223 protein-coding genes, 4 tRNA genes and 1 riboswitch (1 of these 228 cut by a window edge) are annotated in these 224785 nt (G+C 68.1%); of the genes, 123 read left to right on the top strand and 104 right to left on the bottom strand.

What is annotated here, in order from left to right; translation table 11 throughout:
* Nucleotides 1–285: the 3' end of a glucosamine-6-phosphate deaminase gene (locus E3O46_RS09625; protein WP_134449971.1), read on the top strand. 501 nt of this gene lie to the left of the window's left edge; the window shows 285 of its 786 coding nt (coding positions 502–786); its start codon lies off the left edge, out of view; it ends in the stop codon at nt 283–285.
* A 4-nt stretch (nt 286–289) separates the two neighbouring features.
* Nucleotides 290–1426, top strand: coding sequence for an N-acetylglucosamine-6-phosphate deacetylase (gene nagA / locus E3O46_RS09620; RefSeq protein WP_241984995.1), 1137 nt, complete (start codon nt 290–292; stop codon nt 1424–1426).
* 19 nt (nt 1427–1445) lie between these two features.
* Here the strand turns inward: nagA and E3O46_RS09615 are convergent, their stop codons facing one another.
* The 4 genes from E3O46_RS09615 to E3O46_RS09600 are packed head-to-tail and all read right to left on the bottom strand — an operon-like array spanning nt 1446 to nt 3177.
* On the bottom strand, nt 1446–1883 hold the full coding sequence (locus E3O46_RS09615) for a cupin domain-containing protein (protein WP_198413389.1): 438 nt from the start codon (nt 1881–1883) through the stop codon (nt 1446–1448).
* A gap of 32 nt (nt 1884–1915) precedes the next feature.
* On the bottom strand, nt 1916–2335 hold the full coding sequence (locus E3O46_RS09610) for a cupin domain-containing protein (protein WP_198413390.1): 420 nt from the start codon (nt 2333–2335) through the stop codon (nt 1916–1918).
* Between the two features lie 43 nt (nt 2336–2378).
* Complete coding sequence (locus E3O46_RS09605; RefSeq protein WP_134449972.1) at nt 2379–2702, bottom strand: MGMT family protein; 324 nt, start codon at nt 2700–2702, stop codon at nt 2379–2381.
* A gap of 22 nt (nt 2703–2724) precedes the next feature.
* Nucleotides 2725–3177 (bottom strand): GNAT family N-acetyltransferase, encoded by a 453-nt coding sequence (locus E3O46_RS09600; RefSeq protein ID WP_134449973.1) that lies wholly within the window; start codon nt 3175–3177, stop codon nt 2725–2727.
* Between the two features lie 153 nt (nt 3178–3330).
* Here E3O46_RS09600 and E3O46_RS09595 point away from each other — a divergent pair, with 153 nt between their 5' ends.
* Nucleotides 3331–4545, top strand: coding sequence for an NADP-dependent isocitrate dehydrogenase (locus tag E3O46_RS09595; protein WP_134449974.1), 1215 nt, complete (start codon nt 3331–3333; stop codon nt 4543–4545).
* Here the strand turns inward: E3O46_RS09595 and E3O46_RS09590 are convergent.
* A complete protein-coding gene (locus E3O46_RS09590; RefSeq protein ID WP_134449975.1) occupies nt 4542–5381 on the bottom strand; it encodes a putative protein N(5)-glutamine methyltransferase in 840 nt (279 codons plus the stop codon). The genes E3O46_RS09595 and E3O46_RS09590 overlap by 4 nt on opposite strands.
* A gap of 115 nt (nt 5382–5496) precedes the next feature.
* Between E3O46_RS09590 and E3O46_RS09585 the strand changes: the two genes are divergently transcribed.
* The 4 genes from E3O46_RS09585 (at nt 5497) to E3O46_RS09570 (ending at nt 11452) form a co-directional block, all read left to right on the top strand.
* Nucleotides 5497–6087, top strand: coding sequence for a hypothetical protein (locus E3O46_RS09585; protein ID WP_134449976.1), 591 nt, complete (start codon nt 5497–5499; stop codon nt 6085–6087).
* A gap of 147 nt (nt 6088–6234) precedes the next feature.
* On the top strand, nt 6235–8157 hold the full coding sequence (locus E3O46_RS09580; RefSeq protein WP_134561618.1) for an oxidoreductase: 1923 nt from the start codon (nt 6235–6237) through the stop codon (nt 8155–8157).
* A gap of 113 nt (nt 8158–8270) precedes the next feature.
* Nucleotides 8271–10172, top strand: coding sequence for a heavy metal translocating P-type ATPase (locus tag E3O46_RS09575; protein WP_134561617.1), 1902 nt, complete (start codon nt 8271–8273; stop codon nt 10170–10172).
* A gap of 53 nt (nt 10173–10225) precedes the next feature.
* Nucleotides 10226–11452 carry an MFS transporter gene (locus E3O46_RS09570; protein ID WP_134449979.1) on the top strand — a complete coding sequence of 409 codons (1227 nt, stop codon included), beginning with the start codon at nt 10226–10228 and terminating at the stop codon, nt 11450–11452.
* Between the two features lie 14 nt (nt 11453–11466).
* On the opposite strand, the gene E3O46_RS09565 is transcribed toward E3O46_RS09570, so the two are convergent.
* A complete protein-coding gene (locus E3O46_RS09565) occupies nt 11467–11823 on the bottom strand; it encodes a YrdB family protein (protein WP_134561616.1) in 357 nt (118 codons plus the stop codon).
* 95 nt (nt 11824–11918) lie between these two features.
* On the bottom strand, nt 11919–12791 hold the full coding sequence (gene purU / locus E3O46_RS09560; protein ID WP_134449981.1) for a formyltetrahydrofolate deformylase: 873 nt from the start codon (nt 12789–12791) through the stop codon (nt 11919–11921).
* A gap of 156 nt (nt 12792–12947) precedes the next feature.
* Here purU and E3O46_RS09555 point away from each other — a divergent pair, with 156 nt between their 5' ends.
* The gene (locus E3O46_RS09555) at nt 12948–14372 is read left to right on the top strand and encodes an MFS transporter (RefSeq protein WP_166791052.1); all 1425 of its coding nucleotides are present in this window, start codon (nt 12948–12950) and stop codon (nt 14370–14372) included.
* On the opposite strand, the gene E3O46_RS09550 is transcribed toward E3O46_RS09555, so the two are convergent.
* The 3 genes from E3O46_RS09550 to E3O46_RS09540 form a co-directional block, all read right to left on the bottom strand.
* Entirely contained in the window at nt 14280–14813 is a 534-nt protein-coding gene (locus tag E3O46_RS09550; RefSeq protein WP_134449983.1) for a hypothetical protein, read from the bottom strand. The two genes, E3O46_RS09555 and E3O46_RS09550, sit on opposite strands and share 93 nt — an antisense overlap.
* Entirely contained in the window at nt 14813–16243 is a 1431-nt protein-coding gene (locus E3O46_RS09545; protein ID WP_134558992.1) for a glycosyltransferase family 2 protein, read from the bottom strand. The genes E3O46_RS09550 and E3O46_RS09545 overlap by 1 nt, the downstream gene beginning before the upstream one ends.
* Before the next feature lie 87 nt (nt 16244–16330).
* Nucleotides 16331–17944 carry an amino acid permease gene (locus E3O46_RS09540; protein ID WP_134561614.1) on the bottom strand — a complete coding sequence of 538 codons (1614 nt, stop codon included), beginning with the start codon at nt 17942–17944 and terminating at the stop codon, nt 16331–16333.
* A 137-nt stretch (nt 17945–18081) separates the two neighbouring features.
* Between E3O46_RS09540 and E3O46_RS09535 the strand changes: the two genes are divergently transcribed.
* The 8 genes from E3O46_RS09535 (at nt 18082) to E3O46_RS09500 (ending at nt 26919) form a co-directional block, all read left to right on the top strand.
* The gene (locus E3O46_RS09535) at nt 18082–21051 is read left to right on the top strand and encodes a Na+/H+ antiporter subunit A (RefSeq protein WP_134561613.1); all 2970 of its coding nucleotides are present in this window, start codon (nt 18082–18084) and stop codon (nt 21049–21051) included.
* Nucleotides 21048–21590 (top strand): sodium:proton antiporter, encoded by a 543-nt coding sequence (locus tag E3O46_RS09530; protein WP_134561612.1) that lies wholly within the window; start codon nt 21048–21050, stop codon nt 21588–21590. Before E3O46_RS09535 ends, E3O46_RS09530 begins: the two co-directional genes overlap by 4 nt.
* A complete protein-coding gene (locus E3O46_RS09525; protein ID WP_134561611.1) occupies nt 21587–23164 on the top strand; it encodes a Na+/H+ antiporter subunit D in 1578 nt (525 codons plus the stop codon). The genes E3O46_RS09530 and E3O46_RS09525 overlap by 4 nt, the downstream gene beginning before the upstream one ends.
* A complete protein-coding gene (locus E3O46_RS09520) occupies nt 23161–23835 on the top strand; it encodes a Na+/H+ antiporter subunit E (protein ID WP_134561610.1) in 675 nt (224 codons plus the stop codon). The genes E3O46_RS09525 and E3O46_RS09520 overlap by 4 nt, the downstream gene beginning before the upstream one ends.
* Nucleotides 23835–24098, top strand: coding sequence for an MrpF/PhaF family protein (locus tag E3O46_RS09515; protein WP_174774608.1), 264 nt, complete (start codon nt 23835–23837; stop codon nt 24096–24098). Before E3O46_RS09520 ends, E3O46_RS09515 begins: the two co-directional genes overlap by 1 nt.
* A complete protein-coding gene (gene mnhG, locus E3O46_RS09510) occupies nt 24095–24451 on the top strand; it encodes a monovalent cation/H(+) antiporter subunit G (RefSeq protein ID WP_134449991.1) in 357 nt (118 codons plus the stop codon). The genes E3O46_RS09515 and mnhG overlap by 4 nt, the downstream gene beginning before the upstream one ends.
* 5 nt (nt 24452–24456) lie before the next feature.
* Nucleotides 24457–24546: riboswitch (ZMP/ZTP riboswitch) on the top strand.
* 24 nt (nt 24547–24570) lie between these two features.
* Nucleotides 24571–25869, top strand: coding sequence for a serine hydroxymethyltransferase (glyA, locus tag E3O46_RS09505; protein ID WP_134449992.1), 1299 nt, complete (start codon nt 24571–24573; stop codon nt 25867–25869).
* A 168-nt stretch (nt 25870–26037) separates the two neighbouring features.
* Nucleotides 26038–26919 carry a bifunctional methylenetetrahydrofolate dehydrogenase/methenyltetrahydrofolate cyclohydrolase gene (locus E3O46_RS09500; protein ID WP_134449993.1) on the top strand — a complete coding sequence of 294 codons (882 nt, stop codon included), beginning with the start codon at nt 26038–26040 and terminating at the stop codon, nt 26917–26919.
* 144 nt (nt 26920–27063) lie between these two features.
* Here E3O46_RS09500 and E3O46_RS09495 read toward each other — a convergent pair whose 3' ends face one another.
* Nucleotides 27064–27600 carry a gamma carbonic anhydrase family protein gene (locus tag E3O46_RS09495; RefSeq protein ID WP_134561609.1) on the bottom strand — a complete coding sequence of 179 codons (537 nt, stop codon included), beginning with the start codon at nt 27598–27600 and terminating at the stop codon, nt 27064–27066.
* A 165-nt stretch (nt 27601–27765) separates the two neighbouring features.
* On the opposite strand from E3O46_RS09495, the gene E3O46_RS09490 reads away from it, so the two are divergent.
* On the top strand, nt 27766–28254 hold the full coding sequence (locus E3O46_RS09490) for a YbaK/EbsC family protein (protein ID WP_134558978.1): 489 nt from the start codon (nt 27766–27768) through the stop codon (nt 28252–28254).
* A gap of 99 nt (nt 28255–28353) precedes the next feature.
* Here E3O46_RS09490 and galK read toward each other — a convergent pair whose 3' ends face one another.
* Both galK and galT read right to left on the bottom strand, forming a co-directional pair.
* Nucleotides 28354–29514, bottom strand: coding sequence for a galactokinase (gene galK, locus E3O46_RS09485; protein ID WP_134449996.1), 1161 nt, complete (start codon nt 29512–29514; stop codon nt 28354–28356).
* A complete protein-coding gene (galT, locus tag E3O46_RS09480) occupies nt 29511–30671 on the bottom strand; it encodes a galactose-1-phosphate uridylyltransferase (protein ID WP_134449997.1) in 1161 nt (386 codons plus the stop codon). Before galT ends, galK begins: the two co-directional genes overlap by 4 nt.
* A 97-nt stretch (nt 30672–30768) precedes the next feature.
* Here galT and E3O46_RS09475 point away from each other — a divergent pair, with 97 nt between their 5' ends.
* The 3 genes from E3O46_RS09475 to E3O46_RS09465 are packed head-to-tail and all read left to right on the top strand — an operon-like array spanning nt 30769 to nt 33895.
* Nucleotides 30769–31596 carry a DeoR/GlpR family DNA-binding transcription regulator gene (locus E3O46_RS09475; protein WP_134561608.1) on the top strand — a complete coding sequence of 276 codons (828 nt, stop codon included), beginning with the start codon at nt 30769–30771 and terminating at the stop codon, nt 31594–31596.
* Nucleotides 31597–31605: 9 nt separating this feature from the next.
* Nucleotides 31606–32544 (top strand): aldose 1-epimerase family protein, encoded by a 939-nt coding sequence (locus tag E3O46_RS09470; protein ID WP_134449999.1) that lies wholly within the window; start codon nt 31606–31608, stop codon nt 32542–32544.
* Nucleotides 32545–32554: 10 nt separating this feature from the next.
* Nucleotides 32555–33895, top strand: a complete 1341-nt coding sequence (locus tag E3O46_RS09465) for a DUF445 domain-containing protein (protein ID WP_134561607.1) — start codon at nt 32555–32557, stop codon at nt 33893–33895.
* A 112-nt stretch (nt 33896–34007) separates the two neighbouring features.
* On the opposite strand, the gene E3O46_RS09460 is transcribed toward E3O46_RS09465, so the two are convergent.
* The 3 genes from E3O46_RS09460 to E3O46_RS09450 form a co-directional block, all read right to left on the bottom strand.
* On the bottom strand, nt 34008–34469 hold the full coding sequence (locus E3O46_RS09460; RefSeq protein ID WP_134450001.1) for a hypothetical protein: 462 nt from the start codon (nt 34467–34469) through the stop codon (nt 34008–34010).
* Between the two features lie 119 nt (nt 34470–34588).
* Nucleotides 34589–35755: a cation:proton antiporter gene (locus tag E3O46_RS09455; RefSeq protein WP_134450002.1), complete on the bottom strand. Its 1167-nt coding sequence runs from the start codon at nt 35753–35755 to the stop codon at nt 34589–34591.
* 43 nt (nt 35756–35798) lie between these two features.
* Nucleotides 35799–36182, bottom strand: a complete 384-nt coding sequence (locus E3O46_RS09450; RefSeq protein ID WP_134450003.1) for a hypothetical protein — start codon at nt 36180–36182, stop codon at nt 35799–35801.
* Between the two features lie 113 nt (nt 36183–36295).
* On the opposite strand from E3O46_RS09450, the gene E3O46_RS09445 reads away from it, so the two are divergent.
* Nucleotides 36296–37270 carry a GGDEF domain-containing protein gene (locus E3O46_RS09445; RefSeq protein WP_166791051.1) on the top strand — a complete coding sequence of 325 codons (975 nt, stop codon included), beginning with the start codon at nt 36296–36298 and terminating at the stop codon, nt 37268–37270.
* On the opposite strand, the gene E3O46_RS09440 is transcribed toward E3O46_RS09445, so the two are convergent.
* The 3 genes from E3O46_RS09440 to E3O46_RS09430 all read right to left on the bottom strand — a co-directional run bounded on the left by E3O46_RS09440 (nt 37267) and on the right by E3O46_RS09430 (nt 38968).
* Nucleotides 37267–38025, bottom strand: a complete 759-nt coding sequence (locus E3O46_RS09440) for an SDR family oxidoreductase (RefSeq protein WP_134561605.1) — start codon at nt 38023–38025, stop codon at nt 37267–37269. The two genes, E3O46_RS09445 and E3O46_RS09440, sit on opposite strands and share 4 nt — an antisense overlap.
* Nucleotides 38026–38128: 103 nt before the next feature.
* Nucleotides 38129–38827 (bottom strand): TetR/AcrR family transcriptional regulator, encoded by a 699-nt coding sequence (locus E3O46_RS09435; RefSeq protein WP_134561604.1) that lies wholly within the window; start codon nt 38825–38827, stop codon nt 38129–38131.
* Between the two features lie 68 nt (nt 38828–38895).
* A tRNA-Lys gene (locus E3O46_RS09430) sits at nt 38896–38968 on the bottom strand.
* 144 nt (nt 38969–39112) lie between these two features.
* On the opposite strand from E3O46_RS09430, the gene E3O46_RS09425 reads away from it, so the two are divergent.
* The 4 genes from E3O46_RS09425 (at nt 39113) to E3O46_RS09410 (ending at nt 42353) form a co-directional block, all read left to right on the top strand.
* Nucleotides 39113–39757, top strand: a complete 645-nt coding sequence (locus tag E3O46_RS09425) for a DNA-directed RNA polymerase subunit beta (RefSeq protein ID WP_134450007.1) — start codon at nt 39113–39115, stop codon at nt 39755–39757.
* A 201-nt stretch (nt 39758–39958) separates the two neighbouring features.
* Entirely contained in the window at nt 39959–40543 is a 585-nt protein-coding gene (locus E3O46_RS09420) for a sigma-70 family RNA polymerase sigma factor (protein WP_241975328.1), read from the top strand.
* The gene (locus E3O46_RS09415; RefSeq protein ID WP_134561603.1) at nt 40540–41445 is read left to right on the top strand and encodes an anti-sigma factor; all 906 of its coding nucleotides are present in this window, start codon (nt 40540–40542) and stop codon (nt 41443–41445) included. Before E3O46_RS09420 ends, E3O46_RS09415 begins: the two co-directional genes overlap by 4 nt.
* A 20-nt stretch (nt 41446–41465) precedes the next feature.
* Nucleotides 41466–42353 carry an aminodeoxychorismate lyase gene (locus tag E3O46_RS09410; RefSeq protein WP_134561602.1) on the top strand — a complete coding sequence of 296 codons (888 nt, stop codon included), beginning with the start codon at nt 41466–41468 and terminating at the stop codon, nt 42351–42353.
* Between the two features lie 30 nt (nt 42354–42383).
* Here the strand turns inward: E3O46_RS09410 and pstB are convergent, their stop codons facing one another.
* The 8 genes from pstB to E3O46_RS09370 all read right to left on the bottom strand — a co-directional run bounded on the left by pstB (nt 42384) and on the right by E3O46_RS09370 (nt 51423).
* Nucleotides 42384–43163 (bottom strand): phosphate ABC transporter ATP-binding protein PstB, encoded by a 780-nt coding sequence (gene pstB, locus E3O46_RS09405; protein ID WP_134450011.1) that lies wholly within the window; start codon nt 43161–43163, stop codon nt 42384–42386.
* Between the two features lie 37 nt (nt 43164–43200).
* Nucleotides 43201–44301: a phosphate ABC transporter permease PstA gene (pstA, locus tag E3O46_RS09400; protein ID WP_134450012.1), complete on the bottom strand. Its 1101-nt coding sequence runs from the start codon at nt 44299–44301 to the stop codon at nt 43201–43203.
* Nucleotides 44301–45245 carry a phosphate ABC transporter permease subunit PstC gene (gene pstC / locus E3O46_RS09395; protein ID WP_134450013.1) on the bottom strand — a complete coding sequence of 315 codons (945 nt, stop codon included), beginning with the start codon at nt 45243–45245 and terminating at the stop codon, nt 44301–44303. Before pstC ends, pstA begins: the two co-directional genes overlap by 1 nt.
* Before the next feature lie 162 nt (nt 45246–45407).
* Nucleotides 45408–46505: a phosphate ABC transporter substrate-binding protein PstS gene (gene pstS / locus E3O46_RS09390; RefSeq protein ID WP_134450014.1), complete on the bottom strand. Its 1098-nt coding sequence runs from the start codon at nt 46503–46505 to the stop codon at nt 45408–45410.
* Between the two features lie 158 nt (nt 46506–46663).
* On the bottom strand, nt 46664–47614 hold the full coding sequence (locus E3O46_RS09385) for an NUDIX hydrolase (protein WP_134450015.1): 951 nt from the start codon (nt 47612–47614) through the stop codon (nt 46664–46666).
* On the bottom strand, nt 47611–49785 hold the full coding sequence (locus E3O46_RS09380; protein ID WP_134450016.1) for an RNA degradosome polyphosphate kinase: 2175 nt from the start codon (nt 49783–49785) through the stop codon (nt 47611–47613). Before E3O46_RS09380 ends, E3O46_RS09385 begins: the two co-directional genes overlap by 4 nt.
* Nucleotides 49786–49841: 56 nt before the next feature.
* Nucleotides 49842–50756, bottom strand: coding sequence for a mycothiol synthase (gene mshD / locus E3O46_RS09375; protein ID WP_198413711.1), 915 nt, complete (start codon nt 50754–50756; stop codon nt 49842–49844).
* Entirely contained in the window at nt 50731–51423 is a 693-nt protein-coding gene (locus E3O46_RS09370) for a winged helix-turn-helix transcriptional regulator (RefSeq protein WP_241975327.1), read from the bottom strand. Before E3O46_RS09370 ends, mshD begins: the two co-directional genes overlap by 26 nt.
* An 83-nt stretch (nt 51424–51506) precedes the next feature.
* Here E3O46_RS09370 and E3O46_RS09365 point away from each other — a divergent pair, with 83 nt between their 5' ends.
* From E3O46_RS09365 to E3O46_RS09350, 4 genes are all read left to right on the top strand, one after another.
* Nucleotides 51507–51770 carry a hypothetical protein gene (locus tag E3O46_RS09365; protein WP_134450018.1) on the top strand — a complete coding sequence of 88 codons (264 nt, stop codon included), beginning with the start codon at nt 51507–51509 and terminating at the stop codon, nt 51768–51770.
* Nucleotides 51771–51961: 191 nt separating this feature from the next.
* Nucleotides 51962–52621, top strand: a complete 660-nt coding sequence (locus E3O46_RS09360) for a nitrobindin family protein (RefSeq protein WP_134558864.1) — start codon at nt 51962–51964, stop codon at nt 52619–52621.
* Between the two features lie 67 nt (nt 52622–52688).
* Entirely contained in the window at nt 52689–53870 is a 1182-nt protein-coding gene (ygfZ, locus tag E3O46_RS09355; RefSeq protein WP_134558862.1) for a CAF17-like 4Fe-4S cluster assembly/insertion protein YgfZ, read from the top strand.
* A gap of 46 nt (nt 53871–53916) precedes the next feature.
* A complete protein-coding gene (locus E3O46_RS09350) occupies nt 53917–54663 on the top strand; it encodes a phosphoglyceromutase (protein ID WP_134561600.1) in 747 nt (248 codons plus the stop codon).
* Between the two features lie 143 nt (nt 54664–54806).
* Here the strand turns inward: E3O46_RS09350 and phoU are convergent, their stop codons facing one another.
* Nucleotides 54807–55469: a phosphate signaling complex protein PhoU gene (gene phoU / locus E3O46_RS09345; protein WP_134450022.1), complete on the bottom strand. Its 663-nt coding sequence runs from the start codon at nt 55467–55469 to the stop codon at nt 54807–54809.
* Nucleotides 55470–55649: 180 nt separating this feature from the next.
* Here phoU and E3O46_RS09340 point away from each other — a divergent pair, with 180 nt between their 5' ends.
* On the top strand, nt 55650–56804 hold the full coding sequence (locus tag E3O46_RS09340; RefSeq protein ID WP_134450023.1) for a sensor histidine kinase: 1155 nt from the start codon (nt 55650–55652) through the stop codon (nt 56802–56804).
* Entirely contained in the window at nt 56801–57481 is a 681-nt protein-coding gene (locus tag E3O46_RS09335) for a response regulator transcription factor (RefSeq protein ID WP_134450024.1), read from the top strand. Before E3O46_RS09340 ends, E3O46_RS09335 begins: the two co-directional genes overlap by 4 nt.
* Nucleotides 57482–57630: 149 nt before the next feature.
* On the opposite strand, the gene E3O46_RS09330 is transcribed toward E3O46_RS09335, so the two are convergent.
* Nucleotides 57631–58110: a hypothetical protein gene (locus E3O46_RS09330; protein WP_134558860.1), complete on the bottom strand. Its 480-nt coding sequence runs from the start codon at nt 58108–58110 to the stop codon at nt 57631–57633.
* Nucleotides 58111–58288: 178 nt separating this feature from the next.
* Between E3O46_RS09330 and E3O46_RS09325 the strand changes: the two genes are divergently transcribed.
* The 4 genes from E3O46_RS09325 to rlmB all read left to right on the top strand — a co-directional run bounded on the left by E3O46_RS09325 (nt 58289) and on the right by rlmB (nt 62664).
* Nucleotides 58289–58771, top strand: a complete 483-nt coding sequence (locus E3O46_RS09325; protein ID WP_035879449.1) for a CarD family transcriptional regulator — start codon at nt 58289–58291, stop codon at nt 58769–58771.
* 127 nt (nt 58772–58898) lie between these two features.
* Nucleotides 58899–60158, top strand: a complete 1260-nt coding sequence (gene ispD / locus E3O46_RS09320; protein WP_134558858.1) for a 2-C-methyl-D-erythritol 4-phosphate cytidylyltransferase — start codon at nt 58899–58901, stop codon at nt 60156–60158.
* A complete protein-coding gene (gene cysS, locus E3O46_RS09315) occupies nt 60155–61570 on the top strand; it encodes a cysteine--tRNA ligase (RefSeq protein ID WP_134558856.1) in 1416 nt (471 codons plus the stop codon). Before ispD ends, cysS begins: the two co-directional genes overlap by 4 nt.
* On the top strand, nt 61570–62664 hold the full coding sequence (rlmB, locus tag E3O46_RS09310; protein ID WP_134450028.1) for a 23S rRNA (guanosine(2251)-2'-O)-methyltransferase RlmB: 1095 nt from the start codon (nt 61570–61572) through the stop codon (nt 62662–62664). The genes cysS and rlmB overlap by 1 nt, the downstream gene beginning before the upstream one ends.
* A gap of 76 nt (nt 62665–62740) precedes the next feature.
* On the opposite strand, the gene E3O46_RS09305 is transcribed toward rlmB, so the two are convergent.
* Nucleotides 62741–64063, bottom strand: a complete 1323-nt coding sequence (locus tag E3O46_RS09305) for a DUF4032 domain-containing protein (protein WP_134450029.1) — start codon at nt 64061–64063, stop codon at nt 62741–62743.
* Between the two features lie 132 nt (nt 64064–64195).
* Nucleotides 64196–65293 (bottom strand): ABC transporter ATP-binding protein, encoded by a 1098-nt coding sequence (locus E3O46_RS09300; RefSeq protein ID WP_134450030.1) that lies wholly within the window; start codon nt 65291–65293, stop codon nt 64196–64198.
* A 255-nt stretch (nt 65294–65548) separates the two neighbouring features.
* Between E3O46_RS09300 and E3O46_RS09295 the strand changes: the two genes are divergently transcribed.
* The gene (locus E3O46_RS09295) at nt 65549–66463 is read left to right on the top strand and encodes a DsbA family protein (protein ID WP_134450031.1); all 915 of its coding nucleotides are present in this window, start codon (nt 65549–65551) and stop codon (nt 66461–66463) included.
* A gap of 121 nt (nt 66464–66584) precedes the next feature.
* Nucleotides 66585–66660, top strand: a tRNA-Thr gene (locus tag E3O46_RS09290).
* Nucleotides 66661–66696: 36 nt separating this feature from the next.
* Here E3O46_RS09290 and E3O46_RS09285 read toward each other — a convergent pair.
* The gene (locus tag E3O46_RS09285) at nt 66697–66954 is read right to left on the bottom strand and encodes an antibiotic biosynthesis monooxygenase family protein (protein ID WP_134450039.1); all 258 of its coding nucleotides are present in this window, start codon (nt 66952–66954) and stop codon (nt 66697–66699) included.
* Nucleotides 66955–66993: 39 nt separating this feature from the next.
* On the opposite strand from E3O46_RS09285, the gene E3O46_RS09280 reads away from it, so the two are divergent.
* Nucleotides 66994–67407 (top strand): hypothetical protein, encoded by a 414-nt coding sequence (locus E3O46_RS09280; protein WP_134450040.1) that lies wholly within the window; start codon nt 66994–66996, stop codon nt 67405–67407.
* A gap of 99 nt (nt 67408–67506) precedes the next feature.
* Here E3O46_RS09280 and E3O46_RS09275 read toward each other — a convergent pair whose 3' ends face one another.
* Nucleotides 67507–67902, bottom strand: coding sequence for a VOC family protein (locus tag E3O46_RS09275; RefSeq protein WP_134450041.1), 396 nt, complete (start codon nt 67900–67902; stop codon nt 67507–67509).
* Between the two features lie 151 nt (nt 67903–68053).
* Here E3O46_RS09275 and E3O46_RS09270 point away from each other — a divergent pair, with 151 nt between their 5' ends.
* Genes E3O46_RS09270 through E3O46_RS09265 form a run of 3 tightly spaced genes read left to right on the top strand, consistent with a single transcriptional unit; the run spans nt 68054 to nt 69455 of the window.
* The gene (locus tag E3O46_RS09270; protein ID WP_134561599.1) at nt 68054–68344 is read left to right on the top strand and encodes a DUF4287 domain-containing protein; all 291 of its coding nucleotides are present in this window, start codon (nt 68054–68056) and stop codon (nt 68342–68344) included.
* 35 nt (nt 68345–68379) lie between these two features.
* Nucleotides 68380–68526, top strand: a complete 147-nt coding sequence (locus E3O46_RS18270) for a hypothetical protein (protein ID WP_166787424.1) — start codon at nt 68380–68382, stop codon at nt 68524–68526.
* Entirely contained in the window at nt 68523–69455 is a 933-nt protein-coding gene (locus tag E3O46_RS09265; RefSeq protein WP_166787425.1) for a hypothetical protein, read from the top strand. Before E3O46_RS18270 ends, E3O46_RS09265 begins: the two co-directional genes overlap by 4 nt.
* Before the next feature lie 16 nt (nt 69456–69471).
* Here E3O46_RS09265 and E3O46_RS09260 read toward each other — a convergent pair whose 3' ends face one another.
* From E3O46_RS09260 to msrB, 4 genes are all read right to left on the bottom strand, one after another.
* Entirely contained in the window at nt 69472–70071 is a 600-nt protein-coding gene (locus E3O46_RS09260; RefSeq protein ID WP_134561598.1) for a DinB family protein, read from the bottom strand.
* Nucleotides 70072–70242: 171 nt separating this feature from the next.
* On the bottom strand, nt 70243–70647 hold the full coding sequence (locus E3O46_RS09255) for a hypothetical protein (RefSeq protein WP_134561597.1): 405 nt from the start codon (nt 70645–70647) through the stop codon (nt 70243–70245).
* 193 nt (nt 70648–70840) lie between these two features.
* Nucleotides 70841–71419, bottom strand: coding sequence for a nitroreductase family protein (locus E3O46_RS09250; protein WP_134450045.1), 579 nt, complete (start codon nt 71417–71419; stop codon nt 70841–70843).
* Between the two features lie 3 nt (nt 71420–71422).
* Nucleotides 71423–71824, bottom strand: a complete 402-nt coding sequence (gene msrB, locus E3O46_RS09245) for a peptide-methionine (R)-S-oxide reductase MsrB (protein ID WP_134450046.1) — start codon at nt 71822–71824, stop codon at nt 71423–71425.
* Nucleotides 71825–72095: 271 nt separating this feature from the next.
* On the opposite strand from msrB, the gene E3O46_RS09240 reads away from it, so the two are divergent.
* The 5 genes from E3O46_RS09240 to groL all read left to right on the top strand — a co-directional run bounded on the left by E3O46_RS09240 (nt 72096) and on the right by groL (nt 76402).
* Nucleotides 72096–72410, top strand: coding sequence for a DUF3263 domain-containing protein (locus E3O46_RS09240; protein ID WP_134450047.1), 315 nt, complete (start codon nt 72096–72098; stop codon nt 72408–72410).
* A 69-nt stretch (nt 72411–72479) separates the two neighbouring features.
* Nucleotides 72480–73055, top strand: coding sequence for a LytR C-terminal domain-containing protein (locus E3O46_RS09235; protein ID WP_134450048.1), 576 nt, complete (start codon nt 72480–72482; stop codon nt 73053–73055).
* Nucleotides 73056–73279: 224 nt separating this feature from the next.
* Entirely contained in the window at nt 73280–73483 is a 204-nt protein-coding gene (locus E3O46_RS09230; protein WP_134362230.1) for a cold-shock protein, read from the top strand.
* 186 nt (nt 73484–73669) lie between these two features.
* On the top strand, nt 73670–74653 hold the full coding sequence (locus E3O46_RS09225; protein WP_134558852.1) for a DUF3048 domain-containing protein: 984 nt from the start codon (nt 73670–73672) through the stop codon (nt 74651–74653).
* Nucleotides 74654–74782: 129 nt separating this feature from the next.
* On the top strand, nt 74783–76402 hold the full coding sequence (groL, locus tag E3O46_RS09220; RefSeq protein WP_134450050.1) for a chaperonin GroEL: 1620 nt from the start codon (nt 74783–74785) through the stop codon (nt 76400–76402).
* Between the two features lie 166 nt (nt 76403–76568).
* On the opposite strand, the gene E3O46_RS09215 is transcribed toward groL, so the two are convergent.
* The 3 genes from E3O46_RS09215 to E3O46_RS09205 all read right to left on the bottom strand — a co-directional run bounded on the left by E3O46_RS09215 (nt 76569) and on the right by E3O46_RS09205 (nt 79435).
* Nucleotides 76569–76859 carry a WXG100 family type VII secretion target gene (locus E3O46_RS09215; protein ID WP_134450051.1) on the bottom strand — a complete coding sequence of 97 codons (291 nt, stop codon included), beginning with the start codon at nt 76857–76859 and terminating at the stop codon, nt 76569–76571.
* 118 nt (nt 76860–76977) lie between these two features.
* A complete protein-coding gene (locus E3O46_RS09210) occupies nt 76978–78711 on the bottom strand; it encodes a sensor histidine kinase (protein ID WP_134558851.1) in 1734 nt (577 codons plus the stop codon).
* Between the two features lie 31 nt (nt 78712–78742).
* Nucleotides 78743–79435 carry a response regulator transcription factor gene (locus E3O46_RS09205; protein WP_134450053.1) on the bottom strand — a complete coding sequence of 231 codons (693 nt, stop codon included), beginning with the start codon at nt 79433–79435 and terminating at the stop codon, nt 78743–78745.
* Between the two features lie 141 nt (nt 79436–79576).
* Between E3O46_RS09205 and E3O46_RS09200 the strand changes: the two genes are divergently transcribed.
* From E3O46_RS09200 to E3O46_RS09190, 3 genes are read left to right on the top strand one after another with little or no spacing between them, the layout of a single operon-like run.
* The gene (locus tag E3O46_RS09200) at nt 79577–80914 is read left to right on the top strand and encodes an NAD(P)/FAD-dependent oxidoreductase (protein ID WP_134450054.1); all 1338 of its coding nucleotides are present in this window, start codon (nt 79577–79579) and stop codon (nt 80912–80914) included.
* Nucleotides 80914–81810 carry a dihydropteroate synthase gene (gene folP / locus E3O46_RS09195; RefSeq protein WP_198413392.1) on the top strand — a complete coding sequence of 299 codons (897 nt, stop codon included), beginning with the start codon at nt 80914–80916 and terminating at the stop codon, nt 81808–81810. Before E3O46_RS09200 ends, folP begins: the two co-directional genes overlap by 1 nt.
* 3 nt (nt 81811–81813) lie before the next feature.
* The gene (locus tag E3O46_RS09190; protein ID WP_134561596.1) at nt 81814–82530 is read left to right on the top strand and encodes a pyrimidine reductase family protein; all 717 of its coding nucleotides are present in this window, start codon (nt 81814–81816) and stop codon (nt 82528–82530) included.
* A gap of 28 nt (nt 82531–82558) precedes the next feature.
* On the opposite strand, the gene E3O46_RS09185 is transcribed toward E3O46_RS09190, so the two are convergent.
* The 3 genes from E3O46_RS09185 to E3O46_RS09175 are packed head-to-tail and all read right to left on the bottom strand — an operon-like array spanning nt 82559 to nt 86456.
* Nucleotides 82559–84235: a DNA repair helicase XPB gene (locus E3O46_RS09185; protein ID WP_134450056.1), complete on the bottom strand. Its 1677-nt coding sequence runs from the start codon at nt 84233–84235 to the stop codon at nt 82559–82561.
* A 54-nt stretch (nt 84236–84289) separates the two neighbouring features.
* Entirely contained in the window at nt 84290–86176 is a 1887-nt protein-coding gene (locus tag E3O46_RS09180; protein WP_134558849.1) for a helicase-associated domain-containing protein, read from the bottom strand.
* Between the two features lie 4 nt (nt 86177–86180).
* Complete coding sequence (locus tag E3O46_RS09175) at nt 86181–86456, bottom strand: hypothetical protein (protein ID WP_134450058.1); 276 nt, start codon at nt 86454–86456, stop codon at nt 86181–86183.
* 93 nt (nt 86457–86549) lie between these two features.
* Here E3O46_RS09175 and E3O46_RS09170 point away from each other — a divergent pair, with 93 nt between their 5' ends.
* Together E3O46_RS09170 and E3O46_RS09165 are read left to right on the top strand one after the other, a co-directional pair.
* Nucleotides 86550–86930 (top strand): cold-shock protein, encoded by a 381-nt coding sequence (locus tag E3O46_RS09170; RefSeq protein WP_134450059.1) that lies wholly within the window; start codon nt 86550–86552, stop codon nt 86928–86930.
* Nucleotides 86923–87561, top strand: a complete 639-nt coding sequence (locus E3O46_RS09165) for a DUF3027 domain-containing protein (protein ID WP_134561595.1) — start codon at nt 86923–86925, stop codon at nt 87559–87561. Before E3O46_RS09170 ends, E3O46_RS09165 begins: the two co-directional genes overlap by 8 nt.
* A gap of 11 nt (nt 87562–87572) precedes the next feature.
* On the opposite strand, the gene E3O46_RS09160 is transcribed toward E3O46_RS09165, so the two are convergent.
* Together E3O46_RS09160 and serC are read right to left on the bottom strand one after the other, a co-directional pair.
* Nucleotides 87573–87806, bottom strand: coding sequence for a DUF2530 domain-containing protein (locus tag E3O46_RS09160; protein WP_134450061.1), 234 nt, complete (start codon nt 87804–87806; stop codon nt 87573–87575).
* Between the two features lie 8 nt (nt 87807–87814).
* On the bottom strand, nt 87815–88933 hold the full coding sequence (gene serC, locus E3O46_RS09155) for a phosphoserine transaminase (RefSeq protein ID WP_134450062.1): 1119 nt from the start codon (nt 88931–88933) through the stop codon (nt 87815–87817).
* A 70-nt stretch (nt 88934–89003) separates the two neighbouring features.
* Here serC and E3O46_RS09150 point away from each other — a divergent pair, with 70 nt between their 5' ends.
* The 14 genes from E3O46_RS09150 (at nt 89004) to E3O46_RS09085 (ending at nt 100738) form a co-directional block, all read left to right on the top strand.
* Nucleotides 89004–89711: an iron-dependent transcriptional repressor DtxR gene (locus E3O46_RS09150; protein ID WP_134450063.1), complete on the top strand. Its 708-nt coding sequence runs from the start codon at nt 89004–89006 to the stop codon at nt 89709–89711.
* 272 nt (nt 89712–89983) lie between these two features.
* Entirely contained in the window at nt 89984–90835 is an 852-nt protein-coding gene (locus E3O46_RS09145) for a C40 family peptidase (RefSeq protein WP_198413393.1), read from the top strand.
* A 389-nt stretch (nt 90836–91224) separates the two neighbouring features.
* Nucleotides 91225–91722: an HNH endonuclease gene (locus tag E3O46_RS09140; protein WP_134450064.1), complete on the top strand. Its 498-nt coding sequence runs from the start codon at nt 91225–91227 to the stop codon at nt 91720–91722.
* A gap of 118 nt (nt 91723–91840) precedes the next feature.
* Complete coding sequence (locus E3O46_RS09135; protein WP_134561594.1) at nt 91841–92776, top strand: CHAP domain-containing protein; 936 nt, start codon at nt 91841–91843, stop codon at nt 92774–92776.
* Nucleotides 92777–92814: 38 nt separating this feature from the next.
* A tRNA-Arg gene (locus E3O46_RS09130) sits at nt 92815–92886 on the top strand.
* 489 nt (nt 92887–93375) lie between these two features.
* Nucleotides 93376–93717 (top strand): hypothetical protein, encoded by a 342-nt coding sequence (locus E3O46_RS09125; protein ID WP_134561593.1) that lies wholly within the window; start codon nt 93376–93378, stop codon nt 93715–93717.
* Nucleotides 93718–94402: 685 nt separating this feature from the next.
* Nucleotides 94403–94663: a hypothetical protein gene (locus E3O46_RS09120; protein ID WP_134561592.1), complete on the top strand. Its 261-nt coding sequence runs from the start codon at nt 94403–94405 to the stop codon at nt 94661–94663.
* 97 nt (nt 94664–94760) lie between these two features.
* Entirely contained in the window at nt 94761–95339 is a 579-nt protein-coding gene (locus E3O46_RS09115) for a uracil-DNA glycosylase family protein (RefSeq protein WP_241975324.1), read from the top strand.
* Nucleotides 95340–95712: 373 nt separating this feature from the next.
* Nucleotides 95713–96591: an SDR family oxidoreductase gene (locus tag E3O46_RS09110; RefSeq protein WP_134561590.1), complete on the top strand. Its 879-nt coding sequence runs from the start codon at nt 95713–95715 to the stop codon at nt 96589–96591.
* Nucleotides 96592–96727: 136 nt separating this feature from the next.
* On the top strand, nt 96728–97849 hold the full coding sequence (locus E3O46_RS09105; protein WP_134561589.1) for a nuclease-related domain-containing protein: 1122 nt from the start codon (nt 96728–96730) through the stop codon (nt 97847–97849).
* Between the two features lie 71 nt (nt 97850–97920).
* The gene (locus E3O46_RS09100) at nt 97921–98262 is read left to right on the top strand and encodes a hypothetical protein (protein ID WP_134564464.1); all 342 of its coding nucleotides are present in this window, start codon (nt 97921–97923) and stop codon (nt 98260–98262) included.
* A 73-nt stretch (nt 98263–98335) separates the two neighbouring features.
* Nucleotides 98336–98809, top strand: a complete 474-nt coding sequence (locus tag E3O46_RS09095; RefSeq protein ID WP_134561588.1) for a DUF1990 family protein — start codon at nt 98336–98338, stop codon at nt 98807–98809.
* A 166-nt stretch (nt 98810–98975) separates the two neighbouring features.
* Nucleotides 98976–100139, top strand: a complete 1164-nt coding sequence (locus E3O46_RS09090) for a globin domain-containing protein (protein ID WP_134445781.1) — start codon at nt 98976–98978, stop codon at nt 100137–100139.
* A 35-nt stretch (nt 100140–100174) separates the two neighbouring features.
* Nucleotides 100175–100738, top strand: a complete 564-nt coding sequence (locus tag E3O46_RS09085; protein ID WP_134445780.1) for a GrpB family protein — start codon at nt 100175–100177, stop codon at nt 100736–100738.
* Nucleotides 100739–100818: 80 nt separating this feature from the next.
* Here E3O46_RS09085 and E3O46_RS09080 read toward each other — a convergent pair whose 3' ends face one another.
* The 6 genes from E3O46_RS09080 to E3O46_RS09055 form a co-directional block, all read right to left on the bottom strand.
* Entirely contained in the window at nt 100819–101220 is a 402-nt protein-coding gene (locus E3O46_RS09080) for a DUF6855 family protein (protein ID WP_134445779.1), read from the bottom strand.
* Between the two features lie 44 nt (nt 101221–101264).
* Nucleotides 101265–102149, bottom strand: coding sequence for a fructose bisphosphate aldolase (locus E3O46_RS09075; RefSeq protein WP_134445789.1), 885 nt, complete (start codon nt 102147–102149; stop codon nt 101265–101267).
* A gap of 370 nt (nt 102150–102519) precedes the next feature.
* Entirely contained in the window at nt 102520–102921 is a 402-nt protein-coding gene (locus E3O46_RS09070; protein WP_134445778.1) for a (R)-mandelonitrile lyase, read from the bottom strand.
* Nucleotides 102922–102929: 8 nt separating this feature from the next.
* Complete coding sequence (locus tag E3O46_RS09065) at nt 102930–103262, bottom strand: carboxymuconolactone decarboxylase family protein (protein ID WP_134445777.1); 333 nt, start codon at nt 103260–103262, stop codon at nt 102930–102932.
* A 53-nt stretch (nt 103263–103315) separates the two neighbouring features.
* Complete coding sequence (locus tag E3O46_RS09060; RefSeq protein WP_134558825.1) at nt 103316–104356, bottom strand: zinc-binding dehydrogenase; 1041 nt, start codon at nt 104354–104356, stop codon at nt 103316–103318.
* Nucleotides 104357–104419: 63 nt separating this feature from the next.
* Complete coding sequence (locus tag E3O46_RS09055; RefSeq protein ID WP_241975322.1) at nt 104420–105619, bottom strand: MFS transporter; 1200 nt, start codon at nt 105617–105619, stop codon at nt 104420–104422.
* A gap of 194 nt (nt 105620–105813) precedes the next feature.
* On the opposite strand from E3O46_RS09055, the gene E3O46_RS09050 reads away from it, so the two are divergent.
* A complete protein-coding gene (locus tag E3O46_RS09050; protein WP_134558824.1) occupies nt 105814–106689 on the top strand; it encodes a helix-turn-helix transcriptional regulator in 876 nt (291 codons plus the stop codon).
* 69 nt (nt 106690–106758) lie between these two features.
* Here the strand turns inward: E3O46_RS09050 and E3O46_RS09045 are convergent, their stop codons facing one another.
* Nucleotides 106759–107667 (bottom strand): SDR family oxidoreductase, encoded by a 909-nt coding sequence (locus E3O46_RS09045; protein WP_134558823.1) that lies wholly within the window; start codon nt 107665–107667, stop codon nt 106759–106761.
* Between the two features lie 131 nt (nt 107668–107798).
* On the opposite strand from E3O46_RS09045, the gene E3O46_RS09040 reads away from it, so the two are divergent.
* From E3O46_RS09040 to E3O46_RS09030, 3 genes are all read left to right on the top strand, one after another.
* A complete protein-coding gene (locus tag E3O46_RS09040) occupies nt 107799–108371 on the top strand; it encodes a TetR family transcriptional regulator (protein WP_134445773.1) in 573 nt (190 codons plus the stop codon).
* A 26-nt stretch (nt 108372–108397) separates the two neighbouring features.
* Complete coding sequence (locus E3O46_RS09035) at nt 108398–109000, top strand: SOUL family heme-binding protein (RefSeq protein ID WP_134561587.1); 603 nt, start codon at nt 108398–108400, stop codon at nt 108998–109000.
* A gap of 181 nt (nt 109001–109181) precedes the next feature.
* The gene (locus E3O46_RS09030; protein WP_134558821.1) at nt 109182–109700 is read left to right on the top strand and encodes a hypothetical protein; all 519 of its coding nucleotides are present in this window, start codon (nt 109182–109184) and stop codon (nt 109698–109700) included.
* Nucleotides 109701–109753: 53 nt separating this feature from the next.
* On the opposite strand, the gene E3O46_RS09025 is transcribed toward E3O46_RS09030, so the two are convergent.
* From E3O46_RS09025 to E3O46_RS08995, 7 genes are all read right to left on the bottom strand, one after another.
* Nucleotides 109754–111829: an MMPL family transporter gene (locus tag E3O46_RS09025; protein WP_134561586.1), complete on the bottom strand. Its 2076-nt coding sequence runs from the start codon at nt 111827–111829 to the stop codon at nt 109754–109756.
* Between the two features lie 145 nt (nt 111830–111974).
* Nucleotides 111975–112622 (bottom strand): response regulator transcription factor, encoded by a 648-nt coding sequence (locus E3O46_RS09020; protein ID WP_241975321.1) that lies wholly within the window; start codon nt 112620–112622, stop codon nt 111975–111977.
* An 8-nt stretch (nt 112623–112630) separates the two neighbouring features.
* Nucleotides 112631–113848, bottom strand: a complete 1218-nt coding sequence (locus E3O46_RS09015) for a sensor histidine kinase (protein ID WP_241987391.1) — start codon at nt 113846–113848, stop codon at nt 112631–112633.
* 113 nt (nt 113849–113961) lie between these two features.
* Nucleotides 113962–114882, bottom strand: a complete 921-nt coding sequence (locus E3O46_RS09010; protein ID WP_134561584.1) for a carbohydrate ABC transporter permease — start codon at nt 114880–114882, stop codon at nt 113962–113964.
* The gene (locus E3O46_RS09005; protein ID WP_241985099.1) at nt 114879–115826 is read right to left on the bottom strand and encodes a carbohydrate ABC transporter permease; all 948 of its coding nucleotides are present in this window, start codon (nt 115824–115826) and stop codon (nt 114879–114881) included. Before E3O46_RS09005 ends, E3O46_RS09010 begins: the two co-directional genes overlap by 4 nt.
* Nucleotides 115827–115828: 2 nt before the next feature.
* Nucleotides 115829–117145 carry an ABC transporter substrate-binding protein gene (locus E3O46_RS09000; protein ID WP_134561583.1) on the bottom strand — a complete coding sequence of 439 codons (1317 nt, stop codon included), beginning with the start codon at nt 117143–117145 and terminating at the stop codon, nt 115829–115831.
* 26 nt (nt 117146–117171) lie between these two features.
* Nucleotides 117172–119301: an alpha-galactosidase gene (locus tag E3O46_RS08995; RefSeq protein WP_134561582.1), complete on the bottom strand. Its 2130-nt coding sequence runs from the start codon at nt 119299–119301 to the stop codon at nt 117172–117174.
* Nucleotides 119302–119707: 406 nt separating this feature from the next.
* Here E3O46_RS08995 and E3O46_RS08990 point away from each other — a divergent pair, with 406 nt between their 5' ends.
* Nucleotides 119708–120613 (top strand): ROK family protein, encoded by a 906-nt coding sequence (locus tag E3O46_RS08990; RefSeq protein ID WP_241987378.1) that lies wholly within the window; start codon nt 119708–119710, stop codon nt 120611–120613.
* A gap of 117 nt (nt 120614–120730) precedes the next feature.
* On the opposite strand, the gene E3O46_RS08985 is transcribed toward E3O46_RS08990, so the two are convergent.
* Nucleotides 120731–122416 carry an MDR family MFS transporter gene (locus E3O46_RS08985; protein ID WP_134561580.1) on the bottom strand — a complete coding sequence of 562 codons (1686 nt, stop codon included), beginning with the start codon at nt 122414–122416 and terminating at the stop codon, nt 120731–120733.
* The gene (locus tag E3O46_RS08980; protein ID WP_134561579.1) at nt 122413–123057 is read right to left on the bottom strand and encodes a TetR/AcrR family transcriptional regulator; all 645 of its coding nucleotides are present in this window, start codon (nt 123055–123057) and stop codon (nt 122413–122415) included. Before E3O46_RS08980 ends, E3O46_RS08985 begins: the two co-directional genes overlap by 4 nt.
* 140 nt (nt 123058–123197) lie before the next feature.
* On the opposite strand from E3O46_RS08980, the gene E3O46_RS08975 reads away from it, so the two are divergent.
* Nucleotides 123198–123428 (top strand): hypothetical protein, encoded by a 231-nt coding sequence (locus E3O46_RS08975; protein WP_134445762.1) that lies wholly within the window; start codon nt 123198–123200, stop codon nt 123426–123428.
* A gap of 81 nt (nt 123429–123509) precedes the next feature.
* Entirely contained in the window at nt 123510–124091 is a 582-nt protein-coding gene (locus tag E3O46_RS08970) for a TetR/AcrR family transcriptional regulator (RefSeq protein ID WP_134558814.1), read from the top strand.
* Between the two features lie 21 nt (nt 124092–124112).
* Here E3O46_RS08970 and E3O46_RS08965 read toward each other — a convergent pair whose 3' ends face one another.
* Nucleotides 124113–124697, bottom strand: coding sequence for a YdeI/OmpD-associated family protein (locus tag E3O46_RS08965; protein WP_134561578.1), 585 nt, complete (start codon nt 124695–124697; stop codon nt 124113–124115).
* Nucleotides 124698–124745: 48 nt separating this feature from the next.
* Between E3O46_RS08965 and E3O46_RS08960 the strand changes: the two genes are divergently transcribed.
* Together E3O46_RS08960 and E3O46_RS08955 are read left to right on the top strand one after the other, a co-directional pair.
* Nucleotides 124746–125105 carry a VOC family protein gene (locus E3O46_RS08960; protein WP_134561577.1) on the top strand — a complete coding sequence of 120 codons (360 nt, stop codon included), beginning with the start codon at nt 124746–124748 and terminating at the stop codon, nt 125103–125105.
* Between the two features lie 204 nt (nt 125106–125309).
* Nucleotides 125310–125630: a nucleotide pyrophosphohydrolase gene (locus E3O46_RS08955; protein ID WP_134445759.1), complete on the top strand. Its 321-nt coding sequence runs from the start codon at nt 125310–125312 to the stop codon at nt 125628–125630.
* An 18-nt stretch (nt 125631–125648) separates the two neighbouring features.
* Here the strand turns inward: E3O46_RS08955 and E3O46_RS08950 are convergent, their stop codons facing one another.
* Both E3O46_RS08950 and E3O46_RS08945 read right to left on the bottom strand, forming a co-directional pair.
* Nucleotides 125649–127100, bottom strand: coding sequence for an HNH endonuclease signature motif containing protein (locus tag E3O46_RS08950; protein ID WP_166791050.1), 1452 nt, complete (start codon nt 127098–127100; stop codon nt 125649–125651).
* Between the two features lie 156 nt (nt 127101–127256).
* Nucleotides 127257–127883 (bottom strand): TetR/AcrR family transcriptional regulator, encoded by a 627-nt coding sequence (locus tag E3O46_RS08945; RefSeq protein WP_134561575.1) that lies wholly within the window; start codon nt 127881–127883, stop codon nt 127257–127259.
* Nucleotides 127884–128010: 127 nt separating this feature from the next.
* On the opposite strand from E3O46_RS08945, the gene E3O46_RS08940 reads away from it, so the two are divergent.
* The 3 genes from E3O46_RS08940 (at nt 128011) to E3O46_RS08930 (ending at nt 132896) form a co-directional block, all read left to right on the top strand.
* A complete protein-coding gene (locus tag E3O46_RS08940) occupies nt 128011–130233 on the top strand; it encodes a glycoside hydrolase family 3 protein (RefSeq protein ID WP_134561574.1) in 2223 nt (740 codons plus the stop codon).
* Nucleotides 130234–130329: 96 nt separating this feature from the next.
* The gene (locus E3O46_RS08935; RefSeq protein ID WP_134561573.1) at nt 130330–131607 is read left to right on the top strand and encodes an MFS transporter; all 1278 of its coding nucleotides are present in this window, start codon (nt 130330–130332) and stop codon (nt 131605–131607) included.
* 80 nt (nt 131608–131687) lie between these two features.
* Nucleotides 131688–132896, top strand: a complete 1209-nt coding sequence (locus tag E3O46_RS08930) for a trans-sulfuration enzyme family protein (RefSeq protein WP_198413710.1) — start codon at nt 131688–131690, stop codon at nt 132894–132896.
* Between the two features lie 45 nt (nt 132897–132941).
* On the opposite strand, the gene E3O46_RS08925 is transcribed toward E3O46_RS08930, so the two are convergent.
* The gene (locus E3O46_RS08925; protein WP_134561572.1) at nt 132942–133811 is read right to left on the bottom strand and encodes an NYN domain-containing protein; all 870 of its coding nucleotides are present in this window, start codon (nt 133809–133811) and stop codon (nt 132942–132944) included.
* Nucleotides 133812–133820: 9 nt separating this feature from the next.
* Nucleotides 133821–134279, bottom strand: a complete 459-nt coding sequence (locus E3O46_RS08920) for a MarR family winged helix-turn-helix transcriptional regulator (protein WP_134561571.1) — start codon at nt 134277–134279, stop codon at nt 133821–133823.
* Between the two features lie 69 nt (nt 134280–134348).
* Here E3O46_RS08920 and E3O46_RS08915 point away from each other — a divergent pair, with 69 nt between their 5' ends.
* Complete coding sequence (locus E3O46_RS08915; protein WP_134561570.1) at nt 134349–134720, top strand: VOC family protein; 372 nt, start codon at nt 134349–134351, stop codon at nt 134718–134720.
* A 67-nt stretch (nt 134721–134787) separates the two neighbouring features.
* Here the strand turns inward: E3O46_RS08915 and E3O46_RS08910 are convergent, their stop codons facing one another.
* Entirely contained in the window at nt 134788–135960 is a 1173-nt protein-coding gene (locus E3O46_RS08910; RefSeq protein ID WP_134561569.1) for a GDSL-type esterase/lipase family protein, read from the bottom strand.
* A gap of 73 nt (nt 135961–136033) precedes the next feature.
* Nucleotides 136034–136606 carry a TetR/AcrR family transcriptional regulator gene (locus tag E3O46_RS08905; protein ID WP_134445753.1) on the bottom strand — a complete coding sequence of 191 codons (573 nt, stop codon included), beginning with the start codon at nt 136604–136606 and terminating at the stop codon, nt 136034–136036.
* A gap of 89 nt (nt 136607–136695) precedes the next feature.
* Here E3O46_RS08905 and E3O46_RS08900 point away from each other — a divergent pair, with 89 nt between their 5' ends.
* Nucleotides 136696–137679 (top strand): alpha/beta hydrolase, encoded by a 984-nt coding sequence (locus tag E3O46_RS08900; RefSeq protein WP_134561568.1) that lies wholly within the window; start codon nt 136696–136698, stop codon nt 137677–137679.
* Nucleotides 137680–137780: 101 nt separating this feature from the next.
* Here the strand turns inward: E3O46_RS08900 and E3O46_RS08895 are convergent, their stop codons facing one another.
* The 5 genes from E3O46_RS08895 to E3O46_RS08875 form a co-directional block, all read right to left on the bottom strand.
* Nucleotides 137781–138737, bottom strand: coding sequence for a DMT family transporter (locus E3O46_RS08895; RefSeq protein WP_198416947.1), 957 nt, complete (start codon nt 138735–138737; stop codon nt 137781–137783).
* Nucleotides 138738–138838: 101 nt separating this feature from the next.
* The gene (locus E3O46_RS08890; protein ID WP_134561567.1) at nt 138839–139804 is read right to left on the bottom strand and encodes an N-acetylglucosamine kinase; all 966 of its coding nucleotides are present in this window, start codon (nt 139802–139804) and stop codon (nt 138839–138841) included.
* Nucleotides 139805–139809: 5 nt separating this feature from the next.
* Entirely contained in the window at nt 139810–141012 is a 1203-nt protein-coding gene (locus E3O46_RS08885) for an SIS domain-containing protein (RefSeq protein ID WP_198413708.1), read from the bottom strand.
* Nucleotides 141005–142339, bottom strand: a complete 1335-nt coding sequence (locus E3O46_RS08880) for a D-tagatose-bisphosphate aldolase, class II, non-catalytic subunit (RefSeq protein WP_134561565.1) — start codon at nt 142337–142339, stop codon at nt 141005–141007. Before E3O46_RS08880 ends, E3O46_RS08885 begins: the two co-directional genes overlap by 8 nt.
* A gap of 79 nt (nt 142340–142418) precedes the next feature.
* The gene (locus E3O46_RS08875) at nt 142419–143324 is read right to left on the bottom strand and encodes a class II fructose-bisphosphate aldolase (protein ID WP_241985098.1); all 906 of its coding nucleotides are present in this window, start codon (nt 143322–143324) and stop codon (nt 142419–142421) included.
* Nucleotides 143325–143504: 180 nt separating this feature from the next.
* Here E3O46_RS08875 and E3O46_RS08870 point away from each other — a divergent pair, with 180 nt between their 5' ends.
* Both E3O46_RS08870 and E3O46_RS08865 read left to right on the top strand, forming a co-directional pair.
* A complete protein-coding gene (locus E3O46_RS08870) occupies nt 143505–144332 on the top strand; it encodes a DeoR/GlpR family DNA-binding transcription regulator (protein WP_134558490.1) in 828 nt (275 codons plus the stop codon).
* Nucleotides 144333–144509: 177 nt separating this feature from the next.
* A complete protein-coding gene (locus E3O46_RS08865) occupies nt 144510–146171 on the top strand; it encodes an HNH endonuclease signature motif containing protein (RefSeq protein WP_134561564.1) in 1662 nt (553 codons plus the stop codon).
* Nucleotides 146172–146185: 14 nt separating this feature from the next.
* On the opposite strand, the gene E3O46_RS08860 is transcribed toward E3O46_RS08865, so the two are convergent.
* The 11 genes from E3O46_RS08860 to E3O46_RS08810 form a co-directional block, all read right to left on the bottom strand.
* Nucleotides 146186–146812: a HutD/Ves family protein gene (locus tag E3O46_RS08860; RefSeq protein WP_134561563.1), complete on the bottom strand. Its 627-nt coding sequence runs from the start codon at nt 146810–146812 to the stop codon at nt 146186–146188.
* Nucleotides 146790–147983 (bottom strand): imidazolonepropionase, encoded by a 1194-nt coding sequence (hutI, locus tag E3O46_RS08855; RefSeq protein WP_134559171.1) that lies wholly within the window; start codon nt 147981–147983, stop codon nt 146790–146792. Before hutI ends, E3O46_RS08860 begins: the two co-directional genes overlap by 23 nt.
* Nucleotides 147980–149392, bottom strand: coding sequence for a formimidoylglutamate deiminase (locus E3O46_RS08850; protein WP_241987377.1), 1413 nt, complete (start codon nt 149390–149392; stop codon nt 147980–147982). The genes hutI and E3O46_RS08850 overlap by 4 nt, the downstream gene beginning before the upstream one ends.
* A complete protein-coding gene (locus E3O46_RS08845; protein WP_134561562.1) occupies nt 149389–150606 on the bottom strand; it encodes an allantoate amidohydrolase in 1218 nt (405 codons plus the stop codon). Before E3O46_RS08845 ends, E3O46_RS08850 begins: the two co-directional genes overlap by 4 nt.
* Nucleotides 150603–152270, bottom strand: coding sequence for a urocanate hydratase (gene hutU / locus E3O46_RS08840; RefSeq protein WP_134561561.1), 1668 nt, complete (start codon nt 152268–152270; stop codon nt 150603–150605). Before hutU ends, E3O46_RS08845 begins: the two co-directional genes overlap by 4 nt.
* A gap of 41 nt (nt 152271–152311) precedes the next feature.
* A complete protein-coding gene (locus E3O46_RS08835; RefSeq protein WP_134449305.1) occupies nt 152312–153010 on the bottom strand; it encodes an IclR family transcriptional regulator in 699 nt (232 codons plus the stop codon).
* A 126-nt stretch (nt 153011–153136) separates the two neighbouring features.
* Complete coding sequence (locus tag E3O46_RS08830) at nt 153137–154327, bottom strand: MFS transporter (RefSeq protein ID WP_166787377.1); 1191 nt, start codon at nt 154325–154327, stop codon at nt 153137–153139.
* Nucleotides 154318–155613 carry an aminotransferase class III-fold pyridoxal phosphate-dependent enzyme gene (locus tag E3O46_RS08825; RefSeq protein ID WP_241985017.1) on the bottom strand — a complete coding sequence of 432 codons (1296 nt, stop codon included), beginning with the start codon at nt 155611–155613 and terminating at the stop codon, nt 154318–154320. Before E3O46_RS08825 ends, E3O46_RS08830 begins: the two co-directional genes overlap by 10 nt.
* 6 nt (nt 155614–155619) lie before the next feature.
* Nucleotides 155620–156393 (bottom strand): hypothetical protein, encoded by a 774-nt coding sequence (locus E3O46_RS08820; RefSeq protein ID WP_134449307.1) that lies wholly within the window; start codon nt 156391–156393, stop codon nt 155620–155622.
* On the bottom strand, nt 156383–157147 hold the full coding sequence (locus tag E3O46_RS08815; RefSeq protein ID WP_241987376.1) for a TetR/AcrR family transcriptional regulator: 765 nt from the start codon (nt 157145–157147) through the stop codon (nt 156383–156385). The genes E3O46_RS08820 and E3O46_RS08815 overlap by 11 nt, the downstream gene beginning before the upstream one ends.
* Complete coding sequence (locus E3O46_RS08810) at nt 157144–157995, bottom strand: SDR family NAD(P)-dependent oxidoreductase (RefSeq protein ID WP_241987375.1); 852 nt, start codon at nt 157993–157995, stop codon at nt 157144–157146. Before E3O46_RS08810 ends, E3O46_RS08815 begins: the two co-directional genes overlap by 4 nt.
* A gap of 330 nt (nt 157996–158325) precedes the next feature.
* Between E3O46_RS08810 and E3O46_RS08805 the strand changes: the two genes are divergently transcribed.
* Entirely contained in the window at nt 158326–158955 is a 630-nt protein-coding gene (locus tag E3O46_RS08805) for a hypothetical protein (RefSeq protein WP_134561559.1), read from the top strand.
* 39 nt (nt 158956–158994) lie between these two features.
* On the opposite strand, the gene E3O46_RS08800 is transcribed toward E3O46_RS08805, so the two are convergent.
* From E3O46_RS08800 to E3O46_RS08785, 4 genes are read right to left on the bottom strand one after another with little or no spacing between them, the layout of a single operon-like run.
* Nucleotides 158995–159942 carry an aminodeoxychorismate lyase gene (locus E3O46_RS08800; RefSeq protein WP_241987374.1) on the bottom strand — a complete coding sequence of 316 codons (948 nt, stop codon included), beginning with the start codon at nt 159940–159942 and terminating at the stop codon, nt 158995–158997.
* On the bottom strand, nt 159939–161060 hold the full coding sequence (gene menC, locus E3O46_RS08795) for an o-succinylbenzoate synthase (protein ID WP_134449310.1): 1122 nt from the start codon (nt 161058–161060) through the stop codon (nt 159939–159941). Before menC ends, E3O46_RS08800 begins: the two co-directional genes overlap by 4 nt.
* Before the next feature lie 44 nt (nt 161061–161104).
* Nucleotides 161105–161746, bottom strand: coding sequence for a MurR/RpiR family transcriptional regulator (locus tag E3O46_RS08790; RefSeq protein WP_134561558.1), 642 nt, complete (start codon nt 161744–161746; stop codon nt 161105–161107).
* Nucleotides 161743–162582, bottom strand: coding sequence for a GNAT family N-acetyltransferase (locus tag E3O46_RS08785; protein WP_134561557.1), 840 nt, complete (start codon nt 162580–162582; stop codon nt 161743–161745). Before E3O46_RS08785 ends, E3O46_RS08790 begins: the two co-directional genes overlap by 4 nt.
* Before the next feature lie 256 nt (nt 162583–162838).
* On the opposite strand from E3O46_RS08785, the gene E3O46_RS08780 reads away from it, so the two are divergent.
* From E3O46_RS08780 to E3O46_RS08740, 9 genes are all read left to right on the top strand, one after another.
* Nucleotides 162839–163981 (top strand): M20/M25/M40 family metallo-hydrolase, encoded by a 1143-nt coding sequence (locus tag E3O46_RS08780; protein ID WP_241987373.1) that lies wholly within the window; start codon nt 162839–162841, stop codon nt 163979–163981.
* A 149-nt stretch (nt 163982–164130) separates the two neighbouring features.
* Nucleotides 164131–165756 carry an MFS transporter gene (locus E3O46_RS08775; protein WP_134561555.1) on the top strand — a complete coding sequence of 542 codons (1626 nt, stop codon included), beginning with the start codon at nt 164131–164133 and terminating at the stop codon, nt 165754–165756.
* 122 nt (nt 165757–165878) lie between these two features.
* A complete protein-coding gene (locus E3O46_RS08770) occupies nt 165879–166256 on the top strand; it encodes an SHOCT domain-containing protein (RefSeq protein ID WP_134561554.1) in 378 nt (125 codons plus the stop codon).
* A gap of 67 nt (nt 166257–166323) precedes the next feature.
* Nucleotides 166324–167781 carry a DUF2252 domain-containing protein gene (locus E3O46_RS08765; protein WP_198413707.1) on the top strand — a complete coding sequence of 486 codons (1458 nt, stop codon included), beginning with the start codon at nt 166324–166326 and terminating at the stop codon, nt 167779–167781.
* Between the two features lie 129 nt (nt 167782–167910).
* Entirely contained in the window at nt 167911–168888 is a 978-nt protein-coding gene (locus E3O46_RS08760; protein WP_134561552.1) for a sugar ABC transporter substrate-binding protein, read from the top strand.
* Nucleotides 168885–169871, top strand: coding sequence for an ABC transporter permease (locus tag E3O46_RS08755; protein ID WP_134449318.1), 987 nt, complete (start codon nt 168885–168887; stop codon nt 169869–169871). The genes E3O46_RS08760 and E3O46_RS08755 overlap by 4 nt, the downstream gene beginning before the upstream one ends.
* A complete protein-coding gene (locus E3O46_RS08750; protein ID WP_134561551.1) occupies nt 169868–170719 on the top strand; it encodes an ATP-binding cassette domain-containing protein in 852 nt (283 codons plus the stop codon). Before E3O46_RS08755 ends, E3O46_RS08750 begins: the two co-directional genes overlap by 4 nt.
* Before the next feature lie 97 nt (nt 170720–170816).
* Nucleotides 170817–174782, top strand: coding sequence for a Pls/PosA family non-ribosomal peptide synthetase (locus E3O46_RS08745; protein ID WP_134561550.1), 3966 nt, complete (start codon nt 170817–170819; stop codon nt 174780–174782).
* Nucleotides 174755–176188, top strand: a complete 1434-nt coding sequence (locus tag E3O46_RS08740) for a M1 family metallopeptidase (RefSeq protein WP_241987372.1) — start codon at nt 174755–174757, stop codon at nt 176186–176188. Before E3O46_RS08745 ends, E3O46_RS08740 begins: the two co-directional genes overlap by 28 nt.
* Here E3O46_RS08740 and E3O46_RS08735 read toward each other — a convergent pair.
* Nucleotides 176145–176840, bottom strand: a complete 696-nt coding sequence (locus E3O46_RS08735) for a 4'-phosphopantetheinyl transferase family protein (protein WP_134561549.1) — start codon at nt 176838–176840, stop codon at nt 176145–176147. The two genes, E3O46_RS08740 and E3O46_RS08735, sit on opposite strands and share 44 nt — an antisense overlap.
* A gap of 63 nt (nt 176841–176903) precedes the next feature.
* Here E3O46_RS08735 and E3O46_RS08730 point away from each other — a divergent pair, with 63 nt between their 5' ends.
* Nucleotides 176904–177920: a magnesium and cobalt transport protein CorA gene (locus tag E3O46_RS08730; protein WP_134558253.1), complete on the top strand. Its 1017-nt coding sequence runs from the start codon at nt 176904–176906 to the stop codon at nt 177918–177920.
* A gap of 59 nt (nt 177921–177979) precedes the next feature.
* On the opposite strand, the gene E3O46_RS08725 is transcribed toward E3O46_RS08730, so the two are convergent.
* The 3 genes from E3O46_RS08725 to E3O46_RS08715 all read right to left on the bottom strand — a co-directional run bounded on the left by E3O46_RS08725 (nt 177980) and on the right by E3O46_RS08715 (nt 180324).
* Complete coding sequence (locus tag E3O46_RS08725) at nt 177980–178921, bottom strand: ATP-grasp domain-containing protein (RefSeq protein ID WP_134561548.1); 942 nt, start codon at nt 178919–178921, stop codon at nt 177980–177982.
* Nucleotides 178922–179106: 185 nt separating this feature from the next.
* Nucleotides 179107–179298: a GNAT family N-acetyltransferase gene (locus E3O46_RS08720; protein WP_134561547.1), complete on the bottom strand. Its 192-nt coding sequence runs from the start codon at nt 179296–179298 to the stop codon at nt 179107–179109.
* Nucleotides 179299–179331: 33 nt separating this feature from the next.
* Nucleotides 179332–180324 carry an adenosine deaminase gene (locus E3O46_RS08715; RefSeq protein WP_134449324.1) on the bottom strand — a complete coding sequence of 331 codons (993 nt, stop codon included), beginning with the start codon at nt 180322–180324 and terminating at the stop codon, nt 179332–179334.
* 197 nt (nt 180325–180521) lie between these two features.
* On the opposite strand from E3O46_RS08715, the gene E3O46_RS08710 reads away from it, so the two are divergent.
* Together E3O46_RS08710 and E3O46_RS18700 are read left to right on the top strand one after the other, a co-directional pair.
* Nucleotides 180522–184310, top strand: a complete 3789-nt coding sequence (locus E3O46_RS08710; protein ID WP_134449325.1) for an AAA family ATPase — start codon at nt 180522–180524, stop codon at nt 184308–184310.
* 46 nt (nt 184311–184356) lie between these two features.
* Nucleotides 184357–184638: a hypothetical protein gene (locus E3O46_RS18700; protein ID WP_241975231.1), complete on the top strand. Its 282-nt coding sequence runs from the start codon at nt 184357–184359 to the stop codon at nt 184636–184638.
* Nucleotides 184639–184791: 153 nt separating this feature from the next.
* On the opposite strand, the gene mscL is transcribed toward E3O46_RS18700, so the two are convergent.
* The 3 genes from mscL to E3O46_RS08690 form a co-directional block, all read right to left on the bottom strand.
* A complete protein-coding gene (gene mscL, locus E3O46_RS08700; RefSeq protein WP_134449326.1) occupies nt 184792–185226 on the bottom strand; it encodes a large conductance mechanosensitive channel protein MscL in 435 nt (144 codons plus the stop codon).
* A gap of 10 nt (nt 185227–185236) precedes the next feature.
* A complete protein-coding gene (locus E3O46_RS08695; RefSeq protein ID WP_134558257.1) occupies nt 185237–185668 on the bottom strand; it encodes an FmdB family zinc ribbon protein in 432 nt (143 codons plus the stop codon).
* A gap of 74 nt (nt 185669–185742) precedes the next feature.
* Nucleotides 185743–186321: a 5-formyltetrahydrofolate cyclo-ligase gene (locus E3O46_RS08690; RefSeq protein WP_134558258.1), complete on the bottom strand. Its 579-nt coding sequence runs from the start codon at nt 186319–186321 to the stop codon at nt 185743–185745.
* Nucleotides 186322–186355: 34 nt separating this feature from the next.
* Here E3O46_RS08690 and galU point away from each other — a divergent pair, with 34 nt between their 5' ends.
* The 4 genes from galU to E3O46_RS08670 all read left to right on the top strand — a co-directional run bounded on the left by galU (nt 186356) and on the right by E3O46_RS08670 (nt 189394).
* A complete protein-coding gene (galU, locus tag E3O46_RS08685) occupies nt 186356–187249 on the top strand; it encodes a UTP--glucose-1-phosphate uridylyltransferase GalU (protein WP_134558259.1) in 894 nt (297 codons plus the stop codon).
* Nucleotides 187250–187324: 75 nt separating this feature from the next.
* The gene (locus E3O46_RS08680) at nt 187325–187984 is read left to right on the top strand and encodes a GNAT family N-acetyltransferase (protein ID WP_134449330.1); all 660 of its coding nucleotides are present in this window, start codon (nt 187325–187327) and stop codon (nt 187982–187984) included.
* 143 nt (nt 187985–188127) lie between these two features.
* A complete protein-coding gene (locus tag E3O46_RS08675) occupies nt 188128–189225 on the top strand; it encodes a hypothetical protein (protein ID WP_134561546.1) in 1098 nt (365 codons plus the stop codon).
* Between the two features lie 96 nt (nt 189226–189321).
* Nucleotides 189322–189394: transfer RNA gene (locus tag E3O46_RS08670), tRNA-Ala, on the top strand.
* Nucleotides 189395–189499: 105 nt separating this feature from the next.
* Here E3O46_RS08670 and E3O46_RS08665 read toward each other — a convergent pair.
* Nucleotides 189500–190303, bottom strand: coding sequence for an IclR family transcriptional regulator (locus E3O46_RS08665; RefSeq protein WP_134449332.1), 804 nt, complete (start codon nt 190301–190303; stop codon nt 189500–189502).
* A 176-nt stretch (nt 190304–190479) separates the two neighbouring features.
* On the opposite strand from E3O46_RS08665, the gene E3O46_RS08660 reads away from it, so the two are divergent.
* The 4 genes from E3O46_RS08660 to E3O46_RS08645 all read left to right on the top strand — a co-directional run bounded on the left by E3O46_RS08660 (nt 190480) and on the right by E3O46_RS08645 (nt 194023).
* Nucleotides 190480–191196 (top strand): CoA transferase subunit A, encoded by a 717-nt coding sequence (locus E3O46_RS08660; protein WP_134561545.1) that lies wholly within the window; start codon nt 190480–190482, stop codon nt 191194–191196.
* Between the two features lie 59 nt (nt 191197–191255).
* Entirely contained in the window at nt 191256–191969 is a 714-nt protein-coding gene (locus E3O46_RS08655; RefSeq protein ID WP_134449334.1) for a CoA transferase subunit B, read from the top strand.
* Nucleotides 191966–193159, top strand: a complete 1194-nt coding sequence (locus E3O46_RS08650) for an acetyl-CoA acetyltransferase (protein ID WP_134561544.1) — start codon at nt 191966–191968, stop codon at nt 193157–193159. The genes E3O46_RS08655 and E3O46_RS08650 overlap by 4 nt, the downstream gene beginning before the upstream one ends.
* Before the next feature lie 66 nt (nt 193160–193225).
* Nucleotides 193226–194023, top strand: coding sequence for a hypothetical protein (locus tag E3O46_RS08645; protein WP_134449336.1), 798 nt, complete (start codon nt 193226–193228; stop codon nt 194021–194023).
* Between the two features lie 79 nt (nt 194024–194102).
* On the opposite strand, the gene E3O46_RS18850 is transcribed toward E3O46_RS08645, so the two are convergent.
* Entirely contained in the window at nt 194103–194225 is a 123-nt protein-coding gene (locus E3O46_RS18850; protein ID WP_255453709.1) for a hypothetical protein, read from the bottom strand.
* Between the two features lie 150 nt (nt 194226–194375).
* Between E3O46_RS18850 and E3O46_RS08640 the strand changes: the two genes are divergently transcribed.
* On the top strand, nt 194376–194618 hold the full coding sequence (locus E3O46_RS08640) for a hypothetical protein (protein WP_134449337.1): 243 nt from the start codon (nt 194376–194378) through the stop codon (nt 194616–194618).
* A 94-nt stretch (nt 194619–194712) separates the two neighbouring features.
* Here the strand turns inward: E3O46_RS08640 and E3O46_RS08635 are convergent, their stop codons facing one another.
* Entirely contained in the window at nt 194713–196059 is a 1347-nt protein-coding gene (locus E3O46_RS08635; RefSeq protein ID WP_134449338.1) for a threonine/serine exporter family protein, read from the bottom strand.
* 67 nt (nt 196060–196126) lie between these two features.
* The gene (locus E3O46_RS08630) at nt 196127–197038 is read right to left on the bottom strand and encodes a DUF4349 domain-containing protein (RefSeq protein ID WP_134561543.1); all 912 of its coding nucleotides are present in this window, start codon (nt 197036–197038) and stop codon (nt 196127–196129) included.
* Between the two features lie 209 nt (nt 197039–197247).
* Between E3O46_RS08630 and E3O46_RS08625 the strand changes: the two genes are divergently transcribed.
* The 3 genes from E3O46_RS08625 to E3O46_RS08615 are packed head-to-tail and all read left to right on the top strand — an operon-like array spanning nt 197248 to nt 199378.
* Nucleotides 197248–197469, top strand: coding sequence for a hypothetical protein (locus tag E3O46_RS08625; protein ID WP_134449340.1), 222 nt, complete (start codon nt 197248–197250; stop codon nt 197467–197469).
* Nucleotides 197470–197490: 21 nt separating this feature from the next.
* Nucleotides 197491–198357 carry an alpha/beta fold hydrolase gene (locus E3O46_RS08620; protein ID WP_241975490.1) on the top strand — a complete coding sequence of 289 codons (867 nt, stop codon included), beginning with the start codon at nt 197491–197493 and terminating at the stop codon, nt 198355–198357.
* Nucleotides 198358–198391: 34 nt separating this feature from the next.
* The gene (locus tag E3O46_RS08615; RefSeq protein WP_134561542.1) at nt 198392–199378 is read left to right on the top strand and encodes an aldo/keto reductase; all 987 of its coding nucleotides are present in this window, start codon (nt 198392–198394) and stop codon (nt 199376–199378) included.
* A gap of 33 nt (nt 199379–199411) precedes the next feature.
* Here E3O46_RS08615 and E3O46_RS08610 read toward each other — a convergent pair whose 3' ends face one another.
* Nucleotides 199412–200236: an aldo/keto reductase gene (locus tag E3O46_RS08610; protein WP_134561541.1), complete on the bottom strand. Its 825-nt coding sequence runs from the start codon at nt 200234–200236 to the stop codon at nt 199412–199414.
* Nucleotides 200237–200488: 252 nt separating this feature from the next.
* Here E3O46_RS08610 and E3O46_RS08605 point away from each other — a divergent pair, with 252 nt between their 5' ends.
* The 4 genes from E3O46_RS08605 (at nt 200489) to E3O46_RS08590 (ending at nt 204337) form a co-directional block, all read left to right on the top strand.
* Complete coding sequence (locus E3O46_RS08605; RefSeq protein ID WP_134560542.1) at nt 200489–201529, top strand: NAD(P)-dependent alcohol dehydrogenase; 1041 nt, start codon at nt 200489–200491, stop codon at nt 201527–201529.
* 37 nt (nt 201530–201566) lie between these two features.
* The gene (locus E3O46_RS08600; RefSeq protein ID WP_174774654.1) at nt 201567–202145 is read left to right on the top strand and encodes a hypothetical protein; all 579 of its coding nucleotides are present in this window, start codon (nt 201567–201569) and stop codon (nt 202143–202145) included.
* A complete protein-coding gene (locus tag E3O46_RS08595; RefSeq protein WP_134561540.1) occupies nt 202142–203707 on the top strand; it encodes a GMC family oxidoreductase in 1566 nt (521 codons plus the stop codon). The genes E3O46_RS08600 and E3O46_RS08595 overlap by 4 nt, the downstream gene beginning before the upstream one ends.
* A gap of 84 nt (nt 203708–203791) precedes the next feature.
* Entirely contained in the window at nt 203792–204337 is a 546-nt protein-coding gene (locus E3O46_RS08590; RefSeq protein ID WP_241975489.1) for a YbhB/YbcL family Raf kinase inhibitor-like protein, read from the top strand.
* An 18-nt stretch (nt 204338–204355) separates the two neighbouring features.
* On the opposite strand, the gene E3O46_RS08585 is transcribed toward E3O46_RS08590, so the two are convergent.
* On the bottom strand, nt 204356–205225 hold the full coding sequence (locus E3O46_RS08585) for an IclR family transcriptional regulator (RefSeq protein ID WP_134560538.1): 870 nt from the start codon (nt 205223–205225) through the stop codon (nt 204356–204358).
* Nucleotides 205226–205393: 168 nt separating this feature from the next.
* Between E3O46_RS08585 and E3O46_RS08580 the strand changes: the two genes are divergently transcribed.
* Nucleotides 205394–206557 carry a glycerol dehydrogenase gene (locus E3O46_RS08580; RefSeq protein ID WP_134449346.1) on the top strand — a complete coding sequence of 388 codons (1164 nt, stop codon included), beginning with the start codon at nt 205394–205396 and terminating at the stop codon, nt 206555–206557.
* A gap of 161 nt (nt 206558–206718) precedes the next feature.
* On the opposite strand, the gene E3O46_RS08575 is transcribed toward E3O46_RS08580, so the two are convergent.
* Nucleotides 206719–207927 carry an MFS transporter gene (locus E3O46_RS08575; RefSeq protein WP_134560536.1) on the bottom strand — a complete coding sequence of 403 codons (1209 nt, stop codon included), beginning with the start codon at nt 207925–207927 and terminating at the stop codon, nt 206719–206721.
* A 235-nt stretch (nt 207928–208162) separates the two neighbouring features.
* On the opposite strand from E3O46_RS08575, the gene E3O46_RS08570 reads away from it, so the two are divergent.
* From E3O46_RS08570 to E3O46_RS08530, 9 genes are all read left to right on the top strand, one after another.
* Entirely contained in the window at nt 208163–209044 is an 882-nt protein-coding gene (locus E3O46_RS08570; protein ID WP_134561539.1) for a sulfurtransferase, read from the top strand.
* An 84-nt stretch (nt 209045–209128) separates the two neighbouring features.
* On the top strand, nt 209129–210127 hold the full coding sequence (locus E3O46_RS18555) for a siderophore-interacting protein (RefSeq protein WP_134561538.1): 999 nt from the start codon (nt 209129–209131) through the stop codon (nt 210125–210127).
* Between the two features lie 179 nt (nt 210128–210306).
* Nucleotides 210307–211290: a FecCD family ABC transporter permease gene (locus E3O46_RS08560; RefSeq protein WP_134561537.1), complete on the top strand. Its 984-nt coding sequence runs from the start codon at nt 210307–210309 to the stop codon at nt 211288–211290.
* The gene (locus E3O46_RS08555) at nt 211287–212405 is read left to right on the top strand and encodes a FecCD family ABC transporter permease (protein WP_134561536.1); all 1119 of its coding nucleotides are present in this window, start codon (nt 211287–211289) and stop codon (nt 212403–212405) included. The genes E3O46_RS08560 and E3O46_RS08555 overlap by 4 nt, the downstream gene beginning before the upstream one ends.
* Nucleotides 212402–213325, top strand: a complete 924-nt coding sequence (locus E3O46_RS08550; RefSeq protein ID WP_134561535.1) for an ABC transporter ATP-binding protein — start codon at nt 212402–212404, stop codon at nt 213323–213325. The genes E3O46_RS08555 and E3O46_RS08550 overlap by 4 nt, the downstream gene beginning before the upstream one ends.
* Before the next feature lie 46 nt (nt 213326–213371).
* Nucleotides 213372–214394, top strand: a complete 1023-nt coding sequence (locus tag E3O46_RS08545) for an ABC transporter substrate-binding protein (protein ID WP_241987371.1) — start codon at nt 213372–213374, stop codon at nt 214392–214394.
* 304 nt (nt 214395–214698) lie between these two features.
* Nucleotides 214699–215595 (top strand): ABC transporter substrate-binding protein, encoded by an 897-nt coding sequence (locus E3O46_RS08540; RefSeq protein WP_134449354.1) that lies wholly within the window; start codon nt 214699–214701, stop codon nt 215593–215595.
* Between the two features lie 3 nt (nt 215596–215598).
* Nucleotides 215599–216636 (top strand): amino acid ABC transporter permease, encoded by a 1038-nt coding sequence (locus E3O46_RS08535; RefSeq protein ID WP_370294755.1) that lies wholly within the window; start codon nt 215599–215601, stop codon nt 216634–216636.
* Between the two features lie 50 nt (nt 216637–216686).
* On the top strand, nt 216687–217439 hold the full coding sequence (locus tag E3O46_RS08530) for an amino acid ABC transporter ATP-binding protein (protein ID WP_134449397.1): 753 nt from the start codon (nt 216687–216689) through the stop codon (nt 217437–217439).
* Nucleotides 217440–217468: 29 nt separating this feature from the next.
* On the opposite strand, the gene hrpA is transcribed toward E3O46_RS08530, so the two are convergent.
* Nucleotides 217469–221398 (bottom strand): ATP-dependent RNA helicase HrpA, encoded by a 3930-nt coding sequence (hrpA, locus tag E3O46_RS08525; protein WP_174775125.1) that lies wholly within the window; start codon nt 221396–221398, stop codon nt 217469–217471.
* Between the two features lie 86 nt (nt 221399–221484).
* On the opposite strand from hrpA, the gene E3O46_RS08520 reads away from it, so the two are divergent.
* The 3 genes from E3O46_RS08520 to E3O46_RS08510 are packed head-to-tail and all read left to right on the top strand — an operon-like array spanning nt 221485 to nt 223470.
* The gene (locus E3O46_RS08520; RefSeq protein WP_134561532.1) at nt 221485–222240 is read left to right on the top strand and encodes a helix-turn-helix transcriptional regulator; all 756 of its coding nucleotides are present in this window, start codon (nt 221485–221487) and stop codon (nt 222238–222240) included.
* Nucleotides 222241–222264: 24 nt separating this feature from the next.
* Nucleotides 222265–222588: a DUF2249 domain-containing protein gene (locus tag E3O46_RS08515; RefSeq protein WP_134449357.1), complete on the top strand. Its 324-nt coding sequence runs from the start codon at nt 222265–222267 to the stop codon at nt 222586–222588.
* 48 nt (nt 222589–222636) lie between these two features.
* The gene (locus E3O46_RS08510; protein WP_134561531.1) at nt 222637–223470 is read left to right on the top strand and encodes an aldo/keto reductase; all 834 of its coding nucleotides are present in this window, start codon (nt 222637–222639) and stop codon (nt 223468–223470) included.
* A gap of 7 nt (nt 223471–223477) precedes the next feature.
* Here the strand turns inward: E3O46_RS08510 and E3O46_RS08505 are convergent.
* Nucleotides 223478–224785 (bottom strand): aldehyde dehydrogenase family protein (locus E3O46_RS08505; RefSeq protein WP_134561530.1); only part of this gene is annotated, 1308 nt, incomplete at its 5' end.

Below are 224785 nucleotides of genomic sequence, written 5' to 3'. Positions count from 1 at the left end.
CGCTTCTTCGCCTCTCCCGATGACGTGCCGATCCACTGCATGACCCAGGGCCTCGGCACGATTCGCCGCGCCAGGCACCTCATCCTGCTCGCGTTCGGCGAAGAGAAAGCGGATGCGATCGCGTCCGCCGTCGAGGGACCGGTCTCATCGAGCAAGCCCGGTTCGGTCATCCAGCTTCACCCGCACGTGACCGTCCTCGTCGACGAGGCCGCGGCATCCCGCCTCGCCAACCGGGACTACTACGCATACGCATACGCCCACAAGTACGCCTGGCAGGGAATCTAACCCCGTGGCCGACTCGATTCTGCTCAGCGCCGGCACGGTCGTCGCCGCGGACGCCGTGCACACCCCTGGCTGGGTCGAGGTCAGGGCCGGACGGATCATCGCCGTCGGCGCCGGCCTCCCGCCGCGCGTCGCCGATGCCCACTACCCGGACGGGATCCTCGCCCCCGGCTTCGTCGACGTGCACAATCACGGCGGCGGCGGATTCAGCTTCAACGATGCCGACACGGAGATCGCGGCGGCCGGGATCGCGGCGACCCACCGGGAACACGGCACGACCACGCTGATGGCGAGCCTCGTCACGGCACCGCTCGATGAGATGGAACGCCTGGTGGCCGGCCTCGCCGACCTCGTCGATTCCGGCCTGCTCGCAGGAATCCACCTCGAAGGACCCTGGCTGAGCCCGATCCATCGGGGCGCCCACACGGCGGAGCTGCTCCGGGTGCCCGACAGGGACAGCATCGACCGCCTCATGCGCGCCGGCCACGGCACGGTGCGCATGGTCACGATCGCCCCTGAGCTCCCGGGCGGGCTCGACGCCGTCCGGCGGATCGTCGGATACGGCGCGGTCGCCGCGATCGGCCACACCGACGCCAATGACGACATGACCAGGCAGGCGATCCAGGCGGGGGCCACGGCGGGCACGCATCTCTTCAACGCGATGCGTCCCCTGCACCATCGGGAACCCGGGCCGTCCCTCGCGCTGCTCGAGAACCCCGCCGTGTTCGCCGAACTGATCGCAGACGGGGTGCACCTGCATCCCGCGGTCGTCCGCTTCATCACGCAGAGCCCGTCGCGACCGGTGTTCGTGACCGACGCGATGGCCGCGGCCGGTGCGGACGAGGGCGAATACACCCTCGGCGGCCTCCCCGTCAGCGTGCTCGACGGTGAAGCGCGCCTCGCGGACGGGACGATCGCCGGCAGTGTCCTCACCCTGAGCGAGGCCGTCCGGTTCGCCGTGCACACGGCAGGGGTCGACCTCGCCACGGCGGTGCGAGCGGCCACGCAGAACCCGGCCGACATGATCGGCCTCACCGACTGCGGCCGCCTCGCCGCGGGGCAGCCGGCCGACCTGATCGTCCTCGATGCCGGGCTCTACGTCACCGCGACCATGCGGTCAGGCGACTGGTGCCTGCCGGCCTGAGCCGGCAGGGGAGACCGGCCTAGGCGAAGCCCCAGGCCTTCTCCTCGTCGCTCGAGGCGTCCGACAACGGGATGCCGATCAGCGGGCGCGGCGCCGGCCCGAGCGGGTGCAGGCTGGGATCGGGGGCGCGCACGGCCTGTTCCTTGAGCTCGACGAAGATCGCGTGGGTCGGCGTGGTGCCGATGTTCACGCCGGCGTGTTCCTGGGCAGGGAGCCAGGCGGTCTCGCCGGCCGGGAGTTCGACATCGACCTCCCTGCCTTCGAAGGAGAGCCTCCGGGAGTATGCGCTCAGCGTGATCATCACGCTGTCTGGGTGCTCGTGCGGGTTGGTGGTGTCGCCGGGGGCATCAAGGAATTCGAGCACGCGAACGCGGTCGTTTTCGAGCAATACCCGGTAGACGCCGGGATCCGTCACGAGCGGATCGAGGGACTGTGTGGCGTTCTGTTCACTGGACATGCCGCACGCTAACACCGTTTGCCTGCGGCGCGCTAGGAGAAGCCCCAGACGTTCGCCTCATCGTCGGTGTCCGGCGTCGACGGTGCGGCGGACTGCGGCCCGAGCGGCCGCTCGTCCGTGCGCCCTCGGGGATGCCGCGAAGGCTCCTTGAGTTCGATGAAGATCGAGTGCGTGTCGGTATGGCCGGTGTTCGCACCGGTGTGTTCCTGGGCGGGAAGCCATCGTGCGACCCCGGCGGGAAGCTCGACGTCGACGGCGCGGCCGTCCGACGAGATCCGCCGGCTGAATTCGCTCAGGGTGACCATGACACTGTCCGGATGCCGGTGCGGCGCGGTCGCGGCACCGGGCGTGTCCCGGTATTCGAGGACGCGTACCCGCTCATTCTCGAGGATCACCCGGTAGAGGCCGGGATTGGTGACGACGGGGTCCTGAAAGCCTTCTGCACTGTCCATGCGGGCACCGTACCCGGTGCCGGCGGTGCCCGCGAGGGGCAGGTCAGGTCGGTGACCAGCGCGCAGCCCGGTAATCGACCCGGTAGCCGGACTCCGCGGTGCCCAGGAGGACGAGCGGGGTGCCTTCTTCGCGGTAGTGCGGCAGCGCCCTGGCCTCGTGCGCGACCGGCGGGTGGCCGCCGGCCCGGACCACCCGCCACCAGGGGACATCCGCCCCATAGTGCGCCATGATCTGGCCGACGACACGGGCGCCGCGAGAGCCGAGCACCGCCGCGACGTCGCCGTAGGTCATCACCCGCCCGGCGGGAATCGAGTCGACGATGCCGAGGACATGCGTGACGAAGTCGCTGTCGGGGGCGAGGCGCATGGCCGGCGGAACCGTCTGGCCGCTACAGCTTGAGCGAACCGATCATCTCGCCGTATGCCGTCTCGCCGATGTCGACGAAGCCGATCCGGTGGAAGAACGACTCCGGTCCTTCTTCGCCGGGTTCCCAGATCACGGTGATGTGGTCGAAGCCCCGCTTCCTGGCCTCCTGGGCGAGTGACTCCGCTGCGAATTTGCCGACGCCCTTGCCCTGGGCGCTCGCGTCTACGTTGATCCTCCAGATGCAGGCCCGGAATTCCTCGTGCTCCGAATCGGGGTCGAAGTTGCCGTGGATGAACCCGGCCACCTCGCCGTCGAGCAACACGACGCGCTGCCACGCGGTCGCGGGATTGATCACGGAAGCCGCCACCGCATAGGAGACGGGAGCGATGTACAGCTCCTGGCCCGGTTTGAGACTGAGGCTATTGGCCGCAACAATGTTGCGTGCGGACAGTTCTTCCAGACGTAGTTCACCCATGGCAACAGGCTAACCTGCGGCTGACCGGCGTGGTAGTCGGGTTTTGTGCGCCGGGCAGGACCGGACCGAAAACTGTCTCGATGTCGAGACAGTTGCGGGGGCCTTGTAGAATTGGCTCGGCCACGTGGCCGGTACCATTCTGAGGAGAATTCATTGGCGAAGATCAAGGTTGAAGGCACCGTCGTCGAGCTCGACGGGGACGAGATGACGCGCATCATCTGGCAGGCCATCAAGGACACGCTCATCCACCCGTACCTCGACATCGACCTCGAGTACTACGACCTGTCGATCCAGAAACGCGATGAGACCGACGACCAGATCACGATCGACGCTGCCCACGCCATCCAGAAGCACGGCGTCGGCGTGAAGTGCGCGACCATCACCCCGGACGAGGCCAGGGTCGAGGAATTCGGCCTCAAGAAGATGTGGGCGTCTCCCAACGGCACGATCCGCAACATCCTCGGCGGCACGATCTTCCGTGAGCCGATCATCATTTCCAACATCCCGCGCCTGGTGCCCGGCTGGAACAAGCCGATCATCATCGGCCGCCACGCCTTCGGCGACCAGTACCGCGCCACGAACTTCCGCTTCGAGGGGGAGGGCACGCTCAGCATGACCTTCACGCCGAAGGACGGCTCGGAGGCGCAGACCTTCGAGGTCTTCCAGTCCCCGGGCAGCGGTGTCGCGATGGGCATGTACAACCTCGACAGCTCGATCCGTGACTTCGCCCGTGCCTCGCTCAACTACGGCCTCGTGCGGAACTACCCGGTCTACCTGTCGACCAAGAACACCATCCTCAAGGCATACGACGGCCGGTTCAAGGACATCTTCCAGGAGATCTTCGACACCGAGTTCAAGGCCCGCTATGAGGCTGCCGGCCTCACCTACGAGCACCGCCTGATCGACGACATGGTCGCATCCGCCATGAAGTGGGAAGGCGGCTACGTCTGGGCCTGCAAGAACTACGACGGCGACGTGCAGTCGGACACCGTCGCGCAGGGCTTCGGCTCGCTCGGCCTGATGACGAGCGTGCTCTCCACTCCCGACGGCAAGGTCGTTGAGGCAGAGGCAGCGCACGGCACCGTGACCCGCCACTACCGCCAGCACCAGCAGGGCAAGCCCACCTCGACGAACCCGATCGCCTCGATCTATGCCTGGACCCGCGGCCTCTCGCACCGGGCCAAGCTCGATGGCAACCCGGCGCTCGCCGAGTTCGCCGAGACCCTCGAGGACGTCGTCATCAAGACCGTCGAAAGCGGCCAGATGACCAAGGACCTCGCATTGCTGGTCGGCCCGGAGCAGGGCTACCAGACGACCGAGGAATTCCTCGCCGCCATCGCGACGAACCTGCAGACGCGCCTGGCCTAACCGGCCCCGCTCGTCCGGGAGAGGCCCTCGACCCCTGGGGTCGGGGGCCTCACCCGTGTGCCGATCACAACGGTCCCGTCGACGTCGTCGTGGTGCGCGGTACGGGGGAGCAGGCCGTTCCTGGCGAACAACGCGCTCGTCACCGGCGCCTGGCGCGCACTCGTCTCGATCAGGAGATGGCCGCCGGGGGCGAGCCAGCCTGCCGCCGCCGCCGCGACCCTTCGCTGCACGTCGAGCCCGTCAGAACCGCCGTCGAGCGCCAGCCGGTGCTCGTGCACCCGGGCCTCCGGCGGCATCCGCTCGATGGAGCCGGTCGGCACGTATGGCGCGTTGACGAGCAGGAGCGCGATCCGACCGCGCAGGGCCAGGGGCAGGGGGGCGAAAAGATCGCCCTCGACCACGGTTCGGCCAGGGAGGTTGACGCGGGCGCAGCGGACTGCGACCGGGTCGAGGTCCGCCGCCAGGAGGTCGAGCCCCAGCCCCGGCAGGGCCGAGAGCAGGGCGGCACCGACCGCTCCCGTGCCGCAGCAGAGGTCGACGACGATCGCACCGGGACCGGCGAGCCCTGCGGCCTCGCGCACAAGCGCCTCCGTGCGTCGCCGCGGCACGAAGACCCCGGGTTCGACGTGCACCCGCAGCCCGCAGAACAGCGCCCAGCCGAGGACGTACTCGAGCGGCTCCCCGCCCACCCTGCGCTCGAGCAGGTCCTCGAGCTCGTCCGCCGACCGGGCCTCGCCAACGAGGAGCTCCGCTTCCTCCTCGGCGAAGACGCATCCCGCCGCGCGGAGGCGTTCGACGACGCCGGGGAAGGCCGCGGCGGGATCGACAGGGGACATCGGAACCTTTCGGGTATTGCGCGCGGCATACGCACGGGAGTCGAATGCCCATAAAATCAGTGCAGGAGACATAGTTTCTCACCTGGACGAGAAAGCGACGCGGCATGGCACCTGAATGGCATTCGGTGTCCCGCACGCGACCCTCGCGTCGGATGCGGCGCCGCGGATGAACGCCATGGAACGGATCATCGACGAGGGCCTCCTCATCGCCCTCTCCGCGGTGCGGATGGCCGTGAAGAACCACATCATCGTCGGGGCTCTCCGCGAGCACGACAACTTCGACGAATCGTCCTACCAGACGGTCGCGCGCGATGAACTGCTCCTTCTTGCGGCGCAGAACGAAGAGGATGCCGCCCGCGTCGCGCAGGAAAGACGGGAACTCGCGTCCCGGCGTTGGTCGCAGGGCTTCACCGAGGATGAGCGGCTCGACATCGGCAGGCTCGGCCGCCGTCGTCGCGCCCACAAGGGTCTCGCCCTCATCCTGCACGCGGTCGCGGACGACGACAAGAAACTGGCCGCGATCGTCGAGGACGCGCAACACGACGCGAGTTATGAGATCCGGAAGGCCCTCGCCGCACGCCTGATCCGCCAGACGATCGACGGCCACGCCCCTGGCTACGCGCGGATGCGTGAGGAGCGGATCAAATACCTGCTCGCGATCGACTTCGCGATGCTTCGGGACCGGACATCCGGAACGAATCCATAGCGATTCTTCGGTTTTCACTCTGGCGGCTCACCTAGGATTGAAACAATTCAGGTCGTTGCTCTTGCTCCATTTTTCCCGCCCGATTTCCCGCCCGGGATGCGCCCCAGGTCGACGACGACCATCGGTCATCGCACGGGAAAGAACACCATGACAGGCTTCGCACACGTCCTCAAACCGGGTCGCATCGGTACCCTCGAACTCCCGAACCGGGTGATCATGGCGCCGATGGGCACCGAGATGGGCACCCCGGAGGGGCTCTTCACCGCTCAAGAGATCGCGTATTACACCGAACGCGCCCGCGGGGGCACTGGCCTCGTGATGACCGGCATCAGCGCCGTCTCCGAGGACTACGAGACGCTCAACGCCGGACTCTGCTGCGTGCACACCGATGCCGCGCTTCCGGGCCTCACCGCCCTCGCCGAATCGATCCACGCCGTCGGCGGGCTGGTCTCCCTGCAGCTCACCGCGGGCCTCGGGCGCAACATCAACGTGATCGACCCGGACAGGCTGCCGATCTCCGCCTCCGACAACCCGCACTATGCAGACCCGAGCGTGCTCTGCCGGCCGCTCGAGATCGACGAGATCCACCTGCTCGTCCGCCGCTTCGGCGAAGCCGCAGCCCGCGCCGCCGCCGCGGGGATGGATGCGATCGACATCCACGGCCACACGGGCTACCTGATCGACCAGTTCATGAGCGCCTGCTGGAACCGCCGCACGGATGTCTACGGCGGCAGTGTCGAGAACCGTTGCCGGTTCGCGACCGAGATCATCGCCGCCGTCAAGGCCAACGCGCCCGGCCTGCCCGTCAGCTTCCGCCTCTCTGTCAACCACCGTTTCGCCGGGGGCCGCACGACGGCGGAGGGCCAGGCCATCGCCGTCGTACTCGCCGCGGCAGGGCTCGACCTCATCATCGCCGACGACGGGTCATACGAAGCCATGGACTACGTCTTCCCGCCGTACTACCTCGGCGACGCGTGCATGGTCCCGGCGGCCCGCGCACTCAAGGACGTCGTGTCCATCCCCGTGATGGCCGTCGGCAACCTCACCCCGGAGAACGCGGAGGCCGCCCTCGCCGCGGGCGACGCCGACTTCGCCGGCATCGGGCGCGGGCTGATCGCGGATCCGGAGTGGGCGGGCAAGCTCACCGCGGGCGATCGCGCGGACATCCGACCGTGCATCCGCTGCAACTCGATGTGCGTCGGCAACGCCTTCTTCGCCCTGCCGCTCGGCTGCGCCGTCAACCCGCAGGTCGGCTTCGAACGGGAACGCCGGGTCGAGAAGGCCGACGTCCTCAAGCACGTCGTCGTGATCGGCGGCGGCCCCGGCGGACTCGAATCCGCACGGGTCGCCGCGCTCCGCGGCCACTCCGTCGACCTCTACGAGGCAGGGCCCCAGCTCGGCGGCGTGCTGCTGCCCGCGGCGACCCCGGAGTTCAAGAAGGAACTGCGTGCGATGATCGGCTGGTGGGAACGCCAGTTCACCCACCTCCCCGTGACCGTGCACCTCGACACGACCATCGACGCGGACTCCCTCGCGACGTTCGAGGCCGACGAGATCATCGTCGCGACCGGTTCTCTTCCGCTCCTGCCGCCCATCCCCGGCCTCGACGGTGCGAACGTGATCGACGTGCTCGACTTCCACCGTGGCGTCCCCGTCGGCCATAGTGTCGTCATCGCGGGTGGCGGCCTCTCGGGCTGCGACGCCGCCCTCGAACTCGCCGGACAGGGCTGCAACGTCACGATCGTCGAACTCGCCGACGAGCTCGCCCGCGACATGATCGTGATCAACCGGATCACCCTGCTGCGCGAACTCGGTGAGAAGGGCGTCCGGATCCTCACCGGGCACACCGTCACCTCCGTCGACGCCGACGGCCTCACCGCGACCGGCCCCGACGGCGCCGTGCACGTCACCGCGTCCACGGTGATCGCGGCCTTCGGGGTGCGTCCGAACACGGCGCTCACGCTCGCGCTCGAAGGGCGAGCCAACGTGCATCCGCTCGGCGACTGTGTGCACCCGGCCAAGGTCGGCGAGGCCATCAACGCGGCCTTCCTGACCGCGCTCGTGCTCTGAGACGCCCGCCCTCGAGACGGATGCCCGGCGCTCGTCGCCGGCCGGGCATCCGCCCCGGACAGGCGAGCCTCACCTTGCTGGCGGTGAACGGGGGACGGGACAAGACTTGAAGCATGTCCCGTCTGTTCGCCGCCGTACGGCGGTATCCGCTCGTCGCCGCGACCATCGTGCTCGGGGTGGTCGGAATCGGGCTCGCCCTCGCCGGCTTCGCCGACAGCCTGGCCTGGCTGTTCGGCGGTTTCGGCCTGTTCGTCGCCGCGATCTCAGCCGTGGGCATGGTCAAGCAGCTGCGCCACGGCAGTTTCGGCGTCGACCTGCTCGCGATCACCGCCATCGTCGCAACGGTGCTCGTCGGCGAGTACGTCGCGACCATCCTGATCGTGCTGATGCTCACAGGGGGCGCCGCCCTCGAAGACTTCGCCGTGAACCGTGCCAAGCGCGAACTCGACGCCCTGCTCAACCGGGCGCCGCAGATCGCGCACCGCCTGAGATCCGCAGACGACCTGGCCGACGTCGAGGACCTGCCAGCCACTGCTGTGCAGCCGGGTGACCTTCTGCTCGTGCGCCCGGCCGAGATCGTTCCCGTCGACGGTGTGCTCGAGTCCGCCAGCGCGGCCTTCGACGAGTCCTCGCTGACGGGGGAGAGCCTCCCCGTCGAACGCAACAAGGGCGAGGGCATCCTCTCGGGGTCGATCAACGGCCAGGCCGCCGCCACCATCCGCGCAACCGCGACCGCGGCGAACAGCCAGTACCAGCAGATCGTGGCCCTCGTCGAGGAGGCCTCCGCGAGCAAGGCACCCGTCGTCCGGCTCGCCGACCGGTACGCGGTGCCGTTCACCGCGGTCGCCCTGTCCCTGGCTGCGCTCGCCTGGATCCTGACCGGTGAGCCGGTCCGCTTCGCCGAGGTGCTCGTCGTCGCCACCCCATGCCCGCTGCTGATCTCTGCTCCGATCGCGTTCATGGGAGGCATGAGCCGCGCGGCGCGCAACGGAATCATCGTCAAGGGCGGCGGGGTGCTCGAAGCGCTGTCCCGCGCCAGGACCATCGTCTTCGACAAGACCGGAACCCTGACCCACGGCACCCCCGCCATCGCCCGGGTGCTGCCCGCCGCCGGCTTCGACGCCGACGAGGTGCTGGCGCTCGCCGCGTCCGCCGAACAGTACTCCTCCCACGTGCTCGCGGCATCCGTGATCGCGGAGGCGCGCAGCCGCGGCCTCGAGCTCCTCGCGACCGCGACGGCGAGCGAGGTGCCGGCACACGGCGTCGTCGCCAGGCTCGACGGCCGCGAGGTGACCGTGGGCAAGCTCTCCTTCGTGGCGGAGACCGCGCCGGCGGCCGTCGCCGCCCCGCTCGACGGCGGGGAACTCGCCATCTACGTCGCCGTGGACGGGAGCTTCGCCGGCAGCATCGTCGCGAGCGACCAGCTGCGCGGCAATGCCCGCCAGACGATCGACGCCCTCGGGGAGCTCGGAATCCGCAACACGGTCATGCTCACCGGGGACGCCCGGCCGACGGCCGAGCACATCGCCGCGCTCGTGGGAATCACGAACGTCCAGGCCGACTGCCTGCCTGTCGACAAGGTCGAGGGCGTGCGAGCGATCACGGAGCGTCCGGTGATCATGGTCGGCGACGGTGTCAATGACGCTCCTGTGCTCGCTGTGGCGGATGTCGGCATCGCGATGGGCGCGCGCGGCGCGACCGCGGCGAGCGAGTCAGCAGACGTCGTCATCCTGATCGACGACCTCTCGCGCACGGCCAGGGCGGTCGCGATCGGGCAGGACACGATCCGGATCGCGTTGCAGAGCATCTGGATCGGTATTGCGCTGAGCCTGGTCCTGATGGTCTTCGCCGCGTTCGGGCTGATCCCGGCGACGATCGGGGCGCTCCTGCAGGAGCTCGTCGACCTCGCGACGATCCTCAACGCGCTCCGTGCGATCGGCGGGCGGCGGGATGCCGCGCTCGCTGCCGGGAGCGTACCGGTGCACCGCGAACCGGCGACGGCGCTCGCGCGCTGAGCCGCGGCATCCGCCCGCGCGGCGACACCGCCACGACGGCCTAGCCTGAGTAGATGCGCCTCTTCCGCCCCCGCACGCCGCCCACAGGGGTGGATGGGCAGCCGCGACTCTCCCGGGACGTGCTCGTCCTCGGCGTGATCGCCTTCTTCGTCATGGTTGGTTTCGGCGTCGTCGTCCCGGTGCTCCCGGTCTACGTGCGCAGCTTCGGCGTCGGCAACCTCGAGATCGGCGCGGTCGTCTCCGCGTTCGCGCTGATGCGGTTCGTCGCGAGCCCGTTCTGCGGGCGCCTGATCGACTGGGCGGGGGAGCGGACCATCCTCGCGGCGGGCATCGGCATCGTCGCACTCTCGAGCGGGCTCGCGGGCATCGCCCAGAACTACCCGCAGTTGCTCCTGTTGCGCGGGGCAGGCGGCATCGGCTCCGCGATGTTCACCGTCTCGGCGATGACGCTCCTGCTCGGCTCGACTGCTCCGGGCATCCGCGGCCGCGCCATCGGCTTCTATCAGGGCGGGTTCCTGCTCGGCGGCATGGCCGGCCCCGCCCTCGGCGGCCTGCTCGCGACGATCTCGCTCACGGCGCCCTTCTTCTTCTACGCCGGCACGCTCGCGATCGCCGGTGTGCTCGGGCTGCTGCTGCTGAGCCCCGGCTATCGCAACGCGACGGCGGATGCGTCCGGAGCGTCGGCGCCCAGGGTCCCGTTCCGCGCTGTGCTCGCCGACCCCCGGTTCCGGGCCGCGTGCCTGGCCAACTTCGCGCAGGGCTGGACCTCGTTCGGTGTGCGCAACGCGCTGATCCCCGTTCTCGTCGTCGAGGTACTGCGCGGCCCGAGCTCCTGGACCGGTGTTGCCTTCGCTGTCGCGGCGGTCGCCCAGACCCTCGCACTCGCGCCCGCGGCCCGCTTCGTCGACACCGTCGGACGCCGCCCGGCGATCATCGGAGCCTGCCTGCTCGCCGCCGTGACCATCTTCGCGGTGCCGTTCGCGCCGAACATCGTGGTCCTCACGGTGCTGCTCTGCGTCTACGGGGTCGCGTCGGCGTTCCTCGGTACGGCTCCCGCCGCCGCGGTCGGCGACGCAGCGGGGGCCGGTGGCGGACGCCCGGTCGCGGTCTTCTCGATGTTCTCGGACTTCGGCGCGATCATCGGCCCGCTCGCGGCGGGCCTGCTCGCCGATTCCGTCTCGTACCCGGTCGCGTTCGGTGTCGGTGCGCTGTTCTTCCTCGCGACGAGCGCCCTCGCCCTGCGGATGCCGCGCGAGACTCGGGCGGTCCGTCCCGCCTGACCCGGGCGAGCGAGCTAGCGCAGTTCTGCGCGACCGGAGAGGACGCCGCTGACCGTCGCGAAGACCGCGAAGACGCCGCCGATGACCGGCAGGCCCATGTCCCACCACGCGATCGCGGCAGCGCCGAACACGGCGATCTCGATGATCGCCTTGCCGAACGGGTCGAGCCGGAAGACGGCCTTCGGCGACCGGAACAGCGCCCAGAGGACGATCGCGAACGCGGGGGCGACGATGCCGACGAGCAGCGCGGGCCACGGGAACGGCCAGGTCGTGAAGCCCCAGACCGCGAGGGTGACGAACGCGAACAGTTCGAGCAGGAACCGCAGAACGTCGTTGAACCCGATCTTCGGCAGGGCACGGGAGTCAGTCACCCGCCCACTCTACCGTTCCCCGAACATCACCTTTCCGGTCGAGAGCGGCCGGCGGAACGGTCACTCCCGACCGGAAGGGGAACGGATGCCGGCGGCTACTTGAAGATGATCGTCCGGGCCCCGTCGAGCAGCACCCGGTGCTCGGCGAACCAGGTCACCGCCTGAGTGAGGGTGCGGCTCTCCTCGTCCTGGCCGATCGCGACGAGCTCGGCCGGCGTGCGGGAGTGGTCCACCCGGACCACGTTCTGCTCGATGATCGGTCCCTCGTCGAGGTCGCTCGTCACGAAGTGAGCCGTCGCCCCGATCAGCTTGACCCCGCGCGCGTGGGCCTGCTTGTACGGGTTCGCACCCTTGAACCCGGGCAGGAACGAGTGGTGGATGTTGATGGCCCGGCCCTCGAGCACCGCGCACAGTTCAGGGGACAGGATCTGCATGTACCGCGCGAGAACGACGAGCTCGATGTCGTTGTCCTCGATCGCCTCGATCACCCGGGCTTCGAAGGCGGCCTTGCTCGCGGCATCCGTGATGGGGAGCGATTCGAACGGCACCCCGTAGAAGCCGACGAGGTCGCGCAGGGTGCCGTGGTTGCTCAGCACCAGCGGGATCTCGATCGGCACCTGGCCGCCCCGGTGCCGGAAGAGCAGGTCGTTCACGCAGTTGCCCGCCGTCGAGGCGAGCACGAGGGTGCGGAGCGGGCGGCCGACGACGTCGATCACCGACGTCATCGCGTAGCGCTCGGCGACGGGTGCGAGCGCCGCCGTGAGCTCCTCGCGTGAGGCGGGAGTCTCGATCTGGAGTCGCATGAAGAACCGGCCGGTGTCGGCGCTCGTGAACTGCTGGCTCTCGGTGATGTTGCCGTGAGCCTGCACGATGGCGCCGCTCACGGCGTGGACGATGCCCGGCTGGTCGACGCAGACGAGGGCGATGACCCAATGGTGGTGTGCGGGCAGCGGAGTGGAACTAGTCATCCGTCTAGGCTATCGGCTGCCGTCAGGCTGTCGGTTAGGCTGGATGTGGCCGGCACAAGCGACAGGCCCCGGGCGCGCACGCTGCGCGCACACGATCCGGCTGGCGCCGGCCCGGCCCCGCGCGGGCTGCAGGCCCAGCCCTCTGTGAGCACACCCATGTCCCTGACTTCGCCGATCGAGCTGCCCCGCTTCGATCCCGCCAACACCGCCACCGCGCACTCCGACCGCCCCCGCACCGGCTCGGTCGCCTCGACGCCTCCTGCCCGCTTCCCGTGGATCGGGCTGCTCGCCCTCTCCGGTGCCGTGTTCCTCTCCGTCACCAGCGAGATGCTGCCGACCGGCCTGCTCCCGGAGATGAGCGGATCGCTCGGAGTGCCGCAGTCGCAGACCGGCCTGCTTGTGAGCTGGTTCGCGTTCACCGTCGTGCTCACGAGCACGCCGCTGGCCCTGCTCACGAAACGGCTGCCCCGGCACGGACTGATCGTGTTCGTGCTCCTGGTCTTCGCGCTCAGCAACGTGCTCACCGCGCTCGCCCCGAGCTACGAACTCGTCGTCGCCACCCGGGTGCTCGGCGGCCTCGCCCACGGCCTGTTCTGGGGCGTCGTCGGGGCGTACTCCGCCCACCTCGTGCCCAAGGAACAGATCGGCCGGGCGATCTCGATCACGATCTCCGGCGGCACCCTCGCCTTCGTCTTCGGCGTGCCGCTCGGGACGGCGGCCGGGCATGCGCTCGGCTGGCGGCTGTCCTTCGTGCTGCTCGCCGTGCTCATGCTCATCGGCGCGGCCCTCGTCTGGCGGTTCCTGCCGAAGGTCGAGCACTACGTCTCCCCGCCGCGCGGCGACCGGGGCGTACCGGCGCAGGCAGCGGATGCCGCGGCATCCGCCCCCGACGCCCCGGACGCGAGCGCTGCGCGGCTCGAGACCACGTCAGCAGCCGTGACCGACCAGGCAGCCGTGACCGACCCGGCCCCGGCAGCCGCCCCGCGCCCCCAGGCGCCCGCGCGCCGGGACCCCACGATCGCTCCCGTCGCCCTGATCTGCGTCATCGCAGCCCTGATCATGATCGGTCACTACTCCTTCTACACGTACATCGCGCCGTTCCTGATCGACGGCCTCGGGGTCGATCCGTCCGCGATCGCCCCGTTCCTGTTCGCCTACGGGATCGCCGGTGCCGTCGGACTGCTCCTGAGCGGCACGGTGTTCGCCGCCCGGCCCCAGCTCGGCCTCGTGCTCGGCCTCGTCGTGAGCGCGGTCAGCGTGTCCGCGCTGAGCATCTGGAGCGGCTTGCTCCCGGTCGCCATCGTCGCGTTCCTGCTCTGGGGCATCGCGTTCGGAGCCCTGCCCGCCCTGCTGCAGACCCGACTGATGCACACGGCGTCCCGTCGTATCCGCGACACCGCGAGCGCCTTCTACACGACCGCGTTCAACACCGGCATCGGCGGCGGCGCCCTCCTCGGAGGGATCCTCCTCGAACGCTCGGGCATCACGTCAGTGCCGTTCGTCTACGTCGGGATCCTCGTCGCCGCGCTCGCGCTCGTGCTGGTGAGCCAGCTGGTGATCCGGCGCCGGTCGGCCGCGTAGCGCGGCATGCGGTGCCACGTGCCTAGCCACGTGCGTAGCCGCGTGCGTCCCGGCGTGCGCCTCCGCGTGCGTCCCGCCGTGCGTCGACGCGAGCGCTCCGCTGTGCGCTCCCGCATGCACTCCTGCGAGCGGATGCGCCGACTCGCGCACCCGGCGCACGGATGCCTCGAGGGTCGTCACGGCGACCGTGGTCGGGGGAGGCGGCGGCCGCACAGGTATTTCCGCCACCGCGTAGATGCTGCGGGCGGCGGCCCGCCGGTTGCTGCCCCTGACCCAGTCGGTGAAATAGATCTTCGGCAGGATCTTGGCGACGGCCAGGACCACGTAGATGACGGTATTGATCCCGACGAAGGCCGAGAAGACGGCGAAGAACTCCGAGGCGAGGATCGTGTCGGGCAGCAGGATGCCTGCGGGCACCTGGCTGAGGACGTGGACCGGCATCAGGCGGCGCTCCCGGTTCCGACCTTCATGCTTGCGTGTTCCCAGGCGGCATGCCTGCCGAGGGTGATGTCGACGATGCCCTTGACGTAGACCACGTTCAGGAACATGTCGAAGCAGAGTTCGGGGAGCACGGTGACCGCGAGCAGGCGGGCCCGCCAGCCGCCCTTCCACACGGTGACCACGCGTTCGGTGACGAAGACGAGGCCCAGGCAGAGCCAGAAGGGGAACCAGATCCAGGTGCTGACCGCGAGCAGGGTCAGCACCATCAGCGACAGGAACGAGGTCAGGGCGATGACGCTGTACCCGATGCCGAGCTGCTGCGCCCAGTAGCGGAGGGTCGCCGGGGTCAGGCCGTAGGTGCCGATGTTCTCGAGGGCGCCGCGTTGCCACCGCAGGCGCTGCTGCCAGAGCGCGGGGAGCGTCGGCATCAGCTCCGTCACCACGGTGCACTGGGTGGGGGAGGTGATCAGTCCGCCGAGGGACTTCAACGCGAGGGTCAGCTCGTTGTCCTCGGTGAGGGCGTAGGTGTCGTAGACGTCGCCGGGCACCCCGGGAATGGTGACACCCCGGTTCTCGGCCACGGACCGCAGCGCGAGGGGCCGGAACAACGACGCCGTCCCGGTCAGGACGAAGACACGGCCGCGCCGCCTGGCGAGTTCCCGCGAGTAGCGCACGTACTCGTTGCGCTGCAGGAGTCCGAGCAGGCCGAACCCCGGCTCCCCGTAGAAGAGGCCCCCGATCGCCATCAGGGCGCGATCGCTCGTGAACCGGGCGACGGCCTCGGCGAGGAAGCCGTCATCGAGCGCGGTGTCCGCGTCCATGATCATGACGACGTCATTGTCGAGCTGTCCGGGCAGGACCCGTTTGAGTGCCTGGTTCAGGGCACCCGCCTTCTTCTGGGTGTTGCCCACGGATTCGACGACCTCGACGCCGTGTTCTCGGGCGATGCTGACAGTGTCGTCGGTGCAGTTGTCCGCGACGACGATGACGCGCTCCGGCGGATGCGACTGGGTGAGAAGAGAGGCCAGGGTCACGGGGAGCGACAGGGCCTCGTTGTGAGCCGGGATCAGCACGGTCACCGTCACAGGTCCGGCGAAGACTCCTCCCTGCGGGGCCATCACGATCTTCGGTGCGAGCGGGGTCAGGTGCGCGTTGGAGGACCGTCGGGAGCGGTTCGTCGCGCGGCGTTCGAGCAGGGCGATGCCGGCGGCGAAGAGCACGGAGAGGGCGATGGCGCCGAGGATCGCCCGGGGGCCCGGCGCGCTCGGGTCGTACGACACCGGGAGCACGCCGAAGAGCACGATCTGGGAGGGGGCCGCACCGGGGGCGTGCTCGCCAGAGGCGACCAGGAACCAGAGCACGGCCGCCGCGCCCGTGGCGAGTCCCGCGATCACGAGGCCGACCGTCCGGCCCAGTTTTTGTGCCCCCATATAACAAATCGTATCCGTCCGCGCGTCAGATCATGCACACTCTCGCGCGGTGCAGCAGGGGCCCACCGGGATACGCCGCGCAGGGGTCTACCGCGGAGGCCGCCCGGTCCCGTTCTCGTCGGCGAGCGGCCGGTTCGCCTTGATCGGGAAGGCCCCGGTCTTGCCGTCGCGGGCGAGCGCGATCTGCAGGATCCGGCCGCGGCACGCATACCAGCCGACCACGAGCGCCGGGATGATCACGATCAGGGAACTGATCGTGAGCGTGCCGACCGGCCAGTCGAAGGCCATCAGCACGAGAACCGTCGCCAGGAACCCGAGGCTCGCATAACCGGTGTATGGAGCCCCGAACAGGCGGAACGCCGGCCGTTTCAGGATCCCGCGCTTCGCCCAGGCCTGCAGGCGCAGCTGGCAGAGCACGATCATCCCCCACGCGCTGATGATCCCGATCGCCGCCATGTTGAGCACGATCTCGAACGCCTCATCCGGCACGATCGCATTGAGGCCGACACCGAGCAGGGTGACGAAGCCCGTCAAGAGGATGCCGCCGAACGGCACCCCGGTCCGGCTCACCTTTCCGGCGAAGCGCGGCGCCGATCCCGCGAGCGACATCGACCGGAGGATCCGTCCCGTCGAGTAGAGGCCGGCATTGAGCGAGGACAGCGCCGCGGTCAGCACGACGAGGTTCATGATCACGTCGACCCCGCCGACGCCGATGCTGCCGAAGAACGTCACGAAGGGGCTGACGCCTGCCTGGTACGCGGTGTACGGCAGCAGCAGCGAGAGCAGCAGGATCGAGCCGACGTAGAAGACCGCGATGCGCACGATCACGGTGTTGATCGCCTTGGGCATCACCGTCTCCGGATGGGCGGTCTCTCCGGCGGTCGTGCCGACGAGTTCGATAGAGGCGTAGGCGAAGACGACGCCCTGCACGACGACGATCGAGGCGAGCACCCCGTTGGGGAACCAGCCGCCGTTGTCCGCGATCAGGCTGAAGCCGGCCTCCTGGCCCGGGATCGGGGTGCCGAAGATCACCATCCAGGTGCCGACGAGCAGGAAGGACACGATCGCAACGACCTTGATCAGCGCGAACCAGAACTCGAGCTCGCCGAAGACGCTCACCGACAGCAGGTTGAGGCACAGCACGACCGCGAGGGCCGTCAGCGCGTAGAGCCACTGCGGCACGCTCCCGAACGGCGCCCAGTACTTGGCGAAGAAGTTCATGTACAGCGCGACGGCGGTGACATCGACGATCGCCGTCATTACCCAGTTGATCCAGTACAGCCAGCCGGTGACGAACGCGGCCTTCTCGCCGAAGAATTCGCGCGCATACGAGACGAAGGAGCCGGACGACGGGCGGTGCAGGACGAGCTCGCCGAGTGCGCGCAGGATCAGGAACGCGAAGAACCCGCAGATCGCGTAGACGAAGACGAGGGAAGGACCCGCTGAGGCGAGCCGGCCGCCGGCGCCGAGGAAGAGCCCGGTGCCGATCGCGCCGCCGATCGCGATCATCTGCACCTGCCGGCCCTTGAGCCCCTTGTGCAGGCCCGCATCCTCGTGCACGCTCGTCGCATCGTGGATGTGCTCGAGCGGCGTCTCGACGGGCAGGCCGTGGTGCCCGTGCTCGCGAGGCTGCGCTGGCTCTGCCTCAGCCCCTGACCCGGTCGGATCGGGGCGTTGCGGCCCCCGGATGGCACTCGTCATGGGGGCACTTCCGATCCATTTGCTTTTCGCCCACCCTACCGGTGGGGCGCCGGCGCCCCCTAACAGGGTTCGTCCACCGGGCACTCGGTAGACTGGTTTTCCGTACCCCTGACCCGAGAAACAGAGCCGGAGGCCGCATGACGATCCTCCTCGCCTTCCTGGCGCTGTCCGTCCTGACGCCGGCGCTCACCCGCGTGCTGTCCACCAAGGTGTTCTACCTGATCGCGCTTCTGCCTGCGGCGGCGTTCGTCTTCACGCTCACGCAGACCGCGACGGTCACGCGCGGAGGTTCCGAAGCCTCGAGCATCCCGTGGATCCCGCAGCTCGGCGTCGCGCTGTCCTTCCGCGTCGACACCCTCGCCTGGCTGCTCGCCCTCGTCGTGACCGGCGTCGGCGCCCTCGTTCTCGTGTACTGCGCCCGCTACTTCGACGCTGACGAACCGGCGCTCGGCCGTTTCGCAGCCTGCCTCCTCGCCTTCGCAGGCACCATGTACGGGCTCGTGACCGCGGACGACGTGGTCGTGATGTTCATGTTCTGGGAGATCACGAGCGTGCTCTCCTACCTGTTGATCGGCCATTACACCTTCCGCAGGGAGAGCAGGGGCGCCGCGCTCCAGGCCCTGATCGTGACGACCTTCGGCGGACTCGTCATGCTCGTCGGCGTCGTGATGCTCAGCGTCGAGGGAGGGACGACCTCGCTCGCCCTGCTCGTCGCCCAACCCGTCACCGGCCCGGTCGCGACCTGGGCCATCCTGCTCATCCTCGTCGGGGCCCTGTCCAAGTCGGCTCTCGTCCCCTTCCACTTCTGGCTCCCCGCCGCGATGGCCGCCCCCACCCCGGTCAGCGCCTACCTGCACGCCGCCGCCATGGTCAAGGCCGGCATCTACCTCGTCGCCCGGCTCGCCCCCGGGTATGCAGACACCGAGGGGTGGATGCCGGTGCTCATGACGATCGGCGTCTGGACCATGCTCGTGGGCGCCTGGCGTTCCCTGCGGCAGCACGACCTCAAGCTCGTGCTCGCCTACGGAACCGTGAGCCAGCTCGGCTTCATCATGGTCGTCGTCGGTTTCGGCACCCGCGACGCGGCGCTCGCCGGGGCCGCGCTCCTCCTCGCCCACGCGCTCTACAAGGCGGCGCTCTTCCTCGTCGTGGGGATCATCGACCACCGCGCGGGCACCCGCGACCTCCGGAAGCTCTCCGGAATCGGCCGCAGCGACCCGGCGCTCGCCGTGATCGCGCTCGTCGCCGTGGCGTCGATGGCCGGCCTTCCACCCCTGCTCGGATTCGTCGCCAAGGAGGCCGTCTTCACAGCGTTCCTCGAGGCGGCACTGCACGGCGACGGCTGGGGCTGGGTGGCGCTCGCCGGTACGACGGTGGGCTCCCTGCTGACCGTGGCGTACAGCATCCGCTTCTTCCACGGCGCGTTCGGGACGAGGGCGGCGCTCGCGCAGACGGCCCTGCACCCGAGCCGCTGGGACATCCTGATCGCCCCGGGACTGCTCGCCGTCGCGACGATCGCGCTCGGCCCGCTGGCCGGCCGGCTCGACCCGCTGCTCGCGCCGTACGCGGACACCGTCCCCGGCGGAGGGCACGCGCACCTCGCCCTCTGGCACGGATTCGAACCCGCCCTGGGCATCACCGCTGTCGTGCTCACGCTCGGCGCCGTGATGTTCTGGAAGCGTCGCGGGGTCGCGGTGCTGCAGGAGCGGGTGCCCGGCACCGTCGACGCCGGTCGCGGCTACGGGCTGCTCGTGCGCAGCGTCGATCGCACAGCGGCGAGGCTCACCCACTTCGCGCAGCGCGGCGGCCTGCCGCAGTACCTCGGCACGATCCTCGTGGTCTTCGTGCTCGCGCTCGGCTTCGCCTCCCTGGTCAACCGCACCTGGCCGGACTCGGTCGTGCTCTGGGACTACCCGGGCCAGGTCATCATCGCCGTGATCATGGGCGTTGCGGCGATCGCGGCGTCGCGGTCAGGGCAGCGGATGACGTCGGTGCTGCTCGCGGGAGTCACCGGCTATGGCCTCGTGGCCCTGTTCGCCTTCCACGGCGCACCCGACCTCGCCCTGACCCAGGCTCTCGTGGAGACGATGACCCTCGTGGTCTTCGTGCTCGTGCTGCGCCGGTTGCCGGCGAGGGTCACCCGCCCGAACGCGCCGTTGCATCGCAGGCGCCGCGCCCTGATCGGGGTGCTGGTCGGGGCGACCATGGGCACCGTCGCCATGATCGCCCTCGGCGCCCGGCAGGCGCCGAGCATCGCGCTCGAGCTGCCGCGCCTGACGCTCGAGGCGCACGGCACCAACATCGTCAACGTCGCACTCGTCGACATCCGGGCCTGGGACACGATGGGGGAGGTGTCCGTGCTCATCGTCGTCGCGACCGGCGTCGCGAGCCTGCTCTTCGTGTCCGGGCGCACCGAGACCCTGCCGCGTCTGAAGGGCTCCCGCACCCAGCGGTCACCGCGCAACCGTCGCCGCGTCGTCGCCGACCCGCAGGCCTCCTCGGCCGGCCACGCCGTCACCCGGCAGTCCTGGCTGCTCGCCGGGCGCACGATCAAGCCGGAGGACCGGTCGATCCTGATCGAGGTCATCGTGCGGCTTCTCTTCCACCCCGCGATCGTCGTGTCGGTGTTCCTGCTCTTCGCCGGGCACAACGCGCCAGGGGGCGGATTCGCCGGCGGGCTCCTCGCCGGGCTCGCCCTCGTCGCCCGCTACCTCGCCGGAGGACGCTACGAACTCGGCGAAGCCGCCCCGATCGACCCGGGCAAGATCCTCGGCCTCGGAGTGATCCTCGCCGTCGGCACCGCGGTCGCCTCACTGTTCGTCACCGGGATCCCCCTGCAGTCGGCGTACGCGAGCGTCGACGTTCCCGTGCTCGGGCACCTCTCCTTCGGCACCTCCACTGTTTTCGACATCGGCGTCTACCTCGTCGTGATCGGCCTGGCACTCGACATCCTCCGCAGCCTCGGCAGCGAGATCGACCGGCAGAGCGAGGCCGGTGAGGCTCCGCCCGCCGGGTCCGACGCCTCCGCGACCGGTTCCGGCTCCGATGCCGCGGGTGCCCCGGTGTCAGAACCGGGCGCGGAGCCGGTGCCGGAGGTGGTCCCGTGAGCGCCTCCCTGACCCTCGTCGTCGTCATGGCCGTGCTCTACGCGGCCGGCGTCTACATCATGCTCGAGCGCAGCCTGACCCGGGTGCTGATCGGGTTCGTGCTCGTCGGGAACGCGACCAACCTGCTGATCTTCATCATGAGCGGCCGGCCCGGCAGCTCGCCGATCATCACCGGAACCGCGAGCGATGCCGACATGGTCGATCCCGTGCCGCAGATCCTGATGCTGACCGCGATCGTGATCAATTTCGGCGTGACCGCCCTCATCCTCGCCTTGGTCTATCGCGCCTGGTGGCTTGCCCAGCTCGGCGACGAGGGCGACACCCTCACCGACGAGCACGCTGCGGAGACCGCGTCCTCCGCGGAGCAGGACTTCCGGTCCTCCGCGGACGATGACGCGGCCGTGCGCGCCTCCCTCGACGCGAGCGATCACGACGACGCGGGCGATCGCGACGACCCCGACGATCACGACGACCCGGACGACTACGATCACGACGACGGAGCGCCCACCCGCCCCGGGAACACGGATGCCGCCCGATGAACCTTGCGACCATCCTCGTCCCCCTCGTCCCCCTCGTCGTCGCCGTCCCGCTGCTCGGCAGCGCGATCACGCTCGCCCTCGGCCGGCGCACCGTGACCCAGATCGCTGTCGGCGTCGCCTCGCTGACCACGGTCGCCCTGATCAGCGCCACGCTCCTCGTGCTCGTCGACCAGCAGGGACCCGCCGTCGTGCACGTCGGCGGCTGGCAGGCGCCGTGGGGGATCGTGCTCGTCGTGGACCGACTCTCGGCTCTCATGCTGCTCGTCTCGGCCGTGATGCTCCTCGGCGTGCTGCTCTTCGCCGTCGGCCAGGGCATCATCGACGGCGACAGGGAAACCCCCGTCTCGATCTTCCACCCGACCTACCTCGTGCTCGCCGCCGGGCTGTTCAACGCCTTCATCGCCGGTGACCTGTTCAACCTCTACGTCGGCTTCGAGATGCTGCTCTCGGCCAGCTATGTGCTGCTCACCCTCGGTGGTACCGGTGCGCGCATCCGTGCCGGCGTCACCTACATCGTCGTGAGCCTGGTCTCGTCGATCCTCTTCCTCAGCTCGATCGCCCTGATCTACGGCGCGACGGGGACCGTGACCCTCGCCCTCCTCGCCGAACGCATCCCCGCCCTGCCCGGAGACGTGCAGGGCATCCTCGGGCTGATGCTCCTCCTCGCCTTCTCTGTGAAGGCCGCCGTGTTCCCGCTGTCGTTCTGGCTCCCGGATTCCTACCCGACCGCACCCGCCCCGGTCACGGCGGTCTTCGCGGGCCTGCTCACCAAGGTCGGCGTCTACGCGATCCTGCGCACCCAGACCCTGCTCTTCCCGAGCAACCCGTTCCAGGTGCCGCTCCTCATCGTCGCCGCGCTCACGATGCTGATCGGCATTCTCGGCGCACTCGCCCAGGCCGACATCAAGAGGCTGCTGTCCTTCACCCTGGTCAGCCACATCGGCTACCTGATCTTCGGCATCGCGATCGGCACCCCGCTCGCCCTCGCCGCGACGATCTTCTACGTCGTGCACCACATCAGCGTCCAGACCACCCTGTTCCTTTCGGCCGGGCTCATCGAGCGCGTCGGCGGCACGACTTCCCTCGCCCGGCTGGGCGGCATGCTCAAGGCCGCTCCCGTCGTCGCAGTGCTGTTCTTCATCGGCGCGATGAACCTCGGCGGCATCCCGCCGTTCTCCGGCTTCCTCGGCAAGTTCGCCCTGTTCCAGGCCGGGGCGCAGCTCGGCACCCCGCTCGCGTGGGCGGTGATCGGGGCGGGAGCGGCCACCTCGCTCCTGACCCTCTACGCCCTCGCCCGCGCGTGGAACATGGCCTTCTGGCGCCCGCGCCGCGAGGTCGAGAACTACGACTCGGCCATGCTCGACCGCCTCACCGACGACCCGCACGACGACGGCACCGTCGTGACCAAGACCGTCTCCCGGCTCATGGTCGGCGCGACCGCCGGGCTGCTCGTGCTGACCATCGGGCTGACGGTCTTCGCGGGTCCCGTGTTCGACTTCGCGGCGCGGGCCGCCGCCGACATCGAGGCCCCGAGCGACTATGTCGACGCGGTCTTCCCTGGCGGCACACCGTGACGACCCGCGCGGAGCGCCGCGCCGCCCTCCTGAACCAGCTCCCGCTCTGGCTCGGGCTCGTACTGCTCTGGATGCTGCTCTGGGGCAGCTTCTCCTGGCTCAACCTCCTGACCGGAGCCCTGCTCGCCGCGCTCGTCTCCGTCGTGTTCTACCTGCCCGCCGTGCAGCTGAGCGGCCGGATCAGCCCGGCAGGCGCCCTCGCGTTCCTGCTGCGGCTGTTCGGCGACATCGTGCGCGCGTCCGTGCAGGTCGCCTGGCTGGCCCTCAGGCCCCTCAGGAGGCCCGCCGGTCCGGACAGCGCGATCATCGCGGTGCCGCTCCGCACCCGGAGCGACCTCATCCTGACCTGGACGGCCGTTGCGACCTCGATCGTGCCCGGATCGATCGTCATCGACACCGACCGGGTGAGCTCCACGCTCTACCTGCACGTGCTGAACGTGCGCACGCACGCCCAGATCGACCGGTTCCGGGTGAGCGTGCTCGCGACCGAGCGGCGCATCGTGCGCGCGTTCGGCTCGCGCGAAGACCTCGAACGACTCGCCCTCGGCGATGCTGTGGCCGCCGTTGCGGCGGCAACGGGCGCCGTGGCCGGGGACGCGCGCGCGGCATCCGCTCGGAATGACGACGACAGGGACCGCCGGAACCTGGACGACACGGGAAAGGAAACCTGATGGGAGTCGTCGTGATCGTAGCCGCCGTGCTGTTCGGCGCCGGGGGACTGTGCGCGGTGTACCGCATCATTCGCGGCCCGTCTGTCCTCGACCGCGTGATCGCCTCCGACGTGCTCGTCGCGACCGTGATCTGCGCGCTCGGCGCGGAGATGGCGATCAACCGGCACGTCGACACCCTGCCGGTGCTGCTCGTGCTCGCCCTGTTCGCGGTGCTCGGCTCGCTCGCCGTCGGCCGCTTCCTCGGCGGGAAGGAGCACTCGTGAGCGCGGTGATCGGCGATGTGGTCACGGCGGTGCTCGTGCTCTCCGCCGCCCTGATGTGCCTCGCGGCCGGCGTCGGCCTGCTGCGCTTCCCGGATGTGCTCAGCAGGCTGCACGCGGCGACCAAGCCGCAGATCTTCGGCCTCATCGCCGTGACGGTGGATGTCGCGGTCAACAACTTCACCCTCGGCACCGTCACGCTCTCGGTCGCGATCGTGGCCTTCCAGGCGCTCACCGCCCCGATGGCCGCGCACCTCATCGCCAGGGTCGCGCACGACACCGACCGGTTCCGGCCGGAACTGCTCGTCGTCGACGAGCTCGGACGCGCGAACCGGCGCGGAGACCGCGGCGCCTGATAGGATTTGCGTGTCGCAACTGGCGTAGCACGAAAGATGGGTCACCATCGGGGAGCGACTGACACGGTTAGTGGCCGCACGCCTGGGCCACGACGATTAATTCAAGTCTGAGGAGACCCGTGTCCGAATCTGTGCCTGGTACCACGCTGCATTCCACCTTCAACGAGCCGCTCGAGGTCGTCGACCCCGAGATCGCCGCCGTCCTCGAACTCGAACTGGGTCGCCAGCGCGACTACCTCGAGATGATCGCGAGCGAGAACTTCGTGCCGCGCGCCATCCTGCAGTCGCAGGGCTCCGTGCTCACCAACAAGTACGCCGAGGGCTACCCGGGGCGTCGCTACTACGGCGGATGCGAGTTCGTCGACGTCGCAGAGGAGCTCGCGATCGCGCGGGCCAAGTCCCTCTTCGGCGCAGCGTACGCGAACGTGCAGCCGCACTCCGGTGCCACCGCGAACGCCGCTGTGCTCTCCGCGATTGCAACGCCCGGCGACACCATCCTCGGTCTCGAGCTCGCCCACGGCGGGCACCTCACCCACGGCATGAAGCTCAACTTCTCCGGCAAGCTCTACAACCCGGTCGCGTACGGCGTCGACCCGGACACCTTCCTCGTCGACATGGACGTCGTCCGCGACAAGGCCCTCGAGCACAAGCCGAAGGTCATCATCGCCGGCTGGTCGGCATACCCCCGCCACCTCGACTTCGCCGCGTTCCGCGCGATCGCGGACGAGGTCGGCGCCCTGCTCTGGGTCGACATGGCGCACTTCGCCGGGCTCGTCGCCGCCGGCCTGCACCCGTCACCGGTGCCGCACGCCGACGTCGTGTCCTCGACCGTGCACAAGACCCTCGCCGGCCCCCGGTCCGGCTTCATCCTGTCCCGGGACACCGCGCTCGCGAAGAAGCTCAACTCGAACGTGTTCCCCGGGCAGCAGGGCGGTCCGCTCATGCACGTCATCGCCGCCAAGGCGACCGCGTTCAAGCTCGCGGCCGAGCCGGAATTCAAGGAACGCCAGGAGCGCACCCTGCGCGGGGCCAGCATCCTCGCCGCCCGCCTGACGGCAGACGACTCGCGCGCCGCCGGCGTCGACGTGCTCACCGGCGGCACCGACGTGCATCTCGTGCTCGCCGACCTGCGCCACTCCGAGATCAACGGACAGCAGGCCGAGGACGCCCTCCACGAGGTCGGCATCACGGTCAACCGCAACTCGGTGCCGTTCGACCCGCGCCCGCCGATGGTCACGAGCGGCCTGCGGATCGGCACGCCCGCCCTCGCGACCCGCGGCTTCGGCGACGCCGAGTTCACCGTCGTGTCCGACGTCATCGCTGAGGCCCTCAAGCCCGGCGCCGACGTGCAGGCGCTCCGCGCCCGGGTCAAGACGCTCACCGAGGCCTTCCCGCTGTACCCCGGCCTGCACCAGTAGCGCACGCCGCATCCTGCACCACCACCCCCTGACGAATTCGACGGAGTTTTTGGGAAACACGCACGTGGGAAGCCCGTTTTCGGGGTTTTCGACCAGAAACTCCGTCGAATTGGTTCGGCGAACGCGGGGGTCAACCGCGCTCGAAAGCACCAAACGATTGGATCACGCATGACGGCAATCACCCTCGACGGAGTCGCGACCGCGTCCGCCGTGAAGACCGAACTCATCGCCCGTGTCACCGAGCTGCGTGCGCACGGGATCGTTCCCGGGCTCGGCACCCTGCTCGTGGGCGATGACCCGGGTTCACGTTCGTACGTCGCGGGCAAGCACCGCGACTGCGCCGAAGTCGGCATCGAGTCGATCCGTATCGACCTGCCCGCATCGGCGACGACCGCGGATGTCCGCGCCGCGATCAAGGACCTGAACTCCAGCCGCGAGGTCACCGGCTACATCATCCAGTTGCCGCTTCCCGTCGGCCACAACGAGAACGCCATGCTCGAACTGATCGACCCGGCCAAGGACGCGGACGGCCTGCACCCGACCAACCTCGGCAGGCTCGTCCTCGGCATCGAAGGCAAGCTCAGCTCGCCGCTGCCGTGCACGCCGGCCGGGATCGTCGAGCTGCTACGCCGCTACGATGTGCCGATCGTCGGCCGCAAGGTCGTCGTGATCGGCCGCGGGCTCACCGTCGGGAGGCCGCTCGGCCTGCTCTTCACCCGCAAGGGCCTCGACGCGACCGTCACCCTCACCCACTCGCGCACGGTCGACCTGCCGGAGGAGGTCCGCCGCGCGGACATCGTCGTGGCCGCGGTCGGTGTGCCGCACCTGGTCCAGGCTGACTGGATCAAGCCGGGCGCCGCAGTTCTCGACGTCGGCATCACCCGCCTGGTCGACCCCGTCACCGGCAAGGGCGTCCTCACCGGCGACGTGCACCCCGACGTCGCAGAGGTCGCAGGCTACCTCTCCCCGAACCCCCGCGGCGTCGGACCGATGACCCGCGCCATGCTGCTCGGCAACGTGGTCAAGGCCGCCGAGCGCGCCCTGCTCTAGCCCAGCCCCGCGCTTCCCAGCACCCGCCGCGTCGCCCCCGGGAAACGCTCGCGTGATCGCTGAGGTGTCGCATATCGACCTTCGCGTCGACGTTTAACGTCGATATGCGACACCTCACGGAACCGGCCCGCCGTCCCGGGCGGGTCAGGCGAGGGCGGCGGTGTGCAGGGCGGCGTGGTCGAGGTAATTCGCGGCGTTCTGGCGGATGCCCGCGACCTCGGCATCCGTCAGGGGTCGGCGTACCTTGGCCGGGACCCCGGCGACGAGCGAATACGGCGGCACGATCGTGCCTTCGAGCACGACGGCCCCGGCCGCGACGAGGGAACCCGTACCGATCACGGCGCCGTTGAGCACGGTCGCCTTCATGCCGATCAGGGCGCCGTCCTCGACGACGCAGCCGTGCAGCACCGCGCCGTGCCCGACGGAGACGTCCCGGCCCACGATGAGCGGGAAACCGTGGTCGACGTGGCAGGAGACGTTGTCCTGCAGGTTCGAGCCTGCCCCGATCCGGATCGGTTCCGCCTCCGCGCGCAGCACCGAGTTGTACCAGACGCTTGCGTGTTCGGCGAGGATCACATGCCCCACGAGCACCGCACCAGGGGCGACGAACGCGGAGTCCGCGATGCTCGGCCCCGGCCGGTCGGGAAGAGTGATGATGCGGGCGGCGCTGTCTGCAGTCATACGCGCCAGCCTAGTGCGGCATCCGTCCCGCGCCCTTCCCCTGTCTCAACTCCAGAAGTGGCCTGCGCCGAATTCAGGAGTTGAGCAGTCCTGGCCCCGGGAAAGCGCTTGTGCGACCCGAAACGGGCCGCAACTCCTGAATTCGGGACGGGATAGGCTGGCGCGATGGTGAACACCGCACACCCCGCCGTCGACCGCGTGCGGGAGGCGCTCGCCGCCTTCGGGCTCGCGCCGGACATCCGCTGGCTCGATGAGGCGGCGACGACCGCGCAGCAGGCCGCCGACGCCCTCGGCATCGAGCCGGGCGCGATCGCCAACTCCCTCGTCTTCACCCTCGACGGCGAGCCGTTGCTCGTGCTGACCTCTGGAGCTCACCGCGTCGACACGCAGTGGCTTGGCGAGAGGCTCGGCGGCACGATCGGCCGGGCGTCGAAGGAACTCGTCAAGAGCGCGACCGGGCAGGTCATCGGCGGCGTTGCGCCGGTCGGGCACCCGCGGCCGCTCCGCACCCTTGTCGACGTGGACCTGGACGGGTATCCCGAAGTGTGGGCGGCTGCCGGCCACGCCCACACCGTCTTCCCGACCAGCTTTGCCGAACTGCTCCGCATCACTGCAGGAACGGCCACGCCCGTCATCCCGCCCGAATCGGCATAACTCCTGCAGGTTCCGGGCCGGCTGCCGCGCCGCCCAGTGTTCTACTGAAAGCGCCGCAGCGGCCGGACCGATGTGCAGGAAGGGGAAGCCGGGGAGGGGTCAGCCCTCGCGGCCGGCGCCGTCGGCCGCGCGCACCACGAAGGTGTCCGGGGCGCCGAACCCGGCATCCGCGAACGCGGACCGGACCGCAGCGGTGACCGCGGGGATCAGCTCGTGCGGCGTGAGCGCGATCGCGGCACCGCCGAAGCCGCCTCCCGTCATCCGCGCGCCGACGGCACCCGCGCCGCGCGCCGCGACGACCGCGAGGTCGAGTTCGGGAACCGAGATCTCGAAGTCGTCGCGCATCGAGGTGTGCGAGGCGTCGAGAAGCGCGCCGATCGCGGACGGGCCGGACTCGCGCAGCGTGCGCACGGTGTCGAGCACCCGCTGGTTCTCGGTGATCACGTGCCGCACCCGGCGGAACGTCTCGTCGTCGAGCAGCTCAGCGGCCCGCGCGAGGTCGACGACCCCGAGGTCGCGGAGCGAGTCGACGCCGAGCAGCCGGGCGCCGAGTTCGCAGGATGCCCGGCGCGAGGCGTACCCGCCCGTCGAGTGCTCGTGGCTCACCTTCGTGTCGATGATCAGCAGCTCGAGTCCCGCCGCGTCGAAGCCGAGCGGAACGACCTCGGACTCGAGCGTGCGGCAGTCGAGGAAGACCGCGGAGTCCTTCTCTCCGAGCAGGGAGGCGGACTGGTCCATGATGCCCGTCGGCGCCCCGACGGCGCGGTTCTCGGCGAGCTGGCCCACCCGGGCGAGGGTGCGCCGGTCGAAGCCGAGCCCCCAGACGTCGTTGAGGGCGACCGCGATCGCGCTCTCGATCGCCGCCGACGACGACAGGCCGGCCCCGATCGGCACGTCCGAGACGATGTACACGTCGAAACCGGCCACCGTCGACAGCGGCGCCCCGAATTCGCCGAGCGCCCAGGCGACTCCGAGCGGGTACGCCGACCAGCCCGCGAGGATGTCGGGGGTCAGCCCGTCGAGGGAGACCTCGACGATCTCGTCGGAGAACGAGCTCGCCACCCGCATCAGCCGGTCGCTCCTCGCAGCCAGCGCGATCACGGTGCGCCGGTCGATCGCGAACGGCAGCACGAAGCCGTCGTTGTAGTCGGTGTGCTCCCCGATCAGGTTCACCCGTCCGGGCGCCGACCAGAGGCCGTCCGGCTCGCCGGCGAAGCGCTTGGCGAAACCTGCGGTCGCTGCGGAATCGAGGGCGCTCATGCGCGGGCCTCGCTCGCGGCATCCGCGGCCATCGACCGTTCGACGGCGGCACGGATGCCCGCAGCCGCCTGCTCGGGAGTGACGTCGCCGATCCACGCACCCATCGCAGCCTCCGATCCGGCGAGATACTTCAGCTTGTCCTCTGCCCGGCGCGGGCTCGTGACTTGCAGCATCAGGCGGATGTCGTCCCGGTGGGTGTGCACGGGGGCCTGGTGCCACGCCGCGATGTACGGTGTCGGCGTCGAATAGATCGCGTCGATGCCGCGCAGGAGCCGCCGGTAGAGCACCGCGAGTTCGTCGCGTTCGGCGAGGCTCGTCGCCGCGAAGTCGGGGATCTGGCGGTGCGGCAGCATGTGCACCTCGATGGGCCAGCGGGCCGCGAAGGGCACGAACGCGGTCCAGTGCTCGCCGCGGATGATGACCCGGTCGGCGGCCTGTTCGCTCGCGAGCACGTCGGCGAAGAGAGTGGGACCGTAGGTTTCGAGCGACGCGATCACGCGCTGGGTACGTGGGGTGACGTACGGGTACGAGTAGATCTGGCCGTGCGGATGCCGCAGCGTCACGCCGATCGCCTCGCCGCGGTTCTCGAAGGGGAACACCTGCTGGATGCCCGGGAGCTGCGAGAGCACGTGGGTGCGTTCGGCCCATGCCTCGATCACGGTGCGGGCCCGGGTGACGGAGAGGCTCGCGAAGGAGCCCTCGTTCTCGGGACTGAAGCAGACGACCTCGCAGCGCCCGACCGAGGTGCGGGTGCGCCCGAGGCCGATCTCGGAGAGCTCGGCGAGCCCTGCCGGCGCGTTCGCGTCGGTGAGCAAGGGCCCGAAGGACGGCGACTTGTTCTCGAACACGGCGACGTCGTAGTTGCTCGGTACCTCGCTCGGGTTCTCTGGCGTCGACGGCGCGAGCGGGTCGAGGTTCGCCGGCGGCAGGAACACCCGGTTCTGGCGTGCAGACGCGATCGAGACCCATTCGCCGCTGAGCGGGTCCTGGCGCATGCTCGCCGTCGGCGGGCGCGGGTCGAGCTGGCGGGTATCGGCGGCGCGTTCGGGCGAGAGCCGCGTATCCGGGTCGTCGAAGTAGATGAGGTCCCGGCCGTCGGCCAGGGTGTGGTGGTGACGGGTGATTCCGGGTGCGGCGACGAAGCCTGCGCTATCCATGACGGTGTCCATAACCCTCACCACGTTAGCGGATCTGCGCAACCGAAACCAGCAGTTTCTAATTGATAACTAAAAGAAAGTAAGCGAAGATAGGGTTATGACATTCGAGACGCCGGCAGACCGCGAGCTGCTCCCGCAGCACCAGCGCAGGGAGCAGATCCGCCGGCTCGTCGACGAGCGCGGCTTCGTGCGGGTGAGTGAGCTGCGCGAGGCCTTCGGTGTGTCCGGGGTCACCGCGCGCGCCGACCTCGACGCCCTCGAGACGGAGGGGCTCGTGCACCGGGTGCACGGGGGAGCGGTGCCCGCGCTGGCCCAGGGGTCGTCGCTCGCCGCGGACACAGAGCCCTCTTTCGAAGAGTCGCTCGGGGCATCCGTGATACCGAAGCAGCAGATCGGGGCGCTCGCCGCATCCCTCGTCGTGAGCGGGCAGAGCGTGATCCTCGACGTCGGCACGACCAACCTCGCCATCGCCCGCGCCCTGCTCGCCCGTTCCGAGCTGAGCGACGTCGTCGTGATCACCAACGGGCTCAGCATCGCCCTCGAGCTCGAGCCCGCCATCCCGCGCTTCACCGTGATCGTCACGGGCGGTTCGCTCCGGCCGTTGCAGCACTCCCTCGTCGAGCCGCTCGCCGCGACCGTGCTCAGCCAGGTCCACGCCGACCTCGCCTTCATCGGCTGCAACGGCGTCGACGCGGGAGGCGGGGTCACGAACATCAACCTGCCGGAAGCCGGCGTCAAGACCCTCATGCTCCAGGCGGCGACCCGGGCGATCGTCGTCGCGGACGGCTCCAAGCTCGGCCGGGTGCACCTCGGCAGGGTCGGCCCCCTCGATGCCTTCGATTCCCTGCTGACGGATGCCGCAGCGCACCCCGATGCGCTGGCCCGGCTCCGCGAGGCCGGACTCACCGTGCTCCAGGGCGAATAGGCTGGTCCCATGCGCGCAGCCACCGGAACCCAGTACGAACTGACACACGAGACCCCGGACGGGCGGGCCACGGCGACGATCACCGAGGTCGCCGCCGGGATCCGGGCTTATGCCCTGAACGGCATAGACCTCGTGGAGACCTTCGCTGCGGCGGTCGAGCCGCCGATGTCCGCGGGCATCGTGCTCGTGCCGTGGCCCAACCGCATCCGCGACGGGATCTGGCGGCACGGCGAGGACAGGCAGCAGCTCAGCATCACCGAGCCCCTCCTGAACAACGCCATTCACGGACTCCTCCGCTTCACCCCGTATCGCCTCGTCGAGCGGGACGCTGCGGCGGTGACCCTCGCCGCGACCGTGTTCCCCCAGTCCGGCTTCCCGTTCCAGCTCGACACGAGCGTGACCTATGCCCTCACCGACACGGGCCTCGAGGTCACCCACACCGTCCACAACGTCGGCACAGAGAACGCCCCCGTGGCCATCGGCGTGCACCCGTACCTCAAGATCGGCGACGTCCCCACAGAGGACCTCGTGTTGCGCGTCGACGCGGACACGCACCTCGAAGTGGATGCCCGGCTCAACCCGACCGGTGTCGACACCCCGGTCGGCGGCACAGGCTACGACCTCCGTGCCGGTGTGCGCGTCGCCGATCTCGCGCTCGACGACGCCTTCGGCGGCGCCGGACGCGAGCACTCGCTCACCGCTCCGGACGGCCGCAGGGTCACCGTCTGGGGCGACGAGAACATGCGGTACGTGCAGGTCTTCACCCCGACCGAGTTTCCCGTCACGGCGAGCGATGGCGCGAGCCCCATGCCCGGCCGCGCCGTCGCGATCGAGCCGATGACCGCGCCCGCCGACGCCTTCAACTCGGGGGCCGGCCTCCGCTGGCTCGCGCCGGACGAGTCCTGGACCGTGCGCTGGGCCATCCGCCCGACCGGATTCCAGGCCTAGGCTCGCATCCATGGCGCTGACGCGCGAACCGACGCCGGGCCGGTCGACACCCGGTCGGCCGAAGCCCCGCGGCACCAGGCGGCGCCGTACCGCCGTGCTCAGCCCCGCAGACGCGGCCCGGCTGGTGGCCCTGGTCAGGATGAAGCGGCTCGCCCTCGCGCTGCTCCTCCTGATGGCGCTCGTCTTCGCGGTCTCGTTTGCGCTGCAGGATCGTATTCCCGCACTGCACTACGTCAGGGCCGCCGCCGAGGGCGGCATGGTCGGCGCCCTCGCCGACTGGTTCGCCGTGACCGCGCTGTTCCGGTATCCGCTCGGCCTGCGCATCCCGCACACCAACATCATCGCGAGCCGCAAAGACGAGATCGGCGCGAGCCTCGGCGAATTCGTGGGCACCAACTTCCTCTCCGAGCAGGTCGTCCGCGGCAAGCTCGACTCGATCGGGGTGTCCAGGAGACTCGGCACCTGGTTGAAGCTGCCAGACAACGCCAGCAGGCTCACCGAGGAGATCTCCGTCGCCGGCACCGGGCTGCTCACTCTCCTGAGTGACGACGCGATCAAGGACCTCATCGAGACCGTGGCGCGCGAGCACCTCGTGCGTCCGGAGTGGGCGCCGCCGATCGGCAGGGTCGGCGCGCGCCTGCTCGCCTCCGGGCAGCAGCACGCGGTCGTCGACCTGCTCCTGGATCGCGCGGAGGCCTGGCTCGAAGCCCACCCGGAGGCCTTCGGAAAGGCCGTGTCCGCTCGGCTGCCCGGCTGGCTCCCCGGCTTCGTCGACCGCCTCGTCGACGACAGGGCGCACCGCGAGGTACTCGGGTTCGTCGCCGCCGTACGGGCGGATGCCGCGCATCCGCTTCGCGAGGCCATCGACCGTTACCTCGTCGAGCTGGCCGACGACCTCGAGCACGACCCGGCGATGATCAACCGGGTCGAGACCCTGAAGCTCGAGCTCCTGGACAGCGCCCGCCTGCGCGAGTTTGCGAGCGAGGCCTGGGAGGCCGTGAAGGTGTCCCTCGTGGCGTCGCTCGGCGACCCGTCGAGCGACCTGAGGGACGGCATCCGTGCGACCGTGATCGAGGTGGGCGAGCGGCTCGCCGGCGACGGCGCGCTCGGAGGGCGCATCGACCGCTGGATCGCCGACTCGGTCACGTACCTCGTGCGGACGTACCGGGACGAGATCGCCGGTGTCATCACCGAGACGGTCGAACGCTGGGATGCCGCGGAGACGAGCGAGAAGATCGAGCTGCAGGTCGGACGCGACCTCCAGTACATCCGGATCAACGGCACCGTCGTCGGCTCTCTTGCGGGGCTCGCGATCTTCGCCGTCGCCCAGGCCGCCGTCACCCTCCTCTAAGCCGAGCGTCTAAGCAAAGTACACCAGAGCAGAGCGGAGCCTCCGCGGCCCGACGCGGCGAGGCCCCGACCGGTATCACCCGGTCGGGGCCTCGCCCGGTCACGGTGACTGCTCAGGCGGCGCGGCGCAAGCGGGTCGGCGCTTCCGTATCGAGCGGATGCCGCGTCCCGGTCGGTCGTGCCTGCGCGCGTGCCGCGGCGGTCACGATGCCGCCCTGCGGGATCCGGATGTCACGGTCGACGACGGCTCCGCTCTGTACCCGGGCGCCGTCTCCGATCCGGGAGTGGCTTCCGAGACGGGCGGCCGCGCCGATCACGGCGTCGACGCCGACGTGCACGTTCTGGCCGATGAAGGCCCGCGCTCCGACAAGGGCGTTGTGGTCGATCCAGCTGCCCGGTCCGATCCAGGCCTCCGCACCCACCTTGGCTCCGCTCTCGACGTATGCCGTTCCGGAGATGAAGGCGGACGGATCGACCCGCGCCCCGCCGGAGACCAGTCCGCGTCCGTTCGCGTGCCGGCGGTACTTTTCGATGGTGCCGGTTTCGGTCTCGACTTCTTCGTTAATTCTTTCCACGTGCGACCTCCTTGAATTGTCGCGTCACCCCGCAGCTCCCGCTCCGCTGTGTGCCCGCAGCGCGCGTGGCGCGACTGCGGAGCGACAAGTCTGGCGGCTGAGCCCGAGTGCTGACCGTGTCAACGCTGTGTGCTCCCCGAGAATTCCCCGGGCGGTCGCCCGGCCTGCCTCCTGGAGGCGACGCCCGCAGCCACGGTCGCGACACCGATCGTGATCAGGGCGCCGAGGATCAGAGCGGCCGCCTCGCCAGGCGCGAGCAGCTTCAGCTGGGTCCCGATCGTCGCCGCCGCAACCGGCACGCCGAGCTGGGCGGCCGCAAGCAGACCGTACGGCAGTGGCAGGCCGAGCAGCCGGGCCGAGGCATGCGCGACGACGGCGCCGAGACCGAGGACGAGACCGAGCAGGACCATTCCGGGCCGGGTCAGGAGGTCGAGCACGTTGAGCGAGGCGCCGAGCCACACGTAGAAGAGCGGCCCGAGGAAGCCGTCGGCGATCGCGAACAGTTGCCGGGCAAGGCGCCTCGGCTCTCCGACCATCGCGACGGCCAGCCCGAAGGAGAACCCGGCGAGCATGATCGAGACGTGGCTCACCACCGCGAGGGCGGCGAACGCGAACAGGATCGTCAGCTGCACCCGCAGTTCGAGGGCGAACTTGCGGTCCTCGGACACCCGGTGCAGTCGGAGCCGGGCGCCATTCTTCTCGAGTCGCGACAGCACGAGATACAGCAGCGCCGCGGATGCCGCGACCGCTGTGGCGCCGAGCGCGGCCGAGCCTGCATTGGCCGGGTCGATCACGATCGGCAGGGCGACGATCGCAGCGACGTCGGCGATCGCGACCTGCGCGGTCACCTGCAGCACCGACGGGCCGGTCAGTTTCAGCGAGTCGATCACCGGCAGCACGAGCGCCGCAGACGACGACGCGAGCAGCACCGCATACAGTGGCGCATGGCCGGTACCGAAGAGCACCGCCGTCGCCACGCCGAGCACGATCGCGATGCCGGCGGCCAGACCGGCCCTGGCCGTGCCCTTGCCGAGCGCCGAACGGATACCGGCATCACGCACCGGAACGTGGGTGCCTGCCACGAACATGATCAGTGCGAACCCGACGTCAGCGAGCAGGGTCAGGGTCGGATCGCTCGAGTCGACGAGTCCGAGCCCGGTGCGGCCGACGAGGATTCCAGCGAGGAGCTCGCCGAGCATGACCGGAACCCGCCAGCGCTGCGGGGTCGCCAGCAGCGGGCCGAGCAGGCCGACCAGGGAGATGATCGCAAGGGTCTGGAACGTCATCGGGGTGTCCGGACAGGCAACCGGCAGTGCACCATGGGCGCGGTTAGAGCGTCAGGTCCGCCAGCTGAACCGGGATGTCGGTGTTCTCGTTCGTGAGGTACGTCGCGCAGACGCGGTGGTAGCCATCCGCGATGTGCAGCGGAACCGCGGCAGGCAGATTGCCGCGCACGAGCAGGATCGGGCCCAGCCGGCGACCCTCGCGGATCAGCCTGAGGTAATTGGCGACGTGCGGGTTCTCCGGCGTGAGCAGGGGGAGACCGGCGGCGCGCAGGATGTCCTTGGCCTTGTGGAAGGTGATGGGCGCTGCCTCGAGGGCGAGCGAGGTCGCCTCGACCGCGTGCTCGTTCACGAGCAACCGCAGGTAGTCGGCCGCCTTCGGGTAGTTCTCCGGGATGGGCTCCTCGAGCCACTTGACCTTCCTGGGCATTGCGACTCCTCGTGCCGGGCATCCGTTGGTGGGGCGATAGCCTGAGCGTAGTACGAATGGGTGTGCCCATTCGAGCGGCTCGGGCCGATGGCCTGAGGATCGGGAGAAGACACGTGCGGCGAGGGAGCGGTCCAACGGCGGCCTCGCTGATCCCGCCGTTCGCCTACGTCACGTCGGCCGCCGGCTTCGTCATCGTCATCAGCGGCCTGGTGGATGCTGCGACCTCGGCAGGGGGCGGGCTCGGCTCGCTGTGGACCTGGCTCTGGACCCTCGTGGCCGCCGTCGTCTCCGCGCTGCCCGTCGCGTTCGGAGCCCGCTTCCCGCGCTGGGTCGGGCTCGCGGGAACCCTCGTGTTCTTCGCGGTGACCGCGCTGCAGATGGCGGTCTCGACTGCCCCGATCCTGTCGGTGAACAACCTGGTGCTCTACCCGATGTTCGCCTGTTATCTCGGCTGGTTCTACCTTCCGTTCGTGTCGCGACTGGCGGTCGGATTCGCGTTCGGGGCCTCCGGCATCGCGCTCGCCGTGAATCCCTTCGACGCCGTCCAGATCACCTGGGTCAACCTGGCTCTCGCGTCGCTCTTCTGCCGGGAGGCCGCTGGGTATCTGCGGGCCAAGCTCGACCGGGAGATCACCACCGACCCGCTCACCGGCGTCCTGAACCGGTCGGGGCTGGATGCCCGTCTCGACCTCGAGCTCGCCAGGGGAACGCGTACCGGGCAACCGATGACCGTCGCGATTCTCGATCTCGATGACTTCAAACGCCTCAACGACGAGCACGGGCATGCGGAAGGGGATCGCGTGCTGGTGGCCTTCGCGGGCTGCCTGAGACGCAACACGCGACCCTATGACTCGGTCGTGCGCCTGGGCGGTGATGAGTTCCTGCTGCTGATGACGTCCACGACGGTGGAGCAGGCCAGGGAGATGCTCGCGCGGATCTCCGCACCGGGCGGTCTGGACTGGTCGTCGGGACTGGCAGAAGCCCGCCCCGGAGATGACGCCCACAGCATCCGCGAGCGCGCGGACCAGGAGCTCTATGCCGAGAAGCGGCGCAAACGGAGCGGCCGCATGGGAGTCAGCGGGGGCTAGGCGAGCCCGCCGTTGGTGAAGATGACCTGGCCGTTGACCCAGCGGGCGGGGCCGGCGAGGAACGCGACGGTCTCGGCGATGTCGGTGGGCTGGCCGAGCCTTTCCAGGGGGACGGCCGCGGCGAGGTTCGTGATCGTGGCCTCGTCCTTGCCGTTCAGGAACAGGGCGGTCGCGGTCGGGCCGGGGGCGACCGCGTTGACGGTCACGTCCTTGCCGCGCAGTTCACGGGCGAGGATGAGCGTGATGCTCTCGACCGCGGCCTTGCTCGCCACGTAGGCGCCGTAGCCGGGGAACTGGGTGCGGGTGACGGAGGTGGAGAAGTTGATGATCGCTCCGCCCGGGCGGACCCGGCGGGCCGCCTGCTGGGAGATCACGACGGTGCCACGGATGTTGGTGCGGTAGATCCGGTCGAGGTCGGCGAGGTCGAGGGTCGCGATCGGCGAGAGGAGCATGATGCCTGCCGTGTTCACGACGACGTCGATCCCGCCGAACTCCGCCTCCACCGCGTCGAACGCGGCCGACATGGCTCCCTCGTCGGCGACGTCGCCGCCGATCGCGATGGCGCGGCCGCCCGCGGCCTTGACCGCGGCGACGGTCTCATCGGCTTTCGCCTGGTTGCCGGCGTAGTGCACGCCGAGGGCGAAGCCGTCGTCTGCAAGTCGCTCGACGACGGCGCGTCCGATGCCGCCGGACCCGCCGGTGACGAGGGCGACCCGGGAGCCCTGGATGGTGGGATTGGTGCCGATGGTACTCATGGGGGATTCGCTTTCTGTTGCACTGCGGTGGTGCGCGCCCTGTTTCGGGCGCGACGGATGACGCCCCGGCGGGACGCCTGAAGACCTGCGGTGGGGCTGGCTGTCAGTCGGAGGGCGACGAGGACTGGATGCGCTCCAGCCATTCGTCGAGCAGCCCGGCCTCGCGGCCCGTGAAGAGAGCAGGGGGCAGGGTGGGACGGCTCGTGCGGAGGGTGATCGCCGCAATGCGGGCGGATTCGCCGGCGTCCGGAGCGGGCGCGGTGGCGGATACCAGCCCGCCGAGGACGATGTCACGCATCATCGACGAAATGGCCGGGTCGGGATAGAGCGCAGGGCGGAGGATCAGGGCGAGAGCGACTCCGGTATTCGCCGCCATCACCACCCGTGCCGCGATCTCAGGAGCAACGCGCAGCCGTCCCTGCGCGGCCAGGCGTTCGAGCACGCTCTGGAGGAGTCGCATGGCTTCGTTCGCTGATTCCGCCTTGGCGACGGATCCTGACCCGAACAGGAGCCGGTAGGCGTTCGGCTGGGCGAGGGCGAACGCATTGTGGCTGTCCCAGCCGGCCCGCAGGTCGCTCAACGGATCGGCGGATTCCTCGGCTGCGCGCTTCATGCCCAGGTACTGGTCCCAGACCTGATCGACCGTGGCCGCGAGCAGGCCCTCCTTGTCGCCGAACAGCCGGTAGATGACCGGTTGCTGCACTCCCGCCGCTTCGCACACGGCGCGCGTCGAGATGTCCCCGCCAGGGGACTGCGCCAGCAACTCGGCCGTCGCGTCGATTATCACTGATCGTGTGCTCATGTGACTGACGCTAACACGAGAGTGTTATCACCGCAACCGCTGCGCACATACTGCTGCTAACACAAGAGTGGGCCCCGTCGGGCTCGAACCGACGACCCAAGGATTAAAAGTCCTTTGCTCTACCAACTGAGCTAGAGGCCCGCGGTGAATAATCTACCGTGGATTCGGGCAAGGTTTTTCTGGGTACCGTGGGGAGGGTCCCCTCACGGACGGATTCGCCCCGCGAGGCCCCACCAGACACGCACCCAACACGCACGAGTCACGCACGAGACACGGAGGATTCGATTGGCAGAGGACTTCCACAAGCCCACCCAGTTCTCGGGCAGCAAGTTCGAATCCTTCGAGGGTGGCCAGGATCCGGCGGCAATCAGCCGCGTCGCGCACGAGACCGCTCATGCACTGCTCGCCCGGGTGCGGAACGACCCCGATCCCGAGGTCGTCGAGCGCCTCGTCGCGTACACCGACGAACACGGTATCGACGCGGTCGCCGAGCTGTGGTCGCGCGCAACGCCGCGCAGCCTGCCCGGCGCGCTGTGGCGGATCTACCTCGTCCGCCTGCTCATCCGCCAGGATCCTGAAGGCACGTCGTTCCTCTACCAGCGCGGCACCGAGGTCACCGTGGCGATCGACCCCGTCATCGCCGGAGCCGCCGCGCCGACCGGACCCGCTGAGATCATCGCCCTCGCCGACCAGATCCTCCGCGGCATCTTCACGGGCGACTTCGCCGTCGCGCTCGACCGTGCCGCGGCGTTCTGCCGGGTCATCGCAAGCGGATGCGCGAGTGTCGCCGACGACCTTGACGCGACGGAACTCGCCGCATCGGGGGTGTCCCGCGCCTCAGAGCTGACCACTCGCGCCCTGCGGTTCTCGACGACGGCCCAGGAGTTCGGATCGTGCGCCCGGTTGTGGCGCAGCGATTCGCTCGACTAGGAATAAACATCCGTCCTCGTCGTTTACACTGGATGCTGGTCGGGCCGCAGTAACCCCGGGCTCCAATATTCGCCGCTCTGAGCGGCCTCGCGCCGAGAGGCGTTCTGCGGCCCGGCCTTCAGCCTTTTCTGACCAATCCATTTCGTGTTCGGCGCCGAACACTAGTCATGGAACGGGATAAGACCTGACATGCTGGTTCTCATGACTGCTGACTTCGCCGCTGACACCGAGTCGACAGCGCCTCCCTCAAAAGAGGAGCTGCTTACCCGGGTCGCCACTGGCGACCAGGCGGCCTTCGGGGAACTGTACGACCAGATGGCCCCTCGGGTGCTCGGTCTGGTCAAGCGCCTGCTCATCGACCACGCCCAGTCGGAAGAAGTGACCCAGGAGATCTTCCTGGAGATCTGGCAATCGGCGACGCGGTACGAGCCGGCGCGTGGCGGGGCTTCCACCTGGATCATGACCATGGCGCACCGTCGTGCGGTCGACCGGATCAGGTCGTCGCAGGCCGGCCGCGACCGGGACACGAAGATCGGCATCCGCGACCTCGCGGTTGCCTACGACGACGTGTCCGAGACCGTAGAAACACGAATCGAGCATGAAAGGGTGGAGAAGGCGATGTCCAGACTGACCGAACTGCAACGCCAGGCGATCAGTCTTGCCTACTACGGGGGCTTCAGCCAGAGCGAAGTCGCCGCCCAACTGCATATCCCGCTCGGGACCGTGAAGACGAGGCTCAGGGACGGGCTCATCCGCCTTCGCGACGAACTGGGCGTGGCATCATGACCGGCACCGAGAACACCGGCACCCCGGAGCGCAACCCCGGCGAGCTGTCCGGCGCCTACGCGCTCAACGCCCTCGAGGCCAGGGAGCGCGCCGCCTTCGAGGCGCACCTGGAGTCCTCCGAAGAGGCCCGAATCGAGTCCGCCGAACTGAGCGACACGGCGGTGGCCCTGGGTCTCGCGACCGCCCCCGTGCAGCCCTCAGCCGCCCTCAAGGCGTCGCTGATGGCGAAACTCTCCTCGACCCCGCAACTCGCCCCCCTCGCCGGGCCGGCGAGCACCCGGACAACAGCACCGGCAGCGGATGCCGCCCCCGCGGCTCCCGGCCTCGCCGCCGTCCCGCCCGTTCCCCCGTCCGCAGCCGGCGTGGGCAGCCGCTCGGGTTCCGGCGCGAGCGCAGCAGAGCGGGCCAGAAAGCGCTGGTTCCAGCGCCCCGCGAGCCTGCTGGCCGCTGCGGCCGCTGCGGTCGCCCTGTTCATCGGCGGTACCTTCGTCGGCCTGGGACTGGCCGGCACCTCGGGCACGTCCGATTCCTTCGCGGCCCAGCAGGCGGCATCCCTCGCCCAGCTCAACGCGGCACCCGACGTGCAGCGCGCCTCGGCGACGACCGCGGACGGCCACCAGGCCACCCTGGTCTGGTCCGATACGAGCAGCCTTTCGGCGCTCGTCGTCGACGGCCTGCCTGCGCTTTCCGGCGACAAGGACTACCAGCTCTGGTACATCGGAGCCGGGGGAGCGGTCTCGGCCGGTCTCCTCGACACGAGCGTCAGCGCGAGCGGCGGAACCGCCTGGCGGGTCCTCGACGGCAGCCTCACCTCAGGCGACACGATCGGCATGACCGTGGAACCCAAGGGCGGCTCGAAGCAACCCACCACGACGCCGATCGTGGCCATCCAGAGTTCCTGATCCGCAACTAGGCTCGGGGCATGACGCTGCCATTCACCCTTCTGATCGACCCGGTGCCCGCCGATTCCGCCCAGGCGGACTTTGCGGGCACCTTCCACGAGATGGATTCGGCCGCTCCGGCTCTCCGGGTGGGGGAGCTGAGCACCCAGCGCGGTGACGGCATCTTCGAGACCCTCAGCGTCGTCGACGGGCACCCGCAGGAGGTCGAGGCGCACATCACCCGCCTGAGGCACTCGGCGGAGATCTGCGACCTCCCGGTGCCGAACCCGGCGCAGTGGCGAGAGGCCATCGCCTACGCGGTGGCGCGGGTTCCGCACGAGGGCGATCTCGCCCTCAAGTTCGTACTCAGCCGCGGCGTCCAATCCGGGCCTGCACCGACCGCGTGGCTGCACGCGACCCGCGCGCCGGACCACTCCGCCGCGCGCGAGAACGGGGTGCGGGTGATCACCCTCGACCGCGGGTACCCGCGCGGGGTCGCCGAGGTCGCCCCGTGGCTGCTGATGGGTGCGAAGACACTCAGCTACGCGATCAACATGGCCGCCCTCCGCGAGGCGCGGCGCCGTGGGGCCGACGACACGATCTTCCTCACGCACGACGGCTACGTCATGGAGGGCCCGACGTCGAGCGTGGTCATCCGTTCGAACGGCGTCTACGTGACGCCGGCGCCGAGCGGTGCGATCCTGCACGGCACCACCCAGCAGAGCCTCTTCGAGCACCTCAGGGAGCAGGGCGAACCGGTGGAGTACCGCGACATCACGGTCGCGGAGCTGCGGGCGGCGGATGCCGTCTGGCTGTTGTCGAGCATCCGCCTGGTCGTGGCCGTGACCGAACTCGACGGCCTGCCGCTCGCGACCGACCTGCCGCGCACCCGCGTCTTCAACGCGTACCTGCTCGGCCGCACCGACTAGACCGCCGAAGCGGTCGGGGCAGGCGCGGGTTTAGCCGAAGCGACCGGAGACGTAGTCCTCGGTCGCCTGCACCGACGGGTTGGAGAAGATCGTCGTGGTGTCGTTGTACTCGATGAGCTTGCCCGGCTTGCCGGTGCCGGCGATGTTGAAGAAGCCGGTGCGGTCGGAGACCCGGGATGCCTGCTGCATGTTGTGCGTGACGATCACGATCGTGTATTCGGCCTTCATCTCCTCGATGAGGTCCTCGATCGCGAGGGTGGAGATCGGGTCGAGGGCCGAGCACGGCTCGTCCATCAGGATCACGTCGGGCTGCACGGCGATCGCACGGGCGATGCAGAGCCGCTGCTGCTGGCCGCCGGAGAGGCTCGAGCCTGGCTTGTCGAGGCGGTCCTTGACCTCGTTCCAGAGGTTGGCGCCCTGGAGGGACTTCTCGATGAGGGCATCCGCGTCCGACTTGGAGATGCGGCGGTTGTTGAGCTTCACGCCGGCGAGGACGTTGTCGCCGATCGACATGGTCGGGAACGGGTTCGGCCGCTGGAACACCATGCCGACCTGGCGGCGCACGAGTACCGGGTCGACGCCGGGGCCGTAGAGGTTGTTGCCGTCGATGAGCACCTCGCCCGTGACGTAGGCGCCCGGGATGACTTCGTGCATCCGGTTCAGGGTGCGGAGGAAGGTGGACTTACCGCACCCGCTCGGCCCGATCAGGGCGGTCACCGTGCGGGGCTCGATCGTCAGCGTGACGTTTTCGACAGCGAGGAACTTGCTGTAATAGACGTTGAGGTCGTTGACTTCAATGCGCTTGGACATGTGATCCTTCGAGTTGCGGCCAGCGGCCGGGTGGAGCCTAGCGGCCGAGCTTGGGGGAGAAGATTCTGGCGATGAGCCTCGCGAGGCCGTTCAGGAGCATGACGATGAGCACCAGGGTGAGTGCGCCGGCCCAGGCCCTGTCGAGATACGCCTGGGTGTCCGTGCCCTGGTTCGCGTACTGGGTGTACACGAACACCGGGAGGGTCATCATCCGCTGGCTGAACAGGTCGTAGTTCATGCTCGCCGTGAAGCCGGAGATGATCAGCAGCGGGGCCGTCTCGCCGATGACCCGGGAGATCGAGATCATGATTCCCGTGACGATGCCGGCGATCGAGGTCGGAAGCACCACCTTGAGAATGGTCAGCCACTTCGGCACGCCGAGGGCGTATGCGGCCTCGCGCAGCTCGTTCGGCACGAGTTTGAGCATTTCCTCGCTCGAGCGCACCACGACCGGGATCATCAGCACCGAGAGAGCGATGGCACCGCCGAAGCCGAAGCGGATGCCCGCATCCTGGAACAGCAGGGAGAAGAAGGCGAAGGCGAACAGGCCTGCCACGATCGAGGGGATGCCGGTCATCACGTCCACGAAGAAGGTGATTGCCTGGGCCAGCCGGCCGCGTCCGTACTCGGTGAGGTAGATAGCGGCGAGCAGGCCGATCGGCACCGAGATGAGCGTGGCGACGCCGGTGATCTCGAGGGTGCCCATGACGGCGTGCAGGGCGCCGCCGCCCGCGCCGACGACGTTGCGCTGCGACTCGGTGAAGAACGTCGGGGTGAGGAAGGCCGGCAGCCCGTTGACGACCGTCGTGAAGACCAGTGAGATCAACGGCAGCAGTGCGATCACGAAGGCGGCGGTGACGAGGGCGGTGACGAGGCGGTCCTTCGCCCGGCGCACGCCTTCGACGGCGTAGGAGAGCGCGTAGATGGCGACGCAGTAGAGCACTGTGCCGAAGAAGACCGTGCCGACGATGTTGAAGCCGGAGGTGGCCCCCGACAGCTGGAGCACCAGGAAGACCGCTCCGGTGACGATCCAGCTTGCCAGCAGGACGTAGAGCGTGGAGTTCCTCGGCAGCTTGCCGGCGGCGTATGCGTTGGCCTGGGGCGTGTTCGCGGCCCGGGTGGCGGTCGTGCTGCTCATCAGTTCGCTCCCGAGAAGGCCTTGCGGCGGTTGATGATGTAGCGGGCGATCATGTTGACCGCGAGGGTGATGACGAAGAGGATCAGGCCGGTGGCGAGGAGGATGTTCACGCCGACGCCGTGCGCCTCAGGAAAGTTCAGGGCGATGTTCGCGGCGATGGTCGTCGGGTTCTGCGAGGTCAGCAGTTGGAAGAGCACCGTCGGGCTCGGCGAGAGCACCATCGCGACCGCCATCGTCTCGCCGAGGGCGCGGCCGAGGCCGAGCATCGAGGCGGAGATGATGCCGGAGCGGCCGAAGGGAAGCACCGCCATTGAGATCATCTCCCAGCGGGTGGCGCCGAGGGCGAGGGAGGCTTCCTCGTAGAGCACCGGAGTCTGCAGGAAGATCTCCCGGCAGAGTGCGGTGATGATCGGAAGCACCATCACCGCGAGCACGATGGCGACGGTGAGGATGGTGCGCCCGGTGCCGGAGACCGGTCCGGCGAAGAGCGGGAACCAGCCGAACCAGTCGACGAGGTTCGCGTAGAACGGCTGGACGAGCGGGGCCAGCACGCCGATGCCCCACAGGCCGAAGACCACGGACGGCACGGCGGCGAGGAGGTCGATGACGTAGCCCAGGCCCTGGGCGATCCGCCGGGGGGCGTAGTGCGAGATGAAGAGGGCGATGCCGATCGCGAGCGGGATCGCGATGATCATGGCCAGCAGTGCCGACCAGAGCGTGCCGAAGGCGAGCGGCCAGACGTAGGCCCAGAAGTTGGTGAAGCCGCCGCTGAAATCGGCGGGTGCCGCGACGAAGGCCGGCAGGCTCTGGACGAGCAGGAACCCGGCGACGGCGGCGAGCACGGCGAGGATCAGGCTGCCGGCGACGACGGTCGCCGTTGAGAAGATCACATCGCCGGGACGCTGGGGGGCGCGGATTCGATCGCGGGCAACTACGGAGGTCATGCCGGGCGTCTCCCTGAGGTTCGGGTGGTGAAGCGAAAACGATGCGCGGTCCGGGGGCCGTACACCCCAGTCTGCCCGGTCCGGGCCGCTGATACGACGCGGGCCCGGGCCGGGCAGACTTCGGTGGAGCTGGTAGTGCGGGTCGTGCCGGTGAAACGGGTGTTACTTGACGGTCGCGAGAACCGCGGCGACCTTGTCGGCCAGGTCGGTCGAGAGCGGCGCTGCGCCACCGGCGGATGCGGCGACCTTCTGGCCGTCAGCACTGGCCATGTACGTCACGTACGCCTTGACGAGCTCGCCCTGGGCGGGCTTGGCGTATTCGGTGCAGACGACCGCGTAGCTGACCAGCACGAGCGGGTAGTGCGTCGCGTCGGTCGTGGTGCGGTTGATCTTGATGGCGAGGTCGCTCGCGTCGCGGCCCGTGACGAGCGGGGACTCGGCGACGACGGCGGCCGCGGCTTCCGCGGTGTAACCGACGAAGGTGTCGCCGACCTTGATCTTCGCAACGCCGAGCTTGCCGGCCTTGGATGCGTCCGCGTAGCCGATCGTGCCGACGCCGTTGGTCACGGCGTCAACGACACCGGAGGTGCCCTTGGCGCCTTCGCCGCCCTGGATCGGGAATGCGTCGGCTGCCTTGTCGGTCCACACGGTCGGTGCGGTCTGGAAGAGGTAGTCGGTGAAGTTCTTCGTGGTGCCCGAGTCGTCCGAGCGGTGCACGGCGGTGATCGCCGTTGCCGGAAGGGTCACGCCGGAGTTGAGCGCGGCGATGGCCGGGTCGTTCCAGGTCGTGATCTCGCCGCGGAAGATGTGCGCGAGGGTTGCGGAGTCGAGCTTGAGGTCCGTGACGCCGGCGACGTTGAAGATGACCGCGATCGGGGAGATGTAGACGGGCAGGTCGACGGCCTTGGCGCCGGCGGCGCAGGACGCGAACGTTCCGGCGAGCTCGGTGTCGTTGAGCGCGGAGTCGCTGCCGGCGAAGTCGGAGCCGCCCGCGATGAAGGTGGAGCGGCCCGCGCCGGAGCCGGACGGGTCGTAGTTGACCGTGACGTTCGGGTTGGAGGTCTGGAACGCTGCGATCCAGGCTTCCTGGGCGGAGCCCTGGGCGGACGAGCCGGCGCCGGTGAGCGTTCCGGTCAAGGTGCTGGTCGTCGCTGCGGTGGTGCTCGAGCCGGTTCCGGCTTCGTTGGAGGCACACGAGGACAGTGCGAGAGCGGCGGCGACGGCGATGACTGCGGGTCGGCCAAAACGCTTGAGATTCACGAATTTTCCCTTTCGAGGGTTGACAGCAGTGAAACTGACTGCAGGGCGGGGCCGGTGCTGGCCCCGGTCAGACGATAATCCGACGGCTTAACGACACCCCCTCCGGAAGATGAACGGAAGGTTAACGTGAACGGGCTGTTCGGCGGGCCGGCGGGCCCTCAGACGCTCGGTCGGTAGGTTTCGATGCCGAGGATCCCGGCGCTCGGGTTCTCGCGGGACAGGTGCACGACGGAGAACGATCCGATGTCGAGGTGGGAAGCCTCCTCGATGTAGAGGCCGAAGGTGCTCCCCGTGGCGAGCGCGATCTCGTGCAGGATCTCGGGCAGCACCGGGCCGTGGCTGCAGATGACGGCGGTCTTGCGGGAGCGGATGCGCTTGCCGATGCCGGCGCGGACATCCGCTACGCCCTGTTCGAAGGCATCCTGGCTGAAGAGCTCCGTGCGCTTGATCGGGATGCCTGTCGCGGCCGCGAGCGGGGCGACGGTCGTGATGCACCGGGTGGCCGTGCTCGAAACGATGCGGCGCGGGCGCCACGCCGCCACGGTCGGCACGAGTTCGACGGCCTGGGCGACGCCGCGTTCGGTGAGGGGACGGGTGCTGTCCGGGCCGGCCCAGCTTGAACCGGTGACGGCCTTGCCGTGCCGGAGGGCGATGAGGGCGAAGGTCGTCGTCACGCCCCTGTCGACGAGTTCGGCGAAGGCGTCGATGATCTCGACGTCCTGCGCGTAGCTGAGGTAGCTGCGTGCCTTTTTGATCGTGACCCATTCGATCGCCGCGATCTCGCTGTTCGGCACGAAGGTCGAGCGCTGGATCTCCTCGGGGTGCACCTCGGCGGCCCAGTACTGCACGATCTTTTCCCTGCCGTTGCCGAGCGAGTACCGCGATTCGCCGAGCGGCACGCCCAGGGCGACCGCGAGTCCGGTTTCTTCCTCGATCTCCCGCACGGCCGTCTGCGGCAGCGTTTCGCCGGGGTCGACCTTCCCCTTGGGGATGGTGACGTCGCCGTAGACCGTGCGGTGCACGAGCAGGACGTTCATCTTGCCGTCGATCAGGCGCCAGCAGACCGCACCGGCAGCGTGGATCGCTCCGTTCGGGAGGACCGCACTCATCGGCGACCCGTCGGCCGAACGCGTCGGGAGATCTGCTGCATCAATCGGTCCTGCATGTCGTCGAGCGGCTTTCCGGAGTCATCGAGGTGGTGGCGGGTCCATTCGCCGGTGTTGTCGAGCCACCAGGATGCCGTGCGGTCGTCCATGGCGCGGTTGAACAGCCCATCGATCTCCGTGAGGTGATCGGGGTCGACGAGGCGCACAAGGGCCTCGACGCGTCGGTCGAGGTTGCGGTGCATCATGTCGGCGCTGCCGATGTAGACCTGGGTGTCCCCGCCGTTGTGGAAGGAGAAGATCCGGGAGTGCTCGAGGTAGCGGCCGAGGATCGACCGCACCTTGATCGTCTCGCTGACCCCGGGGAGGCCCGGCGTGAGGCTGCAGATGCCGCGCACCCAGACCTCGACGGGGACCCTGGCCTGGCTGGCCCGGTAGAGCGCGTCGATGATGGCCTCGTCGACCATCGAGTTGACCTTGATGCGGATGCCGGAGGGCTTGCCGTCGAGGGCGGCCTGCGTCTCCTGGTTGATCGCCTTCAACAGCCCGCGACGCAGGTGCAGGGGCGCGACGAGAAGCCGCTTGAACTTCTTCTCGATCGCGTACCCGGAGAGCTCGTTGAACAGGCGGGTCAGGTCCTTGCCGACCTGGGGGTCCGCGGTCAGCAGGCCGAGGTCCTCGTAGAGCCTGCTGGTCTTCGGGTTGTAGTTACCGGTGCCGATGTGGCTGTAGTGCCGCAGCACGCCGTTCTCGTTGCGCACGACGAGGGCGAGCTTGCAGTGCGTCTTGAGGCCGACGAGGCCGTAGACGACGTGCACGCCGGACTTCTCGAGCTTGCGTGCCCAGGAGATGTTGGCCTGCTCGTCGAAGCGGGCCTTGATTTCGACGAGGGCGAGCACCTGCTTGCCGGATTCGGCGGCAGCGATGAGAGCCTCGACGATCGGGCTGTCGCCGGAGGTGCGGTACAGGGTCTGCTTGATCGCGAGCACGTCGGGGTCGGCGGCCGCCTGCTCGAGGAATGCCTGCACACTCGTCGCGAAGGACTCGTACGGGTGGTGCAGCAGGATGTCGCGGCGCGCGATCGAGCTGAAGATATCGGGCTCGGCGTTCGGCTCTGGCGCGAGGAGCTGAACGGCCGTGGTCGGGACATGCTTGACGTAGCGCAGGTCCGGGCGGTCGACGCGCAGGTCGAACAGTCCGCCGAGATCGAGCGGGGCGGGCAGCCGGTACACCTCCTGCTCGGTGACGTCGAGTTCGCGCACGAGCAGGCCGAGGGTGACCTCGTCCATGTCCTCGGTGATCTCGAGGCGGATCGGCGGGCCGAACCGGCGACGGAGCAGTTCCTTCTCGAGGGCCTTGATCAGGTTCTCGGTCTCGTCTTCCTCGATCTCGACGTCCTCGTTCCTGGTGACCCGGAAGACGTGGTGTTCGAGGATGTCCATGCCGGGGAACAGGTCGCCGAGGTGGTTGGCGATGAGGTCCTCGAGCATGATGAATCGCACGTTGTCGAAGCCCTCGCGGCGGTCGACCCGCACGAAGCGCGGCAGCATGGTCGGCACCTTGAGCCTCGCGAACTCCTGCTTGCCGGTCTTCGAGTTGCGTACCCGGACGGCGAGGTTGAGGGAGAGGCCGGAGATGTAGGGGAACGGATGCACCGGGTCGACCGCGAGGGGCATCAGCACCGGGAAGATCTGGTTGGAGAAGTAGTCGCGGAGCGAGCGGTGGTCGGCCTCGTCGAGGCTGTCCCAGGTGGCGATGTGGATGCCGGCGGCCATCATGGCCGGGCTGACGAGGTCCTGGAAGGCGCGGGCGTGCCGGTCCTGGAGCACATGCGCCATCGCCGAGATGTCGGAGAGGGCGTCCTGCGGTGCGGTACCGATGTTCGTCGGCACGGCGAGTCCGGTCAGGATGCGGCGCTTGAGTCCCGCGACGCGGACCATGAAGAACTCATCGAGGTTGCTCGAGAAGATGGCGAGGAAGTTCGCGCGCTCGAGAACCGGGAGCAGTGGGTCCTCGGCGAGTTCGAGCACCCTCTGGTTGAACGCGAGCCAGCTCAATTCCCGGTCGAGATACCGGTTGGTGGGGAGTTCCGGGTCGTCCTTGCCGGTCAGGGGATCGAAATCGTCATCGAAGTCGCTTCCGAGACCCGATTCGTCCTGAATGTTTTCGCCGTCCATGAGTCCATCCTGACACCGCAGGACCTGCCGGTGCGACGGTTCCGGGTGAACAGTGCCTATCGGGTTCGGCGGCGGTACTGGACGTCGACACTGCGATCGGTGAATCCGAGGGACCGATACAGCCGCACGGCAGGCACATTGTCGCCCTCGACGTAGAGCGTCGCGCTGGTCGCCCCGCGCCGGCGCAGACGCTCGAGCCCCGCGGTCATCAGCCGGCGTCCGAGGCCGTGCCCGCTCCACTCGAGGCTCACCCCCACCACGTAGATCTCACCCTCGGCTGCTCCCGGCTCGATCTTCAGCCAGTTGTAGCCGACCAGGGCGTCGCCGACGCGGGCGACGAGGAAGTCGCCCGCGTCGAACCAGGCCTCGTTCATGCGGTCGGCGAGGTCGGCCGCTGTGATGCCGCCCTGCTCCGGGTGGGTGGCGAAGGTCCGCGCGTTCAGGGTCACCCAGGCGTCCGCATCCGTGTCGGGGTCGAAGGCGGCGATCACGATCGCGTCGTCCTTCTCCCGGGCGGAAGCCCCCTCCGGGGTGGCGGATGCCGGGGGAGCGGACGAGGCGTCGAGCGCCAGTTCCAGCTGGAGCAGTCGACGGACGGCGTCGAAGCCGAAGCGCCCGGCGAGGGCGCGGGCCGCCGGGTGATCGCCGTGCGCCCAGGCGGTCAGGCCGTCCGGCGCATCCACCGCGTACGCGGGATCGCCGAAGAGCTCGGTCAGGGCCGCGGTGGCGTGGCCGTGCCTGCGGAACCCGGGGTGCACGACGAGGTCGAGCTCACCAGAGCCGAGGACGAGGGCTCCGACGGCGGCGTCGCCGTCGCGAAGCAGAAAGGGAGCGCGGCGCCCGGCCGCAAGATCGAGGGTGGCCTGCTCGTTGAGCGGGGCATACCCGTCGACGCGTTCGGCGGCATCCGTCACCGCGGCCCAGGAGAGCGCGAAGGCGTTGTCGTCAGGCCCGTGCGACGGACTGATCACGCACGGCCTCTGGTTCCTGCACATTGAAGCGGTATCCGACGTTGCGCACGGTGCCGATCAGGGATTCCTGGTCGCCGAGCTTGGCGCGGAGGCGGCGGACGTGCACGTCGACCGTGCGGGTACCGCCGAAGTAGTCGTAGCCCCAGACCTCGCTGAGCAGCTGCTCACGCGTGAAGACCCGGGAGGGATGGGCCGCGAGGAAGCGGAGCAGCTCGAATTCCTTGTACGTGAGGTCGAGCGGTCGGCCGTAGACCTTCGCGGAATAGCTCGCCTCGTCGATGACGACACCGGCGGCGCGGATCAGCGCGGACTCCTCGGCCCGCGGCGTGCGGCCGGCGGCGAGGCGGATGCGGGCGTCGACCTCGGCGGGACCCGCCGTGTCGAGGATGACGTCGTCGATGCCCCAGCCGGGGCTGACCGCGGCGAGGCCGCCCTCGGTGATCACGAGCAGCAGCGGGACCTGACTGCCCGTCGTCTGCATGATCTGGCACAGCGACTTCGCGGCCATCAGGTTGGTGCGGGCGTCGACGAGGATGACATCGGAGTCCGGGGCGGTGATGAGCTGGTCGGGCTGGGCCGGAATGACGCGGATTCCATGCGAGAGCAACGCCAGCGCCGGCAGGACCTCCCCGCCGACCGCGGAGGTCAGGATCAATAATTGCGCCACGCGGGCCCTCCAACCATTGTTGGCCAATCCTAGCGTGCAGCCACGTGCAGCCGATTGCTCCCCTGGCAGGGCACAATGGAAGAGTGAAGTGGCAGTGGAGAAGCGTCGGCCTGGTCTGGGCGTTCGCCGTGGTCTGTTCTGTGCTCACCGGGGCCCTCGCGGCGCCCGGTCGTTCCCTGGTGTGGATCGGCCTCTCCCTCGCGGGGTGCACCATCGGCACCCTCTCCATCCAGCTCGCGACCGGGCAAAAAGAGGGCTACGTGCACCGGGTCACGCTGAGCCTCGTCGGCGCGGTCCTCGTCCTCGCCGCCGCGACCGGAATCTTCGCGCTCGCCGGGCTTCTGTAACGAACTGGTAAAGCCGCGCCGGGTACCCGCGCGCAGGCGTTTCGGCTCTCGCCGGGAGCTAAGGTGGTGTCATGTCAATCCTCGCGCTCGAAATCTTCTTCCTGGGCCTCCTCGCGCTCGCGAGCCTGTCGATCGCCTGGGTCTCCGGCATCGTGTTGTTCAAGCTGTTCCGGGGGCAGCGGTAACCCTCGATGTTCGAGCTCCCGACCCAGCTCCCGTCCGAACTCGTCCCGCTCTCGTGGCTCCTCGGCGTCTGGGAGGGGTCAGGTGTCATCGACTATGCCCTGCCGGACGGTCATCGGGTCTCACGTGAGTTCGGCCAGCGGCTGAGCTTCAGCCATGACGGCCTCCCGCACCTTAACTACAGCTCATACACCTGGCTTGAAGCGGATGCCGCAGCGAGCGTCGACGACGACGCCGAGGCGGTCGACGGGGCCGCGTCCGCCTTCGTCGGGAAGACCCCGCTCATGACCGAGACAGGGTACTGGCGCCTGAGTCGTCCCCAGGGCGCCGGCGACCCAGGGCCCGGGCTGCTGCCGGCAGAGGGCGAGCACCCCTATACGACGGCGTCCGCCGTGGAGACGCTCCGCAATGCCGACGGCGGCTTCGACATCGACGTGACGCTCGTGCATCCCGGCGGTGCCGCCGAGATCTACCTCGGCCAGGTCAAGGGGCCGCGGATCGACCTCGCGACCGACGCGGTGATGCGCACCCAGGGCGCGAAGGCGTACTCGGCCGCGACCCGGTTGTACGGTCTCGTCGACGGCCACCTGCTCTGGGCGTGGGACATCGCCGCCCTCGGCCAGAGCCTGCGCACGCACGCCTCCGGCCGCCTCAAGCGGGTCGAATAATCCCGGCGGTTCCCGCGTTGTCCCCGATGTGCGCCTCAGCGTTACGCAAACCCCGGAAGAAGTCCTCATGACCCCGCCGACAGCATCCGCTTCAGCCCTGCTCGACCTGCCCGGCGCCGTGCAGGCGACCGGCCCCGATGCCGGCGTCGCCGCCCACTATGGCAACCCGATGATCGAACAGCGTCACCTGCTCGCCGGCGAGGCCATCGTCGACCTCTCCAACCGTGCGGTGCTCGGCGTCTCCGGCCCGGACCGGCTGACCTGGCTCAACTCGATCACGAGCCAGGAACTGCGCTTTCTGAAGCCAGGGGAGTCGGCCGAGACCCTCGTTCTCGACCCGACCGGGCACGTCGAGCACGCGGTACGGCTCGTCGACGACGGCATGGAGGCGTGGCTCGTCGTCGAGGCCGCCGAACTGCCCGCACTGCTTACGTGGCTCGACCGGATGCGCTTCATGCTGCGGGTCGAACTGCGCGACCGCACCGATGAGTACGCCGTCGTCGGCACGATGGGGAGCATCGGCGACCTCGCCGCTGCCGCGCCCGCGCTCGAACCCGCCGCGCCGAACGGAACCCCCCTCGTCTGGCATGACCCGTGGGCTGCCGTCGTCACCGGCGGCTTCCAGTATGCGGAAGACCCCGCGCATCCCGGCGCTGACTGGCACTGGACCGAGGCCCTCGTGCCCCGCACCGCGCTTCCGGCCGTGACTCTGGCCGTCCGCCGCGGCACCGTGCGCGCGGCCGGTCTGCTCGCCCTCGAGGCGCTCCGGATCGCGGCCTGGCGGCCCCGCCGGGCGACAGAGGTCGACGACAGGACCCTCCCGCACGAGCTTGACTGGCTGCGCAGCGCCGTGCATCTGAACAAGGGCTGTTACCGCGGCCAGGAGACCGTCGCGAAGGTGCACAACCTCGGGCACCCCCCGCGTCGGCTCGTGCTTCTGCACCTCGACGGCTCCCAGGGCGTGCTGCCGGTGCACGGTGACGAAGTCCAGGCCGTCCGTCGCCTCCCCGACGGCGACACGGAGCGTCGCGGCGTCGGCTCGATCACCTCGAGTGCGATCCACTACGAGCTCGGCCCGATCGCCCTCGCCGTCGTCAAACGCACCGTGCCTGCAACGGTCGTGCTCCAGGTGCTGAGCGAGGAGATCGCGGTCGCCGCGACCCAGCAGGTCATCGTTCCGCAGTCGGCCGGCTCGGTCGCCGAGATCCCCCGGCTGCCCCGGCTGGGCATCCGCACCCCCGGGCACTGACCCCCGGCCACCGACCACCGCCCCGGCTCTCGATAGAGTTGGAGTCATGTCATACAATCTCATCCTCCTTCGCCATGGCCAGAGCCTATGGAACCAAGAGAACCTCTTCACCGGTTGGGTAGACGTTCGCCTGAGCGAGCAAGGAGCTGCCGAGGCCAAGCGCGCCGGTGAGCTCCTCGCAGAGTCCGGCCTCCTGCCCGACGTCCTGCACACGTCACTCCTTAGCCGCGCCATCCAGACCGCGAACATCGCGCTCGAGGAAGCCGACCGCCTCTGGATCCCCGTGAAGCGCTCCTGGCGCCTCAACGAGCGCCACTACGGCGCCCTGCAGGGCCTCGACAAGGCGGAGACCCTCGCCAAGTTCGGCCCGGAGCAGTTCCAGCTCTGGCGCCGCTCCTTCGACGTGCCGCCGCCCGTGCTCGCCGACGATTCCCCCTGGTCCCAGGCGCACGACCCGCGCTACGCGGGCCTCGGCGAGGAGCTGCCCCGCACAGAGTGCCTGAGCGACGTCGTCGACCGGATGCTGCCCTACTGGGAGTCCGACATCGCGACGGACCTCCGTGCAGGCAAGACCGTTCTCATCACCGCCCACGGCAACTCGCTGCGCGCCCTCGTGAAGCACCTCGACAACATCAGCGACGCGGACATCGCCGAGCTCAACATCCCGACCGGAATCCCGCTCGTCTACCGCCTCGACGAGAACCTCGTCCCGATCGGTGCGGGCCAGTACCTCGACCCCGAGGCCGCCGCCGCCGGTGCCGCGGCCGTCGCCGCCCAGGGCAGCAAGAAGTAGAACTCCCGCCCCATTAGTCCGCTATCGACAGTCCCCACCGAAAACGGCCCCGGAAGCATTCGCTTCCGGGGCCGTTTCGGTTGTGCGGCGTTTCGGTTGTGCGGCGGTTCGAGTGGTGCGGCGGTTCGAGTGGTGCGGGCGGACTACTGGACGCCGGTCGTGCTCTGCTGCCAGGCCCCCGTGCCGAGGTACTGGATCTTCTTGGCGATCGAGACGGCGTGGTCGGCGAAGCGCTCGTGATACCGGCTCGCGAGGGTCGAGTCGACCGTGTCGGCGGCCTCGCCCTTCCAGGTCTCCGCGAGGACGGCGTCGAAGACGCTCAGGTGCAGGGCGTCGACCTTGTCGTCTTCGTTGCGGATGACCTCGGCGAGCTTGACGTCCTGGGTGGTGAGCAACTCGGTGAGCATCGTCGAGATGGTCACGAGCAGGGCGCCCATCTCGCCGAAGGTGCCCCGCAGGCTCTGCGGAACGACCTTGTCGGGGAAACGGTAGCGGGCGAGCTGCGCGATGTGGGTGGAGAGGTCGCCCATCCGCTCGAGGGACGAACTGATCCGGAGGGCGCTCACCACGATGCGCAGGTCGCGGGCGACCGGCTGCTGGCGCGCCAGGATCGTGATGGCGAGTTCGTCGAGCTCGATGGTGAGTTCGTCGATCTTGTCGTCTTCGCTGATGGCCTCTTCGGCGAGGTTGACGTCGGACTCGTTGAAAGCCCTGGTCGACTTCGCGATCGAGATGCCGACGAGACGGGAGATCTCGACGAGGCGGTCCTGAACCTCGGCGAGCTCCTGCTGGAATACTTCACGCATACGTCTGTGTTCCTTCCTGGGCGCGCGATACGCGCAGAAACGTGGAAACCACCTGGCCCCCAGCGAATCTTTGTCGACAGAGGTTAACGGCAGGTGCCGGAGTGTTGAATACTACCTAAAGTAGCCGCCCAGCGGCCCGGCACGGTTCGTTCCGCTTTTTTGTGTCAGTAATCTGGTGGAATGGAATCATCGTGGCTCGTGCTGGTGTCTCTGGCACTGGGCCTCATGGTCGGTGCCGGGTTCATCAGCCTGCTCCAGATCGCGGAACGCCACGGCCGTCGCGCCTCCGAGGTGGTCAACCCGGCCGTGCCGGACGGCATCGACCAGGTCCTCGACGCACTTGACACCGCGGCCGTCGTGCTCGACCCCTCCAACAATGTGATGAAGACATCCCCGGCCGCCGTGTCGATGGGGATGGTCTGGAACCGGCAGATCGTGCACCCGGAACTCCTCGAGCTCGCCGGTAAGGTGCGGCGCTCCGGGGAACCGATCGCCGAAGACCTGATCCTCTCCCGCGGGCCGTTCGGCGACGCGAGCATGCGCGTGCGCGTGCGCCTGGCCACACTCGGCACCCGCTACGTGCTGCTGCTCGCCGAGGACCGCACGGAGGCCTTCCGCCTCGACGAGGTGCGCCGCGACTTCGTGGCCAACATCAGCCACGAACTCAAGACCCCGATCGCCGCCGTCGGCCTGCTCGCCGAGGCGCTCAACCAGGCCGCCGACGAGCCGGCGCAGGTGCGCAGGTTCGCCAGCAGGCTCACGACGGAGTCCGGGCGCCTGACCCGGCTGACGCAGGAGATCATCGAGCTCTCCCGGCTCCAGGCACAGGACTCCCTGTCCGAGCCGGAAGACCTCCCGATCGACGACGTCGTCGCGGCGGCCGTCGACCAGAGCCGGGTCGTTGCGGATGCCGCACGCATCACGCTCGCCGTCGGCCAGCCCTCCGGCGCCCTTGTCACGGGCGATGAACGCCTCCTCGTGATGGCCGTGCACAACCTGGTCGCCAACGCGGTGCACTACTCCGCTGAGGGATCCCGGGTGGGTGTGGGAGTGCGTCACCACGACGGCGTCGTCGAGGTGACGGTGACCGACCAGGGCGTCGGCATCCAGGAGGCCGACCTCGACCGCATCTTCGAACGATTCTTCCGGGTCGACCAGGCCAGGTCGCGTCACACCGGTGGAACGGGCCTCGGCCTCTCCATCGTGAAGCACATCGTGCAGATCCACGGCGGCGACATCCGCGTCTGGTCCCAACCGGGCAGCGGTTCGACGTTCACCATCCGGCTGCCTGAGGCGAGTCACACCGCCCTGGCCACAACAGGAGAGACCCCGTGACCCACATTCTTTTGGTTGAGGACGAACAAGCGCTGAGCGAGCCGTTGAGCTTCCTGCTCGAACGCGAAGGCTACGAGGTCACCGTCGCCGAGGACGGACCGAGCGCCATCAGCGAATTCGACCGGATCGGACCCGACCTGATCCTGCTGGACCTGATGCTTCCCGGCATCCCCGGAACCGAAGTGTGCCGCGAGATCCGCACCCGCTCCCAGGTCCCGATCATCATGCTCACCGCGAAGGACTCCGAGGTCGACATCGTCGTCGGACTCGAACTCGGCGCGGACGACTACGTGACCAAGCCGTACTCGACCAGGGAACTGCTCGCGCGCATCCGTGCGGTGTCACGTCGGCGCACCGACCAGACCGAGGACGACGAGAACATGCTCACGGCGGGCACCGTCCGGATGGACATCGAACGCCACACGGTCGCAGTGAGCGGCACCGTGGTGAACATGCCGCTCAAGGAGTTCGAGCTTCTTGAGTTCCTGCTGCGGAACGCCGGCCGGGTGTTGACCCGCGGCCAGCTGATCGACCGGGTCTGGGGCACCGACTACTTCGGCGACACCAAGACCCTCGACGTCCACATCAAGCGGATCCGCTCGCGCATCGAGGCGACGCCGTCAGAGCCGACCATGCTCGTCACCGTGCGTGGCCTCGGCTACCGCTTCGAGGCCTGACCCGGTCGGCTTCGACGCCGGACCCGGCCTGGCCCGAACCGGTCTGGTTCGAACCGGTCGGGTCCGAACCGGTCGGGCTCGACCAGTTCCGGCCTGACCCGGCCTGACCCGGTCTGGCCCGGTCTGGCCTTGCCTGCGTCTGCCGGGCGCTACGGCGCCGTGGTCGGCAGCAGGGTCGAGTACTGGGGGAGCGTGCCGTCGAGTACCGGCGTGAGCAACTGGAGGCCGGTCTCGGTGCCGTACTGGAAGTAGACGGGGAACAGCGAGCCGAGCGGGGCGTCGATGTTCTCGAGGGTGATCCCGGGGCCGCCGGTCGCACCGATCGCGGTGCTCGACTGAGGCTTCAGTGTCAGCTGCTGGGTGACCTTGCCGGTCGTGGCCGTGTACTGCACGGACAGGCTGTGCGCTGAATCGCTCGGGTTGACCACGGTGACGAGGAGGCTCCCGGTCTTTCCGTCCGTCGAGAGCACGATCGCGTTGCGGACCTGCAGGTCGCCGACGTTGCCGCTGACCCCGTCGCTCGCGTCGTAGTGTTTGGTCGTTGACTGCGGGGCCAGCAGGTTGCATCCACTGGTACCCAGCAGGATACCGGCCGTCAGCAACACGGACAGCAAGACTCGAGCCCTCACAAGACCTCCAACAGTTCGACGGTGCGCCTGAAGGCGCGAACGCCGCAGATTTCGCTTCGAGCCTAGCGTATCGGGGAGGCCGGCCTCGTGGCCCCGCCGGCCCATGCCCCGGTCAGGGTCGCAAACCCTACCACCCCTCGCTGTGGTATCCTAGACGTTGCTGAAGGGATATCCATACATGCTTTTTGAAGTAGGCGAAACCGTCGTTTATCCCCACCACGGTGCCGCGACAATCACGGAAGTGAAGACGCGGATCATCAAGGGTGAGGAAAAACTGTACCTGAAGCTCAACGTCACTCAGGGAGACCTCACCATCGAGGTTCCCGCCGAGAACGTCGACCTCGTCGGCGTGCGCGACGTGATCGGTCGTGAGGGCCTCGACAAGGTGTTCGAGGTGCTGCGCGCCCCGTTCACCGAGGAGCCCACCAACTGGTCCCGCCGGTACAAGGCCAACCTCGAAAAGCTCGCCTCCGGCGATGTCATCAAGGTGTCAGAGGTCGTCCGCGACCTGTGGCGCCGCGACCAGGACCGCGGCCTGTCCGCCGGTGAGAAGCGGATGCTCGCCAAGGCCCGCCAGATCCTGATCAGCGAGCTGGCCCTCGCCGAAAAGACCGACGAAGAGAAGGCCTCAACGGTCCTCGACGAGGTTCTGGCTTCCTGACCCACCCTGACTTTTTTCACACGCTGAGAGGCGGCGCCGCGAGGTGCCGCCTTTCGCACGTTCCGGTGTGAACGTTCCGGTGTGAACTATCCCGCAGCATCCGCCCTCCAACAGATAGCCTCCAGACATGACTGAATACGCAGCCCCCGCGGTCGCGGTCATCGTCGTCGCCGCGGGCAGTGGCGCCAGGCTCGGAGCGACGGAGCCGAAGGCGTTCGTCCTGCTCAGGGGTCGCACGCTCCTCGAGCGCGCGCTCGGTTCCGTGTTCGGAATGGTCGAACCCGCCCAGGTGATCGTCGTGGCGCCGGACAGCCACCTCTCCGAGGCCCGGGTGATCGCGGCATCCGCCGCCGGGGCTGTCGCGTCGTACGTCGACGTCGTGGTGGGCGGCCCCACTCGTGCTGACTCTGTCAACCGGGGCCTCGCCGTGCTGCGCCCGGGCGTCGAGACTGTCCTCGTGCACGATGCCGCCCGCGCACTCACCCCTGCCGGACTGTGCGACGCCGTCGTCGCCGCTGTGCGGTCGACCGGGCACGGCATCGTCCCCGGTCTCGCCCTCGTCGACACCATCAAGCACGTCGACGCCGAGGGCACCATCCGCGCGACGGTCGACCGTTCGGCCCTCTCGGCCGTGCAGACGCCGCAGGGCTTTCCCCGGGGCGTGCTGCTCGCCGCCATGAGCGCCGCAGACCCCGCGGGCACCCCGACCGACGACGCCGAGATCGTCGCGGCCGCCGGACATCCGGTCGGGGTCATCCCCGGAGACCCGCTCGCGTTCAAGATCACGACCCCGTGGGACCTGCACCGGGCCGAGGCCCTCCTCGACGAGCGTGCCCGCACGGATGCCGCCGCGGTCGGCCAGCAGGCCGAGGCGCCGTCACCGCGGATCGGTTCGGGCCTCGACGTGCACGGGTACGACGATGCCTCGCCGCTCTGGCTCGCCGGCCTGCACTGGCCGGGGGAGCGCGGCCTCTCCGGGCACAGCGACGGCGACGCCGCCGTGCACGCCATCTGCGACGCGCTCTTGTCCGCGGCCGGCCTCGGCGACGTCGGCGGTGTCTTCGGCGTGGCCGACCCGCGTCTCGAAGGTGCGCACGGCGACGTGTTCCTCCGCGAAACCCTCCGCCGGGTCACCGCGGCCGGGTTCCGGGTCGGCAACGTCACCGTCCAGATCATCGGCAATCGCCCGAAGGTCGGCCCGCGCCGACTCGAGGCCGAGGAATACCTCAGCGGGATACTGTCCGCGCCGGTCAGCGTGTCCGCAACGACGACGGACCGGCTCGGTTTCACCGGGCGCGGCGAGGGCATCGCGGCCCTCGCGACGGCCCTCATCGTGCCCCTCATCCCGCTGCCGGAAACCGGCCCTGTTCTAAGCTGGGACGTGTGACGATCCAACTGTACGATTCCCGGGCCCAGGCCTTGCGCGACTTCATTCCGACGACCCCCGGTGCGGTCGGTATCTACGTGTGCGGGCCGACCGTGCAGTCGTCTCCGCACATCGGCCACCTGCGCAGCGCCCTGGTCTACGACCAGCTCCGGCGCTGGCTCACCTACCGCGGCTTCGACGTCACGTTCATCCGCAACGTCACCGACATCGACGACAAGATCCTCGCCAACGCGGCAGGCACCGCAGAGCAGTGGTGGGCGCTCGCCTACCGCTACGAACTCGAGTTCACGGCCGGGTACCAGCGCCTCGGCATCCTCGCCCCCACGTACGAGCCACGTGCGACGGCGAGCATCCAGCAGATGCAGGACCTGATCACCCGACTGATCGACCGCGGCCACGCGTACCCGGCGGCCGACGGCTCCGGCGACGTCTACTTCGACACCAACAGCTGGGCGGAGTACGGGGCGCTCACCCGCCAGGGTCGCGGCGACATGGAAGCGGCGGCGGACGCCGACCCGCGTGGCAAGAACGACCCGCGCGACTTCGCCCTTTGGAAGGGTCACAAGGCCGACGAACCGGCCTCGGCGTCCTGGCCATCCCCCTGGGGACCAGGCCGGCCCGGCTGGCACATCGAGTGCTCCGCGATGGCGAGCCGTTACCTCGGCGCGGGCTTCGACATCCACGGCGGCGGCCTCGACCTGCGGTTCCCGCACCATGAGAACGAACTCGCCCAGTCAACGGCGGCCGGCGACGCGTTCGCGAAGTACTGGATGCACAACGGCCTCGTGCATGTGCACGGCCAGAAGATGTCCAAGTCCCTCGGCAACTCCGTCTTTGCTGCCGAGCTGCTCGACCAGGCCAGGGCCATCGTCGTGCGCTACTACCTCGGAGCCGCGCACTACCGCTCCACGATCGACTACACCGACCACTCCCTTGCCGAGGCCGAAGCCGCCCTCGAACGCATCGAGAGCTTCCTCGACAGGGCCGACCGCCGCCTCGCCGAGACGCGTTTCGCCTCGAGCGGCGTCGAGCTCGTCCCCGACGAGTTCGCGGTCGCCATGGACGACGACCTCGCCGTGCCCCAGGCCCTCGCCGTGTTGCACGAGACCGTGCGCACCGGCAACGCGGCGCTCGACGCCGAAGACTTGCGCGCCGCCGCTGCCGCCCGTGGCCAGGTGCTCGCCATGAGCGAGGTCCTCGGCATCAACCCCCTGTCGCCCGGCTGGGCCGTCGCGACGGACGAACCAGCCATGGTCGCACTCACCGCCCTCGTCGAGCGCCTGCTCTCCGACCGGGAGACCGCCAGGGAAAGCCGCGACTACAAGGCCGCAGACCGTATCCGGGACGAGCTCGTCGCCGCCGGAATTACCATCGAAGACACCCCCTCGGGTGCGCATTGGAGTTTTGACTGATGAAGAACACAGACCGCAAGGCTCGCACCGGGTCCGTGCGCAAGGGCAGCCGCGGCCCCCAGGTCGGCTCCGGCGGACAGGGCCGCCAGGCCCTCGAGGGTAAGAAGCCCACGCCCAAGGCCGAAGACCGTCCGTACCACCCCGCCGGGAAGCGCAAGGCCGCCCAGGACCGCTTCGCAGCGGCCGGCGGTGGCCGCAGCCGCCCCACGACGGGTTCGCAGGGCGGGCAGCGCTCCACCGCCAACTCCGGCGGCGGTGGCACCTCCACCCGCAAGGCGAAGTCGATCGACGAGCATGAGATCGTCACCGGGCGCAACTCGGTGCTCGAGGCCCTGCGCGCGAAGATCCCCGCGAGCACCCTGTACATCGCAACCCGCATTGAAATGGATGACCGGGTCAAGGAGGTCCTGACCCTCGCGACGGGCCGCGGCATCCCCGTGCTCGAAGTGATGCGCCCGGAACTCGACCGCCTCGCCGGCCGCGACGCCGTGCACCAGGGCCTCGCGCTCAAGGTGCCCGCGTACGAGTACGCGCACCCGATGGAGCTCCTCGAGCTCACGATCAGCCGCGGCTTCAAGCCGTTGTTCGTCGCCCTCGACGGCATCACCGATCCCCGCAACCTGGGCGCCATCATCCGTTCGACCGCGGCATTCGGCGGCCACGGCGTGATCGTGCCCCAGCGCCGGTCGGTCGGCGTCACGGCTTCCGCGTGGAAGACCTCCGCCGGTGCGGCAGCGCGCACGCCCGTCGCCATGGCGAGCAACCTCACCCAGACGCTCAAGTCGCTCAAGGAGGTCGGTGTGCTTGTGATCGGCCTCGACGGCGGCGGAGACACCTCGCTGCCCGAGCTCGGCCTCGGCTTCGCGGAGCGCCCGATCGTCGTCGTCGTCGGCAGCGAGGGCAAGGGCCTGTCGCGCCTCGTCACCGAAACCTGCGACGCAATCGTCTCGATCCCGATCAGCGCGAGCACCGAGTCCCTCAACGCCGGCATCGCCGCGAGCGTTACGCTCTACGAGATCTCCCGCCTGCGCGCGGCAGCGAAGGTCGCCAAGGCCGTCAAGCTCGCCGCCGCCAAGGCAGCCGCCACCGCCTGACCCTTCACCGGGTCAGGGTTCGCCATGACGGAGGATGCCCCGGACCGCGGCATCCGGACGTCGCCCGACCGGACGTCTAGACCTTGAGGCGCCAGTCCTGGGCGTCGTCAGCGCTGGTATCGCCGGCGCCCGCGGCGACGTCGTCGTTCGTGACGTCGATCGGAAGCGTGATGGACCCGGTCGCGGGTTCGATCACGGTCGCCTCGTCGCGGCGGTGACGCAGGACATCCTGCACATAGGACGTGACCGCTTCGGCGAGCGGGATGTCCCTGGACTGGTTCTGGGCCATGTACCAGCGGTGGTCGAGCAGCTGGTGGAACACCTCTGCCGGCTCGAGCTTGCCCTTGAGGTCGCGCGGAATCGCGCGGATGACGGGTTCGAAGACCCGGACGACCCACTCGTGGGCGAGGGCTTCTTCGTCGCTCGCCGGGTCGCCGTATGCGAGGCGATAGGCGTCGAGGTCGTTGAGCAGGCGCCGGGCCTGGTTCTCCTCGGCGTCGAGGCCGGTCAGCCGCAGCAGGCGGCGCTGGTGGTGCCCCGCGTCAACGACCTTGGGCTGGATGCGCACGGTCGAGCCGGTCGCATCCGTCTTGATGGCGAGTTCCTCGATGTCGAAGCCGAGGTCGTTCAGGCGCTCGACGCGTTCGGTGATGCGCCAGCGCTCGGAACTCGCGAAGGATTCGGAGCCGGTCAGCTCGGTCCAGAGCAGCCGGTAGGCGTTCACGATGCCGTTGCTGACCCGGATCGGGTCGAGTTCGTCCGCGGCGCGGCCGCCGGCCTCGAGGTCCATCAGCTCGCCGGCGATGTTGACCCTGGCGATCTCGAGGTCGTTCTCGCGCTGGCCCTTGGACAGGCCGCCAGGGTAGAGCTGCCCGGTCTCCGCGTCGACGAGATAGGCGGCGAAGGCGCCGGCATCGCGGCGGAAGAGAGTGTTGGAGAGCGAGACGTCGCCCCAGAACAGGCCCGCCATGTGCACGCGCACGAGCAGCAGGGCGAGGGCGTCGACGAGGCGGGTCGCGGTCGTCGGTCGCAGCGTCTGCGAGTACAGGGCGCGGTAGGGGAGTGAGAACTTGAGGTGCCGGGTGACGAGGACCGAGTTCAGCGGCTCGCCGTCTTCGTTGGTGCGGTTCGTGATCACGGCGAGCGGCTCGACGCAGGGGATTTCGAGTCCCTGGAGGGTGCGGAGCATTTCGTACTCGCGCTTGGCCATCTCGCTCGTGGTTTCCTTGATCGCGACGACGCGACCGCTGAGGTGCGCGAACCGTACGAGGTGACGGGAGAGGCCCTTCGGCAGGGCGGCGATGTTCTCGTTCGGCCAGGCGTCCAGCGGCAGGTGCCAGGGCAGGTCGAGGAGGGCCGGGTCGGCCGTGGCCGAGGTGATGTTGACAGAACCGCTCATGGATTGAGCCTACCGGTGCGGGTTGGCGGCCGGTGCCGGATGCCCCGCGGACAGGGGCTGTCCCGGGTTGCCGGGACGCAGAACGGCCGGGCGGAATGAATCCGCCCGGCCGTTCTGGTGAATCGTTGTCGACTAGTCGGCGACGGCTCCACCGAGGCGGAGGCCGCTCTCGGCGTCGAAGACGTGCAGGTGGTGCGCGGTCGGCGTCAGGTAGACCGTCTCTCCGGCGTTCGGGTGTGAACGGCCGTCGACGCGGGCGACGATGTCGGTGCGCTTGCCCTCGACCGTGGAGTGACCGTAGAGGTAACCGTCGGCGCCGAGCTCTTCGACCAGGTCGACGCTCACCTCGAGGCCCTCGCCGTGCGTGGTCGAGAGGTGGATGTCCTCGGGGCGGACACCGATGGTGACCTTCGGGCCGGTCGCGCCGGCGATGATCTCGCGGGCGACGGGGATCGTGGCGGTGCCGAACTTGATGCCACCCTCGACGGTGTCCGCGAGGAAGAGGTTCATGGCCGGGCTGCCGATGAATCCGGCGACGAAGACGTTGTTCGGCTTGGCGTACAGGTCGCGCGGGGTACCGACCTGCTGGAGCACGCCATCCTTGAGGACCGCGATGCGGTCACCCATGGTGAGGGCTTCCGTCTGGTCGTGGGTGACGTAGACGGTCGTGACGCCGAGGCGACGCTGCAGCGAGGCGATCTGGGTGCGGGTCTGCACGCGGAGCTTGGCGTCGAGGTTCGACAGCGGCTCGTCCATGAGGAACACCTGGGGCTGACGCACGATGGCACGGCCCATGGCGACGCGCTGACGCTGGCCACCCGAGAGGGCCTTCGGCTTGCGGCTGAGGTACGGCTCGAGGTCGAGCAGCTTGGCGGCTTCGAGAACGCGGGCGGCGCGCTCGTCCTTGTTGACGCCGGCGATCTTGAGCGCAAAGCCCATGTTCTCGGCCACCGTCATGTGCGGGTACAGCGCGTAGTTCTGGAAGACCATCGCGATGTCGCGGTCCTTCGGGGGAACATCCGTCACATTGCGCTCACCGATGAAGATGTTGCCGTCGTTGACCTCTTCGAGGCCGGCGAGCATGCGCAGGGACGTTGACTTTCCACAGCCGGAGGGACCGACGAGGACGAGGAATTCACCATCGGCAACCGACAGGTCGAGGTGGTCGACCGCGGGGCGGGTGGAACCCGGGTAGAGACGGGTTGCTTTGTCAAAGGTGACTGAAGCCATTTTCGGTATTCTCCTTCACCGGCAGGTACGTGCCGGACGATCCGTAGTGATGGGATTTATTGTCGGCCTGCGCATCATGGCAGGATCCGACTGTTCCAGTATGACACGCCCGAACAGGGGGTCTGCGGCGGTTTTGCCCTGCGGACGCGTCGCAAGGCAGCCCCTGTCTGGTCATTTCCCAGACTGGAGTCCTATTATTTGGAGGGCATTTACATAGGAAATGTCGATCCAAAGACCTACCCGAAGCGAGCATTCATGACTATTGGCGGATCTGGCGAGAGTCGACCTTCCCGAAATAAGCGACGCGACGCGGTCCGCACGAAGGCTACCCAGCTGCGTGTCGAGCAGAAGAAGAAGAACCGTCGCAACCGGTTCCTGCTGCAGGGCGGCATCCTGGTTGTCGCACTCGCGATCGTCGCGGTCATCGCACTCGTCGTCATGAATTCGATCCGCCCCGCAGGCCCCGGCCCCGCGAACATGGCCAGTGACGGCGTTCTCATCGGCGAGGGCATGAAGGTCACCGAGACCACGGCCCTCAAGGCCGGCGCCGACGCCGTGCCGTCCACACCGGATGCGACCGGAACCGTCGCCGACATCCGCGTGTACGTCGATTACCTGTGCCCGTTCTGCGGCCAGTTCGAAACGACCAACAGCGACCAGATCGTGAAGTGGGTCACCTCGGGTGCCGCAACGGTCGAGATCCACCCGATCTCTATCCTGACCAGCAAGTCGGCTGGAACCCAGTACTCGCTCCGCTCGGCGAACGCTGCCGCGTGCGTCGCCAACTATTCCCCCAATGACTTCTTCACCTTCAATGCCGCACTCTTCGCGAACCAGCCGAAGGAAGGCACCGCAGGGCTGGACGACGCAGCGATCATGGGGCTCGTGACGAGCTCCGGAGTCGCGTCATCCGTTTCGGAGATCAATACCTGCATCACCGACGTGCGCTACAAGGCCTGGGTCGTCGCTGCGACCAACCGGGCGTTGTCCGGGCCGCTGCCCAACACCACGGTCGAGGCCGTGACCGGCACTCCGACCGTGCTCGTGAACGGCAAGCAGTACTCGGGCGCCCTCGATGACCCCAAGGAATTCGCCGCATTCGTGCTGCAGTCCGCCGGAGAGACCTACTCGACGTCGACGCCGACGCCCACGCCGACCCCGGCGGGCTGATCCTCGACGGGTCCGCAGTTTTCGTCCGCAGCGGGCTCCCGACCGGCGGATGCTGCCGGTCTGGCCCCGCGGAGCCCGTTCGTCATTTAGGATGGGGGACCGAGGCGGGAATCCGCCTCATGCCGGCCTGGCGCAATTGGTAGCGCACCACTCTTGTAAAGTGGGGGTTACGGGTTCAAGTCCCGTGGCCGGCCCCACACCCCTTGAAAACACTGGGATCCACGCCGATCCGGTCATGATGAGCGGTTGTCTCGCCGAGAATCTCGCCTATCCCGGTACTGCGGCGACTGCCGGAACCCGATCGTGTGGTCGAGCAGATCCTCCCACTCGACCAGCAGTAGGTACGTGCTCTGCGACTCGAGAGACCGCGACAACGACACGCTGAGGCATCCGGGCATGGAGGCGATGATCGGGCGAGCCAGGGTGAAGGCTCGCTCGAATTCAACTTCTCGTCCGGCGATGATGGGCAGTAAGGCGTGTTCGGTGAGCACGAGACCAGTGTGCCATTCGGGGTGGCTACGCTGACTCACATGAATGCAGAGGAACTCGCTCGGGAGGTAGATCGGCTGGAGAGATTGAGGACGCTACTCGCGGCCCGGAACCGCATCGAGGAGGTTTCTCGGGCCGTCGTTGCTGCGTCGAGTGACGATGACGCCGCGGAGCGAGTCCGTCGCCTTCTGGGTTGCTCAGAGATCGCAGCGCGGCACGTCATCTCGACACCGTTGCGCATGTACCGTCGCGGTGACGCACTCGCACGGGAAATCGCGGACCTTGAGGAGTACTTGACTGGCGTGGTGCCGCTGGACCCGGCGGTGTCCACGCGCGCCCTGGCTGACGGTACCGAGGACGTAACGGCCGCTCATCCGCTCGCGGAGCTGGAAGCCGGCGAGCCGAGCATCCCTCTCGAAGATATCGTCCGGGACCCGGGCATCCCATTGGACTAGCCCCGAAGGGCGTCCGAAATTCTTATTCGGTGACCAGCCCGATTGCGCACAGTGCCGCCAGTGCAGCGTTCAGGGCTACCAGCGTGCAGAATCTTGACGTCACTGGTCCTGAGTTGATCCCTCCGCGGGCGGATGCTCGGCCAGGCAGAAGAGGTTGCCTTCCGGGTCCGCCAGTGTGGTCCACTGCACGTGTGGGAACTCGTCCAGGACGTCCCACTGGTAGACGGCGCCCAGGCCGAGGAGACGTTCGACCTCAGCACGTCGTGACCCCCACGGGACGGTGAGGTCCAGGTGGGCGCCGCGGCGATTCGGATGGGGGGAGTCACAAGGCCGGAAGAACATCCCGAACCCGTTCGCGCCGGCCGGCGGCAGGTAGACGCTATCGCCACCGGGTGAGGGTGTCGCTCCGGTGACCGACGCCCAGAAATCGGCAAGCGCAGTCGGGTCATGTGCCTCGAGGTTGATCGCGCCAAGGGTGATTTGGGGAGCCGTCATCTCGCCGACGCTAGCACGCGTCCGACACGCATCTCTGGACAGCGGATCCGCGAATGTGGGAGGTCTCCGGTCCAAACGATTGCGACCCGCTCCCGAAGGCGGTTTGATGGACCGGCCCGAGATTCCGGATTCCACCAGCGAAGGAGCAGAGATGTCATTCCAGGCCTACCTCGACAACATCGAAGACAAGACTGGCCTGACCCCGCGCGAGTTCATCACCCTCGCCCACGAGAAGGGGTTCGACGACCCGTCCACGAAGGCCGGCGTGATCGTCGACTGGCTGAAGGCGGACTTCGACCTGGGCCGAGGTCACGCGATGGCCCTCGTGCACGTCATCAAGAACGGCGAGAAGATCGACGCCAAGCACGTCGGGACCGGGACCACGCACAGCGATGCGTCCGCCACGCTCTGGCTCGACGGGAAACTGAACCGCCCCGGGTGACCGGGTGCACGCAGCCGTCGCCAAGATGTCGTAGTTTGACACTGCAGGCAGACGCCGGGCGTGAAATGGTCGATGATTGCATAGTCGCGCTCGAACGCGCCATCGCGTCGACCGACGCCGCCAGACCAGAGGGACGCACGCCCATGCCGCACGACGCGATCGCCCGGGAGGGAGACCGGTGACAGCAGAGCGCTCCGGACTGCTCGGCTTCGGTCGAACCGCCTGGTTCAGGCTCGCCGTGGCCATCATCCTCGCGATCGGCCTGCTCGCCGCCGCCGTGCTCGCCGCCAAGGGCCTCCGCTCGCTGCCGGCCGTGCAATCCTTCCTGACCGACTTCCCGGGAACGTCGCAGCTGCCGTCCGGGGCGCCCGTCGGCTTCCCGGCCTGGCTGGCCTGGCAGCATGGGCTCAACGTCTTCTTCCTCCTCTTCATCGTGCGTTCGGGCTGGCAGGTCCGCAGCGCCGGGCGGCCGACCATGTTCTGGACCCGGCGCAATACCGGGCTGATACGCACGAAACAAGCGCCCACCCGGATGGGCATCAACGTCTGGCTGCACCTCTCGGTCGACGTGCTCTGGGTGCTCAACGGGCTCCTCTTCTACGTGCTGCTCTTCGTCACCGGCCAGTGGGTGCGCATCGTTCCGGTCAGCTGGGACATCATTCCCAACGCCGTGTCGGCCGCGCTCCAGTACGTCTCGCTGGGCTGGCCGGTCTCCGACGGCTGGGTGAACTACAACGCCCTCCAGACCCTGAGCTACTTCACCATCGTGTTCGTGGCCGCTCCGCTCGCGCTGGCCACCGGCATCCGCCTCTCGCCGCTCTGGACGTCACGCCGGCTGAGCGAACTCGTCCCGCTCCGCCCGACCAAGGCGGTCCACGTCGGCGTGATGATCGTCTTCCTGGTCTTCGTCGTCGTGCACGTGACCCTGGTCTTCGCGACCGGGGCGCTCCGTAACCTCAACCACATGTACGCCGTGCAGAGCGACGACGGCTGGACCGGATTCTGGATCTTCGCGGCCTCGGTCGTCGTGATGATCGTGGCCTGGTTCGCTGCCGGCCCGCGCCTGCTGCGGGCGATCGCCTCGCTCGGCGGCACTGTCATCTCGCGCTGAGTCGCACCGGCGTCGGTCAGCGCTCCGCAGACTCCTGCGCGGCCGCCTCGACGCGTTCCCGGTAGTCCTCCCACCAGGCGCGGTCGGCCGGCGGCATATTGTCGTTGCCCTGCCGGAGTCCGACCTCCCCGTCGATGAGCTCTCGGACGAGGTCGGCGTGTCCGGCGTGCCGGTGCGTCTCCGCGATGAGGTGCACGAGGATCTCGTGCAGGCTCGCCGCGCTCCGATCGCCCGTCCACCACGGCACCCGGCCGTTGGTGTCGAGCGTGAGCGCCTCGATCGTCGCGCTCGAGTGCGCCCCGACCCGGCGGTAGAGGGTGATGAGCGACTCGCGGGACTCGTCCGGCTTCGCCCACATGTCCGCGTTGAACTCGACGTCGTCCGCCGTCCACGGCAGCGGTTCCGGAAAGGGCCGGCCGAAGACGAGCCCGAGATACCCGGCCTCGACGCCGGCCATGTGCTTGACGAGTCCGAGCAGGTTGGTGCCGGTCGGCACGAGCGGGCGCCGCACGTCGTACTCGCTGAGCCCGTCGAGCTTCCAGATCAATGCTTCCCGACCCGACACCAGGTACCGCGTCAGATCCGTCTTGGCTGCAGTCTCCGTTGCATCAGTCATCCCGCCAGCCTCGCAGACCCGGCTCGGCGGGCCAAGCGATCCGTGCTGATCCGGTCCGACCCGGGTCGATCCGGGCGGGTCTGCTCCAGGACCCATCGACCGGCTGTGGGCGCCGCGCGACTGCGCGTTCCGCGATCCGTCCGACAACACGGCACGCGCAGGCCGAGCGACCTACGGGCGAGCGCTCATCTGGTCGAAGTCGGGGCTCACGGGTCGGCGGATGCTGCCGGCGCTCGACAGTCCGATGGCCGGCAGTCCCACAGCGGGGTAGTCCGCCTGCGGCCAGACGATCGGCTCGAGCTCCCGGCTCGCCGAGCGGGGCCGCGGCCCCTTGGCGAGGAGGACGACCCAGACATAGCAGCCGACGAGCGCCCAGAGGAACCGGAGCACGACATCCACGAGCGGTTCCAGGAAGGTGGCTTCGGCATCGTCGAGCCTCCGCCTCCGCGGAACCGCGGAGGCGGAGGCAGCAGGAGCGTGGGCGATCAGGGGTGCTGTGGCGGCCGTCCGCAGGACGGTCAGCGTGCCGAGGGAGATGGTGTCAGGCCGGACGAGTGTGCTGATTTCTGCGCTCACGCCACGAGGATACGTCGCGCCCCTGCTGCACCCGGGACATTCTGCCGACGTTCAGGTGAAGAAACGGTGAAGCCTCGCCTTCGCGCGCCAACTGCGCCGCTTCGCGCCAGGCCTGCCTGGCGCGAAGCGGCGCACGTGGCGCGCGACCCTCAAAAACCGAAAATGGCGGCAGTCAGCGGCGGTCAGGGGGTGGTCAGAGGGCGGTGAGGTGCGCGGCAGGGTCGATCGGGAGCCGGACGCCCGGCTTCGCACCAGACGGCACTCCGCCGACATAGAGCCAGCCGAGCAACTCCTCCGATTCGGTGAGCCCGTGCAGCCGGTGCACCTCAGCGGTGCGGGTGAACGCCCCGGTGCGCCACATCACACCCCAGCCGGCGTGTGTCAACAGGAGGCTCAGGGCATGTCCGACACCCGCCGCTGTGACGTCCTGTTCCCACGGTTCGACCTTGTCGCTCTCCCGATGGCTCGCGACGACCGCGATCAACAGTGATGCCCGAAGCGGCTTGCCCGCGAGCTTGGCCAACTCCGCAGCGGACGGCGGTTCCGCACCGGCCTCAGCAGCGAGGCGGGCGGATGCCGCGGCGAACGCCGCCCCGAGCCGCGTGCGGGCGTCCCCGCGCAGCTCGATCAGGCGCCAGGGTCGCAGGGCCCCGTGGTCGGCCACGCGCGCACACGCGGCCACGAGCGGGAGCAGGTCGTCGTGCGAGGGGGCATCCGATGTCACTGCGGACGACGAACGCCGCCCGCCGATCGCCTCGAGCGGCGTGGACACGGTCTAGTCGACCGGCTTGAACTCGAGCGAGATGGAGTTCATGCAGTAGCGGTCACCGGTCGGGGTGCCGAAACCGTCGTCGAAGACGTGCCCGAGATGGGAACCGCAGTTCGCGCAGCGCACCTCGGTGCGGACGACGCCGAGGGAGGTGTCTTCGATGAGTTCGACGGCCTCCGGGCGCACCGACTCATAGAAGCTCGGCCAGCCGCACCCGGAATCGAACTTCGTGCCGCTCTTGAAGAGTTCGGCGTGGCAGGCGCCGCAGGTGTAGATGCCGGAACGGCTCTCGTCGAGCAGCTCCCCGGTCCAGGCACGCTCGGTGGCGGCCTGCCGCAGTACGGCAAACTTCTCCGGCCCGAGTTCCGCGGCCCATTCAGCGTCTGACTTCGTGACTTCGTAGTCCATGGTTCATCCTTCCCATCGGGCGAGGGCGCGGTGCAGCGTGGCCGCCAACCCTCCCAGCAAGCTTAAACTCAGCCCGGCAGGGGCGTATTCCGATTCCCGGGCCCGTTCAGCACTTTCACACCGAGACGCCCACCGGGACGCTCACCGGCACGCTCCCGCGCCTGTCCGGGCACTTTTCCTCCCGGGGAGGGAGCGACCCGCGTGGCCCAGCAAATCCATAGCCGACGCCAAATAGGATTCGAGCAGCGAATGGCGATGGTGAAAGAGGTGGATGGTGGACGGCGTGCGTGACCCGGACCCCGCCGACTCCCCGGGCGGCCTCACCGACCGCGACCGCGGCATCCTGAGCTTCGAACGGCGCTGGTTCACCCATGCCGGAGCCAAGGAGCAGGCGATCCGTTCCGAGTTCGGGCTGTCCTCGGCCCGGTACTATCAACTATTGGGCGTTTTGATCGACTCCCCTGTTGCCCTGGCTCACGATCCCATGCTGGTGAAACGCCTGCAGCGGATGCGTGCAGCCCGTGAGCAGGCACGGGAGCGCCGGACAGTGCGCGCTCCGGAGCACCGAACCAGCCCCGCCCCCTAGGCGCAGCCGGATTTCGACCCCGATGTTCCACCCATTCGCCCGCGACAAGAGGATCGACCCAGCCCCACAATGCCTCCCACCTATCCGAAAGACCGCTTCGACCACCTGCCGCACTCCCTCGACCGAGTGGGCGCCCATCGCGCCCCCGGAAAGAAGGGACGCCACTGGGTTGCGTTCTGGTGGGCACTGGGGGCAACGGCCGTCCTGATCGGCCTCGGAGTCTTCGGGATGGCCTCGCTCAGCAACAAACTCAACATCGCGATCCCCGGGCTGTCCTCCAGCTCGGCGACAGACACGGCGACGGATGCCGCGACCGCCGTTCCGACGGCCGTCGCGACGGTCGATCCGAGTCTCACCGTGACCGTGCTCAACGGCACAAAGGGCACGGGTGTCGCCAAGGCTGCCGGGGAAGTCCTCTCCGCGGCCGGCTGGACCGTCGGCGCGCTCAGTAACGCGAGCACCGAAGACGTGACCAAGACGACCGTGTACTACGCCGATGCGACCCTCGAGGGCGCCGCCCGCGGGGTCGCGGCTTCGTTTCCGGGATCCACGGTGCTCCTCGCGAGCGACTTCGCAACCTCGGGGGCCGACCTCACGGTCGTCGTCGGGGCTGACTTCGTGTCAAGCACCACGCCTACGTCCTGACCGGCCATTCGCCTCCGGTTGTATAACTCCACGGGGGCTCCTCGTCAACCCCCTTTCGTTCTTTCTTGGCTTCAGTAATCTTTGACTCAGGTCGCTCATCTCGTTCGTCCGGTTGCCCCCTGGGGCATCCCACCGGTCGGACCAGATGGACGCAGTCACATGCGCCAGGCCCGGTACGGCCAACGGGCGGTTGCCGAAAATATCAGAGCACTGGGGAGTTACACATGGCGAACGGAACCGTCAAATGGTTCAACGCTGAAAAGGGTTTCGGCTTCATCACCGTCGACGGCGGCGGACAGGACGTCTTCGTCCACTATTCCGCCATCGACATGCACGGATACAAGGTTTTGGAAGAGGGACAGCACGTCATCTTCGAACTGGGAACCGGGGCAAAGGGGCCACAGGCCGAGTCGGTACGTCCCGTCTGATCTGAAAAGATCAGGCGCACCCACACCAAGCGCACCCAATCTCGGGTAACACCCCGAGCCGCGCGGCATCCGCGAGTTTGCCGCGTTAGGGTGTGGGGCGTGACAGCGAAAAGAACTGCAAGAATCCACGGGCGAAGCACGGCACGACTTTTCGCTGCCGTGCTTCTTCCATGCCTCCTCTTGGTGATGACGGCGTGCTCCGGAACCGAGCCGCCGACCACGGCGACGCCGACGGCGACCGTGGAACCCACCGCCGCTGCCGTCGACGCCCCGGTGCCGCTGGCGATCGCGCCGCTTCGTGGCACGATCGTGCCGGCCGGGAAGGCTGCGAACCCGTCCCTCGCTGTGAAGATCGACAACCACGAGGCTGCCAGGCCCCAGATCTCGCTGGATCGGGCTGACATCGTCTTCGAGGAACTCGTCGAGGGCGGACTGACCCGTTACGTCGGCGTCTGGCAGTCCGACATACCCGACGCGATCGGCCCGGTGCGGTCGATCCGGCCGATGGACCCCGACATCATCACGCCGTTCGGCGGGATCGTCGCCTACTCCGGCGGACAGCAGGTCTTCGTCGACATGATGAAGGCCACCCCCGTCATCAACTCGGTCTTCGACTACGACACGACGGGCCTGTTCTCCCGCGTCGCCGACAGGGAGGCGCCGCACAACGTCGTGCTGAAGGCCGCCGAACTCGTCGGGCGCAACGCTTCTGTCGCGCCGCCGGTGCAGCAGTTCGCGTACGCGGGCAGCATCGCGGCATCGACCGCCGGGGTCGATGGCACCCCGATCACCCAGATCAACGCGCGGTTCTCCGCATCGCGCTATCCCGGCTGGAGCTGGGACACCGCCTCACAGGCCTACCTGCGCTCGCAGGAGGGCGCCCCGGACCTCGACACGACCGGCGCCCGCAGGGGCGCCACCAACGTCCTCGTGCTCCGGGTCGACATCGACGGCACCTACGGCGAGGTGCCCAAGACCGTCATGATCGGTACGGGGGAGGGCTCGGTGTCCGCCGGCGGCAAGACCGTGCACGCGACGTGGTCGAAGGCCGGGCAGGCCGACCCGATCCGGCTGATCGACGACAACGGGGTCACCATTCGCCTCGCCCCGGGCAATACCTGGATCGAACTGATCCCGAACGGCACCGGCTCCGTCGAACTCGTCCCGTAGCCTCCCGACGCTTCCCGGCGCTCACTTGCACTCTCGACCCCTGAGTGCCAGAATCGACTTGGCACTCTCTCCTTTTGAGTGCCAACCCATCACCGTTTTGGTAACGTCCGGGAGGGACGAGAAACACATATGGCAAAGATCATTGCTTTCAACGAAGAGGCCCGTCGTGGCCTTGAGCGTGGCCTGAACATCCTCGCTGACACGGTCAAGGTCACCCTCGGCCCGCGCGGACGTAACGTCGTATTGGAGAAGAAGTGGGGCGCCCCCACGATCACCAACGACGGTGTCTCGATCGCCAAGGAAATCGAACTCGACGACCCGTACGAGAAGATCGGTGCGGAACTCGTCAAAGAGGTCGCCAAGAAGACCGACGACGTTGCCGGCGACGGAACGACCACCGCGACCGTCCTCGCCCAGGCGCTCGTCCGCGAAGGCCTGCGCAACGTCGCAGCCGGCGCAGACCCGATCAGCCTCAAGCGCGGCATTGAAAAGGCCACCGCTGCGGTCATCGCAGAGCTGATCGCCAACGCCAAAGAGGTCGAGACCAAGGAAGAGATCGCGGCCACCGCATCCATCTCTGCCGGCGACGCTGAAATCGGCGCGATCATCGCCGAGGCGATCGACAAGGTCGGCAAGGAAGGCGTCGTCACCGTCGAGGAGTCCAACACCCTCGGCACCGAGCTCGAGCTCACCGAAGGCATGCGCTTCGACAAGGGCTTCCTGTCCGCGTACTTCGTGACCGACCCCGACCGTCAGGAAGCGGTCTTCGAAGACCCCTACATCCTGATCGTCAACTCCAAGGTCTCTAACATCAAGGACCTCCTCCCGATCGTGGACAAGGTCATCCAGACCGGCAAGCAGCTCCTCATCATCGCCGAGGACGTCGACGGCGAGGCTCTGGCCACGCTCGTTGTGAACAAGATCCGCGGCATCTTCAAGTCGGTCGCCGTCAAGGCTCCCGGCTTCGGCGACCGTCGCAAGGCCCAGCTGCAGGACATCGCCATCCTCACCGGTGGCCAGGTCATCTCCGAGGAGGTCGGCCTCAAGCTTGAGAACGTCACCCTCGACCTGCTCGGCAACGCGCGCAAGATCGTCATCACCAAGGACGAGACGACCATCGTCGAAGGCGCCGGAGACCCCGAAGCCATCGCCGGTCGCGTTCAGCAGATCCGCAACGAGATCGAGAACACCGACAGCGACTACGACCGTGAGAAGCTCCAGGAGCGTCTCGCCAAGCTCGCCGGCGGCGTTGCCGTCATCAAGGCCGGCGCCGCGACGGAGGTTGAGCTCAAGGAGCGCAAGCACCGTATCGAGGACGCCGTCCGCAACGCGAAGGCTGCTGTCGAAGAGGGCATCGTCGCCGGTGGTGGCGTCGCCCTCATCCAGGCCGGCAAGACCGCGTTCGAGAAGCTCGAGCTCGTCGGAGACGAGGCGACCGGCGCGAACATCGTCAAGGTTGCCATCGACGCCCCGCTCAAGCAGATCGCCCTCAACGCGGGTCTCGAGCCCGGCGTCGTCGCCGACAAGGTGCGCAACCTGCCGATCGGTTGGGGCCTCAACGCCGCGACCGGTGAGTACGTTGACATGCTCCTCGCCGGCATCAATGACCCGGTGAAGGTCACCCGCTCCGCGCTGCTCAACGCCGCGTCGATTGCCGGACTCTTCCTCACCACCGAGGCCGTTGTCGCCGACAAGCCGGAAAAGAACGCTGCTCCGGTCGGCGACCCGTCCGGCGGAATGGACTTCTAAGTCCACCCTGCTCGATAGCTAGACCGCTTCACCGCTTCACCGCCAACAGGGCGTCTCCTCCGGGAGGCGCCCTGTTTTCGCGTCCGGACAGGCACGATCCCGATCCGGTCTCCGCACGTCCGGCATCCGCCGCGTCCCGGCATGCGCCACAATGCGGCGGACGCCGCTACCGGGCGAAGAGCCGCGCGTTGGCCTGCTCGATCTCGGCATACTGCTGGCCGGCCTGGTTGAGCGCCTGGCCGAGGCTTTCAGCGCTCTGCGCAACCTGCTGCTGAGTCGCCCGCCAGTCCGTCACGGCGGCCTGGAACGCGGCGGCGGCCTGCCCGGTCCACGAACCCTCCAGCCCGGTCAGTTGGCCGAGCAGCGCGGCAACCTCCGCCTGAATCCGACCGAGCGTCGCCCTGGCCGTCGTCGTGGTGCTGAGCACGAGTTCACTGTCTACCTGGTACCGGGGCATCTGCAGTCCTTTCGAGGGGTGTGCTGCCACCGTATGGCGGATGCCGCGCCGGGCCGGCGAGTACGCCCCGGCTGGGGACAACTCACCGCCACCCGCGCCAGGGGAGGAGCCGCCGGGGTCAGGGCGCCGGGGTGATCGCGAGGCGCTGCGGCGCGTTCGGGGACTCTGCGAGAGGGAACCAGACCCGGAAGGTCGCGCCGCCGCCCGGGGTTTCGACGACCTGGACGGTGCCGTTGTGGCTGGCGACGATCGACGCGACGATCGCCAGGCCGAGTCCGCTGCCACCGGTCTCGCGTGCACGGGAGGTGTCGGCGCGCCAGAAGCGCTGGAATATCTTGTCGCGGATCTGCGGCGGGATGCCCTCGCCATGGTCGATCACGGCGACGGATGCGCGCTGGTTCCGCCGGTCGACGGCGATCTCGAGTTCGATGGGGCTGTCAGCGGGGCTGAAGCGAAGGGCATTGCCCATCAGATTGGTGATGACCTGTCGGATCTTGTTCTCTTCGGCCATGACGACGGCGGGGATCGCGGCGGTCGGGGCAGCGGTCGGCACTGGCTCGGGGAGGATGGCGAGAGCATCCGCTTTACGGGGGCGACGGGTCCGTAGTCGCGCGAGGGTCGCACCGGCGAAGGAAACCGTGTTCGTGTGCGGGACGGCCACGGCCTCGCCTGCCCGCTGGGGGACCGTCACGAGTGCGGAGGTCGGGACCTCGCCGGTGGAGTGCGCGAGGTCGATGGCGGGGGCCAACGGGACGACAGGCTCTTCGTCCGTGTCGGGAGCCGCCGTCACGACCGTGATGGTGCGACCGGGGGCGGAGGCCATCGCGTCGAGCGCCGCATCGCGGGCGAGGGGGAGCAGGTCGACGGGGGTGAGGGCGAGTGGCTTCGTCTCGTCCAGACGGGCGAGTTCGAGGAGGTCCTCGACGAGGCCGCCCATCCGGATCGCTTCCTTCTCGATGCGCTCCATCGCCTGGGCGACCTCTTCCGGAGTCTGCAGGGCACCCATCCGGTAGAGCTCGGCGTAGCCGCGCACGGAGACGAGGGGGGTGCGGAGCTCGTGACTCGCGTCGCCGACGAAGCGGCGCATCTGGTCGATCGTGCGCGCCCGTTCCTTGAACAGGCGATCGATCCTGCTGAGCATGGTGTTGAGGGAACGGTTGAGCCGGCCGACCTCGGTGTTCGGGGTCGCCCCGCCGAGCCGCTGGCTGAAGTCGCCGTCAGCAATCGCCGCGGCCGTGCGCTCCACTTCGCGCAGGGGGGCGAACGTGCTCGTCACGAGCAACCGGGTGATCAGGCCGCCCAGGAGCACGACGCCCAGGCCGAAGCCGAGGAAGATCGTGAGGTAGGTGCCGACGGTGTTCTCGGACTGCTTGAGCGAGACGGCCATGACGAGGGTGCCGTAGGTGCCGTGGACGTTGGTGACGAGCGGCACTGCGACCGCGAGGAACTCGGTGTCGTGCGAGGCGTCCTGCAGGCGCATGGTCTGGCCGTTGAGCGCGTTGACCGACTGGAGGTCAAGGGGCATGGTGATCTGCGGCAGCTCGCGTGCGGGCACGTCGGTCCAGGAATGGTAGCGGAGTTCGCCGTTCTCGTCGTACAGGGCGACGAAGTAGTCCGAGGGAACGACGGTGCCGGTATTCTGCCCGAGGGCGTTCGCGGTGTATGCGACCGACGTCGTCTGGGCATCCGCCTGGAGCTGCGCGTCGACCTGCTGGATCACGTACTGCCGGAGCATGGCCATCGTGCCGATCCCGGAGACCAGGAGACCGAGCGTGAGCATGAGAACGGTCACGCCGGTGATCTTGGACCTGAGGGATATGCGGTTCCACCGCTCCGTGAGTGACTGATGCATCAGGCTGCCAGTCTATTTGTGCAGTCTGGGACTATGCCTTGGCAGCCTTGAGCATGTAGCCGAAGCCGCGCTTGGTCTGGATCAGCGGCTCCGAGGAGTGCGCGTCGACCTTGCGGCGCAGGTAGGAGATGTAGGACTCGACAATGCCGGCGTCGCCGTTGAAGTCGTATTCCCAGACGTGGTCCAGGATCTGCGCCTTCGAGAGCACCCGGTTCGGGTTGAGCATCAGGTAACGGAGCAGCTTGAACTCGGTCGGGCTGAGCTCGATGGGTTCTTCGCCGACGAGGACTTCGTGGGTGTCCTGGTCCATGGTCAGTTCGCCCGCGCGGATGACGGCGTCTTCGTCGGCGTGCATCGTGCGGCGGAGGATGGCCTTGATCCTGGCCACGATCTCGTCGAGGCTGAACGGCTTGGTCACGTAGTCGTCGCCGCCGACCGTGAGGCCGGTGATCTTGTCTTCGGTGTCGTCCTTGGCGGTGAGGAACAGGATCGGCGCCGTGTAACCGGCGGAACGCAGGCGTTTGGTCACGCCGAAGCCGTTCATGTCGGGAAGCATGACGTCGAGGATGATCAGGTCGGGTTCCTCTTCGAGCACGGCGGAGATCGCCTGGGCGCCGTTGCCGACGGCCCGCACGGCGAAGCCGGCGAAGCGCAAGCTGGTGGTGAGGAGATCCCGGATGTTGGGCTCGTCGTCGACAATAAGAATGCGGGGGCCATCAGTCATTGGACCAGTATCTGCGCGTTAGCTGGACTTTTGCTGTGAGTGACCGGTGTGGTTCGGACGTGAGTAGATTGTGGGTGGGGAGCGGAGCCGCCGGGGCTGATCGGAGGTGGACGCCGCGACGGATTCGAACGGGAGAACGCCATGAAAATCGCAACATGTGTGATCGTCGGGGCCGGCCTCGCCGGGGCGCGCGCGGCAGAGGCGCTTCGCGTCGAAGGCTTCGACGGACGGGTCGTTCTGCTTGGCGAGGAGGCCGAGTACCCCTATATCCGGCCGCCGCTGTCCAAGGATTTCCTCGCCGGGACATCCGCCCGCGACTCGATCGACGTGCACCCGGCCGACTGGTATGCCGCACAGGACATCGAGGTCGTGCGGGGTCGCGCGGTGACGGCGCTCACCCTCGACGCGCGGCAGCTGAGCTACGCCGGCGGCGGGACGCTGCACTATGACCGGCTCCTTCTCGCGACCGGGGCGGCCGCCCGGCCGTTCCCCGGCCCCGGGGGAGACCTGGACGGCGTCCACCTCCTGCGCACCGTGGCCGACTCGACCCGGCTGAAGGCGGCGCTCGCGCCAGGGGGACGCCGGATCGTCGTGGTCGGAGCCGGCTGGATCGGACTCGAGGTTGCGGCGGCCGCCCGCAGCTACGGCAACGACGTGACGGTGCTCGGCCAGGGCGCCGTGCCGCTGCAGCGCGCGGTCGGCGCGGAGATCGGCGGAGTCTTCGCCGCGCTCCACCGGGCCAACGGGGTAGACCTGCGAATGGAGACCGGCGTGGCCGAGATCCTCGGCACGGACGGAAGGGTCACGGGCGTCCGGCTCCAGGCGGCCACGGACGGGACCCCCGGCCAGGACGGGTCGTCCGGAGAGGTCGTGCTCGCGGACGTCGTCGTGGTCGGGATCGGCGCGACACCCAATACGCGGCTCGCTCTCGACGCGGGGCTCGAGGTCGCAGACGGCATCGTCGTCGACGCGGCCTTCCGCACCAACGAGCCAGGGGTTTTCGCGGTCGGTGACGTCGCGAGCGTGTTCCATCCCGTTCTCGGGCACCACCTCCGGGTCGAACACTGGGCGAACGCCGAGAATGCCGGCCGGGCCGCCGCACTCTCCATGCTCGACCGTGCGGTGAGCTACGAGGAGATTCCCTACTTCTACACGGATCAATTCGACCTCGGAATGGAATACTCGGGATATGGCGATTTGGCGAGGGATGCGGAGCTGGTGTTCCGGGGAGACCGGACTGCCCGCGAGTTCGTCGCGTTCTGGGTCGTCGACGGCCGCGTGGTTGCGGGCATGAACGTCAATGTCTGGGATGTCAACGAATCCGTCCAGAACCTGATCAGGTCGCGCGTGCGCGTCGACGTGTCCGCGCTGCGGGACGAATCCCGCAGCCTCGACAGCCTCCTCGGCCCCGCGGCCGCCCGGAGCCACGGCGCCGACGCCGGTCGAGCGGTCGCCGACACGCCAGGGGTGGGTTCCTGATGGCGGGCGGCACCGCCGCGTTTCCCGTCCTGATCCATCCCCGGCGCATGATCGGCGGCCGCGAATTCGATTTCGACCGCGAGATCGCGGTGATGGCGATCATCAATCGCACTCCAGACTCGTTCTTCGACCAGGGCGCCACCTTCGCCCTGGACAAGGCCGTCGCTGCCGCGCACCAGGCGATATCCGATGGCGCGGACTGGGTCGACATCGGCGGGGTCAAGTTCGCGCCCGGCCCGCCCGTCCCCGTCGAACAGGAGATCGACCGTGTCGTCCCGGTCGTCCTCGCCTTGCGCGGCGCCGGCGCGGTCATCTCCGTCGACACGTTCCAGCCGGCCGTCGCACGGGCGGCGCTCGCGGCAGGCGCCGACGTCATCAACGACACCACCGGCATCCACGACCCGCTGATGGCGGACATCGTCGCGGACAGCGACGCGACCCTCGTCGTGACGCACAGCCTCGCTCGCCCGCGGATGCCGCACCCGGCCCCGCGCTACGGCGACGTCGTGGGCGAGGTCGCCGCGTTCCTGCGTGAGCGCACCGAGCTGGCCCTGTCCCGGGGGATCCCCGCAGAGCGGATCATCATCGATCCCGGCCATGACCTCAACAAGAACACCCGGCATTCGCTCGAGCTCACCCGGCGCCTCCCCGAGATCGCCGCGCTCGGCTACCCGACCCTCGTCGCGGTCTCCAACAAGGACTTCATCGGCGAGACCCTCGGCCGCGCCCGTGACGAACGTGTCGAGGGCTCCCTCGCCGCCGCCGTGTTCAGCATCATGCAGGGCGCCCGGATCGTGCGGATGCACAACGTGCGCGCCGCCGTGGACGCCGTTCGGATGACCGAGGCGATCCTGGGCTTCCGCGAACCGGCGTACGAGCGCCACAACCTGGCCTGAACGATGACCGACTTCAGCCAGGCGGGTCTCCTCGACGCCTACCGCATCGAGGACAGGACCGCCGCGCGGCTGCGGGTGAACTTCATCGCGAGCCTCGACGGCGCCGCGACCCACGACGGCCTGAGCGGTGGCCTGAACAATGCCGACGACAAGCTCGTCTTCGACACGCTCCGGACCCTCACCGACGTGATCCTGGTCGGCGCCGGAACGGTCCGCGCCGAGGGCTACGGTGGCATCCGCCTGGATGCCGCAGTCGAGGCCTGGCGCGTCGCGCACGGGCTCCCGCCGCAGCCGCGGATCGCGGTCGTGAGCGGGCGCCTGGATCTCGAGGCCGGGCATCCGCTGTTCACGGACGCCGCGACGCGCCCGATCGTCATCACGCACGCGGGGTCACCGGCCGACAAGCGCGCCGACCTCGAGGCTGTGGCCGACGTGCTCGTTTGCGGGGCGGCGACGATCGATCTCCCGCTCGCGCTCCGCGAGCTTGCCGCGCGGGGCCTGCGCCAGGTGCTCTGTGAGGGCGGCCCGAGCCTGTTCGGGGCGTTGCTCACGGCCGATGCCGTTGACGAACTCTGCCTGAGCCTGAGCCCGGTTCTCGAGGCAGGCACCTCTGGCCGTATCGCGCACAGTGCCGCGGCCGCGTCACGCCCGATGCGTCTCGGCCACGTGCTCACTGCCGGAGACATGCTCTTCCTGCGCTACACGCGCCCGTCGCCCTGACCGATTCCGTCGGATCGGTCAGGGCAGGTCAGCGGATGCCTGCTGCGGCCTCGTCGACCAGGGCGTCGGTGTCGAGGTTGTTCGCGTCGAGAATGGTGTAGCTGTACCCCTGCTCCGCGAGGAAGCGCTGGCGGTTCTGTGCGAAGTCCTGGTCGACGGTGTCGCGGGCGACGAGCGTGTAGAAGTTGGCGGCGAGGCCGGACTCCTTGGGACGGAGCAGCCGGCCGAGCCGCTGCGCCTCCTCCTGGCGCGAGCCGAACGACCCGGAGACCTGGATGGCCACGGTCGCCTCGGGCAGGTCGACGGAGAAGTTCGCGACCTTGGAGACGACGAGCAGGTTCTCCTCGCCGACCCGGAAAGCCTGGTAGAGCCGTTCGCGTTCGTCGACGGGGGTCGCCCCGGTGAGTTTCGGCGCGTTGAGGGCGTCGGCGAGTTCGTCGATCTGGTCGAGGTACTGGCCGATCACGAGGATGCGTTCGCCGGGGTGCTTGGCGACGAGACGCTTGACCACGTCGAGCTTGGCCGGGGCGGTCGCGGCGAGGCGGTATCGCTCGTCGTCCGCTGCGGCGGCATAGGTGAGCCGCTCGGACTGCGGCAGGTCGATCCGTACCTCGTAGCAGGAGGCGGGGGAGATGAAGCCCTGGGCCTCGATCTCCTTCCATGGTGCGTCGAAACGCTTGGGGCCGATCAGGCTGAACACGTCGCCCTCGCGGCCGTCCTCGCGGACGAGCGTCGCGGTGAGGCCGAGGCGGCGGCGGGCCTGCAGTTCGGCCGTGAGTTTGAACACCGGCGCGGGAAGGAGGTGCACCTCGTCGTAGATGACGAGGCCCCAGTCCATCGCGTCGAGGAGTTCGAGGTGGGCGTACTCGCCCTTCCGCTTCGCGGTGAGGATCTGGTACGTCGCGATCGTGACGGGCTTGACTTCTTTGACCTGCCCCGAGTACTCGCCGATCTCGTCCTGGGTGAGGGTCGTGCGTTTGAGGAGCTCGTCGCGCCACTGCCTGGCCGAGACGGTGTTGGTCACGAGGATGAGCGTGTTGGTCTTCGCCGTGGCCATTGCGCCGGCGCCGACGAGGGTCTTGCCCGCTCCGCAGGGCAGGACGACGACGCCGGAACCGCCGTCGAAGAAGCTCGCGACGGCCTTGTTCTGGTAGTCGCGCAGCGCCCAGCCGTTCTCGAGCAGCGCGATGTCGTGCGGGGTCCCCGGCGTGTAGCCGGCGAGGTCCTCGGCCGGCCAGCCGAGCTTGACGAGCTCCTGCTTGAGCTGGCCGCGGGCCCAGGGTTCGACGAGGAAGGAATCCGGGGTCGGGTGGCCGATCAGCAGGGGGGCGATCCGCTTGGCGCCGGAGATCTCCATCAGCACAGCCCGGTCGTTGCTCTGCAGCACGAGCTGGCCCTCGTCGTCGCGCTCGATGATCAGGCGGCCGTAGCGCCCGACGGTCTCCTCGATGTCGATCCGCACGGTCTGCGGGATCGCGAACTTGGAATACTTCTCGAGGGTCCCGAGCATGTCCGAGGCGGCATGTCCCGCCGCGCGGGCGTTCCAGAGGCCGAGCCGGGTGATCCGGTAGGTGTGGATGTGCTCAGGGGCCCGTTCCAGCTCGGCGAACACGGCGAGGTCGTGGCGCGCATCTTCGGCGAGGGGGTGGGCGACTTCGAGCAGAACCGTGCGGTCGCTCTGGACAATCAGTGGGCCATCAGACATAGCCGTTAATCCTACGCCCGCATGGCTGGGAGCCTCCCATCGGCCCACCCCCGCTTATGGGGCAGGTGTGATGCTGATGATGCTCGAGAGCGGCAGAGTGCGTTCGATGTCGGCACGGCGGTCCCTGGCGCGGAATCGGCCTCCGCCGACACTGGCCGGTTCGAGCAGGTAGTCGACGACGACCCCGCCCGGCATCGCAATGCTGACGATGACGGTCTGCTTGGACTTGATCGCCGAATCGAGTTGGCGGGCGAGCCAGGCGTCGGCGGCGACGTCTTCGCCGCCATCCGTGGCACGGAGTTTTTCGACCAGGATGAGTGCGAGGTCAGGGGCCTCAGGGGGGAGGACCCTGGCGAGCTGGTGCCTGCGGAGGTGCAGGACCTCTCCGTCGGAGCTCTCCGCTGCGACCGGGTACTTGGCGTCGTTGAGCGCCCAGAACACGACGTCCGAGGTGAACCGGCTCGTGAGGCGGTGGGCGTCCGCGCGGACGAGTCCGAGCGGGCCGAGGGTCTGGTCGACGGCGAGGGTGCCGAGGAGTTCATCGTCGTCCGAGCGGACGTAGCTCCGGCTGAGCGCGGTCGGTGCGGCCACCTCGCCGACCCGGATCCGTCCATACCGGCCTGCGGACTCCCGGATCAGGTACTCGATGGGCTGGGGGATGCCGGTGAGCGAGATCGTGCGCAGGAAGTCGAGGAGTGACTCGGCGGTTTCACCCGCGGCGAGCGCCCGGTTGACCGAGGTCGCCGAGATTCGGTAGCTGAGGGCCAGTTCGCGGCTCTCGACGTCGGCGAGGCCGCGGAGCCGGGCGTCGATGGAGGGAGCCAGGGGGCCTGGGGAGACGATCGAGAGGTCGTTCTGCAGGTAGACGGCGCCGACTTCTGCAGGCAGGGACGCCCCGATCGTGGCGATGGCGCCGTCGAGGTCTTCGGCGAGGACAGCGGCACCGGCCGGGCTCGTGGTCTGGTGAGCGGTGATGCCGATCAGCTCGGCGTCGCGGGCGAACTCGGTGACGCGGGTGTCCATCCACTCGCCGCCTGCTGGGTAGAGCCAGGTCACGAAGCTGCGCAGTCCCTCGCCCCAGGAGACGCCGGGGCGGTGCGCGAGGATGCTGCGCACGTCGGCGGGCAGTGCCGCCTGCCAGGAGCCGGCCAGGGCCGCCCAGCGGTGCGCAGTGCCCTCGAGGAGCCAGGCCTCGCCGGCCTCCGTCTCGTTCCAGTACCCGGTCGAGTGCGCGATGAGCTGCGCCCTGGCTGCTGTCGCGACGTAGGTGGCGACGGCGTCGATATCGATGCCCATGACGGACGAGAGGCGCTTGGTGTCCGGCAGGCCGAGTCCGCCCCGGCTGAGCTCGCGCACGGGCTCCCGGGAGAGTTCGGTGACGAGCTCGGCGATTGAGGAGACCGCCGCGAAGGCACGTTCGGCGGCGAGGCGGTCGGTGAAGCGGCTGTCGGTCGTGATCACGGTCGCGAGCGCGGAGGGCGCGGGTGTCGATGCGAGCTCGAGGGCGGACGGCAGGCCGAGGTCGGGCCAGGTGGCCAGGTGCTCGGCGACCGCCGGATACACCCTGAGGCCGTCGTCGGACAGGAGTGCGAGCATCAGTTCGTCGAGCACGGCTGCGCGCGCGGCGACATCCGCTCGGGTGACGGGCAGGCCGCCGAGCTCGGTGAGGCGGGAGGTGAGCGCATCGAGGCCGAGGGACGCGCCGGGTACACCCGTCTGCTCGGTCGGTTCGGCGGGCGCCTCGGTGGCGGTGATCGCAAGCACGGCCAGAGTCGACCGGTCGAGCCGGGAGAGGGCTGCCTGGACCGCGGCCGGGTTCAGCAGGGCTTCGGCGAGGTCGAAGAAATCACGGATGCCGTGGGCTGAGATCGCGCGGATCTCGATCGTGCGGCGCAACGCCGCGTCGTCGAGGGCACGAAGGCGTGAAGCGAGCGTCAGCACGGCGTTACTCCCCGTTCTGTCGTGCCTCGCGAGCGCGGCGGACGGTGGTCGTCACCAGGAGAACGATGATCAGGATGAATCCAATCGGCAGTCCGACAAGCGGGAGCGCGAGGATCGCGGGCCAGACACCCTCGCCGAAGCCGTTGTTGGCGCCGGCGCCGAGCCAGGTGCCGATGATGACGGCGAAGAACGCGAGGATCGACAGGCCGACGGTGGCGGCGACCATATAGGCGAGGATGCGTTCCGGCCGGCCGGCGGCGTGTGGAGTTTGATTGGTCACAGTGTCAAGGATACGGGGCGGGGACGAGTGCAACCGAATAAGCTGGGTGCGGTTGGCGCGCATGTCGCGCGCCCGGAATTCAGCGAGGTCCAGATGCCCACCGGCAAGGTCAAGTTCTACGACGAGGAGAAGGGTTTTGGCTTCATCAGTTCCGATGACGGCCAGGAGGTCTTTCTCCACGCTTCTGCGCTGCCCACCGGAGTGACGGTCAAGCCAGGAACGAAGCTCGAATTCGGCATCGCCGATGGCAAGCGCGGCGCCCAGGCGCTGTCCGTGCGCATCATCGAAGCGCCGCCGAGCCTCGTCAAGCTCAGCCGCAAGCCCGCCGACGACATGGCCATCATCATCGAGGACCTCGTCAAGGTGCTCGACGGCATCGGTGCGAGTCTGCGTCGCGGCCGTTACCCCGATAGCGCCCACAGCCACAAGATCGCCGCCATGCTTCGCAAGGTCGCAGAGGAACTCGATGCCTGAGCAGATCCAAGACACCACACTCGACGTACCGGCTGTCGACGCCGTCGCCGATGACGCCGTGGCCGACGACGCCGAGTCGCCGGCAGCGGATGCCGTTCCCACCGACGAGACACTCGTCGCGGCTGTCGAGGTGGCCAGGGCCGCCCTCCTTACCTTCACGCCGGAAGACACCATCGGCGACCCCCTCGGACACGTCGTCGAGGGTGACCGGGTCGTGTCGCTGCTCTTCGACTGCACCATGACCGGGTATCCGGGCTGGCGCTGGACCGTCACGCTCTCGCGCATCGACGGGGAATCCCTGCCGCAGGTGCTCGAGACCGAGCTCACGCCGGGGGACGAAGCCCTCGTCGCACCCGAGTGGATCCCGTGGTCCGATCGCCTCGCCGACTACCGCACGGCCCAGGACCTGGTCGCTGCGACCGCGGCCGCCGACGCTCTCGACGACGACACCGACGACGATGACGACGACACCGATGACGATGACGACGACACCGATGACGACGACGCAGACGACGACGACGACGACGCAGACGACGACGACGCAGACGACGACGACGCAGACGACGACGACGATGATGACGAAGAAGAAGACGATGACATCGACCCGGACGACATCGACGAAGACGAATAGCGTCTGACGAACTACCGGCGCCTCACGCGCAGCCAGGCCAGCCCGGCGACGCCGAGGCCGACCCCGGCCACCGCGCACCACAGCCACCAGCCGAGCCCGCGGGCCGCGAGCTCACCCTGGAAAACCAGGGCGAGACCCGCGGCCACGAGCCAGGCGAGTGCTCCGATCAGGATGGGCGTGCGCGCATCCGCTTTCGCCGGCTCAGGATCGGGCCGGCGCTCGCTGTCTCTCAGCCAGAGGCGCACGAGGACCGCTATTTGCCCAGGTTGGCGACGACGAATTCGATGGACTTGACGAGCTGGCGTACGTCGTTCGGCTCGATCGCCGTGAACGTCGCGACGCGCAGCTGGTTGCGGCCGAGCTTGCGGTAGGGCTCGGTGTCGGAGATGCCGTTCGCGCGCAGCGCCTTGGCTACGGCGGAGGCATCGATCGCGTCGTCGAAGTCGATCGTCGCGACAACCTGCGAACGGTGGTCGGGGTTGACGACGTACGGCGTCGCGTAGTCAACGGTCGCTGCCCAGTCGTAGAGCACCGAGGAGGACTCGCGGGTGCGTGCGGAGGCCCAGGCGAGGCCGCCATTGCCGTTGATCCAGTCGAGCTGGTTCTCGATCAGGAGCAGGGTGGCCACGGCCGGGGTGTTCAGGGTCTGGTTGAGGCGCGAGTTGTCGATCGCGTTCTTCAGGCTGAGGAACTCCGGGATATACCGGCCGCTCGCGGCGATCTGCTCGACGCGCTCGATGGCCGCGGGGGAGAAGAGCGCCATCCAGAGGCCGCCGTCGGAGGCGAGGTTCTTCTGCGGGGCGAAGTAATACGCATCCGCCTGATCGGCGGCGTAGTCGATGCCGGCGGCGGCGCTCGTGGCGTCGATGACGGTCAGTGCTCCGGCGTCGCCGTGCACGCGGGTGACGGGCGCCATCACACCGGTCGAGGTCTCGTTCTGGGGCCAGGCGTACACGTCGACGCCCTCGGTCGGAACGGCCGCGCTCAGCGAGCCCGCCGGGGCCTTGATCACGTCGGGTGCTTCGAGGAACGGTGCGCTCGCCGCGGCAGCGAACTTGCCGCCGAACTCGCCGAAGACGAGGTTCTGGGCCTTCTTGGAAATAAGGGAGAACGCGGCTGCATCCCAGAAGGCGGTGGACCCGCCGTTGCCGAGGACGACTTCGTAGCCTTCCGGAGCGCGGAGCAGCTCCGCCAGGCCGGTTCGGACCCGGCCGACCAGGTTCTTCACCGGCGCCTGACGATGGGAGGTACCGATAATGGACGTGCCAGATTTAAGGAGGTACTCAAGCTGTTCCTGACGGACTTTGGACGGGCCGCAGCCAAATCGTCCGTCAACGGGCAAGAGTTCGGAGGGAATTATCAGATTCGACATGAGGCGATTCTAACGACCCCTAACACGGCGATAAGGTTGTGACGCACACGGAGGCACTGGGAGGCCGGCGATGACTGATCTGATCGACACGACCGAAATGTATCTCCGCACCATCCTCGATCTGGAGGAGGAGGGCATCGTCCCCCTCCGGGCCCGGATCTCCGAACGACTGGGCCATTCCGGCCCGACCGTCTCGCAGACCGTCGCGCGCATGGAGAGGGATGGGCTCGTCGTCGTGTCCGGCGACCGCCACCTCGAACTCACGATCAACGGGCGCCGTAAGGCCGTGCATGTCATGCGCAAGCACCGCCTCGCCGAGCGCCTGCTGAGCGACGTGATCGGCCTCGAATGGGAGTTCGTCCACGACGAAGCCTGCCGCTGGGAACACGTCATGAGCGAACAGGTCGAGCGCAAGATCCTGGAGATGCTCGGGCATCCCACCGAGTCACCGTATGGCAACCCGATCCCTGGGCTCGACGAACTGGGCGACTCGCCCGCCGTCGCATTCATGGCGGGAGTCACGAACCTCGTCGAGGTCGTCGCGGGGTCGACGACCCCGGTGACCGCCGTCATCCGCCGCCTCGGCGAACCGGTGCAGTTCGACCCGGAACTCCTCGCCCAGCTCAAGAACGCCGGCGTGATGCCGGGCAATTCGGCGGTTTTCTCGGCACTCGGCTCCTACGTTCTCGTCGAGGTCGCGGGGTTCGCTGAGGGTCTCGAACTGCCCAATGAAGTCGCGAGCCACATCTTCGTGGCTACCCCGGTCGCCGCTCTCTAACCGCCCGTTTCGCGGGGCAAAACCCGAACGGATGCCGGGTTTTCGGCGGTCGACAGATGACCCTTTCGTTACGCGTTCGTTATTAAATCGTCACCAAGGGGTGACAAACGGAGAAACCTCACGTACTGTCGGACGAGTCCCACAGGCCAGAACCGGCCGCCGGGCTCGAAGCAGGACGTCTCTCTTCCCGTCTCCTGGTTCGGTAACACATGCGACCAACGCATTGGACGGGGCAACTACCTAGTGTTGTCGAGGCGCCGGAGGTACACACTTTGGCCGAAGAATTAGGTAGAAGACTGTCCCGTCGAGGTTCTGCCCCGACACCCGCACGGCCGGCCCCGACGCCGGCGCAGCGTGAAGAGGCCCCCGCGCGCGGGATCTTCACCCGCCCGTCACGCCGGCGCGGCGCCATCGCCAACATCGTGATGATGACCCTGGCCGGCGGACTCGTCGCCACCATGGCGATCCCCGCATACGCGTTCGCGCCGAGTTCTCCCGGCACGGATATCGCGCACGGCACGACGGCATCCACGGCCCTCACCCGGTCCGGCGCCCAGTCGCTCACCGTCGCCGACCAGGCCTCGACCGTCAGCGTCGCCCGCGACAGCTTCAGCGCCACGACGCCGGAAGAGATCGCCGCGGCCAAGGCGGCAGCAGCATCTGCGGCCGCCGCAGCGGCAGCCGAAGCGCGCCGCGTCGCCGCGGCCGCCTCCATGACGACGTATGCGGCCGCGTATTCGGGGCCGTCGGTCTCCGACTTCCTGGCGAACCCGTCCTACCCGACGTTCAGCCTCGCATCCGTCTATAACGTCGGCCTGCAGTACCAGGGTGTTCCCTATGTCTACGGTGGGTCGACCCCGGCCGGTTTCGACTGCTCGGGCTTCGTCATGTACGTCTACGCCCAGTTTGGGATCAGCCTGCCGCATTCGGCAGCAGGCCAGGGCGCCGCGGGCACCCGTATCTCCCTCGCCGATGCGCAGCCGGGTGACCTTGTCATCATGGACGGTCACGACGGCATCTACGCCGGCAATGGCAACATTCTGCACGCGCCCTATGAGGGGGCTTCCGTGAGGGTGCAGCCCATCTGGACGAGCTCGTACTACATCGTCCGCCTCGGGATCTAAGTCGCTCGGACGGGGCTTGGCGAGGCCGCGACGTGGCCTCGCCGGGCGGCAACGATGTGAACAATGCGTAACAGCTTGCCCACGAAGTGTTGTGGGGTGCTGCGCGGCGTGTCGCTTGTGCGTTAACCTGATGCTCTGTAGTACTGCGAGTCTTTTGGGAGAGCCAATGCGCGAGCGATGCACGATCCACACCATGGATGTGCGCTGCCGCTTTGCGTTGCGGCACGGCAGTCAAACTTGTCTGAGTTGCGCGTGTTCTCGCGTTTCAGACCGTAGGGCGTTGTCATTGTGACAGCGCCCTTTTTGTTTGCCCGTTTGCCCCTGACTCTCGGTGCGAGGGAGTAGATCGAATGGCTGGAAGCCGTCCAGCCCTTTTCGAAAGGGAACGAATGCGCACACTTGTTCTGAACGCGGGCTACGAGCCCCTCGCCGTGGTCTCGTTCAAACGGGCCATCGTGCTGGTCATGAATCAGAAGGCCACCATTGTGGCCGCCGACCAGGCCCACCCGGTCTGGGCGACGACCGGCTCGTGGGATCGACCGAGCGTGATCATCCTCACGCGGTACGTGCATCTCCCGCGCTCCCGTTCGCTGCCGGTGAGCCGGCGCGGCGTACTCCGCAGGGATGACCATCGCTGCGCGTACTGCGGCCGGACTGCGAATACGATCGACCACGTGCAGCCCCGTTCCCGCGGTGGCCGGGACAGCTGGGACAACCTCGTGGCCTGCTGCCTGCGCTGCAACAACATCAAGAGCGATCGCACTCCCGCCGAGATGGGCTGGGATCTGCTCTTCCACCCGAAGATCCCGATCGGGTCCAGCTGGGTCGTGCGCGGAGTCGAGCGACCATTGCCGCAATGGGACGAGTATCTTGCGCCTGCCGCCTGATCAGGCAATGTAACGGATGTGTAACGCCGGGGGTGACTTCTTCGACGGTTTCCCCTAGGGTGGGATGAATCCGATTGATACGCCACGATCCAGAGGAATCCTGTTGCCCGAGTCTGGCGTGTCCGATTCCGAAGCGAGCCCCGAGGTCTTTCTCACTCGTCGCGAACTCCGGGCCCAGCGCGAGGCGCTCCCGGCTTTGAGCCCGGCCACGGAGCAATTCCTGGCACCGAAGCCCGAACCCGTCGTCGTTCCCGCAGTGAGGCCGCGTAGCCGTTTTTCGGCCTCGCCCGCGAAGCCGGTCGGTCGTTTCCCACGCAAGCGGCGGCATCCGGTCAAGATCGCGATCGCTGTGTTCGCCATCCCGGCCATTTTCCTCACCGCGGCATTGCCCGCGTACGCCTTCACTCCGCGCGCAGCCGGTGACATGACGAGCGCAACGCACTCGTCGGGGAACAAGACCGTGCAGGGCCTCACCGTCGCAGCAGCGGCGACCGCGGTCACTGTTTCGCGTGACGGCTTCGCTGCCACCACGAAAGAGCAGCTCGCGGCGCAGGCGCTCGCGGCCAAGAAGGCCCTCGCTGCCCAGCAGGTGGCGACCGCCCGTGCCGCTGCGGCGGCCTTCGCCGTCTACGGCGTGCGTGCGGAGGGTGATGACTACCCCTGGTACAACATGCCCACCGAGTCGCAGGGTGGCGGCCTATCCCCGCTCAGTTACTACTACCGCGAGTGTGTCGACTTCGTGGCCTGGCGCCTGAACCGAGACGCCGGTTCGACCGGCTCTTCCTGGCGCTGGACCTGGAACAGCCTGACCCCCGGCGGCGGCAACGCGAGCGCCTGGGCGAGTGCGTGGTCCAACCACGGCTGGACCACGAGCAAGACCCCCGTCGTCGGCGCGGTCGCCTGGTTCAACTACAACCACGTCGCTTATGTGCAGTCGATCGGCGGTGACGGATCCGTCGTGCTCGAGGAGTACAACTGGATGGGCAGCCACGCGTATCACAAGCGCACGGTCTCGCCGAGCGACGTCGCGCTGTTCCTATACCCGCCCGCGTAATCCTGATCGGGCTCGCACCAGCTAAACTTTGACAGCCAGCCTCTGTAGCTCAACGGAAGAGCAGTTCCGTCCTAAGGAAACGGTTGGGGGTTCGAATCCCTCCAGGGGCACACTTTTTCACGCCGAACCGGGCCTTATCGGCGTTTCCGGTGACTTGGACCGTTGGTATCCGCCGTTTCTGTCCAGGTCTATGCGTGTACCTACGTGTGTACCCAAAAGGAAATGGTTTGGGCCGGGTCGACAGCCTTGCACCGCAGTGAGTCTGCGCACTTCTGGGCAATGCCCGCGGGGGCTGCAATGATCAAACCCATGGGGAAGATGAAGAGCGCGATGCAACGATCCCTCTCTAACTCGGCCGTACTGAATTCTGGGCGTGTTGCGTGGCCGCGTGTCGAGATGAGTTCGAATAACAAAGTCAACGAGTTGGCAGCAGGCAGGACGCTTGACCACGGAATCGACGACGCCCGGTCAGTCCGCGAAATCTAATGCCGATATCGTCCAGAAGGGATCGCGGTCACCCCCAGCGTTTGCTCCTGTGCTTCGTTGTAACGTTCGCAGGATTGGTGCTTTCCGGGTGCACCGCATTCGATGAGCCCACGATGTCCTTGCCCCCTGACGGATCGGCAAGAGAGCTTCGTCAGCAGGTGATCGCGGCCATTGACGCCGGGGACCAGCAGGCGCTCCAGGATCTCTTCACGTCCGCAGCGTCGGCATACACTGCCGAGAGTGCGGGTGTCGTCTTCGAACAGTGTTCCAAGATCTCTCCGGTTGGACGCGAAATGAGCAGTGCCTCCGATATCTCCCCGAAGCTGATGACGGTTGATTTGGTGGGCAAGGCGAAGCAGGGCTCGACGCTGGGGCAGTCGTGCGCATTCGTATTGATCTGGTCGGGTGCGGGCCCGTGGGAGCTCGGAATTGGCAGCCCTCCTTCAAACGCGTGACGTAGGCCGCTCTAGATGCCGGGCAGTCGGCGTCACGCATGAGTGTCATGCTTGCATGGAATGGGAGTTCGCGTGCTAGCGTCTGGCCTGTGCTGCCGCCCGAGGAACACCGACCAAGGTCCCGTTGGCCGTTGTGGACGACCGTCCTCGGGCTTGTAGTTCTTTTCGCAGCCGGAATCGTCATCGCCCTTGATGGTGTAGTCCGTCTGCCCGGCCCGATTGTCGAGGTCGCGCTGCTCGTCGCATTGGTTGCCGCAGTGATGGTGGCCGGCGCCACTTGGGCAGAATCGAGACGTCGCGGTATCGGGTGGGTGCGCAGTCTTGGCCGATCTCTGCGGGCGCTTGGCCGCTTCGTTTTCGACTTCTTCTAGAAGCCGTTCGCATCTGCCGCAGCAGGACCGTGGCTACGCAGATTCTCTACGCCGATTGACCCCTGGCACGGTGACGTCGCGAATCCACCGGGGCAGGTATCCGCATTGACCTCGACACGGGCGCGATCGTGATCCACCCTGAGAAAGAAGACGTCTCGTTGAGATCGCCGAGCTCAGGGGATTCCACGACGAAGCGTGGATGGTCTGGCGCCCCGGCGAGGACAGCTTCAAGGACTTGGCCTGACCGCAACAGCTCCGGGAAGGGGCCCCAAGAGACTCGCCACCTCGGAATGTAATCAAACTAGATTTGAAGGGTGAACTGGATAATCGTTGCAGGTGTCATCACCGTGATCACTGTTGTAGCCATTGTCGGGCAGCGCAAGGGGTGGGTCGACTTCTCCTGGAATCAGAGGCGTCGAGGCGGATCGATGACAATCGCCGATGAGGCATTCAATCCGACACGTTACGAAGCGCAGGTAGAGATGGACCGCCAGTCGATCTTGCCCGCGCCGGCCCCCTTGCCCGGCGACGATGACAAGGGCGTTTACCGGGGAACTATTCGCATCAAAATTTGACGATTTCACGATCTCGGCGCCGCACTTTCACAACTGCTACTGTCTGCAGAATGCTGCAACCGTTCTCGAGCTTGGCGAGTCGGCTCAGGAGGGACACGTGACCCTCGACGAGATCCGGCAGGCCATTGACACCGATCCCTCGAACGCTGCCTGGGCGAAACGAGGCGTGGGGGCCCTGTTCGTCGCGGACCCTGCCGCTCGGATTGTGATCATCGGTCAGGCGCCCGGACAGAAGGCGGAAGCCTCCGGAATCCCCTGGGACGACGCGAGCGGCGCGAAGCTGATGCTGTGGCTGGGTGTGACGGAGGATCAATTCCGAGATCCCGCGCTGTTCGCGATCCTCCCGATGGACTTCTACTACCCGGGCAAAGGAACCAGCGGCGACTTGCCGCCACGAAAAGACTTTGCACCGCGGTGGCATCCGCTCATCGTCGGCCAGCTGTCTGGGATTCGTTTGACATTGCTCATCGGCAAGTACGCGCAGGACCAGTATCTCGTCGGCCGTGGCAAGCGCAACCTCACCGAGACTGTCCGAGCGTTCCGAGAGTACCTGCCCGATGTGTTTCCCGTGGTGCACCCGTCACCGCTCAACTTCCGGTGGCAAGCGCGCAATCCCTGGTTCGAGACTGACCTAGTGCCCGCGCTGAGGACCTCCGTCGCTGACGCGATCGAGTAAGCGCCCAGCGTGTCATCGACAGAGTGCCCGCTGTTCGGGGTCTGCATCGGGAGTATCAACGTCAGGCTTGGTGCCAGATTCCGACTATCTGCCGGGTGTATCGGTGGCGAGTCAGCTCGGTGACGAGGAAACCGCTGATGCTGAGGTAGCGGGTCAGGTCGACTTGGGTTCATCAAGACGTGCCGACGGACTCCGTGCTGCGCCAGCCATCTCCACGATCGACTCCGCAGCAGGGTCGGTCCGAACGCGCGAACCGCAACCGTGCCATCATGGACGCGACCGGGTCAGTAACCGTCGCGTCAAACGTGGGACTAATGCCCTCTCGGCACTTCTCCTGCGGTAGCGGCGTGAGGCTTGCGGCGTGAGGAGAGGCATGGATGCCCAGCAGGGTGCCCTTCGCGGGCGCGTGGCGGTCGTCACGGGTTCCACTCGCGGCCTTGGTTTCGCTGTGGCCCGGTTGTTGGGCCAACAGGGTGCAACCGTTGTGCTGGCATCCCGTTCGGAAGCCCACGTCGCAGCCGCCGTCGAACGGCTTCGACTGGAGGGCATTTCGGTCTCCGGGTGTCGCTGCGACACCGGGGAAATGGCCGACGTCGAGACTCTTCGTGACGAGGCCCTCCGGCAAGGGACGCTCGACATCTGGGTCAATAACGCTGGAATCTCTGGCGTTTACGGGCCCACGGCATCCACGCCGATCGACGACTTCGAGCGCGTGGTGCGAACGAATATCCTCGGAACGTTTCATGGGTCACGGGTCGCACTGCCGGTGTTCCTCTCCCAAGGCCACGGCGACCTCGTCAACCTTTACGGCCAAGGCGACCAAGGCCCGGTCGCGATGCAGAACGCATACGCGTCAAGTAAGCGTTGGGTCCGCCAGTTCACGGAGACTTTACGACTCGAAACCAAAGGAACCGGAGTCCGCGTTCACGGTATGAACCCCGGCTTGGTGACGACAGCCCTTCTCAGCCACATCACGTCACAGCCAGGATACGAAGGGCGTCTAACTGCACTCCAGGCGGTCGTTGGGCTGTGGGGGCAGGCCCCGGAGGCCGCCGCGCGTCCTCTCCTGAACCTTGTCACGTCGGACGCTGCCGAGTTTCGCAGCCTGACGAAGTTGGCCCTGGTGACCCGCGGTGTTCATAGCGTACTGACCGGACGACTACGCCGCCGCAATCGCATGCCCCTGGACGTCCGCGTCCTGGATGCGAACGGCCAAGAACGAACGATCGGGCCCGATGCAATCACGCGATGAGTCTGCGGTCAACCGCATCGCATCCTGACGGAAGGGTAGACGGTCCTGGCGTAAACATGGCTGCTCGGCCCCGCATTGGGGGAAGCGGCTGCTCGTCGCATGCGGGTAGCGTCAGGCCTCGGGGGTACGGGTGCCAATGTCTGACGATGTGGGTGGGCGCGTTGACTTTGCGGGCATTCAGGCGCTGTCCTCGCGCGGAGCTGGCTATTCGGTGGCGGCGAAATGCCTGCAGGTCCAGGCTGACGCTGAGGCTCTCGATCCTTCCCTGCGGTCCTCCGACGGAGTGACGCTTCACGCGGATGCCCGGTCCTGGTACGTGGGCGCTCTCGGCGAGATCGAGGTCGGCTTGCTTCTTGCTGCGCTAGGTCCGAAGTGGTTTGTGCGGCATGCGGTGCCGATCGGTGCCGGCACCAAGGATGTGGATCACCTCGTCATCGGGTCCGGGGGAGTGTTCGCGATCAACACGAAACACCACGCAGGCGCATCCATTTGGGTGGGCGACTTCGTGCTTCGAGTCAACAACGTCAACACCCGGCATTTGAAGCAGGCGCAGAGTGACGCGATGGATGTGGGCCGACGGTTGACGACAAAAGTCGGGTTCCCCGTGCCGGTCATCTCCGTCCTGGCGATTCTCGGTGCGAGGTCGATCAACGACAACCGCGCCCCCGCCGCGGGCGCGGTCTCTGTCGTGGATGCGAAGAACCTTGTCTCCTGGCTCGTGGCCCGGCCTCAGCAATTGAGCGACAGCGAATTGGCCTTGATCGAGTTCGCAGCCGAAGAGCCGGAAACCTGGCATGTGGACCCGCGAGCGGCCGACACCCTGCGGGTAATGCCACGATTCGAGCGACTCGTTCTTCAGGTCGGGACGCTCAACGTTGCCGCTCAGGTCCCCTCCCAAGCCAAGACCGCGGCGACTCGAACAACCACTCGACCCACGACCGGTGCTCCCAACCGCGCTCTGAATCGCACTCCCGCCCGCAGTCGCGCGACTCCGTCCCGCTCCCCGGCACGACGTAAGCGTCGAGAGCGTGTGACCCTGGGTGACCTCGTCAAGCTGTGGCTCGCCTGCGGACTCATCATCGCAGCGATGTCAGTGATCGAAGGCGTCGCGAACCAGCCGTGCACGTCCCCGGCTGGTTGCGTTCTGCCGTCGCTGCTCGTGGCGTTCGCGCCGCTCCTGAATCTTGGAGTGGTGGCCGCGCTCGGTGCGGCTCTGGTCGGCACGGTTCTCTGGGTAATCCGCCGGCTCACGCAATAGATGAACGCGATGAGTGCCACCCGGCCACAGCGGCTGGATTGATGTAACGCTGCGCCTACCCGGAGCGTCTATTGAGTCTGGAGTCCAACGGAATGCATAACCGCTCGCCCAAGGACGACGTCCTCGTCGGAGGGTTGGACGACTGGGCATACGCGGCGTGGGTTTATGGCAGCACGCGGTTGAGCGGTCTGGAGGATCCTGGTCTGAGACGCACGCTGACGGTGCCGCTTCTGGCGAAAGCCCAAGCGCGGATGCTGGCCGAAGGCGTCACAGATGCTGCTCTGCCCGCTGCCGAGCTACCCGATGATCTCCGTCCCCATCTCCCCTTCAACGACGCACAAATCCGCGACGCGCTGCCCGATTCGGACGGCTTCGGATGGCGCGATCTGCGACTGGGTGGCTCTCTTCAATGACGCCCCGGACAAATGCAGCTGACCTACGCGGCTTCGGTCGAGAATGCTCTCGACGCAGCGAACGAGGTGACGCATGACCAGTCCGGAACGTGGTGAATGGCCGGCGAGCGACCGTGGGTACCGGCGCTCCGAAGTGTCGGCGCTCGTGGGGCATGGTGACGCCATCTGGGAGCGCGCCACCAGGGACGTCCTCCGGTGGCGGGTGAAAACAGCGAGCGGGTTTGCGGTCGACTCGACCGGGCCGGTGTCACAGGGGGACCATGTCATCGTCACCGCACGTGTGCTTACTGTGACCGTTGTCGAGCCCGTGGAGGTCGTTGAGGTCGTCAAGGAGTCCGACCGGGTCGGCTTTGCATACCGAACCCTGCCTGGGCACCCGGTCAGTGGTGAAGAGGCGTTCATCGTGCACCGACGTGGCGACGAGGTGCGTCTCACCGTGCGCTCGCTCACGCGACCTGCGCCACAGCAGCCTTGGCGAGCCCTCTACCCACTATTGCTCATCGCCCAACGGATCGCGCGTAGACGCTACCTGCGGTCACTTCGCTGAGCCACTGGCGCGGGCTGGTTCTGAGCATGAGCCGGGTTTCCTCTCTGGCCGGAGTCGTCCTTTGAGGCGCTTCACTGCGCTCGGAACGTCCTGCACGTCGCAGAATCCGCGTATACAAAATTAAAATGATAGTTTTGATTTAAATACCTAAATGTTTGGAGTCAACATGCTCTCTGCCCAGTCTCTGCCCCTGATCGAAGCGACGTTGCCCCTCGTAGGCGAGCGCATGCCCGAAATCGCCAGGAATTTCTACGGCCGCATGCTCACCGCCCACCCCGAGCTCTTCGACGGCCTGTTCAGCCGCTCGAATCAGAAGAACGGCTCTCAGCAGCAGGCACTCGCCGGCAGCATCGCAGTGTTCGCGACGCACCTGGTTCAGAATCCCGAGACCACTCCCGAGGCCATGCTCTCCCGCATCGCGCACAAGCACGTCTCCCTCGACATCCGGCCCGAGCAGTACGACATTGTCTACAAATACCTCTTCGAAGCCATCGCCGACGAGCTCAGCGACGTCATCACAACGGAGATCGCCGGTGCCTGGACCGAGGTCTACTGGCTGATGGCCCACGCCCTGATCAAGATGGAGAGCGGACTTTACTCCGGCCTCGCAAGCGACAAGCCCCTCGCGCCCTGGGTCGTCGTGAAGAAGGAAACGGCCGGTACCGACGCCGTCACGTTCACCCTCGAACCGGCCGATGACACCCCGGTCTCGCCCGCATTGCCCGGCCAGTACGTGAGCGTCACCGTGCGGATGCCCGACGGCATCCATCAGGTGCGGCAATACTCCTTGTCAGCCGGCACGGCCACGACCCGCGTCTTCACCACCAAGCTGGATGCGAACGGCGAGGTCTCCCCAGCCCTGCACCGCGACGTGCAGGTCGGCGACACGCTGATCCTCTCTGTGCCCTGCGGGGACATCACCCTGGACCGCGGCGACGGCCCGCTCGTCCTGGCCTCGGCTGGTATCGGCTGCACGCCAAGCGCGTCCATCCTGCGCTCGCTGGTGGACGGTGCCTCGAAGCGCGAAGTGCTCGTCCTGCACGCCGAAAGCAACCTGGAACGCTGGGCGCTGCGCGACCAGATGAGCGAGGACATCGCCCTGCTCGAGGCCGCCGAGCTGGAGCTGTGGCTGGAAATCCCGAGCGCCGGTCACCACGAGGGTTTCATGTCTCTCGAGAATGTGACCATTCCCGACAACGCCTCGGTCTACCTGTGCGGGCCGCTCCCGTTTATGCGCAGCCTGCGCTCGCAGGCGCTGGCTGCAGGGGTCCCTGCCAATCGCATCCACTACGAGATCTTCGGACCCGACCTCTGGCTCGCGGGCGTCTGAGCGCTACCGGGCAAAACCGATGCGAGGATGATCGCATGACCAAGGACTTCGTATCGCGTCGACCAGACGTTGTAGCGGTCGAGCTTGTCGGCGGATCTGAGAAGCGCGAGCTGGAACTCGTTGCCTATGACGACAGCTGGCCCGTTATCTTCCTTGCCCACCAGAATCGTCTGCGGAAGGCGCTCGGAACGACGGAAGTCGAGGTTGAACACATCGGATCGACCTCGGTACCCGGGCTGGCGGCCAAGCCGATTATCGACATCCTGGTCACGGTCGGCGATATCACGGTGGAGGAGGACTATCTCGGACCTCTCTTATCCGTGGGATACGAGTTGCGCGTTCGTGAGCCCGGCCATCGCCTGGTGCGAACCTCGGCACGCGATGTGCACATCCACATCCTGCAAAGAGGCGATTCGGCTATCGACAGGTACCTCCTCTTCCGCAACCGTCTTCGTGCGGATGCTGACGACCGGTCCCTATATGAAGCGACCAAGAGCGCGTTGTTGGGTGAGGGTTTCGACGACATGAATGCATACGCCGAAGCCAAGGCCGACGTCATCGCGGCGATCATTGCGCGTGCACTTGCGTCCGGAACCTAGCCTCACCAGAATGTCGCAGGGAAGCTGCCGTCCTGTGGATCCGACGGCCCGTTGTCATACGGGACCGCAGGGAGGGACTTCTAGCGTGCGCGCATGCTGTTGTTGCGGGGGTCGTGGGTGAGTTCGGCGAGTCCGAGCGCTTCGAGCAACGGCGGAAGATACATGCCGAATCGCCCGCGGTATCCGTTCCGGAGCCCGTACCAGCCGCCGAGCGGGTTGGACTCGGACCGGCCCCACGCCTCGACACTCCCCTCAGCCGGGACTTTCTTCTCGTCCGCGGCACCCAGCGGTACCCAATCACCATGCTCCGTGAGCCAGGTGTGCAGGTCCTCAACGGCTCGGGCGTCGTAGCTGAGCTTTGTTGATCCGACCTGGCAGACCAGGCTCGGTGGTGTGCTCGACTCGTCGCGGTACATCGTGTACTGGCTCGTACCCGGCGGGGTGGACAGAATCCACGGTTCGTCTTTGCTTCCAGTGGTCATGAGCTACGTATATCACGCACCCCGCAGCTTGGGAATGCCGGGGGTCAGGTCGTGGACGCCGTGTAGATCCGCTCGATGGAGGTGGCCAGCATTGCGTTGAAGGCTGCGTCCGATTGCTGGACGGTAAGGCCCTCGAGCAGCGCCCGGCTGAAACTGGCGCTCAAACCGTGGTTCTCGGCCAGCAATCGGCAGGCCTCACTTTGGCTGTAGCCACCGGAGAGTGCTACCACCCGCAATACCAGCGGATGCTCGATCAGGTCGGTGTAGAAGTCGGGTACCGTCGGGATCGACAGCTTGACGATCACAGGCTGGTCGGTGGGGAGCCGGTCGAGGGCCGCCAACACGTCGGCTTTGAGCAGGTTTTCGGCTTCGGCCTTGTCAGGGGCATGTATGTCGACTTCGGGTTCCAAGATCGGCACCAGGCCATGGGAAAGAACCTGCGCGGCGACGGCAAACTGTTGGTCGACGATCGCCTGGATTCCGGCGGGGTTGGCTGACTTGATCACGGAACGCATCTTCGTGCCGAACATCGTGCGTTCAACGGCACGGGTGAGGAGGGGTTCCAGCTTGGTGAGGGGCCTCATCAACTGGACGCCGTCCTCCTCAGCGGCCAGGCCCTGATCGACCTTGACGATTGGCACGATACCTCGGGCGGTGAGGTACTCACCCGTCAACTGGCCGTTAACGGTGCGGTCCATGGTCTGCTCGAAGAGGATCGTCGCGAGGATGCGGTCGGAGGTGAAGCTTGCGGCCGTCATTACACGGGCACGCATCTGATGCATCAGGTCGAACATCTGCTCATCGCTGCCGTACGAGGCCGGGTCGATGCCATAGAGCTTCAGAGCGCCACTCGTGCTGCCGCCGCTTTGGTCAAGTGCTGCGACGAAGCCGACTCCGGTGTTCATCCTTGCTGCTTGTTCGGTATTCAAAGTCCCTCAAAAAGGTCGTGGACTCGAGTCCAGTTTAGCGAGCGGTGATCGTCGCCCGAGCGGTTCACCGCGCCGATTTCCGGCTGTCGGCCCAGGCCTCGTGCCGGCACCGGGTGATTCTCGAAGCTGAGCCAGCGTCATCGGATGGACTGACTCGATTGGTGCCCGGGGACGTTACCTGCGTGGTGCCTTGGGCTATGCCACCGGCGCCCGCACCAGCTTCGCCAAGGCGGCCGGTCTGGTGCAGAACTCACGAACCCGGCCGCACCCACTTCCGTCGCACCGGAACCCCAAGTGGCGGCTGCGGCTCCCCGAATGCCCGGCGTCGCAGCGTCAGGAACTCGCGCACGGAATTGTCGGCAGACGGCCTTTAGCTGCCGTTGTACTCGTCATCGGTGATGTGCTCAAGCCAGGTGGTGGTTTTGGCCGGGTCGTCGCCCGACTGAACCATGGCGATGTGCTCCATGAAGACGCCGGGGGCTGCCGCGTGCCAGTGCTGTTCGCCTGGCGGGGTGTAGAGCGTCTGGCCGGGGTGGACCTCGATGATCGAGCCGTCTCGCGCTCCGAAACGGGCGACGCCCTGCGTGACGCGGACGTACTGGCCCAGTTCGTGGGAGTGCCAGGCGGTGCGGGCTCCTGGAGCGAACCGCACCGTCACGACGACCATGCGCTGGTCGGCCTCGTGGGGCAGTGCGATCGGGTCGAGCCAGACTTCACCGGCGAACTGGGCGGCCGGGTTGAGCGTGGTCGGTACTGCAGGTTCGATGATCATGATGTTCCTTACTCGTTCTTGGAGAAATACTGCTTGGCGACGCCCATTGCGGCCATGCCCCGGGGCCAGCCGGCGTAGAGCGTGACGTGCGTGATGGCTTCGATGAGTTCGATCTGGGTTACGCCGTTCTTGACGGCGTGATCGAGGTGGAAGGTCAACTGGTCGGTGTTCCCGCCGGCCGTGAGTACGGCCACGGTGATCAGGCTGCGGTCGCGGGCGGAGAGTTCGGGGCGGTTCCAGACGTCGGCGAAGAGGACGTCGTCGGTGAGTTCGGCGAGTTTCGGAGCGAAGTCGCCGAACAGGTTCCGGCCTCCTCCGACCTGCGTGCGTTGGCTGGTCATGGTGTTCCTTTCAGGGGTGGTCGATGGTGCGGGGAGCGGCAGGAGTGTGTCGTTCAGAAGGCGATCATGACCTTGAGGGCTTCGCGGTCGTCCATGGCACGGTACGCCTCGGGGACGGCGTCGAGGGTGACGGTACGGTCGAAGACCCTTCCGGGGTTGACGGTGCCGTCGAGGATCGCCGGCATCAGCCGTTCGATGTAGGCCCGCACAGGAGCCGGGCCGCCGGTCAGGGTGATGTTGGCGCCGAAGAGGCTGCCGAACCCGATCGGTGCGTCCTCATACTGGGGAACGCCGACGCGGCTGATGACTCCGCCGGGCCGGACGATGCGGTAGGCCTGTTCGTAGGCGGGCAGATGCCCGACCGCTTCGAGCACCTTCCGGACGCCGTGACCGCCGGTGAGTTCGCGGACCTTGTTGATGCCTTCGTCGCCGCGTTCTGCGACGACGTCGGTTGCGCCGAATTCCCGCCCGAGGTCGGTGCGCGCCTGGTGGCGCCCCATCAGGATGATGCGCTCGGCGCCGAGCTGCTTGGCTGAGAGGACCGCCATCAGGCCGACCGCTCCGTCACCGATGACCGCGACAGTGTCTCCGGCGGTGACACCAGCGCGGCTGGCTGCGTGCCACCCGGTGCCGTAGACGTCGGACAGGGTCAGCAGCGAGGTGAGCAGCGGGGACTTCTCGTCGATGCCGGGGACTTTCACGAGGGTCCCATCGGCGAAGGGGACCCGGATGCCTTCGGCCTGGGCGCCGCCTATGCCGGGCATGTCCCAGAATCCGCCGTGGATGCAGGAGGTGTAGAGGCCTTCGCGGCAGAATTCGCACGTTCCGTCGGAGAAGGCGAACGGAGAGATGACAAGGTCGCCGGGCGCGAGGGTGCGGACGTCGGATCCGACTTCCTCGACGACGCCGATGAATTCGTGCCCCATGGACACCCCACCCGGGGTGCTCGGCATGCTGTGGAACGGGTGCAGGTCGGAACCGCACACGCAGGCCCGAACGATTCGGACGACGGCGTCGGTGGTGTCGTGCACGACGGGGTCGGGGGCGTCGACGAGACGAACGTCGCCAGCACCGAACATGTATATCGCTTTCATTGCTATCTCCAGATGTGTTGCTGTCGATTGGTCGAATGGTTGAGAAATTGTGGGAAATGGTTGCTAGAGGCGGACGGGGAAAGCGGTGCGACGTCCGTAGACGGTGAGCAGGAGCGCGGTGAGGCCGAACACGATCATCACGACGGTGAGGACGAGGCCGTCGAAGACTGTCAGTAGGGCGGCGCCGAGAATGCCGGCGGTGAAGATGGCGAGGTTGAACGCCACCGGCAGGAACGAGTTGGCGATATCCGAGTCGTTGCCTCCCGTTGTGGTGAGAGCGGCTTGGACCTGGGCGGATACCCCGCCGAACGCGATTCCCCACAGAACGGTCGCGACGACGATCGCCGCGGTCGAGGTGTGCCCGATGAGGAGGACAACACCGGCCATGATGAACAGCGCCGCGCTGCCGTGCAGCAGCGGTCTCGGATAGCGGTCCAGCAGCGCCCCGGTGATGACGATGCCGCCGATCGAGGCGACTCCGAAGATGAAAAGCTGAACGTCGACGGTGAGGCTGCTGCTGGTCGCCCTGAGGTACGGGGAGAGATAGGTGTAGATCGTGTTGTGCGCCAACATCCAGGTGAAGATGACGGACAGAATGATGGCGATGCCGGGGATTCGGAACACCCGGACCAAGGGCAGTCGTGAGCTTCCCGGCTGTCCGTGGGCGTCGGGGGCGATCGCGGCGATGAGCGCACCGGCGATGATGGCCACTGCGGTGAGGCCGCCAAATGCCCACCTCCAGTCGAATGTCGTTCCAAGCCAGGATCCGAGGGGTGTACCGAGGGCGAATCCGACCGGTGCCCCGCCGGAGACGATCGCCAGGGACAGCCCTGCGCGGGACGGCGGGCTGATCTTTCGACCGTAGGCCGCGAGCATCCCCCAGATGATTCCTGAGAATGCCCCCGCAACGAACCGTGACAGCAGGGACAGAGCCACGTCGCTGGAGAGTGCGGTGACGCTGTTCGCGAGGATGAGACCGAGGATCGTTCCGAGGAGCAGGGGCTTTCGGCGCATTCCCCGGGTCAGGGTGATGGCCGGGATCGTGATGATGACCGTGCCGAGGGCGTATGCGCTCACAAATAGCCCGACGGTGCCTTCGCTGGTCCCCATGCCGGCGGCGATGACCGGAAGCAGGCCGGCCGGCATGGTCTCCATCGCCACGAGAACGAAGCCGATGACCGCCAAGGCAACCAGGGTTGCCAGAGGCAAACGCTTCATCGTCTCGACGGCGGCCGGTGGTGGCACCGTGATGGTCGTGTTCAAGATTCTCCTCACCGCCGACTGTTGCATGCGTTACTGCCCACGGGTGCGCAACGGTCCACACCGTGCCCGCCGTGAACAGCCGGTTGTTGCATATGCCTCAGTCAACGCGCTGTGCACCCCGGGAGGGAGTCTCTGTCGAGGGGTGTACCAGCAGGGCACCCCGCGCCCAGTGCCGGAGACGTAGTCTCGTCGACATGGACAATCACTCCGAGGTACGCGAATTCCTCATGTCCCGCCGCGCGAAAATTGCTCCGGAACAGGTGGGCCTTCCCGCCGGAGCAAACCGGCGGGTGGCGGGGCTCCGTCGCACCGAGGTGGCAACGCTCGCCGGCGTCAGTGTCGAGTACTACGCCAAGCTCGAACGTGGCGCGATCGGAGGGGCGTCCTCCTCCGTTCTCGACGCCCTTGCCCGCGCACTCAACCTCGACGACACGGAACGGACCCACCTCTTCGACCTCGCCCGCGCAGCAGACGGCGTCCCATTGTCCGGACGTCCGCGCAGGCGCGCCACAAAGAACGCCGTGAGCAGGCCCAGTCTTCACTGGGTACTCAGCACGATCACCGACGGCGTGGCATTCGTGCGCGACCAGCACCAGGATCTTCTCGCCACAAACGAACTCGGACGTGCCTTCTACTCGCCACTGATCGGCGACGGTGGGCGCACACCGAACCTGGCCCGGTTCCAATTCCTCGACCCCGCATCACGCGACTTCTATCCGGACTGGGATCTCTTCGCCGGAATGTGCGTCGCAATCATGCGTGCCGAAGCAGGGCGCGACCCCAACGACAAAGGCCTCCAGAACCTCGTCGGCGAACTATCCACCCGCAGCGACACATTCCGCCAGCTCTGGGGGGCCCACGACGTCCGCACCCACGGCTCCGGCACAAAACGCTTCAATCACCCCGTCGTCGGCGAGCTCACTCTTGCCTATGAAGAGCTCATCATCACCGCCGACCCAGGATTCGTTCTTATGATCTACACCGCGGAACCCGGCTCACCCAGCGCAGAGCGTCTGCGACTCCTGGCCAGCTGGGCAGCCCCGCGAATCGAAGCGGCCGAACCCCGGTAAGGGCTTCGCTTCAGTGAGGCGATGTTGCCTGCTGTTCATTCACCGATCAGGTGCCGACGAACGAAGGGACTACTGGGCGGGACGCCTCGACCCGTAGAAGCCGGACTTGATATCGTCGACAAGGCCGGGGTGCGTCGGTGTCCAGCCGAGCAGGTCCTGCGTCCGGGCGCTCGAGGTGGGAACGTCCAGGCCGAAGAACATGCCGATCCAGCCGAAGTGCGCGGCGGCATCTTCCGGGGGAATCGACACCAGTGGGATGCCTCGAGCGTCGCCGATTGCGGCGGCAATCTCGAGCGACGAGATGCCCTCTTCGCCGACGGCGTGCACGCGGGATCCGGCAGGCGCCTTCGCGAGTGCGAGTGCCACCATCCTCGCTGCATCCAGACGATTCACGGCAGGCCAGCGGCTGGAACCGTCACCGACATAGCCGGAGACACCCTTTTCGCCGGCGATCCCTGAGATCACCTGCATGAATCCGTGGTCGCCCTCACCGTGGACTGTCGGGGAGAAACGGAGGGCGACGGAGCGGATTCCGCGGTCGGCATAGGAAAGCGCGAGCGCCTCTGCGCCCCCGCGCGGCGCCTCAGGCCCGCTGAACGGAACCGCGTCGTCCTCGCTTGCGAGCCTGCCAGGCGCGAGCCCCGCAACACCAGACGCGAACAGGAACGGGCGATCCGAGCCGGCGAGGGTGTCCCCGAACATCTCGATGGTGGCTCGCTCGGTCGCGCCGGCACCCGCCATGTCGGAAAAGTCGTGCTTGTATGCCAGATGGATGACGCCATCCGCTGCTGTCGCCGCCTCGCGCATGCTGTCGAGATCGTCGAGATTCCCGCGATGGGGAGTGACGCCGGCGGCCTGCAGTTTCGCGAACGACTCGTCGTTTCGCGCCAGGCCGACGACCTCGTGTCCGGCAGCGATGATTTCCTGGGATACGGCAGAGCCGATCCAGCCGGAAGCGCCGGTGATGAAAATACGCATGAGTGACTTCTCCTTCGAGACGCGCGCCCGGTCGGTTGCCAGGCATCGGCTACTGATGTCAGTTGCTGACGTCAGAGTAGCACGTAATGTCAGCGACCGACATCAACTCGAAAGATCGTAGACTGCCTCTCATGGGACGCTGGCTACCGGATGCGCACGGTCGGCTCGCGCGCGCCGCACTGGAGCTCTACTCGGAGCGCGGCTTCGAGCAGACGACGGCCCTTGAGATCGCGGAACGAGCGGGTGTTACCGAGCGCACGTTCTTCCGTTACTTCGCCGACAAACGGGAGGTGCTCTTCCAGGGATCCCAGGAACTCCAGCGCATCATCCTCGCGACCATTGCCGAGACGCCCGAAGATGTGCGACCGGTCGACGTGGTCATTGCGGCCATGAACAAGGTCGGCGGACTGGTCTTCGACCGTGCACACTCCATTCGGCGGGCCGCGATCATCTCGGCCAATCCCGCACTCCAGGAGCGCGAACTGCTGAAATTTTCGACCCTGAGCGCATCCGTCGCGGGGGCGCTGCGCGAGCGCGGGGTTGCGGAGCCGTCGGCGACCCTTGCCGCCGAGACGGGTGTGACCGTGTTCAAGATCGGCTTCGAGAGATGGATCACGGGTACGCCTTCCGAGGACTGGGCTGAGTGCATCCGTGACACCGTCTGCCAGCTTCGTGAGGTCACACCCAGCATCATCGTTGGCTAGACCTGAACGCGGAGTAGCTTGAGAGCATGACCGAACAACAGCCCTATGCGGTCGTGGGCAATAACGATGGTTTCGAGTTGCGTCGCTACCCGGAGCATCTCGTCGCCGAGGTCATCACGACAGGGCCATTCGAAGATGCCGGCAATCGTGCATTCCGATACCTGTTCGCCTATATCAGCGGCGAGAATTCCGTTCGTCAGAAGGTCGCGATGACCGCGCCTGTCGTGCAGGCCGAGGCGTCGACGAAGATCGCGATGACCGCTCCTGTCGTTCAGGAGGCCGTCGGCGGAAAGCCAGGTGATCCTGGCGAGAAGGGGGCGTTCCGCGTTGCCTTCGTGCTCCCCACGGGCCTCACGCTCGAGACGGCTCCACAACCGACCAGCCCGCAGGTGCGGCTGAGGAGCATTCCGGGGAGTCTCACCGCTGCGGTGAGGTATCGCGGCCGGTGGGACGAGGCCGGGTATGCGCGCCATCTGGAGTTGCTCCGGGGTGCGATAGCCGCCTCTGGATTCACGGCGTGGGGAGAGCCCCGTTTCGCCCGTTTCGATCCACCGTTCATGCCCTCGTTCCTGCGTCGTAACGAGGTCCTGCTCGATATCGTGCCCACCGAGGCAGAGACTCGGCCGTAACCTCGTCAGCCAGGTCGAGGGCGCCCTGGCCGACTTGACGCACAGGCGCTGATGGGAATCGAAGAGCCGCAGCCGGAACGCCGGCCCATCCCTGCTAACCCCTGACGGGATCTCTGCCAACCCCTTAGCCGACAACCGCTTCCGGTGCTTTACTGACATGAGTATTTCTCAGAGGAGGCGCATGATGGAAGCTCCAACGTACCTGGGTACCGATATCGCAGGGCTGATGCACGCCGCGCGCGCGGAAGCGCGACGCATTGTGGAAGCCAACAAGGGCGACATGATCAGTGATCACAAAGCCATCCTGGATCGGCTGGAAGCCGCAGAGCTGATCACCGATGACGAGGTGCAGACGCTCCTTGGGCTCTACAAGCTCGGGTTCGAGGCCGGAGAGGGGAAGGCGGACCCCCAACGCGCCTTCTTCGAGTCGCGGGAGATCTACGGCAAGCTGGCGGCAGGCGGCAAGGCCAGCCCCGTCGCGCTGGTGGTGGCGTCGGCCGCCGTCGGGTCGTTCGAGATCTCAGTGAGTCCCGAAGGATCGACGACGGTCTCGATCGCCCGGGTGAGCTACGGCTCGAGCCTCGCGGGGATTGGAGCCGGCATCGGATCACTCCTCGGGGGTCCTGCCGGAGGGGTGCTCGGTGGCGCGATCGGCGGCCTGCTGGGCGGAATAGTGGACGACAAGAAGGGCAAGAAATAATTCGTGCCTCCGGGCGGGCCAGTGCATGATGCATGCACCGGCCCCACCAATGGCTACTCGGTCACGAGTACGGCTTCCCGCTTGTCGGGCTGGGAATCGGGGCGCTCGTCGAGTGCATGGCCTTCCATGTCAAGATTCGGGAGGAGGCGATCGAGCCACTTCGGCAGCCACCACGCGGCCTTGCCGAGCAGGGACATCATTGCGGGCATCAGGATGAGGCGCACGATGAAGGCGTCAGCCATCACTCCGACCACGAGCCCGAAGGCGATGGATGCGGCGATCGGGAAGGTGCTCGTCGCAAAGCCCGCGAAGACGACGGTCATGATGGTTGCCGCAGCCACCAGGACCGGGCCCGAACGGGAGAAGCCTTCGATGATCGCCTGCTTCGGCGACATTCCCGTGTTGTGCATCTCCTGGATCCGGGACACCAGGAAGACCTGGTAATCCATGGCGAGCCCGAAGAGCACGCCGACGAGCAGGATCGGCAGGATGCTCATCATCGGGTCGCCCTGGGGCGCCGGGATCAGGGGATCGAGCCAGCCCCACTGGAAGACGGCGACGCTCGCGCCGAAGGAGGCGCCGACGGAGAGCAGGTAGCCGAGGGTGGCGATGAGCGGGATGAGCAGCGACCGGAACATGACGATCAAGAGCACCAGGGAGATGACGACGATGACAATGAGATACCGGATCAGCGCGTCCTGGAGGGCCTGGTCCTGGTCGATGCCGATCGCGGTCTCTCCGGTCACCTCGAGGTGGATTCCGGGCACAGAGTCGGCGTCGGTGCGGATCTGCTGGACGAGGTCCTTCGTCTGCTGATCGATGGGGCCTTCTGCGGGGATCACGGTCAGGAGTGCGACGTTTCCGTCGGCGCTGATCGGGCCGGGAACGACCATCTGGACACCGGGAAGGCTGGCGAGTGCGTCCTGGACGGATGCGGTCTGGGCGGTGATATCGCCGTCGGCTTCGGCGAGCACGACGAGCGGGCTTTGCACCCCGCCGAATTCGTCGATGATGAGGTTGTACGCGGTCCGCTGCGTCGAGGTCGGGTCGGCGCCGCCGGGGATGCTGAATGCGGTCTTCATGCTGAGGATGGGGGCGGCGACAATGACAAGCACGACAACGCCGGCGAGCAGCGACCGGACCGGATGGGCGACGACGAACGTCCCCCAGCGCCGGAGGAACCCTTTCCGAGTGGGGGACTGCGCGTCCGTCGAACCATCGGATGGCGTCCCGAAGGCGTTCGAGCGGCGGGTGCGTTGCTTCTTCGGCAGCACCCGGCGTCCGAGGGTGCGCATCAGGACCGGGAGGAGGGTCAGGGCCATCAGCACCGAAACGAGGATGGCGAAGGCGGCGGCGATGCCCATCTCCGTGATGAAACTGATGTTCGCGACGAGGAGGCCGACCAGGGCGATGATGACGGTGAGGCCGGCGAACACCACAGAGCTTCCGGCGGTTCCCGTTGCCCGGGCGACGGAGTCTTCGACGTTCCTGCCGCTGCGGAGCTCGGCGCGGAACCGGGTCAGGATGAACAGGCTGTAGTCGATCCCGACGGCGAGGCCGAGCATGGGCGCGAGGATGATGGTCGTGTCGCCGATCGGGGTCAGCGCCCCATAGGCGAGAACGCCCACGAGGCCGACGCCGACGCCGAAGACGGCGATCAGGAGGTTGACCCCGGCCGCGAGGAGCGACCCGAAGGTGAGGATCAGGACGAGGAAGGCGACGATCACTCCGACGCCCTCACCGATGCCCGCGGGCGGGGCGCCGAGCGGGACCAGGTTTCCGCCGACCTCGACCCGGAGGCCGTCAGGGGCATCCGCTTGCATGGTGAGGGCTGCCTCGTAGGAGGCTTTCTGCTGGTCGGCGGATAGGTCGCCGAAGCTGAGCGTCGAAACGGCGGTGCTCCCGTCCTGGGAGATGTACGGCTTCTGCGCGTCGAAAGGGTCGCTGACGGACGCGATGTCCGGGATGGTCGCGGCATCGGCCAGGACGCCGGCGATCTGAGCGGTGGCGGCGGCATCCGTGACGGCGGCCCCCGTGTCGGACTGGAAGACGAGCTGCAATGCGGAGGGCGTGCTGGTGAAACGTGGCCATGATGCTCCTAGGACTCGCGAAGAGAGGCGTCCGGGCATTCGCGGTCGGCCGGTTGGGCCAGGCGGATGCTGCCGTGCGGCAGGGACAGTTCCTATCGTTCCCGCGGGGCGGCTCGGCCGCCTCGTCCAGGCGCATCGGCCGGTCTACTGCGTGCGCAGTAGACCGGGTGTGGGAGTGAGCCGGCTACGCGGAGAGCCCGGCGCGGTAGGCGAAGGTGACGAGCTGGGCGCGGTCACGGGCGCCGAGCTTCATCATCGCCCGGTTGGCGTGGGTCTTGACCGTGTATGGCGAGACGAACATGTCGGATGCGATCTGGGCGTTGTCGCGCCCCGTTGCGATGGCGATGACGACGTCTCGTTCGCGGGGTGTGAGCACGGAGAAGCGATCGACCATGGCCGCGTCGACAGCCGGACGGTGTTCCTCGGCGACGTGGTGGATGAGCGCCGCGGTCGCGGCGGCGGACAAAGCGCCGCCACCGGAGGCGACGTCGACGATCCCGGCCACAAGTTCGGTCGGTCCGATGCCCTTGCTGAGAAAGCCGTTCGCGCCGGCCCGGAGTGCTGCGAAGACGTTCTCGTCGTTTTCGAACGTGGTCAGGATGATGATGCGCAGTTCTTCGGGCGGAAAGTCGAGGCGCAGGCGCCGGGTGGCTTCGACGCCATCGATTCCGGGCATGCGGATGTCCATCAGAACCACGTCGACGGACAGCCCGACGATCTGCTGGAGCGCTTCGAAACCGTCGGCGGCATCCGCCACGACGTCGATGTCCGGCTCCGGGGCGAGGATGGCGCGCAGCCCGACCCGGATCATCTCCTGGTCGTCCACGATCATGACCCGGATCATCGGATCCTGCCTCCGTCGACCCGGAGGGTCGCGGTGACGTGGAAGAGGTCATCACGGTCCTCGACCACGAGTTTGCCGCCGGCCGATGCGGCGCGTTCCCGCATTCCGACGAGACCGTGACCGCGGCGCGGGGCCAGGTCTGCCCCCGTCCGCGCAGGGGAGGCGATCTTCGCGGTGCGCACGGTCTTCGGATTGGAGACCGTGATCGTGAGGACGGCGCGGGACAGGGTCGTACTCAGCGTGACCGGTCCCGAACCGTGGCGCTGGGAATTCGTCAAGGCCTCCTGCACAATCCGGAATGCAGCGGTGCTCACTTCGGGATCGAGCGCGGCGGGTGCCTGGGTGAGGTCGGCCCGGACATCGACCCCGGCGTTCCGGCAGGATTCGATGAGATCGGGTATCCCGGAGAAGTCCGGCGCCGGCCGCAAGCCGACGCCGGAGTCGCGGCCCTCGGTGGTGTCGGAGCGCAGCACGTGCAGAATGCGCTGGGTCTCGAGTAGGACGGATTGGACACTCGTGCGCGCCGAGTGCAGGGATTCGCGGGCGACGGCGGCGTCGCTCGGCAGGTTCACTTCGGCGACGCCCAGGTGAATTCCGAGGACGGCCACCTCGTGCCCGATCACGTCGTGCAGGTCGCGGGCGATCCGGAGGCGTTCCTCGGTGACGCGGCCATTCGCCTCGGTGTCCCGCGCGGCGAGAGCGTCGAGGGTGCGCTGTTCCAGCTCGTTTCGATAGCGGTCGTGGCTGCGCACCGCGCTTCCCGCGGCGGCGGCCATGAAGCCGAACGCGAATGCGGTGAAGGCGGTCGGGCTGCCGAAACCGATTCCGTTGTACATCACGGCGGCGAAATACAGGGTCGGTCCCACGAGCAGGCCGACCCATACGCCCGGAAGTGCGCGCAGGGTGACGGAGAAGGCGGTGAACACGGCAATGTTCCAGGTGATCAGCGGATCCCAGGCGACCGTGGCCGCGAGCAGCGGCGTGAGGGTGACGATCACGATGCCGGTCCAGGGATACCGTCGGGAGACGAGGACGCCGAGGAGAGAGACGGTCAGGGGCAGATATCCGAAGAGGCTCGTGCCGTTGGCCAGGGGGACACTGAATTCGGTCGCCGCGGCAACGAGTGTGACCGCGACCGCGGCCAGGTCGAGTGTTCGCGGATTGCGGTACCAGCGGGGTCGATAGGCGGCGAGTTCTCTGGGGGAGGCCGACATCGTCACCTGTCGATCCTCCCACCCGAGGACGCGCGACGGCCCGTGTGGATCTACTGCGTTCGCAGTAGATCCACACCGGCCGCATGACACACCGGGATTCTGGCTGTCCCGGGCTACTTGACCGAACCGCGGGTGACCCCGCTCACGACCCACTTCTGGGCGATCACGTACACGACCAGGAGCGGTGCGAGGGCCATCAGATACGAGGCGAAGGCCACGGGGTAGTTCGTGTTGAACTGGCCCTGGAAGATGAACTGCGCCAGCGGCAGTGTCTGCGCCGAGGGGTCGGACAGCACCACCAGCGGCAACAGGAAGTCGTTCCACGCCCAGACGCAGGTGAGGATGCCCACGGTCGCGTTCATGGGGGAGAGCAACGGGAAGATCACCTTCCAGAACACCGTCCAGGTGCTCGCCCCGTCGAGGCGGGCGGCTTCCTCCAGCTCGACCGGAATGGAGTTGATGTACGCGACGAAGATGAAGATGTTGAACGACAGCCCGTAGACCGTGTACAGCAGGATCAGGCCAACGGGAGTGTCGATGCCGAGCACCGCTGTCTCCTTGACCACCGGCAGCATGATGATCGGGAACGGCACGAAGATCGCGGCGAGGAAGTAGAAGTACAGCCCCTTGAAGAACTTCTTGTGCATGTTGCGGGCGATCGCGTAGGCCACGAGCGAATTGGTGAGCAGGGTGAGGAAGACCGCACCGACTGTGATCAGGGCCGTGTTAAGCAGGGCGCGCGGGAAGTTCGTGAGTTCGTAGGCATCCGCGAAGTTCTCCCAACGGATGCTCGTAGGCAGTTCGAACCCGGTGCCGCCCAGTTGGTCCGGCGTCTTGAGGGCGGTGACGACGGTGAAGTACAGCGGGATGAGTACGGTGAGCGAGCACACTGCGATGAGTGCGGTCAGCCACCAGTTGGTGCCGCCGTTGCCGCCGTCGATGCGTCGGCGGGTGCGCGGTTTCGCGATGCCGGCATCCTGCAGGTTCGGCGTCGGCGTCGGCGACGCGGTCGGGGTGGTCAGGGTATCGGTCATGAGAAGCTCGCCTCCCGGCGCTGCAGGAAGCGCAGCTGGACGAATGAAACAATGATGATGACGAAGAGGTAGATGACGGCGTTGGCCATCTGGTACCCGTACTCTCCGCCTTGGAAGCCGCCTCGGAAGATGACCAGGGCGATAGATTCGGTGGACGTGCCCGGACCGCCCGCGGTGAGCGCGACGATCTGGTCGAAGACCTGCAGGAACGACTTGAACGACAGCACCATGTTGATGGTGAAGTATGCGCCGATGAGCGGGAACGTAATCGATCGGAACCGGCGCCACCCGGATGCGCCGTCGATGGACGCAGCCTCGTACAGGTCTGCGGAGATGGTCTGCAGGCCGGCCAGATACAGGATGACGTTGAATGCCGCTGCCTGCCACACCGTTGTGATCACGATGCCGACCCAGGCGAAGTCCGGGCTGGCCAGCAGGTTCGTGGCCAGACCTGGCATCCCGATGGCCGTGAAGATCGCCGGGAAGGAGTTCGCGAAGAGGTAGTTGAAGACGTATCCGATGATCAGGATGGCCAGCACGTATGGGATGAAGAAGACCCCGCGGAAGGCCGCCTGGAACTTGATCTTCGAGTTCAGTCCGAGGGCGATGGCCAGGGCGATCACGTTGACCAAAACCGTGGAGACGATCGCGAATCCGAAGGTGAACCCGTAGGAATTGAGCACGCGGTCGTCCTGGAACAGGTTGACGTAGTTGGACAGCCCGACGAAGTCCCAGGTGCCATAGCCGGCGTAGTTGGTCAGGCTGAAGAACATTCCAGAGAGCACCGGGACGGTGTGCAGGCCGAAGAAGATCACAACGGCCGGCACCACCATCCAGTAGAAGGTGCGCGGGGTGCGGGCGAACGACGACCGGGCGGATGCCGGTGCCGATACTGCAGGTTCCGGCCGGTGTTTCTTGATCCGGACTGATGCTGTCGACGTCATCGTCATTTCCCCTGTCTCTGAGTAGTCGTGCGGGCCGCGACCTTGCTCCATTCGGAGTCCAGGTCGCTCAGGAAGGTTCCGGAATCGCCGCTGATCACGAGCGATTGCAGGAGGTTCACGAGCGGCACCGCGGCGGGAATCTGATGGTCGATGAAGCCGACGATCTTCCCGGCGGTGAAATAGGGTTCGAGTCCGGCCAGGGCGGTGTCCGTGTTGGGGGTGGCGTTCGCCAACGGCGAGAACGTGCTCTGAGCCTCGGAATATCCGGTGACGACCGCGGGAGACATGAGGTAATCGACGAACTTCTGCGCTTCGGCAGGATGCGCGGTGTCCCGGCCGATGGCGATCCCGACATCGACACCGGAGACTACGACGCGGGCGTCGGCGTCATCGGTGACCGGGTAGGGGAACGACCCGATGCTCGCCTGGGGATTGTTGGCACGAATGGCAGGAATTGCGTACGAGCCCTGAAGGTACATCGCGGATTCGCCATCCGCGAAGGCCTTGTTGCCTGCGTTGTAGTCGCGGCTCGCGAAGTTGTCCTGGCAATAGCTGAACAGGGTGACTTCCTTCTGGGCCGCGGTGGCGAAGTCCTTCTGGAACGAGACTGTGCCCGAGGAAACGTTGGAGCCTTCGGCACGGAGGGCGTCGAAGAATCCGTTCGGCATCAGCGTTCCGCCGAGGTTGACGAACGCGGGGGCGGCGGTCCACGCGTCTTTCAGGGTGCAGAAGAAGGGCGAGACGCCGTTGGCTGTGAACTTCTCGGCTGCCGCAACAAGCTCTGTCCACGTGGTGGGTACGGTGACGCCGTTCTGGGCGAAGATGGTCGGGTTGTACAGGATGCCGGAGGCGTTGCTGGCGAAGGGGAGTGCGTTCACTTCCTTCCCGCCGTCGGCCGCGCAGGTTCCGAGCGCCTGGACGATGTTCTGTACGGCGGGGTTGACCGTCGCTGCCACGGGGGTGGCGGCCAGGTCGGCGAAGATGCACGCCCGGGCGAGTTCGCCGTAGTTGCCGTTGGCATTGAGGGTCAACACGTCGGGCACCTTGTCCTTCACGAGCAGGGTGCGGATGGCGGTGTCCGGGTCTGGCACGGAGTTCTGGATGACCCGGATTCCCGGGTTCTCCGCCTCGAAGTCGTCAATGATCGACGCGAACTCCGTGACGGCTTCCGGCTTGAACTGGAAGAAGTTCAGCGTGACGATGCCGGTATCGGGTGCGGAGCATCCGGAGAGTCCGACGAGAGTCGCGGCTGCGACGACCACGGCGGTTGCCGTGATCCGTCTGCGATGCCGGAGCCCGGTGCGGTTGGTGTTTCTCATTGCGCCTCCTTGCGCTTGGTTCCGCCTCAGGCGGAAGTGATCTCGATGATGACGAGGTGTTCAGGAAAGAGGACCGGTCCTTGCACGCCGATGGTGCGCAGGGCCCGTCCCGTGAGGGTCAGCGGCTGGTGGGACCAGGACAGGGGCGACTGGCCGGCGTCCGGGCCGGTGGATGATTCGACGAGCATTCGGACCTGATAGCGGGACTCGTCGTCGAGACCGGCGAACCGGAGCGGACCGACCGGGTAGAAGGAGCTCGCACGCACCTGGGTGAAGACGAACAGTGCGGTGCGCTGATCGGAGGACACCACTCCCCGGAGGTCGACGGCCGGATCCGGGTGGTCGACGTGGACGGCGGTGCCGGTGTGGAACAGGTGGCGACGAGTCTTGTACAGGTCGATCCAGACGGCCAGCTCTGCGGACTCCGATTCGGTGAGGGTGGTGATGTCCCACTCGATGCCGAGGTGGCCGAGGACGGCCACGCCGGCCCGGAGCGAGAGATCGTGCCGGCGCCCCGTGGAGTGTGACACCGGGCCGCCGATGTGGGCGCCCATGAGTTCATAGGGCACCAGGAGGCCGGTGTACTTCTGGATCGTCAGTCGTTCGATCGGATCGATGCAGTCACTCGTCCAGATGCGATCGGTGTGGTCGAGAATGCCGAGATCGACGCGGGCTCCGCCTGAGGCGCAGCTCTCGATCTCCAACCCGGGATGACGCGCCTTCAGTTCGTCGAGCAGGTCGTAGAGGGCGACGACGTTCTCGTGCACCGCGGCCCGGCCGGTGCGGGTGCTTCCCGCGTCGACGAGGTCCCGGTTGTGATCCCACTTCAGGTACCGAATCGGGTATTCGGACAGGAGGGCATCGAGCCGCTCGAGAATGTAGCCGTACGCATCCGGGTGCGACAGATCGAGGACCTGTTGTTGACGCCCCTCAACCGGGAAACGGCCCCCGGGCTGCAGGATCCATTCCGGGTGGGCTCGCGCGAGTTCGGAATCGGGATTGACCATCTCCGGCTCCACCCACAGCCCGAACTGCATGCCGAGTCCTGTCACTCGTTCGATGAGCGGGGAGAGTCCATCGGGCCAGACGTCGTCGTCGACGTACCAATCACCCAGTCCGCTCGTGTCGTCGCGACGACCGCGGAACCAGCCATCGTCGAGCACGTACCGTTCCACGCCGACCCGGGCGGCGGCATCCGCGAGCCCGAGCAGGCGATCGAGGTCGTGGTCGAAGTAGACGGCCTCCCAGGTATTGAGGGTGACCGGACGTGGGATGGCTGGATGCGTAGGGCGGGCGCGGAGCCGCGAGTGGATGCGCCCACTCAGTTCGTTGAGGCCGTGGCCCCAGGAGGCGATGACCGTGGGAGTGGTGTAGCTCTGTCCTGGACCCAGCTGAATTTCACCGGGCGCGAGGAGCTCGCCGGCCTGGAGGAAGACCGACCCGGTGACGAGTCTTTCGGCGGCAAGCCGGTGGTTGCCGCTCCATGCGAGATGGACCGCGTGCACCAGCCCGGCTTCAAACCCGAAGCCGGGGGCTCCTGCGCACAGCAGCAGAGTGGCATCGGCACCCGGCCTCCCCTTTCGGCTTTCACGTTCGTGCCGTCCGATGGTGAACGAGTGCCGTTGCGGAGTGCGTTCCCGCAGGTGCCGGCCGCTCGTATCGAGGATTTCCGCGGCCGTGCCCGGCAGAGGCACGGTGAGGCAGAGGTCTTCGAGCTGGTAGTCGTCGAGGCCGGCGTTGGTCAGCGTGAGCACCTGGCTCAGTACACCCGCTGAGTCGATGTCCAACCCGAGACGAAGTGTCAGACCGGCATCGGCGTCGATCGCCAGCAGGACGAGCTCGGACGGGCCGCTCTCCATCCCCGTCACGCAGAAATTCGGAGAGAACGAGCGTCCATGCCGGCTACCGCGAAGACCAGGAGTGCCCTGCCAGCCCTCAGACTCCTGAGGCAGCACCGTCAGGCGCGCGGGCTCATCGAGGCCACCGGAGACCCGCTGCGGAAGGGAAGCCACGACGATCGCCTGGGCCTCGTCGGCGGAGAGGTCACCCTGGTCTTCGCCCCAGTGCACGACGGCAGGGAATCCGCCACCGTCGAAATCGAGGATGACGCTGGTACCGCCATTGCGGAGGTGAAGGACAGTGCTGTCGTGGTGCATGTGTTATTTCTATAGTGGAAATAACGTAGTGTCAAGATCGAGTTTCCGGCACAGTGGTTGGAGTCATTCGACATCGGGTCTCTGATTGGGGCCATTTGGGAGTGAAAATGCCGGTCATTATGATTCATAATGGAAATAACGAGCCGGTTGAGACGGCTGCATATTCTGAGCGGAGGGCGCGGTGACGACTGCGCATCGGAGTGACGCCCTCACCGGCCCCGCGCGGGACCTGGCACGGGAAGTACTCATTCATGGCCCCATCACGCGGAGTGAACTGGGCCGTAGGCTCGGGCTTTCGCCGGCCACGCTCACGCGCCTGAGTAAGCCTCTGTTGGATGAGGGGCTCCTGGTCGATGCTCCCGAAACGATCGAACGGTCGATCGGTCGTCCCGTACGGCCTCTCGATGTGAGTGTCGATTCCCAGCGTTTCATCGGCGTCAAGCTCACCGCCGGAGAGGTCTTCGCCGTGTCCACCGATCTCCGGGCAAACCTCGGAGCCGAATGCGTCATCGAGCTCAGCGGCCATGAGCCGTCCCAGGTCGTTGCGGACATCGTGCGGGCCACGGTGGAAGTCGGTGGAATGGGCGGTGTGACGGCGATTGGCGTGACGGTCGGAGGCCAGGTGGGCCGGTCGCGCTGGGTGGAGCGGGCACCGTTCCTCGGTTGGAAGGGTGTCGATCTGGGTGGACTGCTCCACGACGCACTGGGCGTCCCGGTGGTCGTGGAAAACGACGTCGTTGCGCTCACGGCGGCCGAGCACTGGTTCGGGATCGCCAAGGGAATAGAAGACTTCGCGGTGCTGACCATCGGTGCGGGGGTCGGCTATGGGCTTGTCATTCACGACCGACCGGTTGTCAACAGTGACACCGGCCTGGGCCTGGGCGGGCATTTTCCTCTCGATCCCACGGGCCCACTCTGTGCAGAGGGGCATCGCGGGTGTTCGACCGCCATGCTGTCGATTCCGAGCATGACGGCCAGCGCCCGCGTCGGGCTGGCACGCGATGTCGGCTACACCGAGCTCCTCGATTTGGCGGATGCGGGGGACCCGGTTGCCGCGCAGGTCGTCGGGTCAGCGGCCCGGTCGCTCGGTCGCCTGATTGCGGCGACCGCCAATCTCGCCATGGTTCAAACCATCGTGTTGTCCGGCGAGGGCGTCGGCCTTGCCGATCGGCAGCTGCCGCGCATCCTTGAGGCGTCGCGCGCCGATCGCGACCCGGACGCCGTACCGGTGCGCATCCTCGTCGACCGCTCCGGATTCACGGCCTGGGCGCGGGGAGCGGCGGCCGTCGCTATCCAGGCATCCTTCGCCTGAATCGGACCGGTTGATGCGGGGCTCGCGCTCTCGCGTCACCGCACACGCGCGAGCCCCTCGCCCGTCCCGAGAAGCGGGCGGTACGAAGGGCTCGCAACCCCGGAGTGTGGCCCAGGGCTAAAGGCGGGTCCGCCTGCCGGAACCCTCATTCGTGTCGACGACCCGGATCAACCCGGTGCGTACCGACAGGACCGGCTCCGCTGTCGGGTTGGCGCCCACGGAGAGCGACTCGTCGAGCATCTCCTTGTTGAGCGACTGTTCGCCTTCCGCCTCGTCGATGTGGGTGGCGAGCGGCTTCTCGACGACGAACATCAGCAGCACGGCGGCGACCAGAACGAGCGGCACCATGAACAGGAAGATCGGGGCGAGCGCGTCGTTGTAGGCGTTGACGATGATCGTACGGGCGGCTTCGGGCAGGGCGGCGACGAGCGCCGGGGTGAGTGAGTTGGTTCCGGTGCTGCCCGTGCCGCCGGCCGGCAGGTTCGCCGAGAGGATGTCGGTCAGCCGGGAGACGAACAGGCTGCCGACGATCGCCGCGCCCAGGGACGAGCCGATCTGACGGAAGAAGTTGTTCGAGCTCGTCGCGGTTCCGACGATGGCCCGCGGGAACGAGTTCTGCACGACCAGGGTCAGGATCTGCATCGAGAGGCCGAGTCCGAAGCCCATTACGGCGAGGAAGGCGCACATGATCCAGATCGCGGTGGTCGCCGTCAGGGTGGAGAGCAGGAACAGGCCCAGGGCGGTGACGAACATGCCGATGATCGGGATGACCTTGTACTTGCCGGTACGGGACACGATCTGGCCGGAACCGATCGACGAGATGAGCAGGGCACCCATCATCGGGATCATGAGCAGGCCGGCATCCGTGGCACCGACGCCGGTGACCATCTGCAGGTAGGTCGGCATGTAGGCCAGCGCCCCGAACATGGCGACACCGGTGATGAGGCCGGCCGAGGTGGTGAGGTTGAAGTTGCGGTTCTTGAACAGCTTCAGCGGGATGACGGGTTCTGCTGCCCGGTTCTCGATGAACACGAAGAGACCGGCGAGCACAACCGTCGCCACGATCAGGCCGATGATGACGGGCGAATCCCAGTCATAGGTATTGCCGCCCCATGTCGTGAAGAGCACCAGGCTGGTCGCGGCGAGGGCGAGGACGATCATGCCCGCGTAGTCGATGCGGGGCTTGCTGTACTCGCGCTGGGGCAGCTTCAGGAAGAAGACGGCGGAGGCGATCGCGATGAGTCCGAGGGGGAGGTTCATCCAGAACGCCCAGCGCCAGCCGGGACCGTCGGTGAAGTAGCCGCCGAGCAACGGGCCCGCGACGCTTGAGACGGCGAAGACGGCGCCCATGATGCCGGAGTACTTGCCACGCTGGCGGGCGGGAACGACGTCGGCGATGATGGCGAGCGCGAGGATCATCAGCCCGCCGCCACCGAGGCCCTGAACGGCGCGGCCGGCGATGAGGGTGCCCATGGAGTCGGCGAGTCCGCCCATGACGCTGCCCACCAGGAAGATCGAGATCGCCCCGACGAACAGCCACTTGCGGCCGACGAGGTCACCGAGCTTGCCGTACACGGGCATCACGATGGTCGAGGCGAGGATGTATGCGGTGGTGACCCAGAGCATGTGTTCGACGCCGTTGAGCTCGCCGACGATGGTCGGCAGCGCGGTGCTGAAAATGGTCTGGTCGAGCGACGACAGGAGCATCGCCACCATCAGGCCGGCGAAGACGAGCAGCACGCTGCGGGTCGACGGAACACCTGCCTCTTCTGCTTGCTTGGGTCGGGTGAGGACGGTCGTCATGTGAGTTTCTCCAGTACGGTTCTGAGCGTCGCGATGGCGCGCTCGTAGGTTTCTCGGGGGGCAGCGGATGCCGGTGGCCCGGTGGTCGGATCCGGATCGCTCGCCCATTTCTTCATGGTGATTCGCACGGTGGCGAGGGAGACGCCGAGGATGATGCGGGCCTCGTCGAGGTGCTCGGCCTCGCTCTGTTCTGCGAAGCGTGCATCCTTCGCCAGCCAACCGGCGATGATCGCACTGAGGCGGTCTTCGAGCTCGGCGACGCGCACCATCTGGCGGGTCATCAGCTGCGGGTATTTGCGGATGACGTCGCGCTTGAGGTCGGACTTGATTCCGCCGCCTGTGGCTTCGAACAGCGCGGTGATCAGATCGAACAGGGCGAGGAAGACATCCTCGTCGCATCCGCGCACTCTGTCGAGCTCGGCCGACACGGCGACCTCGTCAATGCCCAGGACGGCATCTTCCTTGGTCGGGAAGTAGTTGAAGAACGTGCGGGTGGACACGCCGGCCCGGTCGCTGATCATTTCGATGGTCGCGGCGTCGAGCCCGCGTTCGAGCGCGAGCTCTGCCGCCGCGATGTGGATGACCTCGGAAGTCCGCGCACGCTTGCGCTCGCGGAGCCCGAGGCCGGAAGAATTGTTCATGAATGCATTATTGCACACTGCGCAACACTGCGCGGTTGCATTATTGCGTGCAACGCAAAAAGTCACAGGAGTCTCGCAGGGTGCCGCACGCGGCGGAGACTGCCCACTGCGCCGGCACGTGTTGGTTCTACGCTGGAGGCATGCCTGAACTACTCTCGGTCGTCGCAGTGATCGGCGGGATCGCTGCCGTACTCGCGAGTCTGATCGCGCTCGCCGCCCGTGCGCGGCGACGCGGTGCTACGGGTGCGGGTATTGCGGGAGCGATGGCCGCCTACGATGAGGCGTTCCACGGCACCGCGCACGACACCTACGTCGAGGTGCAGGCGCAGGCGGACCGTACGGTGCCGATTCCGGCGCCGGACGATCGCTGACCTGCGGGCGCGCAGCATCCTTAGCCCCGGGGCAGACCTCGTAGTCTGGACAGTGACGAGGTGCCGAGCGAGAGGACGGGTATGCCCAGGATCACTGCTCCGACCGTTGCCGAGCATCGCGTTCGCCAGCGTGCAGCCCTCCTCCACGCTGCGAGGGAGCTCCTGATCGCCGGGGGAGTCAGTGCCGTCACTCCTGCAGCCGTCGGTGCTGCGGCCGGATTGTCTCGTCCCAGCGTCTACGAGTACTTCTCCTCCGGTGCGGACGTCCTGGTCGCCGTGATCGAGGATGCCTTCCCGCGGGCCAATGCGGAACTCCAATCGGCTTTGGACTCGGTCACGTCTGCGTCGGAACGGCTCGACGTCTACGTCCGGGTGACGTTGCGGTTGGCGGCGGAGGGCGTGCATCGGCCGGTGGCGGCGCTCGCCGCAGCCCAGCTGCCTGCAGAATGCCTGGCGCGCCTATCCGCGTTGCACCGCGAACAGGCGGCACCCTTCATCGAGGCGCTGCGCGAGCTCGAGGTGCCTGAGCTCAACATCACGGCCCGTCTGCTCGGGGGCGTGCTCCAGGCGGCCATGGCCGCGATCGAATCGGGCGCCTCGCTGCCCGTGGTCACTGAGCGAACCCTGGTGTTCGTCCGGTCCGCGGTGGCGCCAGCTCTCTAGCCGCAGCAGGCTGCAGCTGAATCAGAGCTTCTGCGGGTAGATCGTCTCCCCGCGTTCGAGCATGGAGACGAACTTGGCGATGTTTGCAGCGCGGGTCGCGGGTCGCTTCACACCGCTGATGCGGAAGAGAATGGCAAAGCGGTTCTGCGATGAGAGCCTCGAGAACAGGTCCGCGGCCAATGGGCTGGCGTCGAGGGCGGACTTGAGGTCATCGGGGACCGGACTGTCCTTCTGGCGGTAGGCGGCTTCCCATCGTCCGTCGGCCTGGGCACGCTCGATTTCCGCGAACCCGGTCGGTCGCATCCGCCCGGCTTCGATCAGTTGTTCGACGAGGTCCCGGTTGCGCTGGGACCACATGCTCCGGGGTCTGCGCGGGGTGAAGGCGCGTAGAAAATAGTCATCGTCGTGGGTGCCGGCCTGCCCATCGATCCAGCCGAAGCACAGCGCCACCGTGAGTGCCTCGTCGTAGCCGATGCCCGGTGCGGAGGAGTTCTTCTTCACGAGCTGCAAGCGGATGCCGGCGTGATCGACGTTCTCCTCGAGCCAGGCTTCCCAGTCCCGCACGGTGGCGAACAACAGGATGGGCTTGCTCGAGTTTTCCGCCATGGCTCCCATCGTAGAGATCACCCGGATCCCGCTGAATAGGATCGAGGGGTGATCGGACACATTGATGAGGTCGTCATCGACTGCAGGGACCCCAAGGCGCTCGCGACGTTCTGGGCGAGCGTGCTCGGCGGCGAACCACGCGGGCGGGACGCAGCCTGGTGGTACATCCTGCCTCCTGGCTGGACGCAACTGTCGTTCCAGAAAGTACCCGAGGCCAAGACCGTGAAGAACCGGCTGCATCTGGACGTGCGTGTCGACGATATTGCGGCGGCGACGGACCAGGCCGAACAGCTCGGAGCGCGCCGGATCGGTGAGGAGCATCACGATATCGCCGGATCGTTCCAGGTGCTGCAGGACCCCGAGGGCAACGAGTGGTGCGTGGTCAGACCGGCCGCCGCGCATGACTGAGTGGGAGCTCGACGGGGACGGCCCACTGTGTCCCGTGTGTGGCATCGAGATGCTCGCCGACGGCGTGGACACGGCTGAGGGTCTCGAGTCGTGCCATCGGTGTCCGCGGTGCAAGCTCGTCGTTGTCATTTAGCCGGAACGACGGGCCAGTGCCGTCGCGAGCGAGAACGAAATCGGTTCGCGGGGGGCTGATACGTTGACGACATGAACGAATTTTCCGTCGGCGACGAGATCGCGGCATTCGTTGCCGAGCGCGACTGGGCGCAGTTCCACACGCCGGAGAACCTCGCGAAGAGCATCTCCATCGAGGCGGCCGAGTTGCTGGAGTGCTTTCAGTGGGATGCCGAGGCGAGCCCCGAGCGCGTACGGGAGGAATTGGCCGATGTGCTGACCTATTGCCTCCTTCTTGCCGAGCGGATCGGCGCTGATCCGAACCAGATCATTCTCGACAAGCTCGCACTGACGCGGGAGAAGTATCCGGTGGACAAGTCGCGGGGGCGAAGCACGAAGTATGACGCCCTGTGAGACTAGACGCCTAGCTCTTTAGAACGGGGTGGAGTCGTCGGGGTCTTCGGGTGTGGGATCCAGGTTCCAGACGTCCACGATCGGGACCGGTGGTTTCGGTGCGGGTTTGGGTTTCCGGGGTGGTCTCATATCGGCCGAGGGTTCGACGATGTAGCTGTACCCGGCGGGTGAGGTCCATTCGATGCGGCCGTCGCCGAGGTGCCTCGGCGTCCACCGGGTGTAGCTCTTCACCGCGTGGTGATACGGGCAGAGGTGGGCGAGGTTCATCGCGTCGGTCTCCCCGCCGTGCTGCCACTCGATGCTGTGGTCGAGGTCGGACCGTTTGGCGGAGCGGCGGCACCCGGGGAAGGTGCAGGTTTCATCCCGTACCTCGAGCCATTTCTTGAGCGCGGCGGGTGGTTTGTAGGTGTCGCGTCCCATGGAGAGCACGACGCCGGTTTCGGGGTGGGTGAGTAGCCGGGTGAAGCTCGGCGCCCCGGCGGCGAGACGCCTCGCGGTGTCGGGGTCGATCGGCCCGTACCCGGCCAGGTACCCGGGCTCCTCGCTCTTCCCCAGCGGGGTCAGTACCGGGACCGTGACGTTGACTTGCGCGGTCACCCCTTTGCCGAGTCCGTCCGGGGTGACCCCACCGATCAGGACATCGGTGAGCACATCGGCCGCGATCTGCGTCAGGGTGCGGACCTCGTCCGGGCCCTGCAGGGTCAGCGCGGTGTCGAGGGTGCGGTGGTACGCGGCCTGCACCTTCTCCGCGTCCCCGGTCAGATACAGGGAGGCCATGCCGTCGTCGAGGGCCTGGAACACCACGTGCCGGTCCTCGACGCTTTTCTGGTGCCTCGCGGTGATGGTTTCCGGGTGGGTGCGCTCCCGCACCCTTCGGGCCCGGTCGGCGAGCTTCGCCACGGTCAGCACTTCCGCGTCGGGCACGAGGACCTCCTCGAACACGGCGCGGGCCCGGGCGGCCGCTTCCGGGTCACCGTCGACGCGGATGCCCCAGGCCTGCTCCATGATGACCTGAGCGTGCCGGTAACTGATCGCCCCGGTCGCGAGGGCCTCCAGGGTTGCGGGGAGGTCTTCGGCGAGGGTGCGGCTGGCTTCAATCAGGGTCTCCGCCGTCCGGCGCGGCAACCGGAGCAGGGCGCCGACCTCGCACGTGAACTCCTCTTTCGTGGCTTCTTCCGGCGACCACGGCGGGCGCGGCCCGCCCGCCCGCACTGCGGCGTCCGCCCGGCCCCGGCCGACGTCGGCGAGCACCCGTTGGGCGGTGTAGATCGCGGCGGCCCGGCGAGCGGTGGCCTGATTGATTTCCCGGTCCGCGTCCCGGATCGCGTCATACACCTCGGACAGGGGCGGATCCACAAGGCTCAGATGCCGGGGGTTCAGGTACGGGTCGGGAGGGGTCCCGGGCTGGGGTTCCGCCGTGCTATCTACCGCGCCTTCCAGGTCAGATTCTGAGGTATTTTCAGCTGTCATGCCGGTCACTCTATGGAAGACCACCGACATTCCCGGGGCATCCGCCACCCCACAAATCACCTGTGGATAACCCGGTCAGAACCCCTTTGTTGAGGAATGGCCATTGTCGATACCGCAGCTATTCGCCATCGCCACTGGCCGAGTTCGCTGAAGCTGTCAGTGCATTTCGTATGGGCGAACGATGCTTTCCGCCAGGGCGTCCCACTCGGCCACTAGATCGATCGCCGGGTTGCGGAGCCAGCGGAGTTGGAGCCCGTCCATCGCGGCGAAGACCTGCCGCGCAATCCGGGCCGGGTTGGCAGTGCCGGCCGCGGCTGCTGCGAAGAGTGCGGTCGCCCACACCTCGCGGGCGGAAAAGTACGCATACGCGGGATGCTGCGGGTCGAGCGATTCGGCGTTCAATACCGAGTAGAGGCGCACGATTTCGGGCTGCTGTGCATTGCGCGCGACCAGTGCCCTGCAGAAGTCTCGCAGGGAGACCGACAGAGTGCCGTCAGCCTTCAGCTCCGATTCGGCGATTCCGAGCATCTGTGACAGCAACGCGATGTCGACTTCGTCCCGGTGTTCGAGGACGGCGACGAGCAGGCCCTCTTTCGTCCCGACGTGGTGAAGAACTCCTGCGTCGCTGATTCCGCAGGCATCAGCGACGTCCTGGATGGAGATGCCCCAGAACCCACGTTCTGCGATGAGAGTGGTCGCCTCGGTGATGATCTGTTTCAGGCGCTCCGGGGCGGGACGCCGGTCCCGAACGCGCTGCGGGCGATCACTCGCTGTCGATGTCATGTCTACCTCAGCTCTCAACCGTGACGAGATCATTCTCCCAGAAGCGGCTGCACGCTCCGAGAACAGGTATACGCTACTTAGTACTTACTAAGTAGTGAGCTCAATGATGAGTTGGAGGAAGACCCTTATGACGATCTCCGGTGATTTCGCGGCACGAACAGAAAACCCGTCGGGCGAAACGACGTTCACGAACGCCGTAGGGGCGGTGCGCTCGGGCAGTGATCCCGACCAATTCGCCGCCGAGCTCTACGATCAGCTGTCACCCGCGGAACGCTTGGGCCTGTTGGATGGCGACCAGCAGTTCTGGCCGGGGCTTGCCGAGATGATGCAGGTGGGCTACAACTTCACCCCGTACGTGATGGGCTCCGTTCCCCGTCTGGGGATTCCCGGCGTGCGATTCGTCGACGGTCCGCGCGGAGCCGTGGTCGGTGCCTCGACTGCTTTCCCCGTATCAATGGCCCGCGGCGCAACGTGGGACGTCGAGTTGGAGGAACGCGTCGGCCTCGCCATCGGGGAAGAGCTTCGAGCGCAGGGTGGCAACTTCTTCGGCGGCGTGTGCATCAACCTTCCGCGTCACCCCGCCTGGGGGCGCGTTCAAGAGACCTATTCTGACCAGCCACCGCTGCTCGGCGAAATGGGAGCGGCCCTCACCCGGGGAATCCAGAGGCACGCGATGGCGTGTGTCAAGCACTTCGCACTCAACTCGATGGAACAGGCTCGCTTCTCGGTGGATGTCTCGGTCGACGAGGCGACGCTGCACGAGAACTACCTTCCCCACTTCAAGAGAGTCCTCGACGAGGGAGCGTTCTCGGTGATGAGTTCGTACAACTCCGTCAACGGGACATGGGCCGGGCAGAATCCGCAGCTTCTCACCGAGATTCTCCGCGACGAGTGGGGATTCACGGGCACCGTGATGAGCGACTTCGTCTGGGGCCTTCGCGACCCCGCTGCATCCCTCGAGGCCGGGCTCGACATTGAGGCGCCGTTCGCACAGCAGCGCGCAGCGCAGCTGGTCGGCGCAATCGCAAGCGGCACGACTTCCTGGGACGCCGTGCGCCGGTCGGGACTCAGGATCCTTGCCACGCAGTTGCGGTTCTATGCCCAGCGCGAAGTGGTCAAGCCCGCGCTGGACACCGTTGCATCCGCTGCCCACATTGCTCTTGCCCGGGAGGTTGCCGCACGTTCCATGGTTCTCCTCCGAAACGAACCCGTCGACGGCACCCCTGTGCTGCCGATCGATCCGGAGACGCTGCGCTCGCTGACCGTCGTCGGACGCTTGTCCGATGTGGCGAACACCGGGGACAACGGATCGTCGGACGTGCGCGCCCCGTACGTCGTCACCGCACTCGCCGGCCTCAGGGCTGCACTCCCGGGGGTCGATGTGCGCCACAGCGCTGCCGGAACCGCCGAAGCCGCCGCCCTTGCTGCCGACAGTGACGCCGCCATCGTCGTAGTCGGCTACACGGCCGCCGACGAAGGTGAATTCGTGGACGGATCGGTGTTCTCGCGACCCGAACTCCTGGCTCTGTATCCGGAGCCTGTCACGGTCGAGGATCGTGCCAATCGCGAGGCGCTTTACGCGTCGGCGGGTGGGGGAGTGAGCGTGGTGGGCTCAGGCTCGGCCGGTGGAGACCGGCGCGACCTTCGGCTCAAGCGAGCGGATGTCGAGCTCATCACGGCAGTCAGCGCGGCGAATCCGAGAACAGTGGTCGTGGTCGTGGCAGCCGGCGCCGTGGTCATGTCCGAATGGAATGAGGACGTGGCCGGCCTCGTCATGATGTGGTATTCGGGCATGGAAGGCGGGAACGGGCTCGCCGATGTGCTGCTGGGCCGGGCGAACCCGTCCGGTCGCCTGCCGTATGCCATTCCGGCGTCGGAACTGGACACCGCCGCTCTCGATATCGACGCCACCGAAATCACGTATGACCGCTGGTTCGGTCAGCGTTTGCTCGACCGTGATGCCAAGAAGCCGAGCTACCCCCTCGGATTCGGGCTGTCGTACTCCACGTTCTCAATCGATCGCGTTGAGGTAGAGGCGGCGGATGCGGATGCCGCCCTTCTCCGTATCGCCGTCGCGAACACGGGTGCCATCGATGGACGGCACGTCGTGCAGGTGTATGGGACGCTCACCGAGGGCGATCGCCGCGGCCAGCGGGAGCTGCTCGGATTCACCGTGGCGGACGCCGCTGCAGGCGAGGCCGTGAGCTTCGACGTCTCCGTTTCCTTGGAGCCGCTCAAGCGGTGGAGCACTACGACCAAGTCCTTCGGCGCCCTGACCGGTTCCGTCATCATCGAAGCCGCATCATACTCTGGCGATCCCCTGGCCGTTTCGGACCAGATCCGCTTCTAGCAGCACCTCCCCGTTCTCGCACCACTGCCCCGGCGCTCCTGGGCGCCACAACACCTGAACTATCGAAACACCACTGAACTCCAATGAAGGAGAGTCATGACTACAACAGGCACGTCCCCCAGTCCCACAATCACCACGCCGGTGCGGCCGCCCACTAACTCGGAGCAGGTCAGGACCCCCATCCGACTCGGAGTGGCGCTTGCGCTCGGCGCGGTGCTCTGGCTCGGACCGTACCTCGGGGTCGTGGGGGTCCTCCTGCCGGCGCGGGTTGCGATCATTGCTCCCGACGACAAGGCCGGCGTCATCGCGCTGTTGGCGATCATTGCGATGATCGTTGCCACCGTCGCGAACATCGTGATCGGCGCGTTCTCCGATCTCACGCGCTCGCGGTGGGGACGGCGAACACCGTACTTGATCGCCGGTTCCGTCGGAACGGCAGTCATGCTCATCGCGATCGCACAGGCGACGACCGTCGCGGCAATCATCGTCATGTGGTCGCTCTATCAAGTCTTCTTGAACGCGATCGTCGCACCTCTCCTGGCCGTGATCGCCGACCGGATCGCTCCACGACACCGTGGGACGATCTCGTCTATCTATGCCTTCGGTTATTCAGCGGGACTGTACGGCGGCCAGATCGTGGGCGCCCAGTTCCTGGGCAACATCAACACGGGCTTCTACGTTTTTGCGGCACTCACCTTGCTGTCCGGGCCGGTGGCGGCACTCATCATGCGTGAAACATCCAGTCGGAGCATGCCCGCGATGCGGCTGAACCGGCGGACGTTGCTCGATAATTTCTCGTTCCCTCGCCGGAACAGCCGAGACTACTACCTCGCACTGTTCGGAAAGTTCCTGATCATGGGAGGTACCTTCGCCGTCTCCGGGTATCAGCTGTACATCTTCACCGACTACCTCCGGCTGGACGATGCCTCGACCGCGCACTACGTGACGCTCATCTCGACGATCCTCATGGTGACGGCCCTGGCTATGGCTGCGATCGCTGGTCCGATCTCGGACAAGCTCGGCACCAGGAAGATGCCGGTCATCTTCGCGGCAGTGCTGATTGCCGTCGGCGTCTTCTTCCCGTTCATCTCGCCGTCTCCCTGGGCGATGATCGTCTATGCCGTGATCGCCGGAATCGGGATGGGCGCCTTCAATGCGGTCGACCAGGCCCTGAACGTGGAAGTGCTGCCCGACCAGAAGACCGCCGCGAAGGACCTCGGAATCCTCAACCTGGCGAACACAGGCGGACAGATCGTGGGACCGGTGGTGGCGGCGGCCATTTCCGCATTCGGCTATCAGGCAATCTTCCCGGCGGCGGCGGTCCTGGCCATCGTTGGTGCGGTTCTCGTCTTCGCGATCCGCAAGGTGCGCTGAGGGCGTCGCCGACGGCGAGTTCAGCAGATTCCAACGACATGAAAGCACAGCAACCCGGACTGTTCCCGTAGCGTGGGGCCATGGTGAACACGCGTCCCGACAAGCATGATCCACTGTCCTTGAAAGACTCGACACTGGCCGTGCATGCGGGCAATACGGTCGATGCGGGGTCGGGTGCGATCCGCACCCCGATCGTGATGGCGAACTCCTATGCATTGCCGGAGGACCCGTCGTCGGTGAGCTGGTCGGGCACGGACGTGCCGCTCTACACCCGGAACTCGGGAGTCAACCAACTGGGACTGCAGGCGAAGCTCGCTGCCCTGGACGGTGGCGAGGACGCCGTCGTGCTGGCGTCGGGTGTTGCGGCGCTTCACGCGGTGTTCTTCACGTATCTGCGCTCCGGGGATCACGTCGTGGTCGCCGATGTCAGCTACGAGGCGACGTGGCGGTTGTTCACGGAGCTGCTTCCCGACAAGTACGGAATCGAGGCTACGTTCGTCGATATCAGCGATCTGGCCGCGGTCGCTGCGGCGATTCGACCGAATACGCGACTCGTGCACACGGAGGCGATCGCCAATCCGACGACCCGGGTTGCCGACATCGAGGCGCTGGCGGCGATCGCCCATCGGGCGGGCGCGCTGCTCGTTGTGGACTCCACCTTCACTCCGCCTCCGTTCTATCGACCTCTCGCGGACGGCGCCGACCTGGTCGTCCATTCCCTGACGAAGTACATCAATGGGCACGGCGACGCGATGGGCGGCGCGGTGATCGGCTCCCGCGAGCTGATCCAGCGCATCAAATCGGATGCGATGGTCGACGTGGGCGGAGTGATCTCGCCGTTCAACGCGTGGTTGATCACTCGCGGGTCGGTGACGCTGCCGCTTCGTCTCCGGCAGCATTTCGAGTCGGCCCAGTTGGTCGCCGAGTTCCTCGACTCCGACCCGCGGATCGCGTTCGTCGCTTTCCCCGGGCTCGCGAGCCACCCGCAGCATGAGCTCGCCGCGCGACAGTTCGGCGGTCGGGGCTATGGCGCGATGCTCGCGTTCGCCGTCGCGGGCGATCCGGAAACCCAGAACCGCTTCGTCTCCCAGCTCCGGGTGATCACCTCCGCCGTTTCGCTCGGTCATGACGAATCACTGATCGTTCATGTCGGCACGAGCGGACCGCGGGTCGCTGCGTACCCGGCGCCGTTCCGCGAGTTCGGGCATCTTCGATTCTCGGTCGGGCTCGAGGATCCTCTCGACCTGATCGCCGACCTGCGCGCGGCTCTCGACGCCACGTTCGCGTAGGCGTCACAGCCACGGCCACAGCCACGGTCGCAGCCGCAGCGAACGTCAGGCCCGGTTGCGCAACCGCGCGCGGCGGGCCTGACCATCCTCCTGCAACTCCGCAATGGAACGCTGGGCCTTCAGGAAGTCCGTGAACGACTTGAAGCCGATCTTCTTCTCATCGAACCCGGGGTCGAGGCGCTTCATCTGCTGCTTGAGAGCGGATGCTGCCATCCAGCCGTCGACGTCGTCATTCGCCCGCCCGCGCAGGGCGCGCATGAGGAGTTTGCGGGCCTCCTTCGCGAGGTCCGGCGCCGGCGGCTCGACGGCCACTGTCGGAGTGGAGTGCGGAATGTCCTCGACGAGGTCCTCCCCGAGGTCCTCCCCGAGGTCTTCAACGAGGTCGTGGTAGTACGAGAACTCGTCGCAGGCGTTCTTGAACGCCGCACTGGTCGAACCCTGCACACCGATCCCGATGACCGTGCGGCCCAGGCGCCGTGCGCTCTGGGCGAGCGGGATGTAGTCGGAGTCACCGGCGACGATCACAACGTGCGAGATGTCCTGCAGCCGGAAGAGGTCTTCAACAACATCGATCGCGAGGCGGATGTCCGCACCGTTCTTGGTTCCGGAGGTGTTGAAAAGCTGCACGAGGTCGACCGCGCGGTCGACGAGCTGCTTCTGGTACCGGGTGTTCGCGGGCGTGGCCCAGTCCGCATAGGCCCGGCTGATTGCGACGGCTCCGAAAGACGAAGCGAAGTCGAGGACGGCGCCGATGTTGACCGTGGCTTCCTGGAGCCGATCCGCGGTCTTGCCGGTGGCGGTGCGGGCCTTCTCTTTGATGAAGGCTCCACGACCATGCACATTGTCGTATTGGGAAATGATGATGTTGTCGAAATCGATGTAGACGGCGACACGTGTCTCGGACAGTTCAGCCATGCTTCAACGCTACCGCGCGGCGTCTTCACCGGTGAGGGCATCCCGGCAGGCGACGAGCTGAGCGAGAAGTCCAGCATGCTCCGCGGGGGGCAGGGGGGACAACATCCGTTTCTCGACACGGGCGACCGCCGCACTCGCGCCCCCCAGCGCCGCGTGGCCGGCCGGGGTGAGGCGCGTCGGCCGCGCCCGGCCGTGTTCGGCGACATCGGCGCGCGCGACCAGGCCGCGCTCCTGAAGACCGCGCAGTACCTCGTTCATCGATTGGCGCGTGACGAACGCCCCGCGGGCCAGATCGGCGTTCGATTGCTCCGGCTCGTGGCCGAGTAACTCAAGCACCGAATACTGCGACACAGTCAGGCCCTGCGGGCGCAGAACCGCGTCCATCGAGGCGTGCAGGGCCGTCGCTGCCTGCTTGAGCAGATAACCCACCGACTCGGCCAGATCGCCGACCTTCTCCTCTTGACTCATGTCAGCATCCTGACACACAATAGACATGTAAGGATCCTGACACGCGGGATTCGACGAGGAGAAGAAACCATGACTGTCACTGGACCCGATTTTCTAGCCCTGCAGGTGAGCGACCTCGAGCGGTCGGCGAACTTCTACGAGACGCTGCTCGGGCTGCGGCGTGCGCCCGTGAGCCCGCCCCACGCTGTTGTCTTCGCCACCGAGCCGATCGCCTTCGCCGTTCGGGAACCGATGCCGGGGTTCGACCTCGATGCCGTGCGCCCGTGGGCCGGTGCGGGAGTTGCGCTCTGGTTGCACGCCGATGACTCCCAGGCTGTGCACGACGTCCTGGTCGAAGCGGGAGTCCGGATCGTCAGCGCCCCTGCCCCCGGCCCGTTCGGTCTCACCTTCTCATTCAGCGACCCGGATGGCTACGTCGTCACCATCCACGACGAGGTTTGATGAGGAAGACGCCGACCGGGCTCGCCAGCCCGCTGCGACTGTATTGATCAGTACCCATCCGGAGTCGTCAGGCGGCGAAGGCGCCTCCGGGTCCGAAGGCGAGCCGGGCGAAGCGCTCGCCGATGCGGTGGTGCGTCGCGGCATCCGGGTGGAGGTGGTCGGGCAACGGATGCTCGGCGAAGTCTGCGGCGCCGTAGAGGTCGAGGCCGTCGAGGTAGTGCAGGTTCGGATCTGTGGCCGCCCGCTGCTGCGCGACACGCGCGAGCTCCGCCCGGATCACCGTGAGCGTCAGCTTTCCGGCGGACGCTTCGGCCGGGTCCCCGGTGGCCACGAACTGCAGGCGACCGGAGGCGAGGGCGGCGAGGTCGAAGGCGCCGGGCCCGGGTGTGTCCTCGTGGATGGGGCAGAGGAGGGGCGAGACCAGCAGCAGCGGTGTTGTGGGGTGACCGTCGCGGATGGTGTCGAGGAAGCCGTTCACGGCTGGGGCGAAGGCGCGCAGGCGCATCAGGTCGAGATTGACCAGATTGATGCCGATCTTGACGCTGATCAGGTCGGCGGGGGTGTCGCGCATGGTGCGGGCGATGAAGGGGTCGAGCAGCGCGCTGCCGCCGAAGCCGAGGTTCACCAGATCGACATGGCCACTCGAAGCGGCAAGCGCCGGCCAGGTCTCGGTGGGATTGGCGGCGTTGGAGCCGTGGCTGATCGAGCTGCCGTGGTGCAGCCAGACCCGGTTGCCTGTCGCAGGCGCGGGTTCGATGGGCCCGTTGGAGCGGAGGGCGACGAGCTCGGTTCGTTCGTTGTGCGGGAGCCAGATCTCGATGTTCTTCAGGTGATCCGGCAGGCCGGTGAAGCGGAGGGTGCTGACGGGGCCGAGGTGGTTCGTGGTGGCGCCTGTGGCCATGTCCACGGTGACGGTGATGCCGGTCGTCGCGATGGCCTGACCGGCGAGCTTCCCGTCCGCGAGGAGTTGGTACACGCCGATCGGGCGCGGCGGGGCGCCGAGGTAGACCAGCTTGGTGGGCAGTACGTCGAGTTCGAGGTCGGTTGCTCGGGTGCTGAAGGCCAGCCGGACCCCGGAGGGCTGGGCTTCCATGGCGGCCAGCTGCGGGTCGGCGTATGCGCGAGCCCACGCGGGCAGGCGGTGCGGGAGCACGCCGTGGACGGTCTGTTCCAGATCGAGCGCGCCGCGGAGGAGGCCGGGGGTGATGGGCGTGGTGATCCAGTCGTGCTGGGAGGACATCTGTGAACTTTCTGATCGGGGATTTGCGAGGTGGGAGTCGTGGTGCGGGTGCCGGACGCGTGGCGTTCTGGCGTTATTCGGGCGCCGGCCAGGCGCGTAACAGGGCGTCGAGGGCGTCCAGGGTGCGAGTCCAGGACTCCTGGGAGTCGGGGGAACTGTTGCTGAAACCGCCCTCCAGCTCGAGGGTCGCAAAGCCATGGAAGACGCTGCCGAGCAGTCGGACGGCATGCGTCTGGTCCGGTTCCGTCAGGTCGTATCCGCGCAGGATTGCGCGGGTCATCGCGGAGTGGCGGACGCCGGCGCTGGCGATCGCGGTCTCCCGGTCGAGCCGGAAGTGCATGGCGGCGTAACGACCGGGATGTTCGCGGGCGTAGTCGCGGTAGACGTTGCCGAGCGCGACCAGGGCATCTTTGCCTGCCCGGCCGGCCACGGCATCCGCTGCCCGGTCAGCGAGTTCCTGCAGCGCGAGCAGGGCGATCCTGGTCTTGAGATCGTGCGAGTTGGTGACGTGGGAGTACAGGCTCGCGACCTTGACGTCGAAATGCCTGGCCAGTGCCGAGAGCGTGACCTGGTCGAATCCGACCTCGTCGGCGAGTTCAGCGCCCGCCTGGGTCAGGCGTTCCGCGGTCAGTCCTGCGCGTGCCATGAGAAGCTTTCCATTTTGCTAATGCTACATCGGTTTTGCCTAATGCATTTAGGTAGATTCGCGACGGGCGCCGCTGGGATAATTTCCCCATGAGCGACACGCGCAGAATCCGGTCGGCGGGCGGGGCGACAGCCGGTCGAGCCGACATGGCCTTCTTCTGGGCTGGCCGCTTCGTGGCGACGCTCGGCGTGATCGTCACGGCCTGGGCGGCACTGTCGACCGGGTCGATGCTTGTGCACGGACATCCGGCCTACCTGGTCCTCCTCGTCCTCACGTTTGCCGTCAGCCTGACGGTTGCGCTGCGCTCCTGGCTCACGCGTACGGTCCGGCATCGCGGGCGCACGGGTATCCGGGGTGTCCTCGTTGCGCTGTCGCTCGGAGTGATCGCGCTGGCCTGGTGGCTCGTGCCGTCATCGGCCGTTGAGCCGGCCCTGTCCGCCATGGACTCCGACACGAGCGTGACCGTGACCGAGACGGCCGACCAGATCGTGCTGCAGCCCACGGGGGCCGTGAGCGAGGTCGGGGTGTTCTTCCAGCCCGGCGCGCGAGTCGACGCTCGCGCATACGCGGCCGTGCTGCGCCCGCTCGCCGCGGCCGGGCACGTGGTCGTCATCCCCAAGCAGCCGTTCGGGATTGCGTTCCTCTCGACGGGAGCATTCGGGTCGGCGCGCGCCGCGCATCCGCCGGTCGAACGTTGGGTGGTCGGCGGCCACTCTCTCGGCGGGACGGTCGCGGCGATGGATGCCCAGTCTTTCGCCGGTGCGTCGACAGACCCGGTTGTCGGGTTGTTGTTCTTCGCCTCATATCCCGCGAACGACCTGAGCGGGCTGGGCGCCGGCGTGCTGTCGATCTCCGGTACGAACGACGGTCTGGCGACTCCGGACAAGATCAGCGCGTCGAAAGCGTCGCTGCCTGCGGATGCGCGATACCTCGTGATCGAGGGCGGCGTGCACGCTTTCTTCGGCGACTACGGCCCACAGTCCGGGGACGGAGAGCCGTCCATCTCCCAGGATGCCGCGCGCGCCGAAATTTCGGCGGCGAGCGTCGACTTCGTGAACGCCTTCGACCACTAGGACGACGATGGCCCGCCCGCACGCTTCTCGATGTTCGAGACGCGTGCGGGCGGGCCGGTGCGGAGCTGGCAGTGACCGTGCCGGTCAACCCACTGTGCCTGCTAACCCACGGTGTCTGCGGGCTCGTGGGTCTTCTTCGGCGCGCTGTCCTCGTTCTCGAGCAGAGCGGGCGGCAGCGCCTCCCCACGTCGTTCGTCGCTGTAGACCATGAGGGTCGAGCCGACGAGCGCCAGGACAATCGCGATCGTTCCGAAAATGGTCGGCAGCGTCTGGTAGACGACGAGCGACACCACGATCGTGAGAACGGGGGCGAGGGCGTTCGTCGTGGGCGCCACGATGGATGCCTTGCCTCGGCTCAGTGCCATGACGAGGAACAACGCGCCGACCGCATTGAGGAGCTGGGTGGCGGCGGTCAATGCGGGCGCCTGCCAGGGGACGTCGAGCGGGAGGCCGCCCATCGCCATGATCGCAAACGGAGTGAGGATCAGGCCGCTGATGGCCATCCAGGCGAAGGTCGTCGCGTCGTTCACTCCGATGGTCGCCGCCTTCCGCATGAAGAAGGCCTGCACGCCCCACGCAATGCAGACGAAGATGGCGATAACCAGCCAAGGACCGGATGTGGCGTCCCCTGAGCCGCCGGCGACGCTGAAGAGAACGATGGCGGCCAGTGCCGCGACCAAGCCGATGACGGCGACCTTGGGCAGGCGCTCGCGGAGGAACGCCACGGCCATGAGAACGGTGATGGCCGGCGAAATGGAGATGATCGGGAAGATCAGGTATGCGGGACCGGACGACAGGGCGTTGAACAGGAGCAGCTGGCCGCCGGCCCCGGTCAGGCCGATGAGGAGACCGTACATGGCGGCCTTCGGGCGGCGGTCGAACGTCTTGCCGCGGAGCGCGAAGACTGCCGGGATGATCATCACGACGGCCCAGATCACGTAGACCATTTCATCCGGGTACCCGTAGAGGGTGATGGGGAGGGACGAGAATGCGCCCCAGACTCCCCAGAACAGCACCAATAGTGCTGCGTAAAATATCCAACTCTGCGTTTTCTTCACAATGATCTCCTCGTTGACATCTGTTACTTGCTTGGACTTACTCAGGGGGACGTGCGTGGTGGTGCGTGGTGCGTAGTGCGTAGTGCGTGGTGCGGGTGAGGTCAGTGGGACCGGAGTTGCGCCAGCGCGGCTTCGGACAGCGGGGTGCCCGCCTTCTTCGCGGCGTAGAGCGCTGCGCCGACGGCGGGGCCGAACAGCGGAGTGCGTAACTCGTATTTCGGCGGCAGTGCCGAAAGCGCCTCTTCGAATCCGCTGCGGACGGCGGCGGCCGTGAACATGCCTCCCGAATAGGACACGGGGACCGTGTCGTCGTCGCCGAAACCGAGCTCCGTGCGCGTCGTGTCGACGATCCTGGCCAGCTCGGCGCAGGCATCCGTGAGGATCTGCGCGGCGATGAGGTCGCCCTGGGCGGCGGCTTCGACGACGGTTTTGGAGAGGTCGGCGATCGCCCCTCGCTGTCCCTTCCACTGATTCACGACGACGTCGATCAGGTCGAGATCGCTGTTCACGTCGGCACGGGCCTTGACGACGTCGTAGAGGGGGCCGCGGGGGAGCCGGCCGTCGCTCATCCGGGTGAAGGCGTTGAGACCGCGGATCGCGATCCAGTATGCGGAGCCTTCGTCGCCGAAGAGCTCGCTCCAGCCGCCGACCCGGTGGCCATGGCCTGCACGTTCTCCGTAGGTCATCGAGCCGGTTCCGCTGATCACGTTGATCCCGTCGACGGCACCGAGGGATCCGGCCCAGCCGCACACCATGTCGTTGTCGCACGTGTAGCGGTCGTGCCCGAGCACCGCGCGGGGCACGGCGTTCAGTCGTTCGATATCAGAGCTGACCTCGCCGTATCCCGGGAGCCCGAAGAAGGCCTGGTCAATGTCCTTCGTCTCGATTCCGGCCTGGGCGGTGATCGTGTCGATGCCCTGGGTGAGGATTCGGCCGACGAGCTCGATGCCCTCGCTGAAGTAATAGCAACTCGGTGTCTGTGTTTCCGCGACGATGTGTCCGGAGTCGTTGAGGAGGACGAAGGCGGTTTTTGAGCCGCCGCCGTCAACCCCGAGGAAGAATGACATGGCTCTCAGCTCGCGTTCGTGAGGGTGCCCGCGGACGCGGACAGCGGGTGGATGTGCACGCCCTTGACGACGCGGTTGACGGTTCCGCCCGGGAACGGGTTGTCGGGGGTGGCGCCGAGCGTGAGGGAGAACGAGAGCCCCAGAAGCTGCGCGATGACGATGTAGCCGACGGCCAGGAACGCGTCATCCAGGCCCGCGAGGTCCGAGAGGATCCACGAATGGCCGTCGGCTGCCGGCAGTGGCAGGGAGGAGATCGCGACGACGCGTTCGGGGCTGAGCGCTGTGCGCAGTTCGGCGATGATGTCGAGGTCATACTCGCGGGTATAGGGGTCGGAAGACACGTAGACCAGGGCGAGCGTGGTCTCATCGAGGACGGCCTTGGGGCCGTGGCGGAAGCCGAGGGACGAGTCGTAGTAGGTGACAATCGCACCGGCCGTCAGTTCGAGGACCTTGAGGGCTGATTCGCGGGCGAGGCCGGTCAGTGGCCCGCTGCCGATGTAGACGATGCGTTCGTAGCCGGCCTCTGCCAGTGCGCGGATCTCGGGCTGGCGGCAGTCGATGATCTGCGTTGCGGCCGTGGAAAGGGCGGCAACGGCGTCGTCGTTCGCGCCGCCGAGGATCAGGAGACTTGACAGGAGCATCGACGTGAAGCTCGACGTCATTGCGAAGCCTTCGTCGTTGGAGCGACGCGGCATCAGCACGACCTTCGAGTGTGCGCGTCCCTGATGGTCCGTGAAGAGGTTCCCGTCTTCGTTGCAGGTCAGAATCAGGTGGCTGACGTCGGTGAGCACCTGGTCGGCGAGGACCGTTGCGGCGCTGCTCTCCGGGCTGTTGCCCGAGCGGGCGAAGGAGACGAGCAGGGTGGGAACGTCTTCGGCGAAGCTCTCCCGGGGATTCGAGACGATGTCCGTCGTGGCCACGGCGTCAACGCGGCGGCCGAGGAGTCGCGACAGTGCCGGTGCCGCGATGTCGCCGACGAAGGCGGATGTCCCTGCTCCCGTGAGAACGATGCGCAAGTCGGATTGGGAGAGGAGGGGTGCGAGGAAGGCATCGATGTCGGTGCGCTGGGCGGCGATGTTCGCCGAGGCCTCGCGCCAGACATCCGGTTGCTGGGCGATCTCGCGGACGGTGGCTTCAGACCCGGGGCCTGCGGCGTGGCCGATGGTCGCCGATGCGGCTGGGGCGGATGTGGCGGTGGGGTTAGACAAGGAGTGCTCCCTGGATGGTGGTGGTTGTCGTGGAACCGTCGCGGACCGTCGGGAAACAGGCGAAGGCATATGGGCGCAGGGCGTCGCGGATCTTGTCCACGACGAGCTCGCGCGGTTCGGGAGCAAGGCTCCCGGCCCGTACCCTGGCGTATTGCTCGGGAAGGAACTGGCTGATCAGGGGAAGCGGAATCTGCAGGGCGGAGAGGTTGTCGTAGAGGCGGTTCTCGGCGGCTTCGATCTCCGGGTCCGGCCAGTAGTAGCGCAGCCGGTCGCTGTAGCTGAACCGGCGGGCAAGGCGCTGCTGCTGGGCCGTGCCCTCGTAGTAACCCGCCCAATAGTCCGGACGGGTGAGCATCCGCCGTTCGATGACCTCGACGAGTGCGGAGCGATCCGCGACCGGCACGAGCTCGTCTTCGATCTTCGCGAGGGCGAAGAGGGCTTCCCGCATCGCGAACGTCAGTCCGGGTCCGACCTTGAGGATCGCCCAGTGGTCTTCGACGAGTTCGGCGAGCCGGCCCGTCTCCTGGTAGTCGGTGGAGTGGGCCTCGAACACCAGTCCCGGCTCGTCGTTCAGGACGGTCCGCAGCTGCACGGTCCCTTCGCGGTGGTAGTCGATGACCTGCAGGTGGTCGAATTCCACGGCGGGCTGCACGACGAGCGCGATGATGCGTGGCCAGATGTCGGTGAGGCCGACCTTCTCGAATGCGGCGCGGTGTCGGTCGAGGGTCGCTCGTGCCGCCACGGCGGATGTCGCAGTCAGGGTGCCGAGGGTCTCGTGCGCGCCTCCCGGTACCGGGACCTCTGTGCCGATCACGTACAGGATGTCGCTGGGGAGACCGGCGCGCGTGGCTGTATCCTCCGCAACCCGCAACAGCCGTGCTGAGCGATCGGCCGCGAGGTCGTCGCCGACCGGCACGGGATCCCCGGCGCAGGACATGCTGCAGTCCAGGTGGATCTTGGTATAGCCGGCTTCAACGTATGCCGTGACGAGGGCGTCGGCATTCGCCATGGCCTCGTCAGCGCTGAGGTTCTGCCATCGGTTGGGACCGAGGTGGTCGCCACCGAGGACAAGCCGGTCCCTGGCGAAGCCGACCCTGTCGGCGATCGAGTAGACCAGATCACGGAAGTCGGCCGGACGCATGCCGGTGTACCCGCCGAACTGGTCGACCTGGTTGGATGTGGCCTCGATGAGAACGTAGGTTCCGTCGGCATCCGCCTGGCGGATGGCAGCCTCGAGCACGGTCGGGTGCGCCGAGCATACTGAATAGATTCCGACGGTTTCACCCGCCTTATGCCGACGTACCGTGTTCCAGAGTTGATTAACCATTGTGCTCCTTTGCAGTCCCACGGGCGTCCCGTTGTTCGGGGCGGGGTGGTTCGATCGATGGGTCTCGGGGGTGGATGGGTCAGCGGGTACCCAGCCCGGTGAGGAGGGCTGAATCCGAGGTGGTGGGGTTGTGCGCCGCTGCCGCGTCGAGCACGGTGCACAGGTGCGTGACGGTGCGGGAGATGGACTCGCACCCGTCGCGAATGTACGTGCGCGGATCGGTGACATCCGGGTTGGTGGCAAGGAACCGCCGGACGCCGCCCGTGAATGCGATGTTCAGTGCCGTTCCGACGTTGATCTTGCGCATCCCGGCGGCGATGGCCGCGACGAGCGTCGTGTCGCTGACGCCGGAGGAGCCGTGGAGGACGAGGGGGACGGGCACGATTCCGGCGAGTTGGGCGATGAGCGCGAGGTCGAGCTCGGCAACCTGTGACGTCATCGCGTGTGAACTGCCGACCGCAACGGCGAGCCCGTCAACGGTGGTCTGCGCGACGAAGTCACGCGCCTCATCGGGCTGGGTGCGTGCGAGCGGAGAGTGTGCGCCGTCTTTGCCGCCGATTTCGCCCAGCTCAGCCTCGACCCAGAGGCCGCGGGCGTGGGCGCGCCGAGCCAGTTCGCGGGTCTGGCGAACGTTCTGGTCGTGGGGGAGATGAGCGGCATCGACCATGATCGAGCTCACGCCGAGATCGTTCGCCAGATCGATGGCGTGTTCGGTGAGCGCAAGGTCCTGGAAATGGTCGAGATGAATGGAGATGGGCGCGGAGGACTCGGCGGCGATCTTCGCGCAGGCCGCGATGATCGGCGAGATCCTGCCGTTGTGGAACCGGATCGCGTTCTCGCTCACCTGGAGAATCGCGCCGGTATTGGCGCGCTCCACTCCGATCGCGATGGCTTCGGCGTGCTCGAGGGTGATCACGTTGAAGGCGAGAACGGCACGGTTGCCTGCGCCGAAGTGGTCGATGAGATCGCGAGTTGTGGCGAGCAAGATGACGAGCTCCTCCCGGCAGTGATGGAGTGCGATTCGGGCGATGTCGGCTCGACACCATCCGTGCACTGGACCAACACGATTGCCATGGCTTGATCCTGCGCCAGAATGCGCGTATCGCGCAATATTCCTGCTAAAGTGGACAGAAATACTGCGCGTTTCAACTCGGTTAGGCGTCCCATGATCCAGAACGGCTCGTATCCATCCACCCCTCGTGCGGTCTCCGGCAAGCGCTCCGAGCGGATGCGCTTGGTGCTGTCGCTCCTTCACGAACAGACGAGCATGTCGCAGTCCGCGCTCGCGGAGGCGCTCGGTATTTCGGCGGCGACCCTGCGGCGCGATCTGGCGGACCTGGACGAACAGGGGCTGCTCGTGCGGACGCATGGCGGGGCCCGTGCCCTGGATGCCCGCAGCGAAATTCCCGTTCGGCTCCGGAATACCCAGTTCCGTGAGGCCAAGCAGCTGATCGCGCGTCGTGCGGTGGAAATGATCCCCGCTGGACCGTATGCGATAGCCCTGAGTGGGGGGACCACGACGGCCGAGGTCGCCAGGGCGCTCAGTAATCGGTCAGGACTGACCATTGTGACGAATTCGCTCACTATTGCGCTGGAGTGCGCGGCACGCCCGAAGCTCAAGGTGATCATGACGGGAGGCGTTGTTCGGCAGAGCTCCTTCGAGGCGGTCGGCTCGCTGTCCGAGAACACGTTCAAAGCGATCAACGTGGGCACTGCCGTTCTGGGCACCGACGGCATCAGCGTGTCAGGGGGTGTGACGACCCACGATGAAACCGAAGCGCGCACCAATCACGCCATGGTTGCCAACGCCCAGCGTGTGATCGTCGTTGCCGACGGTTCGAAAGTCGGACAGGTCACCCTCGCGAAGATGGCCGACCTGAGCGAGATCGACGATTTCGTCACAGATTCCGATGCGGACCCCGCCGCGCTTCAGTTGATCGCAGACGCCGGGGTAACCGTACACATCGTCGACCTCAGCGCTGTGCGTCGGTAGGGCACGGTCCGATCCTCAGAACCTGCGCTTTCAACAGAGGCCGCGGCTGACGCGCAGGCGGGAGGCCGGTGCGCGCAGGGCGATTCGGTAGTGATCACGTTTGAATTCTAGATAATAAAAATGTTAATTAACTGAGCAAATCTCGCATTCGTGTTCGATTCGGGGTAGAATCGGGGTATGGCAGGAGCTTCCGATCCCCAGTCACACACCCCGCAGACACCCGGTTCAGGGGTCGCGGGAGATCAGCGCGTCCAGGGCGTCGAGTTGGCCCATCCGGTCGGGGTCGTTGAGGGTTTCGAGGGCGCTGAGGGGTTGGCCGGGTCGGTGCCATCGGTGCATGCGGATGCTGTCGCCCGGCTCGTGGAGGCGCAGGCGGTTCTCGCAGATGCCCTGGCCGCGATCCCGGTCGGGCTGCTCAGCGACACAGAAGCGGTGACGGCGCTGAGCGCCGTGGAGGCGATCGGTCGGACGGTTGACGCGGCCCGGGTGAGCACGGCGACGGATGTGGACCGGAGGGCCCGGGTGCTCGGCCGGGAGGGTCTGGCGTGGAAAATGGGCTGCACGGGCCCGTGGGATGTACTCACCCGGGTGACGCGGGTGTCGGCCCGGGAAGTGAAGCGGCGCACGAAGCTCGGCGACGCGGTGTTGCCGCGGCCGTGTGGCGGCAGTGCCTGGTTGCCGCCCTTGTTCCCGACGGTTGGGGCGGCGCTGACGGCGGGGGAGATCGGGGTGGAGACGGCGGAGTTGATCGTGGCGGGGTTGCAGGTGATCAGTCACCGGGTGGCCCCGGATGACTTACTCACGGCGGAGCGGGCCCTGGTCGCCTCGGCGGCGGGCATGATCACCCCGGAGACGGAGAACCTGGCGGGGGCGGGTGTCCCGGTGACGACGGACCTGATCCGGGGCATGGTCGCGCAGTGGCAGGCGGCCCTGGACCCCGACGGGATACTGCCCCAGGAGGACATTTTCGAGGCGAAATCCAACATCGGCTTCGGACAACTCAAGAACGGGTTGTATCCAGTGAAGGGTGGGGTGACGCCGGAACTGTTCGGGATCATGAACACGATGTTCGACGCCTTCCTGAGCTTCCATGCGAGGCCCGCGTTCCCCACCGCCGAGGAGCAGGCCTTGATGGATTCGGGGCAGATGATTCCCGGCGCCGAATCAGCGGGAACCGACGCCGACACGGGCCCGGATCTGGACGTGATCGAAGCAGAGCTCCGGGAGCGGCGCGCGGACACCCGCACGAGTGGGGAGAAACGCGCGGACATCCTCCGGGCCCTGTTCGAACACGCCGCCCGCGACGAGGACACGCCCAGCATGGGCGGATCCGCCCCGACGGTGATGGTGCACGTGAACGCGGCCGACCTCACCTCCGGGATCGGCGTCGGCTGGATCGACGGGGTTGAGGCCCCGGTATCGCTGAAGACGGTGCACCAGCGCATCTGTGACGGCGGCTTCCAAGGGGTCCTCTTCGGGGAAAACAACCAGGTCCTCAAGCTCGGTCCGGAACGACGGTACTTCAACCGGGCGCAACGCCGGGCGATCACCGCCCGGGACGGCGGCTGCATCATCCCCGGGTGCAAGGCGCCGGCGCACTGGGCCGAAGTGCACCATGTGAAGCCCTGGGCGCAGGACGGACCGACCAACGTCGACAACGGTGTCCTACTGTGCTGGTTCCATCACCACAGCATCGACACCTCCGGGTGGGAGATCCGGATGGTGAAAGGCTCACCACAAGTCCGGGCCCCCGGACTCATCGACCCGCAACGGCTCTGGCGGCCACCGAACCGGCACCGCGCCCACCAGGTCCTCACCGGACCACCCAACCGCGACTGACCGGCCCGGCTGAATCAGGTGACAGTGATGTCCGGCACCGACGGGATGTTCCTGACCGCCGTGGATGCGAAAGCCACGATGGCTTCGCCGCGGAGCGTCTCGGACTGTCCCGGCGTGACCAGCATGGCGTCGCGGAGGCCCAGGGCAAGGGAGTCTGTGCCTGGCGCGCCGTCGATCTCGACCTCGCCCTCGAGGACGACGACCAGGACGCTCTCGTCGGGTCCCGGCATCACCGATAACGGGTCGGTGAGACGCTCGACGCGGAGGGAACCCGTCGCGGCGGTGCGGCGCAGCATCAGGTTCAGGTCGTCGGAGCTCTCCGCCGAACCTGTCGATGAGACGAGGCTCTCCCCGGGAAAAGCGCAGACCTCGTACTGGCTGATGTGTTGCAAGGTGCCGTCGATGGTCAGGTCGAGCCCGGCCGCGGACAGCGGGACGAGGTATCGGTCGATGCCGGCGAACTCGGAGAATGCCGAGTCGCCGGCGATCGTCGCGATGCTGACCCGCCAGTCGAAATCGTCCATTGTCGCCGCAGGGGGCGCTACGGCCACAGTGCTCGTCCAGCCTCCGCCATTGCGCCAGGCGACCGGCACCCGGGCGCTCGCGCGGGAGACGGCGTCAGAACGCTGCTCGGGCGGCACGGGTCACCACCGTGGGCACGCGCTGTCCGAGCAGCCAGGTGGCGGCGGTCAGCGGTACCCCCGGCCGATAGGCGATGTGCGAGATGGAGGGCGCGTCAAGTACCTGCAGATCGGCGCGACCGCCGACCCGGAGCGAGCCGACGGCATCCACCCCAGAGTCACGCCCGAGGGCGCGGGCACCGCCTCGAGTGGCCGCGCGCACGGCTTCCTCAACGGTCAGGTGCATCTGCAGCACGGCCGTTGCGATGCAGAACTGCATCGAGGTCGTGTACGAGGTGCCGGGATTGCAGTTGGTCGCGATCGCCACGGTGATGCCCGCGTCGAGGAGCGCGCGGGCCGGCGCGAGTGGTTCCCGGGTGGACAGGTCGCAGGCCGGCAGTACGGTCGCCACCGTGTCCGACGCGGCGAGGGCATCGAAGTCGGCGGGAGTCAGGTAGTTGCAGTGGTCGACGCTCGCCGCCCCGAGCTCGACGGCCAGGGCGACACCCCCGCCGTGTCCGAGCTGGTTGCCGTGCACACGCAGGCCGAGCCCCGCCGCCCGGCCGGCGAGCAGGACCTCCCGGGACTGTTCGACGTCGAAGGCCCCGCGCTCGCAGAACACGTCCATGAAACTGACCCACGGCCTGACGGCGGCCAGCATCGGGCCGGTCACGAGGTCGAGGTAGTCGCGGGCGCTGATGCCCTCCGGAACCAGATGCGCGCCCAGGAAGGTCACCACGTCCGCCCCGCGAGAGGCGATCTCCGCGGACCGGCGCTCGGTTTCGACGTCGAGGCCGTAGCCGGTCTTGGTCTCGAGGAAGGTGGTGCCCTGAGCCCGCGCCTCGTCGCGCAAGGCTCGGAGATTGGACTCGAGTTGGGCATCCGTTGCGGCCCTGGTCGCGTTCACGGTGGTGCTGATGCCGCCGGCGGCATATTTCGTCCCGGCCATGCGCGCCTCGAATTCAGCGGAGCGGTCGCCGGCGAAGACGAGGTGGGAATGCGAGTCGACCCACCCCGGCAGCACGGCCCGCCCGCCGACACTCGTGCGCACGTCGGCGACGGGCGGATGCTCGGCGTCGCCGATCCAGGCGATCCTGCCGTTGTCGATGACGAGCGCGGCGTTCGCGCGACGGTCCTCGTGGCCGGCGAACGTGCTCAGCTCGCCGATATCGGTGATCAGTTCGGAGGTCATGCGCGTTCCTTCGGGATCAGGCGGACCGGGTTCATGCGGTCGATGGTGTCGTCGATCCGGTGCAGGGCGGCACAGAGCAGGACTGCGGGGTCGGCAGCGGGCGACACGAGAAGCCCGTCGCTCGCGATGATACGTCCGCCGACGATGACGCGGCGCACATCGCTCGCGGTAGCGACAAGCGGGAGCTGGTCGGGACCCGCGCCGACGGTGCGGACCGAGGCGGTGTCGAGTTCGACGAGGTCCAGCCACGCACCGACCTGCAGCCCGCCGGTTCCGAGCCCGAGCGACGCGTAGCCGCCGCGGGTGAGTGTCTCGGTCAGTTCCGGTGGTGAGAATCGGCCGCGCCGACCGGAGGCGAGACGTTCGCCGGCCTCGAGGCCGCGGGTCTCGAGAAAGGGGTCGACAACCGCGTTCTGGTCGGATCCGAGGGCAAGCCGGGCGCCGGCATCCGCCAGGCGTCGAGCGGGCCCGATCCCGTCGCCCAGGTCGGCCTCTGTGGTCGGGCAGAACACGGCCGTCACGCCGGCGGTGCCGAGGAGTTCGACGTCGTCGTCGGTCAGGTGGGTCGCGTGGACGACGCTCAGCCGGGGAGTCAGAGCGCCGAGTTCGTGCAGCAGGCCCGTCGGGGTGAGGCCGTATTCGGCGAGGCACTCCGCGTTCTCCTGGGGCTGTTCGGAGAGGTGGATGTGCAGTGGAACCGTTGCTGGCAACCCGGCGAGGATCGTCGCCATCGCCGACCGGGGCACAGCCCGCACCGAGTGCACGGCGGCACCGAGCGTGACGGCAGGGCCTGGACCGGCCAGAGTACGAGCGTCGGTATCGAGGGTGTCCCGCAGGCTCGACCAGCGTTGCAGCCAGGCCTCCGCCGAGCCGTCGCCGAACCGCCGCTGCAGGTCGGAGAGCGGACGATCCGCGCCCCCGCGCAGGTAGCAGGTGTCGAGCAGGGTCAGGCGGATCCCGGTGTCTCGTGCGGCGGCCGCGACCGCGAGCTCCATGGCGTGGGCATCCGGGTACGGCCGGCCGTCCTGCCGGTGGTGCACATAGTGGAATTCGCCGACGGCCGTCCAGCCGCTGACGAGCATCTCGGCGAACACCGCCGAGGTGAGTTCGTAGTACAGGTCGGGGTCCAGAGCGGATGCCGCGGCGTACATTCTCTCCCGCCAGCGCCAGAAATCGCCGCCGTCGGCCTGCGTGCGTCCGCGCAGGGCACGGTGGAAGGCGTGCGAATGCGCGTCGCCCATCCCGGGGACCACGGTACCGAGGACCGTGTCGCCGGCGCGCGCCGGAACGCCCCGCTCCAGCCGGGCGATCGTCCCGTCCGGGGCCGCGTGCACCCGGACCGCGTCAACAGGCGCGCCGTCGATCAGGGCGCGTGCGCACCAGAACGTCACGGTGATTCCCGGTTTCACAGCAGCTCCCGGAGAACCTGCTCGAGTGCCGCGACGCCGGCGAGGCAGTCGTCGAGCGTAGCGAACTCCTCTGGCGAATGGGAGACACCGGTCGGGTTTCGCACGAAGATCATCGCCGTGGGCAGGCGACTCGACAGCACTCCGGCATCGTGGCCGGCGCCCGTCGGGAGAGTAGGGACGCCGTGCAGGGAGTGAACGAGCCGGTCGCGCAGCGCCTCATCGAAAGCGACGGCGCCGCTCCAGGATTCCTCGGCAACGACCGCGGTGCATCCCTCTGCTGCGGCGGCCGCCGACACCCGCGCGGTGATCTCCGTGACGAGGTCCTGTGCTGCGGCATCCTCGGCGGCACGGGCGTCGAGCCAGACAGTGACCTGCGAGGAGATCACGTTGGTGCCACCGGGCACGGCCTCGATCCGGCCGATCGTGGCCCGGGAGCCGGTGCTCGCGACGGCGGCATCCCGAACCGCGAGCATCGAGCGGGCGGCTGCGAGCATCGGGTCCCGACGGTCGGTCATGCGCGTGGCACCGGCGTGGTTGCCCTCTCCTGTGAAGGTGATGCGCCAGCGCCCATGGGCGAGGATCGAGGAGGCGACCGCGACCGGGCTGCCCAGGTCGATCAACCCGCGGCCCTGCTCCACGTGCAGTTCGAGGAACAAGCCGATGCGTGCGAGGGCGGCCCGGTCCTCGCCGAGGCCGGCCGGGTCGATGCCGGCAGCGGATGCCGCTGCTTCGAGCGAGATTCCGTCCGCGTCGACGAGAGCGCGGGCCCGACCTGCATCGAGTGCGCCGGTCATCAGCCGGGAGCCGAGGCAGGCGATACCAAACCGGGAGCCCTCCTCCTCGGCGAAGACCAGCACGGCGCAGGGGCGTGCGGGCCGGAACCCGCTCGCCTGCAGTCGGTATATCGCCTCGAGGGCACTGACCACGCCGAGGGGGCCGTCGTACGCACCGCCGCCCGGGACGGAATCGAGGTGGCTTCCCACCACGATCGCATCGTCGCCGCGCGGCCCCCACCACGCCCAGGTGTTTCCGTTCCGGTCGATCTCCACGTCGAGCCCGAGCCGGACGGCGCGTCCGGTGAACCAGTCGCGCAGTTCCAGGTCGGCCGGCTGCCACAGGTGCCTGGAGTAACCGCCGCGCCGGGCATCCCTGCCGATGTCCGCGATCTCGTCGAGGCCGGAGAGCAGGCCGTGCGCCGTTGCCGGCGCCGTCATTCGGCCTCCCACATCGGCACACGCAGCCCGCGCTCACGGGCAACGGCGGCCGCCCGCTCGTAACCGGCGTCGACGTGACGCATCACGCCGGTGCCGGGATCGTTGATCAGTACCCGTTCAATCTTCTGGGCGGCGAGATCCGTTCCGTCGGCGACGGTGACCTGGCCGGCGTGGATCGACCGGCCCATGCCGACGCCGCCGCCCTGGTGGATCGACACCCAGGTCGCGCCGGACGCCGTGTTGAGCAGGGCATTGAGCAGCGGCCAGTCGGCGATCGCGTCCGAGCCGTCCTTCATCGCCTCGGTCTCGCGGTACGGAGAAGCGACGGAGCCGGCGTCGAGGTGGTCGCGTCCGATCACGATCGGGGCACTGATCTCGCCGGAGGCGACCATCTCGTTGAACCGCAGCCCGGCGAGGTGCCGTTCCTTGTAGCCGAGCCAGCAGATCCTGGCGGGGAGGCCTTCGAACTGCACCTTCTCCTGGGCGCCGTGGATCCAGCGCGCGAGTTTCGCATCGTTCGGGAACAGTTCGAGGATCGCCCGGTCGGTCGCTGCGATGTCGGCCGGGTCCCCGGAGAGGGCGGCCCAGCGGAACGGTCCCTTGCCCTCGGCGAACAGCGGCCGGATGTAGGCGGGAACAAAACCCGGAATCTCGAATGCGCGCTCGCATCCGCCCAGGACCGCCTCGGCACGGATCGAGTTGCCATAGTCGAACACCTCGGCCCCCGCGTCGCGAAACCCGACCATCGCGGTGACGTGCCTGGCCATCGATGCCCGCGCCCGGATCGTGAAGTCCTCGGGGTCCGCGGCGGCGCGGGTGTGCCAGTCGGCGACGCTGATGCCCTCCGGCAGGTAGCTGAGCGGGTCGTGCGCACTGGTCTGGTCGGTGACGATGTCGATCGCAACTCCGCGTTCGAGCAGTTCGGTGAAGACGGATGCCGCGTTGCCGACGAATCCGACGGAGAGCGCCCGGCGGTCCGCCTTCGCGGCGAGGACCCGGGCGACGGCGTCGTCGAGGTCGTCCGTCATCTCGTCGAGGTAGCCGTGGTCGACGCGGCGCTGCAGTCTGGCGGGGTCGACGTCCACGATCAGCACCGCGCCGCCGTTCATCGTCACGGCGAGGGGCTGGGCTCCGCCCATGCCGCCTGCGCCGCCGGTGAGGGTGAGGGTTCCGGCGAGAGTGCCGTCGAATCGTTTGTCGGCAATGGCGGCGAAGGTCTCGAACGTGCCCTGCAGGATCCCCTGGGTGCCGATGTAGATCCACGAACCGGCGGTCATCTGGCCGTACATGGTCAGGCCGGCCTGCTCGAGTTTGCGGAATTCGGGCCAGGTCGCCCAGTCTCCGACGAGGTTCGAGTTGGCGATCAGTACCCGTGGCGCCCAGGTGTGGGTGCGGAAGACCCCGACCGGCTTACCGGACTGCACGAGCAGGGTTTCGTCGTCCTCGAGCTCCCGCAGGGTGCGGACGATCGCGTCGAACGCCTCCCAGCTGCGGACGGCCTTTCCGGTGCCTCCGTAGACGACGAGATCGTCGGGGCGCTCGGCGACTTCGGGGTCGAGGTTGTTCATCAGCATGCGCAACGGCGCCTCGGTCTGCCAGCTCTTCGCGGTCAGGGTGGTGCCCCTGGCAGCGCGAACCGGACGGGGGAGATGCTTCTGGGCCACGATTTTCTTCCTTCTGGTTGATGCCGGCCGGCGCCGGTTGGTTAGTCGGTTGGTTTTGTCTGATTCTGCGGCAGCGGGTCGGAACCCAGCCGTTCGGAGATCTCGCCGGCGACCCGGATGAGAAGGGCGCCGATGCGATCCAGTCCGGGATCGGTGACGCGGTAGTTCGGGATAACGACCGACACGGTTGCGACGATCTTGCCGACCGAGTGAACGGGCACGGCGATCGCAGTCGAGTCATGGTCTGCTCCGCTTCGGACGACGGTGAAACCCCGGGGACCGACAGCGCCGGCGAATGCCCTTCCGGCAGCCGTCGTCGAGCGGGGAATGACCCGGCCGACCCAGTTGGCGAGCTGGACCGGATGGGTCCCGTGCACGCCGGCCGCGTATAGCATGGTGTCCGAGGTCGACGGCAGGCCGAGGTAGGCGTTCTCGCTCGTGAGCTCGACGATCTCGTGCAGCTTCGGCTCCGCGACGGAGACGATGGTCTCCCGGGAGAGCGCCTGGGCGCCGAGCCGGATGGTGATGCTCCCTGGCCGGTAGTCGCCGCTGTCGTCCCGCGAGACGAACCCCGTGGTTTCAAGGGTCCGCAGGAGTCGGAGGGCGGTCGAGATCGACAGGTCGCTGCCGCGCGCGGCTTCGGTCAGGGACACGGCGCCGTGTTCGCACACGTAGGCGAGGAGGCCGAGTGCGCGTTCAACGGTCCGGGTGCCCGTGGATTCCGGAGCGTCCAGGCTCATGCCGCCGCCTTTCGAGAGAATCCGATCAACTGCGACCGGAGAATTTCCATCTAGTGACAACATGATTTCATTTTTTTACGCTCCGGACAAGGCCCGGCAGTTCCGCACGGGCAACTGTTGCCGTGCTCAGCCGGGCTGGGGTGCCTCGAGGGGGATGGCTTTCGGCTTGCGCAGGGCCCGGGTTGCGGGCAGGACCAGGACCAGGATCACGAGGGGGATCAGGAAGGCGATGCCGAAACCGGTCTGGTCGGCGACCACCCCGACGATGACGGTGCCGAGGATGGCGCCGGCGTAATTGAAGAGGTTCACCCTCGCGATGATCTCGTCGCTGCGGGACGGGAGGACGTCGCCGGCGGCCCCGAAGGACAGCGGGACGAGGGCCCCCGCGATCACGCCGGTGAGGGCGAAGCCGATGATCGCGCCTGCTTCGGTCGGAACCAGGGCGATCACCACGAATCCGATGCCGCCGAAGACGATGGCCGACGTTGCGATCACCGTGCGGGCGGTACGGCGGACGAGGTAGTCCACGCCGAGCCGTGAGATGAGCACGACGATCTGGTATGCGGCGTAACCGAGCGGCGCAGCCCAGGCCGCCGTATGGAGCGTGCCGCTGAGGTAGATGCTGCTCCAGGTGCTCACGGCGGAATCGGCGACGAACGCGGCGAGGATGAGCGCCCCGATCACGAAGACGGGCCAGCGCGGAATGCGGGTGGCGTCGCGGGCGTGCCCGGGCTTGCGGGCCGCATGACCCGTGTCGAGGAGCCGCCAGCCGGCGACGATGACGAGCACGTCGACCACTCCGACGATCGCGAGGACCGCCCCGGCGCCGGCCGGGGTCTCCACGAGCGCGACCATCAGGAATGCCCCCACGATCGCGGCGAGCGTGTAGGCGGCGAAGAACCGCCCCAGGAGGGGGCGGGGCCTGCCCCTCTGCACGAGGACGCCCTGCATCGCGCTCGAAGCATCCACCGCGCCCAGCCCGACGCCGTAGAGCAGTACGGCACCGATGTAGATCGGGGCCGGCTGTGCGGTCGCCATCATGAAGAACCCGACGGCCTGGGCGGCGAGCCCGCTGAGCAGCGCGGCCTTGCTGTTGCGGCGGATGGCGATCGCGTCGGCGAGGACCGATCCGCCCGCCGCGGCGAGCGAGACCCCGAGGAGAAGGAGGGCCACCATGGTCGCGTCGAGGGACTGGCGTGCCTGGATGGTGGGCAGGGAGGTCGCGATCACTGCGTACCCGAGTCCCTGCACGGCATAGGTCGACCCGACCGAGACCAGCTCCGCCCGTGGGACGGGGAGGTGCGGGCTCAGCTCCACAGCGGATGCCGCTTCCGGACGATTGAGAAGGCCTGCCTGGCTATATCGATCGTCATGTCCACGTCCGTTTCGGTGAGGGCGGCGTTGATGAAGTGGTTGTGGTGCGAGGTGATGAATACCCCGCGCTGCACGCATTCGGCGACCCATTCCTGGTGAAGCATGAGTGAGTCGTCGTCGGCGAGACGCAGGTAGAACAGGGCTGGTTCCCCCGAGGATACAAGGGTGAAGTCCTCGCCGTGTGCCGCCGCGACGAGACCCGTGGTCAACCGGGTGCCGAGCCGGGCGAACTGGGTGGGCGCGTCGATGCGGTGCAGCTTGGTGATCGTGGCGATCGCGGCGGCGAACGGCACGGCGCTCATCCAATAGCTGCCCGTGTATGTGATGCTGCTGACGGCGTCCTTAAGGAAGTCGCGGCCGCAGAGCGCGGACACGTTGTAACCGTTGGCGAGGGCCTTGCAGAAGCAGATCAGGTCGGCACTGAAGCCGTAGTAATGGTCGGAACCGGCCAGGTCGAGCCGGAAGCCGGCCCGGACGTCGTCGACGATGAGGACGACGCCATGCTCGTCGCAGAGCCGGCGAACGGCCTGCCAGTACCCCTCGGCCGGGAGCGCGTTGTCCACGAAGTTCCCGTGCATGTACGGCTGGGCGATCAGCCCGGCGATCTGGCCGGCATGCTGTTCGAGAGTCTGGCGCAAGGCCTCGATATCGTTGAACGGAATGGTCAGGTTGTTGGCGACATCCTCTTCGAGGACCCCGGGGTAGTCGAGCTTCTGCGACCAGGGTGCCACCCCGTGGTAGTAACCCTTCACGAAGATGATCTTCTTGCGGCGGGTCGCTGCGCGTGCCGTCATGATCGCGAGGGTCGTTGCGTCGCCGCCGTTCTTGGCGAAGAAGGCCCAGTCTGCGCTCGCGACCGTCTCGACGAGGAGTTCGGCGAGGTCGACCATGATCGTCGACGGGATCGAGACGACGTCCTCGAGTTCGGCCTGCCTGCGGGCGGCCGCGTGGACCTCGGCGTCGCCGTACCCGAGCACGTTGGGGCCGTAGCCGCACATGTAGTCGATGTATTCGTTGCCGTCGACGTCCCAGAACCGGCTTCCCTCCGCGCGGGAGGAGAAGAGCGGGAAGGAGGCCTGTGGGATGTAGCAGCCCTCCGAGGGGCCCTGGTGGCCGTAGATCCCCGACGGGATCACCTTCGTGGCCCGCGCGAAGGCGGCACGGCTGAGCGGGTATTCGAACGGCTTGATGGGATTCATGGGCGTGACGGGGGAGAGGGTGTCGGTCATGGCGGGCTACTTTCCGAGGTAGGAGCTGACGCGGTCGAGGATCCTGCTGGTGTTGTCGACGAGCGGGATCATCCCGCGCATCGCCATCCGACCGTCGCAGATGCAGGCGAGGGCGCTGTATCGCCCGCTGAGCACCCCGCCGGCGACATCGAGGTCCGCGAAGGTGAGCGCCGCACGGGGAGAACCGGTGGGTTCGGCATCGAGGCGGATGCTGCTGCCACGGACTGCCAGCCGGTAGCGGAGTCCCTCCCCGACTTCGATGTCCACGTCACCGTCGGGCATCTGCGCGACGCTGAACTGTCCGCTGCGGTCTTCGTTGCCGATGATCGTGATCGCCGTCGCGGCGACGTGCAGGGTGAGCAGGGCGTTGATCTCGGTGAAGCCCGCGTCGGCGAGGCGGTCGGGGGTCGGCTGCAGGTAGGAGCCGAGGAGGTTGCTGAGCGGCGTGAACACGGTGAGCAGGAAGCGCAGTCCGGCCGGTCCGGCGGCGGGAATCGGGCCGGCCGTTCCGTCGACGACGGCGTTGAGGTGCGCGGCCGAGCGGAAGACCAGCAGGGCGCGGGCGGCGCCCGGTGTGCGTCCCGGCGTGATCCCGTCCTGCGCGAAGCTGAGGTCGAGGCTGAGCCCGGCCGGTCCGCGGAAGCTCACCGCCACCGGGCGTTTCAGCTTGGCGAGGAGCGCCTGGGCATCGGGAGCGAGTTCGGCGAGCCGTGGTAGCGCGCCGAGTACCGCGTGCAGGTTGACCTGGGCGCGCACGTGGGGGTCGGTGTCAGTGAGCACGGGGGTCCTGTTCGGTGTTGTTGCCGGTGTTGTGGCCGGTGTTGTTGCGGGAGTTGTTGTCGTCACAGTCGAGATCGAGATCGAGATCGATGTCGAGGTGGATGCGAATCCGGATGTCGTCGCTCTCGTCATCACTCGGTTCGGTGGCTGCCTTGTCGGGCGCGGATGCGTGTCCCGCGAGCGACGCAGCGGCGAAGCCCGCGACGGACCTGGCGGCCTCGGTGTCGCGGTCCGCGAGCCAGGTCGACGTCATCCCGTCGACGATCGCGACGAGGTAACGCGCGAGTTGCTCGACAGGTACAGTCCAGGACTGCCCGGTGAGCTCGGTGACGCGGCGCAACGACTCCTTCGCCGACCGGTAGTAGACGTCGTACTGGGTGCGTGCCGCTTCGGCGGTCCCGGTGCGGGAGGCGTACAGGGCAAGTTCCGCGAGGGCGAGTTCACGGTGCGGGTTGGCCACGAGCCAGTCGATGTAGGCGTCGAGGCCGGCCCGGAGCACGGCCTTGACGCTGCGGTCCTGGTCGGTTCCCACGCTCGTGAACACGAGGAACTTCTGTTCCTCTGTGTTGGTGTCGATCACGGACGTGAGCAGATCGTCACGGGAGTCGAAGATGTAGTGGAAGGCGCCGAGCGGCATGCCAGCTTCGGCGACGATGGCACGGGTCGTTGCGGCCGTCAGCCCATCGCGGGCGATGACGCGCGTGGCCGCCGCGATGAGTTCGTCCCGACGCTGTGCGGGCGGGATGCGCCTCATCCGCGGGCTCCCGACGTGAGGCGTGCTGCGATGGCGAGGGAGATTCGCTGTGGCGCGAGGCTGGCCAGGCTCCCGGTGACCCGATTCCGGAACCCGACCGTGAGTGTCGGGCCGGAGTCAGGCCGGTCGAGGGAAGCGAATGCCGCGCGCACGACGGTGTCGATCGTCGCGACCGAGCCCACGGCGAATGCGTCGGAGCCTGCGGCCTCGAAGAACCCGGTCGCCGTCGGACCGGGGCACAGCGCCAGGACGGTGAGCCCGGTCCCGCGCTGTTCCTGCCACAGCGATTCGGTGAGGGAGGTCAGATACGACTTGGTCGCCGCATAGACGGCGATGCCCGGCAGTGGCTGGTGCGAGGCGGTGCTCGAGACATTGAGGAGGACGCCGCCCGGCGCCGACAGGAGCGCTGGCAGCAGCAACCGGCTCAGTATCGTCGGGGCCAGCGTGTTGACGATGATCTCGTCGGCGATCCGGCGGGAATCTTCGTGCACGAACGGCCCCGCTGTGCCGAAGCCCGCGCAGTTCACCAGAACCCGGATGGGGATTCCCAGAGCCTCGGCGGCCGCGACAATCCGATACGGGGCCTCGGGGTCCGACAGATCGTCTGGCACCACGAAGGCGTGCACGCCGGAGGATTCCTCCAACTCGGCGGCGAGGGCCTCCAGACGGTCCTTTCGCCGCGCGACCAGGGCGACGTCATACCCGCGCTCCGCCCATCGTCGGGCGAATTCGGCACCGAGACCGGAGCTGGCGCCCGTTACAACGGCGAGGTGCCCGAGCTTCTTCGGTGGTGCATCCTTCTGCGGAGACTTCTTCGTCGGCGACTTCTTCGGTAGTGACAGAGGCACGGGTACTCCCGGTTGCAAAGTTGGACGATTGACCAACTAGGCAAGATTTGCACGCTGACCAGGGAGGCGCAATGCCCGGGTAAGACGTTTTACACGCCGGTAACGTGGCGAAACATGCGCGCCACGTGATGCCCCAGGTCGCTTCCGTGCCGTCCTTGATGTCCGGGCCAGGTCGGTACGGTACGCTCGTGCCCCGCAGGAATCCACCCGTCGTTGGACCCGGCATCGGCTCAGTGCTTCCGCATATATTCGGCAGGTAGCGTCACCTCGGGTGCGGTCGGACCATCCGACCGATGCCACAGTCCAACCACGCTCGCGAAGGGAACCGTCGTGTCGCACTCCCGAGCCCGACGATCCACAACCGGGACTCGGACTCGGACTCGGACCCGGGGTCGCGGACTCGTCATCGCGGGCGTCGCGGTCGCAGTCTGTGTCGGACTGGGCTTCACCGGCTGGAACCTCGCCGGGTTCGGTGCGGGCGCCGCGGGGATCACCGTCACGTGTCCGACGGCCGACCCCGTCGACGTCGGCGCGATCACCGTGCCCGCCGGGCCCGTCGCCGGCTATTGCCAGGACCGCCTGGTCAACGCGGCCCACATCATGAATGCGGGGAGGGACCTCGGGATCGGGACGCACACCCAGACCGTCGGCGTGATGACCGCACTGGGCGAGTCGGGCCTGCGGGTCCTCGACTACGGCGACGCGGCAGGCGCCGACAGCCGCGGGCTGTTCCAGCAGCGCGACAACGGCGCCTGGGGAACACTGGCCGACCGGATGGATCCCTACGTCTCTGCGCAGAATTTCTTCACCAAGCTGACGAAGGTCGCCGGCTGGAAGGAGATGGAGCCGACACTGCTTGCCCACGCGGTCCAGGTCAACGCCGACCCCGAGCACTACGCGGCCTACTGGGCGCGGGCGGAGGACATCGTGGCAGCCCTCGCGATCCCCACGGCCCCGTGACGCACGGGGCCGCGAGGCCTGGGGCCGCACAGCACGGCCTCAGCTGCGGCGAGTGACCAGGTAGTCCAGCGCCGCGGTGTGGAGCTCGGCGTCGAAGCCGCGGGCGACCCCGTCGATCTCGACGATCGGCACGATCTGCCGCACGCTCGAGGCGAGCCAGACCGAGTCTGCGGCCTGCAGCTCGTCGGGAGTGACGGTGCGGTACTCGGTGGTCAGCCCGTTCGCCTCCGCGTACTCGAAGAAGGCGGCCTGTGCCGTGCCGGCCAGGATGCCCTGGTCGGTCGACGGCGTGACGAGGTGCCTGCCGAACTGCAGCACGGCTGTCGATGTCGGCCCTTCCAGGACGAACCCGTCGCTGCTGATGAAGATCACGTCGTCGGCTCCCCGGCGCTCCGCCTCGCGGTAGACCGACTTGTTCACCGCGTAGGAAAGGGTCTTCGCTCCCTGCAGCAACCACGGGGACGTCTGGGCGACATCGTGGCGGTAACCGCGGTCGAGGGTGACCACCTTCAGGCCGTGGGTGCGCGCCTCGGTGAAGTCGGGTTCCGGGTCGACGAAGACCCACCCCGTGCACCGGCCGGCGCCCTCGATGCCGCGGGTGAGCACGAGCTTGACCGACAGGCGCGGGTGGGTCGACGCTGCGATTCCCTGGCGGATGCCCTCGCGGTAGAGGTCGAGGCACGGAGCCGGCAGGTCGAGCAACCTTGCCGAATTGGCCAGACGGGCCAGGTGCGGCTCGAGGGCCTGGCCGAAACCGTCGATGGCGTCGAGCGTTTCGAAGATACCGTCGCCGCGGGTCACCGCGAGGTCGAGCACGGAGATCTGCGGGTCTGCCGGGTCGGCCCGACGGACCGAGGCCGCGAGCGCGGAGGCATCCGTTCCGGTCTGGGTCGGGTCGTCCAGCATGAACAGCACGCGGGGGTCCGCCCCGTCTGTGGGCGAGGCGTCCGCGTTCATCGCAACGGGATTCGTGTCTGCTGTGCTCATCGTTCTACTCCATAGTGCTCGTGGCTGATCGTGTTCTCGGAAATCCAGTCGGGCAGCACCGCGTAGCCGAGACCCGGCCCGGTGGGAACGGTCACCATGCCGTCGAGTGCGGTGACCGGGGGGTCGATGATGTCCTTCGCGTAATATTTCTCCGACGCCGACACATCGGACGGGTAGCTGAAGTTGGGCAGCGACGACAGGGCGACGTTGGCCGCGCGCCCGATGCCGAACTCGTGCATCCCGCCGCACCACACCGGGATGCCCGCATCCCTCGCGAGATCGTGTGCGGCGCGGGCAACGGTGAGACCGCCCATCCGTGACACCTTGATGTTCAGGATCCGGCCGGCGCCGAGGGCGATCATCGTGCCGATGTCGTCGAGGTCCACGACCCCCTCGTCGAGGCAGATCGGGGTCTCCAGGGTGGCCTGGAGCCTGGCATGGGCGACGAAATTGCGGGGTGCGTACGGCTGTTCGATCATGCTGAGGCCGAATTCGTCGAGACCGCGCATCAGGGCCGTGGTTTCGTCGGTATCCGCGTAGATCCCGTTCGCGTCGACATGGACGTCCTGCTTCGGGAAAGCGGCGCGTACCGCACGAACGGGACCGATGTCCCAGCCCGGCTTGATCTTGAGTTTCACCCGGCGGTATCCGGCGTCGACATGGCGGCTGACCTCGGTGAGCAGGGCGTCGATGGAGGATTCGATGCCGAGGGAGACGCCCGCTGCGACCTCGGCGCGGGTGCCGCCCAGTGCCACGGACAGCGGTTCGTCGCGCGCGCCGGAGTACAGGCTCCACGCGGCCATGTCGAAGCCGGCCTTGGCGAACTCGTGGCCGCGGATGCGTGCCCACGTCGTCGCCAGCTCGGCCGGCGTCTCCCACTCGTGCCCGATGATCGCGGGGACGATGTATTTCTTCGCGACGAGGAGCGCCGTGTCCACGGTCTCCGAGGAATAGAAGGGGTCGCTCGCCGAGGCGATCTCGCCCCAGCCGACCGCGCCGGATTCGTCGGTGAGGCGCACCACGATGTGGTCGAGGTGGCTCTTGCGGTGAGAACTCGTCTCGAAACCGTGCACAAGCGGCAACCGGGTGACAAACAGGGAAACGCCCACTACCTTCATCGTGCTCCTTCGATGCTGCGTTGGGTGCTGCGTTCGTCCATGGTTCACTCCACGTAACTGTTCAGGATCTGGTTCAGCTGCTCCCGCTCGGCGAACCTGCGCCGGGCTCCTTTGGCACTGGCAATACTCAAGGTACTCACCAGGTGGATGACGGCGGCGACCGCCGTGGGGGAGTCGGCGTACGAGGCGCTGCTGGTCGGCACGGTCACGGTTTCGGTGGCGAAGGCTGCGACCGGAGCATCGGGGGAGTCCGTGACGGCGATCACGGTTCCGCCGGCCGCGGCGAACCGTTCGGCGACGAGCACGCTCTGCCGCTGGTACCGGCGGAACGAGAACACAACGAGCACATCGGTCGGGCGGACGTCGCTGAGGACGTCGATCGAGCGGACGGCGGCTTCGTCGATGAGGAGCACCTGAGAGAGTCCTGCCGAGAGGTCCCAGGCGAACAGGGTCGCGTATGCGAATGACTTGCCCGCGCCGAGCACATACCGCCTGCGGGCGGCCACGATCCGGGCCGGCGCGCGAACGAGGGCATCGTCTTCCCCGAGGTGTGCGAAGGTCTCGGCAAGGTTCTTCTTTTCGCTCTCCACGATGCGCGCGCGCAAGACCGACGACGACGACCGCTTCTGCAGTCGTGCGGCGTACCGGTCCTCCGGGCTTGTGAGGGCCTCGTTCGCCTCTGTCAACGGGCTGCCTGGCGGATGCGCGGCGCGGCCTCCTGGGTGCTGGCCGCGACGAAGACGTATGCGGCGCTCGTGCCGTCGACCCGGACGCAGGATTCGGCGACGTAGCCGCGCTCGAACAACGCGGTGAAGGTTTCGGCCACGGCGGCTCTCAATGCCTGGACGATGACGGGGGCGAGCGTCTTCGCGGGACTGTCGGACGGGATCGGCACGTGGATGACGTCGCCGTCGCCCACCGGCCGACCCCAGTGCCGGGGCAGCGTCGTTCCCAGTGCTGTGGGGTCCACGACGGGGAAACTCGGGGGGATCGGCGCCGCGGCGCGGGGCGGCGTGGCCGACTCGGTACCGGTGGCGCCCGAGAGCGCCCAGTCGACGATCAGGCGGTCGGAGAACGGCTCGTCGTAGTAGTTCGCGGCGAAGCGCACTCCGCGGGCGCCGAGCACGTCGAGGTTGAAGTGGGCATTGCGGGCAAGGGTCGGGTCGAACGCCCAGCGCATCGAGGTGAGTCCCTCTGATCTCGCGATGATTGCCTGTTCCTGCTTGAGCAGGCGGCCCACTCCCTTGCCCTGCCAGGCGGGGTCGATGAACGCGGCCTGCGAGTACAGGTAGGGCGCCCCGGATTCGAAACCCACGAAGCCGTAGGCGAAACCGACGAGCTCGCCGGCGCCGTCCCGCGCGGCAACGGCCGCACCGCCGTTGCCCACGATTGCCGAGAGCAGCTTCGGGTTCAGGCTGTGATCGGCCGCGGTATAACCGAACACCCGGGTATACAGCTCGCTGGCGTGGCTGAACACGGCGCGTGACCGGGTGGATTTCACCGTGAGTTTCAGGTCACCCATGTTGTGTCGTTTCCCTGTCCTCGTCTTTTCGGAACACGATGTTCCAGAACCAATCTGACAATCATAAACAACTTATGTGTCGTATTCGTTTCGTAACTCTCAAGCAAATCCGCGAACTTGTCGAAGGATAGGTAACATATCTTCTACCTGTTCCGAGCCTGCCACCGCCTGAGGAGATGCCGTCATCACATCCACTGGACCCGTCATTCCGGACGCCTCCGCGCGGGCTCGTGCGCTGGCGACCCTCGAGGACTACGTGCTGCGCGAAACGCCGACCGGGGCGGGCACGGCCATCACGGCGCTCGCGGATGCGCTCGCCGCCCGCTATTCCGGACTCGGCGGCGCGGTGGTGCTGCACCCGACACCGGGAGGCCCCCACGTAGTCGCTGACTTCCCCGGGCGGGGCAGTGGCGTCGGCGCCGCTCCCGTTCTCCTGATCGGGCACTCCGACACGGTGTGGCCGGTCGGCACCCTCGCCGGCGACGTGCCGTGGACGAGCGATGGAATCCGCATCACCGGCCCAGGGGTCTACGACATGAAATCCGGCCTGGTGGTCATGGAAGAGGCCCTCGAGATGCTCCGCGCCCTGGGCGATGCCGACGCCGTGGACCACGTGCCGGTGCGGATCATCGTCACGGCAGACGAGGAAATCGGCTCCCCGACCTCTGGCGCGCTGCTCCTGGCCACGGCCGACGGCTGTTCTGCGGCGATCGGCTTCGAGTCGCCGCACCCCGACGGCGACCTCAAGGTCGGGCGTCTCGGCAGCACCCGCCTCGCTCTCGCCGTCTCCGGTGTTCCCGCCCACGCCGCCCTCGACCCCGAGAAGGGAGTCTCCGCGACGGAGGAGATCATCGACCAGTTGCTGCAGGTGCGCGACATCGCGGCCAGGGCCACGATCCGCGCCGAAGAACGCCCGGCCGCCAAGGTGCTCTACAACCTCGGTTCCATCACAGCACCTGGCCTGGCCAACGTCGTCGCGGACGACGCCGTGGCCGTGCTCGGCTTCCGCTTCTCCGATCCGGACATCGAAGGCGAAGTCCTCGACGAGATCGAGGCGCTGACTCCCGTCCGCCCGCGTGCGCAGGTGGCCGTCACCCGGCTGTCCTACCGCCCGGCCTGGCAGCCACGCGCCGCCGACCGGGCCCTGGCCGCCGTCATCTCGGGCTGCGACGCGGGGTTCGGCGACGGTGGTTCCGACAGGGCTCCGCTCGGCGCTCGTCCAGCGGCCGGCGCCGCGGACACCAACCTGCTCGGCGCATCCGCTCTCGGTATCGTCGACGGTTTCGGACCCCGCGGCGGCGGTGCGCACGCCCGCAGCGAGCACATCATCGTCGAGTCGCTCTGGGAGCGCATCCGCCTCCTCGCCGAGGTCCTCACCGTCATCCACCTGCCGCGCTGAGTAGTCTCGCCCGTCGCGGGTCGACGCGGCGGCCGATCGATCCTCTTTCGCGTGGTTCGGAGCGATGTCATACTCGCCTCGAACGGGGGTGCCGGAAACCGGTCGAATGAGGGGGCCAGCGGCGTTCGCGTCGGATTGCGGGTGGCTCGATGAGTAAGTGGACGGCAATCGCGGTCCTCGGCAGTGCGCAGTTCGTCATGGTGCTCGACAGCACCGTCATGAACGTGTCGATCTCGACGGTTGTCACAGACCTGGACACCACGGTCGCAGCGATGCAGAGCGCGATCACGTTCTACACCCTCACGATGGCGGCGGTCATGCTGCTCGGCGCAAAGCTCGGCGACATCTGGGGCCGGCGGCGCGCGTTCGTGATCGGTGCGGTCGTCTACTCGTGCGGTTCCCTGTTGACGGCACTGAGCCCGAATTTCGCGGTGCTCTTCCTCGGCTGGTCGGTCATCGAAGGACTCGGCGCCGTGCTGGTGATCCCGGCCATCGCAGCTCTCGTCGCGGAGAACTACCGGGACAGGGACCGCGTGACCGCGTACGCGATCATCGGTGCCGTGTCCGGGGCCGCGGTCGCGGCCGGCCCCCTGATCGGAGGCTACGTCACGACCTACCTGAACTGGCGCTACGTCTTCGTGTCCGAGGTCGTGATCATGATCGGCGTCGTCCTCACGGCGCGCCTCATCTCCGACAGCAGCAGGCCGAGCAGCACCCGAATCGACGTCCCGAGCGTCCTGCTCTCGGCGGCGGGCCTCGTCCTCGTCGTCTACGGGATGCTGCAGAGCAAGACCTGGGGGTGGATCCTCCCGAAACAGGCTCCCGAGATCAACGGGACCCCGATCGAGCCCCTGGGCCTGTCCCTCGTGCCCTACCTGATCCTGCTGGGCGTCTTCCTCCTCTGGCTGTTCACCGGTCGCCAACGGCGACTGGCCGAGACGGGCCGCGCCCCGCTCCTCGACGTCGGGATGTTCTCGATCACGCAGCTCCGGTCCGGGCTCTCCGTGCTCGGTGCGCAGTACGCGTTCACGGCCGGGGTGTTCTTCATGATCCCGATCTACCTGCAGATGACCCTGGGGCTCAACGCGCTGGAAACCGGGCTGAAGATCTTCCCGCTGTCGATCGCGCTCATCCTCTTTTCCGTGGTGGGCACCCGGTTGTCGACATTGTGGTCACCGCGCCGGATCGTGCGCGTCGGTCAGCTCGTCCTGGTGGGAAGCGCCGTATGCCTGCTCGGTTCCGTCTCCCTGGACCTGAAGAGCGTCGTGTTCGGCGTCGGGATGTTCACCGCGGGAGCTGCACTCGGGCTTCTCGCCTCGCAACTCGGAAACGTGAACATGTCCAGTGTCGGCGAGGAGAGGACGAGCGAGGTCGGCGGGCTTCAGGGCGTCTTCCAGAACCTCGGCTCGTCGCTCGGTACCGCTTTGATCGGATCGGTGCTGATCGCGTCGCTCTCGTCCTCGTTCCTGAGCTCCGTAGAGAGCAGCAGCCTTCCCGACTCCGTGAAATCCGCGGTCAGCACGCAGACAGAGGCCGGTGTCGCCATCGTTCCCGTCTCGAGTGTGGCCGGCATCGCGACGGACGCGGGACTGTCGAGCTCCGACAGTGCCGAGTTGACCAGGATCTACAGCGAATCACAGGTGTCCTCCCTGCGGGTGTCCTTCTTCGCGCTGGTCCTCTTCGCCCTCGGATCCCTGTTGTTCTCCAGGAACATTCCGAACCAGGCCGTCGAGAGGCGTCAGGGGAAGACCCGGGAGGCGCGGCAATCGCCGTGACCGGGCCCATTCCCGGCGGTGCCATTCCAGGCAGTGCCCATTCCAGAAACGGCCGAACGACAGTATTTTGTCAGCGACGAGGGCATCACACGGGTGTCCCGGTATCCGAGGGAAGACGGCTCATGGATAGTTTCTGGAACTTTGTCGGGTTCTTCTTCTGGTCCTTCGTCTTCCTCGCTTACCTGATGGTGCTCGTGACCGTCATCGGGGACCTGTTCAGCGACCATCAGGTCAGCGGCGGGGTCAAGGCCATCTGGATGGTTTTCCTAGTCTTCCTGCCCTTCCTCACCGCCCTCGTCTACCTGATCGCGCGGGGTTCCGGGATGTCCGAGCGCCAGGAGCAGCGCAGGAACCAGTACCGGGGCCAGACGGATCAGTACATCAAGACCGTTGCGGGTTCGTCGCCGTCCACGGAAATCGCGGACGCGAAGAAGCTGCTCGACTCCGGCATCATCACCCAGGCCGAATACGAGCGGCTCAAGGCCCGCGCGCTGGGCTAGTCCTGCCCGGGGAGAAAACGACAGAAGAAAACGACAGAGAGGTCGTCAAGCATGGATGTCGTCCACCATGTATGAGGACAGGGCCGCGCTCGACAATGTCGTCGAGCACGCGACCGTGGGGGAGCGCAAGGCCAGGGGCAAGCGGGCCAGGGAGCAGACTCCCCGCGCCAGTCACTCGGGTTGGTCGCCGGCCGCGGACAGACCGGACCCGGTGGCGCTGCTCGAGGAACAGAACCTCACCAGGGAGCAGGACCTCGTGCCGGTCCGGCACGGCCGCATGCTGGTATCGCCGTTCACGTTCTACCGCGGCGCGGCCAGGATCATGGCCGCCGACCTCAAGGACACCCCGAGGTCCGGGCTGATCGTCCAGCTCTGCGGTGACGCCCACCTGTCCAATTTCGGCCTGTTCGCCTCGCCGGAGCGTGCCCTGCTCTTCGACCTGAACGACTTCGACGAAACCCTGCCCGGCCCGTTCGAATACGACGTCCAGCGGATGTGCGCGAGTTTCACGATCGCGGCGCGCAACAACAGGTTCACGAACTCCCAGGTCCACGACGTGACGCTCGCCTCGGTGCGGGCGTATCGCGAGGCGATGGCGGAATTCGCGAAGATGGGCACGATGGACGTCTGGTACGCCCGCATGACCGAGGAGACCGTCATGGCGACCCTCCAGGTGGCCGCGGGCAAAAAGAAAGGAGACCGGACGGAGCGCAAGGCTGCGGTGAACGCCGAGAAGAGGACCAGGGCGCTCGCCGACAAGGCCCGCACCCGTGACAGCCTGCAGGCGCTGTCGAAGCTCGCAGAGTTCGTTGACGGGGACTACCGGATCATCAGCCAGCCGCCGATCGTCATCCCTGTCCGGGAGCTGACGACGACGACGGGACTGTCGCCCGACGAGATCGAGGAATCGGTCCGGACGGCGTTCCGCTCCTACCGCGCCAATCTCCAGGATGACCGCCGCCGGCTGCTCGAACGTTTCGAACTCGTCGACGTTGCCCGTAAAGTCGTGGGCGTCGGGAGCGTCGGCACGCGCGCCTACATAGCGCTGCTCCAGGGGCGTGACCAACATGATCCACTCTTCCTCCAGGTCAAGGAGGCCAGGGCCTCGGTGCTCGAGGACCACCTCGACAGGAGCCGCTACGAACAACCCGGTGAGCGCGTCGTGCAGGGACAGCGGATGATGCAGGCCGCGAGCGACATCTACCTCGGTTGGACGAAAGGGGTGCAGGAGAACCGGTTCCTCTACTGGCGCCAGCTACGCGACATGAAGGGGTCCGTCGTCGTGGAGAACATGGTGCCGTTCGGCATGACCCTCTATGCCGGGCTCTGCGGCTGGACGCTCGCTCGCGCGCACGCACGCTCGGGTGACCCCGTCGCCATCGCCGCCTACCTCGGGAAGGGAGCTGAATTCGACACGGCGATCACTGATTTCTCGCTGCGCTATGCGGACCAGAACGACCGCGACTATGAGGCCTTCGCCGAGGCCGTCCGTTCCGGACGGCTGCCGTCTATCGCCGGCCTGTAGGAGGTCCTTTCCGAACCAGCCGCGCAGCGCTGCAGCCTAAGATTCAGGAGGGTCATCCTCAGCGGCGTCCCGCTCGCCTGCCGAGCTCCGGCAGCTGGCTGACGACTGGCCTCGAAGGACGACCCACCGATGTTGCACAAAACCAGCCTGCTCGCCGGGCTCACCGCCCTGGTCCTGCTTCCGCTCGCCCTCACCGGATGCTCGACGAACGGGAGCACCGCGACCGGATCGGACGCGGCATCCGCCGGGAAGACGACCATCGCGGTGGTCACCCACGGAAACCCGGGCGACGCGTTCTGGGACGTGGTCAAGAGTGGCGCAGAGCAGGCAGGCACCGACCTCGGCGCGACCGTGACATACCAGGGCGACGGTGACCCCGTGCGTCAGAGCCAGCTGATCGATTCGGCCGTCGCGACGCATCCGGACGGACTGATCGTCTCGATGGCGAACCCCGACGGGGTCAAGGCGTCCGTCGAGAAGGCCGTGGCGGCCGGCATCCCGGTGATCACGATCAACTCGGGACTCGAGGAGTCCCTCGCCTTCGGCGCCCAGACCCACGTCGGCCAGAGCGAGTACGCCGCCGGACAGTCCGCGGGGGAGCGCCTCGCCAAGGCGGGAGCCACGAAGGTGATCTGCGTCATCCACGAGGCAGGCAACACGGGCCTCGAGGACCGCTGCCGGGGAGCCGCCGCCGGGCTCGGCAGCCCGGTCATGAACGTACAGGTCGACATCGCCAACCTCGCGGACGCCCAGAACACGATCAAGAGCACGCTCCTGGCCGACCCGACGATCGACGGTGTGCTCAGCCTGAACCCGGGCATCGCCGTCGCCGCGAGCCAGGCCATCACCGACGCGGGCAGCCACGCGCAGCTCGCGACCTTCGACGTGTCCAAAGACGTGACGACGCTCATCGAGGCCGGCTCGATCCTGTTCGCGGTCGACCAGCAGCCTTATTCCCAGGGCTACCTTCCGGTGGTCTTCCTCACCCTGCAGAAGCGCAACGGCGATGTCGTCGGCGGCGGCCAGCCGGTGTTCTCCGGCCCCGGGTTCGTCACGAAGGAGAACGCGGCGCAGGTCGCCACCTACGCGGCACACGGAACCCGATGACCGGGCTGCTCCGCCGCCCCGAGGTCGGGGCCTTCGTCGCCGCGTTCGGGATCTTCCTGTATTTCTCGATCTCGACATCCGCTTTTCTGACCCCGGCCGGCGTCGCAACCTGGCTGTATTCGTCGTCGCTGTTCGGGATCATGGCCGTCGCCGTGGCGCTCCTGATGATCGGCGGAGAGTTCGACCTCTCCGCGGGCGCGATGACGGGAACGACCGGCCTGATCGTCGGTATTGCGACGACGCAGTGGGGCCTGAACGTGTGGCTCGCCCTCGTGCTCGCGCTCGCCGCGGCCCTCCTCGTCGGGGCCTTCAACGCGTGGCTCGTCACCTCGACCGGCCTGCCGAGTTTCATCGTGACCCTCGCGACCTTCTTCATCCTGCAGGGCCTGAACCTCGCCGTCACCAAACTGCTCACCGGGACCGTCGCGATCCAGGGCCTCGGGGCCGTCACGGGCTTCGACCAGGCCCGGGTGCTCTTCGGCTCCTCGTTCCCGCTGTTCGGCATGGACGTCAAGATCTCGATCGTCTGGTGGATCCTGCTGACCGCGCTCGCGACCTGGGTGCTGCTGCGCACCCGCTTCGGCAACTGGGTCTTCGCGGTCGGCGGCCAGGCCGCAAGCGCCCGCCAGGTCGGCGTGCCCGTGCGCCGGGTGAAGTTCGGGCTCTTCCTCACGACCGCAGGCGCCGCCTGGCTCGTCGGAATGCTCCAGCTCTTCGACGTGTCGACCGTGCAGGCGACGACGGGCATCGGCCAGGAATTCGTCTACATCATCTGCGCCGTCGTCGGCGGCTGCCTGCTCACCGGCGGGTTCGGCTCCGCGATCGGCGCGTCCCTCGGCGCCCTCATCTACGGCATGGCGCTCCAGGGCATCGTCTTCGCCCAGTGGGACAGCAACTGGCTCAAGGCCTTCCTCGGCGGCATGCTGCTGCTCGCGGTACTCGTCAACCTCTGGGTGCGCCGCCAGGCCGGTGAGCGCTCATGACCGCGGCGGAGCCCCTGGGCACGGCGGAGCCCCTGGGCGCGGCGGCGGATGCCCGGGCGCCTCTTCTCGAGGTCCGCGGTCTCGGCAAGAGCTACGGTTCGGTGCGTGCGCTGAGCGGGGTGACGGCCTCGATCGGAGCCGGCGAGGTGCTCTGCGTGCTCGGCGACAACGGCGCGGGCAAGTCCACACTGATCAAGGTCCTCGCCGGGGCACACGGGCACACCGAAGGCACCCTCCTCGCCCACGGCGTCGAACAACACTTCGGGAGCCCCCGTGACGCGCTCTCCCTCGGCATCGCGACGGTCTACCAGGACCTGGCCCTCGTGCCGCTGCTCCCGGTCTGGCGCAACTTCTTCCTCGGAGCGGAGGAGACGGTCGGCCGCGGGCCGTTCCGCCGCCTCGCCGTCGCCAGGATGCGGGTGACCACCCGGGACAGCCTTGCGACCCTGGGCATCACCCTCCGCGACGTCGACCAGCCGATCGGCACCCTCTCCGGCGGGGAACGCCAGGCCGTCGCGATCGCCCGCGCCGTGCACTTCGGCGCGAAACTCGTCATCCTCGACGAACCGACGTCCGCGCTCGGCGTCACCCAGGCCGGCCTCGTGCTGCGGTACATCGCGCGGGCCAGGGACAGCGGCCTCGGCATCGTGTTCATCACGCACAACCCGCACCATGCCTGGGCCGTCGGGGATCGGTTCCTCGTGCTCAACCGCGGCACGAGCCTCGGCGAGTTCGCGCGCGACGGGATCACGGTCGACGAGCTCACGAGGCTGATGGCCGGCGGCGAGGAGCTCGACGCGCTCGGTCCTGTGCTCGGCCGGCCGGCATCCGCTGGGGACGCCCGCTGACCGAGGTGCGGGCCGACACCCCGGCGTCACACGCCTGTTCTACACTGGGGAATCGTCGTGCGGTGTGCAGCACCGCGTCCCGATCCGAGGAGCGAGCGTGACCGAGACCCCCGTTCCGCAGGGCGCAACCCAGGCCGCAGCGCAGTCCGCCGCCCAGGCCGTGCTCGAGGCCGGATCGCGCACGGCGGAGGCGCGCACCCTCATCGACATCCTCTTCGCCACCGAAGCCAGGCACCCCAACGCCCTCGCGCTCGAAGACCAGTCCGGCACCGTCAGCTACCGCCAGCTCCGGCACCTCGTCGACGAGCAGGCCCTCGCCCTCAGCCAGGCCGGCGTGCGCCGCGGGGACACCGTCGGCATCCGCATCCCCTCCGGAACCCGCGAACTCTACGTGTCCATTCTCGCGACCCTGCGGGTCGGCGCCGCCTATGTCCCGGTCGACGCCGACGACCCAGAGGAACGCGCTCACCTGGTCTTCAGCGAGGCCCGCGTCGTCGGCGTAATCGGCCGCGGCGGCGTCTTCGAGTTCCGGCCGGCGGTGGACGACGTCATGCTCAGGCAGCGGATGCTGCCGCCCGAGGAGGACCTGACCCTCGCGCACACCCACCGCACCCTGCCCCGCGGCAGCGACGACGCCTGGGTCATCTTCACCTCCGGTTCGACGGGGGTGCCGAAGGGTGTCGCCGTCTCGCACCGCTCCGCGGCCGCGTTCGTCGACGCCGAGGCCGGACTGTTCCTCCGGGCCGACCCGATCGGCCCCGCCGACCGGGTGCTCGCGGGCCTTTCGGTCGCTTTCGACGCCTCCTGCGAGGAGATGTGGCTGGCCTGGCGGAATGGCGCCTGCCTCGTCTCCGCTCCCCGTTCGCTGGTGCGCAGCGGCGTCGACCTCGGCCCGTGGCTGATCGCGCACGGGATCACCATCGTGTCGACGGTGCCGACCCTCGCCGCCCTCTGGCCGGAGGAAGCCCTCGAACGGGTGCGCCTGCTCATTTTCGGCGGAGAAGCCTGCCCGCCCGAACTCGCCGACCGGTTGCAGGCCAGGGGCCGTGAGGTCTGGAACACCTACGGGCCGACCGAGGCGACCGTCGTCGCGTGCGCCGCGCTGCTCGACGGCAGCGCGCCGATCCGGATCGGCCTGCCCCTCGACGGCTGGGACCTCGCCGTCGTCGATTCCGCGGGCGCCCGCGTCGCCGAAGGCGAGACCGGGGAACTCATCATCGGGGGAGTGGGCCTCGCCCGCTACCTCGACCCGGCCAAGGACGCCGAGAAGTACGCCCCGCACGCCGGCCTCGGCTGGCCGCGCGCCTACCGGAGCGGCGACCTCGTGCGCTTCGAGGCGTCCGGCCTCGTCTTCGCCGGCCGCGCCGACGACCAGGTCAAGCTCGGCGGACGTCGCATCGAGCTCGGCGAGATCGAGGCAGCGCTGCGCACCCTGCCGGGCGTCGCCGGTGCCGCCGCTGTCGTGCAGCGCACCCCGGCCGGGAACCAGGTGCTCGTGGGCTACCTCGCACTCGTCGACGCGGCATCCGCCTTCGACCGCGGCCAGGCGACCGTGCGCCTGCGGGAGGAATTACCCGCCGCTCTCGTGCCGTTGCTCGCCGTCGTCGACGAGCTGCCCACGCGGGTCTCCGGCAAGGTCGACAAGGCCGCCCTGCCCTGGCCGCTCCCGGCGACGGGCGACGACACGGATGCCGGCCTGCTGTCTCCGACGGCGGCCTGGCTCGCCGAGAAGTGGGCTGCCATCCTCGGGTCCACCGTCGAGGGTCCGGACGCCGACTTCTTCGCACACGGCGGTGGCTCGCTCACGGCCGCCCAGTTCGTCTCCGCGCTCCGCGAACGCTACCCGGACACCCGGGTCAACGACATCTACGACCACCCCCGCATCGGCGCTCTCGCCGACGAACTCGACTCCCGCACCCCCGCCGTGGTGGCCGCGGCGCGCACCGTGCTTCCGGTCCCGTTCCGCAGCCAGCTCCTGCAGACCCTGCTCGGCATCCCGCTGCACGCGCTCGTCGGCGCCCGCTGGCTCGTCTACCTCGCGGCGGCGAACAACCTGCTCGCCGCGGGCGGCGCCACGTTCGCGCCGACGCTGTCCTGGTGGTGGATCCTCGCCGGATTCCTCGTCTTCGTCACCCCGCCCGGCAAGATGGCGCTCTCCGTTCTCGCGTCCCGGCTCCTCCTCCGCGGGGTGAAGCCGGGCGCCTACCCGCGGGCGGGGTCCGTGCACCTGCGGCTCTGGCTCGCCGAGCAGGTGTCCCTGCTCGTCGACGCCGTGAGCCTCGCCGGAGCGCCCTGGATCAGCTACTACGCCAGGGCGCTCGGCGCCCGCATCGAACCGGGCGTCGACCTGCACGCGCTCCCGCCCGTGACGGGGATGCTGTCCATCGGCGAGCGCGCCGCGATCGAACCAGAGAGCGACCTGTCCGGCTACTGGATCGACGGCGACGTGCTGCGCATCGGACGGGTGAAGATCGGCGCCGGCGCCACGATCGGCGCGCGCAGCACCCTCCTCGGCGGAGCGGTGATCGGCGAGGGCGCCGTGATCGAACCCGGCGCCGCCGTGTCCGGCCACGTGCCGGAGGGCGAACGCTGGGCCGGCTCGCCTGCCACCCGGGTCGGGGCCGCCCGCGGCGCCTGGCCGGCCGAACACCCGCCACGCGGCCGGCGCTGGCTTGCGGCATACGCCCTCGGCGCGCTCGGCATGACCGCGATGCCCGCGGTCGCGGTGATTCTCGCCGCCCTCCTCGTCGGCGCCGCGATCGGCGACGCCGGCACCCTGGGCCTCGCGCTCGGCCGGGCCGCGCTGATGATGCCGCTCGCCGTGGTGGTCGCCGGGCTCGTGTACGCGCTGCTCGTCGTGCTCGCCGTACGGGTGCTCGGCGTCGGGCTCCGCGAGGGCTACTACCCTGTGCGCAGTCGGTTCGGCTGGCAGGTCTGGATGACCGAGCGCATCCTCGACGGCGCGCGCACTCTGCTCTTCCCCGTCTACGCGAGCCTGCTCACCCCGGTGTGGTTGCGCCTGCTCGGCGCGAAGGTCGGCGCGGGCGTCGAGGCGTCGACCGTGCTGCTCATCCCCGCGCTCACCACGATCGCGCCCGCAGCGTTCCTCGCCGACGACACGATGGTCGCCTGTTACGAACTCGGCGGCGGCTGGATGCACATCGGGCCCGCCAAGGTGGGCCGCCGCGCCTTCCTCGGCAACAGCGGCATGGCCGGCGCCGGCCGCACGGTGCCGCGCAACGGACTCGTCGCCGTGCTCTCGTCCACGCCGCGCAAGGCCAAGCGCGGGTCCTCGTGGCTCGGCAACCCGCCAGAGCGGCTGCGGCGGCTCGTGACGGATGTCGACGAGGCGCGCACGTTCCAGCCGTCCGCCCGTCTCCGCACGGCCCGTGCCTTCTGGGAGGTGCTGCGGATCGTGCCGGTTGTCGTGACCGGGCTGATCGCCCTCGGCGTGCTCGCCGCGCTCGACGCCCTCTGGCTCGGCCTCGGTCTCGGCTGGGCGATCCTGCTCGGCGGGATCGTGATCCTCGCGGCCGGTGCCGTCGCCGCGGTCGTGACGAGCCTCGCCAAGTGGGCGCTCGTCGGGCGGATCTCCGTGAGCGAGCATCCGCTCTGGTCATCGTTCATCTGGCGCAACGAGGTCTCGGACACCTTCGTCGAGATGGTCGCCCGGCCGTGGTTCGCGGCGAAGGCCGCCGGGACCCCCGCCCTGTCGATGTTCCTGCGCACGATCGGGGCCCGGGTGGGCCGCGGCGTCTGGTGCGAGACATACTGGCTGCCGGAAGCGGACCTCGTGGCCCTCGGCGACGGGGTCACCGTGAACCGGGGCTGCGTCGTGCAGACTCACCTGTTCCACGACCGGATCATGCAGCTGGACCGGGTCGCGCTCGCCGAGGGGGCCACCCTCGGACCGCACAGCGTGATCCTGCCCGCCGCATCGGTGGATGCCGGAGCGACGGTCGGCCCCGCGTCCCTCGTGATGCGCGGCGAGCGGGTGCCTGCCGGGTCGGTCTGGTCAGGAAACCCGATCTCGCCGTGGCACAGACTGCCGTGGACACCGTGAGCCCGCAGACCGGCGGGAAGAACGGCGCAGGCAAGGGCTCTGCCGGTTCGTCCGGCAAGGTCGCCCTCAACCTCCCGACGACGATCGGCGCCGGCACGGCCGGCGATCCCTACCTGATCGGCGCGGGCAACGGCGGCTACCGGGCGCTGCACTACGACCTCGACCTGGACTACCGGGTCGCGACCAACCAGTTGCGCGCGACCGCGACGATCACCCTCGTGGCGACGATGCGCCTGGACCGGTTCAGCCTCGACTTCGACGGGCTGAGCGTCGACCGGGTCACGGTCAACGGCGCCCGGCCGCGCAAGTTCGTGCACACCGGACGCAAGCTCGTGGTGACCCCGCTGACGACGATGGAAGCCGGGGAACGGTTCGAGATCGCCGTGCGGTATCGCGGGGCGCCGCATCCGCTGCGGAGTATCTGGGGAGAGGTCGGCTGGGAGGAACTGCTCGACGGAGTCCTCGTCGCGGGCCAGCCGTGCGGGGCCGCTTCGTGGTTCCCCTGCAACGACCACCCGAGCAACAAGGCGACGTACCGGATCGCGGTGAGCTGCGAGGCGCCGTACACCGTGGTCTCGAACGGCACGCTCACCGCGAAGTCGACCCGTTCCGGCCACACCAGGTGGACCTTCGAGGTCGTCGAACCGATGGCGACCTACCTCGCCTCCGTGATGATCGGCCGGTACCGTTCGAGCGTGCTGCCGCCGGTTGCGGCGGGCGGCCCGGCCCCGGTGCCGATCATGCTGCACTTCCCGTCGAACCTCGCGCACAACGTCGGCGTCGACTTCGGCAGGCTCGGCGAGATGGTCTCGGTGTTCAGCACGACCTTCGGCCCCTACCCGTTCCCGGGGTACTCGGTCGTCGTGACGGATGACGTGCTCGAGATCCCGCTCGAGGCGCACGGCCTCGCCGTGTTCGGCCGCAATCACGTCGACGGCAACCATGGCAGCGACCGCCTGATCGCCCACGAGCTCGCGCACCAGTGGTTCGGCAACAGCCTCACCGCCGCCGCGTGGCGCGACATCTGGCTGCAGGAGGGTTTCGCCTGCTACGCGGAATGGATCTGGGGCGAACACGCCGGCGGACGCACCGCGGAGCAGAGCGCGGTGTTCCACCGCGGCAGGCTCGAGGCGCAACCGCAGGACCTCCTCGTCGGCGATCCCGGCCCGCACAACATGTTCGACGACCGGGTCTACAAGCGCGGTGCGCTCGCCCTGCACGCCGTGCGGCGCTCCCTCGGCGACGCGGTGTTCTTCGACACCCTGCGCGCCTGGACCCGCGCGAACCGGCACGGCCTCGTCTCGACGGATGCCTTTGTCGAGTTCGTCTCCATCCACACCGGGAGCGAGGAAATCCGCCGCATCATCGACCGCTGGATCTACCGGACCGCCCTCCCCAAGCTCTGACGTCGGGGGAGGCGAGCAGTCGGAGGGCCGGCTGAGACGCGGGGCCGGTTCCGGGACGGGCGAGCACGGCGACCCGGCCGACGAGCCCGAGGCCCGCGCCGGGGTCGAAGCTCGCGAGGAGGATGTCGGCCAGGGCGACGCCGGCGCCGGGCCAGGAGGCGAGCGCCGGGCCGAACCCGGCCGTTGGGGCGGGGGCGAGGGTGAGGTCGCGCGGATCGACGCGGAGGCCGTCGCCGGTCGACTTCAGGATCGCCTCCTTCGCACACCAGATCCCGGCGAGGTCTGCGGCGTTCGCCGCCCGCTCGCGAGGAGACAGGGCGACGTCGGCGAGGGGGGAGCGGGCGACGGCGTCCACGCTTTCGACGTCGACGCCGACGGGCCCGGCGAAGCTCACCGCGACGGCGACGTGGCCGGACGCCCGGCTGAGGCTGAGGTGAACGGTCGGGTGCGGCGCAGACCCGGATGTCACGTCCGCGAGGGAGGGCACCCCGTGCTCGGCGCTCCCGCAGTGCGGGCAGCGGCGACAGACCCGCACGCTCGCGGGATCGAGGCCGAGCGCCCACGCGGCGGCCGCCGCCAGCAGGGCTCGGTCGGCGGCATCCGTTGGTGAACGCGGCGCGACCATGACGATCACCTCGCCGATGGATTCCATGCACCAAGTGTGGCCGAACCCACGGCCGGTGGCACACTGGTAGCTGCACTCGAGGAGCACGACATGACACTGATTGACAACGCGGTCTACGTGGACGGTCGACGCCTCGCGACGCCCGCCTCCCTCGATGAGACCTATGCGACTCTGACCGAATGCGGCGGCTTCGCCTGGATCGGGATGTACCGGCCAGAAGAGGCTGAGCTGCGCTCCATCGCCGCGGAGTTCAACCTGCACCACCTGTCGGTCGAGGACGCGCTCAAGGGACACCAGCGTTCCAAGCTCGAACGGTTCGACGACATCCTCTTCGTGGTGCTCCGCCCGGCCCGGTACATCGACGCCGAGGAGCGGGTCGAATTCGGCGAACTGCACGTTTTCGTCGGGCCCGATTTCGTCGTGACCATCCGCCACGCCGAATCCCCGGACCTCGCGAAGGTGCGCGCACGGATGGAGTCGACGCCGAGGCTCCTGGCCCTCGGCCCTGAGGCGGTGCTCTACGCGATCTTCGACCAGCTCGTCGACGAATACGCGCCCGTGATCGCCGGCCTCGAGAACGACATCGACGAGATCGAGGACGAGATCTTCGACGGCGACCCCGAGGTCGCCCGGCGCATCTACGACCTGTCCCGCGAGGTGATCGAGTTCCAGCGGGCGACCCAGCCGCTGATCGGCATGCTCGAGGCCCTCAAGCGCGGCTTCGCGAAGTACAACGTCGAGGTCGAGCTGCACCACCACCTCGACGACGTGCTCGACCACGTGCTGCGGATCAACGAGCGCGGCTCGGCCTTCCGGCAGATCCTCGACAACGCCCTGATCGTGCACTCGACCCTCGTCACCCAGCGCCAGAACGACGAGACCCGGCGCCTCTCGGAGACGGGCCTGGCCCAGAGTGAAGAGGTCAAGAAGATCTCGAGCTGGGCGGCGATCCTGTTCGCTCCGACCCTCGTCGGAACCGTGTACGGGATGAACTTCGAGAACATGCCGGAGCTGCACTGGGAGTACGGCTACCCCTATGCCCTCGGGCTGATGGTCGCGGGCGGCTTCGTGCTCTGGCGCGTCTTCAAGAAGAACAACTGGCTGTAGCCGCTTCGGGCGCCCGCCGCGCAGATCAGAACCGATCGCCTGAGGCCTGAAGCGCAGGGTCAGGCCGGGACGCTCGCCGTCAGCAACCCGCCGAGGAACCGGGCGATCGCCCGGGCAGCCGGCAGCGGGGCGCTGGCCTCGACGGCGGGGTTGTAGTTCGTGTTCGTGTTGACGTCGTAGGTGACCCGGCGGCCGTCGGCGGTCTCGATGAACTCGATGCCGGCGATCTCGATGCCGTGGTCGGCGAGGAAGGCCTCGTACCGGGCGATCAGTGGGTCGCTGTCGAAGCCCTTGCGCAGGGCGAACGGCTCGACCGCTGCCGCGTCGTTTCCCGGGTCGATGACACACGCGTCTGCCGGACACAGCTCGAAACTACCCGCCGAGATGTCGACCCGGACCGCGTAGACGTAACGCCCGCCGACGAACTCGACCCGGGTGATGAAGAGCCGTTCCGCGGGCAGGTATTCCTGGAGCAGGGTGATGCCGTCGGCCGGCTCCTCGAAGAGCGGCGAGGCCAGGTAGGCGTCGAACTCCTCGAACGAGTCGAAGCGCCGCACGCCGAGTCCTTTGCCGCCCTGGTTGTGCTTCGTGATAAACGGCGTCGCGAATTCGCGGGAGCGCTCACGCAGGTCGTCACGACCGAACACGGCAACGGTCTTCGGAACGTCAAAGCCCGCCGCGCGCAGGGCGCGGTGTTGCTGCACCTTGCTCACCTCGAAGTTGATCGTGTCCCCGCCGTTGACGACGCGGCGTCCGGAGTCTTCGAGCCAGCGGAGATAGGCCCGGGTGTAGTTCTTCGAGTGCACGTTTCCGCGGCTGTGCGCCGAGGCGCTCATCCGCGACCAGTACACGCCCGGTGCGGGTTCGGCGTCGAGATCGATGGAGCCGCGGGTCAGCAGGACCTCCTCCGCAGGGACGCCTTCTGCGGCGAAGGCCGCGGTGAACGGCGGCAGCCAGTCGGGGTTCTCGTGGAGGATGTACACGCGCGGCAGCTCAGTCATCACTCCAGCGTACGAACACGGCAGAGGCCGCGCGACCAGGGTCGTCTCCGCGGCAGGTCGTGACGGTGCGTGACGGTGCGTGACGGTGCGTGACCCGCGAGCACCGCGCTCGGGGACCCGGACAACCACCGTGCCGAGCACGAGCCAGCCGGCTCGGACATCCAGTTGTTCGTCTCGCTGTCCTCTCACCTCGCGCTTGATCCCGCTGCTGTCGGGATCGCACGGTCCTGCAGGCGGTGAAAACCGGCACGGAGGTAGAGCCGCTGGGCGCGCTCGTTGAGGGATCCGGTGTCGAGCACGACGGCGGAGACGCCCCAGGCGCGGGCCTCGTCGATCGCGGCACGGACGAGGGCCTCACCGGTCCCGGCGCCCTGCACCTCAGGGGCCCTAGCCCTCGTTCGCGGTGCCGGTCACGCCTGGGCAGCGCGCCAGGCGTCGACGTCCGCGCCGAGCGCGGCCTTCTCCGCCGGATCGAGGAACGAAGCTTCGATCCCGTTCCGGGCGAGGAGGGCGAGCCGGTCAGGCCCGAGTCCGAACTCGGCGTCGAGCGCCGCGAGGTTGTCGTCGATGTACCCGCCGAAGTACGCGGGGTCGTCCGAGTTGACCGTCGCGAGCAGGCCGAGGTCGAGCATCCGCACGATGGGGTGGTCGGCGAGCGTGTCGATCGCACGCAGCCGCACGTTCGAGAACGGGCAGACCGTGAGCGGCACCCGATCGCGCACGAGCCGTTCGACGAGCGCGGGATCCTCGAGGCTGCGGATGCCGTGGTCGATCCGCTCCACCCCGAGCCGGTCGAGCGCGCTCCAGACGTACTCGGGCGGGCCCTCCTCGCCGGCGTGCGCGACCCGGCGCAGCCCGTTCGCCGCGGCGAGCGCGAAGACCTCCTCGAACAGTTCCGGAGGGTAGCCGACCTCCGCGGAGTCGAGTCCGACACCGTCGATCGTGTACCCGCTCGCGAGAATCTCGCGGAGGATCTGCAGGGCCTCGTTCGCGGGCCGGTCGCGCAGGAACGTCACGATCAGTTTCGTCGAGATGCCGAAGTCCGGGACCGAGGTGCCGAGGGCATCCGCCACCCCGCCGAGCGCGGTCAGCAACGGGATGCCGCGGCTCGTGTGCGCCTGCGGGTCGAAGAAGATCTCGGCGTGCCGCACCCCCGCGTCAGCGGCCCGGCTGAGGTAGGCCCGGGTCAGGTCCGTGAAGTCGGCGGCTTGGCGGAGGACGTCGAGGTTGTGGTAGTACAGATTGAGGAAGGATTGCAGATCGGTGAACTCGTATTGCGCCCGCAACTCCGCCAGGGTCGCGAAAGGCAGGACGACGGCATTGCGTTCGGCCAGCTCGAAGATGAGCTCCGGTTCGAGAGTGCCCTCGATGTGCAGGTGGAGTTCGACCAGGGGGAGTTTCATTTCCCCATTCTCGCAAGCCCGGTCGGCTCCGAATCACCAGTGGTGTCCTCCTTCAGCGCACCGGCGGCAGCGCCCGCCAGCGCACGGTCCAGCACGACGGTCGGCAAACACGACAAATCCGCGGGTTTTCCCGCGAATCCCCACGAAACCCGGGGAGCCTGCGGCCGAACGGTGTTTTCCGGACTTAGGGTGTCGGTGTGTGGCGCCTCGATAGAAAACAAGATGACGACGACATCCTGTCGACCAACCCGGATGCTCCGTCTGGTGAGCCGCGGAATGCGGTCTCCCCGCAGACCGTGAGCCTCGGGGATCCCTCGGTCGTCGCGGGAAACATCGCCGAGCCGGTCTGGAACCGCTGGCGCACCGAACTCGCCGAGATCGGCGGGCGCTCGCCTCTGTTGCACTTCGCCGACGAGCCGCGCACCCGCATCGAACTGAGCCAGGCCCACCCCGGCGGACTCCCGCAGTTCATCACCGGCAAGTCCACCCTGCTCTCCAACCTCATCCGCGACGAACTCGCGCTGCGCAACGCCCGCCTCGCGGCCGGCGAGATCACCCAGAAGGGCATCGAACTGCGCTCCATGCGCGGCATCGAATCGGTGCACCTGGGCATCGGCCTCGCCGAATGGCGCTTCGGTGACGTCGACTTCCTCGGCCCGGTGCTGCTTCGCCCGCTCGCGATCCGCCGCTACGGCCGCGACTTCGAGCTCAAGCTCAAGGGCCAGCCGTTCCTGAATCCCGAACTCGGCCGCGCGCTGCACGAGCAGTTCCAGATCACCCTCGACGCCGACGCCTTCGTCGCGCTCGCCGTGACCAACGGCGCCTTCAAACCGCAGCCCGTCATCGACCGCCTCCGCGGCCTCACCTCGCACCTGCCCTGGTTCAACGTCACCCCGCGCCTCGTCGCATCCTCCTTCGCCGACGTCGGCCGGGCCATGAAGGCGGATGCCGCGCACCTCGAGCATCCGCTGCTCGACGCGATCGCGGGGAACCCGAGCGCCCGACAGGCCATCGAGGGCGCATACAACCCCGTCGTGCCGATCGGCCAGGACTCCCGGCCGCCCGCGACCGACGTGCTGCTGCTCGACGCAGACCCCGAACAGGAGAACGTCGTCGCGCAGATCGCGGCAGGGAACTCCCTCGTCGTCAAGACCCTGCCCGGCACCGGAGGCACCCAGACGATCGTCAACGCGATCGGCTCCCTGATCTCCCAGCACAAGCGTGTCCTCGTCGTGAGCGCCCGCCGCTCGAGCCTCGACGGCATCAACCAGCGCCTCACCCAGGTCGGCCTCCCCGGCGTCGCCGTCACCCCACGGCTGCTGCGCCGCGACCTGATCGCCTCGATCACCCGCAACGAGAAGGCCGTCCAGCCGATGGTCGGCGACGTCGACGACGCCCTCGTGCGGCTCCGCAAGGTGCTGCTCGACTACCGCGGCGCCCTCACCCGGCGCGACCCTGCCCTCGGCGTCTCCGTACTCGACGCCCTCGGCGAACTCGCAAGGCTCGCCCAGCTGTCCTCCCCGCCGTCGACGACCGCCCGGCTCGAGCGGCACGCGCTCGAGCGCCTCGCCCAGAACCGGGCGACCGCGGCGCAGACGCTGATCAAGGCGGCCGCGCTCGGCCAGTTCCGTTACGGGCCAGGCGACTCGCCCTGGTACGGGGCGTCCTTCGCGGTGCCGGCCGAGGCATCCGCTGCCCACCAGCTCGCCAAGCGGGTCAACCAGGTCGAGCTGCCGCGCTTGCTCGAGCGTGCCGCCGGCCTCGTCGGCCAGACCCGGCTGCGGCCCTTCGAAACCATCGCAGAGCTCGGCGTGTACCTGCGGCTGCTGCTCGACATCCGCGACACCCTCGACAAGTTCCAGCCGGCCGTGTTCGACCGTTCGCTCACCGAGCTCATCTCGGCGACCTCCGCCCGCCGCGACTCTCCGGACATGACCGGCACCAGCCGCCGGCGCCTGCGCCGCCTCGCCGAGGAATACCTGCGGCCGGGCGTGCACGTCACCGACCTGAACGACAGCCTCCGCCGGATCCAGCAGCAGCGCACCCTCTGGCAGCGTTACGTCGTCGCCGGCGTCATGCCGGAGGTGCCCGTCGGGATCTCCGACGTCCACGTCGCCTTCCAGCGCGTCTCCGAGGACCTCGCGGCCCTCGACATTCCACTGCGCAACACCGGCACGAACCGGCAGCTCGCGATGCGCCCGGTCAAGGAACTGATCTACACGATCTCCGGCCTCGCCGCCGAGAGCGAGGTGCTCGCCAACCTGCACGAGCGCACCGCGCTGCTCGCAACGCTGCGCGAACACAACCTCGACCCCCTGATGACCGACCTCGCGAAGCGGCACGTCTCAGAGGAGAACGTCGCCAACGAACTCGAGCTCGCCTGGTGGCAGTCCGTGCTCGAGACCATGCTCGGTGCCGACAAGGCGCTCCTGAACGCGAACACCCAGGTGCTCGACCGGCTCGAGGCCGACTTCCGTCTCGTCGACGAGGCCCACGCGTCGACGACCGGGCAGCGCCTCGGCTGGCTCCTCGCCGAAACCTGGAAGATCGGCATCGTCGACTGGCCCGAGGAGGCCGACCGCCTTCGCCGCCTGCTGCGCGCCGACCGCGCGACCCCGTCCCGCCTGAACAAGGCGGCCCCGCACCTCGGCCGCGTGCTCGCCCCGGTCTGGCTCGCCTCGCCGTACGAGGTCTCCAAGCTCGACGACCAGCACTTCGACGCCGTGCTCCTCGTCGACGCCGGCGCGACGACCCTCGCCGAGAACGTCGGCGCCATCCGTCGCGGCAAGCAGATCGTGGCCTTCGGCGACCCCGTCACCCAGACGCCGTCGCCGTTCGAGACCGGCATCACGGATGCCGGCGGCGGCACGAACGCCAACGCGCGCGTCAGCCGCGTCAGCCTCGCAGACCGCGCAGAGCGCGAAACCAACGTCGACGCCCTGCACGCGGACTCCGCCCTCGCCCGCCTCGGCGAACTGCTGCCCACCCTCACCCTGACCCGCAGTTACCGGGCCGGCGGCGAAGACCTCACCGAACTCGTCAACCACCGCTTCTACGGTGGCCGCATCGACTCCCTCCCGTGGGCAGGCAGCTACCTCGGTCACGGCAGCCTCACCCTGAACTACGTCGCGGGCGGCCATGGCATGCCCGACGCCGACAGCGGAGCCGTCGAGAGCGTCGACGCCGAGGTCACGAAGGTCGTCGACCTCGTGCTCGACCACGCCGTCAAGCGCCCGCGCGAATCGCTCATGGTGATCACCGCGAGCGCACGCCACGCCGTTCGCGTGCACCAGGCGGTGCTTTCCGCCTTCTCCAAGCGCACCGACCTGGCCGACTTCATCCTCAAGGACCGGGCCGAACCGTTCACCGTGCTCACCCTCGAACAGGCCGTCGCCCAGAGCCGCGACCGGGTGATCTTCTCGATCGGCTACGGCCGCACCCCGCACGGACGCCTGCTGACCAACTTCGGCTCGCTCGGCGAACCCGGCGGCGACCGCCTGCTCGCGATCGGCATGACCCGGGCCCGTCGCGCCATGGACATCGTCTCCTGCTTCCGCCCCGCCGACATCGACGAGGACCGCCAGCGCCACGGCATCCTCGCCCTCGCCCAGGTGCTCACCGAGACCGAAGCCAGGCACAACGAGGCGCAGGTTCCCGATGCCACCGAGCCGATGCTCGTCGACCTCGCCCAGCGCCTCGAACGCCTCGGCGTCACCGTGACGCTCGGCCATCGCGGCAAGCTCGCCCTCGCGGGCTCGCACGCCGGTCGAGCCGTCGTCGTCGAAACGGATGCCGTCGTCGACCGGGCGAGCCTGCGCGAGTCGCTGAGGCTCCGTCCAGAGGTGCTGCGGCGACTCGGCTGGCACTACCTGCGGGTGCACTCCTTCGAACTGTTCAGCAACCCGGACGCCGTCGCCACCCGCGTCGCCGGCCTCGTCGGCGTCACACCCCCCACGCCGCCGGCAGCGCAGTACCCGCACGCGTGAGCCGCCGCGCCTTCGAGACGGCTGTGTTCCCGGGGAAAGACGCTTTATGAAAGACACCGACGACTGGGTCGAGACCCCGGAGAGTGCCGCCGACCGGTCGCACGGACTCGACCCGGAGGATCCCGCGTCAGCGCCGCGCCAGTCCGTCGTGAAAGCCCGCGGCGGAGCCCGCCGGGCGCGACTGACGCCGGCGCCGGACACGGATCCGAACCCGCACCCGCCGGTCCTGCGCGAGGAGGGCGGCGTCGCACCGCACGTCGCCGGAACCGAGCCGTCACGGAGCGCGAACGAGGCCCAGTTGCGTCAGGACCGCCCGCCGCACTGGTAGCCTGCGCCCGGCATCCGTCGTCGCCGCACCTGCCAGCCCCGCGCCCTAACGAATTCGACGGAGTTCTTGGGGTTTGCGGCGCGTGAGAGCGCGATCTAAGCGCTTTCCGGGCAGCAACTCCGTCGAATTGGTTCGGGGGAGACCGCTGGAGAGCTACCTCGGGGACGGGCCGGTGTCGGGCTTGGCGGCGTCCGCGGCGAGGAGGTCGCGGATCTGGGTGAGCAGGTCGAGCTCGGTCGCGGGGACGGTCGCGTCCTTCGGCGGCAGGCCTGCCGCACGGCGGCGCTCCTGCGCCTCCTTGAGCTTGTTGATCGGCATCACGAACACGAAATACACGACGGCTGCGATGAGCAGGAAGTTGATGATCGCCGCGAGCACGAGCCCGAAGGACAGGCTGCCGCCGCCGGGCAACGGGACATTCATCGATTTGGAGATGTCTTCCGCGTTGAAGATCGCCGCGATCAACGGGTTGAAGATCCCGGTGACGATGGCGGTGACGACGGACGTGAACGCCGCGCCGATGACGACCGCGACCGCGAGGTCGATCACGTTGCCGCGCATGATGAATTCTTTAAAGCCCTGGATCATGGGGCCCTCCTTAGGGTTTTGCGGACGGGGCCGCACTCGAAGTGGGGGTCGAACGTGATGCTGATGATACCGATGACGACGACGGGCCGGCGGATGCCCCGCCCGACTTCTCGGACGACGCGCCCGACTTCTTCTCCGACTTCTCGGCCTTCTTGGGCTTGTCAGAACCCTTGTCGGAGTGCGAACCCTTCTCGCCGTGCGACGCGGTGTCCGCGTGCGACTTGGCGTGCTTCTTCGGGTGCGCCTGCAGGGCCGCTTTCGCGTCCGAGCGGGAGTCGTTCTGGTAGAAGCCCGAACCGGTGAAGCTCACGCCGATCGAGGAGAACACCTTGCGCAGCTTGCCGCCGCAGGTCGGGCAGACGGTCAGCGTGTCGTCGGTGAAGGCTTGCTGGATATCGAACGCGGTGTCGCACTCGGTGCAACGGTAGGAATAGGTAGGCACTGAAACTCCGGCTGTAGGAACCCGGCGCGCGCCGGGAACCCTGATTGAAATAGATGAACGTGAGGGTGGATGAGTTAGAAGGTGATGATGCGCGTGGGCGTGACCAGGCCGTCGACGGGCTGGTCGTGCACTTCACGCGGCACGGAGTCGACGTATTCGTTGTCGAAGACGACGGCGTAGACCGGGGGACATTTCTCCATCGACCCGAGGGTCTTGTCGTAGTAGCCGCGGCCCCAGCCCATCCGCAGCCCGGTCGTGTCGACGGCGGCCGCGGGGACGATGATCAGGTCGACGTCATTGATCGCGATCGGCCCGAGCAGGCTGCCCGCGGGTTCTGGCATCCCGGAGACACCGGGGAATTCGGTCTGGTCCTCGCCGACGGTCCAGTCGAGCAGGCCGTCGTCCCGGGAGACCGGGAAGAGCACCCGGATGCCCTGGGCCTCGGCCCAGTTCACGAACGGCCGGGTATTGGGTTCGTTCCTGGCGGACAGGTAGCAGGAAATGGAGCGAGCGCTGAGGTCGACGACGATGCTCTGCAGGTTCGCGGTGAAGCCCGCCGTCGCGGCATCCGTCTCGACCGAGGTCATGTTCTGCCGGCGCTCACGCAGTTCGGCGCGGAGCGCCCGCTTTCGGTGAACGGTCTCGGAGTCCATATAAGTCATCCTAGATGCCGATAGCGTAGGGGCCATGGGTACACGCATCACGAAAGCCGTCATTCCCGTTGCTGGTCTGGGAACTCGCTTCCTCCCGGCCACGAAAGCAATGCCGAAGGAGATGCTCCCCGTCGTCGACAAACCGGCGATCCAGTACGTCGTCGAAGAGGCCGTCGCGGCCGGCCTGAACGACGTCCTGATGATCACCGGGCGCAACAAGAACGCCCTGGAGAACCACTTCGACCGGATGACCGAGCTCGAGGACGTCCTGATCCAGAAGGGCGACAAGGACCGCCTCGCCAAGGTTCAGTTCGCGACAGACCTCGCCGACATCCACTACGTTCGCCAGGGCGACCCGCTCGGCCTCGGCCACGCCGTCCTCCGCGCGAAGATGCACGTCGGAAACGAGGCCTTCGCCGTGCTCCTCGGCGACGACATCATCGATGCCCGCGACCCGCTGCTCGAGAAGATGCTCACCGAGCAGGTCGAACGCAACACGAGCGTCATCGCGCTCATGGAGGTCGAGCCCTCGCAGATCCACCTCTACGGTTGCGCCGCGATCGAGGCCACCGACGACCCCGACGTCGTGCGCATCACCGGCCTCGTCGAGAAGCCCGCTGAAGCGGATGCCCCGTCGAGCCTCGCCATCATCGGCCGGTACGTGCTCCGCCCCTCGGTCTTCGGCGTGCTCGAGCACACCGAGCCGGGCAAGGGCAACGAGATCCAGCTGACCGACGCCCTGCAGGAGATGGCGGTGAACCCCGAGACCACGGGCGGCGTCTACGGCGTCATCTTCCGCGGTCGCCGCTACGACACCGGCGACCGGCTCGACTACATCAAGGCCATCGTGCAGCTCGCCGTCGACCGCGAAGACCTCGGTCCCGACTTGCGCCCATGGCTCAAGGGATTCGCCGCCACCCTCGACTGATCGGGGTGACTCGGGGACTGATCCGGGTGACTACAGTGGGGGAACACCAGTTGAATCCGAGTAGACAGGCAGGTTGTGGCGATCGCGATTCCGACGCTCTTCGACGGTGATGTGACGTTGCGTCCCATCCGGCTGCGCGATGACAAAAACCTCGAACGCTCCCTGATGGAGAACCGAGGCTGGCTGCGCGCCTGGGAGGCGACCAGCCCATATGCGCCGATGTCCTTCGACACCCGCGCGAGCATCCGCAGCCTGCTCGCGCACTCGCGCACCGGGAACGGCCTGCCGTTCGTGATCGAATTCCAGGGCCGGCTGGCCGGGCAGCTCAACGTCTCCTCGATCAGTTGGGGCTCGCTGTCGAGCGCGACGATCGGGTACTGGGTCGCCGAGGAGTTCGCCGGTCGTTCGATCACCCCGATCGCCGTGGCCCTCGCGACCGACTACTGCTTCGGGCAGCTCGGGCTGCACCGGATGGAGATCTGCATCCGGCCGGAGAACGGCCCCTCCCTGCGCGTCGTCGAGAAGCTCGGCTTCCGCTACGAGGGCCTCCGCCGCCGCTACATCCACATCAACGGCGACTGGCGCGACCACTTCTGCTTCGCCCTCGTGGCCGAGGAAGTGCGCCAGGGCGTGCTGCGCCGCTGGCGCGACGGGGCAGCCCCCGCCGATGCTGCGGCGGTGACCCCCGCGGACAGGGCCGCGGCGGCGCATCCGCTCGGTGTGGCCGAGTACTGAGCATCGAACCACAATCCCGCGCACAAGAGACGCCGCGCAAAAAGACACGCCGCGCAAAAAGAATCGTCGATTCACCGGCGAGTCGGCGGACACACCCCGTCTAATCAGCGCCGGAACGGCCCCTGACTCATACCGTAGGGAGCATGAGTAGCGAGGTCCTGGGTGGCGGAGTCATGGTGGGGGTCGCCGCCGTGCTCTGGGTGGCCTATTTGATGCCGACCTGGACCCGACGACGCCAATATCTCACGATCGAACGCAATGCGGTTCGGTTGCAGCAGACCATGCGTATCCTCGCGGAGACGTCGGAGATTCCGCAGGAGGTACGACTCGAGGCGAATGCCCGCACGGTCGTGACCCAGCAGAAGCTGCTCGCGCAGGCCGAGGAGGACGCTCGCGTCGAGGCCAAGGCCGTGATGGCCGCCGCGAGTTCCGCCCGCCGCGCGGTCGCCGCCCAGGCCGCAGCAGAACGCGCCGCCGCCGCGCAGGTCGCCGCGGTGCAGGCCGCCGCCCAACGCGTCGCCCAGTCCACTGTCATCGGGCATGCAGCGGCCAGGAGCCGGCGCGTGCGCCGCGTGCGTGCCCTCGCGACCCTCGTGCTCCTCGGCGGCCTCCTGGCCGTCACACTCGGCCTCGTCGCCCTGGTCTCCGGCGGCTCGGCCGTCCTCCTCGCCGTCGGCGCCGCCTCCGGCGTCCTCGCATTCGGCACCCTCAACCGCCTCGCCCGCACCAGCGCGCACGCCAGGGCCCGGTCCGTCGCCGCGGGCCCCGCCGTCGCCGAAGCCCGCTCCCGGCCGCTCGTCGGGCAGGACTTCGAACCGGTGCAGTTCGAGGAGACCCCCGTTCCCGTGCAGACCTGGACGCCGCACCCGCTGCCCCGCCCGCTGCACCTCGCCCCCGGCACGGTCGCCCAGGTCGCCATGGCTTCAGCGGATGCCGCCGCGCAGCTCCGCCGGGCAGCCGCGGAGGCCGAGGTGGCCCGCCGAGCCGACCAGCTGCAGGTCGCGGTCACGCCGCTCCGGCACACCGGAACGATCTTCGCCCAGGGCAGCAGCCTGGGCAGCAACGTGGGCACGAACGTGGGCACAAGGCCGGTCACGAAGACAGGGCCGGTCGCCGTCGCGGGCAAGGCAACGGTCGCCGCACCGGTCAGCCGCTTCGCGTCGATGGGCATCGTCGGCGAGACCGAGCCGGGAATGACCGACCTCGACGCCGTTCTGCGCCGCCGCCGCGCCGCCGGGTAGGCACTCGGACGAGCACCCCCGTTCCGCCAGGAGGTCGCCGCGCACGGGGTGTGCTCAGAACGAGGCCCAACGCGTGATATTCTTCATAAGCGGTTGGGGGCTATGGCGCAGTTGGTAGCGCGTCTCGTTCGCAATGAGAAGGTCAGGAGTTCGAATCTCCTTAGCTCCACCGGCAAGACAGAAGGATCGTGGCCCAGCGGCCCCGGTCCTTTTGTCGTTTCCGGGGTGAATTCCAGCCACGACGATACTCGGCGACACGTGAGGGTTGCGCGGATCAGTGCGCGAGCGGGCCGGGCTTCTGCAACTCCTGGGTGATCCGGTTCGCCTCCTCGAGGAGCAGGCGACCGAGGAACTCCTGTCGCTCCGGCCGGAACCGGGGCTCGATCCCGGTCAGGGACAGCGCCCACGCCGGCCGGCCGGACCGATCGAAGATCGCCGCTCCCATGCCCCAGCTGCCCTCCAGGATCAGCCCGGGGTTGACCGCATACCCCGTGGTGCGGGTGAGCTCGAGGTTCGAGCGGATGCCCGCCGCCGTGTGCGCCGGACCCCACGTCGCTGCGAGCTCGCCGCCCAGCAATGCCGTCACCTCGTCCTCCGGCAGGTACGCGAGGATCGCGAGCCCGGCGGAGGCGACGCCGAGCGGGAACCGCACGCCCTCGTGCAGAACGAACGACCGGATCGGGAAGCTGCCCTCTTCCCGCAGCAGGCAGACGGTCTCCGCGCCTCGGCGGATGGAGAGGAAGGCGCTCTCGCCGGTCTCCTCGGCGAGCCGGCGCAGGCTCGGCCGGGCGAGCTCCTCGATCGGGTATCGGTCGGCGGCGACGACCCCCATCACGAAGATCTCGGGCCCGTAGTGCCAGGTGTGCCGCACGGGATCGTGGTCGAGCAGCCCCTCTGCGGCGAGCGAGGTGAGCAGGCGGTGCACGGTCGGCCGGGTCAGGCCGGAGTCCCGCACGATGTCGGAGAGCGCAGCCCCGCCCGGCGCGCGGCCCACGAGCCGGAGAAGCAGGGCGATCCGGGCCGTCACCTGGGCGCCCTGCACGGTGCCGCTCGGTCCCTTTGCGTCAACCGTGGTCATCTCGACTCCTATGTGTCCATAATGTGGATGATGGTGAGCCTAGTGTTCACGGGGTGGATGCGCAATCAAACGCACGGATTTCCGCGATTGACAGGGTCTTCGCCGCCCGGTTAGCATGGCCGTCAGACAGCGTGTCCACAGGGTGGACACAGTGAATGCTCAATGAGGAGACGACCATGTCCACGGTACTGACCAGCGCGGCCGACGCACTCGGTGACGTCCTCCACGACGGGATCGTGCTCGCGGTGGGCGGCTTCGGCCTCTGTGGGATTCCCGCCGACCTGATCGACGCGGTGCGGGCATCCGGTGTTCGTGATCTCACGGTCGTCTCGAACAACATGGGCGTCGACGGGATCGGTCTCGGCCGGCTGCTCGAGACCGGGCAGGTGCGGAAGGTGATCGCGTCGTACGTCGGCGAGAACCGGCTCTTCGCCGAGCAGCTTCTCGCGGGCGAGCTCGAGGTCGAATTCAGCCCCCAGGGCACCCTCGCCGAGCGCCTCAGGGCCGGGGGAGCAGGAATCCCCGCCTTCTACACGAAGACCGGGGTCGGCACCCTCGTGGCAGCGGGCAAGCCCCACGCGGTGTTCGACGGCATCCGCTACGTGCAGGAACGCGGCATCGTCGCCGACGTCGCCCTCGTGCACGCCTGGCGCGCCGACACGGAGGGCAACCTCGTCTACCGGTACACCGCCCGCAACTTCAACCCGCTCGTCGCGACCGCCGGCATCGTCACGATCGCCGAGGCCGAACAGATCGTGCCGCGCGGCACGATCGACCCGCACGACGTCGTGACGCAGGGCGTCTACGTGCAACGCCTCGTGCAGGCGGATGCCCGGGCCAAGCCGATCGAGCAGCGCACCGTGCGCGAGCGCGCGGTCGTGGTGCCGGCCTGAGCCGCCCGCGACCCACCCACCAGAGACCCCCCATCCGATCGACACCCAGGGAGTACCCCATGACGTGGACCAGAGACGAGATGGCCGCGATCGCGGCCGGCGAACTGCACGACGGCGACTACGTCAACCTCGGCATCGGTATCCCGACGCTCGTCGCCAACAACCTGCCTGAGGGGGTCTCGGTCACGCTGCAGAGCGAGAACGGGCTGCTCGGCATGGGGCAATTCCCCTGGACGGGCGAGGAGGACGCCGACCTGATCAACGCGGGCAAGCAGACCGTGACGATCCTGCCGGGCGGATCCGTCTTCGACTCGGCGATCTCGTTCGGCATGATCCGCGGCGGTCACGTCAAGGTCGCGATCCTCGGTGCGATGCAGGTGTCCGGCAGCGGGGACCTCGCCAACTGGACGATCCCCGGCAAGATGATCAAGGGAATGGGCGGCGCTATGGACCTCGTCGCGGGCACCCCGCGGGTGGTCGTGCTGACCGAACACGTGGCACGGGACGGCGCCCCCAAGATCGTGACCGAGTGCAGCCTGCCGCTGACCGGCGTCGGGGTCGTCAACCGGATCATCTCCGACCTCGCTGTCTTCGACGTGACAGAGACCGGGCTCGTGCTGCGTCGCCGCGCCCCCGGGGTCACCCTCGAGGATCTCCGCGCCTGCACGGAACCGGACTTCACGGTCTCGGAGACGGAAACCGACACCGCAACCGACACCGCAACCGACACCGCAACCAACACCGCAACCGACCAGAAAGCTGTGCGACTGTGAGCCTCCAGGAACAATTCGGCACCGACGTCCTCCTCGCCGGCTGGGGGCACAGCCGCTTCGGCAAGCTCAGCGACGACACCCTCGAGACCCTGATCGTGCAGGTCGCCACCGAGGCGATCGCGAACTCCGGCGTCGACGCCGGCGAGATCGACGAGATCTACCTCGGCCAGTTCAACTCCGGGCTCGTTCCGCTCGCCTTCGCGTCCTCGCTCGCGTTGCAGACCGACCCGGCGCTCGCGTACGTTCCGGCCACCCGGGTCGAGAACGCCTGCGCCTCCGGCTCGGCCGCGTTCCAGCAGGGCGTCAAGTCCCTGCTTGCCGGCACCGCCCGCACCGTGCTCGTGATCGGGGCGGAGAAAATGACGGATGCCTCATCCGAGCGGGTGGGATCCGCGCTGCTCGGCGCCGACTACGACCTGGCCGGCCAGCCGTCGACATCCGGTTTCGCCGGCCTCTTCGCCGTCGTCGCCGAGGCATACGCCGACCGCTACGGCGACGTCGGCGACGTGCTCGGCTCCATCGCCGCCAAGAACCACCGCAATGGCGTCGACAACCCCTTCGCCCAGCTGCGCAAGGACCTCGGCGAGGACTTCTGCCGCACCGTCTCCGAGAAGAATCCGATCGTGGCCGGGCCGCTCCGGCGCACCGACTGCTCCCCGGTCTCCGACGGGGCCGCCGCGATCGTACTCACGGCAGGGGCGCCCCGCCGCTCCGGAGCCGCGACCGATCCCGTGCGGCTCACCGGCTTCGGTCAGGCCAACGACTTCCTGCCCGCCGCCCGCCGCGACCCCACCGCCTTCGCGGCGACCCGGATCTCGTTCGAACGCGCCCTGCGGATGGCGGGGGTGGGCCTGGACGAGCTCGACTTCGCCGAGGTGCACGACTGCTTCACGATCGCCGAGCTGATCATGTACGAGGCGATGGGGCTCACCCCGCCCGGCGAGGGCCGCCGGGCCGTCGAGGAGGGCTGGGTGTACCGCGGCGGCAGGCTCCCGGTCAACATCTCCGGCGGACTCAAGGCGAAGGGCCACCCGGTCGGGGCGACCGGAGTGTCGCAGCACGTCGTCTCCGCGATGCAGCTCACCGGCACCGCCGGCGACATGCAGCTCGATGCCCCGCGCCGTGCGCTCGTGCAGAACATGGGTGGAGTCGGCGTCGCGAACTACGTGAGCGTGCTCGAGGCCGTCTGACGCGGCATCCGCAGCACCGGTGTCGGGGGTGCCCGGTAGCCTCGGCCACGAACGAGGGAGCGGGGCATGAGCGGCACGGACATCCCGGCAGGAGGCGGCGGCACAGCGAGCGGCGGCACTGCGGTGCGGTTCCGCTGCGGCCACGGCGCCCCGGCAGCGGATGCGCGCATCACCCTGAACAGGGACTGCCCGCTCTGCGTGCTCCTGCGTGAGACCCGGCGCACCAGGGCCCAGCTGGTCGGCACGGTCGCGGCGGGCGCGCGCGGCGCCCTCGCGCAGGAGACCCGCATCGGCGCCGTCTACGACTGGATCTGCACCCGCGGCCACTCCCGGTACACCGCGACGGTCCGCGAAGCCCTCACCGGCCCCGGGTGCCCCCGGTGCCAGGCCAATGCCGCCGCCCCGGCCGCCCGGTTCGAGGGCGGCGTGCCGTTCATGAAGCCCGGCCTGCGGCTCGGCACCTCCGCGACCGAGCAACGGCTGCGGGTGGCGCTCGGGGAGCGCATCCGCCTGCCGCACCGAGTGAATGCCGTACGCATCAGCCGCACCTTCTACGGCAAGCCCGAGGTCTGGCCGGACATCATCATTCCGGCGCTCCGGATCGCGATCGAATACGACGACCCTGGGCGCGACGGCCTGGCGCATCGCGGCCTCAAGGAGGCCTCAGACCGGGAGAAGGACGCGGCCCTGAACGAGGTCGGCTGGGAGGTGATCCGGGTGCGGGCCGGCGGCCTCACGGAATTGGGCCGCCACAGCATCGTCTGCCGGGCGGTGACGACGGCGGTCGTCGACCGGATCCTGGAGCTCCTCGTCGAGATCCGGGGTTCCGAGGCCGTCTCCGGCATTCGGCGGGACCTGGCCTAACGGAAGAAGGGTGCCGCCCCGCCGAAGCGGGACAGCACCCTGTCTGCAGTGGAACTGCGTGAAACTAATCGGGCGGAGGCTACGCCTTCCGTGCCTTCTCGGCCGTCTCGTTGGACTTGGCGTGCTTGTCGGCACGCTTCTCCTTGAGAGATTTTCCGGCGACCTTCTTGGTCGCGTCCTTCTTGGGTGATTTGTCAGCCATGTGCACTCCTTCGACCCGAGCCCCAGCGGCATCGTCTTCCTCGACCCTACGCGGAATCGCTGGGAACGGCATCCGCTCGGCCCGGCCCTTGTGCCCGGGCGCGCCGGTCGTAGGCTGTGTGCGACCAGCCACCTGAGGGATTGAGGGAATATGAGCGAGAACGACACGTACCGGGCGATCTTCTACGGCGCCAACCCGATCGCCGCGGGAACCGAACGAGTACTGGAATACGTCAACGGCAGATACGCCCAGGAGGTCACCCTCGAAGTCGAGGAGGACGGGCAGATCGTGCGGCGCGTCTTCAAGCTCGGGCACGTCACCGAGGAACCGATCTCGTACCGCTACGTCGAGGACCTCCACGACGAAACCGGAGAGGCCGACGTCCCGAACTGACCCCGGGCTGCCGGACGGACAGGACGTGTTCCGTTCCGGTCGAGAGTGACGCGCGGAACGGGCACTCTCGACCGGAACGGTGCACGTGGCGTGGCTAGATGCGCTTGCCCGGGCTGCGGCTGAGCCGCACCGGAAGCGCCATCAGCGGACCGACGAAGCGGCGCTGCAGCCTGCGTGCCGGGCCCCAGACGAACTGCACGAGGTACTGGGCGAGGATCGCCCCCGCCGCCAGCGCCACGGCGACCGCACCGGCGGTCAGCATGCTGAGCACGCCGTCGATGTTGCCGTCGGAGAGCTGCAGCAGGCCGCTGAACAGGGTCAGCCCGGGCACGAGCGGCACGAGTGCCGTCACGACGATCACGAGCGGCGGCGTGCGCACGACCCGTGACGTGAGCGCGGCGGCGAGCCCCACTCCGACGGCCGCGGCCGCCGACGACCAGACCAGCCCGAAGCCCGCGCTCGTGCCACCCAGGTACAGGATTTCGGCGAGCGCCCCGAGCAGGCACACGACCCAGTACGCGCGCCACGGCACCTGCACCGCGAGCGCGAAGCCCACGACGATGACGACGGATGCCGCGAGGAGCGCGGCCACGTCGGCGAACGTCAACGCGACGTTGCCGTTCACCCGCAGCACCAGGCCGAACCGGGCGAGGAGGAGCGACGCCCCGGCGACGCCGGTCACCAGGCCGCCGGTGATGAGGAGCGCCTCCATCATGCGGGCGGTTCCGGTGAGGTAGAAGCCGGACAGGGTGTCGTGGACCGCGCCGAAGGTCGTGACCCCGGCGAGGAGCATGATGATCGTCGCGATCACGACGAGGGAGGGATTCGCGGACGGGTCGACGAGCGCGACGACAGCTGCCGTCATCGGGCCGATGGCCCCGCCGACGACGTTCTGGTAGAAGACCGGCACCTGTCGCCGGTCGAGCGCCGTCGTGATCAGGTCGATGAAGAAGGTCGCGATGAACGCGGCGACGAGCACGGTGAGCCCGCCACCGATCAGTACGGCGGCGCCGGCGCCGACGAGGCTCCAGCCGAGCCGACGCCAGAGCGCGGTGACCTGGGGGCGGGCGCTCACGATGGTCGCGAGGGCCTTGCGCGCGTCGGCGACATCGATGGGATTCTCGATGAGTTCGGCGATCAGCTCACTCGTGGCGGTGAGCTTCCCGTAGTTGAGCGAGCGGTACTTGACGTTGCGGCTGCGCGTGATCGACTCGTGCGTGCCCGGGTCTTCGTGGGTGAGGGCGATGATCGTGTGCGTCACGTTCGCCTCGGTACCCTTGAGCCCGTACGCGCGGGTGATCGCTTCCATCGCGGCGGTGGCATCCTCGGCGCCGGCACCGGCGGCGAAGATGACCTCGGCGAGGCGCATGGTCAGGTCGAGGACCGCGCGGGTGTAGCCCGCGTTGTCGAAGACCCCGATGCTGACGGTGGCGTCAGACATCCGTTCGACGGACCTTTGTGGGGCCCGGCGGGGAGCGGTGGGGGGTGGAGTGGGTCACCCCCCAAGCCTAAGCAGCCTTTCCCTTGCGCCGGGACATCCGCACGATGAGGATCACGATGAGCGCGGTCACGCCGAGGAGTGCGATCCACGGCAGCGCGTAGCCGATGCCGACGAGCGCGGCGCCGAGCGCGCCGACCATGGCCGCCCAGCCGGCCCCGATCGCGGTCCAGAAGTCGCCGGGGGCGCCGGGCGCGACGGTGCCCGTTGAGTAGAGGGAGAGGGTGATCGTCGAGAAGTCGACCTGATCGGACAGGAAATTGCGCTGCGACTGCAGGCTTTCGAGGTCCGCCTGCCTCTGGGAGAGCGTGCCCTCGATCGCGATCAGGTCTGTCGTCGTCGTCGCCTGCTGCATCAGTGAGAGCAGCCGGTCGACGGAGGTCTTCAGGGCGGTGATGCGGGCGTCGAGGTCCTGGGTCTGCTGGGTGATGTCCGAGGCGTTGAGCGACACGTAGTTGAGGGTACCGAGCTTCTTCAGGTCGGTCACCGTGCGGTCGAGGGCGGCGGCCGGGATGCGCAGGGTGAGGGTTGCGCTGGCCGGCTGGTTGTCGGTCGCGGGGTTCTCGGTGCGGCTGTCGATGCGGCCGCCGGCCTGCTCGGTGATCGTCACGGCGTCCTGCGTCGCCTTGATCGGGTCTTTTGCCGTGACCGACATCGATCCCGTCATGATCACGTCGCGTTGGCCCGACGCGACTTCGCTCGTGCTGCCGGCGACGGTGCCCGAGGTGGCGCTCCCGGCGGCGTCTCCGGCTTGCGGGGCCCCGAGGATCCCGGAATCCTTGGTCGTTCCGTCGCCCGTTGCGGCGCCGGTTCCGGGGTTCGTCACGGAGGAGCCGGCATCGTTCGACGAGCCGGAGGCGGAGCATCCGGCCAGCAGGAGCACGGCGGCGAGGAGCGCTGCGGCGGCGGGAAAACGTTTCATGGGGCAACTGTATGGCGCGCCCTGAGGCCACTGTCTGGACGCCGTCTGGGAGTCGAATCACAATCCCGTCTCGGTGCGGGCGCAGTTGTTAGGGTCGATTCATCGGCCAGGCAACGCCGGCCGAGTGCCACGGGACACACGTTCCACGAGACGCGCTCTCCCTGACACGCACGCTCCATGAGACACATTCGACACACGACGGAGGAAACATGGGATTCGCAGAGAACGCCAAGGACGCCCTCGACGCGACCGGGCAGAAGATCAGCCGGACGTTCGAGGACACCAAGGACCGGATCGAAGACAAGGTCGACGAGATCAAGGCGGATGCCGAGGTCAAGCGCGCGGAGGCCGGCGTCAAGCACGCCGAGGCCGAGCGCGACGCGACGAAGGCCACCAAGGAGTTCAAGGAAGGCCTGCGCGACGATACTTGAGTCATGGGATGGTGGGCGGCGATGAGGGATCGGTTCCGTCGACGCCGCCCGCCCCTCCTGCACATCGCGACCGATGAAGGCACGGGGCCGGTCGTCATCCTCGTGCACGGCATCGCCAGTTCGTCCGTGACGTTCCGGGAACTGGTGCCGCTGCTCACCCCGCGGCACCGGGTCATCGCGGTCGACATCCTCGGCTTCGGCGAATCGCCGGCTCCTGAGGGCTGCGAGTACCGGCTCGAGGACCACGTCGAGGCGCTCGCAGCCACGATCCGTTCGCTCCGGCTGCGCGAGCCGTTCGTGCTCGTCGGCCATTCCCTCGGCAGCCTCATCGTCGCCCGGCTCGCGGCGTCGCAGCTGACCCGGTTCGATCGCCGCACCCGAATCTCGCGCGTTGTTCTCGTGGGCCCGCCCGTCTATCTCTCGCCGTCCGAGATCGGGGACCGCTGGGTGCGTGCCCGGGTCAATGTGTACCTGCGCGTTTATGCGTTCCTGCGGGAGAACAAGGATCGCACCATCACGAACGCGGCGATCATCTCGCGGATGCTGCCGAAGGGCATCTTCGAGATCACCGAACGCAACTGGACCCCCTTCGTGAAGTCCCTCGAGCACTGCATCGAATCGCAGACCCTCGTGAGCGACATCGCGATCCTGCGCGTGCCCGTCGACGTCGTCTACGGCAGCCTCGACGCGTTCATCCAGTCGGGCAGCCTGACCGTGATCGAGCGGATGCGCCACGTCTCGATGCACCGCGTGGAGGCGAACGACCACCTGATCCGGCCGCGCCTGGCCCGGGAGCTGCTCGCGGTCATCGAGACTGCGACAGGGGTCGACGACCGACCGGTGGACCCGGAGGGGCCGCGCGCACCGGCATCCGCTGTCGCACGCTGACCAGGGCGGCCGGCCGGGTGATTAGGCTGGGGACATGGACACACGCACCCTGGGAAGAACCGACCGAACCGTCTCCGTGATCGGGCTCGGAACCTGGCAACTGGGAGCGGACTGGGGGGACGTCAGCGAGGCCGACGCGACCGCCGTTCTCGCAGCATCCGTCGACGCCGGCGTCACCTTCTTCGATACCGCGGACGTCTACGGCGACGGACGCAGCGAGCAGATCATCGGGCGCTACCTCGCCGGGGACGGCAAGGACGCCGGGATCACGGTCGCGACCAAGATGGGCCGCCGCGTCGACCAGCTCGCCGAGAACTACGTGCTCGCCAACTTCCGGGCCTGGACCGAACGCTCCCGCCGCAACCTCGGTGTCGACACCCTCGACCTCGTGCAGCTGCACTGCCCGCCGAGCGCGGTCGTCGAATCGGGCGAGGTCTACGACGCGCTCGACACCCTCGTCGCCGACGGCACGATCGCCGCGTACGGCTTCAGCGTCGAAACCTGCGACCAGGCCCTCGCGGCGATCTCCCGCCCGGCCACCGCGACGGTGCAGATCATCCTGAATGCGTTCCGGCTCAAGCCGCTCGACACCGTGCTTCCCGCGGCCCGCGCCGCCGGGGTCGGCATCATCGCCCGGGTGCCGCTCGCGAGCGGTCTGCTCACCGGCAAGTACACCCGCGCCACGACCTTCGCCGAGAACGACCACCGCAACTACAACCGCGACGGCAGCCACTTCGACGTCGGCGAGACCTTCTCGGGCGTCGACTACGAGACCGGGCTCACGGCGGTCGCCGAGTTCGCCGCGCTCGTTCCCGCCGGGCTCACGCCCGCACAGGCCGCGCTCGCCTGGGTCGCCCAGCAGGACGGCGTGAGCGCCGTCATCCCCGGCGCGCGCTCGATCGCGCAGGCGCAGGGCAACGCCGCGGCCGGGTCGGTTCCCCCGCTCAGCGCCGAGTTCCTCGCCGGCGTTCGCGACATCTACGACCGGCTCCTCCGCGCCCAGATCCACCCGCGCTGGTAGCACTCTCGCGGATACTGGTGCGTGCGGGGGCGATCAGCCGAGGTCGTCGGGGTCCCGGCCGGTGCGCTCGCCGGAGTCGAGGGTCGCGATCGCGGCGAGGTCGGCCGCGTCCAGGCTGAAGTCGAAGACGTCGAGATTTTCGCGGATGCGGGACGGTGTCACCGACTTCGGGATCACGATGTTCCCGAGGTCGAGGTGCCAGCGGATCACGACCTGCGCTGCTGACTTGCCGTAGCGGGCGCCGATGGCGTCGAGTGTCGGGTTGCCGATCGCCCTGCCGCGGGCGAGGGGTGACCAGTCTTCGGTGAGGATGCCGTGGGCGGCGTCGTAGGCACGGGCATCCGCTTGCTGCAGCCAGGGGTGCAGCTCGATCTGGTTGACCACGGGAACCACGTCGGTTTCGGCGAGAAGCCGGTCGACGTGATGCGGGTGGAAGTTGGAGACGCCGATCGAGCGGGCCCGCCCGTCGGCGCGGATCGCCTCGAGGGCCCGCCAGGTGTCGACGTACTTGTCCTGGCGCGGGGCCGGCCAGTGGATCAGGTACAGGTCGACGTAGTCGAGCCCGAGCTTGCCGAGGCTCTCGTCGAAGGCACGCAGGGTGCTGTCGTAGCCGTGGTCGGCGTTCCACACCTTGGTCGTCACGAAGACGTCGCCGCGGGGGAGGCCGGCCCGGGCGATGCCCTGGCCGACGCCGGCCTCATTGGCGTAGAGCGCTGCGGTGTCGACGTGCCGGTACCCGGACTCGAGCGCGACCTGCACGGCGTCGGCCGCGTCGGCATCCGGAATCTTGTAGACCCCGAGCCCCAGCTGCGGGATGGAGTGGCCGTCGTGGAACTGCAGAACGGGTGAAGAGGTCATAGCTCCATTAAACCGGCCATGCGGCTTTCCGCGAAAGCGGGTGAATCGTCGGTTGGACACGGCCTGAACGACGATTCACCCGCTTTCGCGGAAGGGGTGGCCCGGCGAGGTGCGCGCTTCTCACGTGGTGAGAGGCGCGCTTTCGAGTCGGCGGCCCAGCACCGAGAGTATGAGGATCTCGTGCCGACCCCTCGGGGGTGCGGCAGGCCGGGCAACGTCGCCCGGCGAGAACCCGGGATGCAGGAGGTCACGGTGAAGGCTGTCCGGATCCATTCCTATGGCGCACAGCCGACCCTCGACGACGTGCCGGAGCCCGAGATCCTCGGCCCGTGGGACGTGCTCGTCGACGTCGGCGCCGCCGGGCTCTGCCGTACCGACCTGCACATCATCGAAGGCCAGTGGGATCCGATCCAGCACCCGCACCTGCCCTATACCCTCGGCCACGAGAACGCCGGCTGGGTACGGGCGTGCGGCTCGGCCGTGCACAACGTCGCGGTCGGGGACACCGTCATCATGCATCCGCTCACCAGCTGCGGGCTCTGCCCCGCCTGCCGGGAGGGCCAGGATTCGCACTGCGAGAACGCCACCTTCCCCGGCATCAATGTCGACGGCGGCATGGCCGAGGTGCTGCGCACGAACGCGCGCGCCGTGGTGAAGCTCGACCCCGCGCTCCAGCCCCGGGACGTGGCCGCTCTGGCGGATGCCGGACTCACCGCGTACCACGCCGTGCGGAAGGCCGCCCCGGTGCTCTTCCCCGGCAGCCACGCCGTCGTGATCGGATCCGGCGGCCTCGGGCACATCGGCGTGCAGAGCCTCGCGGCGATCACGAGCGCGGAAATCACGGTCGTCGACCGCTCCGAAGCGGCGCTCGAGCTCGCCGGGCAGATCGGCGCACACCACACCGTGCTCGCGACGAGCGACGCGGCGGTCGAGAAGGCCGTCGCCGAGATCACCGGTGGCGGCGCGCACATCGTCTTCGACTTCGTCGGCGAACGCGGCGCAGAACTGCTCGCCCCGAAGTTGCTCCGGAACCGTGGCTCGCACTATGTGATCGGCTACGGCGGTACGGTCAGCCTGCCGACGATCGAGATCATCTCCCGCGAGATCAATGTGATCGGCAACCTCGTCGGCACATACACCGACCTTGTCGAACTGATGACCCTCACCGCCCAGGGCAAGGTCACCCTGCACACCGCCGTCTACCCGCTCGAGGCCGCCAACGACGCGATCGCCGACCTCGAGAGCGGTCGCCTGGTCGGCCGCGGCATCCTCGTACCCGGTCACGCCGCCTGAGCCAGATCCACCCCGATCCATCCGAAGGAGACCAACAGTGACGTTCCTCGAAACCTCGGAAGCCCCGAGCGGCTTCCTCGACTCCCCGCAGGCGCGGGCCCTGCTCGTGCGCGTCATCCGGGTGGCATTCCCGCACGCGCAACTGCCGGACACCGCATACGAGAAGACCGCAGACGCCCTGATTGCGCTCGCCGAGAAGACGCCACGGCACTTCCTCGCCCTGTCGTCCGGCCTCGCGAGCCTCGACACCCTCCCGGCCGGAGCGTTCCTCGACCTCAATGCGATGGATGCCACGGCCCGCCTCCGCGCGATCGAACAGACCGAATTCTTCGGCTTCGTTCGTGCGAACACCGTGCTGACCCTCTACAACCTCCCGGAGGTCTGGCAAGCGCTCGGCTACGAGGGCGCATCCTTCGACAAGGGCGGCTATCTGCACCGCGGTTTCAACGACCTCGACTGGCTCCCCGAGCCGCGGATCGAGGAATACACCGGCGAACTGCGCTACGTCGAGATCGGTCCGCTCACCCGGCAGGTCGGTGCCGCGACCCCCGCGACCCCGGCTGCGGCATCCGCAGCCCCGGAATCCGCTTCGGGCAGGGACGAGGTGACGAAGTGAGCGCCATCGACCACGACGAGGAGGCCGTCGTCATCATCGGGTCCGGAGCGGGAGGCGGCACCCTCGCCTACGAGCTCACTGCCCGGGGCATCCCGGTCGTCGTGCTCGAGGCAGGGCCCCACATCACCAATGCGGAATACGTCAACGACGAGTGGGCGGCGTTCTCGCAGATGGCCTGGCTCGACCCGCGCACGACGAGTGGCTCCTGGCGCATCGCCCGTGACTTCCCGAACCTGCCGGCGTGGATCGTCAAGGCCGTCGGCGGCAGCACCACGCACTGGTCCGGCGCCACGCCGCGCTTCCTCGCCCACGAATTCCAGGCTCGCAGCACCTACGGCGGTATCGACGGCGCGAACCTGCTCGACTGGCCGATCACCCTCGCCGAACTCGCGCCGTACTACGACCGCGCCGAGATCGCGATGGGCTCGACGCACCGGCACGGTCGCGCCGCCCTGCCCGCCAACAACAACTACAAGGTGTTCGCCAACGGTGCCGCCCGGGTCGGCTACAACTTCTACGCGACCGGTCCGTACGCGACGAACGCCGAGCCGTACGACGGGCGCCCGGCATCCGTGCAGGACGGCTTCAACTTCCAGGGCGACAAGTCCGGCGCGAAGTGGAGCACCCTCGTGCGCGAGATTCCCCGTGCGGAGGCGACCGGTCACCTCGACCTGCGGCCGCTCAGCCAGGCCGTGCAGATCACGCACGACCGGACCGGGCGCGCCGATGCCGTGCTGTACCTCGATGCCGCCGGCGGCATGCACCGGCAGCGGGCACGCATCGTCTGTGTCGCCGGGAATTCGATCGAGACGCCTCGACTGCTGCTGCTCAGCGCGAGCTCACTGTTCCCGGACGGACTCGCGAACTCCTCCGGCCAGGTCGGCCGCAACTACATGCGGCACACCACCGGCTCCGTCTACGCCCAGTTCCCCGACCCGGTGCACTCCTACCGCGGCGAGACCATGGCCGGGATCATCGCGGACGAGGCGCGCCACGACGAGCGCCGCGGCTTCGCGGGCGGCTATTACCTCGAGACCCTTTCGCTCGGGCCGGCGTTCCTCGCGGCCTTCGCGGACCCGGGTTCGTGGGGGCGCGACTTCACGTCGATCCTCGACGGCTACGCGCACACCGCGGGGCTCTGGATCGTCGGCGAGGACATGCCTCAGGAGACCAACCGGATCACCCTCAACGGTTCGGTCACGGATGCTGCCGGCCTGCCGGTCGCGAACGTGAACTTCGACGACCACCCGAACGACGTCGCCATGCGCGACCACGGCTACCGCCAGGCCGAACTGCTCTACGACGCGGTCGGGTCGATCTCGGCGCACCGCACCCCGCCGTATCCCTCGACGCACAACCTCGGCACAAGCCGGATGAGCGCACGACCGGAGGACGGCGTGGTGAACAAGTTCGGGCGTGCCCACGATGTGCCGAACCTGTTCGTGAGCGACGGGTCGGTCTTCACGACCGGCGCCGCGGCCAACCCGACGCTCACGATCGTGGCCCTCGCCATCCGGCAGGCCGACCATATCGCCGAACAGCTCGCCAACCGGTCCCTGTGACCGGGCTACCGGCTCCGGGATCCGGGACCCCTCCGGCACCCTGACACCGTCCCGAACCACGCCCGACAAGGAGATGACGCACCCATGACCCACGACCAGATGATGAGAACCCCGTACGACCAGATCGGCGACGTGCCGACCTTCACCCTCGAATCGAACGATGTCGAGAACGGCCGGGAACTCGACCCGCCCCAGCGCAGCGGGATCTTCGGCGCCGGCGGCAGCGACACGTCCCCGGAACTGCACTGGAGCGGTTTCCCGGCGGGAACCCGAAGCTTCGCGGTCACGATGTACGACCCGCTCGCCCCGACGGCGAGCGGATTCTGGCACTGGGCCGTCGCCGACATCCCCGTTTCGACGACGAGCCTGCCGACCGGTGCGGGGGAGGAGGACAGCACCCTGCTCCCGCCCGGCGCCTGGCAGCTGACCAACGACGCGAGCCTCCGCCGCTACCTCGGTGCGGCCCCGCCGGCCGGCCACGGGCGGCACAACTACTACATCGCCGTGCACGCCCTCGACGTCGACACGATCGGGATCCCCGAGACTTCGACGCCCGCGTTCCTCACCTTCAACCTCGGCGCGCACACCCTCGCGCGCGCCGTGATCACGCCCTGGTGGGAGGCCCGCTAACCGTCGCGGAGCGGATGCTCAGCGCCTGACGCTGCCGGAGCGGAAGTACCGCGAGAGTCCGGCAGCGGTCTCGCGCAGCATCCGCTCGTGGTCGCGTTCGCGGATCGCGATGGAGTCCGCGCGGGCCGAGATCGCCACGGAGCCGACGAGCAGGCCTGCGGAGTTGCGCACGCCGACCGCGGCGCACGTCATACCCGGCACGAATTCCTCGTGCTCCCAGGCGACGTGCGACCGGGAGATCGACTCGAGCTGGCGTTCGAGTTCCCCGCGATCCGTGATCGTCGCCGGGGTCAGCTGCGGCAGCCCATGAGCGTCGAGGTACTGGTCGCGCTGTTCGCCGGTCATGCCGCTCAACATGATCTTGCCGAAGGCGGTCGCGTGCGCGGCCTCGTGGAACCCGAAGCTCAACGGGGTGAGGCGCGGGGCTGCCGGGGAATCCACGATGTACGTGACGACGACATCGGCCCCCCGGTAGACGGCGAAGTACGCGGCCGCCTGGGCGTTGCGGTGCAGGCGGGCGATCTCGGTGCGCACCTCGGCGGGCACGCCGATCTGGCGATGCAGCGAGACGCCGAGCTGATGCAGCTTGTAGCCGAGTTCGAACTTGCGCTCCCGGCGGATGTGCACGAGGTAGTCGCTCTGCACGAGCGTCTGCATGAGCCGGTACACGGTCGGCAGCGGATAGCCGAGGCTCGCGGAGACCTCCTTCGCCGTGGCCCCGCCACGTTCGGCGACGATCTCGAGGATCGCGAGCGTCTTCAGGATCGAGGCGACCCCGCTCGGGGCGGGCGGTGCCGGCAGTGCCGTGACGTTGGACGTCAGTGGCGGCTGGGCGAGCGTCCGGGGCGACGGCGGCTGGGACAGGGGAAGAGCATCCGTGGTCTTCATGCGGCCATTGTCGGTCGGGCCCGGCCCGGGCACAATCGTCCGGCTCCTGAGAAGATCCCGGGTTCGGCGCGTGAGGCAGCTTCTCACATGGTGACAGGGCCCCTGACCGGGCCGGCACCGGCGAATTTAGGCTGGCGGCATCCGCATCGCTTGAAGAAGGAGATCGTCATGGCCGCCTCCAGCGCCATTCGCACCATCATCAGCCCCGGCCGCTACGTCCAGGGGAAAGGGGCGCTGTCCCGGCTCGGCGAATTCCTCGCGCCGCTCGGGAAGACCCCGCTCCTCGTCTCCGACGACGTCGTCTGGGGGATCCTCGGGCAGCGCGCCACGGACTCGCTGCGCGCCGCCCAGCTGCCCGTCACCCGGGAACGTTTCGGCGGCATCCCCACGGCCGCGGAGGTCACCCGCCTCGTCGGCGTGATCGACAGGACCGGCGCCGACGTCATCGTCGCCCTCGGCGGCGGCAGCACCATGGACGCCGTGAAGGCGGCCGGGTTCCTCGCCGGGATCCGCTGGGTCACGGTGCCCTCCGTCGCATCAACGGATGCCCCCACATCGGCCCTCTCCGTGATCTACACCGCAGATGGCGCGTTCGAGGAGTACCGCTTCTTCCCGAAGAACCCTGACCTCGTGCTGATGGACACCCAGCTCGTTGCGGATGCCCCTGCCGCGTTCCTGGCGGCGGGCGTCGGCGATGCGCTCGCGACGTGGCTCGAGGCCCGGGCGACGAGGCAGGCGCACGCGAACACGATGGCCGGCGGCCTGCCGACCCTCGCGGGCACCGCGCTCGCCGAACTGTCCTGGGGCGTGATCTGGGACAACGCGCTCCCCGCCCTCGACGCCGTGCGCGACCACCAGGTCACCCCGGCCGTCGAGAAGCTCGTCGAGGCGAACACGCTGCTGTCGGGGCTCGGATTCGAGTCCGGCGGGCTCGCCGCGGCGCACGCGATCCACAACGGCCTGACCGCGGCGCACCAGACCCACGGGCTCGCGCACGGGCAGAAGGTCAACATCGGCTCGGTCACGCAGCTCGTGCTCGAGGGCGCCCCGACCCAGGAGATCCGCGACTTCATCGAGTTCACGACCCGGGTCGGGCTGCCGAACACGCTGACGGAGGTCGGCCTCAGCGTCGACGACGAGGACGACCTGCGCCGCGTCGCCGAGGCGGCGACGGTGCAGGGGGAGACCATCCACAACATGCCGTTCCCGATCACCCCCGACGAGCTGGTCAGCGCGCTTAAGTCGATCGAGCGGTTCTCCCGCACCGTGCGGAGCGAGGCGCACCTGCCCGCTCCCGTGCAGTACGTGGCCCACCAGGTCGACACGCACTAGCCGCAGGTCTCCGGCAGCGGATGCCGCGGCATCCGCTGCCCCGACCCGCGGCTGCGCGACGCCCGCGAGAGTACACTTTTGGCCCCTAAAGCACTGGTTTAAGGGCCAAAAGTGTACTCTCGCGGACTGTAAGCGGGCGAGGCGCGGCCGGGGCGGTGGGGTTAGGAGACCTGGATCTGGATGGGGGCGGTGTCGGGGATCGGGCCGGCGTCGCGGCCGCGCAGGTCCGGGTGCCAGCGGCGACCGAGCGCGGGGATCAGGGTCCCGAGCGCGGCGAAACCGGCGGCGACGAGGATCGCGGACCCGGCGCCGTTATGGTCGATCATGAAGCCGGCCGTCGCGGACCCGAGCGCCGCTCCCATCAGCTGGCCGGTGCCGACCCAGCCGTACGCCTCGGCGGTGTCGCTGAACTTGACGCTCGCGGAGACGATCCCGAACAGCACAGCGAAGGCCGGCGCGATGCCGATACCCGCGAGGAGCAGCGTTGCGGCGAGCCACCAGAAGCTGAGGCCGAGAGTCGCGAGGGAGAGGCCGATCGTGACGATCAGCATCCGCCCGGCGAGGGCCCACGGGCCGATCGGCGCGTGACCGAGCGCGAGGCCACCGACGAGCGAGCCGATCGCGAAGATGCCGAGCACCCAGCCGGAGTCCGAGCTGCCGTGACCGAATGCCGCGACGACGCCGGCCTCGACGGCCGAGCAGGCCGCGACGAGCATGAAGCCGACAACGGTGCTGAGGAGCACGGCAGGGCGCTTGAGCACGGCGCCGAGCTTGCGGCGGCTGCGCGGGATCCGTACCCGGCCGACCTCGGGCAGCACGACGAACCAGATGCCGCCGCCGACCAGGAATGCAGCGGCGAGGAGGATGCCCGCGACCGAGCTGATCTGGATCGCGACGAATGTGGCGATGACCGGTCCGAGCACCCAGATGATCTCCTGGGCGGATGCGTCGAGCGAGAACAGCGGGGTGAGCTGACGGGAGTTGACGATCTTCGGGTAGATCGTGCGCACGGCCGGCTGGATCGGCGGTGTCGTCAGCCCCGCGACGAGGCCGATCACCATCAGGCCCCAGATCGGCAGGATCAACAACGCCATCACGACGATGGCGCTCGCGCAGATCGCGATCGTGGCGATGATGACCGGGCGCATGCCCCAGCGGCCCATCAGGCGGCTCGTGAGCGGGCCGGCGATGGCCTGGCCGATGCTCATCGCACCGAGTACGAGGCCGGCGGACCCGTAGGAGTCGTAGACGTGCTCGATGTGGATCAGGAACGCGAGCGAGAGCATCCCGAACGGAAAGCGGGCGGTCAGCTGCGCGGCGATCAGACGGGCAACCCCGGGCGTCTTCAGTAGGGTCCAGTAGCTGCTCACTCGTTCGAGTCTACGGGCGAGGCCCGGTACGGGTCGAGTCGGGCCCCCGGCACGCAATCCGTCGCCGCCCCGCGCCGAATTGCGTCGCGTGCGCGCCCGTTTTCGCAACGAACGTGTACCGAACGCAATTCCGTGCCGAGGATCGTGTCGACGGCCGTGCCTGGGGCCGTATCAAAGGGGCGGGGCATGGGCGGATGCGGGTCCCCGCGCCGCGCACACCCGGTACCGTGGTTTCGTGAACACTTTGATCTCCGCCGAGGACCTGGCCCGCCTGCTCGAGACGCGTGACGACATCCGTGTGCTCGACGTCCGGTGGGCGCTCCTCGGGCCGAGCGGACGCGACGAATACGCCGCCGGACACCTGCCGGGCGCGGTCTACGTCGACCTCGAGACCGAACTCGCCCGGCCAGGGGCGCCTGAAGACGGGCGGCACCCGCTGCCCGCGATCGACGATCTGCAGGCGGCGGCGCGGCGCTGGGGAATCCACGACGACGACACCGTCGTGGTCTACGACGACCTGAGCCTGATGTCGGCGGCGCGGGCGTGGTGGCTGTTGCGGCACGCCGGCCACCGGAACGTGCTCCTGCTCGACGGTGCGCTCGCCGCCTGGCGCAGGGCGGGATTGCCGCTCGTCACCGGGGAGCAGCCCGACCCGTCGATCGGCACCGCGCACCTCAGCTACGGCTCGCTCGCCACGATCGACGCCGACACCGCCGCCGCCATCGCGCACACCGGCATCCTCCTCGACGCGCGTGCCGGCGCCCGGTACCGGGGCGAGACGGAGCCGGTCGACCCCCGCGCCGGTCACATCCCGGGCGCGGTGAGCGCCCCGACGACGGACACCCTCGCCGACGACGGACGCTTCCTGCCCGCCGACCAGCTGCGTGCGCAGTTCGAGTCCCTCGGCGTGAAACCGATGCGCCCGATCGGGGTCTACTGCGGGTCGGGGGTCACGGCCGCCCACGAGATCGCCGCGCTCACGATCGCCGGGTTCGTCCCCTACCTCTACCCCGGATCCTGGTCGCAGTGGTCCAATCTCCCGGACCGCCCCGTGGAAACCGGGGACGGCGGGCGCGGCGGGTTCAGCGGTTTCCACGGGGCCAGCGTCCGGCTGTAGGTGGCGAGGCCGGCTCGCGGCGGCCCGGTGCGCTCACACCGAATTCACACGGCACGCAGAGCCCGGGGATGCAATACTTAGGTAATGCTTACCTTACCCAGCACCGAGGTGACCGGCGAGGACCTGCTCCCTGATGCACGCCCCGGCTACCGGCCGTACCGGGCGACGGTCGCGGGCATCCGGCGCCTGAGCCCGCATTTTGTGCGGGTGACCTTCACCGGTCCGGAATTCGAGCACTTCGGCACGGCGGGACTCGACCAGCGGATCAAGCTCGTCCTGCCGATCCCCGGCGTCGGCCTCGCCGATTTCGGAGTGGACGAGCAGCACGACCCTGCCTCGACCGGCACCGGCTGGTACGACCGCTGGCGGGCCCTTCCCGAAGCTGAGCGCAACCCGTTCCGCAGTTACACCGTCCGCAGGGTGCGCCCGCACCTCCGCGAACTCGACGTCGACTTCGTCTCCCACGACGCAGCGGATGCCGCCGGTTCCGGCCCCGGCCCCGCATCCCGCTGGCTCGCCGCGGCCCAGGTCGGCGAGCACGTCGTCATCGTCGGGCCGGACTCGCGCAGCCGCGACGCCGGCCTCGGCCTCGACTGGCGCCCCGGCGACGCGACCTACCTGCTCCTCGCGGGCGACGAGACCGCGGTCCCCGCGATCTGCGGCATCCTCGATACCCTGCAGCCCGGGCGCACGGCGCACGCCTTCCTCGAGGTGCCGGATGCCGCGGACCAGCTCGACGTGCGGGTCCCGGACGGTTGCACCGTCACCTGGCTTCCACGCGGAGGCGCCCCGCACGGCGAATGCCTCGACGCCGCCGTGCGCACCTGGGTCGCCGGCCACCAGGGACCCGAGGTCCCGACCGGCGTCGCCGTGAACGCGGCCGAGCTCGAGATCGACATCGACCGCGAAACCCTGTGGGACACCCCGGACACACCGCCGGGCGCAGGGTTCTACGCCTGGCTCGCCGGAGAGGCCGGCGCGATCAAGCGCCTCCGCCGGTTCCTTGTGAGCGAGACCGGTGTCGACCGCCGGCGCGTCTCCTTCATGGGCTACTGGCGCCTCGGCAAGGCCGAGCCCCAGTGAGCCGCCTGGCACACCCGTCCGAGCATCCGGCCGCGAACCTCCCCGCCCAGAACCGCCCGGCCCCGAACCTTCCGGCCCCGAACGAATCCGACGGATTTTCTGCCCAAGAAACACCCGAGAGTGCCGTTTCGGGCCGAAAGACCGCAAGACTCCGTCGAACCGGTTCGGGTCGACGTCCGGTGGCTGGGCTCCTCGGCGCGGCCGTGCTCCTCGTCCTCGTGATCATCGCCTCCCTCGTCGTCGGCGCGCGGGACGTGCCCTTCGGCACCGTCCTCGACGCCCTGTTCCGGCCCGACCCCGCCGTGACCGACCAGCTGGTCGTGCTCGACCTGCGTATCCCGCGCACGGTCGTCGGCCTGCTCGCGGGCCTCGCCCTCGGCCTCGCCGGTGCGCTCATGCAGGGCGTCACCCGCAACCCCCTCGCCGACCCCGGGCTGCTCGGCGTCAACGCGGGCGCCTCCCTCTTCGTCGTAGCCGGCATCGCCGTCTTCGGAGTCACGAGCGCGCTCGGCTACGTCTGGTTCGCCTTCGTCGGGGCCGCGGTCGCGGCATCCGTCGTGTACGTCATCGGGTCGCTCGGACGCGGGGGAGCGACCCCCGTCAAGCTCACCCTCGCCGGCACGGCGCTCACCGCGGCGCTCACCTCGCTGATCACCATCGTGCTGCTCAGCGACCCGTCGACCTTCGACCGCTACCGGTTCTGGTCTGCGGGCTCCCTCTCCGCCCGCGGCCTCGACACCGCGCTGCAGCTCGCGCCGTTCATCCTCGCCGGCACGATTCTGGCGGCGACGGCCGGGCGGATGCTCAACGCGCTCGCCCTCGGAGACGACCTCGCCCGCGGTCTCGGCCAGAACGTCGTGGCCGCACGGATCGTCTGCTTCGTGGCCGTCGTGCTGCTCTGCGGCTCGGCGACCGCCCTCGCCGGGCCGATCGTCTTCGTCGGCCTCGCGGTTCCGCACCTCGCCCGCTGGTTCGCCGGCCCGGACTACCGCTGGACCCTCTCCCTCTCGGCGCTGCTCGGCCCCGCCCTGCTCCTGCTCGCCGACGTGATCGGGCGCGTGATCGCCCGCCCCGGCGAGATCGAGGCCGGCCTCGTCGTCGCGTTCCTCGGCGCCCCCGTGCTGATTGCTCTCGTGCGAGGCACCAAGGCGGTCGGGCTGTGAGCACAAGCACTCCGGTCCTTGCGCCCGCGGCTGTGCTCGGCGCGGCGCGGGGTGCACGGCGCCGCCGGGAGCGCCGGACAGTGATCGTCCTCTCCGGGGCGGTGCTCGTCGTCGCCGCGCTGAGCCTCTCCGTCGGCTCCTATTCCGTCGCGGTGCCCGACCTGCTCCGCACCCTCGCCGGCCAGGGCACCGGGGCCGAGAACTTCATCGTGCTGACCCTGCGCCTGCCCCGGCTCGTGCTCGCGCTCCTGACCGGCGTCGCCTTCGCGCTCTCGGGCGCCTTGTTCCAGACCGTGCTGCGCAATCCGCTCGCGAGCCCCGACATCGTCGGCGTCACCGGCGGGGCGAGCGCCGCAGCGGTCCTCGGGATGCTCGTGCTCGGCTTCGGCAGCCTCGCGACCGCTTTCGCGGCCTTCGGCGGCGCGATCCTCGTCGCGACCGTCATCTACCTGCTGGCCTGGCGCGGTCGCGGCGGAGGCACCGGAGGCGTCGCCGGCTACCGCTTCGTGCTCATCGGCGTCGGCATCGCGTTCATGGTGCAGGGCCTGCTCGGCTACCTGCTCAGCCGCGCCGAGCTCCGCGACGCCCAGGACGCCCTGACCTGGCTCGTCGGCAGCGTGAGCGGTGCTGCCTGGCCCGAGATCGCGGTCGTCGCTGTCGGACTCGCGGTGCTCCTGCCGATCGTGTGGATGCTCGCTCCGCGTCTTCGCGCGCTGCAACTGGGCGACGACCTCGCCACGAGCCTCGGGGTCGGTGCCGAGCGCAACCGGCTCGGACTCCTCATCGTCGCCGTCGCCCTCGCCGCGCTCGGGACGGCCATGGTCGGCCCGCTCGCGTTCGTCGCGTTCGTGTCCGCGCCGATCGCCCGCCGCCTCGTCGGCACCGGCGGACTGAGCCTCGTTCCCTCGGCCCTCGTCGGCGCCCTGATCGTCAGCGCCGCCGACTTCGCGTCCCAGCACCTGCTCCCGGGCGGACTCCAGCTCCCCGCCGGGGTCGTCACCGGCGCCATCGGAGCGCCCTACCTGCTCTGGCTGCTCGCGACCGGAGCGGCGGGCGGCAGCGGCGCCGGCAGCACCCGCGGCATCCCGCGCGACAGCACAGAAGGAACCCGATGACCCAGCCCGAACCGCACGCTCCCGACCCGCAGACAGCGGTCCCGGCTTTCGTGGGTCCAGCAGCCGCCGAACCGGGCGACCGCACGCACCACGAGCTGCGCACCGTCGCCCTCGGCCTCGGCTACGACGGCGTCCCGATCGTCACAGACCTCGACCTCGAGATCGCCGTCGGCCGGATCACGGTCATCGTCGGCGCGAACGCCTCGGGCAAATCGACCCTCCTCCGCGGACTTGCCCGCCTGCTCACCCCGCAGACCGGCGTGGTCCTCCTCGACGGCACCGACATCGCGACGATTCCGGGCAAGCGGGTCGCGACCGTGCTCGGCCTCCTGCCGCAACAGCCGCTCGCGCCGGAGGGAATCACCGTCGGCGAACTCGTCGGTCGCGGCCGGCATCCGCATCAGGGCTGGTTCCGCGGCACCACGGCCGCCGACGACGCCATCGTCGCCGACGCCCTCGTGCGCACCGGAACCCTCGACCTCGCCGCGCGCCGGCTCGAGGAGCTCTCCGGCGGCCAGCGCCAGCGGGTCTGGATCGCGATGGCCCTCGCCCAGGACACCGACATCCTGCTGCTCGACGAGCCGACGAGTTTCCTCGACGTCGCCCACCAGATCGAGGTCCTCGACCTCCTCCTCGAGCTCAACCGCACCCGCGGGACCACGATCGTGATGGTCCTGCACGACCTCAACCTCGCGGCCCGGTACGCCGACGAAATGCTCGTGATGCGCTCAGGCGGGATCATCGCCGCAGGGCCGCCCGCGGACACCCTGACCGTCGACGTCGTCCGCTCCGCCTTCGGGCTCGACGCCCTCGTCATCCCCGACCCGGTCTGCGGCTCACCGCTCGTCGTGCCGATCGGGAGGTTCCATCCCGCTCCGACCGCGGCATCCGCTATATTAGGTAAGGCTAACCTAATCTAGTCGAACCATGTCCTTCCCCGAGACAACTGAGAAACCGGAGTTTCCCGTGCACCGTCCCCCCATTCGCGCGCTTGTCGCCGTCGCCGCCCTCGTCGCCCTGACGCTGACCGGCTGTTCCGCGCCGGCGCCCCAGTCAACGGATGCTGCGGCGGGCGACTCCGCAGCCGCGTCGTTCCCCGTCACGATCGAGAACGCCTTCGGGTCGACCGTGATCCCGAAGCAGCCGACCCGGGTCGTGACCTGGGGCTGGGGGAGCGCGGACGACGCGATCGCCCTCGGCGTCATTCCCGTCGCGATGCCGTTCCAGGCATACGCCGGTGACGCCCAGGGCGTGCTGCCCTGGATCTCCGAGGCGCTCGCGACGAGCGGAACGCCGACGCCGACCGTGCTGCCCGACTCCACGGAGCCGCCGTACGAGGACATCGCCAAGGCCGCACCCGACGTCATCCTTGCCGCATACTCGGGCATCACCGCCGAGCAGTACGCGCTGCTCAGCAAGATCGCCCCCGTGGTCGGCTACCCGGACCAGCCCTGGGCGACGAATTGGCGCGACCTCATCACGATCACCGGAACGGCTCTCGGCAAGTCCGCTGAAGCGACCACGCTTCTCGCGGGCATCGACGCGAAGATCGCCGCGGCCGCGGCAGCCCACCCCGAGTTCGCGGGCAAGTCCATCGCCCTCACGAGCGACAGCGGAGGAACGTTCTACGTCTACAAGAAGGAAGACCCCCGCGTCGCATTCACCCTCGACCTCGGCTTCGTGAACGCACCCGCCGTCGATGCCCTCGCGACCGACGAGGCGAGCTTCTACTACACGCTCAGCCACGAACAGCTCGACAAGCTCACGAGTGACGTGCTCGTGAACTTCGGGACGACGCAGGAGGAATCGGATGCGTTCCTCTCCGCCGGGTACGCCCAGGCCATGCCGCAGGTGCAGCGTGGTTCCGTCGCCTCCCCGGTCGGCGCGGCATTCATCTCGTCCGTCTCCCCGCCGACGGGTCTCTCGCTGACCTGGGGCCTCGACGACTACGTGACGATGCTCTCGACCGCGGCCAAGGCCGCCGAATAACGCCCGTCGCCGGGGTTGAATTGCGGTCAAAGCACCTTCGTCGTCGCGATGAGGGTGCTTTGTGCGCAACTGGGCGGGGCGGCGGTGCGTGTGCTGTCGTCGCACCCGGCGAAATCTGCCCGAAACACGCTAACGGCCATACTTGATCGAGACACGTCCCCCTCACGCTCGCTTTAGCTAGTCCAAAACGTGACCTGCGCACAGAATCCGCGTGAGCATCCTGTTATATGCTCACCTCTGTCGCTTACCGTTTACGGACTCAATGACGAACCCCTGACACCGACAAACAAAGAAGGTTCCGCATATGCGCGCTCGATACCTACTCCCCGCCGTCGCCGCCGCGGCCGCACTGATGCTCACCGGCTGCGTCGACAACTCGACGCCCTCGACCGGCTCGACCACCAGCGCCTCGGCCGCAGCGATCACCAAGGACGACGCGGCCGCCGCACTCGTTCCCGCCAAGATCGCGTCCTCCGGCAAGCTCATCGTCGGCAGCGACCCGACCTACGCCCCCAACGAGTTCAAGGACGAAGCAGGCAAGCCCATCGGCTGGGGCATCGAGATCGCGAGCGCGGTCGCCACCAAGCTCGGGCTCACGGCCGAATTCCAGGTCGCCAAGTTCGACAACATCATCCCCTCCGTCGCCGGTGGCAAGGCCGACATGGGCGAGTCCTCGTTCACGGACACCGCCGAGCGCGAGCAGCAGGTCGACTTCGTCAACTACTACACCGCCGGTATCCAGTGGGCATCGGCCAAGGACAAGACCGTCGACCCGGACAATGCCTGCGGCATGAAGGTAGCCGTGCAGGCGACCACCTACGAAGACACCGACGAGGTCCCCGCCAAGAGCGACGCCTGCGTCGCGGCCGGCAAGCCCGCGATCGACAAGCTCAAGTTCGACACCCAGGATGCCGCGACGAACGCGGTCGTACTCGGCCAGGCCGACGCGCTCAGCGCCGACTCTCCCGTCACCCTCTACGCCATCGCCCAGACCAAGGGCAAGCTGCAGCTCGCGGGCAAGACCTTCGACGTCGCACCATACGGCATGGTCGTCGCCAAGGGCTCTGACCTCGGCAAGGCCGTCCAGGCCGCACTGCAGTCCATGGTCGACGACGGCAGCTACAAGGCCATCCTCGACACGTGGGGTGTCGCCGACGGCGGCATCGACAAGATCACGATCAACGCAGCCGCGAACGGCTAACCGGTGAGCACGCCGAATCTGAACGGCCGGGGGGCGGGGCCCGCCTCGTCCCCGGCCGATCCGGCCGCCCCGGCCGCGTCGGTTCCCATCAAAGCCATCCGGCTGCGTCACCCCTGGCGGATGGTCTTCGCGATCATCCTGATCGTGGTGTTCGCCCTGGCTATCGTCGACGCGGCCTTCCGCCCCGCGTACGACTGGCCGACGGTCGCGAAGTACCTGTTCGACCGGCGCATCTCCCAGGCCGCGCTCGTGACCCTCGAACTCACCGTCTACTCGATGGTGATCGCGATCGTCCTCGGCGTGATCCTCGCGGTGATGCGGCTGTCGCCCAACCCGGTCGTGAAGAGCCTCGCGTGGTTCTATCTCTGGGTCTTCCGCGGCACACCGGTCTACGTCCAGCTGACCATCTGGGGCCTGATCTCGCTGATCTATTCGAGCATCGACATCGGCATCCCGTTCATGCACCCGTGGGTGTCGTTCGAGACGAACGCCGCGCTCAGCACGTTCGCCCTCGCGGTGATCGGCCTCTCGCTCAACGAGGCCGCGTATATGGCCGAGATCGTCCGTGCCGGACTCCTCGCCGTCGATCGTGGCCAGGAAGAGGCCGCGACCGCGCTCGGGATGAGCTGGTCGCAGACGATGACCCGGGTCATCCTGCCGCAGTCGATGCGGGTGATCATCCCGCCGACCGGCAACGAGGTCATCTCGATGCTCAAGACGACCTCGCTCGTCACGGCGGTGCCGTTCAGCTTCGACCTGTTCGCCCGCTCCCGTGACATCTCCGCCGAGACGTTCAACCCGATCCCGCTGCTCATCGTCGCGTCGATCTGGTACCTGTTCTTCACCTCGATCCTGATGGTGGGCCAGTACTTCCTCGAGAAGCGTTTCGCGCGCGGCATCGGCGACCGTCAGCCGGACAAGAAGGGCGGCGGCTCCAACCCCGACCCGATCACGGGCGTCACGATCGTGCCCGGCTCCGAGCAGGCGCCGGCGACCCGCACCGGCCGAGAACCCGAAACCGGCCAGGGAGGCCCGTCATGAGCGACCTGACCACGCCGAACGCGGCATCCGCTGCCCGCGGTTACGTGCCGATGGTGCTCGCAGAGCAGGTCTCGAAGAGCTTCGGCTCGCACGAGGTGCTCAAGAGCATCTCCCTCGAGGTCAAACGCGGCGAGGTGATGTGCCTCGTCGGGCCGAGCGGGTCGGGCAAGTCCACGTTCCTGCGCTGCATCAACCACCTCGAGGTGCTCTCCGCCGGACGGCTGAGCGTCGACGGCGAGCTGATCGGCTACCGCGAGACCAACGGCAAGCTCTACGAGATGGCGCCCAAGGAAGCGGCGAAGCAGCGCAGGGACATCGGCATGGTGTTCCAGCGCTTCAACCTGTTCCCGCACATGACCGCACTCCAGAACGTGATGGAGGCGCCGCTGCGGGTCAAGGGGCTGCCCAAGGCGCAAGCCGAGCGCACCGCCCGCGACCTGCTCGCCCGGGTGGGACTCGCCGAACGCGCGGACTACTACCCCGCGCACCTCTCCGGCGGCCAGCAGCAGCGTGTCGCGATCGCCCGCGCGCTCGCGATGGAGCCCAAGCTGATGCTCTTCGACGAGCCGACGAGCGCGCTCGACCCCGAACTCGTCGGCGAGGTGCTCGACGTGATGAAGGGCCTCGCGAAGGAGGGCATGACGATGATCGTGGTCACCCACGAGATGGGCTTCGCCCGCGAGGTGGGTGACTCGCTCGTGTTCATGGACGGCGGCGTCGTCGTCGAGTCCGGCGACCCCGAGCTCGTGCTGAGCAACCCGCAACACCGCCGCACGCAGGCGTTCCTCTCGAAGGTGCTCTAGCCACCAGCTGACCCCGGCGGCAGTCGGGGTCAGCTGGTCAGGACCTTGTGGATCCGCTGCAGAGACACCGACTCCGCGGCCTTGAGCTCCTGCGCGAACAGGCTGATCCGCAGCTCCTCGATCATCCAGCGTGCGCGCACGAGGTTCGCCGCCATGCCGGGGGCCAGCGGAATCCGGCCGCCGGCAGCTTCGTAGCGGGCCGTGGCCGACTGGCTTTCATTCATCCAGACCCGGTCGCGGCTGGGATTGTCGCCGAGTTTCACGATCCGTGAACTGATGCCGCCGAGGTAGCGCGGCAGGTGGCGCAGCTGGGCGAGGCCCGTCGCGCTCACGAAGCCGGGGTAGATCAGTCCGGCCAGCTGGGCACGGGCATCCGTCAGCGCGGGCAGCAACGCCATGCTCGTCGAGGCCTTGAGCGCCTTGTCGGCGGCCCGGGAGGCGGTGAGGATGCGCGCAACGAGCCCAACGGCCTCGAACATCGAGTCCATCAGCACCCCGGACACGCGGTCCCGGATCGAGTCGAACTCGGCCTTCATGAAGACCTGGCCGCTCGGGTTCACCCGGAACAGCACCTCATCGACGCAGGCCGCGAGGCAGTCGTCGAAGAGGGCCTGCGTGGTGCGGTACGGGCTCGTGGCGAGGCTGAGCTTCTCCGCCCCGGTCAGGTGCTGCTGCACGTAGGCGACCGGAGACGGCGTCGCGAGCAACAGTAGCCGACGCACCCCGCCCGGCAGCGTACTCGCCTGCTCTGCAGCGGTGCTCATCATCCGGATCGCGACGCTCGTACCCTCGTCGACGAGGGTCGGGTAGCCGCGAATGGTGTTGTCGCCCTGTTTGGTGTCGATGAATCGGGGGAGTTCCGCGAAATCCCAGGTCGTGAGGCCGCCGCGCTCGATCGCGTTGACGGGCGTGGCAGCGGATGCCGCCGCGACGCTTTCGCGCGCCCGGGAGCCGAGCCTGCGCTGCAGCTCGCCGAGGTCCTTTCCGGAGGCCATCGCCTGCCCGCGGTCGTCGACGACGCGGAACGTCATCCGGAGGTGCGCGGGTACGCGCCCGAGCTCGAAGTCGTTTGCGTTCACCGGGACGTACGTGAGCCGCTGGATCAGGCCCGCGAGGATCTCGGTGAACGGCGCAGCCTCTGTCTCGAAACCCGCCCCGGTGCCCGCGCCGAGCCGGGCGCCGATGCTCGTACCGCCCATGCTGCTCGTGTCCTTCGCCGTGCGGGCCTCGCCGGGCGCAGGCGGTAGCTCGGTGAGCAGCCGGGCCGCCCAGTCGGCGGCGGGCACGACGTTGCGACGGATGCTCTTCGGGAGCGACTTGATCAGCGCGGTCACGAGGTCGGCGCGGAGGCCCGGCACCTGCCAGTCGAAGCCGGCGGGGGAGAGCCGGGCCAGGAGGGCGAGCGGGATCAGGGCGGCGACGCCATCGTCATCCGCCCCCGGCTCGAACCGGTAGCTCAGGTGGAAACGCTGGTCGCCCTGGTGCCAGGTCGGCGGGAAGACGGCCTCGTCGATCTCCGGGGTGGCCTCGTCGGGAACGAGCGCCTCCGCGGTCATCGTGAGCAGGTCGGGGGTCTCGGCGCGCGCCTTGCGCCACCACGTCTCAAAGGTGCGCGTCGAGCAGACCTCCGCGGGGATGCGGCGCTGGTAGAACTCAAAGACGGCCTCGTCGTCGAAGAGGATGTCGCGGCGCCGGGTGCGTTCCTCGAGCTCGGCGAGTTCCTTGCGCAGCTTCGTGTTGGCCCGGTCGAACGCGGTGACACGCTGGTCGACGCGGTCGAGGTCCCATTCGCCGTCGACGAGGGCGTGCCGGATGAAGAGCTCGCGGGCGTAGGCCGGGTCGACCCGGGAGAACTGGATGCGGCGGCGCGGCACGATCGGAACCCCGTAGAGGGTGACCCGCTCGTAGGCGACGACGGAGCCCTGCTTCTTCTCCCAGTGCGGTTCGGAGTAACTGCGCTTGCAGAGGTCCCCGGCGAGCGGTTCGGCCCAGGCTGGGTCGACGACGGCGTTCATCCGGGCGAAGAGCCGGCTGGTCTCCACGAGTTCCGCGCTCATCACGGCGTTGGGCTGCTTCTTCGCGAGCGACGAGCCGGGGAAGATCACGAAGCGCTGCTGGCGGGCGCCGATGTAGTCCTTCTTCGCGACATCCTTGAGGCCGATGTGCGAGAGCAGCCCGGCGAGGAGGGAGCGGTGGATGCCGTCGGGGTTGACCGCCGGGTCGCCGATGTGTAGGCCGAGCGGCTTGGCGAGCTGGCGGAGCTGCTTGTAGACGTCCTGCCACTCGCGCACCCGCAGGTAGTTCAGGAACTCGTTCTTGCAGAGCCTGCGGAAGGCGCTCGAGCCGAGTTCCTTCTGCTTGAGCTCGAGGTAATTCCAGAGGTTCAGCAGGCCGAGGAAGTCGCTCGTCGGGTCCGCGAACCGCGCGTGCTGCTGGTCGGCCTGCGCGCGCCGCTCGAGCGGCCGTTCCCGCGGGTCCTGGATGGTGAGGCCGGCGACGATCGCCATCACCTCGCGGCTGGTGCCCTGGGTCTTGGACTCGATGACCATCCGCCCGAAGCGGGGGTCGATCGGCAGCTTCGCGAGCTGCTGCCCGATCCGGGTGAGCTTGGACACCCCGCCGCTCGCGTTGCTCACCCCACTGCCCGGCGCAACGGCGCCGAGCTCGGCGAGCAGGTCGAGGCCGTCCTTGATACCGCGGGAATCCGGCGGGGTGAGGAACGGGAACGCGGCGATGTCGCCGAGGCCGAGCGAGATCATCTGCAGGATCACGGCGGCGAGGTTGGTGCGCAGCACCTCGGGCTCGGTGAACTCCGGGCGGCGACCGAAGTCCTCCTCCGAATACAGCCGGATCGCGATGCCGTCGCTCGTGCGCCCGCTGCGCCCGGAGCGCTGGTTCGCGGAGGCCTGGCTGATCGCCTCGATCGGCAGCCGCTGCACCTTCGAGCGCACGCTGTACCGGCTGATCCTGGCGGTTCCGGCGTCGATGACATAACGGATGCCCGGGACGGTCAGGCTGGTCTCGGCGACGTTCGTCGCGAGCACGATCCGGCGCCGAACCCCGGCGACGGTCGAGGGCTGGAAGACCTTGTGCTGATCGGCGGAGGAGAGCCGGCCGTAGAGCGGCAGCACCTCGGTCGGGCTCGTGCGGTCGCCACTCGCGAACTTGCCCTGCAGGGCATCCGCTGCGTCGCGGATCTCGGTCTCTCCGCTCAGGAAGACGAGCACGTCGCCGTTCGACTCGCGCTCGAGTTCGTCGAGCGCCGCGGAGATGCCCTCGATGTAGTCGCGGTCCACCGGCGGCGTCGCCGAGGCCTGGTCCTCGTCGTCATCGTCCGCCATCGCTTCGGCCACGAGCGGGCGGTAGCGGATCTCGACCGGGTAGGTACGGCCGGAGACCTCGATGATCGGCGCAGGGGTGCCGTCGACGGCCGCGAAGTGCTCGGCGAAACTCTGCGGGTCGATCGTCGCCGAGGTGATGATGACCTTGAGGTCGGGGCGCTGCGGCAGCAGCTGGCGCAGGTAGCCGAGCAGGAAGTCGATGTTGAGGCTGCGCTCGTGGGCCTCGTCGATGATGATGGTGTCGTATTTGCGCAGCATCCGGTCGCGGTGCATCTCGTTCAGCAGGATGCCGTCGGTCATGAGCTTGATCTTGGTGTCAGGACCGACCTGGTCGGTGAACCGCACCTGGTAACCGACGACCTGGCCGACCTCCTGGCCGAGTTCCTCGGCGATGCGCTCGGCGATCGTGCGGGCGGCGAGCCGCCGCGGCTGGGTGTGGCCGATGCTCGTGCGCCCGAGTTCGAGGCAGATCTTCGGGATCTGGGTGGTCTTGCCCGAGCCCGTCGCGCCCGCGATGATGACGACCTGGTTGTCGCGGATGGCGCGCGCGATATCCTCGCGGCGTTGGCTGACGGGGAGTTCGGGCGGGAAGGTGATGACAAGGGGAATCATGAGCATTCCATCGTAAGACTTCCGGGTGCCCGGTGCGCGCGGGCGGGTCCTCCCGGCCTGGCGCTTTAACCGGAGACTGTTACGCTCAAACTATGGTAGACGGACAGGGAATCGGCGACCGGCACGCGGCCCTCGCCTCGGATGCGCGCCGCCGGGTGCTCGAGTTGATCGCGGGTGCCCGCGAGCCCGTCGACGCCGCCGCCGTCGCCGCGAGCATCGGCCTGCACGTGACAACCGCGCGCTTCCATCTCGACCAGCTCGAGGGTGCCGGGCTGATCCGCCGTGCCGTCGACCGGACCGGGATCCGCGGGCGTCCGCGCATCCTCTTCACCGTGAATCCCGCGGTGCGCGAAGACGGTGTGCAGCGGCTGCTCAGCCACGCCCTCGTCGGCGCCCTCGCCGAGGACGACGACGGTGGCCGGGCACGGGCGATCCGCGCCGGCGAGCGCTGGTCGTCCGCCTTCGACCTCGAGGCGCGCGAGAGCGAACCGGGCACAGGGGCGGCCGGAGGAGCGAGCGACGTCGGGCCGCTCGTGCACATCCTCGACGGCCTCGGCTTCGACCCGATCGCCCAATCGCTTGAGGCGTCGCCCGGTCAGCCGGCGTCGCCGAGCGAGACGGATGCCCGCGACGGTATGGTCGTCGAGCTCCGGGCCTGTCCCTTCCGCGACGAAGCCAGGCACACGCCCGCGGTGGTGTGCTCGCTGCACCTGGGTCTGATCCGGGGCATCGCCCGTTCCGGCGGGCACGACCCGGACGACGTGGAGCTGCGCCCCTTCGTCCTTCCCGAGTTGTGCGAGGTGCGCCTCCGCGGCGACTGGGTGCCCGTCGACCCGCTCGCTAATTAAAGCGGAATATATTAGGTTTAAATCATGGTTGACATGATCCCCCTCCTTCCCGCATCCGCACCCCGGCCCGCGGCCCACGACGAGCCCGCCGGCCACACCTGCACCTGCGGCGAGGCCGAGGCCGCAGGGTACCCAGAACTGGACGCCCGGCAGCTCCCGCACGCGATCCGGCACGCCGCGATCTTCGGCGCGCTGGACGCTGTCCTCCCCGGCGGCGGCCTGGTCCTCGTCGCTCCCCACGACCCGTTGCCCCTCCTCGCCCAGCTCGAACAGCGACACCCGGGCCGGTTCACGGTGAGCTATCTCTCCCGCGAGCCCGAGGCGTGGAAGCTCCAGCTCACCCGCTGAAGCAACGCAGGTCAGGTTCCGTCCGGTTCCGGCGTTTAGGGTGGGCCCATGACGACTTCTGTGCCCACCCTGACCCTCAACGACGGCCACACCATTCCTCAGCTCGGCTTCGGTGTGTTCAAGGTCGATCCGGACGAAACGACCCGCATCGTCTCCGACGCACTCGAGGTCGGCTACCGCCACCTCGACACGGCCGCGATCTACGGGAACGAAGCCGGAGTCGGGGCCGCGATCGCGGCATCCGCCGTGCCTCGCTCCGAGCTCTTTGTCACGACGAAGCTGTGGAACAGCGAACAGGGCACCCAGAGCGCATTCGACGCTTTCGACCTGAGCCTCGAGAAGCTCGGGCTCGACTACGTCGACCTGTACCTCATCCACTGGCCGACGCCGGCGAAGGACAGCTACATCGAGAGCTGGAAGGCGCTCGAGAAGATCCGCGCCTCCGGACGTGCACGCTCGATCGGTGTCTCGAATTTCCTCGTGCCGCACCTCGAACGCCTTCTCGCCGAGACGGATGTCGTCCCGGCGGTCAACCAGATCGAGCTGCACCCCGCGCACCAGCAGCCTGAAGTCACCGCGTTCGCGCGCGCCCACGGGATTCAGATCGAGGCGTGGGGACCCCTCGGCCAGGGCAAGTACCCACTCCTTGAGGAGCCCGTCGTCGTCGTCGCGGCCGAGGCGCACGGCAAGAGCCCCGCTCAGGTGGTCATCCGCTGGCACCTGCAGACCGGCAACGTCCTGTTCCCGAAGTCGAACCGGCGCGCGCGCATGATCGAGAACCTCGACGTCTTCGACTTCGAGCTCAGTCACACCGAACTCGCCACGATTTCCGCGCTCGAGCGCTCGGGTCGCGTGGGCTCCCACCCCAACGATGTGAACTAGGCTCCGCTCAGAACGGGTAGCTGCCCGGCGTGCGGCGCAGGGTGATCCAGCGCGTCTCCGTGAAGGCGTCGATGTTGGCCTCCGCACCGCCCTGCCGCGAACCCGTGCCGGACGAGCCGACGCCGCCGAACGGTGTGTTCGCCTCGTCGTTGACCGTCTGGTCGTTGATGTGCACGATGCCGGACGGGATCCGCTGGGCCAGTTCGAGGCCGCGCATGGCGTCGGCGGTCACGATGCCGAGCGAGAGCCCGTATTCGGTCGCCGAAGCGATGCCCACGGCCTCGTCCTCGGTGCTGAACCGCACCACGGATGCGACAGGGCCGAACACCTCCTCGCAGAAGGCGGGGGCATCCAGCGGCGAGTCCGCGAGCACGGTGGGCCGGTAGAACAGCCCGTCGTAGCTGCCGCCGGCCCTCAGCTTCGCGCCGGAATCGATCGAGCTCGTGACCAGGCGGTGGATGCGGTCGCGCTGGTTCTCGTCGATGATCGGGCCGAGGTGCACGTGCTCGGTGGCGGGGTTGCCAACGGCAAGGGAGTCCGCCTTTGCGGCGAGCTTCTCGACGTACTCGTCGAAGATGCTCTCGTGCACGATGTGCCGCCCGACCGTCATGCAGATCTGGCCCTGGTGCAGGAACGATCCCCAGGCCGCGAGGTTGACGGCCTTGTCGACGTCAGCGTCGGCGAGTACGACGAAGGCGGAATTACCGCCCAGCTCGAGGTGGGCACGCTTGAGATGCTTTCCCGCGAGCTCGCCGACGGCGCGACCGGCCCTGGTCGAGCCGGTGAACGCGATCACCCGCACGTTCGGGTCGGTGACGATGGCCTCGCCGACATCGGCGCCGCCGGTCACCAGCTGCAGGAGCCCGGCGGGCAGGCCGGCCTCCTCTAAGATGCGCACCATCATCACGCCGCCGGTCACAGCGGTGCGCGGGTCCGGCTTGAGCACGACCGCATTGCCCAGCGCGAGCGCCGGCGCCACCGCGCGGATGCCGAGGATGATCGGCACGTTGAACGGCGACACGACTCCGACGACGCCGACGGGCACCCGCTGGGCGATGGAGATCCTCGGCTCCTCGCTCGAGAGTACCTGGCCGAGCGGATGCGACGGCAACGCCGCCGCCTCATAGCATTCCTGAGCGCCGACGTGGAGGGCGAAGCCGGCAAGCCCGGGAACCGCGCCGACTTCCCGCACGTTCCAGTCCATGATCTCGCCGGCGTGTTCCTCCAGGAGCGCGGCGGCCCGGCGCAGCACGGCGGCGCGCACCGGGTGCGCGGTCGCGGCCCAGGCCTTCTGCGCCGCGGCCGCGCCCGCGGC

Source organism: Cryobacterium glucosi, from assembly GCF_004402235.1.
GTDB lineage: Bacteria > Actinomycetota > Actinomycetes > Actinomycetales > Microbacteriaceae > Cryobacterium > Cryobacterium glucosi.
The sequence above is the reverse complement of the archived record's forward strand: the minus strand, read 5'-3'. Positions and strand labels throughout refer to the sequence as shown.

What these genes read in the sequence shown, in the direction of transcription:
- galT (WP_134449997.1), bottom strand. Translation starts at nt 30,671, where the DNA reads ATGGATAGCGCAGGCTTCGTCGCCGCACCCGGAATCACCCGTCACCAC.
- E3O46_RS18850 (WP_255453709.1), bottom strand. Translation starts at nt 194,225, where the DNA reads ATGGCTGACAAATCACCCAAGAAGGACGCGACCAAGAAGGTCGCCGGA.
- E3O46_RS09035 (WP_134561587.1), top strand. Translation starts at nt 108,398, where the DNA reads ATGACCGAACAACAGCCCTATGCGGTCGTGGGCAATAACGATGGTTTC.
- E3O46_RS09185 (WP_134450056.1), bottom strand. Translation starts at nt 84,235, where the DNA reads ATGTCTGATGGCCCACTGATTGTCCAGAGCGACCGCACGGTTCTGCTC.
- pstC (WP_134450013.1), bottom strand. Translation starts at nt 45,245, where the DNA reads ATGACCTCCGTAGTTGCCCGCGATCGAATCCGCGCCCCCCAGCGTCCC.
- E3O46_RS09585 (WP_134449976.1), top strand. Translation starts at nt 5,497, where the DNA reads ATGGCATTCGGTGTCCCGCACGCGACCCTCGCGTCGGATGCGGCGCCG.
- E3O46_RS08665 (WP_134449332.1), bottom strand. Translation starts at nt 190,303, where the DNA reads ATGACCACGGTTGACGCAAAGGGACCGAGCGGCACCGTGCAGGGCGCC.
- E3O46_RS09540 (WP_134561614.1), bottom strand. Translation starts at nt 17,944, where the DNA reads ATGACGAGTGCCATCCGGGGGCCGCAACGCCCCGATCCGACCGGGTCA.
- E3O46_RS09095 (WP_134561588.1), top strand. Translation starts at nt 98,336, where the DNA reads ATGACCAGTCCGGAACGTGGTGAATGGCCGGCGAGCGACCGTGGGTAC.
- E3O46_RS08995 (WP_134561582.1), bottom strand. Translation starts at nt 119,301, where the DNA reads ATGCACCACGACAGCACTGTCCTTCACCTCCGCAATGGCGGTACCAGC.
- E3O46_RS09020 (WP_241975321.1), bottom strand. Translation starts at nt 112,622, where the DNA reads ATGATCGTGGACGACCAGGAGATGATCCGGGTCGGGCTGCGCGCCATC.
- E3O46_RS08580 (WP_134449346.1), top strand. Translation starts at nt 205,394, where the DNA reads ATGGCCGCCTCCAGCGCCATTCGCACCATCATCAGCCCCGGCCGCTAC.
- E3O46_RS09490 (WP_134558978.1), top strand. Translation starts at nt 27,766, where the DNA reads ATGGTGAACACCGCACACCCCGCCGTCGACCGCGTGCGGGAGGCGCTC.
- E3O46_RS08750 (WP_134561551.1), top strand. Translation starts at nt 169,868, where the DNA reads ATGACCGCGGCGGAGCCCCTGGGCACGGCGGAGCCCCTGGGCGCGGCG.
- E3O46_RS08760 (WP_134561552.1), top strand. Translation starts at nt 167,911, where the DNA reads ATGTTGCACAAAACCAGCCTGCTCGCCGGGCTCACCGCCCTGGTCCTG.
- E3O46_RS09200 (WP_134450054.1), top strand. Translation starts at nt 79,577, where the DNA reads ATGAAAATCGCAACATGTGTGATCGTCGGGGCCGGCCTCGCCGGGGCG.
- E3O46_RS08660 (WP_134561545.1), top strand. Translation starts at nt 190,480, where the DNA reads ATGTCCACGGTACTGACCAGCGCGGCCGACGCACTCGGTGACGTCCTC.
- pstB (WP_134450011.1), bottom strand. Translation starts at nt 43,163, where the DNA reads ATGTCCAAGCGCATTGAAGTCAACGACCTCAACGTCTATTACAGCAAG.
- E3O46_RS08585 (WP_134560538.1), bottom strand. Translation starts at nt 205,225, where the DNA reads ATGAAGACCACGGATGCTCTTCCCCTGTCCCAGCCGCCGTCGCCCCGG.
- E3O46_RS09360 (WP_134558864.1), top strand. Translation starts at nt 51,962, where the DNA reads ATGTTCGAGCTCCCGACCCAGCTCCCGTCCGAACTCGTCCCGCTCTCG.
- E3O46_RS09450 (WP_134450003.1), bottom strand. Translation starts at nt 36,182, where the DNA reads ATGCCCAGGAAGGTCAAGTGGCTCGAGGAGCCCATCCCGGAGAACTAC.
- E3O46_RS09005 (WP_241985099.1), bottom strand. Translation starts at nt 115,826, where the DNA reads ATGACGTCGACAGCATCAGTCCGGATCAAGAAACACCGGCCGGAACCT.
- E3O46_RS09470 (WP_134449999.1), top strand. Translation starts at nt 31,606, where the DNA reads ATGCGCGCAGCCACCGGAACCCAGTACGAACTGACACACGAGACCCCG.
- E3O46_RS09325 (WP_035879449.1), top strand. Translation starts at nt 58,289, where the DNA reads ATGCTTTTTGAAGTAGGCGAAACCGTCGTTTATCCCCACCACGGTGCC.
- E3O46_RS09150 (WP_134450063.1), top strand. Translation starts at nt 89,004, where the DNA reads ATGACTGATCTGATCGACACGACCGAAATGTATCTCCGCACCATCCTC.
- E3O46_RS08900 (WP_134561568.1), top strand. Translation starts at nt 136,696, where the DNA reads ATGAGCGACACGCGCAGAATCCGGTCGGCGGGCGGGGCGACAGCCGGT.
- E3O46_RS08610 (WP_134561541.1), bottom strand. Translation starts at nt 200,236, where the DNA reads ATGACCTCTTCACCCGTTCTGCAGTTCCACGACGGCCACTCCATCCCG.
- E3O46_RS09615 (WP_198413389.1), bottom strand. Translation starts at nt 1,883, where the DNA reads ATGTCCAGTGAACAGAACGCCACACAGTCCCTCGATCCGCTCGTGACG.
- E3O46_RS09590 (WP_134449975.1), bottom strand. Translation starts at nt 5,381, where the DNA reads ATGTCCCCTGTCGATCCCGCCGCGGCCTTCCCCGGCGTCGTCGAACGC.
- E3O46_RS08510 (WP_134561531.1), top strand. Translation starts at nt 222,637, where the DNA reads ATGACGACTTCTGTGCCCACCCTGACCCTCAACGACGGCCACACCATT.
- E3O46_RS09210 (WP_134558851.1), bottom strand. Translation starts at nt 78,711, where the DNA reads ATGCATCAGTCACTCACGGAGCGGTGGAACCGCATATCCCTCAGGTCC.
- E3O46_RS09340 (WP_134450023.1), top strand. Translation starts at nt 55,650, where the DNA reads ATGGAATCATCGTGGCTCGTGCTGGTGTCTCTGGCACTGGGCCTCATG.
- E3O46_RS09570 (WP_134449979.1), top strand. Translation starts at nt 10,226, where the DNA reads ATGCGCCTCTTCCGCCCCCGCACGCCGCCCACAGGGGTGGATGGGCAG.
- rlmB (WP_134450028.1), top strand. Translation starts at nt 61,570, where the DNA reads ATGAAGAACACAGACCGCAAGGCTCGCACCGGGTCCGTGCGCAAGGGC.
- E3O46_RS08935 (WP_134561573.1), top strand. Translation starts at nt 130,330, where the DNA reads ATGACTACAACAGGCACGTCCCCCAGTCCCACAATCACCACGCCGGTG.
- E3O46_RS08640 (WP_134449337.1), top strand. Translation starts at nt 194,376, where the DNA reads ATGAGCGAGAACGACACGTACCGGGCGATCTTCTACGGCGCCAACCCG.
- E3O46_RS08730 (WP_134558253.1), top strand. Translation starts at nt 176,904, where the DNA reads ATGACACTGATTGACAACGCGGTCTACGTGGACGGTCGACGCCTCGCG.
- E3O46_RS08975 (WP_134445762.1), top strand. Translation starts at nt 123,198, where the DNA reads ATGCCTGAACTACTCTCGGTCGTCGCAGTGATCGGCGGGATCGCTGCC.
- E3O46_RS09110 (WP_134561590.1), top strand. Translation starts at nt 95,713, where the DNA reads ATGGATGCCCAGCAGGGTGCCCTTCGCGGGCGCGTGGCGGTCGTCACG.
- hrpA (WP_174775125.1), bottom strand. Translation starts at nt 221,398, where the DNA reads ATGCTCATGATTCCCCTTGTCATCACCTTCCCGCCCGAACTCCCCGTC.
- E3O46_RS08530 (WP_134449397.1), top strand. Translation starts at nt 216,687, where the DNA reads ATGGTGCTCGCAGAGCAGGTCTCGAAGAGCTTCGGCTCGCACGAGGTG.
- E3O46_RS09495 (WP_134561609.1), bottom strand. Translation starts at nt 27,600, where the DNA reads ATGACTGCAGACAGCGCCGCCCGCATCATCACTCTTCCCGACCGGCCG.
- E3O46_RS08655 (WP_134449334.1), top strand. Translation starts at nt 191,256, where the DNA reads ATGACGTGGACCAGAGACGAGATGGCCGCGATCGCGGCCGGCGAACTG.
- E3O46_RS09280 (WP_134450040.1), top strand. Translation starts at nt 66,994, where the DNA reads ATGAATGCAGAGGAACTCGCTCGGGAGGTAGATCGGCTGGAGAGATTG.
- E3O46_RS18555 (WP_134561538.1), top strand. Translation starts at nt 209,129, where the DNA reads ATGCTTACCTTACCCAGCACCGAGGTGACCGGCGAGGACCTGCTCCCT.
- E3O46_RS08770 (WP_134561554.1), top strand. Translation starts at nt 165,879, where the DNA reads ATGGATAGTTTCTGGAACTTTGTCGGGTTCTTCTTCTGGTCCTTCGTC.
- E3O46_RS09525 (WP_134561611.1), top strand. Translation starts at nt 21,587, where the DNA reads ATGAACCTTGCGACCATCCTCGTCCCCCTCGTCCCCCTCGTCGTCGCC.
- E3O46_RS08690 (WP_134558258.1), bottom strand. Translation starts at nt 186,321, where the DNA reads ATGGACTCCGAGACCGTTCACCGAAAGCGGGCGCTCCGCGCCGAACTG.
- E3O46_RS08940 (WP_134561574.1), top strand. Translation starts at nt 128,011, where the DNA reads ATGACGATCTCCGGTGATTTCGCGGCACGAACAGAAAACCCGTCGGGC.
- E3O46_RS09275 (WP_134450041.1), bottom strand. Translation starts at nt 67,902, where the DNA reads ATGACGGCTCCCCAAATCACCCTTGGCGCGATCAACCTCGAGGCACAT.
- E3O46_RS09230 (WP_134362230.1), top strand. Translation starts at nt 73,280, where the DNA reads ATGGCGAACGGAACCGTCAAATGGTTCAACGCTGAAAAGGGTTTCGGC.
- E3O46_RS08515 (WP_134449357.1), top strand. Translation starts at nt 222,265, where the DNA reads ATGGTTGACATGATCCCCCTCCTTCCCGCATCCGCACCCCGGCCCGCG.
- E3O46_RS09260 (WP_134561598.1), bottom strand. Translation starts at nt 70,071, where the DNA reads ATGACTGATGCAACGGAGACTGCAGCCAAGACGGATCTGACGCGGTAC.
- E3O46_RS09090 (WP_134445781.1), top strand. Translation starts at nt 98,976, where the DNA reads ATGCTCTCTGCCCAGTCTCTGCCCCTGATCGAAGCGACGTTGCCCCTC.
- E3O46_RS09215 (WP_134450051.1), bottom strand. Translation starts at nt 76,859, where the DNA reads ATGCCCCGGTACCAGGTAGACAGTGAACTCGTGCTCAGCACCACGACG.
- E3O46_RS09610 (WP_198413390.1), bottom strand. Translation starts at nt 2,335, where the DNA reads ATGGACAGTGCAGAAGGCTTTCAGGACCCCGTCGTCACCAATCCCGGC.
- E3O46_RS09015 (WP_241987391.1), bottom strand. Translation starts at nt 113,848, where the DNA reads ATGTCGGCCTCCCCCAGAGAACTCGCCGCCTATCGACCCCGCTGGTAC.
- E3O46_RS09000 (WP_134561583.1), bottom strand. Translation starts at nt 117,145, where the DNA reads ATGAGAAACACCAACCGCACCGGGCTCCGGCATCGCAGACGGATCACG.
- E3O46_RS09350 (WP_134561600.1), top strand. Translation starts at nt 53,917, where the DNA reads ATGTCATACAATCTCATCCTCCTTCGCCATGGCCAGAGCCTATGGAAC.
- E3O46_RS08950 (WP_166791050.1), bottom strand. Translation starts at nt 127,100, where the DNA reads ATGACAGCTGAAAATACCTCAGAATCTGACCTGGAAGGCGCGGTAGAT.
- E3O46_RS08540 (WP_134449354.1), top strand. Translation starts at nt 214,699, where the DNA reads ATGCGCGCTCGATACCTACTCCCCGCCGTCGCCGCCGCGGCCGCACTG.
- E3O46_RS09025 (WP_134561586.1), bottom strand. Translation starts at nt 111,829, where the DNA reads ATGCCCGGACGCCTCTCTTCGCGAGTCCTAGGAGCATCATGGCCACGT.
- E3O46_RS09380 (WP_134450016.1), bottom strand. Translation starts at nt 49,785, where the DNA reads ATGGACGGCGAAAACATTCAGGACGAATCGGGTCTCGGAAGCGACTTC.
- E3O46_RS09435 (WP_134561604.1), bottom strand. Translation starts at nt 38,827, where the DNA reads ATGAGCACACGATCAGTGATAATCGACGCGACGGCCGAGTTGCTGGCG.
- E3O46_RS08755 (WP_134449318.1), top strand. Translation starts at nt 168,885, where the DNA reads ATGACCGGGCTGCTCCGCCGCCCCGAGGTCGGGGCCTTCGTCGCCGCG.
- E3O46_RS08955 (WP_134445759.1), top strand. Translation starts at nt 125,310, where the DNA reads ATGAACGAATTTTCCGTCGGCGACGAGATCGCGGCATTCGTTGCCGAG.
- E3O46_RS09295 (WP_134450031.1), top strand. Translation starts at nt 65,549, where the DNA reads ATGACTATTGGCGGATCTGGCGAGAGTCGACCTTCCCGAAATAAGCGA.
- E3O46_RS09300 (WP_134450030.1), bottom strand. Translation starts at nt 65,293, where the DNA reads ATGGCTTCAGTCACCTTTGACAAAGCAACCCGTCTCTACCCGGGTTCC.
- E3O46_RS09440 (WP_134561605.1), bottom strand. Translation starts at nt 38,025, where the DNA reads ATGAGTACCATCGGCACCAATCCCACCATCCAGGGCTCCCGGGTCGCC.
- E3O46_RS09070 (WP_134445778.1), bottom strand. Translation starts at nt 102,921, where the DNA reads ATGATCATCGAACCTGCAGTACCGACCACGCTCAACCCGGCCGCCCAG.
- E3O46_RS09205 (WP_134450053.1), bottom strand. Translation starts at nt 79,435, where the DNA reads ATGACTGATGGCCCCCGCATTCTTATTGTCGACGACGAGCCCAACATC.
- E3O46_RS08945 (WP_134561575.1), bottom strand. Translation starts at nt 127,883, where the DNA reads ATGACATCGACAGCGAGTGATCGCCCGCAGCGCGTTCGGGACCGGCGT.
- E3O46_RS09555 (WP_166791052.1), top strand. Translation starts at nt 12,948, where the DNA reads ATGTCCCTGACTTCGCCGATCGAGCTGCCCCGCTTCGATCCCGCCAAC.
- E3O46_RS09045 (WP_134558823.1), bottom strand. Translation starts at nt 107,667, where the DNA reads ATGCGTATTTTCATCACCGGCGCTTCCGGCTGGATCGGCTCTGCCGTA.
- E3O46_RS08675 (WP_134561546.1), top strand. Translation starts at nt 188,128, where the DNA reads ATGAGTAGCGAGGTCCTGGGTGGCGGAGTCATGGTGGGGGTCGCCGCC.
- E3O46_RS09455 (WP_134450002.1), bottom strand. Translation starts at nt 35,755, where the DNA reads ATGACGTTCCAGACCCTTGCGATCATCTCCCTGGTCGGCCTGCTCGGC.
- E3O46_RS09385 (WP_134450015.1), bottom strand. Translation starts at nt 47,614, where the DNA reads ATGAGTGCGGTCCTCCCGAACGGAGCGATCCACGCTGCCGGTGCGGTC.
- E3O46_RS09065 (WP_134445777.1), bottom strand. Translation starts at nt 103,262, where the DNA reads ATGACCAGCCAACGCACGCAGGTCGGAGGAGGCCGGAACCTGTTCGGC.
- E3O46_RS18700 (WP_241975231.1), top strand. Translation starts at nt 184,357, where the DNA reads ATGAAAGACACCGACGACTGGGTCGAGACCCCGGAGAGTGCCGCCGAC.
- E3O46_RS09030 (WP_134558821.1), top strand. Translation starts at nt 109,182, where the DNA reads ATGATGGAAGCTCCAACGTACCTGGGTACCGATATCGCAGGGCTGATG.
- E3O46_RS08905 (WP_134445753.1), bottom strand. Translation starts at nt 136,606, where the DNA reads ATGGCACGCGCAGGACTGACCGCGGAACGCCTGACCCAGGCGGGCGCT.
- E3O46_RS08785 (WP_134561557.1), bottom strand. Translation starts at nt 162,582, where the DNA reads ATGGGTGACCTGAAACTCACGGTGAAATCCACCCGGTCACGCGCCGTG.
- E3O46_RS09125 (WP_134561593.1), top strand. Translation starts at nt 93,376, where the DNA reads ATGTCCTTGCCCCCTGACGGATCGGCAAGAGAGCTTCGTCAGCAGGTG.
- E3O46_RS09270 (WP_134561599.1), top strand. Translation starts at nt 68,054, where the DNA reads ATGTCATTCCAGGCCTACCTCGACAACATCGAAGACAAGACTGGCCTG.
- E3O46_RS09140 (WP_134450064.1), top strand. Translation starts at nt 91,225, where the DNA reads ATGCGCACACTTGTTCTGAACGCGGGCTACGAGCCCCTCGCCGTGGTC.
- E3O46_RS09170 (WP_134450059.1), top strand. Translation starts at nt 86,550, where the DNA reads ATGCCCACCGGCAAGGTCAAGTTCTACGACGAGGAGAAGGGTTTTGGC.
- E3O46_RS09605 (WP_134449972.1), bottom strand. Translation starts at nt 2,702, where the DNA reads ATGCGCCTCGCCCCCGACAGCGACTTCGTCACGCATGTCCTCGGCATC.
- E3O46_RS08865 (WP_134561564.1), top strand. Translation starts at nt 144,510, where the DNA reads ATGGCAGGAGCTTCCGATCCCCAGTCACACACCCCGCAGACACCCGGT.
- msrB (WP_134450046.1), bottom strand. Translation starts at nt 71,824, where the DNA reads ATGGACTACGAAGTCACGAAGTCAGACGCTGAATGGGCCGCGGAACTC.
- purU (WP_134449981.1), bottom strand. Translation starts at nt 12,791, where the DNA reads ATGACTAGTTCCACTCCGCTGCCCGCACACCACCATTGGGTCATCGCC.
- E3O46_RS08925 (WP_134561572.1), bottom strand. Translation starts at nt 133,811, where the DNA reads ATGGCTGAACTGTCCGAGACACGTGTCGCCGTCTACATCGATTTCGAC.
- E3O46_RS08615 (WP_134561542.1), top strand. Translation starts at nt 198,392, where the DNA reads ATGGACACACGCACCCTGGGAAGAACCGACCGAACCGTCTCCGTGATC.
- ispD (WP_134558858.1), top strand. Translation starts at nt 58,899, where the DNA reads ATGACTGAATACGCAGCCCCCGCGGTCGCGGTCATCGTCGTCGCCGCG.
- E3O46_RS09600 (WP_134449973.1), bottom strand. Translation starts at nt 3,177, where the DNA reads ATGGGTGAACTACGTCTGGAAGAACTGTCCGCACGCAACATTGTTGCG.
- E3O46_RS08630 (WP_134561543.1), bottom strand. Translation starts at nt 197,038, where the DNA reads ATGAAACGTTTTCCCGCCGCCGCAGCGCTCCTCGCCGCCGTGCTCCTG.
- E3O46_RS08815 (WP_241987376.1), bottom strand. Translation starts at nt 157,147, where the DNA reads ATGAGGCGCATCCCGCCCGCACAGCGTCGGGACGAACTCATCGCGGCG.
- hutI (WP_134559171.1), bottom strand. Translation starts at nt 147,983, where the DNA reads ATGACCTCCGAACTGATCACCGATATCGGCGAGCTGAGCACGTTCGCC.
- E3O46_RS09040 (WP_134445773.1), top strand. Translation starts at nt 107,799, where the DNA reads ATGGGACGCTGGCTACCGGATGCGCACGGTCGGCTCGCGCGCGCCGCA.
- E3O46_RS08920 (WP_134561571.1), bottom strand. Translation starts at nt 134,279, where the DNA reads ATGAGTCAAGAGGAGAAGGTCGGCGATCTGGCCGAGTCGGTGGGTTAT.
- galU (WP_134558259.1), top strand. Translation starts at nt 186,356, where the DNA reads ATGGGTACACGCATCACGAAAGCCGTCATTCCCGTTGCTGGTCTGGGA.
- E3O46_RS08775 (WP_134561555.1), top strand. Translation starts at nt 164,131, where the DNA reads ATGAGTAAGTGGACGGCAATCGCGGTCCTCGGCAGTGCGCAGTTCGTC.
- E3O46_RS08735 (WP_134561549.1), bottom strand. Translation starts at nt 176,840, where the DNA reads ATGGAATCCATCGGCGAGGTGATCGTCATGGTCGCGCCGCGTTCACCA.
- E3O46_RS09515 (WP_174774608.1), top strand. Translation starts at nt 23,835, where the DNA reads ATGGGAGTCGTCGTGATCGTAGCCGCCGTGCTGTTCGGCGCCGGGGGA.
- E3O46_RS08870 (WP_134558490.1), top strand. Translation starts at nt 143,505, where the DNA reads ATGATCCAGAACGGCTCGTATCCATCCACCCCTCGTGCGGTCTCCGGC.
- E3O46_RS08825 (WP_241985017.1), bottom strand. Translation starts at nt 155,613, where the DNA reads ATGACCGACACCCTCTCCCCCGTCACGCCCATGAATCCCATCAAGCCG.
- ygfZ (WP_134558862.1), top strand. Translation starts at nt 52,689, where the DNA reads ATGACCCCGCCGACAGCATCCGCTTCAGCCCTGCTCGACCTGCCCGGC.
- E3O46_RS08835 (WP_134449305.1), bottom strand. Translation starts at nt 153,010, where the DNA reads ATGAGCCTGGACGCTCCGGAATCCACGGGCACCCGGACCGTTGAACGC.
- E3O46_RS09500 (WP_134449993.1), top strand. Translation starts at nt 26,038, where the DNA reads ATGACGGCAATCACCCTCGACGGAGTCGCGACCGCGTCCGCCGTGAAG.
- E3O46_RS09305 (WP_134450029.1), bottom strand. Translation starts at nt 64,063, where the DNA reads ATGAGCGGTTCTGTCAACATCACCTCGGCCACGGCCGACCCGGCCCTC.
- E3O46_RS09575 (WP_134561617.1), top strand. Translation starts at nt 8,271, where the DNA reads ATGTCCCGTCTGTTCGCCGCCGTACGGCGGTATCCGCTCGTCGCCGCG.
- E3O46_RS08765 (WP_198413707.1), top strand. Translation starts at nt 166,324, where the DNA reads ATGTATGAGGACAGGGCCGCGCTCGACAATGTCGTCGAGCACGCGACC.
- E3O46_RS08980 (WP_134561579.1), bottom strand. Translation starts at nt 123,057, where the DNA reads ATGAACAATTCTTCCGGCCTCGGGCTCCGCGAGCGCAAGCGTGCGCGG.
- E3O46_RS09235 (WP_134450048.1), top strand. Translation starts at nt 72,480, where the DNA reads ATGCCTCCCACCTATCCGAAAGACCGCTTCGACCACCTGCCGCACTCC.
- mscL (WP_134449326.1), bottom strand. Translation starts at nt 185,226, where the DNA reads ATGATCCAGGGCTTTAAAGAATTCATCATGCGCGGCAACGTGATCGAC.
- E3O46_RS08880 (WP_134561565.1), bottom strand. Translation starts at nt 142,339, where the DNA reads ATGGTTAATCAACTCTGGAACACGGTACGTCGGCATAAGGCGGGTGAA.
- E3O46_RS08985 (WP_134561580.1), bottom strand. Translation starts at nt 122,416, where the DNA reads ATGACGACCGTCCTCACCCGACCCAAGCAAGCAGAAGAGGCAGGTGTT.
- E3O46_RS09165 (WP_134561595.1), top strand. Translation starts at nt 86,923, where the DNA reads ATGCCTGAGCAGATCCAAGACACCACACTCGACGTACCGGCTGTCGAC.
- E3O46_RS08890 (WP_134561567.1), bottom strand. Translation starts at nt 139,804, where the DNA reads ATGTCATTCTTCCTCGGGGTTGACGGCGGCGGCTCAAAAACCGCCTTC.
- E3O46_RS08910 (WP_134561569.1), bottom strand. Translation starts at nt 135,960, where the DNA reads ATGTCCTCCCAGCACGACTGGATCACCACGCCCATCACCCCCGGCCTC.
- E3O46_RS09550 (WP_134449983.1), bottom strand. Translation starts at nt 14,813, where the DNA reads ATGCCGGTCCACGTCCTCAGCCAGGTGCCCGCAGGCATCCTGCTGCCC.
- E3O46_RS09190 (WP_134561596.1), top strand. Translation starts at nt 81,814, where the DNA reads ATGACCGACTTCAGCCAGGCGGGTCTCCTCGACGCCTACCGCATCGAG.
- E3O46_RS09085 (WP_134445780.1), top strand. Translation starts at nt 100,175, where the DNA reads ATGACCAAGGACTTCGTATCGCGTCGACCAGACGTTGTAGCGGTCGAG.
- E3O46_RS09410 (WP_134561602.1), top strand. Translation starts at nt 41,466, where the DNA reads ATGACGCTGCCATTCACCCTTCTGATCGACCCGGTGCCCGCCGATTCC.
- E3O46_RS08970 (WP_134558814.1), top strand. Translation starts at nt 123,510, where the DNA reads ATGCCCAGGATCACTGCTCCGACCGTTGCCGAGCATCGCGTTCGCCAG.
- E3O46_RS08550 (WP_134561535.1), top strand. Translation starts at nt 212,402, where the DNA reads ATGACCCAGCCCGAACCGCACGCTCCCGACCCGCAGACAGCGGTCCCG.
- E3O46_RS08800 (WP_241987374.1), bottom strand. Translation starts at nt 159,942, where the DNA reads ATGAGCACAGCAGACACGAATCCCGTTGCGATGAACGCGGACGCCTCG.
- E3O46_RS09465 (WP_134561607.1), top strand. Translation starts at nt 32,555, where the DNA reads ATGGCGCTGACGCGCGAACCGACGCCGGGCCGGTCGACACCCGGTCGG.
- phoU (WP_134450022.1), bottom strand. Translation starts at nt 55,469, where the DNA reads ATGCGTGAAGTATTCCAGCAGGAGCTCGCCGAGGTTCAGGACCGCCTC.
- groL (WP_134450050.1), top strand. Translation starts at nt 74,783, where the DNA reads ATGGCAAAGATCATTGCTTTCAACGAAGAGGCCCGTCGTGGCCTTGAG.
- E3O46_RS09545 (WP_134558992.1), bottom strand. Translation starts at nt 16,243, where the DNA reads ATGGGGGCACAAAAACTGGGCCGGACGGTCGGCCTCGTGATCGCGGGA.
- serC (WP_134450062.1), bottom strand. Translation starts at nt 88,933, where the DNA reads ATGTCGAATCTGATAATTCCCTCCGAACTCTTGCCCGTTGACGGACGA.
- E3O46_RS08845 (WP_134561562.1), bottom strand. Translation starts at nt 150,606, where the DNA reads ATGACGGCGCCGGCAACGGCGCACGGCCTGCTCTCCGGCCTCGACGAG.
- E3O46_RS08620 (WP_241975490.1), top strand. Translation starts at nt 197,491, where the DNA reads ATGAGGGATCGGTTCCGTCGACGCCGCCCGCCCCTCCTGCACATCGCG.
- E3O46_RS08715 (WP_134449324.1), bottom strand. Translation starts at nt 180,324, where the DNA reads ATGAAACTCCCCCTGGTCGAACTCCACCTGCACATCGAGGGCACTCTC.
- E3O46_RS08645 (WP_134449336.1), top strand. Translation starts at nt 193,226, where the DNA reads ATGAGCGGCACGGACATCCCGGCAGGAGGCGGCGGCACAGCGAGCGGC.
- E3O46_RS08930 (WP_198413710.1), top strand. Translation starts at nt 131,688, where the DNA reads ATGGTGAACACGCGTCCCGACAAGCATGATCCACTGTCCTTGAAAGAC.
- E3O46_RS08965 (WP_134561578.1), bottom strand. Translation starts at nt 124,697, where the DNA reads ATGGCGGAAAACTCGAGCAAGCCCATCCTGTTGTTCGCCACCGTGCGG.
- E3O46_RS09535 (WP_134561613.1), top strand. Translation starts at nt 18,082, where the DNA reads ATGACGATCCTCCTCGCCTTCCTGGCGCTGTCCGTCCTGACGCCGGCG.
- E3O46_RS09050 (WP_134558824.1), top strand. Translation starts at nt 105,814, where the DNA reads ATGGACAATCACTCCGAGGTACGCGAATTCCTCATGTCCCGCCGCGCG.
- E3O46_RS09060 (WP_134558825.1), bottom strand. Translation starts at nt 104,356, where the DNA reads ATGAAAGCGATATACATGTTCGGTGCTGGCGACGTTCGTCTCGTCGAC.
- E3O46_RS09580 (WP_134561618.1), top strand. Translation starts at nt 6,235, where the DNA reads ATGACAGGCTTCGCACACGTCCTCAAACCGGGTCGCATCGGTACCCTC.
- E3O46_RS08635 (WP_134449338.1), bottom strand. Translation starts at nt 196,059, where the DNA reads ATGTCTGACGCCACCGTCAGCATCGGGGTCTTCGACAACGCGGGCTAC.
- E3O46_RS08915 (WP_134561570.1), top strand. Translation starts at nt 134,349, where the DNA reads ATGACTGTCACTGGACCCGATTTTCTAGCCCTGCAGGTGAGCGACCTC.
- E3O46_RS09475 (WP_134561608.1), top strand. Translation starts at nt 30,769, where the DNA reads ATGACATTCGAGACGCCGGCAGACCGCGAGCTGCTCCCGCAGCACCAG.
- E3O46_RS09105 (WP_134561589.1), top strand. Translation starts at nt 96,728, where the DNA reads ATGTCTGACGATGTGGGTGGGCGCGTTGACTTTGCGGGCATTCAGGCG.
- pstA (WP_134450012.1), bottom strand. Translation starts at nt 44,301, where the DNA reads ATGAGCAGCACGACCGCCACCCGGGCCGCGAACACGCCCCAGGCCAAC.
- E3O46_RS08520 (WP_134561532.1), top strand. Translation starts at nt 221,485, where the DNA reads ATGGTAGACGGACAGGGAATCGGCGACCGGCACGCGGCCCTCGCCTCG.
- E3O46_RS08625 (WP_134449340.1), top strand. Translation starts at nt 197,248, where the DNA reads ATGGGATTCGCAGAGAACGCCAAGGACGCCCTCGACGCGACCGGGCAG.
- menC (WP_134449310.1), bottom strand. Translation starts at nt 161,060, where the DNA reads ATGAAGGTAGTGGGCGTTTCCCTGTTTGTCACCCGGTTGCCGCTTGTG.
- E3O46_RS08590 (WP_241975489.1), top strand. Translation starts at nt 203,792, where the DNA reads ATGACCCACGACCAGATGATGAGAACCCCGTACGACCAGATCGGCGAC.
- E3O46_RS09420 (WP_241975328.1), top strand. Translation starts at nt 39,959, where the DNA reads ATGACTGCTGACTTCGCCGCTGACACCGAGTCGACAGCGCCTCCCTCA.
- E3O46_RS09010 (WP_134561584.1), bottom strand. Translation starts at nt 114,882, where the DNA reads ATGACCGATACCCTGACCACCCCGACCGCGTCGCCGACGCCGACGCCG.
- E3O46_RS09240 (WP_134450047.1), top strand. Translation starts at nt 72,096, where the DNA reads ATGGTGGACGGCGTGCGTGACCCGGACCCCGCCGACTCCCCGGGCGGC.
- folP (WP_198413392.1), top strand. Translation starts at nt 80,914, where the DNA reads ATGGCGGGCGGCACCGCCGCGTTTCCCGTCCTGATCCATCCCCGGCGC.
- galK (WP_134449996.1), bottom strand. Translation starts at nt 29,514, where the DNA reads ATGAGCGCCCTCGATTCCGCAGCGACCGCAGGTTTCGCCAAGCGCTTC.
- E3O46_RS09080 (WP_134445779.1), bottom strand. Translation starts at nt 101,220, where the DNA reads ATGACCACTGGAAGCAAAGACGAACCGTGGATTCTGTCCACCCCGCCG.
- E3O46_RS09225 (WP_134558852.1), top strand. Translation starts at nt 73,670, where the DNA reads ATGACGGCGTGCTCCGGAACCGAGCCGCCGACCACGGCGACGCCGACG.
- E3O46_RS09415 (WP_134561603.1), top strand. Translation starts at nt 40,540, where the DNA reads ATGACCGGCACCGAGAACACCGGCACCCCGGAGCGCAACCCCGGCGAG.
- E3O46_RS08725 (WP_134561548.1), bottom strand. Translation starts at nt 178,921, where the DNA reads ATGACTGAGCTGCCGCGCGTGTACATCCTCCACGAGAACCCCGACTGG.